Source organism: Aquirhabdus parva (assembly GCF_003351745.1).
Classification (GTDB): domain Bacteria; phylum Pseudomonadota; class Gammaproteobacteria; order Pseudomonadales; family Moraxellaceae; genus Aquirhabdus; species Aquirhabdus parva.
Genome location: NZ_CP031222.1, coordinates 2419457 through 2650142 on the forward strand (window position 1 = coordinate 2419457; position 230686 = coordinate 2650142).

The following is a 230686-nucleotide window of genomic DNA, read 5'->3' on the forward strand; positions in this document are numbered from 1 at the left end:
CTTCGGGTCCAATCAGGACACGACGCTTATCCGCTTTGACACCATCCAGAATAATCTGGGCAGCTTTAGAAGCGGGTATGCGCATGACTTTATCCGCCATGGCTTTTGATTTTTGGGTATTGATTCCCAGTGACGCCACGTTCTCACTCATTTCAGCAGTATGAGCAATATTGGTTTTGATACCACCCGGATGAACACACGTCGCACTGACACCAAATTTGCCCATATCAAGTTCTTGACGAAGCGATTCGGTAAAACCACGGACAGCGAATTTACTGGCGTTATAGGCACTTTGCGTTGGCTGTGCGGTTAACCCAAAAATACTGGAGGTATTGATGATGTGTCCATCACCACTTTCTTTTAAGTAGGGTAAGAATGCTTTGGTACCATAAACCACGCCCCAGAAATTCACGGCCATCATGCGCTCATAGTCGTCTATGCTATGCCCTTCAACTGTATTAGACATGGCGATCCCCGCGTTATTAAAGATCAGATTCACTTTGCCATGTTCTTTTTTGACTTTGTCTGCCCATGCATACACGGCATCTTGTTTAGCGGTGTTCACCACATCGACAGTGACTTTAACTTTATAGGGTTTGAGGAGTTCCACCGTCTGTTCTAAACCCGTTTTATTGATATCACTGATCGCAACATTACAGCCAGCTTTAGCCAGTAGCACGGCCAACTGTTGCCCCATACCAGAGCCTGCACCTGTAATTGCCGCAACTTTATTTTTAAACGTTTTCATGTGAGTCTCATTTTGAATTTGTCATGCCGATACTACATTTGACAATATTCATTGTCAAATTATACTCATCCGTTATTTGTATTTTTTTCGATGAACCGTTAAAGTCTTTTTATCCCCTTGCATCAGACCTAAAGCCAAACCGATGTGCGCTAATTACAAACCGCCAAGCTCTCCGCAACTCTCTTTATTCGACTCACCGACTCCCACCTTTGATTCAGTCAGTGAAGCATTTCCAAGTGACCTATGCCCGATCTTGGTTTCAGGATCAGACCATCACTTTGCATGGCGGCAAGCGGTGTTTGGTCTAGTGCCGGAGTGGGCAGATGATTTGAAGTTCTCCAAGCATACCTATAATGCGCGTATGGAAACCGTAGCAACAAAACCGAGCTATCGTAGCGCTTGGCGCAACAACCAATTTGCACTGATTCCAATGCAATCTTTTTTCGAACCCTGTTATGAATCCGGCAAAGCAGTACGACATATGATTGAACGACAAGATCAAGAGCCCTTTACCGTGGCGGGGATCTGGGACCTTTGGTCCGATCATCTAGACCGTGTGCATTCATTCTCCATGCTGACCATCAATGCAGATCACCACCCTCTCATGAAAAGGTTCCATAAACCGCAAGATGAGAAACGCTCGCTGATCATCGTCCCACCCGATTTACGCAAAGACTGGATCAATGCAAATCACCGAACGGCTCAAGAACTGATCTTTGAGATGTCCGCAGAGCAGTTTCAGACTTCTCCTTTTCCTATCCCAGCAAGACCCAAGCCCAGCTCATCAAACTGGGAACTGTTTTAGAGTACTTCTGCCTAACAGCCTTGTTGATACTGATGGCATCATCATGACTTTAACGCATGGAGGATTTTCTCTGCATCTAGAGAAGTCATGTATTTAGGCACCGCATAAATCCCATGCGCTTCAGCAAAAGCGCCTTTGATGATGGCTGGAAAATCCTTACTGTCGATACGCGGAATACGAGTATCAATTTCTAACTCATGCAGCAAGCTCTTGACCCGTTGAATAAAGAGATCCGTCGCCTGAGCTGAGCTAAAGTGACCAATGACGATCCCGGCCTGCTCAGCAAGTAGCGCTAAACGCTTTTCAGATGCCTGACGGTTAAACTCAAGGACGTGTGGCATGACGATTGAATTCGCCCGACCATGCGGAACGCCATAGTAGGCACCCAATTGATGCGCTATAGCATGGATATAGCCCAATGCCGTCTGATTCATTGCAAGGCCCGCATAATGAGAAGCAAGTGCCATCGCTTCCCGTGCGGCAAGATTGCGACCATCCGCCCATGCCGTGGGCAAGTTCTCAAAAATCAACCGTACTGCTGCACCCGCATAGAAATCAGATTCGGATGAGGCAAACTCGCTCATCCAAGCCTCAAGGGCATGGGTTAAGGCGTCTAGACCTGTATCTGCTGTTACGCTCTTTGGCATACCTTGCATAATGACGGGATCGAGGGCAGTAGCAAGAGGCACGAGCTTGGTATCCAGCACCAAGCCTTTTTGATGCGTTTGATCATCTGAGACCACTGCCCCTGCCGATACCTCTGAGCCAGTTCCCGCAGTTGTCGGAATTACAAATAAGGGCAATGACGCTTTACGGGCTTTGAGTATGCCGACCAATTGCTGAGGTGTTTTTTGATTGGATGCAGACAATGCAATTACTTTTGCAGCATCAATGGCAGATCCACCACCAATCGCAAGGACGCTATCACACCCTGATGATTTAAGCAGCACTAGCCCTGCCTCAACCACACTAAAAGTAGGGTCAGGAGTAACGCCTGAATAAATGGTGGTTTTAATGCCATGCTTTTGCAATTCAGTTTCGATGGGATGAATCACGCCAAGCTTATACAAAACAGCATCCGTCACCACCAGAACACGCTTCACACCTAATTGGGCGATAGTTGCACATAATTTCAAGGATGAATCAGCTCCGACCAACACCAGCGGCCTAGGTGCGGGCATGACACGCATAATGACTTTAATAGCGGCAAGCTGTGCTTTCGCTTTAACGCGTGTGGTGATATCTGACATGATGCCCAAGACTCGTTAAACTGATGAATGAAGATTGATTCTACCAAGAAGAACATTTACAACAATGTCTGATTTGATCAACCCTATTGACGCTTTTGACCTACAGTTCATTTAGCCTCTTATAAAAAATTGGCAACCGTTTATCTAAATTGTTTTATCCATTTGGTATAAAAATGATAACCTGTTCACATATTTTAGGTTATAGAGTTGGGTTGTGAAAAATAGCTGGGTTATTTTTGTCGTCTTACTGCTGTTGTTCGTCGGATTGTTTTTTCTATTCTCATTATCCGCAGACTTGTTTGTAAAGGGTTTATAAAATTTAAGACTGATTAGTCAATAAAAATACGCCGTTATCTATTTGCTTTACAGTAACTTTCTGGCATTCTCAAACCTTTATATAACTAGGTTTTCAAGGAATGAAAAAGCTACTTATTGTCGTCCTTTTATCTTTGACGTCTTTAGCGCAAGCGGAAAAAATTACGGCTGCGCCAACATCGATTCCCGCGGCACCAAGCCAAACTGCCTCAAAAGCAGTCTATCTAATGAGTGTGGCCAATTACTTCAAAGCGCTCACAAAGCAGCGTAAGTGCGGTATTTTGAACTTTGCTCAATACAATGCAACCAACAAGCGACTTGAAAATGTGCGCGTGCGTTTAGTTGCGCAGTATGGCGAGGAGCTTTTCCCTGCCAACGCACAAGTCACAACACCAATCAGAGGGGATGAGTGCGACCAAGGCACCCTAAACTCGTATACCACACATGTTGAAGATGTCGAAAAGCTCTTAAACAGTGCAAGTTAATCCTTAACGCTCCGAATTAAAAGAAACCCGCTTTATGCGGGTTTCTTTTTTCGAGAGGTCGTCATCTCTGTGACTTATATCCAGCGATTTGACCCAGTGTGAAAAATATAACTACAAACACATCAAATTACTGTTTATCTTTTATATTTACTTTGCCATTTGGTTAGATTGAGTGAGTCCCTGACTTTCCCCATGTATACATAAGACTTGCTTACCTTCTCCATCGGGGGTAAGAGTCTTTGCCCACGCTTGTTGAGGTGGGCTTCTTTTTAATTCGACAATTATTCCAGATCATCCAGAAAATCATAGGTCGGCACAAAAAATAAGGTTCCGCTAATTGGCGTACTAAAGTCGAGCAGTCTATCGACATAGCCCTCTTTACTGCCCAAGAACATATGCTCAAGCATCTGTCGAGTTGTCTTAAAAGAACGCGCATAGCCGATAAAAAATGTCCCATACTCCCCTTTAGCAGGATTAGAAAACGGCATGTTACCTCTGACAATCTTTAACTCGTTGCCGTCTTCATCAAAGGCTTTGCTCACCACATTATGCGCATTTAATGGTTTAACATCGTCTTCAAGCTCCACATCATTAAACTTTCTTCTTCCAATCACTTTCTCTTGCTGCTCAGTGGTCAGTCCTGCCCATTTATCCATATTGTGCAAATACTTTTGGATAAACGCGTAGCTCCCCCCTGTAAACTCAGCATCTTCACTGCCGACATAAGCATAACCTTGTGCAATCACGGCTTCAGGATTTTCCGTACCATCAACAAATCCCAAAATCGCTCTGCCATCAAAGTATCGGAACCCACTGGTCTCGCTAATACAGAAAGTCGCTTCTTTAAGCTTGGCATTAATGATTGAAGCCAGTTCATAGCAGATCGCTACTTTATTGGCGCGGATATGAAAGAACAAATCACCTTCAGTGGATACCGCTGTATGCTTTTCACCTTTGATTTCTTGAAATTCAGACAACTCTTTAGGCTTTGGTTGATTGGGAAACAACTGATCCCATGCTTTAGAGCCAAACCCTAAAACAGCACCAAAATTTCCATCCGGGAATCGATTATTTAGACTGCGAGCCAAGGCGGAGAAATTCGCACAGAAGTCTTTTATAGTTTCTAAAGACGTTTCACCACTGTTAATCCCTAACACGATGAATAAAGCATTTTCACTCGAGAGGTTATGAATGACGGGCTGTAATCTTAATGGGGTTGTCATAAGTGTTGCGTTCCTTCTGAAACAAAGTTGTAGATCAAAATAAGTTTGGATCGACTAATTACTGTTTGTATTTGATCATATTTCAATGGGTTCTATTTTTATGCCTATTCTTAATCTGAGTAAAGTAAAAATAAGTTCGAATCTATAAAAAGTTGTATCTCAACATAAAAAATTTCTTTTATTTATTAACCCTTAAATTGATGAGCAAAGTTAATCATTCTTCAGAAGTCTACCTTTTTCTTATTCATGAAATTTACTACAGGATACCGCAGATCATCGAAGGACTTTAAAGCTTTGCAATACGACTCAATTCCACTAGAATTTGGCGTTTTTTATGATGACTTGTCGCTTATGACCTCTCTGCCTCGCCGCGATATTATTGCATTAGGATTAATGACCTTCGCGCTTTTTATTGGTGCCGGCAATATTATCTTCCCACCGATCATCGCTCAACAAGCCGGTCAGCATGTTTGGCTGGCTGCAGGTGGATTTCTAATTACGGCAGTAGGTCTACCCATCATTACCATCATGGCTTTATCGAAAGTCCAAGGGTCAATTGAAAATATCAGCAGACCTTTAGGGCATGTGGCTAGTCTCATATTTACGGTGGTCTGTTACTTATCAGTAGGACCTCTATTTGCAACACCGCGTACGGCCACAATCTCTTATGAGATTGGTTTTTCATCCTATTTTGGAATATCTTCAAGTCACTTACTTATTTACAGTGCCATTTATTTTTTTGTAGTGGCATTGATCTCACTTTATCCCAATAAATTACTCGATAGTGTGGGACACATCCTTGCACCTTTAAAGATTGTTTTACTGGCTATTTTAGGAATTTCAGCAGTTGTTGTACCTAGGGAACTGATTGCACCTGCGATCGGTCCTTATGTGGATCACCCCATTTCTGAAGGTTTTGTATCTGGTTATCTAACGATGGATACTTTAGGCGCATTGGTCTTTGGTATCGTTATTGTGCAAGCGATTCAATCTCGTGGTGTTTCAGAGCCAAAACTAATTACTAAATATGCCATCATTGCCAGTTTGATTGCTGGCGTAGGCCTGACCTTACTTTACGTCAGCTTATTTAAACTAGGCATGTTGAGCCATGACGTTGCCCCAAATGCTGCGAATGGCGCTCTTATTCTTCATGCTTATGTACAACATGCCTTTGGCAGTTTAGGCGGGTTACTTTTAAGTGCGCTGATTTTTCTAGCCTGTATGGTGACTGCGATTGGTTTAACCTGTGCCTGCGCTGAGTATTTTTCAGAACTGACTAAAATTCCCTATAAATTATTAGTCATCGTTTTAATCCTATTTTCACTGCTTATCTCAAATTTAGGTTTGACTAAATTAATTGCAGTTTCTGTGCCTGTTCTCAGCGCAATTTATCCACCGAGTATTGTGATTATTATATTGAGCTTCTTTTGGCAGCTTTGGAACAAGCCTCAGTATGTCGTCACCCCAGTCACGATCGTTGCATTCATCTTCGGGGTGATTGATGGTCTGAAAGTGGCAGGATTCCCCAATTCATTACCTGAATTGATTCAGCATTTACCACTTAATGAACAGAATCTCGCTTGGTTAATACCTTCGTTTAGTACCCTGATCATATGCGTCATTATTGATAGATATAACGATTAAACAAACGGATGAGCCTAAAAAGCAAATCTGGCGGTTTAGAAAGGCAATTTAAAAAAGTGAGACCTTCTAAAACGAACAAATCAAAAAATGATCTCTAATCTTGGTAAAAGAACAACACTCAACCAAATGGAATAATAAAATACAATTATGGCATAATCATTGCTTTACCATTTGGTAAATATTCTTTGAATGAGTAGGCTGATCATGGGCACATTCTTAGGGTTTATCTGTCAGTATTGCGATTCAATGCAGTCGGAGTCTTTTGAGTATCCGGCAGACTATCACCGGTTACACAGCACGTCCTGTACCGAATGCGGACATGTGATTACTGTACGCGTCAAACAGAGTCAGATCAAAGACTACGAATATTCACTATTGCAAGTTTTCTTTTCTGAAAGTTCTGGTAAGGAGAGTATCAGGGAGGGATGGGTGTTTATTCCTTAAATTTCGGGCATAAAAAACAACTATTGAGCAGCTTTGGTGCATCGGATGCATATTTAATTCGTTTGTATCTTTTCAAACTCGACATCACCCAATATCTTCTTCATATTAGCTCTAATTGGATCGCAAAGTTTTTGAAGATTATCAGGTCTGGTCATGAATTTAGCAAAATCTAAACCTTTTGCCTCACTAACATTCATTTCATCATCACCAAATTTGACATGACATTGTGGGCGCAACTCCTCACTATAATCCTTCATAAAAACATAGCCACCGATGCCACAAGCCTTGTAAACATTATTCATATAGCTGCTTGAGCCAGCTAGATTATTACAATTTTCTTTAGTTACAACAGAATCTGGAATAGGTTGCGCAAGTACGCTAAAAGAAAAAATACTTAATGCAACTAAAGCCAGTATGCTTTTCATATCACGATCCTAAAATGCTTGTATATATATTTGTGGTGAAGTCTTCAAAGATTACTATAGTTAAATGTCTATTGGGCTCCATCCTGAAGCAAATGAATAAATAAAAATTATTTCACAAACATCGCCCATAAAAAAACCCAACATAATGATGTTGGGTTTCTTTAAGCTCGAAAGCTGAATCTTGGTGCCGAGGGTCGGACTCGAACCGACACGTCATCTCTGACAGTGGATTTTGAGTCCACCGCGTCTACCAATTTCACCACCCCGGCAAGAATGATGTTGCAGGCGCACATCATACCTTCAAAGAATTTTGTGTCAACCCCTTCTTCGGTTTAGTTGTATTATTTGTTATCATATGGCGCCTTTCTTGAACTGATTGCTTATTTCGTATGCAACTTGCTGATTTTCACTACTTCCTCCCCGATGAACTGATTGCCCGTTACCCACTTGCTGGTCGTAGTGATTCACGTTTGCTGTGCCTCTCCCATCAAGGAGAGATCAGTGACCGCCAGATTGTCGACTTGCCCGACCTGCTGAACACTGGTGACTTACTCGTACTCAATGACACCCGCGTGATCAAAGCGCGTCTACATGGCTTACGCCCTAGTGGCGGTGCAGTCGAAGTCCTGGTGGAGCGAATCACGGATACGTACCATGGCCTGGCGCATGTCCGAGCCAGTAACTCGCCTAAATCAGGCGCAGTACTGACGCTTGCAGAGGGTCAAGTCAAAGCAACGGTTCAGGGTCGCAAAGACAATCTCTATATTCTTGAGTTTGATCAGCCAGTGCTGGAAGCGCTTGAGCAATATGGTGCACTTCCCATCCCACCCTACTTTAATCGTCCTGCAGAAGAGTCTGATGAGACACGATATCAAACTGTGTTTCACGATCCAGAAAAATCCGCCAGTGTGGCCGCGCCAACTGCTGGCTTGCATATTGATGAAGCGTTGTTAGAACGTCTGCATGTTAAAGGCATCAAAACTGCCTTCGTAACACTGCATGTTGGTGCAGGGACTTTTCAGCCAGTACGTACGGAAAACATCAAAGACCACGTGATGCATGCGGAATGGGGTGAGGTGCCACAAGAAACCGTTGATGCCGTGCGTGCAACTCAAGCGCAAGGCGGAAAAGTGATTGCAGTTGGAACCACTGCTACACGGGCGCTAGAGAGCGCAGCACGCGCTCATGGCGGGTCATTACAAGCATGGTCAGGTGAGACTGATATCTTTATCTATCCTGGTTATCAGTTTGCGGTTATTGATCGCTTGATGACAAATTTTCACTTGCCTGAGTCGACATTACTCATGCTGGTCTCTGCACTGACAGGACGCGACAAGATCATGTCCGCCTATCAGCATGCAATCGCGCAAAAATATCGTTTTTTCAGCTATGGCGATGCCATGCTGATTGATCGAGCAAATACTTAAATTCTAGTAAACAAGACATCATCCTCTGCCAACTTTCATTATTGAAGTTGGCAGATACATTGCACGACATTCGCATTAAAACAATTGTTTTAAGCCTATTTATTGAAGGAAACTCCATGACTGCTGCAACACCCGCTCAGCCAGCGTTAAACGCGACTGACAAGCCGTTAATTTTTGAAAAACTTGCACAGGATGGCTTGGCTCGTCGTGGTCGCGTGACACTGGCACATGGCGTCGTAGAAACACCTGCTTTTATGCCTGTCGGGACTTACGGCACAGTCAAAGGCATGCTGCCGCGTGATGTCGAGGAAATCGGTGCGCATATCGTATTGGGCAATACCTTCCACTTGTACTTACGTCCGGGTCTGGAAGTAATTGCTGAACATGGCGGTTTGCACAATTTCATGCAGTGGAATAAACCGATTCTGACCGACTCTGGTGGCTTTCAGGTTTTTAGCTTGGGTGCAAAAATCAAAGAAGAAGGCGTGACATTCCGCTCACCGATCGATGGCTCAAAAGTATTTCTGTCTCCTGAAAAATCCATGGAGATTCAGAAGACATTAAACTCCGATATCGTCATGATTTTTGATGAATGTACACCCTACCCGGCAACATACAGCCAAGCACGGATGTCTTTGCAGCTCTCTCTACGCTGGGCCAAACGTTGTAAGGTCGCCCATGAAGGCAACCCCAATGCCCTGTTTGGTATCGTCCAAGGCGGCATGTATCCTGAACTGCGTGATGAATCTTTAGAAGGTTTAACCGATATCGGCTTTGATGGTTATGCCATTGGTGGTTTGTCTGTTGGCGAGCCCAAAGAAGAAATGATCAAAATTCTGGATTATCTTCCGCGTAAGCTGCCTGCCGATAAACCACGTTACTTGATGGGTGTCGGTAAGCCTGAAGATATCGTTGAAGCAGTGCGCCGTGGGGTCGATATGTTTGACTGCGTGATGCCGACCCGTAACGCGCGTAATGGTCATTATTTTATCAGTACTGGCATCGTACGGATTCGCAATAGCCAGTATCGTCATGATATGCGCCCACTGGATGCAAATTGCAGTTGCTATACCTGTAAGAACTTTACCCGCTCCTACCTGTATCATTTGGACAAGACGGGTGAAATGCTGGGTGCAATGCTCGGTACGATCCATAACCTCGCCTACTATCAAACCTTGATGCAAGGCTTGCGAAGTGCCATTGAACAAGGTCAATTAGAAAGCTTTGTGCAAGCTTTCTATGCCGCACGTGAAATGGAAGTTCCTGCATTCGCTGGCTAAAGCTTCTTACAGGCATAAAAAATGGCGTGTTACATGACACGCCATTTTTTAACACTTTTTAGGACTTTATCTTATTTAAGGATCGCAGCCGAAGGTTGTTTATCCACCAGTGCTTTACACAGCAATGCGTTTTCACGAGTCTGCTTAAAGCTGCGTTCAGTACCGACCAGCTCTTTAACACGCGGCTCAAAGAACGCTGTCAATTGATCGGCATCCTCTTGTGAACAGCCATTACCGCCAACCAAACCGGGGATGCGTCCACTGGTGTGGCTACCGGTACGTTTAAGCACTTTGTCATGATTACGCACAAACCAATCCCACGTCGCGGCGCGACCCTCGCCATACAAACGGCTTGAATTCAGCAGATAACGCATCTCACCCACTTTTACACGCTCGTCAATCGCCACATTACGTGCAACTTCAGCATCAGCTTTTTGACTGGTTGCCCCTATCGCCGCAAGAAGGGAAAGACGCTGGGCGGGATCGCCATTGCGTCCTAGTTCTTGAATAAGCTGATCCAAAACTTTGCGGCCTTGCTCCTGCACAGCCACACTTAAAATGTCACCAAGCAGTTCAGCATTAACCGCTTGTAAATTCAGCGTACCTTTCGCATTCGGTTTAAGTGTTTTTTCACTTTGAGCCAGTAATGCACTGCGAACTTCGGGCAATTTAATATCAAGTGCCAAGAAATCGGTCAAGGTCGCACGAAGTAAACCGACATCTTCTGACTCGCCGTCATGACGCTCATAGCCTAGAGCTTGCAAACGTGCCAAGTACAAATCACGTGCAACCGCCGTAATCTGTGCATGTTCCGCTGGTGTCTTTGCCAGATACTTGTTCAGCCACACTAACGTCGGGATCAACGCAGTAGCCACTTCACGTGTTTTTGAAGTTGCCAATTGCTTAGCTGCAATCAATACCGCTGACGCATCAATATCACCATGCTGGAATGCCGAATCAATGGCATCGGCATAGGCCAGCTGCTCCGCATCGGACAAAGTGGTCACTTGTGCATTCAACCGCGCCCAATCATGATTGCTTAAACTAAAACGATAGTAGCCTGCTGCATCGGCATTAGGGATATACCAAGAAGAAGCTGTAGCGCCTTTAAGCACGATATCACCTTCAGGTTGCTCTAGCAGCTCACATTGGACTTTACTGTCTGCAAGCGCAGCGCTTGGCTCACCATAGCGTACACAAACAGGAATACCCCATTGTTGCTTTACACTGCCTGTAGAACCATATGGCAAATAACGTTGCTGTTTGACATGCAATACGGTTTTGCCATCTTTACTACTCAAACTCGTCTCAACGAGTGGCACACCCGGTTGATCAAGGAAGCTCTGCATGGCTTTCACAAAATGCTCACCTTGACCTGAAGTTTTGGCGAGTGTCGCGATCAAGTCATCAGCGGTCGCATTACCGAACTGATGCTGTTGCACATGCGCTTGAATACCCTTACGGAACGTATCCGCGCCGAGATAACGCTCAAACATGTTTAGCACGGCTGCACCTTTTTGATAGGTAATCCCATCAAATGCACTGTCGATATCGCCATTATTAATGATCGGTTGGCGAATACGACGCACACTGACCAAACTATCACTCTGCATCGCACCATTAGCACCTTCAATCACTTCAAGATCGGCACGATATTCAGGGTGGAGCTTCTGGGTGACTTTCTTCTGCATCCAAGTCGCAAAAGCTTCATTCAACCAGATGTCATCCCACCACGGCATGGTGACCGTATCACCAAACCATTGATGTGATATTTCATGTGCATTGACATTAAAAGAGGTCTGCACCAGCGATACTGGTGAGTCCTTATCGAGTAACATATAGTAATCGCGGAAGGTCACTAGTCCTGGATTCTCCATCGCCCCTGCGGCAAAGTCGGGGGCGCCCAAGATATCCAGCTTATCGAAGGGATAACCAAAGCCAAAATACTCTTCCAGTGTATGAACGATCGCGGGTGTCTCAGACAATGCATGCTGCATTTTTGGGCCTGTACCATGCGGTGAGATGCCACGAAGTGGCGTCACATGATCCCGCCATGCAGTTGGCGCAATATCTGGTCCTTTAGTCACATCCCATGGACCTACAGCAAAAGCGACGAGATAAGTCGGCAGCGGCTTGGTCGGTGCAAACTTCACAGTGCGCCAGCCATCTTTCGTCTTTTGTTCACTGACTTGCTGGGTATTAGCGACTGCAACCAGATCCTTTGGTACGGTTAAGGTCAACTCAAATGGGGTTTTAAAACGCGGCTCATCAAAGCCGGGAAAACCATAACGGGCACTGATCGCTTCCATTTGTGTCATCACATACGGTTGTCCTTGGAAAGACACCTTGTAAACACCCTGCAACTGCTGATTAAACTTCGTCTTGAACGACAGCTTCACTTGATAGTGACCTGCTGGCAGTATTTGTCCAAAATTCAACACCGCCACGCCTTCTTTCTCTGCTGCAATAGCATATTTGGCTTTGATGGTTTTTGCCGGTGTCGTTTTTTGATCTACGGCCGCGACCTGAGCTTGGGTCACAGTGAGTTCTTCACCATGCAACCAGATATGATCAGCTGGTTGTTTGAGTTCAATATCAATCAATGACGTGCCAGTGTAATCCTGCTTACTCGGATCGACACGAAAATCCAAATGGTAGGATAAAGGCTGTACCCAATCAGGAAGTTTACCTAATGGTGCAGAATCTTCGGGGGTTAAAGCATGTGCGGTTAGGGGTAAACAGCTCATGGCAAGAGCGGTTAAAATGAAGCGGGGTATCGTACGCATTTCGGATTTAATCCTAACAAAATTAAATAAATAGCCAACACTGGATCGCAATGTGGTATTGAACTCAGCCCATGATTTAGCCTAAGTCATTCGGCAGACCAACTGATTTTTTCAATGAATCGGTGCGGTCTATTAAGACGAATCAGGATAGCTTAAGCAAGGATTAAGCCATAAGCAGAATTAATGCAATATCTATCTGTAAAAAAGATAAGAAAAAAAGCAGATGGTCAATTTGACCATCTGCTTTGTATACATATCTACGATTTAAACCATTTGATGATTATTTACAGCGTACATCCTCAGCCGTGTATTTTTCAGAGATCTTTTTATAGGTTCCGTCTGCCATGACTTCAGCCAAAGCCTTGTTATAGGCATTCGCAAGGCTCAAATTATCTTTCTTGACAGCAGCTGCCAGTTTTTCAACCAATACAAAGCCACCGATTTTCAGCCCCGCTTGCGGCATGCTATTCACCGCTGCTTTGGCAGAGAAACGATCACTGACCCATGCATCCACGCGCCCAGCCAGCAGTGCAGAAATCGCATCGGCATCTTTCGGGTAGTTTTTAATTTCTTTCACGTTAGGAATCGCACGTAAATTGGGTAAATAGGTTGTGCCCGTCTGCACGGCAATCACTTTATTTTTAAGCGTTGCAATAGAATTAACCTGTGGGTCCTTAGAGACAATGACCGCACCACTACAATACTCAGGATTCGCAAACGTCACCGCTTTGGCACGCGTTGGCGTGATACCAATTGATGATACTGCCATATCCCAACGATTCTGTGCTAAACCCACCAAAAGGACATCAAAGGACAAGACCTGCCACTCAACTTTAACACCCATCTTTTTGGCAACCGCTTCCATGAGCTCAACATCCAGCCCTGTTCGCACGCCATTTTGAGTATAGGTAAATGGTGGGTACGCAGTCTCTGTCGCAACGATTAACTTACCACTCGCTTTGACTTCCTCGATCGTTCGAGCCTCTGCAACGACAGACATGACCAAACTCGCACATAAAATGGAGAAACGAATCAGAGAGTTCATACGCGGTCCAACTTAAGAAGGGGAATTAAAATCAAGATGTCGATTTATGACCATAGGATCACATTGTATAAAAAAACCCGCCAGAGCGGGTCTTTTTGAATGCGATAAAACTTAGCTTTTTGCAGCCATTGGCATAGACATCGCCATAGGCTTAGCTGCTGGAGCAACATTCGCCACACATTTCCCACCTTTATGATGTGCACCAGTGCCGCCTTCCATATGCTGACCTTTAGGACATGCATTTGCAGCACCAGCACTCAAAGCAAAAACAACTGCAGTTGTCGCGATTAATAGCTTTTTCATAACATCCCATTCCTTCGATAAAATGAACTTGCAACCCGATAAAGCAACCGCTTTCGTAAATTATGCCTATCATCAGAATCTGTCAATAGCTTATATGGTAAACAGATAAGTGGCATAAAAAGTCACTAAATGGTCGAAGCGTGCGTAAACTTCCGCATCACGAGTGCTGCAATGAGTGCCAATATCAGTAGCACACCTGTAAACCCAACCACAGACATCCACGCCCCATGATCCCAGAACCAGCCACCAAAAGCCCCCATGACACTGGCACCCATGTAGTACGCCAATAAATATAATGACGTGGCATGCCCTTTAGTCCCTATCGCCATACGACCGACCCAAGAACTAGCGATAGAATGGGTGGTAAAGAAACCGATTGTCATCACAATGATTCCCATAACGATCAAGACCAAAGCATGAGAAAGCGTGAGTCCAACGCCCAAAGCAGTCAGCAAGATGCCCAAAATCAACACAGGATAGCGTCCGAACCGATCAGCAACCTCACCTGCTAATGATGAGGCGATGGCACCGAAGATATAAGCCATAAAAATAAAGCCGACTTGCGTTGCTGACAAATTAAAAGGCGAAGCCAATAAACGGAATCCGGCATAGTTATAGACAGTAACAAAGGCTCCCATCATCAGGAAACCGACGGCAAATAGCACAACCAACTCGGGGCGAAGTAAATGGCTGCGAAAGGCATTAATATGAAATGCCATCTTGAATTCAGTTTGACGTTTAAAGTTTTTGGATGCAGGTAGCAGTGCCTTAAAAACCAGTGCCAGTACAAGGCAGAGTCCGCCCATTACCCCCATGGCGACTCGCCATGAGCTGACTTCGGCCAGATAACCTGTCGTCACTCGCGCGACCATACCGCCAATCGCATTACCTCCGACATAGAGCCCCATCGCAAGACCCAAGCCTTTCGGATGAATTTCCTCAGCCAAATATGCCATCGCCACTGCAGGCACGCCACCAAGCATGATGCCTTCAAGTGCACGTAATACCAGAAGAACATGCCAGTTCGGTGCAAAAGCAGCCAGTAGATTCAATACTGCCGCTCCCAGCATCGACATGGACATCAGTTCTTTACGCCCAAAATTCTCAGAAGCTGTGCCAACCAGCACTATAGATAAAGCAACAAAACCCGTCGTCAATGACAATGCTAAGGCGCTCTCTGCTGCACTGACATGGAAAGGGTGCGCAAACAAAGGCAGGATCGCCTGCACACCATACATTAACGAAAAGGTACAGAATCCTGCGGCAAATAAGGCAATATTGATCCGACGATATGCCGCAGATCCTTTGACGATACCGATATGATCTTTGGACTGCGTTTTTTTAATCTGAGAAGAGGAAGGACTGATAGCAACGGGAGATGGCTGTACGCCAGCTTGAGCACGCATGATGATCTCTAAAATTAAATCATGGACGCATTTTAAAACTCACTGACCAAACAGTCTAATATATAATACTAGTCTTCTTCATTGCTTTTATATATACCTATGGACATACGCCATATACGCTACTTTCTTGCCGTCGCCGAAGAGCAGAACTTTACGCGCGCGGCTGCAAAGATGGGCATCGGACAACCACCTCTTAGCCAGCAGATCAAAGATCTCGAGCATGAGATCGGTGCGCCGCTCTTTCATCGCTTGGCGCATGGCGCTGAACTGACTGAAGTCGGCAAGGCCTTTTTGCAAGAAGCTGTTCACGTGATCACCCAAGTCGAGCGTGCCAAAAGTGCAGCACAGCGCGCAGCCCGGGGGATTACCGGACGATTACGAGTCGGATTTTCAGCATCAGCGATTTTTAATGCCATTGTCCCTACGGCGATTCGAGCGTTTCAACAGGCCTATCCCGAAGTAAATCTCTCTTTAAACGAGAGCAATACTTCGCAGCTCCTCACAAAACTTGCCAATGAAGAACTCGATGTCGTTTTCATTCGCCCTGGATCGATCAAACTGGATAGTGTGGACTTTCAATTACTCGACGAAGAGCCAATGAAGATCGTCTTGCCCCATGAACATCCGCTTGCGACCCACACCGTATTGCCGCTGACGGCACTGCGAGATGAACCCTTTGTAATGTTCCCGCGCACAGTCGGTTTTAGCTTATATGATGAGATTATTATGACGTGTCGACGGGTTGGGTTTGAACCCAAAATTGGACAAGTCGTCCCGCAAATTTCTTCGGTGGTGACGTTGGTCGCTGCAGGACTCGGGGTGTCTATCGTTCCTGGCTCTATCGCACAAGTCAAAATTCATGGCATTGAATACTTAGACATAGAAGGCGATGCACCCGTTGCCCGCCTGGCGATTGCATCTAGACGCCATGAACACTCAATTATCGTGCAGCACTTTAAGACACTAACATTGTCTAGATTGGAATCATGAAACGGAATTAAGTGGAGGTTCCTTCATACCAGCCCTTAGATCGATTCACAACAGACACAACCAGCAACATAATTGGCACTTCGATCAGTACGCCGACCACGGTCGCCAGCGCTGCTCCTGAATGAAAACCAAATAGACTAATCGCGGCCGCTACTGCCAATTCAAAAAAATTAGATGCCCCGATCAATGCCGATGGACAGGCAATATTGTGTTTCTCTCCCACTACCCGATTAAGCCAATAAGCCAGTGATGAATTGAATATGACTTGAATCAAAATGGGTACGGCAAGCAGTGCAATGACCAAGGGCTGCTTGATGATTGCTTGCCCTTGAAAAGCGAATAACAAAATAAGCGTTACAAGTAACGCTGTTATCGACCATGGACCTATCTTTACCATGGCCGCATCAAACGCAGCCTGCCCCTGTGCAAGCAAAGCCTTACGTAAAAACTGGGCAATGATGACCGGAATCACAATATAAAGCACAACAGAGGTAACGAGAGTCGCCCACGGTACAGTAATCGCCGAAATGCCGAGTAATAGTGCAACCAACGGGGCGAATGCCACCACCATGATGCTGTCATTCAGCGCCACTTGAGACAGGGTAAAGAGTGGATCACCATGGGTCAGGCGACTCCACACAAACACCATCGCTGTACATGGAGCAGCGGCCAATAAAATCAGCCCTGCAATATAACTATCCAATTGATCAGCAGGTAAATAAGGGGCGAAGATCTGGCGAATAAATAGCCAACCTAAAAATGCCATCGAAAACGGTTTCACCAGCCAATTCACAAACAGCGTGACACCGATCCCTTTGACATGCTGACGAACTTCATGCAGTGCGGAAAAATCGACTTTGATCAGCATCGGAATAATCATAATCCAGATCAGCAAACCGACTGGTAGATTCACCTGTGCGATTTCCATATGGCCGATGGCTTGAAAGATGCTTGGAAATAATTGCCCTAAGCCTATGCCGACAACGATACAGATAAAAACCCATACCGTGAGGTAACGCTCAAACACGCTCATTGACTGGCTGACCTTGGATAAGCTCGACACTGTAAATCTCCTAACAGTTTTTCAATAAGCGTGAATAGATATGATCGTTAAACAGGTAAATCGCCAATCACCTGAAGTGCCGATTCAAGTTCTGTATGACTCAAAGTATCGATAGGCAGGTTCACCAATAAAGTAATTTTGCCGCGTATCTGAGCAAAGGTCTTGGTAAATGCCGCGCGCTTATCTTCATCACTGCCATCGACATGCGATGGGTCTTCAAAGCCCCAATGCACTTTAATCGGACTACCGCGCCAGAGTGGACAAGACTCCCCTGCTGCGCTATCACAGACGGTAATCACGATATCCATTTTTGGAGAATCTGGTTGAGAAAACTCATCCCAACTTTTGCTTCTGACATTCGCTGTGTCATAGCCAATCGATTGTGCCTGCTCAACAGCAAAAGGATTTACGCGACCACTCGGTTGACTCCCCGCGCTATAGGCTAAAAAACGGCCTGCGCCTAAAACATTGATGAGTGCTTCACTCATGATGCTGCGTGCTGAATTGCCAGTACAAAGAACCAGTACCTTATACGTTTGATCAGACATATTGCCCTCCGAATGTATCGTATCGATTATTAATTGGAACGTTCGCAGTCCACATCACCAACAGCACACGCTTGCCCCTCTGGCATACATGGCTCTCCCTGACAACAGTTCTCGGTCAAAAAGGCGATGAGAGTATTCATGGTCTGAAAGTTGGCTGCGTAAATCACGAATCGCCCTTCCTGACGAGAAGTCACCATACTGGCGTGACTCATTTCCTTCAGATGAAAGGACAGCGATGACGGGGCAATCCCCGTTGCTTCGCTAATCTTTCCGGCAGGCAGCCCTGTAGGACCGGCCTGTACCAAAAGACGAAAGATGGTGAGACGGGACTCTTGGGCTAATGCGGCTAATGCCGATACAATCGATTTAATTTCCATATTTCAATTATTATTGAAATATGGAAATTATGCAAACTCTTTTAAATGATTACGGCTTGATAACTATTAATTATCAAACCTTCCAATCAAATGATTAGACCGGCTGAGATCGCTTGAAGTATGTTGCTCTTAACGATCAATTAACGTTGTCATGAGTATAAAGATGATGGATCAGCAAGGACTTACATGTAGATGGCTGACATAAATCTGAAAAGATATTAAATGGAAATGCACCATATCAGTCTTAAGCATAAGCCAATTCGGAATTACCCATGCCTTTTCGCCTCAAAACTGTGCAAAAAACGAGTCAGCATGCACAAAATCGAAATTAAAAGGCGTATGATTGAGACCAAGCGGTAAAACCCTACATCATGTGACGTATGACACGATAAGTTGCTATTGAGAACACTGCATAACAATATAAAAGCAATAAAACTGCAGTCTTTGAAAATAGCACTTTGTGAATGAATTCTTAGCCTTGTAGAGGACGTTGTAATGGATGCTCTAATCTTGAGTCGAATCCAGTTTGCACTGAATATGAGCTTTCATATTCTGTTTCCCACCATTTCCATTGCCCTATGTTGGGTACTACTCTTCTTTCGTCACCGCTGGGTAAAAACCCGTGAGCAATCATGGCTGACGGCCTATCGCTTCTGGACTAAAGTCTTCGCTCTAACCTTCGCCTTGGGTGTGGTCAGCGGCATTACCATGAGCTTTCAGTTCGGCACCAACTGGCCTGGCTATATGGAGCGCGTTGGTAACATCGCAGGTCCCTTGCTCGGTTATGAAGTGCTCACAGCTTTCTTCCTTGAAGCAACTTTCTTGGGTGTGATGCTGTTCGGGCACAATCGTGTGAGTGAGCGAGTTCATCTTTTTGCAACCTTTATGGTGGCCTTTGGTACCACGCTTTCTGCTTTCTGGATTCTAGCTCTGAACTCTTGGATGCAAACACCGCAAGGCTATTGGGTTGACCCACAAGGCATCTACCATGTTGCCAGCTGGATTGAGGTCATTTTCAACCCCTCCTTCCCTTACCGTTTTGTACATATGGTCACTGCATCATTCCTGACCGTAGCCTTTTTATTGTGCGGTCTTAGCGCTTGGCAAGTCATCAAAAAAACGGCCGATGAAGCAACACCTAAAGTACTCAAAACTGGCTTGATTTTGGCAGCAATTCTGATCCCTATTCAAATCTTTGTTGGTGATCAGCACGGTTTGAATACGCTGCATCATCAACCTGAAAAGATCGCTGCGATTGAAGGCATTTGGCATACCGAGAAAGGTGCTCCGCTGCTGGCATTTGCGTGGCCGAATAAAGACACACAAACCAATGACTATGCCATTGAGATTCCCAAAGGCGCCTCACTGATTCTCACTCATGAGCTCAATGGCGAACTCAAAGGACTCAATGAATTTGAGGTACATCCTCCAGTTGCACCACTGTTCTTTGGCTTTCGCATCATGGTGGCAGTTGGGATGCTAATGCTTGCTGCAAGCTGGTTTGGGGTGTATCAGCTACGCCGCACCAAAGGTGATGTGTTGAAATTCCCTCGTTATTTCCTCTACGGTCTAGCCAGTATGACTTTTGCTGGATGGCTAGCGACACTTGCGGGCTGGTATGTCACCGAAATTGGTCGTCAGCCTTGGATTGTTCATGGGCTGATTAAACTCAGTGAAATTGTGACCCACACGCCGCCTGCCAATATTGCATTCACCCTGACAATGTATGTCGTGGTCTACTTGGCACTCATCATTTCCTACGTGGGTGTACTGAAGTATATGGCGGAACATCCTAAGAAGACCGAAGCCGAACCCACCGCTGAATCAGGTGAAGCAATTGCGATCGTCGCGAATGAAGCCATCGATTCAACATCAGGAGAACAAAAATGAGCTGGGCACAAATTATTCCGCTGATTTTTATGGGCTTGCTGGGTTTTGCGTTGTTCGTTTATGTGGTCCTAGATGGTTTTGATTTGGGTGTTGGAATGCTGATGCATCGTGCCAATACCGAGGAACGCAACACCATGGTGGCCTCCATCGGCCCCTTCTGGGATGCCAATGAAACGTGGCTGGTGCTGGGAATCGGAATTTTGTTGATTGCCTTCCCTAAAGCCAACAGCATTATTCTGGGCAATCTTTATATTCCTGTGGCTTTTATGCTGATCGGTTTGATCATGCGCGGTGTAGCCTTTGACTTTCGTGTCAAAGCGCGCCTTGAGCACCAGTTAGGTTGGAACTATGTGTTTATTATTGGTTCAGGTTTAGCCTCGGCAACCCAAGGCTGGATGTTAGGTCGCTATGTCACTGGTTTTGCTGAAGGCTGGCAATTCACATTGTTTGCATTGGCGATTGCACTGGCTGTACCAGCGACTTACACCCTGCTTGGCGCTTGCTGGTTACTGCTAAAAACCGAAGGTGAGCTACAAGCAAAAGCCACACGCTGGGCAAAAATCGCATGGGTTCCTGTAGTACTTGGTATGATCCTAATTTCACTGGCTACGCCTTGGGTCAGTACGGTGGTACGTGATCGCTGGTTTGCCCTGCCTCAGATTATTGGTTTACTACCGATTCCCCTTGCGACAGGAGCCGCATTAATCGCGCTACGCTGGATACTCAATAGCCCACGTGTTCGTGCTGATTTGTGCTGGTTGCCCTTTGTACTCTTGATCGGCTCACTGGTTATGGGCGCACTCGGTCTGGCCTATAGCTTGTACCCTTATGCGGTGATCGGACAAATGACCGTATGGGATGCGGCAAGTTCAACTGAAGCGCTCAATGTCATTTTAATTGGCGCCGCAGTTGCGATCCCTGCGATCTTTGGCTACACCATTTTCGCGTTCTGGGTCTTTAGGGGTAAAGTTCGCGAACTCACTTATGGCTAATGGTTGTCATTGATGAAAAACTTGCGCTGATTCCGATGGATTAGCCTTGAAAGATCGAAACGATAGCCTCATGGATGTCCTGATGGACGCTTAATCACCGATTAGGCATGTCATCAGGACATTTTTTATGGCTGTTCATGGATGACGTAAGCCATCTGCATGAAACAGTTCGCGTTAAGGAAACTTCTTTTTCGCTTGATAAAACTTTTACTGAATTCTTTATAGAATCTTACACAGCAGATGATCTGCGGTTTGATTCGTCATGGATAAAAAGGTACATTGCTACCCTAGTTTTTTATGAATGCGCTATAAATCTAATTGCGCTGCATTTCTTGAGGGTTCGCCCTCTATAAAGATGTCGTAGATTAGAAAATATTTTTTATTTTTAGGAATTTGCATCATGAGTTTGTTTATTGCTTCCGCTTACGCCGCGCCAGCAGCTGCCGCAGGTCCCCAATCTGCTTTGCCATCAATTTTGATGATGGTTGGCTTTGTGGCTATTTTTTACTTCCTGATCTGGCGTCCACAATCTAAACGCACCAAAGAACATCGCAACATGATTGAAAGCGTGACGGTGGGTAGCGAAGTGGTTTTTGCAGGCGGACTCATGGGACGTATCAAAAAAGTTGAAGGGGAATATGCAGTCATCGTGATTGGTACGGGCGTTGATGTCAAAGTACAAAAATCATCGATTGTTGCTGTATTACCTGAAGGCACACTGGCAGGGCTTTAAGCTCTGTCTGATGGGAGGTGGCAGCATCTCCTATCAAACCACAACACAGTGAATGTCGTCGTGGTTCTTGCTTGATCAAAAACATGTGACAGGGCACGTCACATGTTTTTATCATATTCATGGTTTGAGTTTTAGAAACTTTTCAAAGAAGCTTTTTCAAAGAATCTATTGGCGAAAAATCTAAGTTTAAAGATCTCTATATTTAAAGAAGAGCACAGATGCGTTATCCAGCATGGAAATATGTGGTAATCCTACTGGTTTTGGTAATTAGTACACTGTATGCGCTACCAAACCTTTATCCTGATGAACCCGCGATTCAGATCACAGGCGCTAAAGCAGGCTCGCAAATCGATCAAAGCGTGCTCACTCAAGCCGAATCTGCACTTAAAGCAGCGAACATCACCTCTCATGGCGATAGCTTCGATGGCAAGACGGCCCTACTACGCGTACGTACCAGCGATGAGCAACTTAGAGCGCAAGACGTGGTCCGTCGCGCACTGGGTGATAATTTCGTTGTGGCGTTGAACCTTGCACAAACCACACCGAACTGGTTACGTTCAATTGGTGCAGCGCCCATGAAATTGGGTCTGGACTTACGCGGTGGCGTGCACTTCTTGCTTGAAGTCGACATGTCCAAAGCCATCGAACAGCGCCTTGATACAGCAGCTACAGATATTCGCCGTGAACTGCGTAGTGAAAATCTGATCTTCCGCACTGTGCAACAAAGCGCGAATGGCATTAATGTCGTCTTCGACCAATCTGCGGATCGTGATGCGGCGACCAATGTTTTACGTCGTAAATTCCCCGACTTTAGTATCCAGCAATTGGCTGTGGGTGACGGCTTCGTCGATGCCCTGACCTATACCCCTGCCAAGATTCAGGAAATCAACCAATACGCGGTGGGTCAGAACTTAACGACTCTGCGTAACCGGATTAACGAATTGGGTGTGGCTGAAGCATTGGTTCAAACCCAAGGTAGCAACCGCATCGTGGTGGACTTGCCAGGTGTGCAAGATACCGCTGAAGCGAAACGTGTTCTAGGCCGTACCGCCAATCTTGAATTCCGTATGGTTGCTGACGAAGCGGCAGGTTATAACGGTGGTCCAGTACCAGCGGGTACCGAAAGCTTCCCGTTTAAGACACTGGATGGCCCTCCAACCCTATTAAAACGTCAACGGATTCTGACAGGTGAGCGCGTCCAAAATGCCCAAGCAGGTTTTGATAACAATGGCTCGCCATCCGTTAATATCACTCTGGATAATGCCGGCGGTAAACTGATGAACGATGCTACACGCTCTTCAGTCGGAAAACTAATGGCGGTATTGTTTATTGAAAATAAACAACGCATCAGCTATGCCACAGATCCTGCTACGGGCAAGTCGGTTGAAACCCGTACGCCATACACTGAAAAAGTGGTCATCAACCAAGCGACTGTTAACTCTGTATTAGGATCAAATTTCCAAATCACTGGCATCGGCAGCCCGCAAGAGTCTGCTGAGCTTGCCCTACTCCTCCGCTCTGGTGCCTTGGCTGCGCCAATGTACTTTGTCGAAGAGCGCACGGTCGGTCCATCACTGGGTCAAGCCAACATTGATAAAGGGATATTGTCCACTCAAGTTGGTTTTGCTGCTGTTGCACTGTTTATGCTGGTGTTCTACCGCCTGTTCGGTTTGATCGCAAACTTTGCGCTGTTTGTAAACTTGGCCATGATCCTTGCGATTATGTCTGCGATTGGCGCTGCACTCAGCTTGCCGGGTATTGCGGGTATCGTGTTAACCATCGGTATCGCGGTTGACGCCAACGTCTTGATCTGTGAACGGATACGAGAGGAGTTGCGTCATGGCGCCAAGCCAATCACTGCGATTGTGCTCGGTTATGATCGCGCATTTAGCACCATTATCGATGCGCACGTCACGACTCTTATCGTTGCGATCATTCTGTTTGCTGTAGGCAGTGGACCCATCAAAGGCTTTGCGGTCACCCTGTCTATCGGGATTATCTGCTCGCTCTTTACCGCGATCACAGTAACCCGCGGTGCAGTTCAGTTGATCTATGGTAACCGTCGCCATGTTACAAAACTCAGTATTTAAGGGGAATCATCATGGCTAATCAAACACCATTAAATCAACAGGCTGCCAATACAGATCCAACGGAAACGATTGAGCAATACCAGCACGATGAGCTTGTGATTCGCTTTATGCGGTTCCGTAAGCCGCTGGCGCTGCTGTCTATGCTGCTGGTGATCATCGCTCTTGGGTCTATTATGACCAAAGGTCTGCATCTGGGTCTCGACTTCACCGGCGGTATTGCGGCAGAAGTCAACTATACCCAAGCCGTGCAACAAACAGACGTTCAAGCTGCGCTAACCAAAGCGGGTTTTCATGATCCAGTGGTCCAGTACTTAGGGACACAGCGAGACTTGCTCGTGCGTATGCCTGCACAAGAGAAACCGCCAACGGATGTTTCAGCGTATATCCAACAAGCAGTGCAACTGCCAAACAACAGTGCCACCGTACAAAAAGTAGATGTAGTCGGCTCCCAAGTGGGTAGTGACTTGTACCTCCACTCACTGGGCGCAATTGGTCTGTCATTACTACTGATGATGACTTATGTTGCGATCCGCTTTCAGTTTAAGTTCGCTGTCGGTGCGGTCATTTCATTGTTGCATGTAACAATACTGACTGTAGGGGCGTTCTCGGTCTTCAACTGGCCCTTTGACCTCACCGTTTTGGCCGCAGTTCTGGCCTTGATCGGTTACTCACTGAATGACACGATCGTGGTATTTGACCGTATTCGCGAAAACTTCCGTAAGATTCGTGGAGCCAGTGCCATTGAGATTGTTGATATCTCTTTGACTGAGACCTTCCGTCGTACAGTGATGACCGTTGCAACTGTTGCCTTGGTTGCATTGGCCATGTTGTTCTTGGGCGGTGATGGCCTGTATTGGTTCTCTGTTGCCTTGCTCATTGGATTGGTCGTGGGTACCTACTCATCGGTCTATATCGCGACGGGCTATGCCATCTTTATGGGTTTAAGCCGTCAGGACTTTATTGTCAATGTTAAACCTGAGTTTGAAGAAGAAGTTGTGGTCTTCAACGACCCTAAAGCGCGTAGCAAATAACACGCTCTGGTGAAACAAAAAAAATCCCATCACATGATGGGATTTTTTTATGGTGTAACTTTTGGAATTGAGGAATTCATTATTCATGCAGCAATGCATTTAACTCATCAACAACCTCAGCCCAATCCGCATCTTCATCCAATGATTCTTGGATAAATTGCAACTGCCCTTCATTCCAAAAAGGCGCATCGGCAATCTGTACATCCGCAGATAAGTGATGGCCCTTAATAAACGCACTAATCGCTTCTGGCGAGTTTGCCAATCCTAATTGGGCAAACAAATTTTCGATGGTGTAGCTGTCTAATATATCCATGTCCACTCTCCTGCGGTTTACTTAAAAAATCTGGTCAATCAAGCAGACTCGACGAACAAGCCCGATGCTTTCGATTGTATGCTTTTCTAAATATTGTACAAATGCCTTCATGTATTTTTTCATTAAACAATCAATCTATCGCTTTGTATCAACGCGTTGCAAATTGCTTCTATTTACGCATCTCTCCTTGAAAACCCTTAACTCATCGCTATTATGAATTGATCGGGTCAATTCTGACTTCGACTTATTAAAGAGGAATTTTCCATGTTGCGGATTGGTCTTTTTTTATTGACTAACCTCGCGGTGATGGTTGTGGTCGGCATAGTGCTTTCCATATTAGGCGTGGGAGCTACGCACACAGCGGGCGGATTAAATTTAGGCAACCTATTGGTCCTGTGCTTTGTATACGGGATGGTCGGTTCTGCCATTTCTCTATTTCTGTCTAAGCCATTAGCGAAATGGAGCACCAAAACACAGATTATTGAGCAACCTTCTAACCAAGCGGAAGCATGGTTATTGCAAACAGTGAATGAATTGTCACAGCGTGCAGGCATCAAAATGCCTGAAGTGGGTATCTTCCCGAGCTATCAATCCAATGCTTTTGCAACAGGTTGGAATAAGAACGCTGCACTTGTCGCAGTGTCGACGGGTTTACTTGAGCGCATGAATCAGGATGAATTACGCGCCGTATTGGCTCACGAGATTGGTCACGTTGCCAATGGCGACATGGTGACACTGGCACTAGTACAAGGTGTGGTTAACGCCTTCGTGATGTTCTTTGCACGCATCATCGGTAACTTTGTTGACCGAACCGTGTTCAAGAATGAAAGTGACAGCCCAGGCATTGCCTACTTTGTCACTAGCCTTGTGATGGACATTGTCCTTGGCATTGCAGCGTCAGCAATCGTCATGTGGTTCTCACGTCTACGTGAGTATCGTGCCGATGAAGCCGGTGCACGTCTGGCGGGTAAATCTGCCATGATCAATGCGCTGCTGCGCCTGCGTCAGGAACAAGAACTCCCTGATCAGATGCCGGCTGAGATGAAGGCCTTTGCCATCAGCTCCGGTCGTGAAGAAAGCTTTAGTATTGCGGCCTTGTTCCACTCACATCCGAGTATCGAACAGCGCGTTGAAGCCTTACAAAAACTCAATGTCTAATCCCTGCAGTCACAAAAAAAGCCCGATAATTCGGGCTTTTTTTGGTCTAAGTCATGATATCAAATCATGCTCCTTAGTATTTAAAGGTCATCCCTACCGTGTAGTTGGCAGGTGCACCATAGAAGCCCTCCCCATCTGGAAAGCTGTTTAAATACTTCTTATTGGTGATGTTATTGCCATTTGCCTGTATCGAGATATGATTATTGACCTCATAACTCGCCATCACGTTAACTAAAGCATAGCTGGACTGGCGAATCGTTCCCGCGAATGGTACGGCCTCACCGCCCACATAGGCCGTACTGACAATATCCTGATAGGTTTTATCTTGCCATGTCAGGCCTGCTCCCACTTTTAGAGCAGGTAATACGGGTATTTGATAAGTCGCTAGGACATTGAAGATTCGGGATGGTAAGTAGGTACGCGCTTTGTCCCCTGAGGTGTCATCTTTCATACTGATCTGAGTAAAGCCAAATATCAGATTTATGTTTTCAGTTACCTTCCCAGCTAAATCAACTTCATAACCCTTGGTATTGAGATCCCCGACACTGTATCTTCTGATAATGGATGCAGAGTCAGAGGCTCTGAGTGGATAGTTGTTTTGCTTGGTGTTAAAGAGTGCTATCGAGCCAGTCAAACGATCTTTCAGCCAACTGCCTTTCAGACCCGCTTCATAGGCAGTACCTTCTACAGGTGCAAGCGCATTGCCATGGGTATCAAGCCCAGACTGCGGTCTAAAGATCGTGCTATAACTCGCATATGCCGTGTAATTTGGGGTGAGATTGTAGGTGACCCCGACATAAGGCATGGTCTTAGACTGATCATAGTCGGTCTTGCTACCATAATTGTTCCCTGCATTAGACGCTTGGGTATAATTCACACCCAGCAATAACCTCAAATCTTCGTTTAAATGTAAGCGCGTCGCGGCATAGGCTGTCTTCATTTCCTGTACGTAATCGGCTGTCGAACTAGCGGTATTATTCGGAATAAAGTGCGGTTGGGCAAACTGACCATTCCATGTATACCAGTTAAACTCTGGAATACTATCCGCGTCAGCAGAAGCTTGCTTCTCTTTGTTCTTCGACCAGCTTGCGCCAACGACTAACTCATGACTATATCCAAAAAGAGGGAAGCTGCCTTTGAGGTTAATATCAGCAAGTTGTTGTGTTTGATGATCGGTATAGGCGGATGGCAGTATCGACACGCCCTTACCACTTTGATCAGGCGCCCCGTAGTAGTAGACCAGCGCACTGTTCTCATCGCTTTTGATATAGTTATAGGTGGCATTCAACACCCAATCATCTGCCAGCTTCTGCTTGAGTTCAATAAAACTATTTTTAGTAGTTTTATCCCACTTCGCCCACTCTGGAACGGGATTATAAGAACGGGCATAACTCAATTGCTGACCATCAGTATTCAGCAATGGCAAAGCACCCCAATTATTACCTTTCGGCTGATTACGCTGCTCATAGTGCCCTACGGTCAAGAGCGTACTGTCAGTCAAATCTGCCTCAAGTATCCCTGAAAAAATATTCTTTTTCGATGAATAATGATCGAGATAAGAATCGCCTTGCTGACCCGCTGCAACTAAGCGACCACGGACGGTTCCCGCATCATTTAACGTGCCCGAAATATCGCCTTCTATACGCTTAGTATCCCAAGAGCCGTAACTGATGCCTGCCGACGCTTGAAATTCTTTAGTCGGTCGCTTACGAATAAAGTTCACCGTCGCCCCCGGATCACCGAGCGAAGCGGTTAAACCATTGGCGCCTTTGATAACCTCAACGCGATCATAGATAAAGGTATCAATATCTCCATTTTGATAGTTATAACCATCGTATGGCATCCCCAAACCATCTATTTGAAAACTAGATATTTCTGAACCACGCGAACTATAGCTGGTACGATCCGTTTCCTGATTTTGCACGATGATGCCGGGTGTTGCTGCAAGTGCAGCTTTGGCATTATTTAAGCCAAAGTCTTCCATTTGCTGACGGGTAATCACATTGATTGTTTGTGGCGTTTCTTTAGTCGAAATATCGAGCTTGGTCGCACTTGAGCTTTTCTTGACGATATAAGACTTACTTTTTTCCGTAGTGCTTTCTTCACGTGTAGCCGTTACCGTAATGGTATTCAGCGTTTGCTCGGACGTCACGGAATCTGCAGCATAGAGCTGCTGGGCCACGCACGCGGCAAGCGTGGTGAGGGTAAAACTTAAAAGACGCATATCTACTCCTATTACTCAACGAATCTCATCAATAACTCAACCGAACGACTACCAGTGATAGCTCACTGAACCCACCAGACTTCTGCGTGTGCCCAACCAACAATCCCCACGACCCAGACAGGTCGCGACATACTCTTTATCAAAGAGATTTTTAGCATTGAGTGAAACTGACCATTTATCTTGCGTGTAAGACACGAGGGCATCGACCAAAGTAGTCGCAGGTACATCGATCACAGCGCCTTCCCCCCAATTTCGCCCGAGATAGCGGACTCCTGAACCAACGCTAAATCCAGAAACATCGGCTAAAGCAAAGTTATATTTCGCCCAAAGTGAAGCAGAATGCTTAGGAATGGATTCAAGCTGAGTACCTTTAACAGGACCTGTGGTATCTCGTGCATTGGTATAGGTATAGCTGCCCAATACCTCAAGATTCTGATAGCGAGCATTCCCCTCAAGCTCAAAGCCTTTCACCGTGACTTCACCAAGCTGGAGCTGGTTTTGAGGATTATTGGGGTCAGTGGTTAGACGGTTTTTTTCTTTAAGCTGGAAAGTGGCGACAGACACCATGTAGGGCTTGCCGATAGGAGACCATTTCAGGCCGGCTTCATATTGCTCACCGCGTTTGGGCTTAAAGGTTTGCCCATAAAAATCGGTGCCCGCTAGCGCCTCAAACGATTGGCTATAACTGAGATAAGGTGCAAGTCCATGATCGGCCAAATACACTAAGCCAAAGCGTCTCGACCATGCACTCTCATCCACCCCAGCATTCGCTGAATCATCCACCGTCACCTTGGCATGGTCATGACGCAGACCTGCAACAAGGACCCAGTGATGATCAAACTTGATTTGATCTTGTACACTGATCCCCAACTGTGTTGTGCGCGTCGGCGAAATCACACCAAAATCCGCGACGGGTTCAGCAAAGCGACCATAGACTGGGGCATATAAATCAAAGGGAGTTGGATCAAGTCCGCTCACACTAGGATTGGTACTCCGCTCCTGTGCAGAGTCAACACCAAAGAACAGTGTATGTTCTAATCGATCAAAATTCAGCTTTCCCTCGAGCTGTAAATCTGCCGAAGTCACATCAGAAGTCGGTTGACCCGCATACCACACGCGGTTGACAGTACGATCACTCGGGCGTGGGCCCATCCAGCCACAGCAATCGGCATACATCGTGTTGTAGTGACCATTGGCATTATCGTGGCGCAGGTTCTGGCGGAGTGTCCAATCATCACTAAGCTTACGCTCGAAGCTATAACCTATACGCGTACGCTGCCCGCCATAACTGTCCCAATCTGGCTCGCCGATAAACAAACGACTTGAAATCTTCGGATAACTGCCTGGCGCATCTAGGCGCGTACCCGCCCATGGCAAGAATGCATTGGTGTTTCCGCTTTCATCTTTTTGATATTGACCATAAATCATCAGCTTTGTTTTACTGTCAGGCAACCACGTTAGCGACGGCGCAATATAATCGCGTCTGACCTTGGCATACTCGACTTGGGTGCCGCTGTTATTGGTCAAACCCACAAACCGATACAGCAGTGTGCCGTCTTGATCGATAGGCCCAGTAAAGTCCACTGCAACTTGACGATGATCATTAGTACCACCTTGGATCACAATTTCATGCTGGGCAGTCTTTTGAGGCTGCTTGGATACCAGATTGACTAGACCTCCCGGCGGATTTTGCCCGTAGGTCACCGCTGATGGCCCTCGAATCACCTCCACACGTTGAAAAGCATAGGGTTCATCATGCATACTGCCCCATGAGCCAATCAGCGGTAAGCGCAAACCGTCTAAAACTACTGACCCTGAGCTTCCCCCACGCAAAGCATAGTAATCTCCACGGTTATCTACTCCATAGGGCTCAGCAGTTACTCCAGCGCTGTAGCGCAATGCTTCAGATATGCTTTGCGCATTTTGGTCCTTGATTTGGTCTGCGGTAATCACCGAGATCGACTGCGGGATTTCAAGTAATGCTGTATCTGTTTTGGTCCCTGCGCTACTCCGCTTGGCAACATAGCCTTTCACCGCACTGGAAGCGGTTTCTTTAGTTCCAATCACCGTAATCGTTTGCAAGGTTTTTTCGCGACCCGCTTCTGTCATGTCGTCCTCAGCCTGCACATACGGCGATGTGGCCAAAGCCAATGTTGTCAGCGTGAATAATTGTGCAGCGCGCATGGCACCTCCCCTTGTTAAGATAAAATAGTGATCTGAAATCTAGGTTAGAGATATCTAATCTCGGGTCTGCCACGAGCAAATACACAGCAAAGTGCTATCAACTCCTCACCAGAACCATATCAATTTGACAATTATCAAATGATAACGATTATCGATATCACTATCAACATATCTTTACACTGCATTTAATATTTCTTACTTAGCAGCCTTTTTTAGAGGGACAAAAGGAATGTACTTGGATGAAAAGCGAACTTAAGAAAGAAAACTGGAGGCTTGAATTTGCTTAAAAGAGATCAAGACAGAAGATGCAAAGGAAATTGCTAATTGATGCAGAGAAAGGCTCAAAAAGACCTTCAATACCACAACGCTAATACTTGTTTAGCAAAGTAAATACAGGGAAAATTTTACAATTATTAAAATAATATAGTCTTCTAGACTTACGCGATAAGACTGCAAAACAAAGAAAAGCCAACTTTAGAATGCATTTCTCAAAGTTGGCTTTTGGTGTTAAAACTGTTTGAGAAGCCCTTAGAATCGCTCGTACCCTAAAAGGTAGCGCCACTCTCCGACGGCAAGTTTTGACATGGAAATACGCCCAATACGAATACGCTTCATGGCAAGTACTTTTAACCCAACGCCTTGGCACATCTGTTCGATCTGATCGATTTGCACATTTTTAAGCGCAAAGCGTAGATTATTTTCATTTTGCCAACTCACCTTAGCAGCAGGCAACAGTACACCTTTATGATAAAAGCCTTGATTCAAACGCTTTAAATCTTGTTCAGACAAGACACCCTCGACTTGAACAATAAACTCCTGCTCAACCCGACTCGCATCATCAATCAGCTTACGAGCCACACTCCGATCTTGGGTATAGATCACCAAGCCACTCGCAGCACTTTCCAGCGGTAACGTCGGCGTCAGTTTATGGAAGTGGGAATGTAGGGGACGAATGCCAGTGCGGTCGCCTTTCTCTTGAGTCTCCAATGTCAAAAACTGCAACGCATCGTATTTAATCAGATCCGCTTTGGTTTCCTCATCGATTTCAGCAACCGCTGCTTGAGTATCACTACCGGTCTTGACTCGGCGCTTGGTGGTATTGAGTTGATACGTTAGACCAAAATCATAACCCGCGGGTTTATGCAGCAAGATCGTGACTGGTAGAGGGGGTTTTAGGTTGGCTTGCTCATGCAAAGTCACCGCTTGATCTTGAACCATAAAATTGGGTTGTTCGACCACTCGCCCATCCACCAAAACCCAGCCGCCTGCGATATAGGTTTCCGCATCACGGCGGGAACACGCCATTAAATCACTGACCCGCTTGGCGAGACGTACAGGTTCTTGTTTGGGGACTAATGTCATAACCACTACCATTTTTTCATAAAATTTGGACTAAAGACGAGGATCTTGATTATCACTCACGTCAATTGTGTAGTGTAGTCGAGTTCACGCCCGATGGGTGTGATCTTTGACATTATCCCCTCACTGACAATCTGTTTTGAAAGAGTGATTTGAGATGTACATGCACGCAGACCACCACCCCATCTGCTGCTAGAACAACACCTATTCAACACTTCTGCCAAATTACACGCAATATCAAACACCATCAAATATTTTACCATTTGGTTTTGTTGATGTTTTTAAATGGCATGCACCTTGCAAACTTGCACGCACTGATGATTTTTATTACCCATGAAAGTCATTCCATTTAAGCATTTGAATGCACAAGGTAACCCACTATGTCCATCCATGCCGAGCTATCACCAAAATCTGATATCGCGCCAAGACTATTAAAAACCCGCATCATTACCACGGATCAAGAAGCACTGGACGCCGCCCAAAAGGTGGCAGAATTCGCCAAACTTGATGCCCAGCAGAATGACCAAAATCGAGTCCTTCCTTGGAAAGCTGTCGAGAAATTTACCACCCTTGGACTCGGCGGTATTCGAATCCCTAAACAATATGGCGGCGCGCGTGTTTCCCACAAAACACTTGCAGATGTCTTTAGGATCATCAGCAAAGCAGATCCGTCAGTAGGTCAAATTCCGCAAAATCAAATCAGCCTGCTCAATGGTATCGAGATCATGGGAACTGAGGAGCAAAAACGGCTCATTTTTGCAGGGATTCTACATGGTAAGCGCCTATCCAATGGTGGTCCTGAACGGAATACCAAGACATCACTCCTCATTGACACTCAACTTGAGCAACACGGAGACCACTATACGGTCACAGGTAAAAAATTCTATTCCACTGGCGCTCTCTTCGCACATTGGGTTGCCATAAAAGCCATGAATGCAACGGGTGAAGTCGTGCTCACTATCATTGAACGCGGCACGCATGGCCTGCAGATTATTGACGACTGGAACGGTTTTGGTCAGCGTACAACTGCCAGTGGCACTGTCGTGCTTGATCACACCCCAGTGATTGAAGAGCTCATTTTTAATGAACAGTTATTGGGCCAGATTCCCAGTATTCGCGGAGCATTCTCTCAACTGATTCAAGTCGCTATCGATGTCGGCATTGCCGAGGCTGCATTAGAAGATACGATTGGCTTTATTCGTACCCGAGCCCGTCCATGGATGGATGCCCAAGTGGATCAGGCTTCGCTTGAACCCTACCTCATCGCAGAGGTGGGCCGCCTAAAGCTTAAACTCAATGCCGCAATCAGTGTCTTGGACGACGCTGCCTCCCTACTTGATGCATTTGATCTATTAGATACAGTCACCGAAACCCAAGCGGCCGAAGCGTCAATCGCAGTCGCGGAGGCAAAAGTGCTTGCCAACAACATCTGCTTACTTGCCAGTGAAAAACTCTTTGAGCTATCAGGCAGCCGCGCGACATTAGCGGAATTTAATCTGGATCGACACTGGCGTAATGCCCGTGTACATACCCTACACGATCCCGTGCGCTGGAAGATTCACGCCATCGGCGACTACTACCTAAACAATCACCTGCCTGCTCGCCATGTCTGGATCTAAACAGCTACCCACCTCATCCACTATCGCAATCATCGTTATTGAACATTTATTCGCGCCCATCGAACCGATTGAGGTCGCACCAAAAAATCAGGTTTTGTTATGACCCATTTAATTGAAAATGCCCTTCCCACCGTTCATGTGATCAAAGATGATCAGCAAGCAATCGAAGTCGCCACTCGTTTAGCTGAGCAGTTTGCCTTGAGTTCTGCAGAGCGGGATATTGAACGCATTCTTCCTTATGTAGAGCTCGATCTGCTTAGTCACTCTGGACTGCTTGCCATTACCGTGCCCAAACGTTTTGGTGGTGCTGAAGTTTCTGCACAGACTCTTGCCACTGTCATCGCCTTATTAAGCGCAGCAGACGGTTCAATTGGACAGATTCCACAGAATCACTTTTATGCGCTGGAAGTTCTGCGCGTCAATGGTACCGATGCTCAGCAAAAGAAACTCTATGCGGAGGTCCTTGCAGGACAACGCTTTGGTAATGCCTTGGCAGAATTCCATACCAAGGCAGCAAATCTGCGCACGTCACGCCTCGTTTTTGATGGCGAGAACTACTCCATCACTGGTCAGAAGTTTTATTGCACGGGCGCACTTTACGCCCATCGCATTCCGACATTGGTCAGTGATGAACACGGTCAAGATTTCTTAGTGTTTGTTGATCAGCGCGCGGAAGGGGTCAAAATTGTGGATGACTGGTCGGGATTTGGACAACGCACCACAGGCAGTGGGTCAGTCTATTTTGATCAGGTCAATGTCGATGCCATTGACATCATTCCCTTTAATACCGCATTTGAACGCCCAACGACTGTCGGCCCTTTTGCCCAGTTGATGCACGCGGCGATTGATACTGGTATCGCCCAAGCCGCCTTGCATGAAAGTATCGAATTTATTCGTACCCGTGCACGGGCTTGGATTGATGCACACGTGGAGCAAGCCCAGCAGGATCCATTAACCATCTATGAAATAGGCAACTTGTCGGTTGAGGTTCGCGCCACCCAAAGCCTGCTCAATCGTGCCGCGCGGCTGGTGCAAATCGCCCAGCAGAACCCAACCATTCAGACCATTGCAGACGCCTCTATCGCCGTCGCCGAAGCACGCGCGCAAAGTACCGAAGTGTCACTACTCGCAGGATCCAAACTCATTGAACTGGGCGGCAGCCGTGCCAGTCAACGTAGCGATAATCTCGATCGCTTTTGGCGGAATGCCCGCGTGCATACCCTGCACGATCCTGTTCGCTGGAAGTACCACGCGATAGGCAATTACTACCTCAACAATATCCTTCCACCGCGCCGAGGGACATTGTAATGAGTGACGTAAAAACTCCCAAACAAATCATCATGAATGCCTTCGACATGAACTGTGTCGGGCATATCAATCATGGTCTATGGACGCATCCGCGTGATCACTCTACAGAGTTTAACCAGATACAGCATTGGACAGAACAAGCACAATTGCTCGAAAAAGGTCTGTTCGACGGCTTATTTCTCGCGGATATCGTCGGCGTCTATGATGTCTATCAAAACAATATTGATCTAACACTGAAAGAGTCCATACAGTTGCCCAGCCATGATCCTTTACTGCTGATCTCTGCCATGGCGGCGACGACTCAGCATCTCGGCTTTGGCGTCACGGTGAATTTAAGCTACGAATCACCGTATTTACTTGCACGCCGCTTCTCAACGCTCGACCATCTCACGCAAGGACGGATTGGCTGGAATATCGTCACTGGCTATTTGGATAGTGCTGCCAAAGCGATGGGTTTTACAGAGTTACTCGCTCATGACCTCCGCTATGATCAAGCCGAGGAGTTTCTCGATGTCGCCTATCAACTGTGGGAATCCAGTTGGGAAGATGATGCGGTCTTAATCAACAAAACCCAGCGCGTTTACGCCCAGCCAGCAAAAGTCCATAAGATCAAACACCAAGGTCCTTACTATCAGGTTGCGGGTTATCACTTAAGTGCTCCCTCCCCCCAGCGCACACCGCTACTCTTTCAAGCGGGCGCATCCAGTCGTGGTACTGCATTTGCAGCGCAACATGCAGAATGTATTTTTATCAGTGGTAATGAAAAACACATCACCAAACAGCAAGTTGACACCATTCGTGCTCAAGTCCAGGCGACAGGACGCGACCCAGACAACGTCAAAATCCTGATGGGTATCAATGTCATTGTGGCCGAGACCGAAATTCAGGCGCACGAGAAGTATCAAGAGTATCTGCGCTACGCCAGTCCTGAAGCCGGACTTGCTCACTTCTCAAGCTCCACCGGCATCGACTTTGCCCAATATGGCCTTGACGAGGCCATTCCCTACCGAAGTAGCAATGCTATTGCCTCGGTCAATGATCGCTTTAAACACGAAACCATTACCCCGCGAGACCTCCTTGAACAACATAAATTAGGCGGTCGATATCGTCTGATTATCGGTTCCGCAAGCCAAGTGGCTGCAGAGCTGATTGATTGGGTTGATCAGACAGGCATTGATGGCTTCAACCTTGCGCGCATTGTCACTCCAGAAAGCTATGCCGATTTTATCGAGTGGGTCGTGCCTGAATTGCAACAGCGCAAGCGCTATAAGACTGCCTACGCATCAGGAGTCTGGCGAGAAAAGATCTTTAATACTCAAGCGCCTTATCTCAATGCACCACATCCGGCTGGGGTCTGGCGGACGCGGAAAAAGGATGCTCATGAATTGCCTGTGACGCAAGAGCGTGAGCTCACTTAAAACGTGTTTTAGTTCAATCACGCTAAATATTCATTCAACTTAAAACTTAGAAAAACCAATACGGGTAGTTATCTATGACCAACAGTTCCAGTCCAAGCACAAAACGTAAAAAAAACATTATCTATGGCGTCATCGTCGTCGTGATTTTAATTGTCGCTGCTGCATTTTATAAAATTCATCATCAATCTCATCAAGTCTTGAAAATTGGTATTACCTCCTCTTTTGCGCATCAATTTGAAGTTGCTGCGGAAGAAGCCAAGAAGGAAGGACTCAATGTTGAAATTATTGAGTTCTCCGATTGGAATACCCCTAACTTGACGCTTGAACATGGTGATATCGATGCCAACTATTTCCAGCATCAACCCTTCCTCACCAACGCAATTAAAGAAGGTCATCTGCACCTAAAACCTTATGCGATTGGCAACGTCTCGAACGTCGGTTTATATTCCAAAAAATATGACCGTTTAGATGCGCTGCCTGCGCACTCAACCATTGCGATCCCGAATGATCCGGTCAATCAAGGACGTGCATTGTTGTTATTACAGCAAGGACATCTGATTAAGTTGAATCCTGATGCTGGTTATCTTGCGGGTTTACACGACATCACCGACAACCCCAAGCAATTCAAATTCGTCGAAGTGGAAGGCGTGCAACTGGCGCGCGCACTCAGCGATGTTGATCTGGCTTTTGGCTATCCACACTACCTCGTTGTGTCTAAGGCTTTTGATCCCAATAAGGCACTGTTATTTGATGATATTAAAAACAGTAACTTATATGCCATTCAGTTTGTGGTAAATGACAAATTTAACGATGATGGTCGCTTGAAAAAGTTTGTTGAGATATATCGCACCTCTCCTGTGGTTAAGGCCGCTTTAGATCATGACTTTGGCAAGCTTTATCACCCCGCATGGTAAAGCTCCATTTATGAATGCCTAACTCACACGAGCCTTAAAACAAAGCGAGTCCATATATCATGCCACCCTATAAAATTGATCTTTTGTTACAAAGTACTATTGATACCTTGGTGATGGTGGGAGTCTCTGCATTATTCGTTTTCTTCTTCGGATTAATACTCGCGCTGATCCTAGTGACTACAGATCGGCAGGGCATCTTCGCTGCACCTAAAGTGAATGCACTGCTGGGTTTTGTGATTAATACCACCCGCTCCATTCCATTCTTGATTTTGATGGTCGCTCTCATTCCCTTGACGCGGTTAATTGTCGGGACAAGCTACGGGATCTGGGCAGCGGTCGTTCCCTTAACCATCGCCGCCATTCCCTTCTTTGCCAGAATTGCAGAGGTGAGCCTGCGTGAAGTGGATTCAACCATCATTGAGGCGGCTCAATCGCTCGGTAGTAACCGTCCGCGTGTGATTTGGCATGTCTTAATTCCAGAAGCGCTTCCCGGTCTGGTTGCAGGCTTTACTGTCACCATCGTCACGATGATTAATTCTTCTGCAATTGCGGGCGCTATCGGTGCGGGAGGGCTTGGAGACTTGGCGTACCGCTATGGGTATCAGCGCTTTGATGGACAAATGATGTTGGCAGTGATTGTGGTGCTGGTGATCATTGTGATGGTCGTGCAATTTTTGGGGGATACGCTGTCGCGAAGTTTAAGTCACTAAGCAACAACTATGAATCATATTCATTAAGCGCCTATTTTTTTAATCATAGTGCAAACAAATATTTTTAGCATTGGGTAACCCTACTTTACCAAAGGATTATCCACTCATGACTAGCCGTCGCTCGTTTATTTCCACCGTTATTCAATCAGCAGGTTTTTTAACGATTGCCTCAGCACTTCCCATTGCCGGATGCGGCAGTAGTGATGATGCGCCTGTCAACCTAACGCCTAAAGGAAGTTTTCTCTTTGGGCAAGGTGTTGCCAGTGGTGACCCGCGTACAAACAGCGTCATTCTATGGACACGCTGTATTCCGGCAACAGGGTCTCAAGACGTTAACCTTAGCCTGCAAATCGCCACCGATAGCGAATTTAAGAATGCACTGCAAAGTATCCCTGTCACAGCTCTTGCAAAGTATGACAATACCGTGCGCGTCAAAGTCACGGGCCTGACCGCTGACCAAGTCTATTACTACCGCTTTACTGCTGGATCAGACTCCAGTAACACGGGCACGACTAAGACCTTACCTCCAGTCACAAGTACACGGGATATTCGCTTTGCGTGGCTCTCCTGCCAAGACTGGAGTATCAACCACTGGGCAGGGTTGACTTTATTGGCCAAAGAGCAACTCGATTTTGTCATCCATGTTGGTGATTACATCTATGAAACTGTAGGTGCAGCATTTCAAACTGGACAAGTTGAAGCCGCCCATGGCCCAATTACCCTGCCATCGGGCGGCCTCAAAGCGAAGAGTGGTGTATATGCCAACACCATTGATGACTATCGTACGCTCTATCGTACCTATCGCGGTGATACGCGTCTGCAAAGTATCCACCAAAACTTCCCGATGATCGCCATCTGGGATGATCATGAATTTTCAGATGATTGCTGGCAAGATCATCAAACCTATACCAATGAGAACAAACAAGAAACCACACGTCGTCGTAATGCAACTCAGGCTTGGGCGGAGTACCAACCTATTGACTGGACAGATGTTCAATTCCAACCCGACACAACCACAGGTTTTACCAACATCCGTATTTACCGCGATTTCCGCGTTGGTCAGAATATGCACCTCGTCATGACCGATGAGCGTTTATATCGGGATGATCATATCGTTGATGAAGCAACTTTTGCTAAAATTGTTGGTCATGATTCGGTCAATGGCGATGACTCAGTGGGCACACGATACTTCGTGCCACAACCTGTATTAGGTCAATTTGAACAAACTAAAACGACGGCATTAGGGCGTGTACCCTCAATTCTTGGAACCGCCCAAACACAATGGTTTAAAGACACTCTCAAAAATACTGATGCAACATGGAAAATCTGGGGCAATGAGGTCGCATTAAGTCGAATGTGGCTTGATCTGCGGGCGGCTGAAGTTCCGGCCCAATTAAAAAATCGTTATGTCCTTAACTGCGATGCTTGGGATGGTTACCCTACGGCAAAACAAGAATTACTGAGCTACTTAGTCGATAACAAGATCAAAAACGTGGTCGCGATTACAGGTGACTTGCATGCCTTCCAAGCCAGCGTGGTCCGAAATATTGCAGAAAATGGCCAAGGCACGCCAGTACTTGTTGACTTCCTCGCCGCTGGGGTAAGTTCAAGTTCATTCTATACTTATCTTAAACCCGGCTTTCTAAACTCCGGTATCCCAGCTATTGTCTCTATGTTCGCAACACCTACCGCATTCGATGATACGATGAAACTCAATAACCCAGACTTCGCCTATGTCGATCACGATGCGCAAGGTTATGCCATCGCAACTGTAGGTAGTGCGCAGATGAGTGTGACTTTCTATAAAACGGCTAAGCTAAATAGCGATGGTAGTCTACCTGCGAACATCCTACTGAAGAAAACCCAATTTACCGTGGCCAAAGACACCACAACGATCGTCGTGAAAGATAACGCCTAAACAGCGACACAGCAATATCCATAGCCTCAATGAAAAACAGACCTTAAAGGTCTGTTTTTTTTAATCATCATTTCATCTGAAACGCAGTTTTTAACCTTTTAATTTATTAAAGAGGTCCGTAGCTGCTTTTTTCGCATCATCCAACTTATGAGTTGCTTCGGCTTTCAATTCATCAAACTTCGCGGCAGCTTCATCTTTAAGCTCTGCTGCTTTGACTTTTGCGTCTTCAAACTTTTGCGATGCGTCAGTTTTAAGTTGGTCGAGTTTATCTTCCGCTTGTTGCAATGCGTTTTGAGCATCACTTTTTAGCTGCTGAGTCGTTGATTGTGCTTCTGATTTAAGCTCATCAAGTTTTGCTTGCCCACCGGCTTTAAGATCAGCAGCTTTTTGTTTTGCATCATCAAGCGCTGTATTGGCTTGCTCTTTTAATGCATCAATTTTGTTATCTGACATTATCTATCTCCAGTTTTGTATTAATAGCAATGATATTGAATGAGAAAAACTTAAGCCTTTTGAGCTTACTTAAAGAGACTACGCCACCTTAAGCCGTTTTCAAACGCATTTTTTGTATGATGTTTATGCTTATTATTGTTAATAAGCGTGTTTCAAGACTTAACTTAATTAAGAAAGGAACTAGTTCTTCACAAGTCAGTTGAGCAAAGCATATAAACTCGATTCGTTAAGGAGCTTTACCTACCGACACATTTCGCCGAAAAGAGATATCTCGCATGACCTGCTTAGACAGTCCCATAACATCAATCCCAAGTTGAAATGGCTCGTTTGCTTCGCAGGTAAAATGAAGGGTCATTTGTGCATTAAGACCATCATGGTAAATGAAGAATCTTCGTAGATCCGAAGGGAATTCACTAAAAACCCAAGAGAACACCTTCGTGATCTTTTGTTCTTTAAGAGGGATCCATTCGGTTTTGCCAACCTGCCCAATGCGGAGTGCATCCAATTTTAGATTGCATGGAACAGTGCTTTTTAGCCTTATCGCATAAGATCCATCGCTGATCCTGTCCAAGTCGTCAATTCGGTCAGCAAGAATATTGAATTCAGCCCGGTAAGGAGACTCATGACTGGAGTCATACCGCATAACAACATCATCCGGAATCAGCCTCACTTCGGTAAGATCATCAAGCTGATAACCATTCAGAGGGGAGATATCTAGAGGTGTTTGAAATGTCCCAGTCCAATCTTCTGGGGTACGAATGCCGAGCTGGTGCGGGCTGAAGTCAGTCCATGGTGTGACTACATCCTTGGTTACATTCGACAAGCAAGACCAATGCCCGTTGTCATTTAAGTACATGTGCATCAGATAATGTACACGCGCTCGAATGTTATAAATTGCCCCTGAGGCCACTTCGCGGCGCTGCTTTAGAGGGTTATTTGGAAGATGCTCGCTATCACAATCCGGACCTATAGGGCAATTATCCGTCCATGGAGTTACAATAGTCGCGCTGTTGTCATATACCCCCTTTCGATTAGATAACTGATATTCAACAGTATATTGAGAACAAGAAGGATTTAAGACATGGGCACGAAAATTGAGTGCCAAAGAAGGGTCATCCCCATTGAAGCGAAGAAACTCACCTGGAGTTAATACGGTTCCATTGTCCCGAGTAATAAATAAATCAAGAATATCTGCTGAGAATTCACCTTTAGAGCTATGTCCTATCTCAAGACCTCTTAACTCCTTCGGAAAATGATCCTGCCCTTTTACATCCCCAAAAATATCAGTCGAGTAGGAAAGCACGCCTACAAACAATAGGAAAATCCGAATCGAGATATTCATCGCGGACTCACTCCATTCAAAATCAACTCAAAGACGAACATCAACCTATATTCTGCGCGGCCAAAGGTATCTTATAGGGTCGGGCTGAGACCCCCGACAAAATCCCAATTTGAGTAAAATAGCTTTTAAAAATAATTACTTTATTCAAAAATAAACTATCAGCTCACAAAATAATAGTCAAGAAATAATAACCACCGACTCCACCCCATAAATATCATCACAAGGAAAACTTCGTATTACACATATATTGAAATCAACATCACTTAAATCATAAGCCATTCGAATCCTTGTCCTATCAGACCCATAAAAAAACAGACCCGAAGGTCTGCTTTTTACTTACCCAAATTGCCTAAGCAATTATGGGAGTAAGTGTTTAACGCCATCACGCTCTTCAGCCAACTCTTTTTCAGTAGCTGTCATTTTTTCGCGTGAGAAGTCAGAGATTGGCAAACCTTGAACGATTGACCAGTCACCATCTTTGGTGGTTACAGGGAATGAGTAGATCAGACCTTGTTCGATGCCGTATGAGCCATCGCTGTATACGCCCATAGAAACCCAATCACCCTCTTCAGTACCGAGAGCCCAAGTACGCATGTGATCGATTGCAGCGTTTGCAGCAGATGCAGCAGAAGATGCACCACGTGCTTTGATGATTGCAGCACCACGTTGTTGAACAACAGGGATGAATGTGCCTTCGTACCATTGACGCTCAACCAGTCCTTCAGCAGCAGCACCTTTAACAGTAGCTTGTGAAATGTCTGGATATTGAGTCGCTGAGTGGTTACCCCAGATGGTCATTTTCTTCACGTCGTTTACAGTTGCATTGGTTTGCGCTGCAAGTTGAGCAATTGCACGGTTATGATCCAAACGGGTCATTGCAGTGAATTGACGTGGGTTGATGCTTGGCGCGTTGCGCTGAGCGATCAGTGAGTTAGTGTTTGCTGGGTTACCAACAACCAATACTTTGATGCCACGGCTTGCGTTGTCATTAATCGCTTTACCTTGTACAGAGAAGATCGCAGCGTTAGCTTCGAGCAAATCTTTACGCTCCATACCTGGGCCACGTGGACGTGCACCAACGAGCAATGCATAGTCTGCATCTTTGAATGCAACATTCGGATCATCAGTTTGTACGATGCCAGCCAACAGTGGGAATGCACAATCATCCAATTCCATCGCCACGCCTTTTAACGCTTCGAGTGCTGGGGTGATTTCAAGCAATTGTAAAATGATCGGCTGATCTTTACCCAACATATCACCAGATGCGATACGGAACAGTAATGAATAGCTGATTTGACCAGCAGCACCAGTAATGGCAACGCGGACGGGTTGCTTCATCGTTTTTCTCCAGATTGGGCAAAGATTGGTTTTTAAAATATCAAGTCTCAGGCGCCCCACTTTTAGCAGTGGTTCGTAGTGAGCGGACATATTGTACTTGAAGCTGCGAACTTGTGCGAGTAAGCTGATCACTGCGTGAGGTAGGTATTTACAATCGAGTACAAAATATGACGGTTTTAGAACCGCCCCAATCGACCTTTGAATGGCTTAATTTTAAACAACCCGCAGTTCGTGACCTCGCATTTGCGCTTGCTAGTCCACCACTTTTGGCACATTGGCCAGAATTGCTTGCGCCAACTCCGCACATTGACTTGCCCGACTTCACCTTTTGGCAACAGCACTACCGTAACTATCTTCCACGTTTACAAGAACTTGACGATAACCCGTCTGTATTAAATCAAGTCCTTTCTGATCTTCCCAGCACAAGACTCGGTATTCGCTTTGAAGCCCTGTTAAGTTTCTGGTTAAAAGATCAAACTGGCTCTTGGCATGAGTTCGAACTTCTTGCACAAAACATTCAATTAAAAGACCATAAACGTACAATCGGTGAAATTGATTTTTTAATTAAAAATAAATTATCTGGTGAGATCGAGCACTGGGAGCTCAGCCTCAAATTTTATTTGGGTGAAGGTCATCTTAAACCATTTGAATGGCGTGGGCTGAATGATCGCGATACCTTCGGCCGTAAAATCAAACATACGGTCGAACGACAATTTAACGTCAACGAAATTGAGTACGAAGGGCTAGGCAAACTACTGATTCAGAAAAGACGTGCAGTCTTTAAAGGTCGGTTGTTTTATCCAGATACGCTTCTAAATTCAGTAGCAACGCAGACCCATCTTGACTGGCTCCATCCAGCACATTTGCGTGGCAGTTGGGGCTATCAACTACCGGACAACGTCAATTGGCGACGTGCTGCGCGACGTGAATGGCTCACCCCAGAAGCTCAAAACCGTGATGACATGAGACCTCGTTTCTTAACACATGGACTTTATCTCGGTTATCCATTGGATCTGACGGATTACAGCCTTACGATGATCCCTATTGAAAGAATGATTCGCCTGCCCATACGAAGAATTCCTTACCTGACTTCACTTTATAAACATTGATGCGATGAGCTTTGGATCGAATCCTTGCTCATCTAAAAAAGAGATTACTAAATTACATTCGCTTACTTCGCGTTACGTTGCTGCAACGCCACTACACTTGTGAGATAAGAACCCTTGTTATAATCTGAATTTACACATTACAGTGTCATTTATTGGAGAATATCAATGATTAAAGTTATCGCCGCTGCTGCTTTGGCAACTATGCTACTAACTGGCTGTAACACCATGAAAGGTGTGGGGCAAGATGTTTCTTCAGCTGGACAAGCAGTCACTGGCTCTGCAGAAAAAACCCAAGACAAACTCTAATCAGTTGTCTTGAATAATAAGAACTCGCCTTAGTGCGAGTTTTTTTATGGCAAAAAAATAAGTGACTAGATTATATCAACAACATGCTTAAGACACCGTGATTGGGAGATGTTCAGTCTCGGACAATCAGCGTTATACTGAGTCATCGCTAAATAGCACCTCATGACCCTTTATAAACGACTATGCCACAGCCCCACTCATCACAAACCTCCGCATTACAGATACTGTCCCAGACTTTTGGCTATGATCATTTTCGCGGTCAACAAGCTCAGATTATTGAAACTGCCGTGCAAGGTAAAAATGCCTTAGTCTTGATGCCCACTGGCGGTGGCAAAAGTGTGTGTTATCAGATTCCAGCGCTATTACGTGCAGGTATTACCATCGTGGTATCTCCCCTTATCGCTTTGATGAAAGATCAAGTGGATACTTTACGGGAACTGGGGATTCGCGCAGCGTACTTGAATAGCTCTCTCTCCATGAGTGAGCAACGAGATGTTGAGTCCGCTCTCCAGCAGGGCAACCTAGATTTGCTCTATGTCGCTCCAGAGCGACTATTAAGTGAACATTTTTTAAATCGCCTTGATCAAACGCAACTCGCTCTATTTGCCATAGATGAAGCGCATTGTGTCAGTCAATGGGGACACGATTTCCGCCCCGAATATCAGCAGTTGGGCTTGCTTGCGACACGCTACCCTCATATCCCGCGCATGGCCCTCACCGCTACTGCCGATAAGCGAACAAGAGCAGACATTATTCAGGTCTTAAGCCTGCAAAATGCGCCTGTTTTCCTCTCCAGTTTTGATCGCCCCAATATTCGCTATAGCATTGTTGAAAAAGACAATGGACGCAAACAACTGATCGATTTTATCCAGCAGCAGCCCGAAGGTTCGGCGGGAATCGTCTATTGTCTTTCCCGCAAGCGCGTTGAGGAAACCGCAGAGTTCTTACAAAGTAAGAACCTTCCTGCCCTCGCCTATCATGCGGGTTTACCTCAAGCCGAACGCATCCGGGTTCAAGATGAGTTCTTGCTTGAAGAAGGGAGAATTGTTTGCGCAACTGTTGCTTTTGGTATGGGGATTGATAAGCCCAATGTGCGCTTTGTCGCGCATCTAGACTTACCGAAATCCCTTGAAGGATATTATCAAGAAACGGGTCGTGCCGGACGTGATGGATTACCTTCTGAAGCCTGGATGGCGTATGGGCTTGGTGATGTCGTATCTGTACGCCGGATGCTGGCGATGTCCGATGCGCCACCCGAAGTTAAACGTATCGAAGCAGGAAAGCTGGATGCACTCTTGGCTTACTGTGAAACGGCCAGTTGCCGTCGCCAAATCTTACTCACCTATTTTGGAGAAATGGGTTCACTGCCCTGTGGCAATTGTGATATTTGTCAGAACCCACCCAGCACTTGGAATGCTACGGTTGCCGCCCAAAAAGTGTTGTCTGCCGCAATTCGCACAGGAAATCGCTTTGGCGCGGCTCACCTCGTTGATGTGCTACTCGGCTCAGAGACTGACAAAGTCAAACAGTTTGGACATCATGAATTGCCTACCTTTGGTATTGGGCAAGACTTATCCGAAGCAACATGGCGTAATGTGATTAGACAACTCGTCGCTTTAGGCTATCTGTTACCGGACTTGGAAGGCTTTGGCGGTTTGATGAGCAGTGAGAAAGCTAGAGACCTGCTCAAAGGGAAAGAGACGCTTTGGTTACGGGAACTGCCTGCCGTGAAAGTCAAAACCTCTCGCCAAGATCGAACATCACCTAAAGCTAGTGATCTCCCTGCTGATGCACAGCTCCGCTTTGATGCCTTACGTGCCCTGCGTCTGTCCTTTGCACAAGCTCAGAAAGTTCCTCCCTATATTATCTTCAACGATGCGACCTTACGTGAGATGGCACTTCTCGATCCCGACACCACCGAGAAGTTGAAAATGATCAGCGGGGTTGGTGAACAGAAACTTGCACGCTATGGACAAGGTTTTCTAGATCGCTTAAGTGAAGTCCGTTCAGCGCCTACAGACCAACCGATGAGTTACCCAGAGCCTGCGCAAGAGAAAGTCGACACGTTGACTGCAACACTAGAACTGGTGAATCGCGGTATGGATCGCGCGCAAATTGCAGAACACAGAGGACTTTCTGTTGATACGATCGGAGGACATTTACTCAAGCTGTATCATGCCAGCAAGGTGACGAAGCATGAGATTTTGTTCTTAGAATCTCATGAGCTGCTTGAGATTCAAAAGACCGCTCAAGAACTTAACCTTAAACCCAAACAGACCGCCACCAAAGCACTTAAAGAAGCGCTTAATCACCAATATGGATACGCCGATTTAAATGTGGCACTGTGGTTGTGGTAATTGATCCACGCTTCTCAACAAAAAGGCCAGAATAAATCTGGCCTTTTTTATGCGACTCGCTTGAAATAACTTAAGGATTATTCATCCGTCAAAGTACATTCAAAATTCGTCGGCTCTTGCCCACAGCGTACTTTCTTCAAAATGCTCATCATCTTTTTGTTGTAAACATCATCACGTGCAAGACTTAAGCGTGCTTCGCGCAAAATCTTAACGTAACCCGCCTTATCATTGGCTGGTAAATCCATCCAATAGCGTGGCTCTATGCTTTTTTCTACACGAGCGACTGTTGCCAATTGGCGATCTAACTGTTCTGCAACCCATGTACGGCTTTTTTGACCATAGCCATCAGGAAATCTGGAAGGGCGAATCAGAATATCACTGGTCACGTGTGCAACAGGGAAACGCACAATCGCCCCTTTGGAGCCAATACCTTTACTGAGTTCTAACGGTTTAAATGCCATCGCAGGAACCGCAATCACATCCACTTGCCCATTGTTAAATTTTCCGCCAATTGACGTCAGATCAACAGAAACAGCTTGGGCACCGACCTTTTGTACTAGAATTTCTTCAGCTTTGTCATAATCTAAAACACCGAATCGCTTACCCATCACTTTCAGTAGGGAATTAATACTTCGATCATTGACGACAATATAAACAGACCCAAGTGTAGAAACACCGACCACTTCATAGCCTTTATTCAGCATATAGGGCGCAACTTTAGGGCTCGCCATTAAAGAGATCACCGCTTTTGCCGCATTATTGTTTGGCAAGCCGCCTGCTGCATCTATGGAACCGGTAAAATTATTGAATTGACGCGCACGTACACCCGTAATTGATACACCGTCACACTGCCCAGCTTTAAAATCCTCAGCGGCAATACGCTCATCGGTATACGGTTTCAACGTAATATCTGCACCCCACTGTTTTGCAGCTAGCGCGTAATCCTTCATCATCGAATAAATATCGCCTTGCGTTCCGAGCGGGTCAAAAACACAGACTTTTTGTGCATATGAGGAAGTTGCGAGGGTCAGCAATGCCGCACCTGCAAAAAACTTGAATGGAGTCGTCATGAAAAATTCCTTTTATAAAAATCGCATATCTTCGAACAATCCTTGCCCGATAATAGATGCATCATCGTCTTTGCATCATGCAAACTATCAGTACACATCATAAAACAACTCGGGGGTGTAGGAACAGAACTAGATGATCTTTTTTATAGATATCGTCCATATCAATTTTAAGCGGATAATTTCGCATAAATTGACGAAACTGCTCTAAAATAAGCTAGACCGTTTAATTTAAAACTTATTTTATGAATACTTTTCACCTTGAAGGACGCTCACACGTCACCCTCAGCAATCTTTTAAAAATTGAAGGCTGGTGTGAAAGTGGTGCCGCAGCAAAACATGCCATTGACGAAGGCCGAGTCACAGTTGATGGACAAGTCGAGCTGCGTAAACGCAACAAGATTGTCGCAGATCAAGTCGTGCGGTTTGCAGGGAATACGATTAAAGTGGTGGAGTAATTTTTTTTAAATTGACGTTTTGCTCGGCATAGAATAATGTAGCTCTACAGTTCTAGTGCGTACGATGGTACGCCTCTTTTATGTCCTATCGCTATATTGTTTCTAAAAAATCTTTCTTTTCTACTCTTACTAATGCCGCTGGAATGCTTGATAGCTTAGGAAGGTTTTCCTCTCCTCAGCCGTTTAGTCATCGGTATCGTCTTTACGCAATCCGAAGCTATAGCAAAGCTGATCCTGAGTCCTGGTTGAAGCAAACCTATATACTTGACATTGCTGACTGGATGATCGGTTTAGAAAACGATCCATATACAGATTTAAAACCAGAATCTAAACTCACAAAATATGATGTGTTGATATCCATTCAATCGGATCGTTTTATCAATGCCGAATCTTTTATCAAAACACAATTGAATACAGGACTTATTAAATTAGTGCCTGAAACGAACCTGCGAGAGCGGTTCGAACACTCTAATGCGCTTGTTGCATGGAAAGTCGCTGACCAACTGATGTTCATGAGTGATGGGTGGAATTGGAATCTTCCAGCATGGTATATTTCACTGAAAACGGCACGCTATGAATCACATATCATGTGTATCGCGATGAAATTCGGTTTAGTTTTTATAAACTTTTACTACCCAACAGCTAATCATGCGCTCAATAAAGAAAGTCCTCGTGCACAGATTAATGTTACCCATTTGCACTAAAATATAGCGTCCTCACAAAAGAAACTACTTATGTCCGCAACTTTAGATTTAACCCTTGACCTTATCCGCCGTCCCTCAGTCACTCCGATCGATGCCGACTGTCAGACCATCATGGCTGAACGCCTTGCTAAGATTGGCTTTCATATCGAAAAAATGCGTTTTGGTGATGTCGATAATCTATGGGCGAGACGCGGAACAACTGGACCACTATTTTGCTTTGCAGGACATACCGATGTTGTGCCCACAGGTGACTTAGGGAAATGGTCATCTGCACCATTCCTGCCTGAAATTCGCGATGGACAGCTGTACGGTCGCGGTACTGCGGATATGAAAAGTGCATTGGCAGCGATGGTCGTTGCCTGTGAACGCTTTGTCGAAGCACACCCAACACACGACGGCTCCATTGCTTTCCTGATCACCAGCGATGAAGAAGGTCCTTCAATCAATGGCACGGTCAAAGTAATTGAAACGCTTGAAGCACGCCAAGAAAAGATTACATGGTGCCTCGTTGGTGAGCCATCCAGTACCAAGACACTGGGTGATGTCATTAAAAATGGTCGTCGCGGGTCGTTGAATGGTATTTTGACCATTCATGGCAAGCAAGGCCATGTCGCCTACCCTCACCTTGCCGATAATCCCATCCACCGTGCAGCACCTGCCATCACAGATCTAAGCCGTGAGGTCTGGGATCAGGGGAATGCGTTCTTTCCAGCAACCACCTTCCAAATTTCAAATATTGCAGCGGGCACAGGTGCCAATAATGTGATTCCTGCAGATATCGAAGTTGTCTTTAACTTCCGCTTTTCAACCGAAGTGACGGCTGAGCAACTCAAGGCCCGTACGCATGCGATTCTCGATCAGCATGGCTTAAAATACACCTTGAACTGGTCACTATCAGGATTGCCTTTCCTCACCGCAGAAGGGGAATTAGTTGCCGCCGCCCAAACGGCTATTCGCGATATCGCAAGGATTGACACTGAGCTGTCTACCAGTGGTGGTACTAGCGATGGTCGTTTTATTGCACCGACTGGTGCTCAAGTTTTAGAGCTGGGTGTATTGAATGCGACGATCCATCAAATTGATGAACGCGTCGATGTCGCGTCACTAGAACCTTTAACGGATATCTATGAGCGCATTTTGGTTGAACTGCTCACCTAAGTCTCTTAAAGATAAAAAAAGCCGAATCATTATTCGGCTTTTTAGATTCATCAATTAAAGAAATTCAAAACAGAGTTTAACAACTCATTAGACAGAGCCACTCTCTTTCAGCTCACGCTCAATCAATTCTAAATCAGGCACTATCCAAAGTTGGTCTTCATGTTGCACATACTGATAGGTATAATGATGAGCTGGGTGGTTGGCTAAATGCTTATCCACACTATCGATATCTTTCATCGCGGATATACGGATTTTACGGGTAATTGGTGCAGATATGAGGGCAAATGCATACTGTAAGTGATCTTCCACGCCCTCTATAACCAGTGCATGTGTTCGTCTTGCATTTGCAACTGAGATCAACGGGATTTTCTTTTCCTGCCAAGTAAAATAAGTATCGTTGGCTTCACTTGGATTAAGCGCCACAATGTCCAAGACCAATGATTGTGGTAATACTCCGAGAATGCCGTCATCAAGTGCAAGCACATAAAGTTCAAGCGTTCCAGAAGTGGTAATCAAACTCATGGTTTGATTAAAATTCTGCTGTTGCGCTGATTTACTCCCAGCGGATTTCATCTCATTCATTATCGACTTCCTTGATAAACCACTCCAATTCAATCAATGGAAATGGATTGCTCACTAATAAACTGTTGTAAATGCTCAGCTAAAATTTCTGGTGTACCATTAAAACTGACTTTGCCAGAGGCCCGTACATGATCGGGCTGGCTTGCACAAACACAGGATGATGCTGTTTGTGCCCAGATTACGCCATGTACGCGTTGAACATCATCGACAGCATCACTGCCATCATCACCCATGCCACTAAAGACGATAGTCATTAGCCGTGAACCAAATGCTTCTGCAGCGCGCCGCATGACTTCGTTAATGGATGGCTGATAATGACCCGGCCACGGTTCATATTTCACAGGATCAGACTCAATCTCGTCAAACGCAAATACCTCACCATTGGCCCCAAAATCAATTTGACGCGCGGCTGGTACTAAAAGCACATGTCCCGACTTCAAGAATAAGCTCGGTTGCAATAACCCGCCTTGTTCGGTAAAACTTTGCTCGGTATCAAACTGCCATGAATTATGACGGCTTAAAACTCGGGGTAATACTGACTGCATATTAGGATCGATATGCTGTACGAGGATAAAAGTCACGGGCACACTAACTGGTACGCGGTCAAGAAAACGCTTCACTGCCTCGGGGCCGCCCATTGAGGCAGCTAAAATACAGACATACTGCCAGTCAGTTGATCCTGTATGGTTCAGTTCACCTATAGCATCAGTTGCATGAACATGACCCTGTTTTTTGGGATGACTGGGTACATGAACCTGTTCATGGCTAGTGGTATGACGCGAAGGGCGGTCTTCTGCCCCTTCCATGATCACGAGTTGCGGCTCGACCTCACGTGATAACTCAACATTTTTTTGTTGTACGACCTCAGCCTCAGGCGCAAGTTCAATAACCTCAGTCAATAAAGGCGGTGCATTACCCAAGAACTTAATGACTTTATCACTTAAGGTTTTAACCCAATGTGCATAGGCTTTTTGATGGACTGGAGAAGGTGCTCGGGTAATCCCGATCATTAGCGGTGCATCATCCCCAATCATATCTAGCACGTTATCATCATGCTCCACATCTAATAACCATAAACTGGGCAGAAGATGGCAGTGTTCAGGCTTTAGGCGATTGGAATGAATATTATGGAGTACATCAAAGCCGCACTGCATCATGGCATCAGCCAAAGCAATTCGTTGTAGCGGATTGTCCGCTACAATAAAAAGCTGTGGTGAATCCGCATGCATCATCACTACTCTACCTATGCTGTCCTATGAGCCGACTGCGACTCAGCCAAAAGCTCTGCGATGTTTTCAAGCAAAATCTGCTCTTGGAATGGTTTGCCCATATAGCCATTCACACCCGCACTAAAGGCGCGTTCACGATGTTTTTCACCCGTCCGTGATGTGATCATGATGATAGGCAGCTCAGACAACCGTGGATTATGACGAACCAGATTTGCGACTTCGAAACCATCCATACGCGGCATTTCAATATCAAGCAGCATCAGATCGGGATGGACTTCCTCAAGCTTACTCATCGCATCGACACCATCTTTAGCTTGTACAACTTGATAGCCTTGGCGTTCAAGCAGGCGCGTTGTCACCTTACGCACAGTCACAGAATCATCGACAACCATAATGACTTTCTTCTGTTGCGAAGAGCTCAATGACGTTTCAACCACTTCGCGAGTTGTTGTGGTGTACACGCGGGTCTGGCTGGCTGCGATACGCGCAAGCGCGGCAAGATCGAGAATAATAACGACTGAACCATCACCCAGAATCGTCGCGCCAGAGATACTGCTGACACTCGCGAGTTGTAAACCAACGGGCTTAATCACAATCTCTTCACGTGATCCCACTAATTGGTCGACTTGAATCGCAACTTGCTGACCTTCGTATTTCACAATCAATAACGGTAATGGAAGAATCTGCCCATACAAAGTGGGTGATGTCTGACCACCGATTAACTCGCCCAAATAACGCAAGCGATAAGGCTTACCTGAAAATTCAAATAACTCTTGTTGAGAACCGTAGAATTTTGCCAGTTCATCTGGACTTACGCGGACAATACGTTCAATTTGCGACAATGAAATGGCAAAGGTACGATCGCCAACGCGTACACGTAGTGCATCGGTCACAGCAACGGTTAAAGGTAAACGTAAGGTAAATGTCGTTCCGCGCCCTTCAACGGAGTCAACAGTCACCACACCGCCCAACTGACGAATCTCACTTTGCACGACATCCATACCCACACCACGACCCGAAATCTGAGTCACCTGCTTGGCTGTGGAGAGTCCGGCATGGAAAATTAACTGCATGATTTCATGTTCAGTTAATTCAGCTGAAGCATTTATGATGCCACGTTCAATCGCACGTTGACGTACTGCCTCAACATGAATCCCTGCACCATCGTCTTGCAAGGTTAAAATCACCTCACTGCCTTCACGTTGTACGGACAAGGTGATAGTGCCTTTCTCTGACTTTTGCTGTTTGATCCGGTCATCTGCAGATTCCAGACCATGATCAACCGCATTACGCAGCATGTGTTCCAAAGGCGCAATCATCCGCTCCAGTACACTACGGTCCAGCTCGCCCTCAGCATTTTGGATGACCAGATTAACTGACTTACCCAGCTCAGTTGCGGTCTGACGTACAACACGCTGCAATCGAGGGACCAGACGTGAGAAAGGAACCAAGCGTGAACTCATTAAGCCTTCTTGCAACTCTGATTGAATTCGAGATTGTTGTAAAAGTAGGCTTTCTGAATCCCGCGCTTTTTCAACGAGGGTATTTTTAAAATCAAGTAAGTCAGAGACGGACTCTGCCAAAGACTTGGACAACTGATTGATAGATGAATATTGATCCATTTCAAGCGGGTCAAAGTCTTGATATTGGCCACTGGAGAGCGATCCCAGATCTTCTTGGTGACGCGCGATAATCTGAGACTCGAGCTCGCCATCCATCCGACGCAGTTGCTCAGCAATCCGCTTAATCGTAGCGCCCATTTCGTCAACGATCTGAGCGACTCCGGTCAGTCCCATTTCAATTCGCGCGCGGTTAATGGCATTTTCACCCACAAGATTAATCATCTTGTCCATGAGATTCGCAGAAACACGCACCATTTCTGATGAGGAGACATCTAGGGTATCCAGTTTTGGAAAAGCCCCTTCGATTGGCGGTAAATCGGCTGCTACACCACTATTCACTTTTGGTTCAGTAACAACATGATCCGTCATGGATACTTTCAACGAAGCAACTGGCTCGTCCGCGTTTACGTCAGCCTGAACATCATGGACAACGGCTTGAAGAATTTCAATCTTCGTACTCACCAGTGATGCTGGGTTCTTACGGAATAAGCGTAATGCATCAATCAATACTTGTGGTGTTTGAGGACGTTCACCACGATCGAGGATCGCAACCGAATCCGCTAACCAGTCATGACTTTGATTCAGAAGCTGGCCAATCTCAACAGTGACTGGCGTCTTACCTAAGGCAAGATCCTCGTAAACAAACTCCATCTCATGGGATAAGTCTCCTAGTGCAGTGACACCAGCCATCCGCGCTCCGCCCTTGAACGTATGCAGATTACGCTGTAACTCTTTCAACAATGACTTACTTTTTGGATTATCTTGTGTCTGACCCGATTCTGGGGATACAAGTGTAAGCCATTCAGTCAATTGCAGACTGGTCTGATTAATAATTTCTGCCGCTTCATCCAGAAAAATCTCGAGAACTTCAGGATCGGGTGCACTGCCCTCATCCCATGCTTCTGCTAGGACCTGCATTTGACCCAAGCGTGGTGCCTCATCAACGGGCTTCGTAACAACCGGTGAACTCGGTGCTTTAGGGGTAGTTTTAGTTGAAAGCACTGCCTCTGGATTAGGTCTAACAACCGAGACCACTTTTGATGCGACAGCAGAGACAACAGAAGCAACTATGGAGGGTTTTGCCGCTGTGGGTTCAACAGGTTTCGGCGTTTCTTTTTCAGCAGCAGGCTCGTGCGATACGGCTACTTTTTGGACTACGGGTTCAGCATCTAGACTGCGGACTGGTGCATCAGTCGCGATCACTTCTTTTGGAGTACCCGCTAAACGGATTGATTCCAACAGATCAAAATAGTCTTGTAAAACCTGCTCATTAGAAGACTTGATATACGCTTGTAATGTACGGGTTTCTGTTGGTGTAAAAAATGAATGCTGAAGCTGACTCAATTGGTCGACTTGTTGTGCCACCTGATCTTGTGCATGGCGTAAGAACTTCACAAGGATGTCCGAACTTTGAGTACGACCTTCAACCAAACGCTCATAAACCGTTTCAAGCTCATGGGTATAATCGCCCAAGCTTTGTACGCGCCCCATGCGCGCGCCACCTTTCAAGGTGTGCAAGTGACGCTGTAATGCTTTGAGGGGGGCGCTGTCACTGGGACTAGCAGCCCATAAGGAGAAGCTTTCATCAATTTCTTGAATAAGCTCCTCAGCCTCTTCCATGAAAATTTCAAGCAACTCCGCATCGTTCTCTTGATCAACGGGATACTCTAAAGTGGCAGCGACGTTAGGCTGAGACTCCACCGCAGTAACAGACGGCACCTCTGTAGGCGCTTCAACGATCGGAGTCGGCTCAGATACTTTAGGCAGATATTGCGGTTTGATCGCGTCTGCAGGTACTTCCACTTTTCGTTGCCAATCACGAAGTACATCAAGCACATCAGACTCTGATTGCACCTCTTGACTTGCTGCAAGAGAGTCAAACATGCGTGTCAGAGTTCCATGCGCAGAAAGCAAATCATCAATCAATGCCGGAGGTGCAGCATCAACAATCGCAGGATGAGCTTTTAGATGTTTGTAGGTCTGGTACAGCTCGATCACTAAGTCGTTCAAAGGGGCAATGGGCACGTGTACCACTGCTGAAGCCAAATGCTCTAACTGCTCATTCATAATCGCAATATAGGTGAGCGTATCGGGCTTTGAAAAATGATCCTTTAGCGTCCACTCAGCATCCAGTACCTCATCGATCCCGATATCCATCAGTTCTGTGACTAGACCGGTGAAGACAGGGCTCGCCTCCCCAGCGTGATCCTTTTGAGGACTCATCGATTCAACATGATCGATAAAGGCTAAGCCCGTTGCATCAAGCTCAGGCATATGAGCAGATTTCAGCATCGACAACTGTGTATTGGTCAAACGAACCAGTTCGATTAATGCATCAATATGATCATCATTTATCGGCAGATGCTCGCGCATCAAACGCTTGCACTCATGTTCCATCACATGCGCAAGTTGATAAATTGATTCAATTCCAGTCATTCCCGCACTACCACGAAGCGTGTGTAATGCACGCAGCAATACATCGCTTACCATGACTTGATCAGAATGTGCACTCATCGCTTGCATCGCAAACTGCTGAATATCGTGCAGGTAGCCTTCGGCCTCTCCGACAAATATCTCTAACAATTGCGGATCTAACTCATCAATAGAAATCTCTTCTGGCACAATAGCTGATTGAGCCACTTGTGCATGTTGAGCTTGTGAGGGTGCTTCCGACAGGGCTTCAGAGTCACTTAACAAGGCAGCCATTTGATCAAAGTCAGTATTCGTCGCAGTATCATCATCCAGCTCATCTGCCGATTGATCAACCGCATTTAAAACTGCTGATTGAACTTGCCCTGAACTTAAGGCGTGGCCATCACGTAAGAGCCAAGCCGCCTGAACAATGGGCAGAACGTTGATACTCGGTGCACGCTGTGCAGAGAAGTCTTTAACCAGGTCAGGAATCAGAGCAATCACTTCGCCCAATAGCTGTACCATACTTTGATTCGCGGTGACGGTATGCTCTCGGATGGCATTCAAGAGACGCTCTATGGACCAAGACAACTCCCCAATCACATGAGCACCAACCATACGACCCGAGCCTTTCAGGGTATGAAAGCTACGACGGATAATTTCAAGTGCCGATTGATTATCAAAATTGACGGCCCATAAAGGAAATTGCTCGGCAATCTCCTGCAGAACTTCCTCAGCCTCTTCTAAGAAAATTTCACGAACGGCATCATCATCCCCAAAATAACTGACCAGATCATCGTTTGGGATCACCTGCGGGGCATGGCTATTCAACAAGGCCAACGGCAACGCTTCTTTCTTAAAACCTGCACTCGACTTGGATACTACATTTTGAGGTTCAGCGGCGGGTGCTTGAATGGCTGGCGTATTCTCTTTAGACTGATCTTCTGACAAAGATTCTTCTGTAGTTAGGCTCTCATCCAATAAGAACTCATCGTCATCAGCTACAATCGCTGTGCTTTGTCCTTGACTTGGCACTTGACGCTGCGTCAGCGCCTCAGCAGTTTGTATCGCACCTAAAACATGATGAATGATTTCAGCACTATTCAAACGCTTATTCGTATAACTGGTCACCAAAACGGGGATGGTTTTATACACATCATCAATCAATAGGGTCGCTTGATTCGAAGGCTCAATGCTGCCTTCCATAATCCGATTCAGCAAATTCTCGATAGACCACGCCAACTCGCCAACCGTACGCGCTCCAACCATGCGCCCTGACCCTTTAAGGGTATGAAATGCACGGCGCACTTCTTTAAGGGCGGTTTCATTTTTAAAATCCAGCTTCCATTTAGGATAATGGACTGCAATGCTATCCAATACTTCATGGGCTTCTTCAATAAAAATGCTGCGGATTTCATCATCCTGACCAAAATCATCTTTATAAGGATTTGGAGGAACGATATCTTCATGGGTCGCTTCGGCATGAATATCATCAAGGCCAAAATCCTGACCACTAGACACCGCAGCAAGATGGCTCGCTGCAGCACTGATGTCTTCAAGAACAACATTTTTCTGAGTATCGGAAGTTGATCCGTTTTCTAATTCTGGATTAAAGAGCGTATCGCCTTGCTCTTCGACAAAACCTAGCATCGCAAGCGTCGTTTCATCGTGATACAACTTTGCACCACCGACGGGTACGGGCTCAGCCTGACCTTGAGGCTGCTTAAACTCTGCCAAGGTTTTCTCAGCCACATCAAGAATACTTTCATCTTGATAATGTCCTGCGAGTTGGTCCAGATAATACTCAATGGAAGAAACCAGCTCCGCCAACAAATCTACTTGCTTCCAATGCGGTTTGTAACCCGCAACCAAGACAGTGGTTTGTATCGCAGAAACCGACGCAGACAATAAATTTGCTGCACGGGATAGTCCCAGTATTTCAAATGCCCCACGAACCAGACCAAGCAATTCTGGCACCGATTCTAACGCTTCAACATCACCGCGGCTCTGATGATAGATGGCGAGTGCAGACTTGGTTTTTTCAAGAGCAGCACGTGACTCACGGACTGCAGCATGGCGAGCATTCTCCACCAGACTCTCATCCGAAACCGGACTGGACAGCACGGTCAAATCAATCGTGCGCTGTAATTGATCAGCAAACGCGGTGAGGTCAAGTGCAAGACCCTTGATCACTGCCTCATCATGTAGATATTTAGTCAGTAAAGCATCCAATTGAGCCTGCGCATCAAGTGCAAGACTGTTCCAACCCGAGACATGAAGTAAGCGAATAGATTCGCGAAGTGCAATAGCAGCGGTGTCTCGATTAACAGATAAGCCTTCACGGGCATTCATGACCTGTCTGAGTGCAGAATCCAACAACAAGTGAGAAGTTCCCTGATCCGCAGGTAACTCCATACCATAGAACTGACGTAACTGTTGCACGCGTGGATCACTTACCTGCTTTGGATCAAGCGCTTGCAGCAAATCACCTAAGAGCAGCTCTTCATCTTCAGGATGGGTACGGTCAAGTGGAACAAGTGACCGCTCTAGTCGAATAAGCAATGATCGCAGTTCATCATTATCCTGCAGTTGCCGAGCAACAATCGCCTGATGGAAGACATCAGCGACTTGCCATAATGCAGCTTGTTGTTTAGTTTGCGCCCCTTGTTGAAGTAAGCCTGCGACACGAGCCAGCCCTTGTAAGACAGGGGCTGACTGATCCCCAGCCAACCATAGACTGAGGAAGTGCTGATAGGCTTGTGTCAATTTCGTTTGAATTTCCAGACTTTGTGGCTGAACAACAAACTGCTCATCCAACAGAGAAAAATCAGGCTTAAATTTAGCGTGATTGACAACTGACACCGCATCAGCCGAACTATGAATCAACTGTTTATTGATGCTATCGACTTGAGCAAACAGCGCAACATTGCGACTGCTCTTCGTCCGTTGTAAGTAGTCAAGCTCTTCGATTAGCAGCGCAACCGATTCATTCACGACAGATTGAATGCTTAAAAATGAGATCCGACCCGATATGGCGTTATCCAGCGCCCTTTCCAGAGTCTCAGATAATAATAAGGTGTCATCCAATTGAGCCATGTGTAGTGTGCCACTGACTTGATGTAGACCATTGAATGCATCGATTAATGCCTGAGGCGTAGTATCGCGTAACGTAAATTGCACTTGAGCTAACGTTTCATCAAGTGCATCTTTAACCCAGTCGAGGGCGATATAAGGCTGCTGAAGACTCATAATGTTTTGCTCTTGATGCGATTCGCCGCTAATAACACCAAATCCAATACATAGTCGCAGAAAGCTTCATGAGAATTGGATAGATGATGAATAATATTAGTCACATTAAACATTGATTTTAATCTTTGTTTTATATAATTTTTCTCAGTACAAGTTCTATAAAAAATCGATTGCATATTGAGTATTATCGTTTGCAAAGCCATCAAGAGAATTCGCCCAAACCCCATGCCAGCATACATCATGCTGATATCCTTATTTAATTCGTTCATATGCCAACGTCCCTGCATGTTTAATTCTCATCATGGCTGGATGATCCCAATCCGCCATCTCCCCAGGCCCAAGTACCAGCAGCCCACCAATCTCTAAACGTTGCACCAACGCATCCAAAATATCTCGACGATCAAATTGACGAAAATAAATCAAAACATTCTGGCAAAAAATAACCTGCAAGCGCCGAAAAGGTACTTGCCCACTGTCCATCAAATTAAGGCGATGAAAAAAGACATGTTCTCGCAGTACATCGCTCACTTGCCAATCTTGCCGTGTAAGTGCAAATAAATGCGCGACCGATGCCTGTGTCGACTCAGGTAACGCAACACAAAATTGACGATAAAGCAGGGGGATGCGTTCTGACTTACGCCATGAGTAACGCCCCACTTGTGCTGTCGCGAGTGCTGCATCACTGATGTCACTTGCCATCACACTATAGCCCTGAGTGACATGTGCCTCGGCAAGCATCGCGAGTGACCATGTTTCCTCGCCTGTCGCACAGCCAACACTCCAAATATGGACAACCCCCTTAAACAAAGGTAGCCTCTGCTCAAGAAGTTCAAATGAAGGTAAATGGCGAAAGAAAGCCGTCTCATGCACGACTAAATCTTCGACCAAACGCTGCCACTCTACCGCACTGGTTTGAACATACTGATAGTAGGATGCTGAACTGAGATCGCAAATCCGCATACGATCCCCAACACGCAGCTCAAACAAACCTCGTTGAATATCAGGCAGAACCATGCCTATCCGTGACTCAATCAATGAGCGCCAGAGTGCATATTGCTCATCATCAAACTTTTCTCGAGCAGATCCCGCAGCATGGCTGGGCTGAATGCTGAGGTTGGTCAATGCTGGCGTCATCATTGTTTTCACAAGTTAAGCCATCCAAGCATCAATGCACAGTCAGTTCATCAGGCAATTTAAAGCCTGATACGGACTCACGTAGATTTGCTGCCATTTCAGCCAAGTTACCCACTGAACGTGCGGTCGCCATGGTCCCTGCAGTTGTTTGTGTCGTAATTTCTTGAATGACATTCATGGTGTTCGAAATATGGCCTGCAGAAGCTGCCTGTTGGCGCGCTGCTGACGAAATATTTTGAATCAAGTCAGCCAACGTTCTGGAAACCTTCTGAACATCATCGAGTGCAATTCCCGCGTCTTGTGCAAGACCCGCTCCACGCACGACCTCAGAGGTTGTTTGCTCCATGGAGATAACCGCTTCATTGGTATCACTTTGAATGGCTTTAACCAAACCTTCGATCTGTTTGGTTGCACCAGCTGAACGCTCAGCAAGACGCTGAACCTCATCCGCAACCACCGCAAAACCACGACCGGCTTCACCGGCCATCGAAGCCTGAATCGCTGCATTCAACGCCAAAATGTTGGTTTGATCCGCAATGTCGTTAATCAACGAAACGATGTCACCGATTTCCTGTGAAGATTCACCCAGACGTTTAATACGTTTCGCAGTTTCTTGAATCTGGTCACGGATGATATTCATACCTTCGATTGAACGCTGAACAACATCCCCACCATTCACAGCAATCTCCACGGAACGTTCAGCAACGGCAGCTGATTCAATCGCATTGGCAGAAACCTGATCAATAGAAACCGCAATTTCATTCACCGCGGCCGACGCGCCCGCAATTTCTTGCGCTTGATGTTCAGAAGCTTCCGCCAACTGCATCGCGGTTTGCTGGGTATCTTGTGAAGAGCCCGCAACTTGCAGAGCGGTGGTATTAATCGCCGAAACCAGCAAACGCAACTGGTCGATCGCAAAATTAACCGAATCCGCGATCGCCCCAGTAAAGTCTTCAGAAACTGTAGCGTTTGCAGTCAAGTCACCATCCGCAAGATCACCCAACTCATCGAGCAAACGTAAAATCGCAGTCTGATTACGCTCACTTTCGGCTTGAATGCTACGCGCACGTTCTGCTTCTTTTTGCGCATCAGCCATCGCGCGTTCCTGATCGATTCGACCACGCATCATAAACATTTTGATCAACGCATAACCAAGCCCAATCAAACCTAATAACATCAAAGCACTCGGAAGAATAGTCGGATATTTCGTTTGCACAGATCCCGACAAAGTATCGAGACGTTTTAGAAGATCCGCCGATGCTGCGTATAGATTTTTTGCTGAATCACGGACCTGAGTAATTTGTGGCGAACTGATAAACATTTTTACTGCAGAAGGGTTCAATACATCGGTATACGATTTTTCAACGGCGGCAAGTGCAGTTCGTGCGGTCGGATCAGTAATAGCTTGAATGCCTAAACTGGCATCCCCTTTTAACTGACCTTGCAGCACTTTACCAAAGGTTTGCGCATCATCTGAGAATCCTGATGCGGACGAAATTGCCGTCGTATCACCAGACAAGACCACCGTAATCGATTTCAGAATACGTTCAGATAATAGAACTTGATTACGCGCAAAAACAACCTGACTCGCAGGTGCACCCGACTTCACCATCTGATCTGTGATCGTGTTGTAATTGGTTTGAATGAGCGGCACTACATCACGAGTTTGTACACCGACATCATGCAAATTGTTCACGAGATCCTGATTTGTCAGAATATCATTAACCCCAAGCTCTGTGCCTTTCCATGCAGCCAGCACAGCTTTCATATCATCATTGCTGGATCCATAATTAGAAATTAAGCTTTCCAAACGATCATGGAATTTCTTTTTAGATATTGCAAGACGCTTAAATGCCTCATCCGAACTTCCCGTGGAAGCCTCACTCGCATTCTTTGAAATCTGCTCAGAGAGCACGCGTAACTCACCCACATCTCGAACCATTTTGTTACTTTTGGGAACGGTATATGCTAAGTAGATGAGCGAAAACAAAAACAGAATTAGGGCTAAAATAGCGAGTAGCAATAAAGGCTTGACCTTTTTCGCATCACCAAAAGACCCTGCAATCTGATCAATATACTGAGTCAAACGTTGCTTCGCTGTTGAGGCTTGATGACTCAAAGCATTCGTATTTATTTTCTTTTTGACATTAGTACTTACATTCGAACGACGAAAACTCATTGTCACTACTCCATATTTATCGCATTGAGTTTATATCCATGACTCAACCGACGTGAACGCTAGAGCGCCGCTACGAACTTGCATTCGTATGATCGACGACGAAAATTTCATTACAGTCTAAATACTTAGGCTGACAAACCCCAAACAACCAAAACCAACAATAACAAAGGATCAAATCTTTATCTCATGTGCAGAACACACTACAAACTCGCACTTAAAAATCGCGGGTCTGCTGCTAATCGACTGAGCATAAATACATGCCAATGCTGCCCAGTACGAAAAAAACCACCTTGCACATACGGCGAAACGCCTGCTGCGACATCAGTCACTTCAGTCTCATAAGATGCTTTACTAAAATGTTGAATACCAAGTACTTCATCGACGATTAAGCCACTGAATAAATCACCATGATCGATGACCATAACTTTACTCTGTAGACTATCGCGAGCCGTCACCCCTGTGAAACTAGCCAGATCGGTCAAAGGCAGTAAACGACCACGTACATTAGCAAGACCGAGTAACCAGCGCTGTACACCATGAACAGGTGAATAATCGGGTACACGAAGAACTTCGGCCACCTCTCCCAGAGGTGCGACAAATCGTTGACCTGCAAGCATGAACGCAACCCCAGACCAGCGGTCTGATTGGCTTTCTTGATCTTGTTGAATACGACGACGGCCTTTTTCTGAAAGACGTAGGAGCTGAATAAATCCTTTAGCAGCCATATTTAATCATCCTAATGATCCACCAACGCTATACGAGCGATGATCAATAACATCCCTATAGAAAACTCTTCTTTATCGAGGTAACAACCCATCTATCACTTGAATTAACATCGCCTCATCCACTGGCTTGGTTAAATAATCCTTCGCCCCCTGACGTCTTCCCCAAACACGATCCGTTTCCTGATCTTTGGTACTGACAATCACGACAGGAATATGGCTGGTTTCCACACCGCGAGAAATTTGCCGCGTCGCCTGAAATCCATTCATGCCCGGCATGACCACATCCATCAGTACAAGATCTGGTTTTTCAGCAAGTGTCAGTGCCACGCCATCAGCACCATTTGTTGCCTCAAGTACATCATGACCATTGCGCTGCAACATTTCACGAAAACGAAACGTCTCCGTTGGGGAATCATCTACCACTAAAATCTTTGCCATCACACCACCCTTAAATGTTTTTTATGCGACGCCTGCAACGACGTGCTGACGAATTGCACTAAACAGCTCTTCCTTGCTGAATGGCTTGGTTAAATAATCATCCGCACCAACGATACGTCCTTTAGCCTTATCAAACAATCCATCTTTTGAAGATAGCATGATGACAGGTGTTTTTTGATACGCGGGGTTGTTTTTGATTAAAGCGCAAGCCTGATAGCCATCTAAACGCGGCATCATGATATCGACAAAGATAATATCGGGGCGTGTATCGGCGATTTTCGCCAAGGCATCGAATCCGTCGACAGCGGTATGAACCGTGCATCCTGCTTTTTGTAAAAGAGTTTCAGCTGTTCGACGAATCGTTTTGGAATCGTCAATCACCATCACTTTCAGTCCATCAAAACTTTCTTCCATTTTAGTCATCTTCCTGATAGTACGAAGTTGCAAACTAGTACTCACTAAATCGCCATTCCTGACGGATTATGGGCGATTAAGAGTATTATTTTGTGTAGCATAAAACGTTCAGAGAGACTAAACCAGTGTTTAAGTTATTTTTATTTTCACCTACGACCTATTCTCACCCACCCCACCATAACTTTTACTGCGATTCTTACCTAAATCATAAACATGCCCTTATTTTTAGTCATACCATAATTTAAAGTTTGGCTGCATAATTGCATCTACTCGCAAAGGAATTGCGATTTATGATATTACTTCAGGACGAGAGCTCGGCACATGCCCACCACCTATAGCCCCAGAACAAAAGCACATTGTATGCCAACCGTATTTTTTGCTCGAAAATTCTTTTTCAATATATTCAGTTTGTTGAAAAGGCATTCTCAGCATTCTGTGCAAGGTTTGGCACAAATATTACAATTACCGTCAGTTATGGACAAAAGATTGCTGACGTCATGCGTGCTATGTGGGCTAACACTCTCTTCTATTACGGCACTAGCTGCCACAACCACACCGAATCGCTGGTATCGCTATTATGACAATGGGATTCCAACGCTAAGCTCCTCTGTCAGCGAACAACATATGTCACATGGCTACGATGTATTGGATAGTCATATGCAGATCATCAGGCACGTCCCGCCTTTTTCAACGCAGCGCTATGATCAGCAGAAGGCACAACGTGAGCAGGCGATCGAAAAACAAATCGCCGATCGTCACTTAGTAGAAACTTACACCTCATCAGACCGTGCAGTACTGCAACGGGACCGAGAACTCAGCGAAATAGATAATCAAATTAAACGCGGAGAACAGCAAAGCCAGGAGCTCACTACCGCTCTCAACAGCAGTATATCCCTAGCAGCGGGTTATGAGCGGAATAACAAACCGATTCCTGTAAACATCAAATCCCAGCTTGACAATAATCGACAGCTACTCGCTCAGTCCACAACCAATGTTACCTCACTCAAAACCAAGCGTGAGCAAGCGGCAAAACAGTTTGCAAATGATATTATCCAGTTGAAACGCATTGAACGACAACGTATGACCCAGCAAGAGGGTACGATAGAATCTAACCCACGATAGATTTTTCCGATCATGAATATCATTATTTCCATGCTGGAAAAATTGCAAAACACCCCATTGATAAGTGTAGGATTGCATCTTGCTTTTATGAATCACTTATGGACAACCCATTTTGCTAAACGCTGCTGATATACATCGTGTCATGCACGATGATGCTGTTCTTTTGAGCGATTGAAACTTTCTGGTTACATCCTGTCAATCTTGACTAAAAGAACACTCAAGCTACCGTATAATCGACATAAATGATGATGCACCATATTCAACACACTTTAGGATGATTCTAATGAACACCGCCGTCAAAACACGTCATGTCCGCTTACTCATTTTAGGCTCAGGACCTGCAGGCTATAGTGCAGCCGTGTATGCTGCACGCGCTAATCTAAAACCAGTTTTGGTTGCCGGTTTACAAATTGGCGGACAGTTAACGACTACCAATGAAGTGGACAACTGGCCAGGTGACCCGCATGGTTTAACAGGCAATGCGCTGATGGAGCGTATGCAGGAACATGCTGAGCGTTACGGCACAGAGATCGTCTATGACCATATCAACTCGGTTGATCTTTCCCAGCGCCCATTTCGCCTGACTGGGGATATGGAGGAGTTCACCTGTGACGCGCTGATTATCGCGACTGGTGCAACAGCGCAATACTTGGGACTTGAATCTGAGCAAGCATTTGCTGGTCGTGGGGTTAGTGCCTGTGCAACCTGTGATGGTTTTTTCTATAAAGATCAACCTGTCATGGTTGTTGGTGGTGGTAATACTGCGGTGGAAGAAGCGCTCTACTTGGCGAACATTGCCAGCCATGTCACTTTGGTTCATCGCCGTGACAAGGTTAAATCTGAGAAGATCTTGCAAGACCATTTATTTGAACGTGAAAAAGAAGGCAAAATTTCTATTCTTTGGAACAATCAAGTCGATGAAGTCCTTGGTAATGATGCGGGTGTGACCGGCGTACGCATCAAGAGTACAACGGATGGCAGCGCTCAAGATGTTAATGTACAAGGTGTATTTATCGCGATTGGTCACAAACCCAATACCGGTTTGTTTGAAGGCCAACTGGAGCTGCACAATGGCTACTTGGTCGTGAAAAGCGGTACCCAAGGTAATGCGACTCAGACCAGTATCCCTGGTGTATTTGCCGCTGGTGACGTCGCTGACCATATCTACCGTCAGGCAATCACATCAGCAGGTTCAGGCTGTATGGCCGCGCTTGATGCAGAACGTTTCTTAGATGGTCTGTAATTGCCTTTAATGACTACAAGCTCGCCCCTACTGCATCGCCATGAGTGTGTGTGATGCAGTCCACTCAATTACCGCCGAGTCTTTGGCAATTCCCCGATCCTACTCAGGCTGACCCAGAAGGCGAAGGTTTGGTCGCGGTTGGGGCAGATCTGGCACCTGAAACGATTCTTGCTGCGTATCAAGCGGGTATTTTCCCTTGGTTTAATGAAGATGACCCCATTTGCTGGTGGAGTCCGGAACCGCGCTGCATCATCATCCCCCATACATTCAAGCCCTCAAAAACACTGATTCGCGCGCTTAAAAAGAACCGATACACCCTCACCCTCGACCATAGTTTTGCAGCAGTCATGCGTGCTTGCGCAGGGGTTCGTGCTTATGCCGAAGGGACATGGATCAATGAAGAGATCATCACCGGCTATTGTGGACTACATGCTGCAGGCTTAGCACATAGTGTGGAGGTCTGGGAGCAAACTGAGCAAGGTGATACAACGTTAGTGGGTGGATTGTATGGTGTCCAAATTGGACAGGCATTCTTTGGCGAATCGATGTTTAGCCTCCGCACTGATGTCTCAAAAATGGCCTTCACCTTTTTGATGAAACTCTGTGCGGCATCTAACTTCCCCTTTGTGGACTGCCAACTGCCAAACGATCACCTGATGAGTCTTGGCGCAACCACACTACCACGTGCACAATTTTTGCATCAATTAAAACAAGTGCTCGCTGAATCTGCCCCAGATTGGCATTTGTTACAGAATCGTCACTTTAACTGCGCCGAACTGTTGACCCCGGAACTTTTTTCGGGCTTGATTAAGTAAAGGATCCAAACGTTTTGGAATGATGAGCAATAACCTCACATTATTTTCAAATTTTATTCAAATGGCACCGGAGTATGTCGCCTCATGTCTAACATGAAAAACATTCGGTTTTACATCACACCGCCTCATCCGTGTAGCTATTTGGATGACCGTGCTGCACGCATGGTTTTTATTGATCCCGTTCGTGATCTTGATTTATCAACACTCTCTGAACTTTCACGTCAAGGATTCCGTCGCAGCGGCGATTTTATTTACAAACCGGAATGCCATCATTGTCGTCAGTGCTTGTCATCGCGTATTCCTGCCGAAGAGTTTCAACCAGATAGTAGTCAACGTCGCGCCATTAATCGCAATAAAGATCTGCGCATGGCGATCCGTTCAACCCGACATGCAACCGATATTCACTATCGTCTTTACGCACGCTATATCATTGAGCGCCATGCAGATGGCGATATGTTCCCGCCGACACGTGAGCAATTTGAGAAATTCTTGGTCACAGGAGGCGCTAATAGCTTCTTTATTGAATTCTGGCTGAATGATCGCCTGATGGTCGTGGCAACCTGCGACCCTCTAGATGATGGTATCTCAGCGGTTTACACCTTCTATGATCCGGATGAAAACAAGCGTAGCCTCGGTACCTTTGCCATCATGCAGCAAATTGAATGGGCACGAGCCAATCGCCTTCCCTATGTTTACTTGGGTTATTGGGTGCCGCAATCTGAAAAAATGCGCTATAAATCCAACTTCCTACCCATAGAAGTGCTATTGGATGGACGCTGGCAACGTATTTCCCGTCCGATGACGGTGACTGAAATGGATATTCTCGTCAAACGATTGTCGCGGGATGAAAGTATTCAGGATTATAAACGCCTGCGCTAGACATCAAGCGATTAAGCAAAAGGATTACCCCGCGTTAAAGCCATCAAGACTGCATCTTCTTTGCCACTGGCAAAGTGAGCACGATCGGCGAGATAATAATTTTTGCGTATACCCATTTGATGAAATCCCGCCTTTTGATATAAACCAATGGCCGCTTGATTGCTTTGCCGCACTTCAAGAAAGATCATGACGCACCCTTCGCCCAAGCGTTCAATAGACTCTTCAAGCAATAGATAGCCCAGTCCCTGCCCTTGCAGGGCTGGATCAATCGCCATCAACAGTAAATTAGCCTCATCAAGAACGGGTTGTAAAATACAAAAACCCACCACCTGCTGACCATCTGTAATCACCGTGCAGCGTTGGCCCGCGTTTAAACTTTCATGAAACTGGTTCGCTGTCCATGGATGATATTCCACTTGTTGCTCAATCGCTGCGACTGCAGAGACGTCTTGTGCCTGCATCACACGAATAGCATATTTCGACATAGTGAGTCCGAGGGGTATTGAATTTTAAATACGTTAATAAGGATCATTATAACAGGTCAATTTTAAAGCTTGACTTAAACCCGCACAGACTAGCCTCTAAACGTAAAGAACATCCATAAAAAAAGAGGCTCAAATGAGCCTCTTTTTTATTTGAATTGCGGATCTAAGGACTTCATCGAAGTTGTTAGATTTGCTCTTCGTTCAATGCCTGACTGAATGCTTGATCCACTTCAGAGAAGTCGGTTGCTAATGTTGATAGCTCAACTTCAGCTTCCAAAGCTTCTTGCTGACGGCGTGCCAAGTGATAGGCCAGACCCGTACCTGCAGGAATCAAACGACCTACAACCACGTTTTCTTTCAAGCCACGCAGATCATCTTCTTTACCCGTTACTGCAGCTTCGGTCAGAACACGAGTTGTTTCTTGGAAAGACGCTGCAGAAATGAACGAGTCAGTTGACAACGATGCTTTGGTGATACCCATCAGGATACGCTCAAAACGTGCTGGGAACTTACCTTGGGCCAGCAATGCTTCATTTTCTTCAGAGACGCGCGCGTATTCTGCTTGTTCGCCTTTGATGAACGATGAGTCACCGCCTTCGATGATGTCCACTTTACGCAGCATCTGACGAATAATAACTTCGATGTGCTTATCGTTGATCTTAACGCCCTGTAAGCGATAAACGTCTTGCACTTCGTTGACAATATAAGTCGCCAATTGCTCTTCGCCTTTCAGACGCAGAATGTCATGCGGGTTCTGTGGACCATCACTGATCACTTCACCTTTTTCTACATGCTCACCTTCGAACACGTTGATTTGACGCCATTTTGGAATCAACTCTTCATGCACTTCACTGCCGTCTTCTGGAGTGATCAGCAAGCGATTCTTACCTTTGGTTTCTTTACCGAAAGTGATCACGCCGCTAACTTCAGCCAGAATCGCAAACTCTTTTGGTTTACGCGCTTCAAACAAGTCGGCCACACGTGGCAGACCACCGGTAATATCACGAGTACGTGATGATTCTTGTGGTACACGACCAATCACATCACCAACACCGATCACATCACCATCACGCACTGTAAGAACGGTTTGTGCTGGCAAGAAGTATTGAACTTGTTGATCCGTTCCCTCAACCATCAGCGGTTGATCGTTTGAATCAAACAATGCGACCGAAGGACGCAGTTCCTTACCTGATGCTGGGCGGTCTTTCGCTTGAAGAATCTCAATAGAAGACATCCCCGTTGCATCCTCGGTTTTGGTCGTTGCAGTCACACCTTCGGTGATTTGAACGAACTTAACACGACCCGCAACTTCGGTGATCAGTGGATGTGTATGCGGATCCCAGTTCACAATGATCTGACCTGCTTCAACAGCTTGTCCATCTTGTACACTGATCGACGCACCGTATGGCAAGCGATAACGCTCACGCTCACGACCGATATCATCCGCCACACCAATTTCAGCAGAACGTGATACGGCAACCAAATGACCTTTATGGTGATTTACGGTTTTGATGTTGTGGAAACGAATCGTCCCTTTGTTACGCACTTGAATGCTGCTGACCGCAGAAGCTCGGCTTGCGGCACCACCCACGTGGAACGTACGCATGGTCAACTGAGTACCTGGCTCACCGATCGACTGTGCAGCCATAACACCCACAGACTCACCCGCATTTACCAAGTGACCGCGTGCTAGATCGCGACCATAACACTTCGCACAGACACCAAAGCGTGTACGGCAGCTAATCACTGAGCGAACTTTAACTTCATCCACACCAGCAACTTCTAAGGTATCAACCCACTTCTCATCCAGCAGCGTACCAGCAGGAGCCAGCACTTCATCGCTACCCGGTGTCAACAAGTCAACAGCAACCACACGACCCAATACACGGTCACGTAGTGGCTCGATCACGTCACCACCTTGAATCAAGGGCGTGATGTAAATACCGTCATCGGTGCCACAATCTGGCTCAGTGATCACCAAATCTTGTGCCACGTCAACCAAACGACGGGTCAAGTAACCAGAGTTCGCAGTTTTCAGCGCCGTATCCGCCAAACCTTTACGCGCACCGTGTGTCGAAATAAAGTACTGCAGAACGGTCAGACCTTCACGGAAGTTCGCCTTAATAGGCGTTTCAATGATTTCACCTGATGGTTTAGCCATCAAACCACGCATACCGGCAAGCTGACGAATCTGCGCTGCAGATCCACGCGCACCAGAGTCGGACATGATGTAAATCGAGTTGAACGATTTCTGTCTTTCTTCATCGCCTTTCTTATTGATGACGACTTCAGTAGACAGGTTGTCCATCATCGCTTTCGCAACTTGTTCGTTGGTACGTGACCAGATGTCGACCACTTTGTTATAGCGTTCACCAGCTGTTACGAAGCCTTGCTCAAATTGATTTTCGATTTCGCGAACTTCAGTATCCGCTTTACCAATAATCTCTTCTTTGTTTGGCGGAATCAGCATGTCTTCCATACCGACAGATACACCAGAGTGAGTTGCTTGCGCAAATCCGAGGTACATCAATTGGTCAGCAAACAATACGGTCGCTTTCAAGCCCAAAGTACGGTAAACCGAGTTGATCAGTTTAGATACGTTCTTTTTGGTCATGACTTGGTTGACTTGGTCGAAGGTCATCCCTTCTGGCAAGATTTTCCAAAGCAAGCAACGACCTGGTGTGGTATCAACCAAGAATGTGGTTGTTACTTTTTCGCCATTTTCATCAAATACGGTCTGGTTCACACGCACTTTAATGCGACTGTGTACTGTCACGAATTTGGTTGCCAAAGCACGATCCACTTCTTGCGTATCGGCAAACACCATGCCTTCGCCAGGTGCATTGATCGTGTCACGGCTGATGTAGTACAGACCCAACACAACGTCCTGTGACGGTACGATGATTGGTTCACCGTTCGCTGGAGACAAGATGTTGTTGGTTGACATCATCAAGGCACGCGCTTCTAGCTGTGCTTCGATAGTCAACGGCACGTGAACCGCCATTTGGTCACCGTCGAAGTCGGCGTTAAACGCGGTACAAACGAGCGGATGCAACTGGATCGCTTTACCTTCAATCAGTGTCGGTTCAAACGCTTGCAGACCCAAACGGTGAAGCGTTGGCGCGCGGTTCAACATGACTGGATGTTCACGAATTACGTGCGCAAGAACGTCCCACACTTCTGGGGTTTCGCGTTCAACCATTTTCTTCGCAGCTTTGATGGTTGTTGCCATGCCTGAAGATTGCAGTTTTGCAAAAATAAACGGCTTGAACAGTTCCAATGCCATTTTTTTCGGCAGACCGCATTGATGCAGACGTAGCGTTGGTCCAACCACAATCACTGAACGACCCGAGTAATCCACACGCTTACCGAGCAAGTTCTGACGGAAACGACCTTGTTTACCTTTGATCATATCAGCCAAAGATTTCAGCGGACGCTTGTTGCTACCCGTAATCGCACGACCACGACGACCGTTATCAAGTAGCGCATCAACTGCTTCTTGCAACATCCGTTTTTCGTTACGCACAATAATGTCTGGAGCAGACAATTCAAGCAAACGCTTCAAGCGATTGTTACGGTTAATGACGCGACGATACAAATCGTTCAAGTCAGAAGTCGCAAAACGACCGCCTTCTAGTGGAACCAATGGGCGCAAATCAGGCGGCAAAACTGGCAGAATGGTCATGACCATCCATTCAGGCTTGTTGTTTGAATCGCGGAATGCTTCCATCAATTTCAAGCGCTTTGAAGATTTTTTCAGCTTGGTTTCTGATGTCGTATTTGGAATTTCTTCACGCAAGCGTGCAATTTCTGATTCCAAGTCGATGTCACGCAATAAGTCCTGAATCGCTTCAGCACCCATTTTTGCAGTGAACTCATCGCCATGCTCTTCCAGCGCATTGAAATATTCTTCATCGCCAAGCAATTGGAATTTTTCAAAAGGTGTCATGCCTGGATCAGTCACAACATAACTTTCGAAATAAAGAACGCGTTCGATATCACGCAAAGTCATATCAAGCAACAAACCAATACGGCTTGGCAGTGATTTTAAGAACCAGATATGCGCAACTGGTGATGCAAGGTCAATATGACCCATGCGCTCACGACGAACTTTTGCTGTCGTTACTTCAACGCCGCATTTTTCGCAGATCACGCCTTTATATTTCATACGCTTGTATTTACCACACAAGCATTCGTAATCTTTGATCGGTCCAAAGATTTTTGCACAGAACAAACCATCACGTTCTGGTTTGAACGTACGATAGTTAATGGTTTCTGGCTTCTTCACTTCACCGTGTGACCATGACTTAATCATTTCTGGTGAAGCAAGACCAATCCGAATACGGTCAAAGTTCGCTAGAACTTCATCCGAACCCGGCTTTTTACGCATAATATCGAGTAAGTCTTTCAAGTCATTTCTCCGTTGTCCGAGGTGTGTTCACTCGGAAGGGGTCATTTGTATACTGTCTAATGCGCTAAGCCCACTTGTCACAACTATAGCAAGCAAGCTTCGCGAAAATTTCACACTTTTCCAGTCAACTCATTGATCTTAAACAACCGTAAACCGACATCAACATCGATTTACGGCTTTGGAAAAGGCTTAATCTTCGCCTTTTAACTCAATATTAATACCCAAAGAACGAATCTCTTTGGTCAACACGTTGAAGGACTCAGGCATGCCCGGATCCATGTAGTGATTGCCATCCACGATGTTTTTGTAGATACGAGTACGACCTTCGACATCGTCTGACTTCACAGTGAGCATTTCTTGCAAGGTATAAGTTGCACCGTATGCTTCCAGTGCCCACACTTCCATCTCCCCGAAACGCTGACCACCGAACTGCGCTTTACCACCGAGCGGTTGCTGTGTAACCAGTGAATACGAACCGGTTGAACGCGCATGCATTTTGTCGTCAACCAAGTGATTGAGTTTGAGCATGTACATATAACCAACGGTCACAGGACGATCAAACTGGTCACCTGTACGTCCATCAAACAGTACTTGCTTACCGGTTTCTGACAAGTCAGCCAAGGTCAACAATTGTTTGATTTGACTTTCTTCTGCACCATCAAATACTGGCGTTGCGATAGGAACACCGCCACGTAAGTTTTTAGCCAATGCCAAGACTTCATCATCAGACAAGCTCGCCAGTTCTTCTTGCTCACCACCGACTTGATTGTAGATTTGATCCATGAATTTACGCAGATCAGCAACTTTCCGCTGTTCTTGCAACATGCGATCAATCTTTTGACCCAAGCCTTTGGCGGCCCAGCCCATATGGGTTTCAAGAATCTGACCCACGTTCATACGAGATGGAACACCAAGCGGGTTCAGAACGATATCAACAGGTTCACCGTTGATGTCATATGGCATGTCTTCGACAGGCATAATGACCGAAACCACACCCTTGTTACCATGACGACCCGCCATCTTGTCACCCGGTTGGATGCGACGTTTGACAGCCAAGTAAACCTTAACCACTTTCAACACGCCATGAGCCAGCTCATCGCCTTGGTTGATTTTGCGTTTTTTCTCAACGAATTTCGCTTCAATCTCAAGATCTTTCTCTTTCAAGTATTCTTGGATTTGGCTTAAACGCGCTGCAATATCATCATCAGCCGGTTGGATCTCAAGCAGTTGCGCTGTTTCTAAACCATTGATGGTTTCTTCATCCAGCACCACACCACGCTTGATACCGCCACCGCCATTGACTTTCTGACCATTCAACAAGCGTTCAACACGATTACGCGCCGCTTCTTCGAAAGTACGGAACTCTTCTTTCAAGTCTTTGCGGTATGCATCCAGTTCTGCTTTATCAATAGCAATCGCACGTTCGTCTTTTTCAAGGCCATCGCGAGTAAAGACTTGAACGTCGATAACTGTTCCCTTAGTACCTGATGGTACGCGCAAGGAAGAGTCTTTCACGTCCGCAGCTTTTTCACCGAAAATCGCACGCAGCAGTTTTTCTTCTGGGGTCAGCTGGGTTTCACCTTTAGGCGTAACCTTACCGACCAGAATGTCGCCTGCGCTCACTTCAGCACCGATATAAACAATCCCGGCAGCATCCAGTTTTGACAACGCGGCTTCGCCAACGTTTGGAATGTCGCCAGTGATTTCTTCAGTACCCAATTTGGTATCACGTGCAACACATGACAATTCTTGGATATGGATCGATGTGAAACGATCTTCTTGTACAACACGCTCAGACAGCAAGATCGAGTCTTCGAAGTTATAACCATTCCATGGCATAAATGCCACGCGCATGTTTTGACCGAGCGCAAGCTCACCGAGATCCGTTGAAGGACCATCTGCGAGGATGTCGCCACGTGCCACAACATCACCACGATTCACAATTGCATCTTGGTTAATACAGGTGTTCTGGTTAGAACGGGTGTATTTGATCAAGTTGTAAATATCAACACCAGCCTCACCTGCATGCATTTCAGACTCATGCACACGCACAACGATACGGCTCGCATCAACGTAGTCAATCACACCACCACGACCAGCAACCACACACACACCAGAGTCACGTGCAACGTGACGCTCCATGCCTGTACCCACGAGTGGCTTGTCAGAACGCAGTGTAGGCACCGCCTGACGTTGCATGTTTGAACCCATCAATGCACGGTTCGCGTCGTCATGCTCAAGGAACGGAATGAGCGAGGCGGCTACCGAAACCACCTGACGTGGTGAAACGTCCATGTGGGTGACCTTCTCTGGGGTCATACGAATGAATTCGCCATGATGACGAACGGACACGAGGTCATCCGTCAACTCACCTTTCTTGTTCAGTGGTGAGTCAGCTTGTGCAATCACGGTATCGGTTTCTTCAATCGCTGACAGATATTCGATATGGTCAGTTACCACACCATTTTCAACACGGCGATATGGTGTTTCCAAGAAACCGAACTCATTGGCTTTTGCATAAACCGCCAAGCTGTTGATCAAACCAATGTTTGGACCTTCAGGGGTTTCAATTGGACAAACACGACCATAATGGGTTTGATGAACGTCGCGAACTTCAAAGCCAGCGCGCTCACGAGTCAAACCACCAGGTCCAAGTGCAGAAACACGACGTTTGTGCGTGATTTCTGACAATGGATTGTTTTGATCCATGAATTGTGACAATTGGCTTGAACCAAAGAACTCTTTGATCGCTGCAGCCACTGGCTTAGCATTGATCAAGTCTTGTGGCGACAAACCTTCAGTTTCAGCTTGGTTCAGACGTTCTTTAACTGCACGTTCAACACGGACCAAACCAACACGGAATTGGTTTTCAGTCATTTCACCGACAGAGCGTACACGACGGTTACCCAAGTGATCGATGTCATCCACTTCGCCTTTACCGTTGCGGATATCAACCAGCATTTTCAGCACGTCAACCACGTCTTCGTTGGACAAGATGCCTTCGATTTCACGGGTGGCTTGATCAGTACCCACTTCGTATGGACGACCTAAACGACGGTTGAACTTCATACGGCCGACAGGTGACAAATCATAACGTTCTGAGCTGAAGAACAGGTTGTTAAACAGGTTCTCTGCCGCATCTTTAGTTGGTGGCTCACCCGGACGCATGACTTTGTAGATTTCGACCAAAGCTTCTTCACGGTTGCGAGTCGTATCTGCGCGTAAAGTATCCGCAACGAATGATCCACGGTCGATGTCGTTGGTGAACAGCATGTTGAACTCTACAACACCTGCTTCAACCAGCTTTACGAGTACTTCATGAACCAAAACAGTGTTTGCTTCAACGATCAGATCGCCCGCTTTGTTGTAAACGTTGTGTGCCAGAATACGGCCATACAAGTATTCATCAGGAACTGGCAGCTTGGTCAGGCCAGCTTCTTCCATTTGACGAACATGGCGTGCGTTGATACGTTTGCCTTGTTCGACGATGATTTTGTTGCCTTTACCAACGATGTCAAACTGAGCCATTTCGCCGCGTAGACGTTCTGGAATCAAATCGATCTGATAACCACCGTCTGCCAAATAGACAGGCACTTTCTCGTAGTACATATCGAGAATTTGTTCAGTGGTGTAGTTCAATGCACGCAGCATAATCGTAGCAAGGAGCTTACGACGACGGTCGATACGAACGAAAACCAAATCCTTCGCATCAAACTCAAAGTCCAACCATGAGCCACGGTAAGGAATGATACGTGCGGAATACAGTACTTTACCTGAGCTGTGGGTTTTACCCTTGTCATGGTCAAAGAACACACCGGGTGAACGATGTAACTGACTCACGATCACACGCTCAGTACCGTTGATCACGAATGTCCCGTTATCGGTCATCAGTGGCATTTCGCCCATGTACACTTCTTGCTCGCGTACGTCTTTAATCGATTTGGTTTCACGGTCATAAATGATCAAACGAATTTTGACGCGCATTGGTGCAGCATACGTTGAACCACGCAAAATACATTCGCGTACGTCAAACTCAGGCTTACCTAAATGATATTCAACAAACTCAAGTGCAGCATTACCCGAGTAACTGACGATAGGAAACACCGAACGGAAAGCCGCTTGCAGACCGAAGTCTTCGCGTTGCTTCGCAGTTTTACCATCTTGTAAAAAAGCGCGATAAGAATCAACTTGGATGGAAAGCAGGTATGGCACTTCCATCACATTGGGCAATTTGCCGAAGTTCTTGCGAATCCGTTTCTTTTCGGTATAGGAGTATGCCATTGGAAGTCCTCAAAAAAGTAGGTGCAAGATAATGCTCGCTTCATAAAACAAAAGACAAAAGCATTCAATCAAAAACTTAAAACCAAAAAACTCTACAACTTAATCTGAACAGAAATACCCTACCCTTTAGACCTACAAAGATGAGACTTTGCATGGAGGGCAAAATAGAACTGTTTCAATCTGCATAACCACACATCGCTATGTAGAAAATCATGCAGAACAGCGAAACCACATGAACTTTGAAAACCTGCTGTTAAATCAAGTTGCAACAGGACTTCCATTCATTTACCACATACGTCGATTCTAAAAAGTCCTTTACTTAGACCACCCTAGAACCAAGACAACGAAAACGACAAAACCACAAACGAGCAAAACACTCCAATTCAAGAAACTGGAATGCATAAACTCGTTCATGGAAGAACGTTTAAATCTACATTTTTGAATGAAACTTTTTACTCATAAAACGACAACAATGCAGATTTAAAAATTCTTTTTCGCGACTTAACTCTACGGACACCTCATCAATAAAAACCCCATTGAAAACTATCCTTAAAAGAGCAGACCATTACGATAAATGGACGCGCTGCACTGTGAAAATTGATCTCTTGTACAACTATCATGACCTCACCATTGCGCAATACACGCAAACGACCACAAAAACAAGAGCCGCATAGTATAATAAAAAAAGGCGCACAAACGCAAGCGCTTGTCCACCTTTTTTTTGAAACTAAATAAAGTCTTTTTCTAGAATCTAGTACTTTATCGAGATCTTTAAGATTAAGCAGCCATTTGCAAGCAAACAGCTTCTTCAGTCTTATTTGATTTCGACAGTTGCACCAGCTTCTTCGACTTTCTTTTTAAGCGCTTCAGCGTCGTCTTTGCTCACGCCTTCTTTCAGCGGTTGCGGTGCGCCTTCAACGAGGTCTTTAGCTTCTTTCAAGCCAAGGCCAGTTACTTCGCGAACGATTTTAATAACTGCAACTTTGTTTGCGCCGAAGCTAGTCAGAATGACGTTGAATTCGGTTTGTTCTTCAGCAGCAGCCGCGCCTGCACCAGCAGCAGGACCAGCAACTGCAACAGCAGCAGCAGAAACGTTGAATTTTTCTTCGAATGCAGAAATAAGTTCAACCAATTCAACAACTGATAATTCGCCAACGGCGTTCAGGATGTCTTCTTTTGACAGTGCCATGAGTAAAGCTCCAAAATGTGTATAGGTGGGTGAGGCAAGATGCAATTAAGCAGCTTGTTCGTCCTGTTTGTCTTTGAGTGCTGTAAGTAAACGAGCAAACTTGGAAACAGGCGCTTGCAGAACCGACGCCAGCATCGTAAGAGCGGTGTGCAGATTCGGCAGATTTGCCAATACGTCGATTTGATCAGCAGCATAAAGCTTGCCGTCAAATGCAGCCGATTTAATGACCAGCTTGGCATTGTCTTTTGCAAAGTCTTTCAACAAACGAGCAGCAGCGCCCATGTCGTCTTCAGAAGTTGACAAAGCAATGATCGATGGACCAGTCAGAGTTTCATTCAAAACAGCGAATGGTGTTCCTTCCAGTGCACGACGTGCCAGCGTGTTACGAATAACGCGCAGGTATACACCTTGCTGACGGGCTTTAGAACGTAGAACAGTCATCTGACCTACGGTTAAGCCACGATAATCGGCGACCACAGCAGAGAATGCACCAGACGCAGCTTCACTCACTGCGGCGACGATCTCTTTTTTGTCCTCTAGTCTTAGAGTCACTGTAACCTCCTTCGTGTATAGATGAACACAATGTTCATCACCATGATTTGCATACCAGCTATCAATCCAAAGATTGACAGCCAATCTACACGCGGAAAGTCTAAACCCTAAGATTTACACCACCGCGTCTACGTAGGACTCATTAAGAAAAGTGCATTCAAGAACGCATTTTTCGCCTACGGTCTTTGACGCCGATTAGAATGCAGAACATATCCAACCACTTCAAAGCCCACTCAACCTGCCCCTACTTATAAATAAACCAGGGCAATCAAGATTTTTACTCGCCGAATGACTTTTTCAAATCATTCAGCAAAATCGGATTAACAACGCAAATAATTATGCAGAAACAGAAGCAACATCAATCGTTAAGCCAGGACCCATGGTCGATGACAAAGTGATTTTCTTGATGTAGATCCCTTTAGAAGTTGCAGGTTTTGCACGCTTCAGATCAGAAACCAACGCTTCAACGTTTTGACGAATCGCAGCAGCTTCAAAGCCAACTTGGCCTACAGCTGCGTGAATGATACCGCCTTTGTCAACGCGATAGCGCGCTTGACCAGACTTAGCATTCTTAACAGCAGTACCCACATCAGGGGTAACCGTACCGACTTTCGGGTTAGGCATCAAACCACGTGGACCCAAGATCGTACCGAGTTTACCAACCACACGCATCGCGTCTGGAGCAGCAATCACGACATCAAAGTCAAGGTTACCCGCTTGGATGCTTTCTGCGAGATCATCCATACCAACGATGTCTGCACCTTCAGCTTTAGCCGCTTCAGCAGCCGCACCTTGAGCAAATACTGCAACACGTACGGTTTTACCGGTACCCGCTGGCAATACAGTTGCACCGCGAACGATTTGGTCTGATTTACGTGGATCAACACCAAGGTTGATTGCAACGTCCAATGACTCTTTGAATTTAGCCGCTGGAAGGCTATTCAAAATAGCAACTGCAGAATCCAAATCGTAAACTTTATTGGCTTCTACTTTTTCAGCGATAGCTTTTTGACGCTTAGTTAATGTTGCCATGTTAAACCACTCCTTCCACATTCAGACCCATCGAACGTGCAGAACCTGCAATCGTACGAACAGCCGCATCCAAATCAGCAGCAGTCAGATTCGCTTCTTTCGCTTTAGCGATTTCTTCTAACTGAGCACGGGTAATGGTACCGACTTTTTGAGTATTAGGACGCGCTGAACCGCTAGTCAGGTTCATGGTTTTTTTCAAGAAGTAAGTCGCAGGTGGCGATGCCATGATGAAAGTAAACGACTTGTCAGAATAAACAGTAATCGTTACTGGAATTGGCATGCCAACTTCCATCTTTTGTGTTGCAGCATTGAATTCTTTACAGAATGCCATAATGTTTACACCACGTTGACCCAATGCAGGACCGATAGGTGGTGATGGATTTGCTTTACCAGCCGCAACTTGCAGCTTGATATATCCGTCGATCTTCTTCGCCATTAGAAACTCCTCATATGGGTACGAACGCCTTGCGGCTCCCCTTTTGGCTTACAACTATAAATTCTTTACTCGATCACTTTAAGAAAAACACACTAAAATGAAAAAGCCACCAGACTTTTCAAAAAAGACGGGTGGCAAATTATACACGAAAAACAACTAAACTCTACAAGCAGACTAAAAATAAAATCTCAATTAGTCAGTTTTTTCAACTTGCTTAAACTCAAGCTCAACTTGGGTTGGACGATTAAACACGTTGATGGTCAAGGTCACTTTAGACTTATCATAGTCCACTTTCTCAATGACACCTTTGAAATCCACAAACGGACCATCGATAACCAACAACTCTTCACCGGGCTCAAACATCGTCTTCGGTTTCGGAGCAGTTTCACCTTGCTGTTGAATACGACTAAGAATCTTGTCAGCTTCTTTTTGCGTTATCGGCGCTGGCTTTTCTGGCGTACCACCGATAAAGCCCAATACTTTTGGCGTCTCTTTTACAGTGTGCCAAGTCGCTTCGGTCATTTCCATTTCAACAAGCACGTAACCAGGAAAGAACTTACGCTCACTCTTACGCTTCTTGCCGTCTTTCATTTCTACAACTTCTTCAGTCGGCACAAGCACTTCACCGAAGCTTTCCAGCAAATCACTACGCGCAATACGATCTTTAAGTGAACGCATTACTTGCTTTTCATAGCCTGAATAGGCATGTACGATATACCAACGTTTCATAGCTTTTATCCGTTGATTCTTTAATAAACTGACTTTACAAAATAGACGTTAAACCCAGCCAAAGAATCATTTTATCCAATGATTAATTTGATTGCCCAGCCAAAAAACATATCCAACAACCACAGAATAATCGCCATGACCACCACAACGACCAAAACAATCCATGTGGTATGCAATGTATCATTCTTGGTTGGCCAACTAATACGACCCAACTCAACACGGGAATCTTTCAGCAAGGTCACAAAACCCTTACCCTGTGAAGTGGTATACAGCAAAACCAATGCCACCACAACCATACCTACAATCACACCTACGCGTACCCAGACACTAGCAGCTGGCGCCCAATAGGCAGGCAGGTATTGCGGCACAATCGTCGCACCAATCAACAAGACAATCGCAAGCAACCAAAAAATAGGATCAATGGCTGAACGCGACTTAACAACATCAGCTGGCGACAAAGCACCACCCAAATTATTAATTGAGCTATTGATCGATTTGCCGACATTCGACTTATCAGTCGTTGATTGATTTTGCGGATCAGTATTCATATTTTGAGTGGCTCATTGGGTTAAACCAAAGATATACAAGGAAGTGAATATGAGCTAAATGGAGAGGCTACAGGTATTCTTTTAAAAATTGTTTCATACCAAAACATTTGGTTCAAGCAACTACCCTATTCCTTCAGGTAAACCACGTCTTCAACCAAGTTTAAAACCATGTTTAAAAAAACACTATCTATATCTTAAAACAAATATGGCGGGCCAGGAGAGACTCGAACTCCCAACACCCGGTTTTGGAGACCGGTGCTCTACCAATTGAACTACTGGCCCTGCAATTGGAAAGCATTCTACAGAACACTTTCCAAATTTACTACTGCAATATCAGAAGTTTAATTAAACTTCTGATATTAACTCAACCTACAAGAGATTAAGCAAGAACGTTAGCAACTACACCCGCACCAACAGTACGACCACCTTCACGGATCGCGAAACGTAGACCTGGGTCCATCGCGATTGGGTGAATCAGTTCTACTGTCATTTGGATGTTGTCACCTGGCATAACCATTTCTACGCCGTCTGGCAAGCTGATTGCACCAGTTACGTCCGTTGTACGGAAGTAGAACTGTGGACGATAGCCTTTCAGGAACGGTGTATGACGACCACCTTCATCTTTAGACAGAACATAAACTTCTGCTTCAAATTTGGTATGTGGTTTGATTGAACCTGGTTTCGCCAATACTTGACCACGTTGTACGTCTTCACGCTTGGTACCACGGAGCAATACACCACAGTTCTCGCCTGCACGACCTTCGTCGAGCAATTTACGGAACATTTCAACACCAGTACAGGTCGTTTTTACGGTGTCTTTGATACCAACGATTTCAATTTCTTCACCAACTTTGATGATACCTGACTCTACGCGACCGGTTACAACGGTACCGCGACCAGAGATCGAGAATACGTCTTCGATTGGCAACAGGAATGATTTGTCGATTGCGCGTTCTGGTTCTGGGATGTAGCTGTCCAGAGTTTCAACCAGTTTAAGAACTGATGCAACGCCGTAAGGACCTTCACCACCGTTCAACGCTTCGAGTGCTGAACCACGGATGATTGGGGTGTCATCACCTGGGAAGTCGTATTTAGACAACAGGTCACGCACTTCCATTTCAACGAGTTCAAGCAACTCTTCGTCGTCTACCATGTCACACTTGTTCAAGAATACAACGATGTATGGCACACCAACTTGGCGTGACAACAGGATGTGTTCACGAGTTTGTGGCATTGGACCATCAGTTGCTGAACATACAAGAATCGCGCCGTCCATCTGAGCAGCACCAGTGATCATGTTTTTAACATAGTCAGCGTGGCCTGGGCAGTCAACGTGTGCGTAGTGACGGATTGGGCTGTCATATTCTACGTGTGCAGTATTAATGGTAATACCACGTGCTTTTTCTTCTGGTGCTGAGTCGATTTCGCTCAATGCTTTGACGTCACCGCCGTAAGCTTTTGCACAGTTCAAGCTGATAGCAGCAGTCAGAGTGGTTTTACCATGGTCAACGTGACCGATGGTGCCGACGTTAACGTGCGGCTTGTTACGTTCAAACTTGGCCTTTGCCATGAGAGTCTCCCTCGTTCACGTCGGATGTCAACTATCCGGCTTATTTAGAAAATTTGTTGCAAGACTGGCATGATTGCCAACTGCAAGTTACCACCCAACAAACATCAAATCTTCAATCTAACAACACAAATCTTTCACACAAAACAATAAGCAGGCACTAGGCCTGCCCGTTACAACAATATTCAACAAACTCACTACTCATCAGTACAACCAACAAATAATGGAGCTCTTATCCAGATTTGAACTGGAGACCTCTCCCTTACCAAGGGAGTGCTCTACCACTGAGCTATAAGAGCGCAACCGCTAAATGCGACAAAACAGCTATTATGCAGCAGAACACTAAATCTATTAAAACAGCAGATCCAGATCAACAAACCGCAAACAACCTAATCACAAATCTACAAAATATGGAGCGGGAGACGAGGGTCGAACTCGCGACATTCAGCTTGGAAGGCTGACGCTCTACCAACTGAGCTACTCCCGCACAACTGGTAACTTACATCTAAACTATCTACATCAAATATGGTGGTGAGGGAAGGATTCGAACCTTCGAAGCTTTCGCGTCAGAGTTACAGTCTGATCCCTTTGACCGCTCGGGAACCTCACCTACATCAAACCCACATTATCAACATTTGTTTACCCATTTAAAAACTTCAAACAAATCCTGATTAACATCAGTTTATTTCACATCAACATCATCATCAAACATGTCTTAAATATGGTGCCGGCACCAAGAATCGAACTCGGGACCTACTGATTACAAGTCAGTTGCTCTACCAGCTGAGCTATACCGGCTAAAAGTACACATCAATAACTGCATCGAAGCGGCGTGCATTGTAGCAGAGAGTTTTAATCTTACAACCCCGTTTTTTCAAAAAAACTAAAAAACCAGTCCGTTTGCCGATAATTCAACCGCTCTGATCACTGCGCGAGCTTTAATAAGCGTTTCATTCCATTCACTAACTGGAATTGAGTCCGCAACCACCCCTGCGCCAGCCTGCACATGAACTTGTCCATCAGTGATGACCGCTGTACGAATCGCGATGGCGGTATCCATCTCTCCATGCCATCCTAAATAGCCCACCGCCCCACCGAACACGCCACGCTTGACGGGTTCTAATTCGTCAATAATCTCCATTGCACGAATCTTCGGTGCTCCCGATAGGGTTCCCGCCGGAAACGTGGCTTTAAACACGTCTAAAGCATCCAGCTCTGGGCGCACCTTCCCTTCCACATTCGACACGATATGCATCACGTGTGAATACTTCTCGATACTCATCCGCTCGGTGACTTTGACTTGGCCAATTTGACTCACACGCCCCACATCATTACGACCTAAATCAATCAGCATCAAATGTTCAGCGATTTCCTTACCATCCGCCAAAAGATTCGCTTCAAGATCCGCTTCTTCCTCTGGGGTCTTACCGCGCGGTCTCGTCCCAGCAAGCGGACGCACTGTCACGATTCCATTTTCCAAACGCGTCAAGATTTCCGGCGAAGAGCCCACCAACTGAAAGGGTTTTGCCACACTCTTGCTATCAGGCAACGTGACACCATCCACTAAGAACATATAAGGCGACGGATTCAGATGCCGTAGCGCGCGATACACCGATAACGCATCGCCATCAAAGTCACTGGTCATACGCTGACTCGGCACAACCTGCATCACATCGCCAGCTTTAATATATTCCTGTATTCGCGCTACATCATGCTGGAATTTTTCATCGCCTGTATGCGATACAAAAACAGGTGCAGTATGTGGCTTTGCCGTAAGATCTAGTGGTGCAGCCAGTAGCACCTCCAATGCCTCCAATCGCGCAATAGCGTTTTGATAGGCATCAGGCTCACTGCTGTCCGCATGAGTGATCAGTGACAAAGTATCGCGTAGGCTATCAAACACAATCACCGTATCTGAAACCATCAACCAAATATCCGGTAGATTGATCGGATCCTGTGCTGGCACATTCTTCAAGCGCGGTTCTATATAGCGCACAGAATCATAAGCAAAATAACCCACTAGACCACCGGTAAAATTCGGTAATGCTGGGGTTTCGCTCGCCGGTGGTAAATTAAAACTGGCCTGAAACTTGCGGATATAAGCAAAAGGATCCTGACATTCAGTAACCTCAAGTGCTTGATCAGGTTTTTGAATACGCATTTCACCTTGGCGATATTGCAGGGTCGTACCACTACCTAAACCGATAATAGAATAGCGACCCCAACGCTCTCCGCCCTGTACAGACTCAAACAAGTACCGGGCAGTTTGATCGTCGCCATTGGCGCGCAAACGTGCAAAAACTGATACAGGGGTATCTGTATCAGCTAAGCGTTGGTGAAATACGGGAATATGGCGATAACCAGCTGCAACCAGCCGTTGAAACTCGGAAAGGCTCATCATTTTTAATTCAACTCAAATCAGGGGTTTGAAAAAATCAACGCAAGGTAGCGCTATAAGAACTCATTAGGTATGAGCAAATGATTAGCGACGCCAGCGAAATCCGCCTGCTGAAAGAATCATGATGTCCTCTAATACAATACTGTTAGTCAATGGTGCGGTCATTTTTTGAAATCAAAACTAAATCTATAACAATTCTGCCAATGAATCAAGCAGCAAATCAGGCTCACTGGCAGCAATGGGTTCACCATGATTATACCCATAGCTGACCGCAATACTGCGGATCGAAGCAGCGCGCGCAGACTCCACATCATTACGCGAATCACCAATCATGAGTGCATGTTCAGGCTTTAAACCATAATGAGATAACGCATGCAATAAAGGCGCTGGATGAGGTTTGCGATGCTCCAAACTATCACCCCCTAGAACCAAGGAAAAATATTCGAGTAGATTAAGCGCTTTGAGTAGCTTTAACGCAGGTTGATAAGGCTTATTGGTAATACAAGCAACATGGATTTTATGCTGCTGGCACCAGGTCAGAAATTCACGGACACCCGCGTACACCGTACTGTCCACACAAACATCTGCCTGATAATGCTTCATGAAGGAAGCCAGGAGTTCTTCATGACGTTCTGGTGCAATACCGCGATACTCACGAACACATTGAATGAGGCGTCCTGCCCCACGGCCAACCCACAGCCGCACCTGCACATTGGTAACAGGATCAACACCAATATCATAAAGTGCAAAGTTCACAGCACGCAAAATATCAGCGGCAGAATCAACAAGCGTTCCATCCAGATCAAAAAAGATCGCCTGAATATGGTCAAAGCTTGCTACAGATACCCCTTTTTCCACAGTGGATTGTGACATTGAAACTCTCCCTCTTGGATGATCATTTCCATCTCACAGTTCGCAGTTCGCAAATCAGCCCACTTAATCAGGGCTGAGTTTGTGTCGGTGGTGTCTTCTCCGGCAAAGCTGCAGGGGTCACCGGAACAGTACTGGATGGCTTGGTATTCTGTGATTCATTTGGAACGACAGCGGCAGGCTTATCTCGTCCTAAATTATTATTCAACGCTGCTCTAAATGACGGAGTAATGTTGGTCACAGCACTCGCATAAATGTCATTCACGTTTGCGGGTAAACGTGTGAACTGCCCTTTAGGATCCAACTGTAACTGTAAAATCCTAGTCCGCTCATAACGATCTTGACTAATCGCTTCCACATTACTGCCGTCTCTAAGGATGGTCGGCTGTAAGAAAATCAGCAAGTTATTTTTTGTGGTTGAATTGGCCTTAGAACGAAACAAACCGCCAATCAGTGGCAAGCGACCTAATCCAGGCACCATATCCATTTGCTGAGTATTATCATCCTGCATCATGCCGCCGAGTACAATGGTTTGCCCATCATCAGCCAATACCGTTGTTTTCACCGAACGCTTGTTGGTCACCAGATCCGAGGTTGTAGCACCAATGGAACTTGCCGCTGCGATTGAAGAGACTTCCTGCTCGACATCTAAGCGGATCGTGCCACCTTCGCCAATATGCGGCGTGACCTTCAGCGTCGTACCAACATCTTTCCGCTCAATTGAATTAAAAGGGGCGACACCAGCTGTCGTACTCGCCTGCGTTCCGGTAATAAATGGGACGTTTTGCCCTACCACCATTTCGGCTTTCACATTATCCAGCGCCATCACGGAAGGCACCGAAATTAGATTATTACTTGTTGTGGAGTTAAGGGCATTTAACACAGCACCATAAAAACTGGTTTCGCCTTTGCTATTTGTTTTACTGGTTCCCAAACCAATCAAGGCACCTGCCGGATTAATGCCAGTATACGTCTTACTCGCAATCGCCGTTGCTATGTTGGCTAGACTTGTTCCCGTTCCCGCCGTACCAAAGTTCACCAACCCCACACCAGTCGATGCATTACCCAGCGCCCATTGAACACCTAGCTGTTGCGCATTTGTTCCCGACACTTCGACAATAGCGGCTTGAATCAAAACCTGTGCACGACGAACATCAAGTTGCTCAATGGTGCTTGCAATCTCCCGCATCATCGATGGATCTGCTTTCACCACAATAGAATTCAGCTCTTCATTAGCAATGATACTGATACCATTGGCCGAGAACACACTGGATTGTGCGGTACTATTCGACCCTGAACTACTTGTTCCTGTTGAACCGGTTGTCGATCCACTCGCACTGGTACCACTCCCCAGACTACTCGTCGAACTACCAGAATAGTTTGAGCCAGAAGAGCCTGAGCTACTGCGACTTCCATTACTGCTTCCGGTCACAATCCCCTGCAGGATATCCGCCATGGATTTCGCACTGGCATTCTTCAAACGGAAGACACGCAGACCGCCTAAGCGATCACTGGCAACATCCAATTGAGCAACCATATTCTTGATGCGATTACGTGCCTTCTCATTACCTTTAACCAACAAGCGATTATTTTTACTGTCGGCAATTAAACGTAAACGTGACCCCCGAGGATCTTTGGAAGGGGATGTTGAAGTCAAGGCTTCAATCTGACCAACAATATCATCCACACTGGTTTCTTTGAGTTGAATGATATCCATCTGATCATCCGCGCCACCATCCAGACTTCTCACCAACTCCGCCAACTGATCAATACTTTGTGCTCGATCAGACACGATTAGCGCATTAGTTCCCGGCACTGCAGCCAGATGAGCAAACTGTGACAGCAATGGGCGTAAAGCAGGAACGAGATCATTGGGATTGGTGTTATCCAGCCAAATCACTCGCGTCACGACACCATCGCCACGTGCTCTATTTCTAAAGTCGAAAGGGACACCCGATTGCTTTGCATTGACATCAGGAACCAGTTTAATGGTGTTCCCTGAAGGAATAGCTACGACACCATTAACGTTCAACACCCCTTCAAAGAGCTCATAAACCTGCTGTTTATTGAGTTCTTTATTGGAAATCACCGTTACATTGCCTTTGACACGAGGATCAACCGCAAAGTTCTTGCCGGTAATATCTGCAACCTCAGACACAAACGCATTGATATCGGCATTGAGTAAATTAATCTTCCAAGTCTGACCGAAAGCGGGAAAAGCCAGTGATGTCAGCAATGGAACCGCAAGCCAAAACAGCGGGCGATGAGTAAGGTGTTGCTTTGGCTTCATATCGTGTGAATCCATGACTGTAGGGATGGTTGGCTTGTTCATATTACTTATCTAAAACTCTAAAATTCTGTAGATTTAAAACGATTTCACTCATTTCGCTCGTAAAACAAAATCAATCATTAAAAACTTTGTTGAATCGTTAATGTCTGATCACCACGCTGAATTTGCACTTGCGCCGAATGGCTCTGCTGAACTTGCTGCACCAACTGCGCATCAGTCGCAGGATTACCAACAGGTTGTCCATTAACCGAGATAATTTTATCCCCAGTACGCAAACCCAATTGCGAGCGGATATTTGGAGGCACATTATTGGTCACCTCATACCCTTTCCCTGCACCCGCGGCAACCAGACCCATCTGACCAATATAGCCATTTGGATTTTCTTTTAACTGGCGGACTGCATCACCAAGCGCAGCCTGCGCTTGCTGAGCAGGGTTCATCCCAGCACGTGGGGCAGCTGCTGGCGGAGGTACAACAGCAACAATCCCTTGATTGGGCTGCACGGGATCATTACTGATTCCTGAAGCATTGGCATCACCAAACTTGAGCTGTTGCATCGAACCATCACTCAATTGCAGTGAGACCACATTCCAACTAACCGCAGCGAGCTGATAATTCGTACCATCAATTTGCTGCCCAACGCGATAGCGAGTAGAGACATTATTGACATTAATCACCGCGGCAGACTGGCTGGCGGGCTGTGCAACAAATACGCCCTCTAAATGCATGGGCACATTGGACTGTACATCGGTACTGACACTATTTTCTGCAAATAATTTAAAGCCAATGATATTTGGAATATTGGCAGACGCATTCCCCCCTAATGCAACCATACGCGCCACGGGTGCTGTTGGGGGGTTGAGCATGAGCCAGAATAAACTGGCCAATTGCCAACATAACCAGCTCACCAAGATAAACAATATCCACGGAGCAATCGAATCAGTTTTTGTAAGATCAAATCGCGGACGCGCAAAAGATGGACGATGCTTGACAAAACGTTTGATCATTGTGCGGCCCCCAATGCTGCTAAAGGCTGCCGTGTTGAAATCACCGCCGTATCCAATCCTGCTTGTCCATGGTAGCCCGCAACATTGAGCAATAAACGCTGTGTGAGTTGGACATCCAGCATCATGTCTTTCTGAGTAGCGCTGTTTGTAGATAGATAGAGATCACCCATCCGCTCCTTTTGCCCATTCGTCATCGCAAGATGCAAACGATCGTGATCGTCATTTAACACGCCACGCAGCGGAGGTAATGTAGCGCGTTCAGTATGGCCTTCATAAGGGTAGCCAATTAATCCACCGCCCCAGTTAAGCTCACCTTGGACCGAAGAAAATCCTTTCATATCTTGCTGAACAAAGGCGATGTCTTTAAAAATGATTGGGCTTGCTGGCCACTGCCAAGGCATTAGGGCTTGTAACGTATCAGACTCAATACGACCACTGAGCTCATCGACTTGCAAACGTTTCGAACTTCGGGTCAATATCCCATGAAGATGTGTATCGCCTGTTTTAATATCGACATCAGCACTCAGACGTAATAACAGAAACATCCACGGGCGAACTTGCCAAGACACAACGCCTTGCACATTTTGATAATGCCAATCCCCTTGACCCCGCCAAATGTTCCCGCTCACATTATCAAGATAAGGGTTATTGGGTAATGCGCGCGCTAAAATCCATGCTGCGGGTAATTGCAGCATGATAAAAAATGACAACAGCACTGCCGCCAGAATCCACCAACGCCAGCTCGGCCTATTTTTCTTCCCTATTTGCGCAACTCGAGTCACAAACCACTCATCCAATATGAATTCAAAATAATCCCTGATTATGCGCAATAATTATGACAAACAAAATCCCCGCGACAGTAAGATTTGCCTATCAGTTGCCGATCAACACTAAACTACAACAGCAAATCGCTCATTAAAACAACAAATCAATCCATTTAGATTGGTCACCATATCCTTATCTGATCTTTTTATAAACCTACAGGCAAAAAAACACCCGAAAGATCGGGCGTTTTTTTTAGACATCATAGAGGTGCAAACAGGATTCTTAGATTAAGAAGTCTTCTTTCTTGGCACCCGCATTAATTTTCGCTGCAAGCCAGCGTGGCGGTTTACCGCGACCCGTCCATGCTTCTGCAGGATTTTGTGGATTGCGATAACGTGCTTCTACTGGCTTACGCACTGTAGACGTACGGCGCGATCCACGGGTACGCCCCGCTTCAACCAACTCATCCAGCGTCATATTTAAACTTGCTGCGATTGCTTCAATTTGTGCATAACCATTTTTAATGGCATCAACTTGCTTTACTTCAACCAAGCTTTTGGCCTGATTAATGACTCGCTCAAGTTCCGCAACCGATAATTGACTTAAATCAGTACTCATAACATTTCCCCATCTCTTAAAACAGCCAATAAAATCATTTGATTCTTTTGATCTATTTGTTTAATTATAACGAATATATATCGAGACCAAAAAAATCTCCTGACGCATAATATCAAAAGGCTAAAAATAAATCTATATTATAATTTCCATTTATACACTCCGCTGACAGAACATCTTATTTACGAGGGAAATTATGGAGAACTTCTCCATAATTTCACATCTTCCCCCTCAGAGATGAATTAAGTCTATTAATAAAACGCGATGAGTATAAAGCATCTAAGCAAAACCATATTACACCTAGATGCACAGATGCACGGCTTGAATCTTAAGCACGCCTTGACAGCATAGACATACGCGCTGTAATACAAACGTCTGAGCAACAAATATGATTAAAACCCTTATCCGTATAAATTGAGTTAATTAATACTTTTTTTAACAATCAGATTATCTTAAATTATTTATATTAATACAGACTAGTCTGTCTATTAATTTCACCAACTTCATCACAATTAAATACAAAAAATTGAACCATTAAATATGAGGATAAATGGCGAGGACGATTAACATACCAGAGTATGTCAATAACAATGCAGATCAGCAGCATGAACGGATAGATACTGATGTTTAGATGGAAACAATTAGGTAGAACTTCTCATATCTGGAGAAGTATTCGTCTCTATATAAATCGACGACCAACTTGAATGGCGAAGATATAAGCATACTTGTTTACGCAATCACATAAAAAAGAGATCTCCTGACAAAAAAAAAGCCCGCTCTAATCTTTGCCGTTTAGAGCGGGCTTTTTGGTTCTATATACTTCGAACTATGGGTTCCAAAAGCATACAGACACAACATCCAGATATACGATAAACGCCTTATCGATATTAGAACGGCAAATCATCATCTAAATCACCTGCAGAGTAGCTACTTTGCACAGGTGCATTATTTGAAGAAGATTTAGCTTGATTATTTTGCGGTGCTGCTGCATAAGGCTCGTAATCATTCTGACCACTGGAATTGCTCTGCCCCTTACTATCGAGCATTTGCATAGAGTCACCACGCACTTCTGTTGAATAACGCTCTACACCTTCTTTATCTGTCCATTTACGAGTCCGTAAGCTACCTTCAATATAAACCTTACTACCTTTTTTGAGGTATTGCTGAGCCACTTCACCCAAACGATTATTCAAAACGATACGGTGCCACTCCGTTTCTTCACGTGGTTCACCTGTATTTTTATCTTTCCAGCTTTCACTGGTCGCAATCGAAAATTGCGTAACTGAACCGCCACTTGGAAATGTTTTGGTTTCCGGATCTCGACCGAGTGTACCGACTAAAATAACCTTATTAACGCCGCGCATAGTTTTTCCCTTAAGCCTAAGTCTTCACTTTTTGAATCGCTAAACTGTAAACCAGTTGCCTCAAAAATACTACTTCTAATCGGCTCAGGATGAGTGATTTAAAGTTCACAACCACCTGCCTTCACGTTGTCTGATAAAGATATCAGCCCATTTTATAAATTTTTCCTTTTGCTTAAATTTTGACATCCTAGCGACTTGGACTTAATTCCTACTGCCTCTTCACAATTCTATTTCTTCACTAAAATCATCGATAGGATATAAAATTGTTTACAATTTAAGAGGATGAATACTGAAGAAACCTTTCATCTATGATCACATCTATTCACGTAATCTTATGCACATTGCGGTTGTTTTGAGTCACAATTGGGATATCCAAAATCAATGATGTTTTTTTGCAGGGTTGATTTGAACAAATGGATCAAAACTGATCTTTTGAACGTTCAAGTCTCCAAGCTCCGCTTTTTCCGAGTAATCGATAATGAGTCAAAGTTATATCCGCATTCGCGGCGCACGCACGCATAATCTGAAGAACATTTCTCTTGATATTCCACGTGATAAATTCGTCGTCATTACCGGACTTTCAGGCTCCGGGAAATCATCACTTGCTTTTGACACCCTTTATGCCGAAGGTCAACGGCGATATGTTGAAAGTCTTTCGGCTTATGCCCGCCAGTTCTTATCGCAAATGGATAAGCCCGAAGTGGATAGCATTGAAGGCTTATCACCTGCCATTGCCATCGAGCAGAAATCAACGAGCCATAATCCACGCTCAACGGTCGGCACCATCACCGAAATTTACGACTATCTGCGCTTACTCTATGCCCGAGTTGGCACGCCTTACTGTCCAGAACACAACCTGCCGATGGTCGCCCAAACCGTCAGTCAAATGGTTGATACCGTCAAAGCCATGCCTGAAGGCACAGCGCTGATGCTCATGGCCCCAGTCGTCCGAGATCGTAAGGGTGAACATGCATTGTTGTTTGAACAACTCCGCGCACAAGGCTTCGTACGCGCACGCGTGGACGGTGTCTTGATCGACCTAGATGATGTGACCGATCTTGATAAAAAGAAGAAACATACCATTGAAGTGGTGATTGATCGTTTCAAAGTGCGCGATGACTTAGGCAATCGCTTAGCTGAATCCTTTGAAACAACACTGCGTTTAGGTGACGGTTTGGCACTACTAAGCTGGATGGACGAAAACCAGCCGGATCAAACGTTCTCTGCCCGCCATAGCTGCCCCGTCTGTGATCGCGCTGTTGGCGACCTCGAACCCCGCTTATTCTCATTTAATAATCCCGCTGGCGCATGCCCCGTCTGTGATGGCTTAGGTCACCGTAGTCACTTTGCCGCAGAAAAACTGATTAATAACGCTGAACTCTCTATGAACCAAGGCGCTATACGCGGCTGGGATAAACAGCGTCCGTATTATTTCAGAATGCTCAATACTGTGGCCGAGCATTATCAGATTGACATGGATGCGGCATGGCAAAACCTTGATGAAAAACAGCATGCCATTATTTTAAATGGTTCAGGACGAGATAAAATCGACTTTCACTACACCGATGAACGGGGTCGTAGCCAAAAGCGCACCATGGTCTTTGAAGGCGTACTGCCCTACCTTGAGCGCCGCTATAAAGAAACCGAAAGTAATCTGGTCCGTGATGAATTGGCGCAATATTTATCGAATGCGCCTTGTGATGTTTGTCACGGTTCCCGCCTGAACGAAATAGCACGTCATGTCAAAGTCGCGGATGTCACCTTGCCCGAAATCGTACAAAAGTCGATTGGTGCCGCTGAACAGTACTATCAAGGCTTGGAACTATCCGGTGCCAAAGGTGAGATTGCAGATAAGATTTTTAAAGAAATTCGTGAGCGTTTACAGTTTCTAGTCAGTGTCGGGCTTAACTACTTAAGTTTGGCTCGCTCAGCCGATACGCTCTCCGGCGGTGAAGCACAACGGATTCGTCTCGCCTCGCAAATTGGTGCAGGTTTGATGGGTGTGATGTATGTACTTGATGAACCGTCTATTGGACTGCATCAGCGCGATAATGATCGCCTACTTGGCACGTTAGTGCGCCTGCGAGATTTAGGGAATACCGTACTGGTGGTTGAGCATGATGAAGATGCTATTCGGGCGGCCGATCACGTGATAGATATTGGTCCTGGTGCTGGGGTTCATGGTGGACAGATCATTGCAGAAGGGACAATGGCCGATATTGTCGCCAACGAAAACTCACTGACAGGACAATATCTCTCGGGCAAGAAAAAAATTGCTGTCCCTAAAGTCCGCAATAAACCCGATCCAGAGAAAATGCTAACCCTGACCGGTGCAACAGGTCATAACTTGCAAGATGTGACCTTAAAACTACCGATTGGTCTCATGACCTGCGTCACCGGCGTATCTGGCTCGGGCAAATCAACATTGATCAATCGCACCTTGCTACCACTGGCATCCACGCAGTTGAATGGTGCAACAACCCTCACTGCTGAAAAGCACGTGTCGATGGATGGTCTGCAATATCTCGACAAAGTTGTGGATATTGATCAAAGCCCAATTGGACGCACACCGCGCAGTAACCCCGCAACGTATACGGGTTTATTCACCCCTATTCGTGAACTACTGGCGCAAACACCGGAATCCAAAGCCCGCGGCTATATGCCTGGACGCTTTTCCTTCAATGTTAAAGGCGGGCGTTGTGAGGCCTGTGAAGGTGATGGCGTTCTGAAAGTTGCGATGCATTTCCTGCCGGATATGTATGTGCCTTGCGATGTCTGTCATGGCAAACGTTATAACCGGGAAACGTTGGAAGTCGCCTATAAGGGGCGCAATATCAGTGATATCCTCGATATGACGGTTGAAGATGCTGCAGTCTTCTTTGATGCGATTCCAACAATCTCGCGCAAATTGGAAACCCTCATTCAAGTGGGTTTGGGCTATATTCGTCTTGGGCAGGCAGCAACTACACTTTCAGGTGGTGAAGCCCAGCGTGTCAAACTGGCCCGCGAACTGGCGAAACGCGATACAGGGCAGACGTTGTATATTTTGGACGAGCCGACCACAGGTCTACACTTCCATGATATAGCCAAGCTTCTTGAGATTCTGCATCACCTTCGCGACAAGGGTAATACGATTGTGGTGATTGAGCATAATCTCGACGTGGTCAAAACCGCCGATTGGATTGTGGACTTAGGCCCTGAAGGTGGTTCAGGTGGCGGTGAAATCATCGCTGAAGGAACGCCTGAACAGGTGGCGAAAGTCAAACGTTCTTTCACTGGGCAGTTTCTGGGTCCGCTGTTAAAACAAGCCTAAGGATTGGCTCGTCATCAACATGACATACAAGATAAGTTATCTTCACTTCTTATCTTGTATTCGTAAGATAAAACAACTCAAATCGATGATGTGATAGAAAAATAATCCGCTCATAAATATCACTAACACCTTGTAAAGAGGGAGAGCTCACATGCTGCAAGCGTGGCAAAATCTAAATTCTGCAGACTCTCTCGATTCTTTTGTCAGTCTGACCACCGCATTTATACTGGGTTCAGTCATTGGCTTCGAACGTCAATATCGTCAGCGCACGGCCGGCCTACGGACCAATGCGCTGGTTGCGGTCGCGGCAGCATCGTTTGTTGATCTCGCATCACACTTAAACGGCAATATCGGTGCGACCCAAGTCACGGCATACGTAGTCTCAGGTGTTGGCTTCTTAGGTGCCGGCACGATTATGAAAGAAGGCTTGAATGTCCGTGGGCTCAATACGGCAGCAACGCTTTGGGGATCTGCGGCAGTGGGAGCCTGTGCAGGAGCTGATCTCATCGTCAACGCCTTACTCGCCGCAATCTTCGTTCTTGCTGCCAATACCTTGCTGCGCCCCGTAGTGAACACCATCAATCGTACGCCGATCAATGATGAAACCAGTGAGGTCACCTATCAACTCCATGTGATTGTTGCAAACGATGAGCAAAAACATGCCATGGTCACACTAGAGCATCTACTGGATCACGCGGAATACCCCTTGGCACATCTGGATGTCGAATCCTTTAATGAACATGAAGTGGAAATCACGGCCACACTGCTTTCCACCTCTGCTAAATCTGAAGTCCTTGATCGGATTACCGCACGTTTGGTTGAAAAGCCTTATGTGAAGCAGGCCTTTTGGAACCCAAGTACGACAGAATAGATATGCTTTTATCGAATGGTAGGGAGCTTATGATCAAACGGTAGGAAACCTAGGCCTCATTTCACGTAACTGACACGTTCACACGCTAGATTCAAGCCTTATCAATTTCTTGATTTGGAATAAAGCGCATGCGCCCATCAACACTGCACAGTCGTTTAAAAATCATCGTAGTCACAAGTCTAGTCGCCTCGCTAGCCGCTTGTGGTAATAAAGATGATGCACAAGACGCCGCCCTTCCTACACTTGGAGGCCAGACCCCGCTCATCATTAGCCATCGCGGTCTACCCGGACTCTACCCAGAAGAAACCAGCATCGCCTATGAGAAAGCCGCGGATGCGGGTGGAGACTCTCTAGAAACCGATCTTCATTTGACTAAAGACTGTGTATTAGTTGCACGTCATAACCCCTGGCTCAGTGATAACACCAATATTGCGGACGTCGCCAAAACCAATCCAGTTGTTGCTGCACGTAAACGTACCGTTCCGGGTGTATTGGTCAATGTGACCTATCCTGCGATTCCTGCAAATGGTCCGGCACAATACCTAAGTGACCTCACCGATCCGAAAGATCCAAAATCCGTATTGAAATCCTTAATCGTAGATGGCGAAGATCATACCAATGATTGGTCAATCACCGACTTCACCATGGCGGAACTCACACAGTGGATTGGTGGCACCACATATGATGCACGCGACCAACGCCCTGCCGACCTTAATGGCAAGTATCCACCGATTAGCTTTCAAAACCTGATCGACATTGCAAAAGCCAAGAGCCAAGCACTCGGACGAACCATTTCGGTCTACCCAGAGAGCAAAAACCCTTACTGGAATAATGCGCAAGCGATTGCTAACGGTTGCGATATCAAAGGCACAAAACATCCTTTTGAAGATGCTATTTTAAAAGCAATTACTGACAATAACTTGAATAGTAAAGATGCCGCAATCTACGTGCAAAGCTTTGACCCCGCCAGCTTAAAATACTTACGCAGCATCGGCCTTAAAACCAAAGCCGTACAGCTGATTGATGGCAATAGCGTGAACTATCAGACTGGTGAAGTGAATTTCATTACCAATGACTCGGATACCTTTGTCAGTGCCCGTCCTTATAGCTGGACAATCAATGGCGACTCGCGAACCTTTGCCGCCATGCTCACCCCATCAGGTCTTGCTGAAATCAAAACCTATGCCGATGGTATTGGTCCTTGGAAACCTGAACTCATGAAATGGACCGTATCCCCATGGAAAGCAGGCAGTACATTGGCTGATGTGAATACGTTGACTTCTACAGGCGTGATTGAAAACGCGCACCAAGCCGGTCTGTTTGTTCACAGCTTCACGTTCCGTAATGAAGCCAAGTATCTGGCAGGCGTGTTTAAAGGGGATCCAATTGCTGAATATCAGGTTTACTTTAAAGCAGGTATAGACGGTGTCTTTACTGACTTTACCAATACCGGCGTTGCTGCACGTGCCGCCTACTTGAAGTCGGTTGGACGCTAAACCTCCCTTGTTAAAAAAATCCCCGATGCCAAAGCGGCATCGGGGATTTTTTTTGCTCTAGAATAAATAATATATGCGGTAAAGACGATCTTTAACTACGACGAATGGTCCGCAAAATGCCTAACTGTCGACGTCGTGAACGAACCATAGAGGTCGGTTTATTCAGTACTTGAGCCAGCTTTAAAATCGTAAAATCCTGATGATCCAGTAAGAACTCATCATCAGACTCCGTCCAATTCTCTCCAATCATTTTTTGTTTAATGATTTCTTCAAATTGAAAGGCTTCTTGTGCATCAAAAAAACGAATCTCACGCAATTTATTAATTTCATCCACATTGAAATCAGTCCGGGCAAATTGCGAAGCGAGCCATGGGCCAAGTACAGAGTCGGGTAAAACCTTCAATTGACCATGTTTTTTGAAATGATCCACAGCGATTCGGTAATAATCATCCCAGGTGTCGAAGTCATCGTTCGAATTTCCTTGATCCATCTCTGAACTCACCCCTCAATAATATGTCGACGATAAGCACTTGGCTGCTTATTGGTCCACCGCTTGAATGCCTTACGAAAACTGGCACTATCACTAAAACTCAGTTTAATCGCAATTTCGCTATGTGTTAAATCCGTTTCAATGAGGTATTTAATCGCGAGATACTTCCGCATATCCGTTAAAATTTTCCGATATGAGGTTCCTGCAAGCCCAAGCTTCCTTCTAAGCGTACGGGGATGCATGGCCAAGCTTGCAGCGATTTCATCAATATCAGGGAAACGCTCAGTCTGGGTCATCAATAACTTACGAATATGTGCCTCGATACCAATATCCGCATAAATTTTAACGAGCTCATTATTACAATAATCAATAACAATCTGCTTAGTAATCGGATTAGCGGTCATCAATAAACGATCTAGGTGCTTAGCACTCATACTCAGTGTATTGGTCGGCTGGTTGAATAAAATCGGACAACCAAAAACCTGACGGTATAACGCCGCATGTGCAGGCTCATCGTACGTTAATGTCACCTGTTTAAGTGCAATATCAGGTCCAAATGCAATCCGTAAAACCGCTAATAGTTTACTTAAATGAAACTCTATCGAAAACAAATGCTCGCGGTCTTGCTTATTGAAATCAAGAATAGACCGATAGGTCCACATCGCAATGTGGTCAATCTCACTAAACTCCACCTCAGCAAGAGGTCCAAGTAATAACTGATATTTACATCCAAACCTGATGGCATCTCGATAAGATTCGCTACTGAGCAGTCCAAACCCCCACATGCCAAAATCTGTGATCTGCACAGATAAGCCTGCATGAAAAGCGGCAGAAGGATCTAGAGATTTTGTTGCATGATGGATGAAACGCTGTAACTGTTTATAGGTCACTCTGGGTGCAGGGCTAATTAAGTCTCTCTCATCAATACCACTAACCCTGAGCACCTCCTGAGTATCGACTCCAAGTTGGGCAAGCTCATTCATAAGGATGACAGTGATAAATGACGGATAAAATATACTTTTGAGGTCAGTAGCGGTACTCGTCATTTTATTCCTTAATTATTGATCATCGCTTTGTCTATCGATATGCAGTTCCTATGAAACCCAAAAAAAATTTACCGACAATTACTATGACTGGTTTGAAGGGTCTCAAATAGGTTAATAAAGGACAGAATTGGGTTAAGTTAGGACAACTTGATTGAAGAAGACTTTATTTGTTTAATTTTTTTTGAGACAAGTTTACACACTTCACTTTTAAACCGATCGAACGCGCAGATAAATGAAACTACCATGGACACTCGCACTACTATATATAAATTTGTATAAAAATAAATCATCATTTATTCATTTTGACAAACCATGCTTTGCAGCAATATTGTCTAAAACACCTCGAACACACCTCACTCTGGATCATACTCATTACTTAAGAAATACAGCAGATGAAATCAATGCTCATCTTATTTTGCTAAGATGATCTACATCCCCACTCTTTCATTTGGTCTAATCCTGTGAATGCTCAAATCAATCCGAAAGGCATCTGGCACCGTTTCGCACTGACTCTCTTCTACTGTTATGCAATTTTCTTAACGGGTTGTGCAAGCCTTCCCAACAAGACCGTCACACAACTCGATCAACGACAAGTTGAATACGTTGCAACCCATCATGGTCAGCCCGTAATCGTTTTTGAAAGTGGTATTGCTGGAACGATTGATGAATGGTCAGATGTTTTTCCAACTATTTCAAAAGAATATAGTGCCCTGACCTATAATCGTCCGGGACATGGAAAAAGTGTCACCACGCAGTCCCCGCGCGATGGTGATCACATCATTGACGAGTTACGCTTGCTGCTCCTTCAGCAAGGGTACACACCGCCTTATATTCTAGTGGGTCATTCGATGGGTGGGTTTTACATGCAATACTTTGCTCGCCGTTACCCCGAAGAAGTCCAAGCCCTGGTTCTAGTTGATTCTGCCCACCCGAAGCAAGTCGAGGGCAATGGTTCTATTGAGCACTACCCGCTTGTCTTTCGTTTAATGTTTGATTGGTTAGCATCGCCAACGACCAAAGAAGAGTATCTCGGCATGTTCAGTACGGGTCGGAAAATGCTTGCTCTCCCCACTGTCACAGGCAAGCCTGTCATCATTCTCAATGCTGCAAAAGCGCTTAAAGATCATTCAGCGCTTGCCAATGACTGGAATGCGATGCGCTGGGATCTGCCAAAGCTATATCCAGGTAGCCAGCAAATCTGGGTCGACAGTAACCATGATATCCCCCATGAGCAGCCACAGGCTGTGATTGATGCAATACATACTGCGGTTGCTACATCTACTCCGCCTACGGCCATAGAATCGTCATCAAACAAATAATCAACGCGGTCGTGAATTCACTGTAGACGAGGCTGTGATACGCTATTTTTGGCTTTAGCGCATGGAATACATAAAGATTCCGTCATGATGCATCGACATGAAGGGGTGTTATAACTTCACCCCAGATATACAAAACCACAAAATAAGGATATGTGATGACACTCGAAAAATTACCGCGCAATAAAACCAACGATTACACAACAGAGATGGCTGCCGAACGACGTGCGATCGTCGAGAAACACAGTGGGCACTCACTCTTTCATACAGGTCAGTTCTCCATCCCACCAGCAGCCTTGCCCGGTAATATCGAAGGTTTTAGCGGTATCGTGCAAGTGCCTATGGGCTTTGCGGGTCCTTTGCTGGTTAACGGTGAACACGCTCAAGGTGAATTTTATGTACCGATGGCGACAACCGAAGGGACGCTAGTTGCCAGTTATAGTCGCGGCATGGCGCTTACGCGAGCTGCGGGTGGCATTACCACCACAGTCATTGATGATGCCATGCAACGCGCACCCGTATTTGTCTTTAAAAATGCCCGAGCAGCGCGTGATTTTGGACTTTGGGTCACAGCGCATTTTGACGAGATTAAAGCTGCGGCAGAGACAACAACTCAGAGTGGTAAACTGCGGGATATTGAGCAATATGCAGCGAGTAAGATGCGCTGGCTACGCTTCAATATGACCACTGGCGATGCCGCAGGACAGAACATGGTTTCCAAAGCAACCCATGCAGCATGTCAATGGATATTGGCGCAAAAGCCTGCCGACCTTGAGCACTTCACTCTTGCCGCTAACTTCGATACCGACAAGAAGCATTCCGTCGTCAATAACTTGCATAGCCGCGGTAAACGCGTCGTCGCAGAAATCACTATTCCAGCAGGTTTGCTTGAGCCAATTATGCATTGCTCTGCACAAGCATTGTCCAAACAACGCGGACTGTCGAACTTAGGTGCATTTATGGCAGGAGCAGTCAGCAATGGCGCGCATTTTGCCAATGGCGTTGCGGCAGTGTTCTTAGCTTGTGGACAGGATATTGCCAATGTTGCCGAATCCAGCGCAGGTTTTGTGTATACCGAACTGATGGAAAATGGTGATTACTATATGTCTGCCACCATTCCATCATTAATTGTCGCGACCTATGGCGGTGGCACGGGGCTACCGACACAGCGAGAGTGTCTGGAGTCGATGGATTGTTATGGTACGGGCAAAGCTTACAAACTGGCAGAAATTATCGCTGCAACCGTGCTCTGCGGCGAGTTGTCTTTAGCTTCCGCGATTGTGTCCAATGAATGGGTATCGAGTCATGATGCCTATGGGCGAAATCGACCATAGACAACAGGCAAAAAAAAGCGCTTCATTCGAAGCGCTTTTTTTTAATTAACCACCAATCTTCTTAAACTTGGTACGTTTTGGACCGGCATCTTTACCGTACTTCGCCTTACGATAGGCTTCGTATTCGGTATAGTTACCGTCGTACCACTCTGGACCTTCTGCTTCAAATGCCAAGATGTGGGTTGCGATACGATCGAGGAACCAGCGATCATGCGAAACGACCATAACACAGCCCGGGAAGACCAAAATCGCGTCTTCCAGTGCACGTAAGGTTTCAACGTCCAGATCGTTCGATGGTTCATCGAGCAGGATCACGTTGGCACCTTTTTGCAGGACCTTAGCCAGTTTCAAGCGGTTACGCTCACCACCAGACAGCTCACCTACACGCTTCTGCTGATCAGACCCCTTAAAGTTAAAGCGACCGATATATGCCCGTGAAGGAATTTCGTATTCGCCAATCTTCAGGATATCGAGCCCTTGAGAAATCTCTTCCCAAACCGTCTTTTTGTCATCCAGTTCATCCCGCAACTGACCGACGTACGCCACTTTAACCGAATCGCCAAGACGCACGGAACCCGTATCTGGCACCTGCTCTCCAGTCATCATGCGGAACAGTGTGGTTTTACCTGCACCGTTTGGCCCAACGATGCCGACAATCGCAGTCGGTGGAACGTTAAATGACAGATGTTCATAAAGCAGACGACCATCAAAAGACTTACTGATGTCTTCCACTTCACAAACGATATTCCCCAAGCGCTCGCCAGGTGGAATGTAAATTTCAGAGGTTTCATTACGCTTTTGGAACTCTTTAGAGTTGAGCTCTTCAAAACGCTCCATACGCGCTTTGGATTTGGCTTGCTGACCTTTGGTATTTTTACGGACCCACTCCAGCTCTTTTTTCAACGCTTTAGCAAAGGACTCTTCTTGCTTGCCTTCAATTTCTAGGCGCGCATTTTTTTGCTCAAGCCATGTGCTGTAGTTACCTTGGTATGGAATCCCATGTCCACGGTCAAGCTCCAGAATCCACTCTGCGACATTATCCAAGAAATAGCGATCATGGGTAATGGCCACGATCGTACCTGGGAAGCCTTTTAAGAATTGCTCAAGCCAAGCCACGGACTCTGCGTCCAAATGGTTGGTCGGCTCATCCAGGAGCAACATATCAGGCTTGGACAATAGCAAACGACACAGCGCTACACGGCGTTTCTCACCACCGGATAACAGTGAGACATCGGCATCCCATGGTGGCAAGCGCAGTGCATCGGCAGCTTGCTCAAGTTGATTGTTAAGGTTGTGCGCATCCCACGCTTGGATGATCGCTTCAAGCTTGCCCTGCTCTGCAGCAAGCTTATCGAAATCCGCATCGGGATCAGCGTATTCAGCAAATACTTGATCCAAGCGCTCAAGTGCATCTAATGCTTCACGTACACCATCTTCCACATTACCACGCACATCTTTAGTCGGGTCCAGAGGTGGTTCTTGTTCAAGGTAACCGATTTTGATACCAGGTTGCGCACGCGCTTCGCCTTGGAAATCTTTATCAATACCAGCCATGATTTTCAGTAAAGTGGATTTACCTGAACCATTAAGACCCAACACGCCAATTTTGGCGCCGGGGAAGAAAGACAATGAAATGTCTTTGAGGATCTCTCGCTTGGGCGGAACGATCTTCGACACACGATTCATCGTGTAAATATACTGTGCCACGCGGCATTTCTCCGATTAGACCAACATTTAACGAAAAACAAAGGATTAAAAATGTATTAATAAAAATCGAGTTAAAGATTCAGAACGAACATTAAATCAAATTTTTTATGAGCACTTAAAACAAGCGCAAATTTCATGGATGCTAGTATAGCCGTTTTGCCGATACTCGCGTTGAATCAACGACAGCATTTTTTAACTTTCCGTCTCCATCAGATACAACATTAAAAACGCCTAAAAGAATAGCCACCCCGTCCATTCTCCATGGCAATGATTAGATAGAAGTAGCTGCTCGATCAGCATCAAGCACATCTGTAGATAAGAGCAAAGACTCTATCAGTGGGTGGTTTAATTTATTTCAAAAAATAGAGTAATTAACCTAATATAACTAGAGTAATTAATCTAAAACTCTAGAGCAAATAATCCAATATACCTAGAGCATTTATTCTAATATAAAATAGAGCAAAGACTCGATTAAAAAATAAACAACATATATTTAACTATTATAGGTAAATTACTGTAAATAAATAATATTTATTTTTTAAAAATATTTAATATCCGACGACTGGTCTATTTATTTTTTTCAAAAGTTGTTAAATTAATTTCACGCCTAAAACAATCAATTTTAAGCGAGAGCAATCATTAATAAACTTTACAAAAATACTCGAGGAAATCGAAAATGACCAAGTTAAATCAAACTGCACTGCGTAATGCGGTTAAAGGCAAAAAAGCCGTCGTCACTGGCGCATCCAGCGGCATCGGCCTTAAAGTTTCCCACCTACTCGCCCAAGCAGGCGCCCATGTTATTCTGGTATCGCGCACACGCGAAACTCTTGAGGAAGTCAAAGCAGAGATTGAAGCCGCTGGAGGGAGCGCTGCAGTTTATCCTTGTGACTTGAACGATATGGATGCTGTCGATGTAACCGCTAAACAAATTCTTGCCGATGAAGGCGCTATTGATATTCTGATCAATAATGCAGGACGCTCGATCCGCCGTGCGGTCTCTGAATCCGTTGATCGTTTCCACGACTTCGAACGCACCATGCAACTTAACTACTTTGGTGCGGTGAAGTTCATCCTTGCGCTTCTGCCTACCATGATTGAACGCAAACGTGGTCATGTGGTTAATATCAGCTCAATCGGTGTACTCACCAATACACCGCGTTTTTCTGCTTATGTTGCCAGTAAAGCAGCACTTGATGCATTCAGCCGCTGTCTTGCTTCCGAAGTCAAAGGCAAAAATATTCACTTGTCGACCATCTATATGCCGCTCGTACGCACACCGATGATCGCACCGACCAAAATGTACGATCACCTGCCGACCCTGACTCCAGACCAAGCCGCAGATCTGGTTGGCAAAGCACTGATTCGCAAAGCGAAGAGTATTGCAACGCCAGCAGGTTCATTGGGTGCACTCAGTTATGCGATTGCACCGAAGGTCAACGATTCAATCCTGTCCGTTGCTTATCGGATGTTCCCAAGCTCGGCAGCATCCCTTGGCAAAAATGCACCACCCGTCAATGAAAAACCTACCTTGGTACAACGTGCATTCACACTAATTCGTCCGGGTGAGCACTGGTAATAGCAAACGGCTTCTATGGTAGCCCCCAATAAAAAACCTGCTTTTCATGTGCATGAAAAGCAGGTTTTTTTTACGACATCAAAGGCTCATTATTTTGAGCCCTTGATCCCCGCTTGCGCCAGTAAAGCACCGAATGAACCAATCTTTTCTTCTTTCGGTTTTTCCTCACGTGCTGGACGTTCCTGACGCGGACGCTCATCACGTGGTTTATCTGAACGAGGACGGTCTGAACGTGGGCGATCCTGACGATCTCCCCGTTTTTCAGCGCCCTCTGCACGTACAGGACGATCTTCAGGTTTACGCGCTGGGCGCTCGTTGCGCTCTGGACGTTCAGCCTTGGCAGGACGCTCAGTCGGTGTCAGACGCAAGCTCAAGCTAATACGTTTACGTTCGCCATCAGTCCCCATCACCCGTACCGTCACGATTTGACCCGGTTTAGCAAACTTATGAGGATCATCCACATATTGATCAGAAAGCTCGGAAATGTGGACGAGACCATCTTGATGAACCCCGATATCCACGAACGCGCCGAAGTTGGTAACGTTGGTGATCACACCTTCCAGAATCATGCCATCAACCAAATCTTTAACTTCATTCACGTCATCACGGAATTTAACCGTTTTAAACTCTGGACGTGGGTCGCGACCGGGTTTTTCAAGCTCACGGATCACATCTTGGACGGTCGGTAGACCAAACTTATCATCCACAACAGTAGCTGGATCAAAGCCGTCAAGGGCACCCGCTTTACCGAGTACGTCCGCCAATGAGCGTTTCAGGTTGCCCAAAATTTTGCCCACCAACGGATAGGCTTCCGGATGCACCGCTGAAGAATCCAGTGGTTGTGCCCCATTGACCACGCGCAAGAAACCTGCGGCTTGTTCAAAGGTTTTAGCACCCAAACGTGGAACTTTTTTCAGATCATCACGACTGGCAAACGCACCGTTTTCACGGCGATAGTCTGCAATTTGCTGGGCAATATTTTTATTCAAACCCGCAATACGCGATAACAGGGCTGGTGATGCAGTATTCACATCAACACCCACCGCATTCACGCTATCTTCAACAACAGCGTCTAGACGACGCGCCAATGTCGGCTGATTCACGTCATGCTGATATTGACCGACCCCAATGGATTTAGGATCAATCTTCACCAATTCAGCGAGCGGATCTTGTAGACGACGAGCAATAGATACCGCACCGCGAATCGACACATCCAAATCAGGCAATTCTGCAGTCGCAAGTTCACTTGCTGAGTAAACCGATGCACCGGCTTCACTCACGACCACTTTGGTGATCGAAAGGTCAGGCTGTGCTTTAAGGAAGTCATGAACCAATGCGTCGGTTTCACGGCTTGCAGTTCCATTGCCAATGGCTATGAGTTCAACACCGTGCTCACGGCACAGGCTATCTAAAGTTGCCAAGGATGCATCACGCTCATTACGCGGGGCAAACGGATAGATCACGGAGTGTGCTAGCACATCACCCGAGGCATTAATGACCGCAAGTTTAACGCCAGTACGGATACCCGGATCCATGCCCAATGTCACTTTACCGCCTGCAGGAGCAGACAATAAGAGATGACGCATATTTTCAGCAAATACACTCACCGCTTCAGCTTCAGCAGCCAAACGTTTTTCGGTCAGTAGCGAATGCTCGAAGTGTGGGCGCAGCTTACCGAGCCACAATAATTCGGCAGTTTGTGCTAAGAACGATTGACGACTTTCAGGCTGGGCGCTACCCACATTGAACTTATCTTTGATGGTTTGTACATGGGACTCATTGGTACCATCAACTTTGAGTGTCAATACGTTTTCTTGACGACCGCGCAATAATGCGAGTAAACGATGTGAAGCAATCTTGGCCAATGATTCTTGAGCTTCAAAGTAATCACGGAATTTTTTACCGACTTCACGTTTTTCTTCGCCCGCCAAACGGCTGACGATTTGCGCTTCGGCACCAAAACGACGACGTAAATTTTCCATCAACTCAAGGTCAGCCGCCCAGACGTCCACCAGAATATGACCAATCGCATCAAGCTGGCTGTCTAAATCTGGATAGCTCTCATGACTAAAGCCTTCAAGCGCTTTGGCTGGCTCTATCTCTTCATTCAATACACGTAATGCTATCGGCTCTAAACCTGCATCTTTAGCCAATTGAGCCTTGCTGGTACGCTTTGGACGATATGGAAGATACAAATCTTCAAGCGCATTTTTACTGTCTGCTTGATTCAAGCGCGCATGTAAAGCTTCGGTCAGCTTACCTTGACCACGAATTGACTCGATAATTTTACTACGACGCTCATCCAGTTCACGCAAGTAAGTCAAACGTAATTCAAGTTCACGAAGCTGGGCATCATCTAAACCATGAGCTTCTTTACGATAACGTGCAATGAACGGTACGGTAGACCCTTCATCCAGCAAAGCTACCGCAGCAGTGACTTGCTCAGGACGTACACTGAGTTCACCTGCAATCTGAGCAATCAACTCAGCATCTGATTTTAAACGGAGTTTAGGTGCAGGCTCGGTCGCAGTCGTTGTCACTGTTAGCACTTTTTCAGAGCGTGCGATTGGTGCTTCTGTTACAGGCGTTACTGCATCAGTCACTTGCGCTTCTTCAGGCACTGCGGTCGCAGCAACTTCTTGAATCGCTTCAGTCGGTGTAGATTGCTCTGCAATAGGCTCAAGTGCAGGCTCTACACTCACGTTTTGGGTCACATCAGGTGCTTGGTTTTCATCAAGCAAGTTATCGGGCGCAGTCATACAGCGGTGTTCCGAAAGAAAATAAAGCACCGATTATACGGTGCCAACTGCTAAGTGCCTACCCGTTGCATACATAAATTCATTTAATTCATACAACGAGTTGTGGACGTCTGTGCTGTATGGATTTAGTATCTATAGACATTTAGGCATTGAATTAGTTGTTTATATTACCCAATGTAAGCTATACATTATTTTATTTGTAAGATTCTTTAGAATGATGTGCTGTTTACGCAACATCTGCCGAAAAAACATTGAAGACTGTTTTTAATACACAGATTACAAATGAAATGACTAAGAAATTCGGATAATGGATGAAAAACAGCAAAACCATATCGACCGACTAGGGAGAAAGTTTATGAGTTTAGTAGTACCTGCTGATGAAGCACCCCGCGGCACCACAACCGGTGAGCGTATTTTGGTGGTGGATGATGACGCTCGTCTACGTGCATTGCTACAGCGCTTTCTCGAAGACAAGGGATTTGTCGTTCGCACTGCCCATGACGCACCGCAAATGGATCGTCTCATGCAACGTGAATTATTTTCACTGATTGTATTAGACTTTATGCTGCCCATTGAAGATGGCGTCAGCATCTGTAAGCGTTTGCGCAGCAATAATATCAACACGCCTATCGTCATGCTCACTGCACGCGGTAGTGACTCTGACCGTATTGCAGGTCTTGAGGCTGGCGCAGATGACTATTTGCCCAAACCCTTTAACCCAAATGAACTTTTAGCACGCATCCGTGCAGTTCTGCGCCGCCAAGTCCGCGAAGTGCCCGGCGCCCCTAGCCAACTGATGACTGTCATTAACTTTGGCTCATGGTCTTTGGATTTATCTACACGCTCACTCACCCGCAACGGCGAAGTCGTCACGCTCACGACCGGTGAATTTGCCGTATTGAAGGCACTCGTACAGCATCCACGGGAACCCTTAACACGCGATAAGCTGATGAACCTTGCGCGTGGACGTGAGTGGGGTGCAATGGAGCGGTCCATTGACGTACAGGTCTCGCGACTGCGACGTTTGATTGAAGAAAATCCCGCACGTGCACGCTATATCCAAACCGTATGGGGTGTCGGCTATGTATTTGTACCCGATGGTGCCGAATAAGGATTCCATCGGCTATGCAAGTCTAACTCTCTGGATTTTATGTGAATAGTGAACAACCTAAGCCCATACGCGTGACGATCAGTCTTAGACAACGCTGGTTATTGTTGTCTAAGCAGATTGATCGTTTCTTAAAAAAGTTAAAACCAAATTCAACAGCCGTAAGAACCACACTATTAGTCTCCTTCGTTGGCTTGTTTAGCTTATTTATGTCGCTAGCGTTCTTCTGGCGCACGCTATATTTACCTGAAATTCGCCAGCATGCGCACTATCTTGCTATTAATCTTGAGCTCATTCGTGAAGCGGAACAACAAGTCCTGATCGACCCTTTCGCGCTGGATATTCACGAATGGATTCTTGAGCGTGTAGGTGTTGAATTTGTTCGCGATCCTGCTGAGTTTCCAAGTCAACGTACCAATCCACTGGCCAATTTCTTTACCAGTGAGCTTAGCAAAGAACTGTCTACAGAACTCAAAGAACCCGTCAGCGTTTTTTTTGGATTTAAGCCAACACCTCAGTTATGGATTCACTTCCCTTCCCTAGGCAATGTCTGGATCCGTGAGCCTTTACTGTTTTATGCGCAATACGATGCCGCGCTGATTATTGGCTGGCTGCTCGGAATTCCGTTACTGACGTCAATCATTATTCTGATTCTTGTACGCCAACTTAATCGACCGTTGGCTTTGCTGCAGACTTCAGCACGGCGCTATACGATTACTGGAGAGACGCCCAAGCTACGCGTCGACTCAGGTCCAGTAGAAATTCGCCAAGTGAATACTGCATTTAATCAGATGATTAGCTCTCTTGAACAAGCTGCGCATGATCGAACAATTATGCTCGCAGGGATTTCACATGACCTGCGTACCCCACTGACCCGAATGCGACTGACCGCAGAATTGATGCCCGACGAAGACTTACGCGAAGGTATGGTGTATGACATTGCAGATATGGATGAAATTCTGGCGCAATTTATTTCCTACATGCGTGATGGATCAGATGAAGAAACCCAACTTGCAGATATCAACCAAATCTTGCAAGAGATCGTGATTCAATATAAGTCATCAAACATTCTCTATCAGCCACAGATTCTGCCGAAGATCTCCATACGACCTCTCTCCATCAAACGCATGGTGGGTAATATTGTCAATAACGCGCTGCGTTATGGTCGGGAACCGATTTATATTTCGGCAACATTACTGCCCACTCAACTGACATTGACCATTCGCGATTGCGGAGACGGCATCCAACTGGATGATTTGAACAGCCTGACTGAGCCGTTTGTCCGTGGTGAGAGCGCCAGAACCACTCAAGGCAGTGGGCTAGGACTTGCGATTGTGAAACGTATTGCAGGTCTTCATGGCGGCACGGTCAATGTTCACAATCATCATGAAGGTGGGCTTGAGGTGAGCGTAACACTTCCTATCTACCCTTCAAAAATGACCAGCCCTAACCCCAAAAACAAACGCATTAACTTGATACATAGTGAAGTAGATCACGATTAATTGCTTAAACCTGAATACATTAGGATTATTCTTCGCTATGATTGGATTTTATTGAACACTCTCAAATAAAACTCCTTTGCTGGCGAGGCTGAATCAACAAGATGACATCCATCAAGTTTAATGTGACTGCACTAGGCGCAGGTGGTGCCTTTCGCGAATGCATGATGTTCTGTTATTACGGGATAAAATCTTTAGGCTATACCGCCACATGGATTGATGAATATATCGACCCCGATGCCATCAATATCGTCTTCGGTGCAGGTGCATCCAATTGGACAACACTATCCGCTCAAGCGAAAGACATTATTATTTATAACATGGAGCAAGTCTCTCCCGAAGTTCCCTGGTTTGATTTGGCCTATTTCCGTCAATTCTTAAATACTCAAGTCTGGGACTATAACCTCAAGAATATTCAAGCGCTGCAACAGGCAGGCGTCTACAACATTCAGCATGTCCAGTTGGGCTACTGTCCAGAAATGACTGAAATCTCACCCACAACCCATCGTTTGCTCAATGCCACGCAGCATGACGATGAAGAACCTGTGATCGAACAAGATATTGATGTGCTGTTCTATGGCAGCATCAGCCCAAGAAGAAAAAAAACCTTAGATGCGATTCGAGCCCGTGGACTCACGGTTATGAGTACCGAAACAGGACAATTTTTAGGTGATAAACGTGCCGAATATATAGGCCGTGCAAAAGTCGTTCTCAACATCCATTACTATGAAACCGTTGGGATTTTCGAGATCGTTCGTGTTTCGTACTTACTGGCCAATCATAAAGCGGTTGTTTCAGAGCTTTCTCCGCATACCGATATTGAACCCGATATCAAGAACGCTATACTCTCAGGATCACTGGATGAGCTTCCAGAGCTCTGCTGGCAACTGGTTCAGGATCATGACCGCCGTAAAGCACTGGAAGAAAGAGGTTTTGAAACTTTCTCCAAGCGTCAAGCTGCAGAGATCTTACGTCCTGCTATAGAAAACTATCTGACTCAACGAGAAATCAAAGAAACGATCCCCACATTAGCAGCCCTGCCCAAGACCTTGCAAATTGGCGCGGGTCTTCGTTGGCGTTTTGACATGTGTAATATTGATGCAAGAGCTGATTTCTCACCGGATCTCACGCTTGATATCAGTTATCCGTTGCCTTTCGATTTACCATTGACCTCATGGCGATTTGGTCAAATCAGCCTCATGCGAGGTTATTTCAATAAGATTGTCGCTAAAGATGTTTTTCAATGCGTGAATCATATCACCCAAGCGCTGACAAACTGTTTAGAGCTTTTAGATGAAGATGGCACCCTTGAGCTGGAAGTACCGCATGACCTCTCCTATGGTGCATGGGGCTTAGCGGATACCAAACGGACTTTTAACGAACATACATGGGGTAAGCTACTGAATAACTGGTGGCAATATGGTTGGCAAACCCATCGTTTCGAAGCCATTAGCCAAAGCTTTATCTGCACCAATGACGTTGGATTCAAAGCGCTTCAAGAACACAATCATAATTGGGATGTCGTGCTTAAAATACCGAGAGCTGTGGATGCTTTAAGTATTGTTTTACGTAAACGTGCTCTGACGATAGATGAAATTAAGCTGCTCCCTATCCATAAGTTTATGAGCTAATGAATCAAAATTATTATTGAGCGCGACACATCGCGGTTTGCGGCTATAGGAATTTACGGACATGCGTGAGCAAAAAATACATCTAACCAGTTACTTCAACCCGCACTTTATAACCGATGAGATGCTTACCTTTTATCATGCACTCAAGGATTATGGTTTTAACCATGTTCATTTTGAGCCATGTACTATCGATCCAGATGCCATCAATATTCTATTCTGCGGTTTTAATCTCGGACACGATCTACAAAAGTCTTTACGTTTAGACCGTCCCATTGATCGAATCATCGTTCGCAATTTGGAGCCTGCTTTTCCAACCGGTCCTTGCATGTTTCCCTCCTACTTTAATCTCATGAAAAACAATCCCGTTTGGGATTATGCAGCAGGAAATATAGCGCGCTTACAAGCAGCGGGTATTGATCAAGTCGAGTATGTTCCCGTCACTTATATGCCAGTGCTAGAACGAATCCCCACAACGGTGGAACAGGACATTGACGTTTACTTCTATGGCTATTTAAGTCCTAGGCGTCAACATATCGTGGATCAGTTGATAGCACGAGGGCTTAAAGTCCATGTCAATGAATTCGGATCATCAGCAGCATATAGCGATTTAGACCGCTTGATTGCGCGCTCTAAAGTTATTCTGAATATGACTAACTATGACCAATACCATATTTTTGAAATCGTACGTGCAGCTCTACCACTAGCAAACCACAAAGTCGTCGTCACAGAACTCAATAGCTATAGTGAGATTGATGATGATCTTAAAGACGCTGTTTTACATTGCCCTTATGATCAGTTGGTCGACTTCTGTGTCAGCGTGGTCGCAAATCCAGAACTCCGTTTGCAGTATGAGAAACAAGGTTATGACATCTTCAAAAAACGCGCAGGAGCACCGATAGTTGGCCAAGCCATGGAGCGTTACCTCGCACAAGCTGAACACCCAATACAAATTGTCAAACCAAGCCCCCTTCTCCCGAAGCAACTGCGTTTAGGCTCAGGAACACGCTGGTCTTTTGATGTGTTCAATATCGATCATGACCCCAATGTTCGTAGTGATTTAACACTTAATATTGGCAAAGACATCGATTTCTCACAGCAATATCACAGTTGGCGTTTTGGCAATATTAAGTTGCCTGAAAGTTACTTCGATACGATTCATGCCGATCAGGTACTTCAGTCCGTGGATGACTTAATTATTGCACTTAAAAACTGCGGGTATATGCTTGCTGAAGGAGGGACCATTGATATCAACGTGCCCTATTATTTGGCGGTTCAAGCTTGGCGTGACCCTAAGACCAAGCGCGCTTTCAACGAACAGAGTTTTGCTTTCTTAGAGCAATACCAATTTGATGTCGCAGGTAAAAAGTTTAAGCTGAATGTCGATAATCTGGTGCATATCATGGAGTCATTTGGCATTTCTCTGCATACCGAACAACAGATGGAATTGCCTGAACTTTCTCGAACTCCAAATGCGATTACCAGCTTGCGTATTAAGCTGTCTAAACAGTACATCGTCGAGAAAAATGATCCAAATCCAGTCGCGCATTTAGATCAAATCTTTCAACGGGGTCGATATTATTATGATTAAGGAATGAGTATGGCTCTTGAATAATATTGCAGGCTGCAGAGTTCGAGTAGATCATTTTCATCTTTGACTTGTTTAACTGCCACATTTTCATACTCAACAGTGCTGGGCAATATATTTTTATAATTCTGGTATGTCGCCCATAACCGCTCATCTACACCATAAGTCAAAAAATCAATTTGATAGCCACATTGCTGCATCATATCGACGATTTCTTTCCAGGTGAAAAAACGTATATGGGTAATATCCAGTAAGCCTTGATCCAGATAAGTGAATCGGCCGGAAGCAATCTCATTTAAAAGCCAGATGCTACGCACATTCGGAATACTGGTGACAATCTCGGCATTACTCGCAAGATAAGGCTTTAAACTGGCCAAGGCTTTCCAAGGGTTATACATGTGTTCAATGACGTCCGCCAATATGACGCCATCGATCTGCCCAAGCCCAACGCCCTGCTCAGATAAGACAAAATCATCGGAGAGTCCAACCAATACATGATCGACCCGTGTACTGGCAATTTTTGCCGCATCCTGATTCGGCTCAATCCCCCAGTACACTGCATCCGGGAACTTCTCTTTACAGTAGCGACCTGTCGCACCTGTTGAACATCCGATTTCCAAAACAAATTTTCGCGGTGAGGAAAACATATCAACCAAATTCGAACGCGCTTGATCGGTGTAGCGATCATGTTCACTGGGATTATGGCTAATATCTAAATGTGACTCCCACAAATACATGTGCTTCCCCTATGACATTTCAGAAATAAAAATCAAACACCCTACCCAGTAAATTTCACAATCGAGCTATCAATGCTTGACCAACGGCTTTGCAGGATTACCCACGACGGTCGTATAGGGTGCAACGCTTTTGGTCACGACTGCGCCCATCCCGACGATAGCACCACGACCTATGACCAACGGATTTTCAGCACTTCCTTGTTTTAAAATCGCACCCGTTCCGATATAGGCATAATCTTCAACAATCACATGACCATTACAATGCACATTGGGCGCAAAAGTCACAAAGTTGCCAATCTGACAATCATGCGCGATATAAGAATAGATATTGGCATGAAAGAAACGACCGATGGTGGCATTCGCCGTGACCAACGTAAATGGACATAAAATTGCCCCCTCGCCGATCTGATTTGAACTCAGACTCATGCTGTTCAACGCTTGAATGCTAAAGGGTGCAATGCCATGAGCGATCATTTGCTCAGCAATTCGCTCTCTGACTACAGCATCGGCAATAGCAATGTTAAAATACTTTTCAGCATCAGAGGCTAAGAACTCATCCAAGAGCAATACCCGATGTCCGTTGATCGATTGCGATTGGCCATATTCGACCACAAACACAATCTCAAAATCGGGTACAGGATCAGTGGCTTTCAGCATACTCTCGGCAACAGGCAAAACCTCTCGACCAAACCCACCAGCTCCAACAATTCCATATAGTCGCATAGCTTCTGATCCTTTCTTATGGTGAATCACGCACTCATCCGAATGATATCAACAATCCGCTTACACTCTTCTAAAGCCAAATCTGGAAATATCGGTAAACAAATGACCTTTGAAGAAATATAACTGGCATTGGGTAAATTATCTCGATGCGCTGAAGGTAATCCACGATACATCGGAAAATCAGAAATGAGCGGGTAAAAGTATCGGCGTGCAAAGATATGGTGCTCTTTTAGCTTGGCGTAGAGTTCATCACGCCCAAGTCCATAATCCGAACCCACAATAATCGGAAAGTATGAGAAATTGGCTTTGGTCTCACATGTGCGGCTGACACACTCAATGCATTTGACATCGCGTAAATGTTCACGATAAAAAGCATCAATGGCTTGACGTTGATTGAACACATGATCCATATGTTTAAGCTGCAATAGACCAAATGCCGCGTTGATTTCACTCATCTTGCCATTGATACCCGGTGCCACCACCGTGACCTCATCGACAAAACCAAAGTTCTTGAGGTGATCGATACGCTGTTTGGTCTTTGCATCATGACAAACAATTGCGCCACCTTCAAAGGTATTGAACACTTTGGTCGCATGAAAACTCAGTACGGATAAATCACCATAATTCAAAATACTGCCGTGGGTATCATTCACCCCAAAAGCATGCGCTGCATCATAAATAACACGCAAATTATAGGTATCGGCGATCTTCTCAATAGCCTGCACATCACAAGGATGCCCATAACAATGCACGGGCAAAATCGCTGTTGTAGATGGGGTAATTGCGGCTTCAATCTTTGCCGGATCAAGATTCATGGTCTTAGGATCAATATCCACAAAAACCGGTTTGATTCCATTCCAAAGCAGTGAATGCGCGGTTGCGACAAATGAATAGGGCGTCGTAATCACTTCACCCGTAATGCGCAAACTTTGTAACGCCGTAACCAATGCAAGCGTGCCATTACAAAATAAAGAAATGTGCTTAACACCTAAATACTTGCAAAGCTCTTCCTCCAATTGCTGGTGAAAGGGCCCGGCATTGGTCAATATTTTGTTATCCCAAATCTGCTCCAGGTAGGGAATAAACTCCTGCAAATCCGGTAAGAAAGGTTGAGTAACATAGGTATTATTTTTTGAATTCATGGCATTTATACTCGCAGTGGCCACAATGCCTTATGAGGCGTGATGCTGAACTCTAAATGTGCCGCGAGTTCGTTATAGATGCGACAAATTGGAATCACCGCCTCTTCTGAATCATCATTAATCGCGCTGATGACCTGCATCGCCGCCATCAAATGCGATAAGCCATTAATCTTGGTACAAAGCGCTGCGAACTCAAACTCCCTCTGATAATTCTCAATTTGTGGTAGCTCAGAGACATCCATAAACTGGCTCAGCATCTCGCGCCACAAATCATGAGGTGCGGCTAATAAACGCTTGATAATAGGGATATGCTCCCAATACATTCTTCGGAATTGATCAGGGCGTTGACCACTCTCATTTCCACCTGCCGCAAATATCCGCATCCTGATTAAAGGCTCTTGGATGATGTAGATGTTGGTGTGCAGCAATACCCTCACCCACATTTCATAATCAGGCAGTGATCTGAGATTCGGACTATATAAACCAACTGCGTCATAGCATGTACGGCGAATAAGCACAGTCGGATGGCACAGGCAATTGGTTTGCAAAAGACGAGATAACCACTGTGCTTGTGGTTTATTACTCTCGTTAAAGATCCCCGCATGTTTTTGCTGCCCCTCAACAGACAGAACATTGCCCTCTTCATCCATAATTTCAGGATAGGCAAAAACAGCACCAAATTCTGGATGGCTATCAAGTAAAGCGACTTGCTTCTGGAGTTTTTCTGGTAAGAACTCATCATCAGAATTAAGTACGGCAATGTAATCCCCTTGTGCACGGCGGATGGCATCATTTGTTGCCCAGCATGCACCTTTATTTTTTTCAAAACGCTTAAGCTTGATCCGTGGATCAGTAAAGGTCGCAACGATATCTGGAGTTCCATCAGAAGAGCCATCATCCGTGACAACTATCTCAAAATCTTGAAAAGTCTGATTTAAGACACTATTGATTGCTGCTGCAACATAATCACAATGATTATATGAAGGGATAACCACGGAAACTTTTGGACGCTTGGTAGTGAGCTGTGCGGATGTGGGTTTGGTCGCCTCAAGAATAATTTCACCGTTATTTGGACGCGATTCAATGCCATTAAAAACACCTAAATCACTGCTTCCCCAAGACTTGCGGGTAATACTGATGAAACCAAGATGGCGAAATAACGTTTCGAGTGCTTGCCAATTATAGAGATATTTGTGACCCCAAGCGGTCATGCCTTGATTGATCAAATCAGCACGATTAGAAGGTATCCAACTGACACTGCGCCAGCTATCCATTCTTTCATACTCAAATTGCCTGACCAATCGCTCTAAACTCGGCGTACTGATACGAATCGTTCCCCCAGCTTTGAGCTTCAAAAAACACTGCGCAATAAACGCATAGGCTGCGTCTTTAGCAATACATTCAATAAAGTGCTCAGAGTAAATAAAATCGAATGTTTCATCGGGAAAAGGCAGAGGCTCTGTTAAATCATGCTGAATGACACTCGCCTCTTGAGGTTCCAAATCCACATTTGTCCAGCCAGACAATATATTGGCACCGCAGGCTAAGTGTAGCTTCATACTGATATCGTCCATTTGAATCTTTGTCTTTCCAATTTTGAAACGGCGCATACTCTGTGGTGATTAAACTCACTACAAAGCGCATACCCTTCTAAGCGCATTTTCATATGCCAAAATATTAGGTATATAGCCGACTTGTACAGTCTCAAGCCAAGCCTGCGTCTCTTGTTTGTATTCCTCGATTCTTTGATCGTGATGCGCTAAAACATCGAGCAATACATCTGCACCAGATTTGGTATTAAATGATTCGTAGTAATAACCACACTTTAAAGCGGGTGAGTTATGAATTAAAGGATACCCACCATAGAGAACGTCGTAATACAGATAATTCAGCTCATTCTCCCATTGGTGGGTGACCACGATATCCGTATGCAATGCCAAAAAATGCGCGATCGGAAAACGGTCTTCGATGGATGCCACGCCATTTGCACCCAGATCGGTATTGATCATAAAGTTCTGGAAGGTCTCGTCTTTGCTGATGTGTGCAGTATTGGTGACATAGACCGCTTGAATCTGACGAGGATCACGGCGATAGGCGGCTTCACAAACCAATAAAGGGTAATGATAGGTTTTGACCACATTCAAGTTTGGTTCAAAAATAGTAATTCGCTTTTTCCCATCCCGAGGCTGATAGCCGAAATGCCCACCATTGGGGATATTGGCAATCGTCTTATCCAAAAAAATCGGCGACCAGATATGTGGAAGGACATGAACTGGACAGCGATGCATGATTTGCCAATACGATCGACAGGTCTTTTCATGTTGCGGAATAGTCCATACTTCATCAAAGATTGAACCATCAAAAACCCGTGTCGCAGTTCGGTTAAACAATACCGTTTCTTGATCCATGATAAAGCTATTACCGACTTGGTAATTCACAACTTTACCGCCTCTGGCTCGGAAATTTTGAATGGTTTGCCAATCGAGCTGTGCCCCCCCTTCAATGAGCACATCCAGTTGATCGACGACTTCATGCAAACGTGCAATTCGAATCTGTAAACCATCAAGCATCAGTGAGGATAGCTGATCACTATCACCGCCATTAATAAAAATGACTTCTTGCACCAACGAAATCTTATTGAGCAATAGATAAAGGAAAACAAAATTCTGAATCGCGCCATTAGACCAGATGCTGGTGTTAGCAGAACCGATAAAGACCGTTAAGCCAATGGTTAATCCTTTATGAGAATCCAAGTGCAGTGTTCCTTTTCATGCGGCAGATCATGATTTTAATCGGCAAAAAGATTAAGCAAGGCTTGTTCATATTGTCGAATATTCTCGGGGTAATCGACATGAACGGTTTTAAGGAATTCTTGAGCTTGGGCTTTGTATTCTTCCGCTCGGCTGTCGTGATGACGTAACACATCCAGCAAAACGGTTGCACCCGCCTCGGCATCAAACGCTTCAAAATAATAGCCGCACTTCAGCATCGTAGAATTATGAATCAGTGGATATCCACCATAGAGCACGTCGTAATATAAATAATTCAGCTCATTTTCCCATTGATGGGAAACCACAACATTGGCATGCGCAGCGAGGAAAAAAGGCGTGTTATAGCGATCTTCCACAGTTGCAATGCCATTCAAACCCACATCCATCGTGCCGATAAAATGCTGAAACGTCACATGATCTTTAATGTGCGAGGTATTCGTAACATAGATCGCTTTAAATACTGAAGGATCTTGACGGTAAGCGGCCTCACAAACCAAAAGTGGATAGTGGCAGGTCTTCACCACATTCACATTCGGCTCTAAGATGGCGATCTTTTTGGGGGTTGATGGCGTAGTGATACTCTTTTGATAGCCAAAAGTTAAGTTCGACGGCAATTCCGCAATTGTTTTATCGATAAACAATGGTGACCATATATGAGGTAAGACTTTAACTGCACAGCGCTCCATCACCTCCCAATAAGATCGGCAGGTCTTTTCATGTTGCGGAATAGTCCACACCTCATCAAAACCAACACGCTGAAATAAATAACCTGGGGATTGTTTGAAGATAACGCGCTCCATATCAATCACAAAATCATTACCCATACGGTACGCAACTACTTTTGCCCCGCGCTTATGCAGTTCAACAATACTATCGCGATCAACCTGTGCGCCCCCTTCAATCAGCACATCCAATCGATCCATCACTTCAGGTAAACGTGCGATTTTGATATCCACACCATCAAGCATAAGTGTAGAAGACAGCACATCGCTATCCCCGCCGTTGATGAGTATGACCTCTGCGACCGACGGGATATTCTGCATCATGAGATAAAGATAGATTACATTTTGAATCGCACCAGTCGCCCAAATATTGGTATTGGTCTGGCTGACATAAAAGGTAATGCCGACGACTAATTTTTTTTGCTCGCTCAATGTCATTCAACCTATATTAATAATTTCACGCTACTACTCGTGAACAAATCTAAAGACCCAATAACTAACTATGTACTTGTGCTATCACTAAACAAATCCCATAACGCTTGTTCATACTGGCTTATATTGTCTGGGTAGTCTAGTTGAACAGTTTCTAGATAAGCGCTTGTCTTTGCATTATATTCTTCGATTCGGCTGTCATGGTTATGCATCACGTCCAAGAGGACTTCAGCACCCGCTTTGGCATTAAATGGCTCATAGTAGTAACCGCACTTGAGCATTTTAGAGTTATGAACCAGAGGATATCCGCCATACAGCACATCTAAATAAAGATTATTCAGCTGATTTTCCCACTGATGAGAAACGATAATTTCAGTATGCTCACTCAAAAAATAAGGGGTTTTGAAACGATCCTCAATAGTCGCCACCTTATCCATTGCAACATCCATTGTGCCGATAAAATGCTGAAAAGTCTGATTATCCTTCATGTGCGAGGTGTTAGTCACATATACGGCTTTGAATAGTTCGGGTTCAATACGATACGCAGCTTCACAAACGAGCAATGGGTAATGGCAAGTTTTCACGACATTTAAATTGGGTTCAAAGATTGCGATGCGTTTTGGGCCGGGTGTAGGTTGATAAAAAAATGACGTAGGATTCGCCAAACTATCAATCCCTTTTTTCAAAAACATCGGTGACCAAATATAGGGAACAACGCTCACGGAGCAACGATGCATGACTTCAAAGTATGACCGGCAGGTTCTTTCATGATGAGGAAGCGTCCAGACAGCATCAAATTTGAAACCATTGAATAATGTGCCTGTGGGTCGATCAAACAAACAACGCTCCATATCAATCACAAAGTCATTACCGATAAGATAATTCACGATCTTACCGCCGTGCGCTTGCACAGCTTGCATATCCTCAGCGCGCATCTGAGCATTACCATCTATCAGCACATCTAGCCGTGATACGACTTCCTCAATCTTATAGACTTTAAGTGGAATATCATCGAGTAACAAACCTTCCGGAATGACATCACCATCACCACCATTCACCAACAAGACTTCTGCCACACTTGGCATCTTCTGGATGAGTAGATAGAGAAAAATGATATTTTGTACTGCACCATTTGACCAGATATCAGAGACTCGTGTGCTGACAAAGAAAGTAATTCCGACTGTTAACCGCTTATGCATTTCGATCCTCTGAGTTTCATAATGCTTTAATCCATTTTTAAATCTTTGTTATATAGATTCTCGTTTTACCCACTCATGGACATCAAGTCCATCACTGATTTTGAGACTATCATCACATTCTAATCGACTCATGATTTTCATGTACATACATTCACCCAAATAATCATGAGATTATCATTAATCAATATCCATTTGATCTTTGAGGCGAAGCAGTACTGAAAATAAAAAAGCGCATGATCAACATGCGCTTTTTTCATTCAGATTAGATTACCAACCGAAGCCAACACCAGCACCGTAGGTTGCGACACCGCCGGATATACCCGCACCGATATTAACGCGAGCATTATCACCAACCTTGAACTTCGCACCCACTGCAACGGCATCAACACCATTGAAATGTCCAACACCCAGCCCGACGTTCATCCGTTGATGTTCATTCATCTCAGGGATTTGAGTCAAGGCAGTCGCAGATGCGATACCGCGCGATGCGACATTATTCAAGTCATCGATACGGTTATTCAAAGAATTCTGAACCGAGTTCAATTGATTGAGGTTAACCGCATCAGTTCCTCTGGTGCCTGGTGCAACGTTCGTGATCTGACGCTCATTACCGACCGAACCAACAGATACCGTATTTGCACGGTCTGCAACAGAGCCTGCACCCAACGCAACAGAATCATTTCCGATTGCTTTTGAGTTTGCACCCAAAGCAACTGAACGATCACCTGTAGCCACTGAATTAGGACCAGCCGCGATGCTATCTGTACCGACCGCTTTAGCACCTTCACCTGTTGAGTTCGCTTGGTAGTACTTGGTACCGGTATTAATAACGGTGTTCAAACCAGTGCTGATAGAAGATACCGAAACATTCGTTGCACTCAATCCGCTGCTGATCGACGAGACCGAGGTATTGGTACTGCTCAATCCACTGCTAATTGACGATACCGATATATTGGTATTGCTCAAGCCACTCGATATTGCCGAGATAGAGCTTGAAGAGTTAACAATACTACCGGCCAAGTTGCTGAGGCTACTACTGATCGACGATACCGAGGTATTGGTATTGCTCAAGCCACTGCTGATCGATGATACCGATGTATTGGTATTGCTCAAGCCACTACTGATGCTCGATACCGCAGTATTGGTATTACTTAGCGCACTACTAATGTTCGATACTGAAGTATTGGTATTACTCATTCCACTAGAGATTGACGACACCGCACTATTCGTATTGCTCAAGCCACTAGAGACTGAAGACACTGAACTGTTTGTGTTGCTTAAGCCACTCGATACTGAAGATACCGCACTATTGGTATTACTTAAACCACTAGAGATTGATGACACCGCGCTATTGGTATTACTCAATCCGCTAGAAATTGATGATACCGCACTGTTTGTATTGCTGAGGCCAGTAGAAACATTACTCAAACCACTGGATACAGACGATACAGAGCTATTCGTGTTGCTCAATCCGCTCGATACTGAAGACACTGCACTTGAGGTATCTGATAAGCCACTAGAGATCGATGACACTGAACTGTTCGTGTTGCTCAAGCCGCTAGAGACTGAAGACACCGCACTTGAGGTATCTGACAAGCCACTGCTGATCGATGACACGGAACTGTTGGTATTGCTCAAGCCGCTAGAGACTGAAGACACCGCACTTGAGGTATCTGACAAGCCACTAGAAATCGACGATACAGAGCTGTTGGTATTGCTCAAGCCGCTCGATACTGAAGACACTGCACTTGAGGTATCTGACAGACCACTAGAGATCGACGATACAGAACTGTTCGTGTTACTCAAGCCGCTAGAGACTGAAGACACCGCACTTGAGGTATCTGACAGACCACTAGAGATCGACGATACAGAACTGTTCGTGTTGCTCAAGCCTGAAGACACGCTTGATACCGCACTTGAGGTATCTGACAAGCCACTGCTGATCGACGACACTGAACTGTTCGTGTTGCTCAAGCCGCTAGAGACTGAAGACACTGCACTTGAGGTATCTGACAGACCACTAGAAATCGACGATACAGAACTGTTCGTGTTGCTCAAGCCTGAAGACACGCTTGATACCGCACTTGAGGTATCTGACAAGCCACTAGAGATCGATGACACTGAACTGTTCGTGTTGCTCAAGCCGCTAGAGACTGAAGACACCGCACTTGAGGTATCTGACAAGCCACTGCTGATCGATGACACTGAACTGTTGGTATTGCTCAAGCCGCTAGAGACTGAAGACACCGCACTTGTCGTATCTGACAGACCACTGCTGATCGATGACACTGAACTGTTGGTATTGCTCAAGCCGCTAGAGACTGAAGACACCGCACTTGAGGTATCTGACAAGCCACTAGAAATCGACGATACAGAGCTGTTCGTGTTGCTCAATCCGCTCGATACTGAAGACACTGCACTTGAAGTATCTGACAAGCCACTAGAGATCGATGACACTGAACTGTTCGTGTTGCTCAAGCCGCTAGAGACTGAAGACACCGCACTTGAAGTATCTGACAAGCCACTAGAGATCGATGACACTGAACTGTTCGTGTTGCTTAAGCCGCTAGAGACTGAAGACACTGCACTGGTGGTATCTGACAAGCCACTGCTGATTGCAGACACTGAACTGTTCGTGTTGCTTAAGCCACTAGAGACTGAAGACACCGCACTGGTGGTATCTGACAAGCCACTGCTGATTGCAGACACTGAACTGTTCGTGTTGCTTAAGCCACTAGAGACTGAAGACACCGCACTGGTGGTATCTGACAAGCCACTGCTGATTGCAGACACTGAACTGTTCGTGTTGCTCAAGCCGCTAGAGACTGAAGATACCGCACTTGAGGTATCTGACAAGCCACTAGAGATCGATGATACAGAGCTGTTGGTGTTACTCAAGCCTGAAGACACGCTTGATACAGCACTGGTGGTATCTGACAAGCCACTGCTGATTGCAGATACAGAGCTATTCGTGTTGCTTAAGCCTGAAGATACGCTTGATACAGCACTGGTGGTATCTGACAAGCCACTGCTAATTGCAGATACAGAGCTGTTCGTGTTGCTCAAGCCTGAAGACACGCTTGATACAGCACTTGTCGTATCGCTCAAACCACTTGAGATCGCAGATACAGAGCTGTTCGTGTTGCTCAAGCCTGAAGACACGCTTGATACAGCACTTGTGGTATCGCTCAAACCACTAGAGATTGCAGACACTGAACTGTTCGTGTTGCTTAAGCCGCTAGAGACTGAAGACACTGCACTGGTGGTATCTGACAAGCCACTGCTGATTGCAGATACAGAGCTATTCGTGTTGCTTAAGCCTGAAGATACGCTTGATACAGCACTGGTGGTATCTGACAAGCCACTGCTAATTGCAGATACAGAGCTGTTCGTGTTGCTCAAGCCTGAAGACACGCTTGATACAGCACTTGTCGTATCGCTCAAACCACTTGAGATCGCAGATACAGAGCTGTTCGTGTTGCTCAAGCCTGAAGACACGCTTGATACAGCACTTGTGGTATCGCTCAAACCACTAGAGATTGCAGACACTGAACTATTCGTGTTGCTTAAGCCGCTAGAGACTGAAGACACTGCACTGGTGGTATCTGACAAGCCACTGCTGATTGCAGACACTGAACTGTTCGTGTTGCTTAAGCCACTAGAGACTGAAGACACCGCACTGGTGGTATCTGACAAGCCGCTGCTGATTGCAGACACTGAACTGTTCGTGTTGCTTAAGCCACTAGAGACTGAAGATACCGCACTTGAGGTATCTGACAAGCCACTAGAGATCGATGATACAGAGCTGTTGGTGTTACTCAAGCCTGAAGACACGCTTGATACAGCACTGGTGGTATCTGACAAGCCACTGCTGATTGCAGATACAGAGCTATTCGTGTTGCTTAAGCCTGAAGATACGCTTGATACAGCACTGGTGGTATCTGACAAGCCACTGCTAATTGCAGATACAGAGCTGTTCGTGTTACTCAAGCCTGAAGACACGCTTGATACAGCACTTGTCGTATCGCTCAAACCACTTGAGATCGCAGATACAGAGCTGTTCGTGTTGCTCAAGCCTGAAGACACGCTTGATACAGCACTTGTCGTATCTGACAAGCCACTACTGATTGCAGACACTGAACTGTTGGTGTTGCTTAAGCCACTAGAGACTGAAGATACCGCACTGGTGGTGTCTGACAGACCACTGCTAATTGCAGATACAGAGCTGTTGGTATTGCTCAAGCCTGAAGACACGCTTGATACAGCACTTGTCGTATCGCTCAAACCACTAGAGATTGCAGACACTGAACTATTCGTGTTGCTCAAGCCTGAAGATACGCTTGATACCGCACTGGTGGTATCTGACAGACCACTGCTAATTGCAGACACTGAACTGTTGGTGTTGCTCAAGCCTGAAGAGACTGAAGACACCGCACTTGTGATATCTGACAGACCACTGCTAATTGCAGACACTGAACTGTTCGTGTTGCTCAAGCCTGAAGAGACTGAAGACACCGCACTTGTGATATCTGACAGACCACTGCTAATTGCAGACACTGAACTGTTCGTGTTGCTTAAGCCACTCGATACTGAAGATACCGCACTGGTGGTGTCTGACAGACCGCTGCTGATCGCAGAGACTGAGCTGTTGGTGTTGCTTAAGCCTGAAGACACGCTTGATACAGCACTTGTCGTATCGCTCAAACCACTAGAGATTGCAGACACTGAACTATTCGTGTTGCTCAAGCCTGAAGATACGCTTGATACAGCACTTGTCGTATCTGACAAGCCACTACTGATTGCAGACACTGAACTGTTGGTGTTGCTTAAGCCGCTAGAGACTGAAGATACCGCACTGGTGGTGTCTGACAGACCACTGCTAATTGCAGATACAGAGCTGTTGGTATTGCTCAAGCCTGAAGACACGCTTGATACAGCACTTGTCGTATCGCTCAAACCACTAGAGATCGCAGATACAGAGCTATTCGTGTTGCTCAGGCCGCTCGATACTGAAGACACCGCACTGGTGGTATCTGACAGACCGCTGCTGATCGCAGAGACTGAGCTGTTCGTGTTGCTCAAGCCTGAAGACACGCTTGATACAGCACTTGTCGTATCTGACAAGCCACTACTGATTGCAGACACTGAACTGTTGGTGTTGCTTAAGCCACTAGAGACTGAAGATACCGCACTGGTGGTGTCTGACAGACCACTGCTAATTGCAGATACAGAGCTGTTGGTATTGCTCAAGCCTGAAGACACGCTTGATACCGCACTTGTCGTATCGCTCAAACCACTAGAGATCGCAGACACTGAACTATTCGTGTTGCTCAAGCCTGAAGACACGCTTGATACAGCACTTGTCGTATCGCTCAAACCACTAGAGATTGCAGACACTGAACTATTCGTGTTGCTCAAGCCTGAAGATACGCTTGATACCGCACTGGTGGTATCTGACAGACCACTGCTAATTGCAGACACTGAACTGTTGGTGTTGCTCAAGCCTGAAGAGACTGAAGACACCGCACTTGTGATATCTGACAGACCACTGCTAATTGCAGACACTGAACTGTTCGTGTTGCTTAAGCCACTAGAGACTGAAGATACCGCACTGGTGGTGTCTGACAGACCACTGCTAATTGCAGATACAGAGCTGTTGGTATTGCTCAAGCCTGAAGACACGCTTGATACCGCACTGGTGGTATCTGACAGACCACTGCTGATCGCAGATACAGAGCTATTCGTGTTGCTCAGGCCGCTCGATACTGAAGACACCGCACTGGTGGTATCTGACAGACCGCTGCTGATCGCAGAGACTGAGCTGTTGGTGTTGCTTAAGCCACTAGAGACTGAAGATACCGCACTTGTCGTATCGCTCAAACCACTAGAGATCGCAGACACTGAACTGTTCGTGTTGCTTAAGCCACTAGAGACTGAAGACACTGCACTTGTCGTATCGCTCAAACCACTTGAGATCGCAGATACAGAGCTGTTGGTATTGCTCAAGCCTGAAGACACGCTTGATACAGCACTTGTCGTATCGCTCAAACCACTAGAGATTGCAGACACTGAACTATTCGTGTTGCTCAAGCCTGAAGATACGCTTGATACAGCACTTGTCGTATCTGACAGACCACTGCTAATTGCAGACACTGAACTGTTGGTGTTGCTCAAGCCTGAAGAGACTGAAGATACCGCACTGGTGGTGTCTGACAGACCACTGCTGATCGCAGATACAGAGCTATTCGTGTTGCTCAGGCCGCTCGATACTGAAGACACCGCACTGGTGGTATCTGACAGACCGCTGCTGATCGCAGAGACTGAGCTGTTGGTGTTGCTTAAGCCACTAGAGACTGAAGATACCGCACTTGTCGTATCGCTCAAACCACTAGAGATCGCAGACACTGAACTGTTCGTGTTGCTTAAGCCACTAGAGACTGAAGACACTGCACTTGTCGTATCGCTCAAACCACTTGAGATCGCAGATACAGAGCTGTTGGTATTGCTCAAGCCTGAAGACACGCTTGATACAGCACTTGTCGTATCGCTCAAACCACTTGAGATCGCAGATACAGAGCTGTTGGTATTGCTCAAGCCTGAAGACACGCTTGATACAGCACTTGTCGTATCTGACAAGCCACTACTGATTGCAGACACTGAACTGTTGGTGTTGCTTAAGCCACTAGAGACTGAAGATACCGCACTGGTGGTGTCTGACAGACCACTGCTAATTGCAGACACTGAGCTGTTCGTGTTGCTTAAGCCACTAGAGACTGAAGAGACAGCACTGGTGGTGTCTGACAGACCGCTGCTGATCGCAGAGACTGAGCTGTTGGTGTTGCTTAAGCCTGAAGACACGCTTGATACAGCACTTGTCGTATCGCTCAAACCACTAGAGATTGCAGACACTGAACTATTCGTGTTGCTCAAGCCACTAGAGACTGAAGAGACAGCGCTGGTGGTGTTGCTTAAGCCCGTTGAGACGTTGCTCAGACCGCTAGAAACACTCGATACCGAAGTATTAGTGTTGCTTAGGCCGCTGCTGATTGCAGACACTGAACTGTTGGTGTTGCTCAAGCCACTGGATACTGAAGACACTGCGCTGGTGGTATTGCTTAAGCCACTAGAGACTGAAGACACCGCACTGGTGGTATCTGACAGACCGCTGCTGATCGCAGAGACTGAGCTGTTCGTGTTGCTTAAGCCTGAAGACACGCTTGATACAGCACTTGTGGTATCTGACAGACCACTGCTGATTGCAGATACAGAACTGTTCGTGTTACTTAAGCCTGAAGAGACTGAAGACACCGCACTGGTTGTGTTGCTTAGACCAGTTGAGACGTTGCTCAAACCGCTAGAAACACTCGATACCGAAGTATTGGTGTTGCTCAAGCCACTGCTGATTGCAGACACTGAACTGTTGGTATTGCTCAAGCCTGAAGAGACTGAAGACACCGCACTCCCAACTCCACTTAATCCACTGCTGATTGCAGACACTGAACTATTTGTGTTGCTTAAGCCACTTGATACTGAAGAGACAGCACTTGTGGTATTGCTTAAGCCCGTTGAGACATTGCTCAAACCGCTAGAAACACTCGATACCGAAGTATTAGTGTTGCTTAGGCCGCTGCTGATTGCAGACACTGAACTGTTCGTGTTGCTTAAGCCTGAAGAGACTGAAGACACTGCACTGGTCGTATTGCTTAAGCCCGTTGAGACGTTGCTCAGACCGCTAGAAACACTGGATACCGAGGTATTGGTGTTGCTCAAACCACTTGAGATTGCAGACACTGAGCTGTTCGTGTTGCTCAAGCCACTAGAGACTGAAGAGACAGCGCTTGTGGTATTGCTCAAGCCACTAGAAACACTGGATACCGAAGTATTGGTGTTGCTCAAACCACTGCTGATTGCAGACACTGAACTGTTGGTATTGCTTAAGCCCGTTGAGACATTGCTCAAACCGCTAGAAACACTGGATACCGAAGTATTGGTGTTGCTCAGGCCGCTGCTGATTGCAGATACCGAACTGTTGGTATTGCTCAAGCCACTGGATACTGAAGACACTGCACTGGTTGTGTTGCTTAGACCAGTTGAAACATTGCTCAGACCGCTAGAAACACTGGATACCGAGGTATTGGTGTTGCTCAAGCCGCTGCTGATTGCAGACACTGAACTGTTGGTGTTGCTTAAGCCACTGGATACTGAAGACACTGCACTGGTTGTGTTGCTTAGACCCGTTGAAACATTGCTCAGACCGCTAGAAACACTGGATACCGAGGTATTGGTGTTGCTCAAGCCGCTGCTGATTGCAGACACTGAGCTGTTGGTGTTGCTCAAGCCACTGGATACTGAAGAGACAGCGCTGGTGGTATTGCTTAGACCCGTTGAAACATTGCTCAGACCGCTAGAAACACTGGATACCGAAGTATTGGTGTTGCTTAGGCCGCTGCTGATTGCAGACACTGAACTGTTGGTATTGCTTAAGCCTGAAGAGACTGAAGACACCGCACTCCCAACTCCACTTAATCCACTGCTGATTGCAGACACTGAACTATTGGTATTGCTTAAGCCTGAAGAGACTGAAGACACTGCACTGGTCGTATTGCTTAAGCCCGTTGAGACATTGCTCAGACCAGAAGACACACTCGATACCGAAGTATTGGTGTTGCTCAAGCCGCTGCTGATTGCAGACACTGAGCTGTTCGTGTTGCTCAAGCCACTAGAGACTGAAGAGACAGCACTGGTTGTGTTGCTTAAGCCCGTTGAGACGTTGCTCAGACCGCTAGAAACACTGGATACCGAGGTATTGGTGTTGCTCAAACCACTTGAGATTGCAGACACTGAACTATTGGTGTTGCTTAAGCCGCTTGATACTGAAGAGACAGCACTTGTGGTATTGCTTAAGCCCGTTGAGACATTGCTCAAACCGCTAGAAACACTCGATACCGAAGTATTGGTGTTGCTCAAACCACTGCTGATTGCAGACACTGAACTGTTGGTGTTGCTCAAGCCACTGGATACTGAAGAGACAGCACTAGTCGTATTGCTTAAACCCGTTGAGACGTTGCTCAGACCGCTAGAAACACTGGATACCGAGGTATTGGTGTTGCTTAGGCCACTGGAGATTGCAGACACTGAACTGTTGGTGTTGCTTAAGCCGCTTGATACTGAAGATACCGCACTGGTCGTATTGCTTAAGCCCGTTGAGACATTGCTCAGACCAGAAGACACACTCGATACCGAAGTATTGGTGTTGCTCAAGCCGCTGCTGATTGCAGACACTGAGCTGTTCGTGTTGCTCAAGCCACTAGAGACTGAAGAGACAGCACTTGTGGTATTGCTTAAGCCCGTTGAGACGTTGCTCAGACCGCTAGAAACACTGGATACCGAGGTATTGGTGTTGCTCAAACCACTTGAGATTGCAGACACTGAACTATTGGTGTTGCTTAAGCCACTGGATACTGAAGAGACAGCACTGGTCGTGTTGCTTAAGCCAGTTGAGACATTGCTCAGACCGCTAGAAACACTGGATACCGAAGTATTGGTGTTGCTCAGGCCGCTGCTGATTGCAGATACCGAACTGTTGGTATTGCTCAAGCCACTGGATACTGAAGAGACAGCACTGGTGGTGTTGCTTAAGCCCGTTGAGACGTTGCTCAGACCGCTAGAAACACTGGATACCGAGGTATTGGTGTTGCTCAAACCACTTGAGATTGCAGACACTGAACTATTGGTGTTGCTTAAGCCACTGGATACTGAAGAGACAGCACTTGTGGTATTGCTTAAGCCCGTTGAGACATTGCTCAGACCGCTAGAAACACTGGATACCGAGGTATTGGTGTTGCTCAAACCACTTGAGATTGCAGACACTGAACTATTGGTGTTGCTTAAGCCACTGGATACTGAAGAGACAGCACTTGTGGTATTGCTTAAGCCCGTTGAGACATTGCTCAAACCGCTAGAAACACTCGATACCGAAGTATTGGTGTTGCTCAAACCACTGCTGATTGCAGACACTGAACTGTTGGTATTGCTTAAGCCGCTTGATACTGAAGAGACAGCACTTGTGGTATTGCTTAAGCCCGTTGAGACGTTGCTCAGACCGCTAGAAACACTGGATACCGAGGTATTGGTGTTGCTCAAACCACTGCTGATTGCAGACACTGAACTGTTGGTGTTGCTCAAGCCACTGGATACTGAAGAGACAGCACTAGTCGTATTGCTTAAACCCGTTGAGACGTTGCTCAGACCGCTAGAAACACTGGATACCGAGGTATTGGTGTTGCTTAGGCCACTGGAGATTGCAGACACTGAACTGTTGGTGTTGCTTAAGCCGCTTGATACTGAAGATACCGCACTGGTCGTATTGCTTAAGCCCGTTGAGACATTGCTCAAGCCACTTGAAACACTGGATACCGAAGTATTGGTGTTGCTCAAGCCACTACTGATTGCAGACACTGAACTGTTCGTGTTGCTTAAGCCGCTGGATACTGAAGAGACAGCACTGGTGGTGTTGCTTAAGCCCGTTGAGACATTGCTCAAACCGCTAGAAACACTCGATACCGAAGTATTGGTGTTGCTCAGACCACTGCTGATTGCAGACACTGAACTGTTCGTGTTGCTTAAGCCGCTTGATACTGAAGAGACTGCGCTCGTGGTATTGCTTAAGCCCGTTGAGACATTGCTCAGGCCAGAAGACACACTCGATACTGAACTGGTTGTTGTGCTCAAGCCACTAGAAACACTTGATACCGCGCTCGTTGTATTACTGAGTCCTGTAGATACGCTACTCAAACCACTGCTGATTGCGGATACAGAGCTATTCGTGTTGCTCAAGCCTGAAGATACTGAAGATACTGCACTTGTAGTATTGCTTAAACCTGTTGAAACACGGCTCAAACCACTAGAAACACTGGATACAGATGTATTCGTATTACTCAGACCGGTAGAGACATTACTAAGACCTGAAGAAATGGTAGATACAGAAGTATTCGTATTACTTAAGCCTGTCGACACATTGCTCAAGCCACTGCTGATTGCAGATACGGAACTGTTGGTATTACTCAGACCAGTAGAAACGTTGCTTAAGCCTGAAGATACACTAGAGACTGAGCTAGTTGTCGTACTCAAACCACTCGACACTGCTGAAACAGAGGAGCTTAGGGCAGTTGTAGTAGCGAATAGCTGACTTCCATTAATCGCATCCGTGCTTGTTGCATTGATCGCTCCAGGTGCAACGTTTTTAATTTGACGTTCAAAACCCGCTTTACCTACAGAAACTTGGTCACCATTACCAATTGCAGATCCACCAGTAAAGCCAGAGTATGTGACTCCATTGATGGTTGCGCTTGTTTCTTTAGTAGCATTAGTGGCTGTAGTAGATCCCGCACCTAACGCAACAGCATTATCCTGCGAGGCTGCCGAACCAACACCCAGAGCAACAGAAGCGACGCCAGTTGCTTTAGAGCGAGTACCGAATGAAGTCGCCAAATCACCAGTAGCAACAGATTGAACACCAACTGCTACAGAACCATTGCCGGATGTCGTTGAAGCATAAGTACCTGCAGTGATGGTATCGCCTGTCAGGGTATTATATGTCGTTGCAGCTGCGGTTCCTGCGATTTTGTCTAAATCATCACCACCAATAGCAACGGAAGAGTTACCTGAAGCAACGACATCATTACCGATTGCTGTTGATTGGTCTCCAGTTGCTTTAGCTACAGATCCAATTGCAACAGTTTGGTTGGTACCAGCAGCACCCGAAACTGTCGCATTACCGAGTGCGACAGCACCATTTCCACTCGCAGTTGAAGAACTACCCAGCGCCACTGAATTTAAAGATGAGGCAGCAACGGTTGCACCCAGACCTGCAGCAATACCTGCTGTAGCTCCAGCATTAACAATTGATTTGCCACCCAAAGCAATAGAGTCTGTACCTAATGCTTGAGCACCGAGAGTGGTTGCAGAAGATGTCTCGGCAGCCCCAGAATATCCACCTAATGCCAGACCACCTGTTGTGGCCTGAGTTCCAGTACCGACCGCTACGCCGTTAGTTGCAGTTGCCCCTACGTATGCATTACGACCAATCGCAATTGAACGATCTGCGAGACCTTGTGCTGAACTAGCACTGGTTGCTGTTCCCTCATTACTATTACCAGCATTGTTACCCCCCCCAATTGCTACGGAAGATAAACCATTCGCAAAAGTATCGTTACCAATTGCTGTAGCACCTTGCGCAGCTTTGATATAAGTAATGCTAGCACCACTACCATACCCTGTCGCACCAGCATGTGCACCTGAACCCATCGCAATTGCACCATTTGCGCCAGCATGGGAATCTTGACCAAAAGCTTGGTTGAAACCAGATGAACCATTACCGCCAGCGCCTGAACCAAATGCAGTGGCATTTCCACCAATCGCAATCGTATTACTATCTACAAAAGCTCCAGCAACTTTTGTTGTATTCCCTGATGTCGTGACACCATTAGTACCATTACCAATTGCAATCGCACCTGTTCCGTTTGTAGTCACATTCCCAGAACTACCAACATTATTATCCCCGATGGCGTAATTCGCAAAAGCCGAATTCCCCTGCAGGAATACCACGCTCACAGCAACCGCAATCAATGATCTTTTTAAAAGTCCACTTGAAGTGTGGCTTTGTTCTTGTTGTCCACCTTCTACGCGACTAATGCTACCTACTGAGGAATGGCTACTCTTTCCTTGAGCCTTTGTAATTTCGGAAACTGCAACCCATGTATTATGCGCCTTGCTCCAAATAACACGATAAATCTTATTCATAAGAAAAAATCCACAAAAAAGTCATAAGGTCGGATCGCGACCAAGGCAAAATTAAAAAAATAAAGCAAAAATGGATAAGTAAAATTGGGCTCGGTTTAAACTCAACTCTGGCTCATTTCCAAAAATAAAAAACTACAAAAAACAAACAATCAAACTTCTCAAATTTCGGCAAATAACAACAAAAAGAGACTCATTTCACAGTTTGGCATAATTCCATACGACGAACTTACAGTCAATATGACATATTGGACATCTGACCAACGGTCTTAAACAACGACAATATATTTAATTTATTGATTTATATATATTTAATACCAAAAAACTAATGTTACATAACACCAACGTATTAGAAATAATTTTTCTTTATCTATTTTTTATATTAGATTTCATATAGTCGGTCTCAAAAGATCAAAATTTATGCAAAAAAAAACGCACCGATCAGGTGCGCTTTTTATTGATATTATTAAAAAAATATTTCAAAATTCGGAAGTGAACCTACTCAGTTTTCTTGGCCTGCCCACTGCTTTTTTTTCAACTTATCAAGCAAAGCAAGATTAGACAATGTGTTTTCATCATCTGCCTGACGCTCAAGAGCTAGATTCAACCAATGTTGAGCCTGAACCAAGTCCCCTTTCATCAAATACGCGCCGCCAAGATTATTCGGTAAATCCAATATGCTTGGATCTAACGCCCAAGCTTTAAGCAATGCTTCTGTAGCATCCAATCGCAGCGCCAAACGACAACTTCCAAGTAGAAACCAAGCTCCTGCCTCATCGGGTCGTTGTCGACTCCAAAATTCAGCGATCGGCATTGCAAATTGATACTGAGCAAAAATAAGTACCATCGCATGACACCAGCCCAAAGAGTCTCCCAATACAGGATGGAGATTAAATGCGCGGGCATAGCTAACGATTGCATCTGCCACTTGACCTTGGGCACGAAGCACATACGCCATTTGATAATGAGCGGGAGCGAAATTTGGTGACAAACTGAGTGCATGCTGTACGGATGACAATGCGTAGCTGAGACGCTTCATTTCTAAAAAAACGCGACTCTGCATGACCCAATGTTCAGCCGAAGAAGCGTTTTGATCTAAGGCGATCTGGATTTCATCCAGCGCTGCATTCCATTGCTTCGCTTCAATCAAACCACCTACTTTTTCACTAAATTCAGACATGCATAGCATCCATAAAATTTAAATCAGTCATCGCAATCGTCCCTGCTGCCACCCCTATTAAATATTAAGAAACTGGCGGTGTCGGTGGACGCAATATAATTGGACAACCTTTAAATGTTGCTTGCTGAGCAATTGCATCTCGCTGACCCAAAAGCTGAGCATAGACAGTACGTGGACTTGAAGACGATTGGCCTGCGCTGTAAGAAACACTTGGACTCCATCCCCAGCCATAACGCCCACCACCAAAAGCACCTAAGCCAAAATTAAATCCAGACCAGATGCTCTTAGGCACTTCAACGCCGTTTCGCAAGTAGGTATCGATACGGATATATTCAGCATTGAGTTGATTACAGTTCATCGACTGATAGTTGGTTGGAGATACATAAAGCGGTCGAACAGGTCCTGTTTCACAGCCGGTTATGGCTATGACGGCACAGCCTATCGCTACAGCGATCACGCCCCTAGTGCGTTTATTAATAGATTGGCTCATCGTCCGTCATCCCTTCTCAATAATGTCTACCGTGTCACCATTTCATCATATAACTGATTGAATGCCAACGTCAGTTTGTGATCGGGTACCAAATGAATGAGTGGTTGGTTTTTCTGATGAGACTCTTTCATAATCACCGAACTGGGTAACATACTCGCAAACACTGGTAATCCTTGATCTTTTAGCTCTTGCACAACTTGCTGAGGCAATGACGCACGACTTTGGTACTGATTAACCACAATGCCTTCTACTTCAAGGCTCGCGTTATGATCACTTTGTGACTCCGCAACATTCTCAAGCAAGGTCATGAGCGCACGGCTTGAAAATACGTCACAGTCAAAAGGGATCACCACACGCTCAACAGCAATCAATGCAGACAACGTAAAAAAGTTAAATGCTGGCGGGGTATCGATGAAGACTTCATCAAACTGGCCATCGAGCGCACGAAGTGCATCACGTAGCTTAAAAATTTTATGCTTACTCTGCAGCGCATGCTCCATAGCACCGAGCTCAGGGCTCGCTGGAATAACCAATAACCGTTCAAAATTAGAAGGATGAATAAAAGCATCGAGCCCTTTTTCTTTCTGTTTAAGCAGATTACCTAAGCCACCCATCAATCCTTTATTGGGTGTCGCAGATAAAATTTCTTCGAAGAAGTTACCAATATTCGGTTCTAAAACAGGGTTGTTTTGACCATGGGTTGCCTTCTCACCCAGTAAATACTGGCTGGAATTACACTGTGGATCAAGATCAATCACGAGTGTACGTTTACCCCTTGCAGCGGCAATCGCAGCCAGATTGACGGTAATACTCGACTTACCCACCCCACCTTTTTGATTAAAGATCACCCGACGCATCACACACTCCCTGACAGATACCGCATAAATGAGAAATTACAAATACATAAGAGATCAAAACAACGAATATTTAATGAGTCGACTGGACTTCAGTGCTCACACTGCCTGCTATAGGTTGATTAATACCGCTAGTAAGCACATATCCCCACGGCTTCATCACCACGAGATAAATAATCAAACCATAGCAAATTGCCGCCCCCACCAAACCCAGATTCTGCATCTTGGCAGAGCTTTTAGCCCGAAAAGCAAGTACAGAAAAAATAATCGCGAGTACAAAGACTGCAATTTTGACCAGTAACCAATGCGGATAAAATGACGGAAGTTGTGAAAGCAGCCATAGCCCAGTAATAATTAAAACCGTCCATGTCACATGTCCAAGTATCTTGATGAGTTTTCCAAGACCCGTGACTTTGGTCACCGCATCAGCCTGTGCACGACCTGCGATACTGCGTCGTTTAAGGAGCAACGCCGCCTGTATCAGAAACAACAATATAGTCAGCGATGCGGCAGTCATATGAATAATTTTGATCAGCACTTCAAAGTCCTCCTCACATCGCGAATGATTGAACGACAGCAATCACATCCCGTGTGAAACATGGGTGTTATAACATGATTATTTAAGGACTTATGAATCCTTTATTTAAATGTTTAATTGTGAGCACAATTCGGACTATCTACAGACTGTCCTTGCCACTCATCAGGCGCATAGGCATGAATGGCTAAAGCATGAATCTTGCCAACCGATAATAGATCTCCAGCTGCGGCATAGACTTTTTGATGACGTTGTACTGCACGTAGCCCATCAAACACAGGACTGACGATGGTCAACTTAAAGTGACTTTCTTTACCAGGGTAATAACCGCCATGACCCTGCGACTCATTAACGATTTCAAGGACTATTGGCGTAAGCGTTCCCATACGCTCTTTTAATAATTGCTGCACGGGTGCATCGATGACATCAACCATAACGGCGTCCTGAATTTAATGTAGCTTGATATAAAGGCATAACACGCGGCAACAAGGCCTGGATATGCGCATAGCGCTCTGCTGTCGGAGGGTGGGTGCTTAGGAATTTTGGCGGAGCACTGGTACTTGCCGCGCCCATTTTTTGCCACAGCGATAATGCGCTTTGAGGATTATACCCTGCACGCGCCATCAACTCTAAGCCTAAAGTGTCCGCTTCCGCTTCTTGTTCACGGCTATGCGGTAAATCTAACCCCACCTGCGCCGCCATTCCCACTGCTTGCGTTGCGCCATCAGACAAGCCTACAGCAGCAGCCAGAATACCCAAACCTAAACCTTGCGCCATATCTCGCGAGGCCTGCTCTCGTCCGTGTTCGCGCAGTGCATGTGACATTTCATGCCCCATGATCGCCGCAATTTCATCATCCGTCAGATTCAGGCGGTTAATAATGCCGGTATAAAACAGAATTTTTCCACCGGGCATACAGCTCGCATTCAGTTGATCACTATTTATAAGGTGAACTTCCCATTGCCAATTTTTAACATCCGGACGGAAACGTGGTGTCTGGGCTATCAATCGATTAGCGATATTTCGCAGACGGACAACCTGCGAAGCATTGGTATCCAGTACACCTTTTTGACGCGCCTGAGCAATGACTTGCTGGTACTGTTGACTTGAAGCGGCATTAATTTCATCACTAGAGACCAGCATAAACTGGCGCCGATCTACACCTGTTGCTCCGATCTGTGTTGTGCTTGCACAGCCAGTTAAACCCACTAAGCTCAGCGCTAAGGCCATATGCAAAAGCGTATGATGTTTTGAATACTTTACTTTGGGCAGCAAAAATTTTGTTGGTCGCAACAACATCTATCTCTCCGAAGAACCACATTGGATTGAAAAATTTAATCGACATCTATGAGGCGTTGAATTTTCTATAGAGCAATGCCGCGATTCTACAGCAAAGCAAACCACACGCGGAATGTCTTGGAACATCAATCAAACAGTATGTTTAAAATCATGGAACTAAAGGACTGAATGGCTTTTGCTTAAAATACATGCAACCCAACCCTATGCTGATCATTTTTTGAAACATTAGCGCAAGCAAATGTTAACTTTTCTTGACACCGCCTGATTAATCGCTAGAATAGCCACACTTCGCGGGAATAGCTCAGTTGGTAGAGCACAACCTTGCCAAGGTTGGGGTCGAGAGTTCGAGTCTCTTTTCCCGCTCCAAATTATGTAATTTATTGTTTTGCTGTTAGATTGATAGATTCTAATGACAACTCAAAAAAATGATTCATCAAAAAAAGCCAGACTCATGTTCTGGCTTTTTTTGTTTTATTACGTCATTTTTAATTAAAAACTATTTTTAAAAATTGCGTATAATCCCGTACCTGATTGCGAATAGACCCCTCGGGTCATATCGTGTCGTGATGACCATCACTGACATCACTCGCTAAACAAGATAGATCATCGTTATATCGTGTGATATCGCAGCTTAATAAAATTAGGCTGTTATCCACCGCATAAAACCGATGGGGCTACAAATCCGTTTTAATTGTCAAAATGCAGGAGTGGTGACATGTCATCGCAAGGTAATACATCACAAATCCAAGGCTCAATTGTCGCCATTGTTACACCGATGCACGAAGACGGATCGCTCGACTTTGACTCACTGACACGTTTGGTTGAATGGCATATTGCCGAAGGAACGGATGGCATCGTCGCAGTAGGCACAACTGGTGAGTCGGCAACACTAGATGTCGTCGAACACGCCAGTGTGATTGAGCATGTGATTAAAGTTGCTGCAGGTCGTATTGCGATTATTGCAGGTACCGGCGCGAACTCAACACGTGAAGCAATTGAGCTGACCCAGACTGCAAAAAAATTAGGTGCAGATGCCGCCCTCCTCGTCACGCCTTATTACAACAAACCTACACAAGAAGGCCTCTATCAGCATTATCGCACTATCGCTGAAGCCGTTGATTTACCACAAATGCTTTACAATGTTCCTGGTCGTACGGGCGTTGACATGCACAACGATACAGCAATTCGCTTGGCTGAAGTTGATGGCATCTTTGCAATCAAAGATGCTACTGGTGATTTAGTGCGTGGACAAGATCTCATTACTCGTTTGAAAGCACTTCCCAATGGCGGCATTGATGTATTTTCTGGTGATGATGCAACAGCTTGGCGCTTAATTGGCTTGGGTGCAAAAGGCAATGTCTCTGTGACCGCCAATGTCGCGCCACGCATCATGCACGAAATTTGTAGCGCTGCATTGACAGGTAACGCCGCTCTTGCAGAACAGTTGAATGCTCAAATTGCCATTCTTCATCAGATTTTATTCTGTGAATCTAACCCAATTCCTGTCAAATGGGCACTCACTGACATGGGTAAAATTCCGCTGGGAGTACGCCTACCACTGACTGTTCTGGCAAATGAATTTCAGCCTCGCGTTCACGCAGCACTGCTTGAATCTGGCGTTTTGTCTCGCTAGGATTGCAGTTTGATCGAGCCCTAGATGGAGCGATCAACCCCACATATATATGAGAGACGCTATTATGCTGCAACGTGGTCTAGGTTTGAATAACAAGTCGAATCGCTTCGCAAAGCTACTCACTGTATCAGGTATGGTTGCCATCGCCTGTGCAGGTTGTAGCCGCCTCAGTGTCAGCAATGGATCTATGGATTACAAAAGTGCACATAGCATTCCACCTATCCAAGTTCCTGCAGCCATTCAAACCAGACAAATTGCCCCACTCTACCCAGTTCCTGTGATTCCAGAAAATGCAGCATCAGAGAAGCTAGTACTGAGCAATGCGAAAGGAAATCGTTTTGCATTACCGAAGCCACAGCCTCTAGACCCAAGCAGCATCCCACCAGATCAACTCGGCGTCGGTGCACCTTCTGCACCCGTCTTGGTTGTCGATGGTAATGGCTTCCCGATTCTAAAGATTGAGGGTGATGCACCCAAAATCTGGGACGTCATGAACCGCACCCTGAGTGTGGCGAATGTGAATGTTGCGAACCGGAATACCGCTGCAAATCGTTTTGATGTTGTGATCGACAATACTACCTATCAATTACGTTTGGGTCGGATTGGTAATACCACGACCGTAACACTGCAAAAACCAGATGACTCTCTAGCTGACAAAGCAATTGCCACAGATCTTCTGGACAAAATCACTCAAAACTGGGCAGGATAATCCTCCAGCTCAGTAGATCAATTGAAACTGGTCGGAAAATGAATGTTCGATTTGTTTCTTTGATTTAAAATACCGTTACACTACTTATTAAAACCCGCTTCTATTGGATCATGATTCATGCAAAAACAAGCACTACTGTACACAGGGAAAGCCAAATCCGTCTATGAATCAGCTGACGCTGATCGCTTGATTTTGGTGTTTCGTGATGACACGTCAGCCTTTGATGGCAAACGTGTTGAACAACTTGCACGCAAAGGCCGTGTCAATAACCTGTTTAATGCATTTATTATGCAAAAGCTTGCGGATGCAGGAATTCCGACTCATTTTGAAAAGCTGCTAACACCAGATGAAGTTCTGGTAAAACGCTTGGACATGATCCCCGTCGAGTGCGTCATTCGTAACTATGCAGCGGGCAGCCTTTGCCGTCGTCTTGGCATCGAAGAAGGCCGCGTACTCACCCCACCAACGTTCGAATTGTTCTATAAAGATGACTCTTTGGGTGATCCAATTGTTAATGAGTCTGTAGCCATTACTTTGGGCTGGGCGACTGCAGAACAACTTGCCAAGATGAAAGAACTGACCTACCAAGTCAATGACGTACTCAAAGCACTGTTTGATCAAGGCAACATGATGCTGGTCGACTTCAAACTTGAATTTGGCGTGTTCCATGGTCAGATCGTATTGGGCGATGAATTCAGTCCTGATGGTTGCCGCCTGTGGGACAAAGACAGTAAGAAGAAACTCGACAAAGATCGCTTTCGCCAAGGTCTAGGCGATGTTGTTGAAGCCTATGAAGAAGTTGCACAGCGTATCGGTGTTGATTTAAGCGGCATCTAAGCCGTAGAGTCATACTTTGTTTTCCTAGACTATTCAAATCGCCTGCATGGGAATAGTCTTGTGTTTGTGCATTTGGCAGCATAGAATGCACGCCGTCGGAGAGGTGGCAGAGTGGTTGAATGTACCGGACTCGAAATTCGGCGTAGGGTTCGCCCCTACCGAGGGTTCGAATCCCTCCCTCTCCGCCAATGAATTTTAAAATACATAAAGAATTGAAAACACCCTAAAGCCCCCACTGATCGTGGGGGCTTTTTTTACATGTAATCGCACAGCAGCAACAAGCCTTTATTAGTTTTGACACAAATCCTCTCTATACTCAATAGGCTGAAGTACACGACTATATGTCTTGCACGTTTAATCGTACGGACTTAAGGAATACGCCCATGCGATACAAGTAGCAGCAGACTCATCAAGCCATGCTTCATGCATCCTTGCTGTGTCACTCCTGAACGACAAAATCAAGATCGCACCCCGTCGTTTTAAATCACTATTCCGACTACGCACGCCACTGTCTACTCAAGACGGCGCCACGCTTAACTATGCTATGAGATCCATAATGCAAAAGAAAATCATTGCTCTAACCACACTGACCACTGCCCTATTTCTGACGGCCTGTAATGACAAGAAGCCAGCAACTCTAGATACCGACAACGCAAAATTCAGCTATGCCGTCGGAACCCAGTTGGGCGAAAAAATGACTGCAACCAAAACCCATATTGATCTGAATGCCCTCAATGCTGGGATTGATGATGCGTTTAATGGTAAGCCACAAAAACTGGATGAAGCGGCCAAGCAAGCGATCTTCACCAAAGTAATGCAGCAAATTTCACAAGAACAAGTTGCCGATCAGCAAAAGAAATCTGAAAAAAATAAAGCCGATGGTACTGCTTTCCTCGCTGACAACGCCAAAAAGCCGGGGGTGAAAGTCACCGCTAGTGGTTTGCAATATCTCGTTGAAAAAGAAGGTACTGGCGCTCATCCGACCGCGAATGATGAAGTCACGATCAACTATCGTGGCTCATTGATCGATGGCACAGAGTTCGATAGCTCATATGCACGTCATGAACCCGCCACATTCCCTGTCGGCAGTGTGATTCCTGGTTTCTCTGAAGGACTCAAACTCATGACACCGGGCGCGAAGTACAAGTTCTTTATCCCTTCAGCCATTGCTTATGGTGAAGCCGGTGCAGGTCCGAAAGTGGGTCCCGATTCAACATTAATTTTTGAAGTAGAGTTGATCTCAGCTAAGCCTGCTGGGGCACAGGCATTGCCGCCGCACTAAGTGAGTCCTACTTACTAGCGCAACAAATACGAAGCCTACGAACATAAAGCCGAGTCTATGACTCGGCTTTATGTTTTCCATTACATGCTCGCCAAGAAGAGACTGGCAAAAGTGACATGTGTTTTTGATACATCCTGACAACGCATTATGTCAATCTTTATGTATGATAAAGCATACGCATCTTACCGATGCACAAGGAGGATCTGGTCGTGAATACTGTCGTGCATGATATTACTGTCAGACATCAAAAGTTTTCTTTCGATGGACTCAAAAAATACTATTTCAGCAAAAATCCCTTTTTGACCCATTATCTTTCCGTACTATCACTCACATTCCCTGAAGGCGAACGCATGTTTGTCCATAGTGTGCGTGCGGTTCGCGATCGGATTACCGATCCAATCTTACAAAAAGAAGTCTCCGCATTTATCGGACAAGAAGCGATTCATGGCAATGTGCATGAAGCATTTAACACTTATGTGCAAAAAAACCTTGGCGTAAAAACTCAAAAATATCAGAAAGAGATCTTTAACCAGATTAAACAGGCCAAAGAAAAAATCCCCAAGAAGCACCTTTTAGCCATGACTTGCGGCTTTGAACATTTAACTGCAATTCTGGGCGAGCATATGCTGACCCACCCCGAAGAATTTGATGATTTAGATCCAATTGTGCGCCCGATGTGGTTTTGGCACGCCCTTGAAGAAACCGAGCACAAGGCCGTTGCTTTTGATGTCTACCAGCACGTCTATCATGATGAAGAAACTCGGCTACGGATGATGAAAATTATTACCCGTATTTTCATTGCTCGTATCTTGATGATGACCGTCATGATTTCACTCAAAGACAAGAATGCCCGCTTTAATGTGCGTAAGAATGCCATTGCCATGAAACGTTTAGGCAGTATTGTTCGTAGCATCACGCCGGCCTATAAGGCCTATTTCTCTCCCACCTTTCATCCTAATGATCGTGATACGACAGCCTTAACTAAAGCATGGCGGGAACGCTTATTTCCCAGTGGCAATGAGCAAATGACTGCAATCTATGACAAAACCTCATAAGTTTTAAGCAACAATGATCTCCCCCTAAACGAGCGACTACAGAGCCTCTATGACTATTGCCCCACCATTTTTTGCTAGTGCACTCCAAGCCCGGATTCCCTTGGAGCTTGAAGTTCTGTATCAATCTTCAAGAACTGAGGTGACTGATGCTGATAAGCTGTTAGGCATTGAGCTGTTAATCGAAGCCTATTGTGATCTGATTGATACCTGCTTTGTGGGTTTGATTAATGAGATTCAGCGTCACCATGACTCCAAAGACTTAAACGAAGCGCATCGTATTTTGGATGAGATTAAAGAAAAAGCCCGCCATTATTTACGCTGGATTGCAGCGTTTATTGCGAAAGACCGCCTACCACCTGTGATTAAGCATTTTTATCAATTGATGCATCAATTAGATATCAACGGCTCGAAACAACCGTTTATGGCATTCAACTTGACGCCCAGTTTAGCCAAAGAAATTAGACAAGTCGTCGCTACACTTGAGGATGGCAGCGCAACGGATTTTAACGATGCAATAGAAATGTTGATTCGCGTCATTGACGAAGCGCTGATCCCACTGGTGATCGAACCTAGAAATCTGATGAAATTTAACTTCATCGTGAATAAGACACTCGATGGGGTGATCGCTCTAGTACGTGCGCTCTTTAAACGGATGTTGCGTAAATTGGCGCCCAAATTGCCGCAACAGTTATACCCACAGATTGCGGCTCATTTAAAAACTTTTTTAATCGTTTAATAAAGTTTTTAAACAATTATAGATTCAGGCGCCCTATGGCCTCCCACCCTGCCCGTGCATCGGACACTGTTCGTTCGATCAAGGTACTTACCGTAGGCATATCATGAATCAAACCTTGTGACTGCCCAATAAACTGCATACCTTGGTTAAGATTGCCTTGCTGTGTGGCGGCCTTTAACCGAGGTACCGCAGCGCCAAAGCATGCCAGTAAGTGAATCTGCTTAGGCTGCATGATTAACCCCGCAAAGATTTTCCATAAAGAAATATTTAATTGCAGCGCTGCTCGGCAAGCTTGCCATGCCGTCATGACAAAGGGCATCGGACTCTTGGTCAGGCGCTCAGCAGTCGAAGTCTGCATATAGCGTGCGGGTAGACCATCAAAGTGTGGGGAATAAATCGTGTCATGCTGATCTCGCTCCAGCACAGCTTGTTTGGTCACCGCATGCAAAGGACTTTCCTGACAGGTTGCAAAACGGGAACCCATGGCAATCGCATCGGCCCCTAAAGCCAGAGCAGCCAGTAAACCACGATGATCGGCAAAACCACCACAGCCAATCAGCGGAATCTTGATCTGATCAGCTAATGCAGGAATGAGTACTAATGTACTCACAGCTCCACCATGAGCAGCGGCTTCGTGCCCTGTCACCAATAACGCATCGACCCCTTGCGCCTCTGCCGCTAAAGCATGCTTGGCCGTGGTCACGGTCGCAATTACTTTCCCCCCATATGCATGACAGCGCTCAATAAGCCAATCGCCCTTCCCTAATGAAAAATTAATCACAGGTACCTTTAGTTCAAGCGCAACTTTGGCATTATCCGTCGCACCGGGCATCAGTAATGCACAGTTCACTCCAAAAGGCTTGTCAGTCAGCTCGCGCACTCGCTGTATGGCTTGTCGCGTTTCTTCAACGGACAATGAGCCCAAGGCCAAAATGCCCAAGCCTCCCGCGTTACTTACTGCAGCGACTAGCTCTGGTGTTGAAATCCAGCTCATTCCAGGCAGAATAATGGGATAGCGAATATTGAGTAATGCCGTAATGCGTGTATTCATAAATATTTGCCGAAATTAAAAGTATTGACGGTATGAAATGGTCTGGGCTATGGATTCTTGACTGAACTGGAAGATCTAACCATAACGCTATTCGCAGCGATATCCATTTGCAGATTGGATCAACTGACACCTTTTTTTGTTGCAAGATGCACTGTACAACGTGCAATCCCTCCTGTAAAACAAAGCAGCAATTAAGCAATTGATATTTCAAACATCAGTTGCCTATTCACAAACAGCCAAATGATGATAAGAGAGTATCGCGATGAAAGCAGGACAACGCAGTCGAACAGCCGATGGGGCCGCCGCTTTGCGCGCTAGCCATACCCTATATGCCAAAGAGCCCTTATTCTCTGATCCTTATGCACTCGCGCTCACAAGCTCAGGCTGGCAAAGAATTATTCGCCACCCACTCTTGCACCGTTTCACTTTACCTCGCCGCTTAAACCCCGTCGGCCTTCTAATTGGACAAGTCGTTGGACGTGCACGCTATGCCGAAGATCAACTGGAACTCGCGATTAAAGACGGTGTAAAGCAGTTTGTCCTCGTCGGTGCGGGCTTGGATTCTTTTGTGCTACGCAGGGGACATGACTTCCCTGAACTTCAAGTTTTTGAGGTTGACCACCCTGATACGCAAGCTGGGAAGAAATCCCAATTGGCACGGCTGGGTGTTATTCCTAATAATGTCGAGTTTGTGCCGATTAACTTCGAACAGGAGTCGATTGCACATGCTTTAGATCGAAGCACATATAAGCGCGAACAGATTGGATTTTTTTCTTGGCTAGGAACGACACACTACCTAGAACCACAGACAACGCTCAATACCCTCAAAGCTATCGCCGAATTTGCTGCAGTAGGTAGTGAGGTAGTGTTTGATTACTCAATCCCCTACCAACGCCTCAAAGGCTTTGAAAGATTAGGAAGCTACGCGCTATCGCATTTCACCGACTCCATGAGTGAACCTTTGATCGGACAGTTTATTCCTGAAATGCTGCACCAGACTTTGGACTTGATGGGCTATGAAGTATTGGAAGACCTGTCCGGGAGTGAACAGGATGCTCGTTACTTTCAGCAGCGTACCGATCATGTCCGGGCAACAGCAGCCACCCATCTCATTCATATCCGCCTCAAAGCTTCAAATAAATGATCTCGTGGGTATGCTGTTAATCAAAGAACTGACTGGGCGGCATGCCAAATTGCCGCTTAAACATCGCCGCAAAAGCACTCTGACTGCTATAACCCAGCCCTAAAGCCACTGTCAGCACTTTCTCTCCTTGCGCTAAGCGCTCTAGTGCCGCAAGCAGACGGATTTGCTGACGCCATTGCCCAAAGGTCATTCCGGTTTCTTTGCTGAACAAGCGATGAATAGTCTTTGGCGTGATATGCAAACGTTCCGCCCAGATTTCCACTGTAGTCGCATCATCGGGATTTAAGGTCAGCGCCGTGGTAATGACTTTCAGCCGTGCATCATGAGGATTAGGCAATTGAAGCGTCAGCGATTGAACATCTTTAATCTCATCAAGCAATAACCGCATGAGATGCCCAGCACGAGAATCTGGCTCATAGGGTAAAGACACATCAATCGCGCTCAACAATAGCTCGCGTAGCAAAGGCGATATCCCCACCACTTTACATGCAGTGAACAAGTCCGGTGCTGCATCTGGACGGATATATGCGGTCCGCATATGAACCTCACCAATCATGCGTACCCAATGCTCTACATGCGGAGGCATCCATACCCCTCGAGAAGGTGGCACAATCCATTGCCCCTGATCAGTTCCGATCAACATCACACCACGCACAGCATGAATGAGCTGTGCATGGGGATGATGATGACGGTGAGTCATGTAGCCATGGGGATAATCCATAGCCATCGCAGTGACCGGCAGACTGCTTTGATGAAATAATTTATATCGCTCATTGATCACTAATGACTCCAAACATCCAATAGTTTTGTAACCAGTAGTTCGATTTTATGTATAAATAAAGTAATATCTTTATTGCTGGCATGGATTCCTAAAATTAAGTCTAACGGATATTTCTGATTAATCCGATGCTACTGATTGAGATTCTATGAAAGTTGTTGACGGTGTACCTACCGTATCTAATACGCACAAAGGCATTCACTTTCAAATCCTTGGTGTGGTCTGTACAGCTCACTTTATCAATGACATTCTGCAATCCCTATTATTGGCGATCTATCCTGTTTTGAAGGGAACCTTCCATTTAAGCTTTGCACAAATGGGGTGGTTAACGCTCATTCACCAAATGACGACTTCATTGCTGCAACCTCTGGTCGGCATCTATACCGATAAGCACCCCAAGCAATATGCCATGGCGTTTGGTCTAGCGATTACGATTATCGGGATCTATGTCTTATCTACTGCCACTAGCTATGGATTGTTGATTATTGCGGCTGTATTGATGGCGATGGGCTCATCAATTCTACATCCAATCGCCGCCCATGCCTCCTCGTTAGCTTCTGGAAAAAGACAAGGTCTGGCTCACTCTGTGTTCCAAGTCGGCGGTAATATTGGTACCGCAATAGGCCCTTTGCTTGCCGCAGCGATTATTGTCAGCCATGGTCAATTCAGTCTCATATGGTTCGGGCTCATAGCGGTGCTGATTATACCGCTCCTGCTCAAAGCTGGATCATGGTATAAAGAAACACTACTCTTAAATACTGCCAAAACGCCTGACATTAACAAAGTATCGGGATTGCCTAAACGTTCGGTACAAATCGGACTATTCATTCTCGTGTTAATGATTTTTTCAAAGTTCTTTTATATCAGTAGCTTCACCAGTTATTATACCTTCTATCTCATGGCAAAATTTCAGATCCCTGTTGCACTCTCACAGGTCTATTTGTTTGCCTTTTTGTTTGCAGTCGCCATTGGCATCCTCTGTGGTGGACCTCTCGGCGATAAAATTGGCCGAAAAAATCTTATTTGTTTATCGATCTTAGGCGCAGGTCCCTTTACCTTGATGCTGCCTTATGCAAGTCTGTTTTGGACAGGTATTTTAAGTGTCATCATCGGTTTTACTATCTCCTGCGCATTCCCGACAATTATTGCTTTTGCTCAAGAATTGATCCCCAATAAAACGGGTGCAGTACTTGGCGTCATGTATGGGCTCGCGTTTGGTATGGGGGGGGTCAGTGCCGCGCTTTTAGGCGAACTCGCTGATCATTGCGGCATTATTTATGTCTACTCACTCTGCTCATTTCTCCCCATACTTGGGTTATTTGCACTCAGGCTTCCAAACCTTAAAAAATCCACAATCTAACTACCGCATGCAGAACACGAATTTGATCATGGGGAATCACGTTATATTCCTGCATAAAACCATGTCACTTTCTCGATATATATAGCCATATTCTCTCAAGAATGGCGAAGACAGGCCGCGTATGATTCAATCACGAATCCATTACTGCCTTGTTTAAAGCTATTGAGATGTTTATGAACATGATGAACACCGCACAGAGTCAGCCCCAAACCGCCAATCAGACGGGTTTTCGCGTACTGGGCGCAATCAGTTTCACCCACTTTCTCAATGATATGTTGCAATCCTTACTGCTTGCGATTTATCCCATTTTGAAGGGTTCATTTCATCTCAGCTTTGCCCAAATTGGTCTGGTAACCTTCACCTATCAGATTACCGCATCCTTGCTGCAGCCAATAGTGGGTGCCTATACGGATAAACATCCAAAGCCGTATTCTCTGGCATTCGGAATGACCTCCACCATGACCGGGATTCTGCTCTTGGCCTTTGCCCAGAACTTTGCCATGTTGTTGGTTGCGGCGGTTTTTATGGGAACGGGATCTTCGATTTTCCACCCAGAGTCTTCGCGCGTTGCACGTCTAGCATCGGGTGGCCAGCATGGCCTTGCACAGTCGATCTTTCAGGTCGGTGGTAATGTCGGCAGTGCGGTCGGTCCACTCTTAGCGGCTCTGTTAGTCGTTCCACATGGACAAAGCAGTGTCGGCTGGTTTGCGTTTGCTGCACTTACCGGTATTGCTATCTTGTGGAAAATTGGCGATTGGTACAAAGAAAAACAACGCGTGCTTGCCTCCAAGCCAAAGGCGATTGCCCCTGTATCGGCGCTGCCTAAACGCACCGTTGTGATTGCCATGACCACGTTGATGTTCTTGGTATTTTCTAAATACTTCTACTTAAGCAGCTTAACCAGTTACTACACCTTCTACTTAATTGAGAAGTTTCATTTATCCGTTCAAAACGCTCAGATCTATCTGTTTGTGTTCTTAGGGGCGGTTGCTGCTGGAACCATTCTAGGGGGACCAATCGGGGATCGGATTGGGCGTAAGCAGGTTATTTGGGTCTCTATCCTTGGCGTTGCGCCCTTCACCATGATGCTGCCTTATGCAGACCTGATGTGGACAGGGGTCTTGAGTGTGATTATCGGATTTACGCTGGCTTCTGCTTTCCCTGCCATCATTGTCTATGCCCAAGAACTGATGCCGAATAAAGTTGGACTGGTCTCAGGACTGTTCTTTGGCTTTGCCTTTGGTATGGGTGGGATCAGCGCAGCGGTACTGGGTAAGTTTGCAGATCTTTACGGCATTGAATACGTCTATCGTCTGTGTGCGTTCTTGCCCTTCATTGGCTTACTCGCAATCTTCTTACCCAATATGCATCGCGCAAAATCAAAAGCGTAATAGATAGACTGATCCTTGCTTGTGCAAATTTGCACAGCAAGGGTGAAAGATTGAGGAGTTTAAAAGACCCCTTAAATCCTCTAGTCTTACGAAGAATTTTTGGCGCTATATCCCCTTGAATCAAGTTGATAGCTAATCTATTTGGTCCATAACTAAGCGCTTTTGTGATTTTTTGTAATATGGCTAATTCGTGATATTGTACCTACTAGTATGTATGCTAGAGTATTTTTTGATGAAATCCACTGTATCTGATCACCCCGCAAAACCAGATTTGAATAGTAAAGAAGGTGATTCCCGCGAGCGCCTCATTGCCAGTACAAGAGAATTGCTCTGGAGTCGTGGTTATATCGGAACGAGCCCAAGCGCGATCCAAGCACGTTCTGGCGTCGGTCAGGGCAGTATGTACCATCATTTCAAAGGGAAACCTGAGCTGGCGCTTGCCGCTATAGAACGGAATGTTGAAGAGCTGATGCATGTTGCTGAATCGCGCTTTGCAAGTCAGGGGACCGCCATTGAACGGATTAGCGCTTATCTACATGCCCCACGCGATGCAATGCGCGGTTGCCAAGCGGGGCGACTCGTTCAAGATCCTGACGTGATTGCCAGCCCCGAATTACGCAAGCCGTTAACCGATTTATTTGAATTTGTACGTGTGCAACTGGCTCATATCCTTAGCACGGGTATCGAAAGCGGTGAGTTTGATCAGAATTTAGACCCCATCGCTACAGCAGACATGATTGCCTCCGTTATACAAGGTGGTTATGTCTTAGCCCGAGTCTCAAGAGATACTGCGCCGTTTAATCGCGCCATTGCTGCCACTATCGACATGTTGAAAAAACGCGCCGAACTTGGGCAATTGCAACGTACAGCAACGTTTTAAACATCGCTAAAACCGTGTTTGAAATCCATTGGACTTTTTGCGCCATAGGGTGATTTCAGAAGGATCTGATCAGCCAGTCATTGCTTTACCTCAATGTCGTTGTTCTGCTCAAGGACCGATTTTTTGCTTTACATATCCCGCTGTGCTGGAGTCTTCTTTTATGCTCGGAATTGTTCGTATCGCACTCCACCGGCCTTACACCTTCGTTGTATTGGCCATTCTTCTTCTGATCATCGGTCCACTGGTTGCCGTACGCACACCGACGGATATCTTTCCTGATATTAAAATTCCTGTTATTGCAGTGGTATGGAACTATACCGGTCTGCCTCCAGATCAAATGAGCGGGCGCATTCTGTTGCCATATCAACGCGTGCTCACTACAACCGTAAATGACATCGAGCATATCGAAGCGAACTCCTATACAGGCACGGGGATCGTCAAAATTTTCTTCCAACCCAATGTGAATATCCAAACTGCTAATGCGCAGGTCACTGCAATTTCACAAACGATCGTCAAGCAAATGCCAGCGGGCACAACACCACCGCTCGTGATCAACTACAGTGCCTCAACCGTACCGATTATCCAGTTAGCGCTTTCTGGCGTTGGATTGACTGAGCAAAATCTGGGGGATTTGGGGTTAAACACAGTCCGCACCAAGCTCGTCACGATCGCTGGGGCATCTGTACCCTACCCCTTTGGTGGTAAAACACGCCAAGTGCAGATTGACCTCGACCCTAAAGCCCTACAAGCGCGTGGACTTTCTGGGCAAGATGTCGCCAATGCACTGGCTGCACAGAACCTCATCACTCCTGTTGGTACCCAAAAAATCGATAGTTTGGAATATGCTGTTCAGCTCAATAACGCGCCGTCAGAACTGGAAGGACTCGCCAATCTGCCGATCAAAAACGTCAATGGCGCAATGGTCTATATGCGTGATGTGGCCAATGTACGAGATGGTAATCCGCCGCAAACTAATATTGTGCATGTCGATGGCGGGCGCTCAGTATTGATGTCGGTACTGAAAAATGGTTCAGCATCAACTCTCGCGGTGATCGATGGCGTGAAGCAACAAGTCATCGCACTTAAAAGCATCGTCCCCGAGAATCTCAAGATCGCGCTCGTTGGTGACCAGTCTGTGTTTGTGCGTGGTGCTATTAGCGGCGTGGTACTCGAAGGGGCGATTGCAGCACTCCTGACCAGTCTCATGATCTTATTGTTCTTGGGAAGCTGGCGCTCTACGCTGATTATTGCGACCTCTATTCCGCTTTCGATTCTGGGCGCACTAATTCTTTTGGCGACAGTCGGTGAAACGCTCAATATCATGACTTTGGGCGGACTGGCCCTTGCAGTCGGCATTTTGGTGGATGATGCGACGGTCACCATTGAAAATATCAACTGGCATCTTGAACAGGGTAAGCAAACCGAAGAGGCCATCTTGGATGGTGCTGCGCAGATCGTAACACCCGCTTTTGTTTCACTCCTTTGTATATGTATCGTGTTTGTGCCGATGTTTTTCTTGGATGGGGTCGCACGCTTCTTGTTTGTGCCGATGGCTGAGTCTGTCATGTTTGCAATGATCTGTTCATTCATTCTGTCGCGAACCCTCGTTCCTACGATGGCAAAGTACCTGCTCAAACCGCATGAACCCTATACTGATGAACACGGCCATGGCTTAACCCTACCACGCAGCAAGAACCCTTTAGTTCGCTTTCAGCGCAACTTTGAGAAACGCTTTGAAGCCGTGCGTGATGTTTATCATGGCTTATTGGCTTTGGCTCTGCGTAACTACAGACTCTTTATCACTGGCTTTATGGTCTTTGTACTGGCGTCTTTCCTGCTCGTCCCCTTCTTAGGCAGGAACTTCTTCCCCACAGTGGACTCAGGACAAATTCTAATCCATGCACGTTTACCCGTCGGTACCCGTGTTGAAGATGGCGCAAGTCAGTTTGCACAAATCCAAAAGACCATCCGTCAAATTATCCCCGCTAAAGAGCTGGAGACGATGACAGATAACATTGGTTTCCCTGTATCTGGGATCAATATGGTCTATAACAATACGGGGATCATTGGATCTTCAGACGGTGACATTCAGATTGCTCTGAATGAGAAACACCAGCCAACCGCCAACTACATTCAGAAGCTACGTGAAGAATTACCTCGGCTTTATCCCGGCGTGACCTTCTCGTTTGTGCCTGCCGATATCATCAGCCAAATTCTAAACTTTGGTGCTCCGGCCCCGATTAATTTACAAATTCGTGGTCCGAAATTGGATGCGAACTTTGTTTACGCCAATAATTTGCTTGCAAAACTCAAGCATATTCCAGGCATAGCCGACGTGCGTATTCAGCAATCACAGAAAAACCCCTCGCTGAATATCAACGTGGATCGTACTCGTGCGCAATTGGTCGGACTGACAGAAAAAGATGTCACGAATAGCTTGGTCGTCAATCTCGCAGGCTCAAGTCAGGTGGCACCGACATTCTGGTTGAATCCGCAAAATGGCGTGCAGTATCCGATTGTGATTCAAACCCCACAATATCAGATTGATACCTTAAACAGTCTGAAGAGCCTGCCCATTACCTCAAGTAGTCCATCTGCTAATACGTCACCACAAGTGCTGGGTAGTGTGGCTGACATTGAACGAACAAGCAGTAATGCCGTGGTTTCTCAATATGACATTCAGCCTTTAGTGCAGATCTATGCCACGACACAAGGGCGTGATCTGGGTGCGGTCGCTGCTGACATTCAAAAGGTTGTTGATGCCACGAAAAAAGAGCTTCCGAAAGGCGCCAATGTCTACCTATTGGGTCAGGTTCAAACCATGAATAGTGCCTTCTCGGGACTACTTTTCGGCTTGCTTGGTGCCATCGTACTGATCTACCTTTTAATCGTGGTGAATTTCCAGTCATGGAGCGACCCTTTTGTCATCATCACGGCTCTGCCTGCTGCTCTTGCGGGGATTGTGTGGATGCTCTTTGCCACCCATACCACGCTTTCTGTGCCAGCACTGACGGGAGCAATCATGTGTATGGGGGTCGCAACTGCAAACAGTGTTCTGGTCATCAGCTTTGCCCGTGAACGACTCGCCGAGATTGGTGATCCGATCAAGGCCGCGCTTGAAGCTGGATTCGTCCGTTTCCGCCCGGTCCTAATGACCGCACTGGCCATGATGATCGGTATGGCGCCCATGGCGTTGGGCCTCGGTGAAGGCGGTGAGCAAAATGCACCCCTCGGGCGAGCCGTAATTGGCGGTCTCTTTTTCGCCACTATCGCTACCCTACTCTTTGTACCCGTCGTGTTCAGTCTCGTGCATCGCAACCACGGTAAAGACAAACACGGAAAGCCTCATAATGCGTCGAAAGACGACGATAGCAACGCTATTCCTACCCAAGGAGAATCTCATGTCTGAACAATCACCACAGGGCATCCCACAAATTTCATCGAAAAAACTCGGGGTTGTTGGCGCAGGTGCAGGAATTGTGCTGGCGCTCGTCGTCGCCATTGGCTTGGTCTCTCGTGCATCAAGTAGCACACAGTTAAAAGACTGGACCGAAGCCCAAACGATTCCAACCGTATCGATCACAGTACCCGCCGACAGTCAGTCCAAAGCAACGCTGGATCTGCCTGGTCAACTTTCGGCCTACTCTCAAGCACAGATTTATGCACGTGCCAGTGGCTACCTGAAAAGTTGGAAAGTCGATATCGGTGATCATGTCAAAGCCGGACAAGTGATTGCTGAGATTGAAACACCGGATCTTGATCAACAGCTTGCACAGGCCAAAGCCGATATGGCCAATACGCAAGCCGCGCTGACCCTTGCCAAAGCAACTGCGAGCCGCTGGAAAGCATTGCCTGCAGATGCCACCTCTCCGCAAGAAGTGGATGAGAAAAACAGTGCGCTTGCAGCACAATTGGCGCAGCTTAAATCAGCACAAGCAAATGTTGATCGTCTGCAAACCTTGCAAAAATTTAAATACATCACGGCACCCTTTGATGGCATTGTGACTGCACGGAATACCGACATCGGTGCCTTGATCAATGCCAATGGTTCAAGCAGCAATGGTTTACCCTTATTTGAAATTTCTGATACCCGTAAACTTCGTGTCTCGGTGAATGTCCCGCAAAGCGACGTTGCAGGAATCAAGGTAGGCACTGAAGCGACATTGACCACGCCGACCCATCAAGGTCAGACCTTCACAGCAAAAGTCAGTGCCTTCTCGCAATCTGTGAATGCCAATGCGGGAACGACGTTGGTGCAGTTTGAAGTCAATAATACAGATGGCTTATTGCTCCCCGGTGGTTTCGTCAATGCGAGTATTGATCAGCACAGCACACCAGCTGCGGCACGTCTGCAAGTGCCTTCTAGCGCTTTGCTCTTTGATAAAAATGGTCTACGTGTTGCCACGGTTGATCAGAATAACCATGTTGTGTTTAAGACCATCACCATTGCTCGTGATGCCGGCAAATTCATTGTGGTGGGATCAGGACTTGCAGCAACTGATCGCGTGATCAGCAATCCACCTGATGGCCTCGCTGCAGGTGATAGCGTCAAAATTGCTACAGCGCCAAAGCCTGACACGAAAGCCTAATCACAGCTGTTTTGACTCTAATCCATAAAAAACAGCACCTATTGGTGCTGTTTTTTTATCTCTACAGTGAGGGATTATTTACCCAAGAATTTAAACAGACCTTTCTTTGCTTTTGGCACGCGACCATCGAAGCTCAAGATACCGTCTTCAAACGTGCTCTTCCGTAGCGTCACACGGTCAGCCAGATAATTGTTCAAAACAATCCACGGTGCTTGTGAACCCTGACGTGGCAACGTGCTTGCGGCACGGCGGATATAGCCCGCATGGATACTACCCATCACGGTATCTTCGGTTTTGTAACCGACGAGATCACGTGCAACCACTTCTTTATAGTCTTTCTTGTCCATAAAGTTGATCAGACGGCACAGATATTCAGCGGCGATATCCACTTTCAATGTCCACGATGCATTGGTATAACCAACGATCAAGGCAGCATTGGGTACACCCTCAACCATAATGCTTTGATACATCAAATGATCATTCGGATTTAGTTTTTCACCATCCACAATCACCTCAGTACCACCGAGCATCTGCACATTCAAACCTGTTGCAGAGACGATGATATCTGCTTCCAGCGTTTTGCCTGATTTCAGTAAAATACCGGTTTCTGTGAAACGTTCAATATGATCCGTTTCGATGCTGGCAGAGCCATTTTTAAGGACCTTGAACAAGTCACCGTCTGGAACCACACACAAGCGCTCATCCCAAGGATTATAACTTGGTGAGAAATGACGCATGTCAACGTCTTTCCCGACTTGGTGCTTAACTGCAGCAAGCAATAAGCGACGTACTGCTTTTGGATTCTTTTGTGACAAACGATAGATCGCACGTTGTAATCCGATATTACGTGCACGGGTCAAACCAAAGGCGACTTTTGATGGCAATACTTTTTTCATCGCATCATATGCAAAATCGATCGATGGGACTGCAGCGATATAAGTCGGCGAACGCTGAAGCATGGTCACATGTCCAGCAGTACCGGCCATAGAAGGCACCAGAGTAATGGCGGTGGCACCACTACCAATGATCACGACACGCTTACCGGTGTAATCAAGGTTTTCTGGCCAATGCTGAGGATGAATGAGCTGACCCTTGAATTTATCTTGATCTGGGAACTCTGGGCTATAACCCGCGTCGTAGTTATAGTAGCCTGTACAACCGAGCAAGAAATTCGCAGTCCACTTCTCGTTTTTGTTCGTCGCTTCATTATGAACCGTTAGGGTCCACAGCTTTTGCTTAGAAGACCAAGAGGCTTGCTTAACATGACGACCAAAGTGAACTTTCTTTTTAATGCCGTACTCTTCAGCAGTTTCATTGACGTAGTTACGGATTGATTCGCCATCAGCCAAAACTTTAGATTCTGTCCATGGTTTAAAATGATAACCAAAGGTCGACATATCAGAGTCTGAGCGAATACCTGGGTATCGGAACAAGTCCCAAGTTCCGCCAATCGCTTGACGGCGTTCCAAAATGGCAATACTCTTTTTTGGACATTCGCGTGATAAATGACACGCAACGCCAATCCCCGAAATGCCCGCGCCTACGATTAAAATGTCAAAATGCTGCTGGCTCATGAGTCACCCGAAATCTATCTATTTAAAAACGAGCCGCTAACATAGCCACAAAGTTGACAATAGTCAATGTCAATTAGAGCAAAAACTCCAATTTCATTGCAATTTGACATCAAACTTGATCTAAATCAAATTATTAAATTATTTAAATTTCTAGGACTTATTTCCATTATCTGCCCAGTGAACCATATCAAGACACATCTTTTCTAAGCAATCTGGATCACTTTGCGATAACGACTAATCACCAGCGCAATAATTCCCGCCAATAACCCCCAAAATGCAGCACCAATTCCCCATAGAGTTATACCTGATGCGGTCACAAGAAACGTAATCAGTGCCGCTTCACGCTCTGCCTCTTGATGCAATGCCGTCGCAAGACCATTGGCAACCGTACCAAATAGCGCAAGACCTGCAATCGCCAAGATCAACTCATGAGGAAACGCGAGAAATAACGAGGTAATCGTTGCCCCAAAGATACCAATCAAAACATACAGGATTCCAGCAGAAAGCGCTGCGGTATAGCGCTTATGCGAATCTTCATGAGCTTCACGCCCCGTACAGATTGCAGCGGTAATTGCTGCCAGATTCAACGCAAAAGCCCCTAGAGGTGCTAGCACAGCATTCACAATCCCAATCCAGCCCATGATTGGTGAAATTGGCGCATGATAGCCAGAAGCACGCAGTACCGACACGCCAGGAATATTCTGTGAGGTCATGGTCACGATAAATAAAGGTAATCCGATCGCCAATGATTGCATACTAAATACGGGCATGATCCAAATCGGCGATGCGAACTGAAATTGCACGACATTAAAAGTCAGTAGATTGGCAAAGCCTGCATAAATGACACCGACGAGTAAAGTCAGCATAACGGCATAGCGCGGCTGAAAACGTCTGGCAAACAAATAGACCAAGAACATGCCAAACACCATCACGAATTGCGATGTCATTGCAACAAAGACATTCATGCCGAATTTAATCAAGATTCCGGCGAGCATCGCTGACGCAATTGAAATGGGAATTTTGCGCATGGTACGTTCAAAGAGTCCCGAAAACCCAGTCAGAATAATCAGACCTGCTGAAATCAAAAAACCACCGATAGCTTCAGCCATACTCAGTCCACTGGCACTACTAATCAGGAGTGCTGCACCCGGCGTAGACCAGGCGGTCACAACCGGCATCTTGTAGTACAGCGATAAGCCAAAGGAGGTCACGCCAATGCCGATGCCCAGTGCCCAAATCCACGACGCAATTTCAGCGGGACTGGCTCCTAGTGCCTGTGCCGCCTGAAAAATAATGACCGCTGAACTGGTAAAGCCAACGAGTACGGTTACAAATCCTGCTGCGACCGTTGAAACAGAAAAATCTTTAAGGATGGACATGACAGGGTGAAGCTCTTTCATAGATGAACCAGATAGTTAGACAATAGCGTACTCGGGAATCACAGCCAAGTCTTGCAAGTTAGCAACAGTATTTTTTTCGATACCAGAAAGCACCACGCCTTCACAGCGACTCAAATTAAAAGACTCACCTGCAGTCAGGAAGTAATCATGGTCATCGTTTGCACAGGTTAGCCACACCGTACCATCTACACACTGGATAGACTGATATTGACCGTTTTCGATGCGGATTGGCTGCTGACTTAATGCGTGCTGCATCATCGTCACTCCTTATTGTATTGAAGACGCTATTGTCTAATTTACAAAACAATAGAAACAGATATAGATAATTTTTTTTGTACCTAGTACAGTTATAAAAATGATATATCTGTTACTGTCCCTCAAGGTGACTACTGTATTTCATCCTGAACTTAAACCAGAGCAATTGTGATGAACGCATTTAATAAACCGTCTCCAATCCCCCTCCCCGCTACGTTTAATCTGGGTGAGACCGCGACGGATTTAGAGGATGCGACACCACGCTACCGGCAACTGGCGGCACGTTTACAGCAACTGATTGAACAGGGAGCCTTTCCCAGTGGTAGCCGCTTGCCTTCGGTACGCATGCTGGCGGAGCAAGAGCAATCCAGTCCAGTGACCGCATTGACGGCGCTACGCTATCTAGAAAACTTAGGATTAATCGAAGCGCGTCCAAAATCAGGCTACTACGTTCGAGCCAAATCGCTCCTCTTAAAAGAACCACGGAATACGACGGTAACCGAAGCGGCCAGCGAAGTAGCGTTGAGTAAAACCATCATGCGCGTGATCAGTGCGGCCAGCCGTCCGAATCTTGTGCAGCTCGGCGCCGCTTCGCCCAATCATGTGCTATTTCCTGTCAGCCGCTTGCGCAAGTTATTGACCGCCAATAACCGGACTATGCTTGAAGCAATCGGCAATTACGACATGAGTATGGGGCATCCTGAATTACGCACCCAGATCATCAGACGCTATGCGCATTATTCCGTATTGCTCAAACCTGAAGAGATTATTGTGACCGTGGGTGCCATGGAAGCGCTCAATCTGTGCTTGCGAGCAGTGACCCAACGCGGAGATACCGTTGCTGTTGAGTCACCGATTTATTTTGGCATCTTACAAATTATTGAAAGTTTGGGGCTCAAGGCGCTTGAAATCCCAACGAGTGCACGAGATGGCATTTCAGTTGACGCACTGGAACTAGCGACTCGACTTAAAGGACAAGTCAAAGCGCTGATCATCATGCCAACGATTCAAAATCCGCTGAGTAGCGTGATGTCCGATAGTGATAAGCAATATGTTGCGGAATTAATGGAGGAACGGAGGATTCCCATCATTGAGGATGACATTTACGGTGAGTTGTACTTCGAGCATCATCGGCCAAGACCGCTCAAAGCATGGGATAAAACTGGCAACGTCATGCTGTGTAGTTCATTCACGAAGACGATTGCCCCCGGTTTTCGTATCGGCTGGGTTGCTGCAGGACGTTGGCAACAGGAAATTACTCATCTGAAATTTACCAGTAGTGTTGCCACCACATCACTCTATCAAATTGCCCTTGCGCGCTTTATGGAAACAGGCGGTTATGACCATCATTTACGTCATCTCCGTGAAGCGTTCCAGTTGCAGATTCGCCGCGTCTCTGAAGCGATAGAGCGCTACTTCCCTAGAGGAACATGCCTCTCTCGTCCACGCGGGGGATACCTGCTCTGGGTCGAGCTACCCAAGCCCTGTAATACCTTGAAGCTGTTTGATTTGGCTTTGGCCGCAGGCATTTTCACCATGCCCGGCTGTTTATTCTCAACCAGTGAGCGATTCGATCATCACTTGCGTATCAATTGTGGTGACTTATGGACACCACAGATTGAACACGCGTTAAAGCAACTGGGGGAACTCAGTCAGCGCTGTATGGAATAAGCTCGGCTGATTATGACTTCGCCTTATAGCTGGTTTGCTTTTGCATCTTCCAGAAGTCGGTGGCATTTTTACCGGACTGTTCGATGCTGAGCAACAGCGCCTCATAGATCACCATGCAGGCATTCAGCACATCATCCATCGGTTCTTTGAATCCACCAATCGCCCAGCGTGTTGCAAGGTGAGACACATAGCCAGTCAGTCCCGTCGAGATCAATGATACGAGTGCCATATACTCTTGAGCACGCGGTACCATCAGGGCAATAAACGACTGCGTCATGACATCAAAACGTTTCACCGCTTTATAGATACTGGCGCCATCATTCTCATGAACCAGAATTGCATCAATGAACAAAATCCGCGTCACACGTTGCTCATCACGCAGCAATTGAAAGAATGCGGTTAATCCCAACTGAATCATCATGCGTGGGTCTGGTGCTGCTTGCATGACCGCTGTCATGATGCGCTGCTGCAACTCCTCAATGAGACGCATATAAATCGCATCAAAGAGCGCTTCGCTGTTTTTGAAGGACTCATAGAAATAGCGCTCGGTCAGCTTGGCTTCGATGCAAATATCACGCACAGTCACCGAGAAGAAGCCTTGCGTGCCATAAGCTTGCAGCCCCGCTTCCATTAAACGCTCACGGCGTTCTGCCTGACGCTCTTCCAAGCTCATGCCTTTAAAACTGCGACGCTTGGTCGTCGTTGCCGCGGCATTAGCCTCTTTAGCTTCCGTGGATAAATCTGTCACAGTGGTTTGCTCATTTTCTGCAGCAGAATGACTCATGCCCGCACCTTCTATCGGTAAAGTAGTCCTATTAAAATGGGTTTGATGTTAGACATCATTTTTTAATTGTATCACGCCAATGCAAACAACAAATATTCATATTGACAATAGTAGTTGTCAAACTTATAGTGGCGACCAGCGATAATAACCGCCGCATACTAAACTTAAGAATCAATACAGACAGGATTTTAAGCTATGAAAAACTTTAAAGGCAAAGTTGCCGCCATTACCGGCGCAGGCTCAGGTATTGGACAACAACTGGCGGTTCTTCTCGCAAAAGAAGGGTGTAACCTCTCCCTGTCTGATGTCAGCGAAGCAGGTCTTGCCGCTACTGTAGAATTGGTTAAGCCATTTAAAATCAATGTTACCACACAAAAAGTTGATGTGTCAGATCAGGCACAAGTTGCTGCTTGGGCGAAAGAAACCGTTGCAAAACACGGTCAAGTTAACCTCATCTTCAATAATGCAGGCGTTGCCATGGGCAGCACTGTGGAAGGCATGAGCTATAAAGACCTCGAGTGGATGATGGACATCAACTTCTGGGGCGTGGTTTACGGCACCAAAGAATTCTTACCACTACTGAAACAAAGTGGGGATGGTCATATTATCAATATCTCTAGCCTCTTCGGTCTCACAGCACAGCCAACGCAAAGTGCATACAACGCCAGTAAATTCGCGGTTCGCGGCTTTACCGAATCCTTACGCCAAGAATTGGACATGCAAAAACTTGGTGTAAGCTCGACCTGTGTACACCCTGGTGGTATCCGCACCAACATCGCAAAATCGGCACGCATGAGCGACAGCTTGAGCACCCTCGGTATGAATGCGCAAAAGAGCATCAAAGACTTTGACAAAATGCTGCGTATCCTTCCAGAAGAAGCAGCACGTCAAATCCTGAATGCCGTACGTCATAATCAACGTCGCTTGCTCATTGGTAACGATGCAAAAATCCTTGATCTGATGCAACGTATCATGCCACAAGGCTATCAAAAGGTATTTGGTACGGTTACCAAACTCCAAGCGCGCCTGAGTGCCTCGAAAAAAGCGAAAGCAAAAAAACTGTCTTCGTAATATTTGCTCAATAAAAGCACTAAAAACTGAATAAAGCCGAACACTCTGTTCGGCTTTATTCGTTTATACTAAAACAAGAAGTGGCGATATAAGCCACCATAAGTACCAACGTACTTTTAGCATTGCACCTCATAGACCTTTTTACATCAGAGCTGTAAAGCCATGTTAAGACGCATCGCTTTTGTTATCTTTTTCAGCAGTGTTGCGCTCAATTTTGCGTGGCTGGGCTTTATGTCGTTTGACTGGAAGATCATCCCCGCAGCTCTAATCGCATGGTATCTGGCAGATGCCTTATCGGGGGTAATCCATATGTATATGGATTATCGTCCTTGTACGGAAAATGTCGGACTCGGTCAGTTATTTTTTTATGAAGGTTCGCGGGAGTCCGAAGAATACCTCTCAATGCGCCGCGCTGCGATGGCCCGTATCAGCTTCTTTGAACGCGTCGTCTTTGACTTCAAAAACCATCATCCTCGCCCACTGGCACTCGGTCGTCGTAGCTTTATCTATCAAACCACCTCGATTATGGTCTTTGTCTTCCCATTGTCGGTACTACTCAATATCGTCTGCTCGTTATGGACATTACCCAGTTGGTTGTTGGTGGGCTTGGATGTCTTGTTGCTGGGGATGATTTTGACGCAGTATTTCCATGGTACGCTGCATCGTGATGATAATCCATGGATCATCCATGCCATGCGTAAGACTACACTCCTCATGACCCCCACCATGCACGACATCCATCATGCGACTCTGGATCGTGACTTTGCGACCATCAATGGCTGGTCCAACCCTGCCGTTAACATCATCTTTAACTACTTTAAACAACAAGGCAAGATGGATCGCTCCGGACTTGAGCCCAACTAGCGCCAAACCCAAATCCAATCGCCAGATGCACAAAAGCCGAACATTGCTGTTCGGCTTTTGGCATTCTAACGTCTAGGTGTAGCGGTTTCCCACCCCAGCCAAGATCCTCGCCTGATGACTCTATAAAATAAAGCCCGCAGAATTAGAATATACGAGTCGGCTCAAGGACTCGGGGCGAACATTAGAAGCAATACCCCACGAAGTCAAGATAATTCGTCTTCGCTTAATGCGTAATATCCGTTGGTTCACGTTGCAGTACCGCCCGCTTGATCACGCCCGGCAACAAGATAAAGAAAAATATGCAGAAGATCAGTAGCATCACAAACAGCCCTTGTCCCGCATAGCGGTAGTACAACCATGCCGCAAGCTCAAGCTCGAGCGCATAACCCGCCATCAAGACCATGCCCACGGCAGCCCCCATGACACCCGCTCCTTGCGGTGATGACGTCATGACAAAGCGATACACCACAGCAAAGGCAAAGCCCTGTGCAAACGCGAAACAAGTCATACCGAGCGTAATAAACCATGCTGCATGTTCAGGAAAGACAAACACAGGCGCAGTCAATACCAATCCCAACGCCACGAAATAAGGGGACCACTGCACGGGACGTGCAATCGGCCAACGATCCGTGACTTTCATCAGCAGCACATTACCCACCACCAGTGCCCCAATCACGGGGATTTGGCACAGACCGTACTCCATTGGTGTCATGCCTGCATCTTTGATCAGGATGACGGGTGACAGCCCGATCCAAACGATGAGCGGTACGCCAAACAGCGACATACAGGCTGCTGCTTTGACAAAGGCAGGCTCGGCCAAGAGCGTACGATAGTCAGTCCAAATCGCTTTAAAGGAAATTGGAGACGCCGGTTTAGTCTTATCCACGATCATGGTTTCCGGCATATGAAAATAGAGCGCGATAACGCTCAGTACAACGACTACAGCTATAAGCACAAAGCTGACTTGCCATGACCAGACCGATACCACGGCCGCACCTAATACAGGTCCTACCAGCGGTGCCAGTAGTGCAACGTTTGCCATCATCGCCATGACTTTCACAGCAGCCTTTTCTTCAAAGCCTTCCTGAATGGCGGCGTAGCCCACTGCCAAGATATAGCACAGCCCCATGCCCTGCACGATGCGCCACAACATAAACGTTTCGATATTCCACGAGAACAGAATAAGCAATAAGGAAAGCGCAAAAACGGCAGCACCAAAGATCATCACAGGACGACGTCCTATCCGATCAGACAAAGGACCCAGTAGCCAAGTAATCAACGTGCCGCCGATCAGATAAGCCGTAAGTGAACGCGCCACCCACTCAACACCAGCGTGATATTCCCTAATCACGGCAATCATGCCGGGTTGGATCATGTCATTGGCGATATATGTACAAAACTCAAAGAGTACAATCGCCAGTGGAAACATCAGCGTTTTGCGATTGAGGGTGGATATTTTTTGCATGCAGGACTTCTAATCATTTTAAGTTTTACTGTTTGGTCGGCATTATAGTCTGTTCAAATTACAGCTTTGTATAAGTCCTATGAAAACACATGAATATTTAATCAGTATTCTCTACCATAAAAAAAACGCCCCTCACGGAGCGTTTTTTTTATTTCAGTTAAAGAACTTAAGAATTACTTCTTATCTTCTTTCACTTCGGTGAACTCTGCATCCACAACGCCGTCATCATGCGCATGTCCTGCAGGCGCTTCGCCACCTTGTGGCTGAGCTGCTTCAGCTTCTTGATACACACGTTGCATCAATGGCATAGAGACTGCAGACAGTGCTTCGATTTTCGCTTTGATCGCATCGATATCATTGTCTTTGGTCGCTGTTTCTAGTTCATCGATAGCCGCATCGATGGCTTTTTTCTCATCTTCGGTAACTTTGTCGCCCAAGTCTTTCACTGCTTTTTGAGTGCCGTGAACGAGTTGATCCGCTTCGTTACGCGCTGCAGCCAGATCAACAAATTTCTTGTCTTCTTCTGCATTCGCTTCAGCATCACGAATCATTTGTTGGATTTCTTCATCCGACAAACCTGAGTTGGCTTTGATCTGGATACTTTGCGCTTTGCCAGTACCTTTATCTTTTGCCGACACGTTCAAGATACCGTTCGCATCGATGTCGAAGGTCACTTCGATTTGTGGCAGACCACGTGGTGCTGGTGGAATGTCGGTCAGATCGAAACGGCCGAGTGACTTGTTCTGCGCAGCCATTTTACGTTCACCTTGGTAAACTTGAATGGTTACTGCAGGCTGGTTGTCATCCGCAGTCGAGAACACTTGTGATTTCTTGGTTGGAATCATGGTGTTCTTTTCAATGATCGGGGTCAACACACCGCCCATGGTTTCGATACCCAGGGTCAATGGGGTCACGTCAAGAAGCAACACGTCTTTCTTGTCGCCTGACAGAACCGCACCTTGAATTGCAGCACCAATTGCCACGGCTTCATCGGGGTTCACGTCTTTACGTGGCTCTTTGCCGAAGAACTCTTTAACTTTGTCGATCACTTTCGGCATACGGGTTTGACCACCAACCAAAATCACGTCAGCGATGTCGTTTGCAGTCAAGCCAGCATCTTTCAATGCAATCTTACATGGCTCAATGGTACGTGCGATCAGATCTTCAACCAGACCTTCCAATTTTGCACGGGTGATGGTCACGACCAAGTGTTTTGGACCGGTTGCATCAGCAGTGATGTAAGGCAAGTTCACTTCAGTGCTTTGTGCTGAAGAGAGTTCGATCTTGGCTTTCTCAGCTGCTTCTTTCAGACGTTGCAATGCGAGTGGATCATTTTTCAGATTCACACCTTGTTCAGTTTTGAAAGTATCAACCAAGAAGTCGATCAGACGTAAGTCAAAGTCTTCACCACCGAGGAATGTATCACCGTTGGTTGCCAATACTTCAAACTGTTGATCGCCATCAACATCAGCAATCTCAATAATCGATACGTCAAAAGTACCACCACCCAAGTCATAAATCGCGATTTTACGGTCGCCTTCACGCTTGTCCATACCGAATGCAAGTGCTGCAGCAGTTGGTTCGTTGATAATACGTTTAACATCTAGACCCGCAATCAGACCTGCGTCTTTAGTTGCTTGGCGCTGTGCATCGTTGAAGTATGCTGGAACGGTAATCACCGCTTCAGTCACTGGCTCGCCTAAGTATTCTTCTGCAGTTTTCTTCATCTTTTTCAAGATTTCAGCAGAAACTTGTTGAGGTGCCAATTTTTTACCATTGACATCTACCCATGCGTCGCCGTTTTCAGCTTGCACGATTTTGTATGGCACCATGCCGATATCTTTTTGAACCACGTCATCGCTATAACGACGACCGATCAAACGTTTGATCGCGAACAAGGTATTTTTTGGGTTGGTGACCGCTTGGCGTTTTGCGCTTTGACCCACCAGAATTTCTGAATCTTTGTATGCAACGATCGATGGCGTTGTACGTGCGCCTTCAACGTTATCAATAACTTTTACTTTGTCGCCTTCCATCACAGCGACACATGAGTTGGTTGTACCTAAGTCAATACCAATAATTCTACCCACGTTATTGCTCCTTCTCTAAAATTGTTTGGTTAACAATAGTTAGCCTAGCTAAACCATTGTTAAATTCATTTGTTTGGCAGCAGCGCTGCATGTGCTATTGAATATGCGTCTCTTGCGTTGTTTTTCAAGGCTAATCAATAAATATTATTAAAAAATTGATTAACTTTAAAAACTTAAACTCATACGACCTGTCACACTTCTCTAGCAAAAACTGACGTTAATCAACGCCTAAAACCTTACTGACCTACAGTGACCATCGCAGGGCGAAGTAATCGACCCGACAAGCTATAGCCTTTTTGCAATACATTTCCGACTTGGCCTTCTGGCGCATTTGGATCAATACCCACGGCTTGATGCTGATCAGCATTGAATGCTTGACCTGCTGGATCAATGACGCTGATATGGTGTTTTTCAAGGGTGGTTAACAACGCTTTATGCGTCAGTTGCACGCCGTCCAATAACCCTTGATTACTATCTGCAGGCGCAGCAGCGATAGCACGCTCTAGGTTATCCACGACATCCAGCAAGCTGCCAGCAAATTTCTCTAATGCATATTTCTTGGCATTATCGGTTTCACGTTCAACACGCTTCTGAAAGTTATACATATCGGCATTGGCACGTGCCTGTACATCTTTAACCTGCGCTTCAAGTTCAGCAATCTTGGCAAGCAGTACTTCAGGATCTTGCTGAACATTTGTATCTTCAACTGCAGCTTGTTCTGCTGCAACATCAACATCTACTGTGCTTTCGGGAGTTTGTGACTGAGACATAACAAACCTCTTGAATAAAAAACTAAAATAATAAAAACAACGTAAGCGTGCGGTGCGAAGTGCCGACCGCACGGTGTGATATGAAATCATGTCAAATGGGTTGGGTTTGATACGTATAATTCAAGGCAAATAATCCATAAATCATCAATTTTTACCCTAAAAACGAACGAAAACTGACTACAGCGTGCAAATTGTTTGTCAAAACCTATCGATCAAGCGCAATATAGCGCCGCTTTATGTTTGAAAAATTCAATTTCGGTGAGCAATGCACACCACCCAAAATTGCGGGAGAGCAAAGTGGCAAAACTAATCAATCAAGTTATCGCGCGTGCGGAAAAATTACAGGGCACCACCGCTCGACTGACCGCGCGATTGCCAGCATTTAGTCAACGTGCACTGGCAAAAGTCTTAGGTTTTGATAACCAGCACCCGACCCTCGATTCACATCTACAGATGCTTCTTGCCGTACGTAACTTAATCAACAATGCCGACTTGATTGGTCATAACCCAGAAAAGAGCCGCCGACACTTCCGTAAAGAAATGGCCTCTATCATTGGCACACCGACACCAGTTGGCAGCACCAAAGACTTCACGATTCCAAGCCGTAGCGGTGAGTTAAAGGTTCGCCACTATATCCCTGCTGGCAAAAATACTTCTCCACTACCGCTCTTGGTATTTTTTCACGGCGGTGGTTTTGTTGTCGGTGATATTGATACCCATGATGAACCTTGTCGTTTGTTCTGCAAGGAAGCGAATGTCCATGTCTTGAGCATCGACTATCGATTGGCACCAGAACACCCAGCCCCAGCCGCGATTGAAGACTGTGTGGATGCTTTAAAATGGGCTTATGAACACGCCAAAGAATTAGGTGTCGATGCCAAGAAAATCGGCGTAGGCGGTGACAGTGCAGGCGGAAACATTTCAACCGTCGTCAATCAGGAAACCGTAGGCAAACCTTATGCACCTGCTGCTCAGCTCCTGATTTACCCTGTGGTGGACTTGCTCCACCACTATCCAAGCCATGACACTTATGGTTCAGGTCTATTCCTATCCCGCACCGATATGGATAATGCAAAAGAGTCTTACCTCAGAAACAGTAAGTATAGTTTAAAAGATGCGCTGGTTACCCCAATGGCGGGTAATCTAGCAGGGCTTGCTCCTGCACTATTGGTTACTGCTGAACTCGACACCTTACGTGATGAGGGTGAAATGTACGCGGTCAGATTGAACGAAGCTGGCTCTCACTGTGTCGCCCATCGTGTTGAGGGTCAGGGACATGGCTTTATCAATATCACATCAATCAATAAAGCCGCCTATCAAGCGACTGTCAAAATGGCGAAAGATTTCCGTGCATTATTGGATGGTAAAATTTAATCCTCCGTACCAATGCGTCAGTAAACTGTAGATTTAAAAAAGCCCAATCATAAGATTGGGCTTTTTCATTAAACACTATGCCAGATTTTTATTCCAAGCTTCTCAGCTTCTTCACATCTTTTTCCGTCGCCTGTTTTGCATTGGGATTCCCAAATTGCTTAGTCAGATAATTGGTCAACGATGCAATCTGCGCATCGGACAAATCATTTTTAAAGGCCGGCATACCGATATCATCTTGAGTATTGGTCTTACGCTGCAAACCATGCAAGATGATCTGAATCAAGTTATTCGGATTAGATGCACCGACAGTCGAGTTATGTACCAGTGATGGATAATAATGATCGACTGATCCCAAACCATTCGCTTGATGGCAACTGGCACAAGCACCCAAATAAATACTGGCAGGATCACTCACGACTTTCAAAGCCACACCGCGAAGCGCGACGTCATCTTTACTAGCAATCCCCCATGCATAGCGTGGCCGAGTACTGCCATCCCCTATAGCGGGAACACTATGGATATAAGTTGCAATCGCAGCAATATCGGCATCTGACAGTTTAGAGAAACTATGCTCGACAGCTTCTCCCATCGGGCCGCCTGCTTGAGCGATATTCGGGACACTCCCCGTTTGCAGGTATTGGGTCAGCTGTGAATGTGTCCAGCCTCCAATGCCAGCATTGGTATCCGCAGTGATATTGGGCGCATCCCAACCCGCAAGGATTGAACCGGCGAGAAAGTCGTGCCCTGTCTCATCCATGGCTTTTTCTTGCATGAATAGGCCGCGCGGCGTATGACAAGTTCCGCAGTGTGCTAAACCTTGAACCAGATACGCACCCCGATTCCACTCTGGGCTTTGGTTGGTTTTAACCTCATAGGATTTGGTCGGCGCAAATAATACGTTCCAGAACTGTACAGGCCAGCGAATGCTAAACGGCCAAGGAATCGTACTCTTCGGAATATCCTGATTGACCGCTGGCACACCGTATTTAAAGTAGGCATATAGTGCTTTAGCATCATCATCAGTGATCTTGGCGTACGATGCATACGGCATCGCAGGATAAAGACGTTTACCATCCTTACCCACCCCATAGCGCAAAGCGCGATCAAACTCAGCCAGAGTCCAGTTGCCAATCCCCGTTTTTGGATCAGGGGTGATATTACTGGAGTAAATATTGCCGAGCATGGGAATCGGCATCTTCAAACCACCCGCAAAGGGCTGGCCTTTCGCCGTGCTATGACAAGCCACACAGTCGCCCGCCACAGCCAAGTAGGCCCCGCGTTGAACCAAGGCAGAATCATTGGGAACGTCGCCTGTCAGCGGACTGGCTTTGGCAGTGAGTAGCACCACGCCAATCACCACCAACGCCAGAATGACCAAGAAAAAGACATAAGTCAGAATTTTCTTCATGATCAGACCTCCTGCTTGATGGTATCAGCAATACGGATAGCAAGTGCCGCGATCGTCAAGGTGACATTCACCGTCCCGACACTCGCCATGGTCGAGCTACTGGAAATAAACAGATTGGGATGATCATGAGTACGGCACTGTCCATCCACCACAGAATCTTTAGGATCACTGCCCATGATGGTCGCGCCAGTGATGTGATTATTCGGCTGAAATTCATCATTAAATTTGACTTCGGTACCTCCCATCACTTTGGCCGCCGTCGCATAAAACTCACGGGTTTTTGCCGCGCCTTTTTTGACGTAATCATCAATCTGGTAATAAATTTCTGGGCGCGGAATTCCGAGCGCGTCCTTCTCAGTCTTACTCGGCACCAGTCGGTTGGCAGGATTGGGCAGGATTTCGTGAAAGGCATCAAACTCTACAAACCGCGCTGCACGATCACGGATGCGGGCATCTAGCTCTACAGGTTTCAATAGTTTGCCTTGCTCAAAGGCAAATTGCGCCTCCTGTTGAATCCTATTCATATTGGACATATGAATCTTCTTGGCGGACTCTTGCGCACGAAAAGCACCGTCACGATATCCGATCAAAGAAGTCATCTCTTGCGGGCCTCGCCCCGGCCAGAGCTCCTGATTCGCATAGAATGAAACACCAGTCCCCGGATGATCCATCAAGTTACGCCCGACCATATCCGAGCTGTTCGCCACACCATTGGGGAAGTCATGGCTGGTAGAAATCAAAAGGAGTTTCGGGGTTTCAATACCATTGGCAGCAACTACAAAATATTTGCCTTCGACACGATGCTCGCCGCCTTGTGGGTCTTTATACAGCGCCGCGACAATCTTATTCTTCGCACCCACTTCAAGCTTATAAACTACCGCTTCTGCGATCAACTTCGCACCTGCTTGCTCAGCTTTTTCAGCATGAACGATACCGCTGTACATCGCTCCAATCGGACAGATCGGCATACAGTTATTATTACCACAGCATGTCGGGCGCCCGTCATAAGGTCGGCTATTCCGTGCGACCGGTTCCACCACAATGTTATAGGCAGGATCATGGCTATTTAAAATATCCATCGCCGTTTTTTCATTGTACGACAGCGGTAAAGGCGCCATTGGATAAGGCTTTGAGCGGGGGGAACCATAGTCATAGTCCTGACGTCCCCATACACCCAATTCAACTTCGGCTTGATAATAATACGGCTCGATATCTTCATATTGAATCGGCCAATCGCGCCCGACGCCATAAACACTCTTTTCTTTAAAATCATTCGGTAGAAAACGCCAAGCAGAACCGGCCCAATGCCATGTCGTGCCACCAACAATCCTTAAGTACTGCTGATAAAACGGATCTGGGCCTTTTTGAATCAGGTAGTTGTTGGGTGGGTCATATTCAGGATGAGGTGCTGCAGCGTGTGAGGGGTAACACTGGGTATTATCATATTTATTGGGTTGATTGCGGAATCGCTCGACTGTCTGCCAGCGCGGCACACGCGGTCCTGCTTCAAGTAAGATCACAGACTTCCCCGCTTGTGCCAGCCTGTGCGCGACCAAGGAACCACCCACACCAGAGCCGATCACGACCACATCCGCTTGTAAAGTATCACTCATGATTAGACACTCCGTGTGGCTGGTTTTTCAGCCCAAAAGCCGGGCTTGTTCAGGCAATAGCTGCGAATCACCAGTATGTCGCTTGCAACGGTGAACATCAGGGCTTGCTCGTAGGTAATCACTTGTTTATTGACTGTACCCAGATACCATGCTTCCAATATTTGCAATGCAAGCTCTTGTTGAGCGGCATCAAGCGTACCGCCAGCAAGTGCAGCACTTAGCGGCTGTAGTTGGCTTTGAAAGCTGAGGTTGTTTTGCGTAAATGCAGTGAGAAAGCGCTGACCGACTTCCGGATCAAGCTGTTGCCGTTCCGTTAGCGCTTTGGAGAGGGTCATAAATGCACTCAATCCGTCGGTATTGGTGGACTCCGCGAGAGACTGGAGGGTCACCGAACCCGATAAGCCACCCACAACAAGCAGTAATGTCGCTTGTAACCACTGTCGTCGATTTAGCTTCGGTTCAAGGGATGAGGGGGCAATGTCGTGAGTGTTTTCTGCGTCTCCAGAAGCATCGTTTTTTTTCATCTGGGCATCCTTTTTCACAATGGCGATTAGCTTGTTATGTTTGAGAACCGTTGAACAAAATCTCCACTTACAAATAACCATAAAAGATAATCAGAATCTACAAAAGCTTTGTAATAAATTAAATATGAAAAATACAAATTAAACAGCACAATGATAACCATTCCTATTAAGAACATTAATGCTCAATAATATCGCCACAATCACTACTTATTATGATATTAATAATCTGAACAAGCATAATCACGCGTATAAGAATTTCAATCAAACATCGCAATCCATCCATTTGAAGTATTGGAGTCGGCCATGAAATCATCCTTCACTGTTCTGGCGACCATCGTGGGGCTCTTTACAACCGCAGCCCATGCACAGGATGTCAAGCTTGCAGATGACATTCAGAATCGTCCTTATTTATTAGGTGATTGGGGTGGATATCGATCGCATCTCGCCGATCAAGGTGTTCAATTCAACCTCGGTTACACCAGCGAAGTTGCCCATAATTTCAGCGGAGGCAAACAGCATGACACCCGCTATACCGACCAGTTTGCCATAGGTACGACGCTTGATCTCAACCGATTATTGGGCTGGAATGGCGGGACATTTCAACTCACCTATTCGCATCGTAATGGCCGCAACTTAAGCAGTGATGCCGATCTTGGCACGCTACAACAAGTGCAGGAAGTCTATGGCCGCGGGCAGACATGGCGTCTGACTCAGTTTTGGTTTAACCAAGATTTTATGGATGGGCTGGTACAATGGAAGATCGGTCGTGTGACTGTGGGAGAGGATTTCGCCAACTTCTCGTGTGATTTTCAAAACCTCACTTTTTGTGGTTCACAGCCCGGTAATATCGTTGGCAGCTATTGGCTCAACTGGCCCGTCAGCCAATGGGGCTCACGTCTGAAGATCAAAACGACACCAGATACTTATATTCAACTCGGCGTGTATCAAGTCAATCCCACTTATGCCCGTGATGACTACGCGGTGAAAGATGGCTGGAAACTGGATAATCCCGATGGGACTAAAGGGGCCCTTATTCCTTTGGAGTTTGGCTGGTTGCCTAAAGTGAATCAGCTTTCCGGTAGCTATAAACTAGGCTTTTGGTACAACAATGCTGGCGGTCCCGATCTTTACCTCAATCAAGCAGGTCAACCGCTTGGATTGTATGGCGGTGACGCATCACAGCGCGACAGTCGCTCAGGTGCCTATATTAATTTTGCCCAGCAAGTGACGGGAAAATCAGATAGCGAAGGTGCAACGGTATTTTTGAACGCTACAGCGGCAGATCGTGAGACCTCTGCAAATGATCATCAGATTGCGCTGGGAATGGAATATAAAGCACCATTTAATCGAGTAGATGATATGGTGGGCCTTGCACTGGGTGCAACGCATATTAATGGCCGACAAACCGCATATCAGCAAGAATATAATACGACTCATCTGAATACAGGCGCAGATGTAGGACGGGGTTATGAATATGCAACCGAGTTCTTTTATAGCTGGGCGCCGCTTCATTCCGTCGCATTTAGACCTAATTTACAATACGTTATAAACCCCGGCGGTCTTGCAGATAATAAAAATGTATTTGTACTGGGCTTAAAAACGATCATCACCTTATAAACTGATTTTATTATTTTTAAAATGACGGACTCAAGCATTTAAACTTTTTGCTTGAGTCGATCACGTAAAATAAATTTCTGTAGTTTCCCCGTTGATGTTTTTGGAATCTCTCCAAACTCATACCGCTTCGGCACCTTAAAGCGTGCGAGATGTGCGTAACAATGCTCGCGGATCGCATCGACACTCAACGAACTTCCTTGCTTCAACTCAATAAAGGCACAAGGAACTTCGCCCCACTTTTCATCGTCCATCGCTACCACCGCTGCTGCCAGTACCGCCGGATGACGATACAAGGCTTCTTCGACTTCAAGTGACGAGATATTCTCACCACCTGAAATGATCACGTCTTTTGCACGATCTTTAATCTTGGCATAGCCATCCGGCTGACAGACCGCTAAATCCCCAGAATGGAACCATCCACCAGAGAATGCCTCTGCCGTGGCTGCTGGATTCTTCAAGTAACCTTTCATGACCAGATTACCTCGAAACATGATTTCGCCCATGGTTTCCCCATCGACTGGCACAGGGTGCAAGGTCTGTGGATCTAAAACAGTCATCGCCTCCTGAAGTGGTGAATTGAATCCCTGCCTACCATGTTTATCCGCTTGCTCGGCAATAGACAGATCGTCCCAGCCCGGCTGTGCAGCGCAGAGTGCGGATGGACCATAGGTTTCAGTCAAACCGTAGGTATGCGTAATCCCGAACCCAAGTTCTCGCATGCCAGCAATAATCGCTGCTGGAGGCGCAGCTCCGGCAATCATCGCCTCTACAGGATGATCGATGTAGACTCGATCTTCAGGACGCGTATTGATCAGCATCGTGTGCACGGTCGGCGCACCGCAAAAATAGCCGACCTGATGTGCTTTAATCAGTTTAAAAATCAAGACAGGGTCAACCTTGCGCAAGCAGATACTTGTGCCACCATTCGCAGCAATGCTCCATGGAAAGCACCAGCCATTGCAATGAAACAGTGGCAACGTCCAGAGAAACACCGCACGTGCAGGCATACTCCATGCCACAATATTTCCGACTGCGTTCAAGTAAGCGCCGCGATGATGTGAGACGACCCCTTTGGGGTTACCCGTTGTACCCGAGGTATAGTTAAGGCTGATGGCATGCCACTCATCCTCAGGCAGTTGCCATACGAACTCAGGATCACCATGTTCAACCAGCGCTTCGTATTCATCGGAATCAGCGTCTATCGGTCCTGAAATAGCAACCGCAGGATCTGCAACATTGATCACCCAAATTTCCCGCTCAATCAACTTAAGTGCATCCAAGGCCAGTTCCGCAAACTCAGGGTCGACTAGGAGTACTTTGCTATCAGCATGCTCTAAAATAAACGCGACAGTTTGACTATCCAAACGGGTATTGATGGTATTTAAGACGGCACCCGTCATAGGGACCGCAAAGTGCAGCTCCAACATGGCGGGCACATTGGGAAGCAAGCATGAAACCGTATCATTATGCCCAACTCCTCGGGCAGCCAACTGACTTGCAAACTGACGACAGCGTTGGTAAGTGGCAGCCCATGTGATACGCCGGTCACCATAGACGATAGCCGCTTGATCCGCATAAACCCGCGCAGCGCGAGGTAAAAAACTCAAAGGAGAAAGTGCCACAAAATTAGCAGGGGTCTTGGGAAAGTCATCGTAGGGATGCGTCATAACACTGTCCTATTTTTTTACTTCTTACGTCAAAAAATCCATTTTCAACAAGCTTACTCCATACTCACGATGGCATAAGCTGGTGCTAGAGCATGACTCACTTTCAACCGCAGACTGTAGGTGTTTTTTTATAATGCGTTGGACATCGTGTTGAGATTAAGCTCAGCAGTAAAGACTTAAGCACGCAATACCTCGCCCGTAATCGCATCACGAATCAAGCTCGGCTGGGTCGCTCCATCTGTTTGACCATCCAAAATAAAAACGAGTTGATTAAAATACTGCTCAACCATGGCTGAATCCAAAGCCGAAGGCTCACCACTCGGATTAGCGCTGGTCGAAACAATCGGGCGACCAAATGCACGGCACAAATCTCGGGTTTGAACATGGCGCGTCACACGAACCGCCACACGATCATGCGCACCGCTGATCCAGATCGGCACGTCATCAGTTAACGGCACCAGCCATGTCGTGGCACGGGATGTCGGGTCAAGCCAGCTTTCGATCACGACTTTACGCTGCTCACCCGTGAGTTTCTCCAAAAAAGGATTCACTTGAGCTTCGTCTGCAGCGACAAGGATCAACCCTTTGCTAACTGGTCGATCCTTTAACTTCAGAAGCGCCTGCACAGCAGCTTCATTCCACGGATCACAGCCTAAGCCCCATACAGATTCTGTGGGATAAGCAATGACTTCCCCTTGCTCTAAAGCAGACACGGCGGATGCGATAGCAGATACAGAAGTGATTGCAGAATGATTCGTCATACTCGGCACCGTTGATAAAGACCATTGACTTGGACGACTTGCCCCATCAGCTCAAGTTCCATCAGAAAGCCTGACAGGGTCGCAACATCAATCCCTGAGCTGTCCACTAAACTATCGATACTTTGACCCTGCCAATCTAAATGAGCCATCAGCGGTTGTAAATGAGCATCGAGTGGTTGAGCAGGTTCTACGGGTTGCGCTACAGCCGACTCAAGCGAGCTCGATAACAGTGGATTTCGCGATAGATTTAAATCTTCCAAAATATCAGCCACACTCGTCACCAGCCGTGCACCATCACGAATCAATTGATGACAGCCAGCAGCTTGTTCATTAGCAATATGACCAGGAATGACTAAAACATCACGTCCCTGTTCAGCTGCCAGTCTTGCCGTGATCAGGGAACCACTTTTTAATGCAGCCTCCACAACCAGTACCCCAAGCGAGAGTCCACTGACGATGCGATTACGCCTCGGGAAATGGTGTGCCAGTGGTTCTGTTTTTGGCGTAAATTCAGAAAGGATTAACCCGCCCTCAGCCACAATCTGATTGAAGAGCGACTGGTGCGCAGAAGGATAACAAAGATCAATCCCTGTCCCCAATACTGCAATCGTTCTACCGCCGCCAGCCGCTAGTGCACCGCGATGACAATCCGCATCAACCCCATGCGCCAGACCACTTGTAATCCAAATCCCAGACTGTGCAAGCTCACGCGCAAAATCAAATGCAATCTTGCGTGCAGAAGGTGATGGCTTACGCGTACCCACCAGCGCCAATTGGGGTTGGTTTAAGCAACCAATATTGCCTTGGTAAAATAAAAATGGAGGAGGATCAGTAATTGTTGCCAAGAGCTTCGGGTATTCAGGCATTTTCTCATAAAGCAAATGAAAGTCACCCTGTTCTATGGCTCGAATGGTCTGATGATATTGCTGACGAATCGCACCGTTAACCTTCCAATCAGATAAGCGCTTTAAATGCGAGGCATGGACTGAAAGCACCTTCCAATCACCGGCAGATGCAGCCAATGCTTGTTCAGCCGAGTTGAAATGGGCGATGAGACCACGCCAAGTCACGATAGAATGATTAACCACATACCACAAAGCCAGCTCATAGAGCCAGCTTTGGGATGTATGTGAGAAATGGATTTCCGTCTGAAAATTTGAGAGGTTGTGCGTAGAAATAAGTTTGTTTTCCGTAAAGTGCAGTTGTTGTAAACTTTGCCGAGGCAGAAGTCTACAACGCTCAAGTTTCTAATCAGTCTTGTGACTCACTTAGTCCCCTGTCGATACAGGTGGACGCAGCTCATCGCCAGTCTTAATTGTGCCATTCGATTCGAGCACAATTGCATAGCTCAACTTAGCAAAAGTGCGGAAAACCATCGCCAGACCGGCACGCTCACTCGGTAAACGGACGAGCTGACCATCGTGCGAATCTTGGACCAATGCACCGCGACGGTAGATTGCAAACACTTGGCCTACTGCTACGCCCTCACGCTCACCGCGATTCAGTGCAATGGTGCTGTTCACTGCTGCCGTATCGATACCATCCAATACGCGGATCAAGCGTCCAGGTGCAATATTCTCTGAATTGGTCGGATAGAAAACGCCAGGCTCATTACTTACAGCTTCAGGTAAAACTTTGTCATCCGCACGGACTTCTTGCTGAACGCTATCCGTAAGCTCAATAGTTGAGACATCACTGTTTAACGCTGTAGCGGTGCCACGTGCAATTAAGCGGGCTTCGTAACCCAATATTTCTTTGGTCTCTGGATCCACATAGGCTTCGCCTGCACGGTAGATACCATAGCTGTCACCCACAACCAAGTTGCCACCACGAACATACACCGTATCCCCTTTGCCTGCAATCACATGGCGGTCTTTGGTTGCCAAGACATAAGGTGCTTTTTTCAATGTGCTGGCACTGACCACATCGGCATTGATTAACCAGCTTTTGATCGCGCTTAAGGGAACTGCGGGTACCGCAACATTTAAAGGATCAATATGAATCTTTGGTTGTAACTTCACAGTATTCAGATTATCTTCAGGTGAACCATTCATACGGCGCTCTACGCCCACACAGCCATCACCCATGTCCACGCCAACTACTTTATGTCCTTTGATCACGCACAGAATCAAACGATCACCGGGATAGATCCAATGTGGATTTTTCACTTGAGGATTGACCGCCCAGATTTCTTTCCAGCGCCACGCATCTTTTAGATACTTGCCAGAAATATCCCAGAGGGTATCGCCTTTTTTGACAATATAGGTGTCCGGTGCATCCGCACGTACGCTTGGTGCTGGATTGTTTTTAGCAGAAGCCAGCATTGGCATGCCAAGACCTAAGGTCACTGCCAAGACGATTTTTGTCAGTCGGCTTTTGGTCATAAAAGTCGAACGTGATATCAGTGCTTGTGTGTGATGTGATGCTGGTCCAGCAAGAGGTGCAGCTTGTGTAGATAAACCTTGTATAGAATCCTGCGCACATGCAGATGTAAACACGCTCATTATCATTTCCCTATAAAATAGATCGCACGTTCAGGCTATACTGCCTGTCAGTCCCCTGTCAGTATTTACAATAAGCGTTTATACATCTTAAGTCTAGTGTGCATAGACGGTTAATTGCAGATCAGCACAGAATTTTTTCGTTTCATCTGAGAGACACGTCACATAATCAAACCTTCGCGTAAACTCTGCGAAGTTTTCACCAAAATGTACATTTCATCCCGCGCAGGAAAGCGCTAAAATATCGCAATATTATAGATAGCACATTAACTTGCCGTTATCACCGCAAGAGGAACACAATTCATCATGGCACTACTCCCGATTTTACATTTTCCTGACCCAAGACTCAGGACCAAAGCGAAGCCCATTCTTGAGGTCACGGATCAGATCCGTACACTTGCAGCAGACATGCTGGAGACGATGTACGCTGCACCGGGAGTGGGTTTGGCTGCGACTCAGGTGAATCAACACATTGAGCTGATCGTCATTGACGTCTCTGAGACCAAAGATCAACCAATGGTTTTCATCAACGCAAAAATCACACCGCTGACTGAAGAACTGGTCCCTTATGAAGAAGGTTGTTTATCAGTACCGGAATATACGGATAGTGTAAACCGCCCTGCCCGTATCCGCATTGAAGCCCTCGACCTTGACGGTAAAGCTGTAAAGATTGATGCGGATGGTCTACTTGCCGTATGTATCCAACATGAAATGGATCATTTAAGCGGTAAACTGTTTGTAGATTACCTGTCTCCGCTTAAGCGCCAACGTATCAAAGACAAACTGGTCAAACGTGAACGTGAAAAAGTGCGTGTGCGGTAATCTGGCCTTGCCGGTAATCCATCCGATAGAACGGTTACGTTGTCATTTAGAGTCGTGTATGATCAACATATACGCTTAAAAACAATAGCCTATCCGTTTATAAGGAAGATCGATGATGGAACGCGATGCTGTAATGACAGACCCCAAAGAGAAACTTGCACGCCAAAGAGAAGCCTATATCCGTCTGCGGATGCGTCAGATTAAAGTTTGGAACATGGTGGGTTGGTTGTTTTGGGTATTTCTAGCAGTGGCTTGTTATTGGCTGTATCAGCAAAAACCTTTGTACCTCGATCCTTCCTTATTGGCGAATCAAGTACAAGTAGGCAAGATGCCTAGTAACGAGATGGCACAACTTGCAGCTTTAGGTGGGCTCTTGTTTTGGGCATTTATTGCATTATTGGCTGGGTTTATCTTTCAAATCTACACAGCCATGTATAGTGAACGCAAATTGATACGTCTCTTTGCAGCGCTGCATGCCGATGATCTCAAGCAATATGAACCCCGTGTGGAAATTAGCGATGTAACATCGCCCAATGGCTCACAATCTTAATGGTCATTAATGACTAAAATCTCGTATTATAGAGACGGTCGTCATCCATCAGATTCATTTAATTCAGCCTTTTCATTTATTGAGTTTTAGTTGTCATGCCTTTAGATAACTTATTTGACAGTAACCGAGCTTGGGCAAAAGAAACTGTCTCCCGTGATCCCGAATTCTTTAGTCGTCTGGTCAATCAGCAAACCCCAAAATATTTGTGGATTGGCTGCTCCGATAGCCGCGTCCCTGCCACTGAACTCGTGGGACTGGCACCCGGTGAAATGTTTGTTCATCGCAATGTTGCAAATCAGGTGATTTGTACCGACTTCAACTGCCTATCCGTCTTACAATTTGCAGTGGATGTTTTGAAGGTGGAGCACATTATCATCGTGGGACATTATGGCTGCGGTGGTATTCAGGCTGCACTCGCCAATACCCGTCTGGGTCTCATCGATAATTGGCTGCAACATATTCAAGACACTGCACGCAAATACGCAGAAGTGCTGGCTGCATTGCCTGAATCTGAGCGTGTATCTCGACTTTGCGAACTCAACGTCCGTGAACAAGTCTTGAGTGTCGGGCAAACTACGATTGTTGAAGATGCATGGGCCCGTGGACAAAAGCTTGAAGTTCATGGCTGGGTGTATAGCTTAGAAAATGGCTTGCTGCAGGATCTCAAACTGACGTTGACTCATCCTGAACAGCTCGAAGCGGCCAACTTAGAAGCCCGTCGCCTGGCTGCACCCGACTAATGTGACCGAAGTAACAACACCTGTCACATTCCTACATTAAACTGACCTAAAAATAGTAGCACGAACCCCGATCAACGGGATTTGTGCGCTGTTCGTCAATTAATGTTTTAGATTGTCGATTTTTTAGCAAATTGACATGCAGTTATGCTTGAATCTCATCGTCTATAACTATATCTTTGGCGGACTTAGCAAGACCTGCAAAACGGTGCTATTTACACCATAGCAAACGAGCAGCAAAAAGGTGTTTCTGAGCCATCCTCAGGACTATTTTTTCATTTTATTGAGTTGATCCACCATGAACCTGAATAACTATTGCTCCCCCGCCGAGTGGACCAAAATTCAAGAGTTTTCCCAAGGTAAAGAAACGCCTTTTCTGGTGGTCGACTTGGAAATCATTCGTCAAAAGTACAAAGAGCTCACAACCTGTTTCCCGAATGCAAAAGTTCACTACGCATTGAAGGCAAACCCAGGTGCGCCCGTTGTTAAATTGCTGAATGAGCTCGGTTCAAGTTTTGATATCGCCTCAATTTTTGAATTGAACCGCGTCCTTGAGTGCGGCGTGACCCCTGATCGCATTTCTTATGGCAACACCATTAAGAAAGCAGCGCATGTAAAGTATGCCTATGAAAAAGGCGTGCGCTTGTTCGTCACCGACTCAAAAAACGATTTGCAAAGCATCGCGGACAATGCACCGGGCTCTAAAGTATTCGTACGGATTCTGGTTGAAGGCGGCGAAACTGCGGAATGGCCACTTTCCCGTAAATTCGGCTGTCACCCAGACATGGCGCTCGACCTGTTGGTTCAAGCCAAACTGCTCGGCCTGATTCCTTACGGTATTTCATTCCATGTCGGCAGTCAGCAAAAAGACATCGCGGTTTGGGATGCTGCACTGTCTAAAGTTAAATACATGTTTGACTGGATGAAGTACGAAGAAAACGTCACCCTGAAAATGATCAACATGGGCGGTGGTTTCCCAGCCAACTATATTTCTGAAGTTAACCCGATTCAGACTTATGCTGAAGAGATTGCGCGTTATCTGCATGATGACCATGGCGATGAAGTGCCAGAAATCATTCTTGAACCAGGTCGTTCACTCGTGGGTGAGTCAGGCGTACTCGTTTCTGAGGTGGTGTTGATCTCTCGCAAATCACGTACTGACTTGAAGCGTTGGGTTTACCTCGATGTTGGTCTCTTCCAAGGCTTGATCGAAACACTGGGTGAATCAATTAAATACCCAATCTACACGCCAAAAATGGAAGACAAAGAGAAAGAAGGCGGCGTTGTGCTCGCAGGCCCAACCTGTGACTCAACCGACATCATGTATGAAAACGTCGACTACCAATTGCCATTGAATCTGGCTGTCGGTGACAAAATCTACTGGTTGACCACAGGTGCCTACACCAACTCGTACTCATCTGTTGAATTTAATGGCTTCCCGCCTCTTGCAACCTACTACTTAGACTAATCCTCTACTAAAAGTAGTTTGCCCAAAGATCAGACAACGCGTTTAAACGGTTGTCTGATTTTTTTATACAAAAACCCTGCGTATAAATTGACAAAACAGCCATTACGCTTAAGCCAAACTTTGTTATGCTCAGTCTTTGCCATGCTCTCAAAGCACTTGAATGGATGCATAGATGAAGACAATTTTAATCGCAAACCAAAAAGGCGGCTGTGGTAAGACCATGACCGCAATCACGCTGGCCTCTGCGCTGGCTGCACGTGGAGAGAAAGTCGCACTAGCAGATGCCGATCCACAAAAATCCTCACTTCAATGGCTGAAACGCCGACCTGAAAGTGCTCATCCGATTATTAGCCTAGACTGGCGTAATGAAAAAACGATCGGTGAAGTGCCCAAGCGTACAGATTGGCTCATCATTGATGCGCCCGGTGCATTGAATGGCGACCATGCTGAGCAGTTAATCGCAGAAAGTCATGCGATCATTACGCCAATCCAGCCATCATTCTTTGATATTGACAGTACTCAGCGTTTTTTAAAGAATATCGACGACATCAAACGCGTGCGTAAAGGAAAAGTCCAAATTCACCTATTGGCCAATCGTGTTCGAGCGCAATCTGCAACTAACAAACAACTACAAGAATTCTTTAAGTTACTGGGCCAAGATCCCATCGCATGGATCACCGAGCGTAGCGCCTATCCACAGCTTGCGGGCCAAGGGCTAACCATTTTTGATCATCAACAAAAACTCTATCAGACAATGCAAGCGCAATGGCATCCAGTTCTTGCAACCATCAGTCACTCTTATGCCTGAGTGACTGATTTTCCCGATCTCAATGTCTCTTCTTGCCATAGATCAGTGGGGTCTTTATCTCTATTTTGTTGTATGGATCCTTACCCCTGTGCAACACCATAGAGTCTTTCGATGAATACCTTTGAATCTTTGCAAGCAGGAACGACAACGGAGCAAGCACTAGCACTCTATGACTCACTAGATCCCGTTGATCTGGATTTTATGCTGGGCCGCTGGTATGGTTCTGGTTTCCCAACTCAGCATCGTATGGATGGTTTACTAGAAGCCTATGGCTGGTATGGCAAGGAATTTCACGACAATGACCAAGTCGACCCCATGCTGTTTAAAAACGGTAATGACCAAATTATATGCATCAATCCTGAGCGTATTCCGTTATGGCTCCTCACCTCAAACTTCCCTGCTCCTAAATCGGCTCTGGCCGGGCGCTTCTTCTCGGCGCTGATGCCGCTCTTAAAAACACAAAAGCCAAAAGCCCACCTGCGTATGACCGAATTTCGTGGCAAAGTCTCTGCCACCATGATCTATAACGGACACCCTATTCACGACGTCTTTCGTAAGGTCGATGACAATACACTCTTGGGTATGATGGATCTGATTGGTATGACACAACCTTTCTTTTTTGTATTAAAAAGAGATTGAAAAACTTCGCCTTTTTAAATAACGGATCGGTATGATTCAAGGACAAGATTTCACACATACTCAGGTTGATGATGAAACTCGCAAATAAGCCAACAAAAAGCACCACAAACGCTCTTTTTGACGTGGCTTTTCAATATAATCAAGGGTACTGAACCCTCTATGGATAGAGTGATATGAACAACACGAATAACACAACTACTGCAGCATCACGTGATGCTGAATACGACTACATTGTCATTGGGGGTGGTTCTGCAGGCAGTGTACTGGCAGGACGGTTGACCGAAGATCCGAGTTTATCACTATGTCTTCTTGAAGCAGGTGGCGGCGGTAATAGCTGGATGGTCAATACACCAGTCGGCGCAGTAGTCATCATGCCGACCAAAATGAATAACTGGGCGCTCGAAACCGTACCGCAAGCCGGTTTGAATGGGCGCAAAGGCTATCAGCCGCGAGGTAAATGCTTGGGTGGCTCTTCTGCAACCAACGCGATGGCTTATATCCGCGGTAACCGCAAAGATTATGATCAGTGGGCGGCTCTGGGAAATACAGGCTGGTCCTATGATGAAGTCCTTCCCTATTTTAAAAAAGCGGAAAATAACGAACGCATCCACAATGAATTTCATGGTCAAGGCGGACCACTGAATGTCAGTGAACTCAGAACTGACAATCCCTTACAACAAACCTACCTCGCAGCAGCCCGTGAAGTCGGCTATCCACTCAATGATGATTTCAATGGTGCTGAGCAAGAAGGTTTAGGCATTTACCAAGTCACGCAGATCAATGGTGAGCGCTGTAGTGCTGCCAAAGGCTATTTATTTCCACACATGGATAAACGCCCCAATCTGCACGTAGAGATCAATGCACTCGCACAACGCATTATTTTTGAAAATGGTCGTGCGGTCGGTGTCGAATTTAAGCAAAATGGCGTAAAGAAAACGATCCGAGCAACCCGAGAAGTCATCGTATCAGCTGGAGCATTTCAATCTCCACAACTGCTGATGGTTTCAGGAATTGGCGATCGGGCTGAACTTGAAGCACAGGGGATCCCCGTGATTCACCACTTGCCGGGCGTGGGCAAAAATCTACATGACCACCCTGACTTTGTGTTCGGCTACAAATCCAACAATACTCAAGATAGCTTCGGACTTTCTGTTGGCGGTTCTTTCCGGGTACTGGGTCAGATTCAGCAGTACCGTAAAAACCATACGGGCATGATCTCCAGTAACTTCGCAGAATGCGGCGGCTTCCTGAAGACCAAACCGAGTCTCGACATTCCTAATGTTCAGCTTCACTTTGTCATTGCGCTCGTCGATAACCATGCCCGTACCATGCACCTCGGTCATGGTATTTCTTGCCATGTGTGTCTGCTCAATCCGCGTAGCCGGGGTACGGTGAAACTGAGTGGTCCGACAATGGATGATCCACTACTGATTGATCCTAACTTCTTGGGTGATCCTGCTGATGTCGAAGATATGGTTGATGGCTTTAAGATGACCAAGAAGCTGATGGACGCCAATGCGTTTAAAGACACCATCACCAAAGATCTCTTTACGGCCGATGTAAAAACCGATGATGACATTCGTGCTGTACTGCGTGCACGGGTCGATACGGTCTACCATCCTGTGGGCAGTTGTAAAATGGGTACCGATGAGATGGCCGTCGTAAGCCCTACTCTCAAAGTCTATGGCGTAGCAGGATTACGCGTAATTGATGCATCGATTATGCCTGCTGTGGTGAACGGCAATACCAACGCCCCAACCATCATGATTGCCGAAAAAGCGGTCGATATGATTCGCGCAGGGCTTTAAAAGCAATAAGGAAAAAGCCTTCTTTCGAGAAGGCTTTTTTTCTTTAATAGCATAGCTATACCTTAACTCTAATCACATTCATATTTGCCAATCTCTGCCTGACAAAAATCTCAATGGCATTGAAATCCAGAATCATCGCTCACATTCCTTTAAGGAAAAACAATTCTTGCCTGCTGTAAACACTCAATCAATCGTTCAACATCCTCATCCAGATGCGCAGCAGAGAGGGTAATGCGTAGCCGACTGGTGCCGACTGGTACTGTCGGTGGACGGATGGCAACTGCCAATACCCCTTGCTCCTCCAGCCACTTCGAAATCGCCAACGCCCGATCGGCGGCACCAATGATGATTGGTTGGATCGCCGTCTGACTATCTGTCAACAGCCAACCTTGCTCGATGAGCGCAGTACGTAGCCGCACAATATGCGCCGCCAGTTTTGTGCGGCGCCAACTTTCACTTTCAATCACGTCCAGTGCAGCCAAAGTCGCTGCCGCAAGCAATGGCGGCGTTGCTGTGGTAAAACAGAATGTCCGAGCTCGGCTCTGCAAGAATTCAATGAGTTCGTCAGAACCCGCCACAAATGCACCAAAGGTGCCAACCGCTTTGCCCAGTGTTGCCATATAAACATCGACTTTTGGCAGCGGTGTAGCACGTACCGCAAAACCATGTGCATCATCAATCATCAGCGCCGCTTGATATTGATCCGCAAGATGTCGAAGCGGCTCAAGCTGAGCTTCTGTGCCATCCATGCTGAACACTTGATCGGTCGCAATAAGCTTTAATGGTGAAGTATCGCTTGCGAGCCAATGCTCAAGTACGACTAAGTCTTGATGCGGATAACGACGATGTACAGCACCCACTAAGCGGGCACCATCAATTAGTGAAGCATGATTGAGCTTATCCTGATAGACCGTGCTTTTAGGCGTTAAGAGTGCATCCAGCACACCCATATTTGCCATATAACCGGTAGAAAACAGCAACGCACGCGGATAGCCACTCATCAAGGCCAATCGAAGCTCCAATTGCTCATGGAGTTCAGTATGACCCGTGATCAAATGCGCAGCGCCAGCGCCTATGCCATGTTGGTTAAGCGTCTCCACCACGGCATCACGCAGTGCATAATGATCAGCGATTCCGAGATAATCATTGCTAGAAAAATTCAGAAACTCTTTGCCACCTCGCCAGATACACGGCGTGACTCCATGGGAGAGTGCACGCGGAGTACGCTTGAGGGACTGCGCTTGTAGACTAGCCAGTTGTTCAGAGAGATTAAAAGCATTGAGCGTCATATCAAGTTCTACAGGCTGATGAATACTGGCTCAACAATCAATATGTGATTTTGAGCGTTGAAAAACAAAAATCCCCCTGTGATGCAGGGGGATTTTTTATACATCAAGATTGCAATTACGCACTCATCGCATCAAGCGCTGTGAGTTTTACATCAACACGTGGTGCTTCACGGTGTAAACCGAGTGTCTCAAATAAACGGTCATCGCGAGATGAATCGGCATTTGGTGTGGTTAAGAGCTTCTCACCATAGAACAGGGAGTTCGCGCCAGCCAAGAATGCCAAGGCTTGCTCGGAGTCGGTCAGCCCTTCACGACCTGCAGACAAACGGACATAGCTCTTGGGCATCAAGATACGTGCAACAGCGATGGTTTTAATCCATTCAATCACGGGTAGTTGTGGGGTATCACCTAGCGGAGTTCCCTCAACTGCAACCAGTAGATTCAGCGGCACAGATTCAGGATGCAAAGGTAAGGTGGACAGCTCATGCAGTAGACCCACGCGATCTTGACGTGACTCGCCGAGTCCAACAATACCGCCACTACACACTTTCATGCCTGAGGCACGCACATGGGACAAGGTATCCAAGCGGTCATCAAATGTACGGGTACGGATGATATGTGCATAGTGCTCACGAGAAGTATCCAGATTATGGTTGTAATAATCCAGTCCTGCTTCAGCCAAACGCTCTGCTTGATTGGAGGACAACATACCCAAAGTCATACAGGTCTCAAGACCCATAGCTTTGACTTCTTTGACCAGTTCCAGTACATAAGGCATATCACGCTCATGCGGATTACGCCATGCTGCGCCCATGCAGAAACGTGAAGCACCAGTATCACGTGCTGCTTTGGCCGCTTCTAAAACTTTTTCAATCGCGATTTTCTTTTCAGGAACGAGTGCGGTTTGGTGATGAGCGGATTGTGAGCAATAATCGCAATCTTCGGGGCAGTTACCAGTCTTGATGGAAAGCAGGGTGCTGACCTGAATCGCATTGGCATCAAAATGCTGGCGATGGACTGTTTGCGCCTGAAACATCAAATCATTGAAGGGTAAATCAAAGAGTGCCGCGATCTCATCGCGTGTCCAATCATTACGTAGCATCATTTCAACCTATCCTATTGCTGAAAAACAATCTAACCTGAATCTAACCGTTTTATGCAGAGCGTGCACGTGTAAAACGTGACTGCAACTTACGCGCATGTTTGAGCGCTGGCTTGACTTTGGCTAAGATCGGTTTCGGAATCTTTGGCACAATCATTTTTGAAGCTTGGTTAAACCACATCAGCAAACTAAAGTCGCCTTCCATTTGTACCGAGCCATCTTGCATGCCGGTCATAAATGCTGCTGGATTGCCTTGCTTGAGAATCTGTATCGCTGTTTCACCATCCTTAAAACGCAAAGTGAAATCTGGTTTTGGTGCAAGGCCGCTGGCCATAGTGACCTGATTATTCAGCACGGTAAAATTACGGGCGATGCCGTCTTGCGATTCAATCTGAATGGTGAACGAACGATTTTCTAAAATCGTTTTAAATTCTGGACTGGTATACGCCAATTGAATCATGCGTAGCCCTAAACCCGCTAACAACAAATCAAACGGATGTGTAGATAGATTGAGCAATGGTAGTTGAACGACAGGAAGAGTCATAGTAGAAGCTCGCATGGAGGATATAAATTGGCATATACACATAGTGCTTGATCAAAAAATTGAGATGCCGATGTTTAAAAATATAAAATACAGTCTCAATGAGACTCATCATAAACACGATGCATTGATGCAATGCAACCTGTCGAAAACACAAACGGCATTCACTTTAGCACCAGTTGTTTGTGCTGTCACTGGCATAAAGACCAAAAACAGTCGGCTTTTGTCGATAAGCTAGGTGAATTACGAGATGAAAGACGATAAGCAAGAATCTTGCCGTAATCAAACCGTAACAATATTCGTTGTAATATTACTGTCATTATTAGTTTGACGTTGCTTTTGGATATTGTTTAACTGTCGTTAAACCTAAAAACATCCAAAACGATTGTCACGATCTGGTTATCACGCATTGCACTGGGCAGTGTGTTACCAGCAAATGGATCACAGAAACCATGACAGACCGTATTTTAATTGTTGATGACGAAGCTCCCATTCGTGAAATGATTCACACAGCGCTTGATCTCGCAGGCTTTGACTGCGTGCAAGCCGAAGATGCCCGTACCGCACATGCCATTATCGTCGATCAGCGGCCAGCCCTTATCCTGCTCGACTGGATGATGCCAGGCAGTATGAGCGGGATTGAACTTTGCCGCCGCTTAAAGAAAGATGAGTCCCTATCAGAAATACCCGTCATTATGCTGACCGCTCGCGGAGAAGAAGACAATAAAGTGCAAGGCCTTGACGCAGGCGCCGATGACTATATGACCAAGCCCTTCTCAACCCGTGAACTGGTTTCTCGCATCAAAGCGGTTTTGCGTCGTGCCAGCGCACTTAATGCAGACCGTGCCATCAACGCAGACGGCTTAACGTTGGATCCAGTGAGCCAGCGCATCAGTGTTGGAACGCATACCGTTGAAATGGGACCGACTGAATATCGCCTGTTGGCTTTCTTTATGACGCACCCAGAACGTGCATATACCCGCACTCAGATGCTCGATCAAGTCTGGGGCGGTAATGTCTATGTAGAAGATCGCACCATTGATGTGCATATTCGCCGTTTACGCAAAGTATTAGAGCCTCATGGCTTTGATCGGTTTATCCAAACGGTGCGTGGTACAGGCTATCGCTTCTCCACACGCATTGACTTGCAACCAGCAACATAAACCCATAAGGGCAGATCATAATGATTCACAGCGCCGCGCTGAAATCGGCTAAACTGCCCGCATGAGTAATTCAACGACCTCTTTATTAGACTTTGTCTATCAAGATTTATTACGTTTAATTGGGCTGGTGCTAATCTTTTTTTGCATCGGCTGGGTCGTTGGTATGCCTTGGCTGGCGGTCTTGCTGGCTTTGTTTCTGTTTTTACTTTTACAGTGGTACTCACTGTATCGACTCTATCGCTGGATGCAGCACACGCCCGATCAAGAGCCGCCTGAACTGGGTGGTGTCTGGTCTGCCCTACTGTACAACATCACCCGAATCCAAATCAGTGAACATCGCTCACGCAAAAATCTGCTGGGTGTCATCAGCCGTGCACAAACCTCTGTTGCGGCGCTTGAAGAAGCCGTGGTCCTGATTGATGCTAGCTCGCTAATTGAGTGGTGGAATCCTGCTGCAGAAAAAATACTGGGCCTAAAGTCTGGCGATCAAGGTCGCAACATCCTGAATTTCTGCCGGGCTCCAGAATTTGTCAGTTACTACCAACAAGGTAACTATAGCCAAGAGATTAAGCTTAAATCTTGGATCAATGAAGAGCGTTACTTCCAATGTAAGCTCACTCGCTTTGGACAAAATGATCGCTTGCTGGTCGCTTACGATGTTACCCGCTTACACAACCTAGAATTGATGCGCAAAGACTTTGTAGACAATGTTTCGCACGAGTTACGCACGCCGTTAACCGTACTGTCCGGCTATCTTGAAACCTATATGGATCAGGATGACCTTAACCCACGCTGGCGGCGTGGCTTTGAACAAATGCGCCAACAAACCACGCGCATGACTAACATTGTCAAAGACTTGCTGCTGCTATCGCGCTTAGAAAATAGCAGTGCGCAGACTGAACGCAAAGTCATTGATATGCCGTATTTATTGAATAAAATCTTTGATGATGCCCAAGCCTATAATGCTGAATTTAAGCACGAGTTGAATCTGGAGATCGAAAGCTTCCGCAGTATCCTCGGTGCTGAGCAAGAGCTGACCAGTGCGTTTACCAATCTCATTACCAATGCAATTAAGTACACCCCCAAAGGCGGCATCATCAGAGTACGTTGGTTTGATGATGGCGATGACTGCTGCTTTAGCGTGACGGACAACGGCATCGGCATTGAGTCACATCATATCAATCGTTTGACAGAACGGTTTTACCGTGTTGATAGTGACCGCAGCCGAGATACCGGTGGTACAGGACTCGGACTCGCTATCGTGAAACACGTCATGCTGCAACATGAGGGACGCTTGGAGATCTCCTCTAAGCGTGAGCAAGGTTCAACATTTCTATGCCGCTTCCCTAAAGAGCGACTGGTTGAATAATCACGTAACCCTCCCCCCCTCATAAAAAAAACCAGAGTCATATGCTCTGGCTTTTTAAATATCTAATCTTCAAATCAACATCAAAAGTCTGCTTTTAACACCACGCGATAGCGCGCTTTGCCACTTTTCACATGCTCAATGGCTTCATTGATCTGTGACATTGGGAACTCTTCGACTTGTGGCGCTATCCCATGGCGGGCAGCAAAATCAAGCATGGTGCGCAGCGCCCAAGGAGAACCCGTGGGTGAACCTGACACACTCTTCGCACCGCCAATCAAGCTAAAAGCAGGAACAGGGATCGGTTCTAGTACAGCACCAACCACATGCAGCGTGCCTTCTGGTGCAAGGGCTGAGAGATAAGAATTCCACTCCAGCGGTACATTCACCGTACTTACGATGAGATCGAGCGTGCCTTTGATTTTGGCAAGTTCAGCTTTGCTGCGGCTGGATACCACCTGATGCGCGCCCATTGCTTTGACTTCATCGACCTTTTCTGGATTCGAACTAAAGGCAGTAACTTCACAGCCCCAAGCCTTAAACAGTTTAATCGCCATATGACCTAAACCGCCAATGCCCACCACACCCACTTTATGAATCGGCAAGGTGTTGTGTTGCAGCAGTGGTGCGAATACCGTGATACCACCACAGAGCATCGGACCCATTTTGGCCGGATCAACATTGTCAGGTAGCGGAATCGCCCATTGCCAACTGGCACGGACTTTCTCGGCAAAGCCGCCATGATGACCAATGATCGTTGCAGTCGATGTTGCGCAGAGATTTTGTTTACCGTGGATACACGGATCGCAATATTGACAACTGTCGGCGGTCCAACCAATACCCACTGTTTGCCCGATTTCGAGTCCGCGGGCTTCAGCACCCAATGCCGTAATCTTTCCGATAATTTCATGACCACCGACAACGGGGTAAATACTATTGCCCCATTCGTTATCAATCACAGAAATATCAGAGTGACAGATTCCACAGTATTCAACTTTAACTTCAACTTCATGTGCTTTAAGCGCACCTGCTTCATATTGAAAAGCTTGTAAAGGTTGATTAGCCGCAAGTGCGGCATAAGCACGAATCGTCGTCATCACAGTTCCACTCATCCAATTTGAAGTGTTTGTTTTAGCCTCAAATCAATAAAAGATAAAGAGGACTCTTGTGACAACCAGAATCAGCCCTTCACCCCTCATCTCGCCAAGCGGCATACATTAAGCAGGGGATAAACAGTGATGATCTTTGGCTATATGCTTTTTGGACAATTGCCGCCAAAAACCCAATAACGCACGCGCTGTCATTTGCGGCACTTCGACCATGGGCAAATGCCCAACTTCACTGAAAATTTTCACCTCAGCTTGCGGAATAAGCTGTTTGAATACGGTGGCGCAAGAGGCATGCAGTATTCGGTCTTTCTCTCCCCACAGTACCAAAGTCGGCGAAGTAATATGGGCAATTCCTTCAAACATGGTCGGTGGTGCGTGCTCAAGCAACTGATGAAACATATGCTGGTTGATATGGCGTCTTGAAACCAGCTCTTGATACATCAAGGGCACCAATAGCGCCGTCAATGTCCAGCGGTTATAAGACATCACGGTACTCATCATGCGCACGACATCGGTCAGACGATGCGCAATCAAATGATTGTTCCCCTTTTTCAGCTCTTGCTCAAAATGCGTCGACTCGGAACCAAATACTCCTAACGCGTTCATGAGCGTTAAGCTGAGTATTTTTTCTGGGTGTCGCGCCGTAAACAGTGCCGCAATACCTCCTCCCATCGAACTACCCACGATATGAAACTGACTGGGCATATAGCGCCCAGTCCAATTATCGACGCGATCAAGCTGTTTTTCTAAGCTATATTGCTCAACATAGTTAAACTCACTCTCACCCCAACCCGGTAAATCCGGCACAAACACCCGATACCGTCGGGTTAAGTACGGCAGTAACAACACCCAATTTTCTTTACTCGAAGCAAAGCCGTGCAGTAGTAAGACAGGCTCGCCATGCGGATTACCACCTTCAAGCCAGACAATTTTTTGAGATTTAACGAAAGTACTGCGACGTTTCATACCTGTCGCGTAGCCTTGAACTTTACGCAGCAATGCGGTCGTGAGGCCTGACGGTTCCCAGTTTTTAAGGGCTTTGATATTGATGGGTTTAGGGTTGTTTTTTAAAGCCGATTGCAACTCATCAATAAACGACTCTACACTATTCTCTACGAAATCAGACATTCACTACGCTCCACATCTTGCTTAACCGCTCAAATGACACCTCCAATGAAGTGTCCGCTTAATCACAATTTGTAATATGATCAGACTGTATCTGAAAGCTTGAAGTAAGCGGTTAGCATTTTCTTCCAGATGGATGAAAGATTAGGCGCGGAATGTCAAGTGAGGCATATGACTTATTCAAAATAGGTTATTGCTCTTGGTATGATTCTTTCATAACTATTTAAGACTGATCAGTAATACCCGCAAAAGGAAGCACCATGGAACTCACGCCGCACGAAAAAGACAAAATGCTGATATTCACCGCAGGACTCGTGGCAGAAAGACGCAAAGCTCGCGGTTTAAAACTCAACTATCCAGAAGCCATCGCCTATATCTCTGCGGCGCTATTAGAAGGTGCTCGCGATGGCAAGAGCGTCAGTGAGCTCATGCACTACGGGACTACCCTGCTCACTCGCGATGATGTGATGGACGGTATTGCGGACATGATCCATGAGATTCAAGTCGAAGCGACCTTTCCTGATGGCTCCAAACTGGTCACGGTTCATCAACCGATTATCTGATCGCAGCAAATCAATGATCTATACAGCACACTAAAAGGGAAAACATGATGATTGCTGGTGAATATTTCCTCGATGAAGGTGACATCGAACTCAATGCCGGTCGCGAAACACGCACGCTGGATATTACCAATGTCGGTGACCGTCCAATTCAAGTGGGTTCGCATTTTCATTTCTTTGAAGTCAACGATGGCTTGCAATTTGATCGCGCAGTTGCGCGTGGATTTCGACTCAATATCGCTGCGGGTACTGCTGTACGCTTTGAACCCGGTCAAACACGCCGTGTGGAATTGGTAGAGCTTTCAGGACTAAAAACAGTCTACGGCTTTCAAGGGCGGGTCATGGGTCCGCTATCAGATACAGACGGCAATACTGCTACCGAGAATTAATCATGAAAATGTCACGCCGCGCTTATTCAGAAATGTTTGGTCCAACTAAAGGGGATCGTGTTCGTCTTGCCGATACCGACCTCATCGCCGAAGTGGAACACGACTACACCGTGTACGGGGAGGAAGTAAAATTTGGGGGTGGTAAAGTCATCCGTGACGGCATGGGACAATCCCAGTTATTGGCTGCTGAAGTTGCCGACACCGTCATCACCAATGCGCTCATCATCGACTATTGGGGCATCGTGAAAGCCGATGTCGGCATCAAGAATGGTCGCATCTGGAAAATTGGTAAAGCAGGCAATCCTGACATCCAGCCCAATGTCGATATCCCCTTAGGTGCAGCAACCGAAGTTATCGCAGGCGAAGGACAAATTCTCACTGCTGGCGGTATCGACACCCACATCCACTGGATCGCCCCCCAGCAAGTTGAAACCGCTCTGATGTCAGGTATCACGACCATGGTTGGCGGTGGCACGGGTCCTGCGGCAGGAACAAGCGCAACGACCGTGACTCCTGGCCCATGGCATATGGCGCGGATGCTACAAGCGATAGATAGCTTACCGATGAATATTGGTTTATTGGGCAAAGGGAATGTCAGTTTGCCACAGCCTATAGAAGAGCAAATCCGTGCTGGTGCGATTGGCTTAAAGCTGCATGAAGATTGGGGTACGACACCAGCGGCAATCGATAACTGTCTATCAGTCGCAGATCGCTTTGATGTGCAAGTTGCGATTCACTCAGACACTTTGAATGAAGCGGGCTTCCTTGAGACGACCCTTGCCGCCTTTAAAGATCGAACCATCCACACCTACCATACCGAAGGCGCTGGCGGCGGTCATGCACCCGATATTCTAAGAGCCATTGGTGCAGCCAATGTGCTACCCTCCTCAACCAACCCGACACGACCATTCACAATAAATACCATCGACGAACATCTCGATATGCTGATGGTCTGTCACCATCTTGATCCCGCCATCGCCGAAGATGTCGCCTTTGCTGAAAGTCGTATCCGCCGTGAGACGATTGCGGCTGAAGACATCTTGCAGGACCTTGGTGCAATCTCGATGATGAGCTCTGACTCGCAAGCGATGGGGCGTGTCGGCGAGGTGATCATCCGCACATGGCAAACTGCGCATAAAATGAAAGTACAGCGCGGCGGTTTGATCCTGCTCGATGGCTCAAGTGATAGCTCTCGCAATGACAATAACCGTATCAAACGCTATATCGCCAAATACACCATTAATCCTGCGATTACTCATGGTTTATCCCATGAGGTCGGCTCGGTTGAAGTCGGCAAGCTCGCAGACCTTGTGCTCTGGCGTCCGCCGTTCTTTGGTGTAAAACCGTCGATGATTATCAAAGGCGGTATGATTGCTGCGGCACCGATGGGCGATATCAATGCCTCGATCCCAACCCCACAACCCGTGCATTTCCGCCCGATGTTTGGCGCATTGCCTGAAGGCGTACACGCCTCTAGCCTGACCTTCCTGTCGCAACTGGCGATAGACGAAGGCGTGCATCATCAGTTGAAACTGAAGAAACAAATCAGTGCCGTATCTAAAACACGTGAACTGCGCAAAAGTGATATGAAGCTCAATGACTATTTGCCGGTGATGGAAGTTGATCCTGAGACTTATCATGTGCGTGCGGATGGGGTGCTGTTGACCTGTGAGCCTGCCGATGTGTTGCCGCTGGCGCAAAGGTATTTTTTGTTTTAAGGAAATTTCTCTTAGTGAATAGTTAGTATCTTAAAAACTTGAACCGACTAACTATTACCGAAGAACATAATGAGCATGCGGAAGGGTTAATTGTGACTAGTTCAGAGACTAAGTATGATGCACTAACAATTGACACTAATACTTTTTTCACTCACGGTATGCTTCTCAAGCATGGGATATTAAAGCAATTAGAGCAATTCTCCGATAGTCCCATTAAGTTAATTTTTCCCGATGTTGTTTTTAGAGAAATTGGAAAGCATTTAGCTGAGAAAATTTCAGATGTGGTAAGAAATGTTAATGCAACAATTAAGTCTGCGCATCAATATTTAGAAGTTGATGAAGATACCTTGTCCAAATTTCAGATTTTCTTTGATATAGGTAGTCCTGAAAACTTTTCTCATACTCAATTAGAAAGTTTCAAGATACGATGCGGTGCGAGAGTTATAACGGCAAAAGAATATGTAGATATGCATTCGCTCTTAGAACTCTACTTTTCAACCTCCTACCCCTTTGAAGATAATGGAAAGAAAAAAAATGAATTTCCAGACGCAATCGCACTATTGACTTTAGAGTCATGGGCTGCAAAAAATAATTTTCGCGTCCTTGCTGTAAGTAAAGATAAAGGATGGAACAATTACTGTAAGACCTCAGAAACAATTGACTGTTATGAAGACTTAGTAGAAGCCATTTCATATCTGCTTAGTCAAACACCCTCAATTTCACAAGTTTTTAGACAGTCTATAGAAAGAATTATTTTAGAAATTCAAATAGCATTGATGGACGACTCAAAGTCAGACTCTGAACTCAATGATCGACTTGGTGATGTTATATCTGAATATGTAGAGAACAGTGCTCCTTCTATTGTTGCAGACATTGATGTTGATTTTGATATTGAAGAAGCTCGAATAAGCTATTTATCACATACGTTCGTTTCAAGAAAATATGATTTACCCACTGTCAAACTAGTAAATCTTAAAGACAACAAACTTGTTTTTAATACCCGTTGCGAAATTTTCTATGTTGCTGAAGCAACTTGTAATTTCTTTGTATGGAACCCGATTCAAAAGAATAGAGTGTTAATAGAATCTAAACAAATTTATCATGATTCTAGCTATATAACTAATGTTCTTATTTCTTTTGACTTCGACTCTCCAACATTAAAATTAAGTGAACTGAAACTAGAAAATATAGAAATTGAGGACTCTATTGATTATTTGGATTTTGGTACCCTCAAACCTGAGATTACATTTTAAGGAAAATTATAGTAAATCATGAACCTCTACACGATCCGTCTTCCCAAAGACTTCCAGCCCAAAGCCGATGTCGAAACACTCGCTCTGCCTTTTGACACCCGTCAAAAATCCCGCTTCCGCGCAACGCTCGCGAGCGGCATTGATATCGGTGTGGATCTGCCGCGCACCGGTGTGCTGCGCAGCGGCGCGTATATTGCGACGCAGACCGATGAAGCCCTGCAAATCGTTGCGGCGGCTGAGACCGTAATGCAAGCAGTGGCTGCGGATTCATTTACCTTACTTAAAGCCGCCTATCACTTGGGGAATCGTCATGTCCCTCTGATGCTGACCCCCGATGCCGTTTACTTTGAACCTGATCATGTGCTGGCAGAAATGGTAGAGGGTTTAGGGCTGACGGTGACGACGATGCAACATCCCTTTGAACCAGAAAGCGGCGCCTATGCACAGCATGCGCATGAAACACGGTTGCGCCCACTTCCAGTTCACCACTAAAGGCTGAAGTAAACAACTCATGTCTAATCTGACTCAAAGCGCCTTGCCGATCACGACACCACAATCCTTATTAAGATTGTTGATGTTGAGCTCGACCGCACTGCCTGTGGGTGCATACTGCTACTCGCAAGGCGTGGAGTCTGCGATTGATCGGGAGTGGATTCGGAATGAATCGACGGCTCTTGCCTATTTTGAAGATGTGCTGGAGCTCATGTTAGTGCGCTTTGAGTTGCCTATGCTCGCCCATATGATGCATGCGTGTCGTGACAAAAATAATGCTAAGTTCCAGCAGCTTGCAACGCAATATTGTGCCAGCCGGGAAAGCAGTGAGTTGCTCGCAGAAACACGACAGTTAGGGTTCTCACTCACCGCGTGGGTACGGGAAGTCGCCAAAATTCCGGTGACAGTTGATGAACGTTTGGGTTTCTTGCCTGTCTATGCAGCGCTATGTGTCAGCTTAGGTCTGCAAGCAGAAGAATGCCTAACGGCGTATGCCTTTACCCAACTTGAGAATCTTGTCCTTGCTGCGGTTAAAACTGTGCCACTCGGACAAATCAGCGGGCAGCGGATTCTTTGGGCAGTCTATGCGCAAGTCCCCGCAGGCGTGGCGCGCGCTTTGCAAAGTGATGCGATCATCAGTAGTAGCTTACCCGGACTTGCGATGCTATCGATTGGGCACGAAAGTCAGTATTCACGTTTATTTAGATCTTAGTACATCACCTCTATGTAAAGGAAAAGGAACATCTCATGTCTGAACGCTCTCCCCTTCGCGTCGGTATCGGCGGTCCTGTTGGCTCAGGTAAAACAGCACTTACGCTCAACCTCTGCCGTGTTCTGCGTACCCGTTATAACCTTGCCGTGGTCACTAACGACATCTACACCAAAGAAGACTCAAACTTCCTGACGCGGAATGAAGCCTTGACGCCCGACCGTATCGTCGGTGTTGAGACCGGTGGTTGCCCACACACAGCGATTCGCGAAGATGCCTCAATTAACCTTGCGGCGATTGCCGACCTCAATCGTAAATTCCCGAATCTTGAACTGATTCTAATCGAGAGTGGTGGTGATAATTTGGCGGCAACTTTTAGCCCTGAACTCTCTGACCTTACCCTCTATGTGATTGACGTCGCAGGTGGCGAAAAGATTCCACGCAAAGGTGGGCCTGGCATTACCAAGTCTGACCTTCTGATCATCAATAAAACCGACTTAGCCCCAATGGTGGGTGCGTCACTTGAGATCATGGCGCAAGATGCCAAACGCATGCGCGGTGATCGTCCTTTTCAATTTTCCAATATGAAAGATGGTGATGGACTGGATGAGATTATCGCGTTCATCGAAAAGCAAGGTTTACTCACCGCTTCTTAAGCAGATGTCCTCTACATTTTAGATCTCTATGGAGTATAAACATGCGTATTTCTCGACTGGCTGTATTATTCACGACCTTACTGGCCTCAAGCTTCGCACTTGCCCATCCGGGCCATGCAGGGCATCAAGCGGCCTTTGTTGAAGGTTTGCTGCACCCGTTAACTGGACTCGACCATCTTGCGATGGGCTTGGGCTTTGGTCTGCTCATGGCGCGTACTTTCAAGCGTGCCCGCGTGGCAGGACTAGTACTCCTCATGGGTGCATTGGTTGCGGGCTTTAGTCTAGGCGTGGTCGGGTTGATCGGCGCGGATTGGGCTGAATATGGTATTGGTGCTTCACTGCTGGTGCTTGCGGTTGCCTTATGGATGCGTTCACATTCAGCATTTCTTGGCATGGTGGCGACCTTAGGTCTATTTCATGGTGTTGCGCATGGTGCGGAAGTGCCTGCTGGGCTCAATCCAGCAGTTTTCCTTGCCGGGATGCTCGTGACCTTGAGTGGCTTATATGGTGTAGGTTTACTGTTGGGGCGGACCCTACAGCACTATGCCAGCCGTTATGTGAAAGGCAGTGAGCGTCTTGCAGCAGTGCTCGCAGGCTCCGCCATTTTCTTTGGCTAATGTTTTTTGATTAAGGATTGTAAATCATAAACGCTATCCTACATGGATAGCGTAAGCTCTGATACTTTCTGCCTTGATAAGAAGCGAAATCGTATGACGTCCAGCAGCGACACGCCAAGTATGGCACCCGATAAACCCCAAAACTATAGACCACTCTTGTGGTTGGTTGCGATGGGGTTCTTCATGCAAGCGCTGGACTCTACGATTGTCAATACCGCATTGCCTGCCATGGCACGAAGCCTTGGCGAAAGCCCACTGCGTATGCAGTCCGTGATCATCGCCTATATGCTCACGATGGCGATCATCATCCCGGTCAGTGGCTGGCTTGCGGATCGCGTTGGTACGCGCAAGATTTTCTTTAGTGCGATATTCCTGTTTACGCTGGGCTCTATTCTTTGCGCCAGCTCACAAACACTGCCGCTGCTTGTAGCCTCTCGCGTTGTCCAAGGTATCGGCGGTGCAATGCTACTCCCTGTCGGGCGATTAACCATGCTGCGTGCATTGCCACGTCATTTATTTTTACCCGCGATGAGTTTTATCACCATTCCCGGTCTTATAGGTCCGCTGATTGGTCCGACTCTCGGGGGCTGGCTCGTTGAAGCATTATCGTGGCATTGGATCTTTCTCATCAATGTCCCGATTGGGATCATTGGCGGCCTTGCCACCCTACGTTTTATGCCCGATATTCGTAGTGATGATTTAATGCCTTTTGACAGTGCAGGATATTTCTTGTTGACCAGCGGTATGGTGGCGTTATCGATTGCTCTGGATGGACTATCAGAACTCCATCTGCCTCACGCGATGGTAATGCTACTCCTCATCTTTGGATTTGTGTCCCTTACCACCTATTGGCTACATGCGGGTCGTAAAGGAGATGCTGCTTTATTTAGCCTAAAACTCTTTGTCCTACCCAGCTATCGAATTGGGGTGTTGGGCAATCTGTTTGCACGTATCGGCAGCGGCAGTATGCCGTTCTTATTGCCTCTCCTACTGCAAGTTTGCTTAGGCCATACTCCCGCAGAAGCTGGAATGATGATGATCCCTGTGGCCCTCGCAGCGATGCTCTCCAAGAACTTTGTCACGCCACTGGTGCGTAAGTTCGGTTATCGCCAAGTGCTGGTTGCCAATACGGTATTGGTAGGACTCAGCATCGCCAGTTTTGCACTGATGACTGGTGACGAACCCACATGGTTACGTGTGATTCACATGGGGCTCTTTGGCTTCTTTAACTCTATTCAGTTCACCTGTATGAATACGCTGACCTTAAAAGACCTTGACGGCAAGCTTGCCAGTAGTGGCAATGGACTGCTGTCGATGGTGATGATGCTATCCATGAGTTTGGGTGTTGCCAGTGCCGCTGCGGTCTTGGCCGGATTTACCCAGATCATGGGTAATGTGGCAAATACCTTAGAGGCTTTCCACTCCACCTTTATTTGTGTGGGGCTGATGACATCGGCAGCAGCTTGGATTTTCTGGCAATTACCACACGATGAACCTGTAGTGACTGAAAAATCTGATACAGCACTGGTTGAGTAAATCTAATGTTCGCAGTGCTGCCCCTATTTTTATCCATGAAGAACTTCCGAGTCTGAGTGCCTTATGTCTACGCTTCGTATAGCCGCCGCACAATCGATATCTGTCGCAGGGGATATTGCTGCCAATATCGACATTCATCTGAAATTCATTGGTGCCGCGCATCAAGTAGGTGTAAATTTTTTGGTTTTTCCAGAACTATCGCTCTCGGGTTATGAGCTGCCTTTACTGAAAAGCCTTGCGATCAAACTCGACGATACTCGTCTGGATCTCATTCGGACATTAGTTAAAGAAACACAGATGACCGTGGTGATCGGTGTTCCTCTTGCAGCAGCAGATGGCATCACAATTAGTGCGATTACCTTTTTCCCTGATGGCACGATACAGACATACCATAAACAATATGTGCATAGCAGCGAAGCACCCTATGCAGTCAACGGCGAAAGAATTAATCTCAAATACCCGCTTGGGGGCGAGTCATTTGCTCTCGGGATTTGTGCGGATACTACGCATTCTATCCATGCAGAACGGGCCGCAGCGACAGGGGCTTCACTCTATGTTGCCAGTGTATTAGTCTCTGAGTCAGGCTATGCTAAAGATGCAGCCCTACTGCAAGGTTATGCAAAGCAGCATCACATGGGTGTGCTCATGGCTAATCATGCTGGCCCTTCAGGAGAATATATCTCCGCTGGGAAAAGTGCGTTTTGGGCACCGGATGGCGACTTAGTGGTGACCGCACTCGGCACGGGAAATGCTTTAATAATTGCGACAAAGAATGGAAGCACATGGTCTGGTGAAGTGATCGATGTGACTCTCTAAGCACTAAGACCAAGAGCATTCAACGCTCCTTTGATTTGCAGAGTATAAAATATGTCCAAAATTGCGCCGATCACGCTTTCAGCAGTCCAGACCGATGACTTCGAGCAACTCGTTGAAATTCGTATTGCGGCAATGCGAGAGAGCTTGGAGCGGATTGGGCGCTTTGATCCTGAGCGTGCAAGAGAGCGTTTTCGTCAGGGCTTCTCACCTGAGCACACGCGCTTTATCGAAATCAATGGTCGTAAAGTGGGCTTTGTCGTGGTCAAACCCGTACTCAATCAATTGTTGCTCGACCATCTGTATGTCGTCCCCAAAGCACAAAGAAAAAAAGTAGGCAGTCAGGTTTTAGCCCATATTTTTATCGAAGCCGATAGCCAAGGTCTGCCCATACGTGTTGGTGCATTGAAAGACAGCGACTCCAATCGCTTTTATCAGCGCCATGGTTTTAGGCGCATTGAACAAGATGAATTTGACAACTACTATATTCGACACACGGTTAGGAATATTGATTCATGAAATTCATTTCATTACGGGTTAAAACCGCATTACTCGTTCACGGTTATACCGAAGATCATAAAGAAATTACTGAAATCGTCAATGACGAGTCGTTTGTTGAAAAACTGATTGCGGTTGATCGTATCCAATCGGTGACGGAAAAATATCTACTCGTATCGTCTTCTCACGGCAGGATTATGTATTGGGAATATGAAGGAAGTCTGGCTTCTGTCACTGAGCGTTTAAATCGTGCGGGGCTGGTGATTCAATAAGCTGTCACAAACAAGATATATGTTCAGCTCAATCCAATAAAAAGATTCACCCCGCCACAACAATGCAAAACAACCACAAAGGAATGCATCATGGAACTGAACATTTATCTCTCATTTAAAGGTCAATGCGAAGCAGCATTTAACTTCTACGCCAAGGTTCTGGGTGGAAGCATCACTATGAAGTTCACCCATAAAGACTCGCCGATGGCGGCTGAAACAGCTCCTGAGTGGCTGGATAAGATCATGCATATGCGCATGGAAATCGGTCAATCTGTGCTGATGGGCGCAGATATGCCTGAGGGTCATCAAGTCACGCCACAAGGTTTTAATGCCTCTCTACAAATCAAAGATCCTGCTGAGGCGGAACGTGTGTTTGCTGGGCTCGCCGAAAATGGCACGATCCATATGCCGATCGCAGAAACCTTCTGGGCTCAGCGCTTTGGCATGTTGGTCGATCAGTTCGGGATTCCTTGGATGATCAACTGCGAAAAATCAATGTAAATGTCGATGCTCCATATTTAAGACCAACGCACAAAATAAAAAATCAGGATGGACAACTTCCTCCATCCTGATATCAAGGGAAAACTATCAACTACTGCAAATGTCTTAGACTTTCGCCAATGCCTGTTCTAAATCGGCAATGATGTCATCCACATGTTCCAGCCCAACCGAGATCCGCACCAGATCGACACTCACGCCAGCTTTCGCAAGTTCTTCAGGATTAAGCTGACGATGGGTCGTGGTTGCAGGGTGAGTCGCTAGACTTTTCGCATCGCCAATATTCACCAAGCGCGTGATCAACTGCAGAGCATCAATAAACTTAGTGCCTCCTTCCAGACCATCTTTTACACCAAAAGACAGAATACCTGAGGCTTGCCCTCCTAAATATTTCTGCGCCAGATGATGCTCTGGGTGATCAGCTAGTCCTGCATATTTGACCCATGTCACCTTGTCATGCTTTTGTAGATATTGCGCCACTTTCAACGCATTCTCACTGTGGCGGGCAATACGTAAAGGCAATGTCTCTAAACCTTGTAGAATTTGAAAAGCGTTAAACGGGCTAATAGCAGCACCGGTATTACGCAGTGGTACCACGCGCGCACGGGCGATATATGCCGCTTCACCTAAGGCTTCAACATAGTTCACCCCGTGATAGCTGACGTCAGGGGTGTTTAGGCGCTTGAATCGCTCCGGATATTTGCCCCATGGAAACTTGCCACTGTCAATAATCACACCGCCTATGCTGGTGCCATGACCACTGATATATTTGGTTAGGGAGTGCACGACGATATCCACACCATGATCAAAAGGACGTCCTAGGATGGGTGTGGATACCGTGCTATCCGCAATCACGGGAATACCGTGCTCATGTGCAATAGCACTGATTGCTTCTAGATCAACAATGTTGCCGAGTGGATTACCAATGGTTTCAATAAATACCGCTTTAGTACGGGAGTCAATCAGCTTGGCGATTTCTTCTGGCTTTGAATAGTCAAAGAAGCGGACTTCGATGCCTTGCTGTGGGAAGGTGTGCGCAAATAAATTATAGGTTCCCCCGTAAAGAGCTGACACCGAAACAATGTTGTCCCCTGCCTCTGCAATGGTTTGAATCGCATAAGTGATTGCGGCCATACCAGATGCCACCACCAGCGCACCAATACCGCCTTCCAGCGCTGCGAGACGCTGCTCAAGGACTGCGGTAGTCGGATTCATAATGCGGGTATAAATATTACCCTGTACTTTCAGATCAAAAAGATCGGCACCGTGCTGAGTGCTATCAAACGCATAAGACGTCGTTTGATAGATCGGTACTGCAACCGACTTCGTGGTGGGATCAGGGCTATAACCAGCATGGATGGCAAGTGTTTCAGGCTTCATGATTATCCTTAGCGATTCTCTAAAAGCTCATCATGCCTAAATCAAAACCCTTTTCGGGCATTTGCCATTCTAAAAATTTAAGATATGCTTTTTCAAAAAGGAGTAAATTATCTAGATTACTTATAATTTATCCTGCAAAGCATACTCCAAATACACATTAAACAAATTTTATTGTTTAAAACCATATGTTTAATTATTTTTCATTTACACAAACTGTTATTGATCATGCCTGTATTTCGGTGCACCATAGACCTATATCAACTTTTCACTTCCATCACCACCTTAAAAGATAGAATTATGACTATAGCAGCCCAAGCTCCTGAATCCGTAACGAAAAATTCTGGCATTGCCGTCTACAACTCCAATGCCGAATCGATCGGTAACACCCCGCTGATCCGTCTAAATAAACTGGCACCAGCCGGTGTGACCCTACTCGCCAAGATCGAAAGCCGCAACCCTGCTGGTTCAGTTAAATGCCGAATCGGTGCCAATCTGATCACCGATGCCGAAGCACGAGGCGTCCTCAAAAAAGGCGTGACTATTGTCGAACCTACCAGTGGCAACACTGGTATTGCCCTTGCCTTTGTCGCTGCGGCAAAAGGCTATGAAATTATCCTGACTATGCCAGCCAGCATGAGTCTGGAGCGCCGTAAAGTGCTCAAAGCATTGGGCGCAAAACTCGTTCTAACCGATGCCGCACTTGGCATCAAAGGCTCTGTGGATGAAGCGCAGCGCATCAAAGACCGCGATCCTGAAAAATACTTCCTGCCCCAGCAGTTTGAAAACCCAGCTAACCCAGAAATCCACGTTAAAACTACCGGACCTGAGATTTGGGAAGCAACCGGCGGTAAAGTGGATGCTTTGGTTGCAGGTGTAGGTACGGGTGGAACCATCAGCGGCATATCGCGTTACTTCGAACAAGTAAAAGGTCAGGCATTGCATAGTGTTGCTGTCGAGCCTACTGAATCCCCCCTCATTACACAAACACGTAACGGCGAGCCGCTAAAACCAGCACCACATAAAATCCAAGGGATCGGTCCAAACTTCCTGCCCAAGAACCTCGATCTGTCGATCGTCGATGAAGTACAAACCGTCAGCAGCGATGAAGCGATTGCATGGTCTCGCCGCTTAGCCAGTGAGGAAGGAATCCTGAGCGGCATATCCGCAGGTGCTGCGGTTGCAGCAGCAGTTAAAGTCGCTGAGCGCTCAGAGTGGCAAGGCAAAACCATTGTGGTGATTCTGCCGGACTCTGGTGAACGCTATCTGTCATCTGTTCTGTTTGCAGGACTGTTTGACGAAGAGTAAGAACCCAAACTGGTGATACCCACGCAATAAAAAATCCCCAGTAAAGGGGATTTTTTATTGGTCATATGTTCTTACCTGATATTCTCCGCCGCCCACACATCAAGCGGCCGCAAAACCTCGCTTAATGACATCCCTAAAGGACTCAAGCGATAGTCCACATGGGGTGGCACAGTCTGATAATCCGTCCGAATTACCCATCCGTGTTGAATCATTTCTTTCAATGTTTGCGTCAGCATTTTCTGTGAAATGATTTCGATTTTGCGCAGCAACTCATTGTTACGCATCGTGCCGGAATCCAATGCCCAGATGATATACAGAATCCATTTATTGGAAATCACCTCTATCAGTTGCCGTGATGGGCAGGCTTGGATGAACTGCTCTGCCACTGAGAGCGGTATCGTTGAATCCATGTTGCTTTCAGGCAGATGTGCGCTTTTTGTAAAAGTGTTCATGGTTACTCAAAAGTGCGTACTGGTCTACAAGTGACCATAGCGCTAAGCTGTCTGAAAATCAATGTGGGTATACGTGTTATGGCATGGCTTTTTATCGCAGCAGCAGGAATGGTAGAAATAGCCTTTGTGCTCCTGCTCAAATACTCCGATGGGCTCACCAAGCTCATCCCGAGCGTACTATGCTTCATTGCAACCTTTGCCAGTATCGTCTTGCTTGCTCAAGGCACAAAGCATATCCCTATTGGAACTGCATATGCCGTCTGGGCGGGATTAGGCTCTGTGGGCGTAACAGCTGTAGGCATTGTATTCTTGCAAGAAAGCCCCTCGCCGATCCGCCTCATGTGCATTGCTTTGATCATGACGGGGATTATGGGTTTGAAACTCAGTGACGTGCATTGACCTTTAAGCAGAGATGAAAGGCTGGGGTTATAAGAAAGATCTTTTGCCTATATAATGGACGAGAACCTCTACTTATAGCGCGATGATCTATGGACGGAAAAATCTGGCTGTATTGTCTACTTTGTATATCTTCTACAACGGTTTATGCAGAATTAGGCACTCCGATGCCTCAGCAGATGCTGAATAATGTCAGTAATGTAGATCTGGCTCCCTTACTACAGCATGCCCCGCTGCACGATATTCACTTTCGTCGAAATGGGTTTGATCGTGACTGCTGTCAGGAGTCTCAGCAAGATTTGTCTCAAGCTCAAAACCGCTTCCACTTCGAGACCCAAAGTGTCTCAAAGTTTCCCCGACTCTTAAAATACGGGGCAACATTCATTGCGCGTTCAATCGCACTGAGCAATGGTGTGACCGCACCTCAGGAATCATTTGGCATCGTACCCAAAAACCTTGATCGAGCTCCGATTATTGCACAGGAAGGAGTTTTCAATATTCGTAACTGATTACAGAAAATTTTATGTTTCTCATGGCATACTTAAGATATACAAATCACTGAATCTCATAACATGCACGCGCTCTCTTATGCCATCTATGCCATGATCGCCGCCAGCGTTCTGCCTTTTATCACGGCGGGACTCTCCAAGCTACTTGGCAAATTTAAGCTCAACGACAATCATAATCCCCGTGAATTTCAAAAGAACCTAACCGGCATCGCTGCGCGCGCCCAAGCCGCTCAAATGAACGGTTATGAAACCCTGCCTGTGTTTTTGGCTGCGGTGTTGATGGCGGAATATATGGTGATCAATCAACATGTGATAAATCAGCTGGCTTGGACCTACGTCTTACTGCGCATCTTTTACATCGTCACTTATCTTGCCGACTTGGCGACATTGCGCTCTATTATTTGGCTTTTGGGCTTTGCTTGTCCGCTACTGCTGCTCTACATGTCTGCAACTGCTGGTTAATTCACCCCCTCAGCACATGCGTTAAATCGGATTTTCAAAAAATTTAACGCATTGCTAACATGCAAACTCAAACATCGGCGTGATTTGTCGCTATAATACGTAGCGCAAAATTTCCTATTCTAGACTTAATGAGTGTATGCGATGAGCTATAACAACATTCCAGCTGGCAAAGATGTTCCACATGACATCTACGTCGTAATCGAAATCCCAGCAAACAACGACCCAATCAAATACGAAATCGACAAAGATTCTGATGCACTTTTCGTTGACCGCTTCATGGGTACACCAATGTTCTACCCAGCGAACTATGGTTATATTCCAAACACCCTGTCAGAAGATGGTGACCCACTAGATGTGTTAGTTGTTACCCCGTATCCAGTGGTTGCTGGTTCAGTAATCCGTGCACGTGTTGTTGGTAAACTCGACATGGAAGATGATGGTGGTATCGATGCGAAACTGATTGCAGTTCCACACGACAAACTGACCCCACTCTACAAGCATGTACAAGAATACACTGACTTGCCAGAACTACTGATCAAGCAAATCGAACATTTCTTCACACGCTACAAAGATCTTGAGCCAGGCAAGTGGGTTAAAATCCAAGGCTGGCAAGGTGCTGAAGTTGCACGTCAAGAAATTCTCAAATCAATCGAAGCTGCTAAAAACAAGTAAGCACTGACGGTTTGACATAAAAAATGCCCCTGTCTTGGGGCATTTTTTTATCTTTTTTCTCTGCACAATTGCATATTTTTCTATTCAGGAGTCATTGATGAGCATTATCCGTAAACATGTCGGGCGTCGCATGAGTGAAATCGTGATTCATGGCGATACGGTTTATCTTGCTGGACAAGTTGGTGAAACTGGCAAAACCGTAGAAGAACAAACCGCTGAAGCACTTGCTCTAGTGGATAAACTCCTCATAGAAGCAGGTTCTTCACGCCAGCACATTTTGCAAGTAATTATCTGGCTCAAGGACATCGCTGATTTTGACGGCATGAATCGCGTATATGATGCATGGGTTCCTGAAGGTCATACGCCAGCACGTGCAACCAGCGAAGCCAAACTTGCCGATCCTTCATTATTAGTTGAAGTCATTGTCACCGCGGCATTGGCAAAGTAAATCTGAGCATGCCTTAAAGCTTAAGGCATCAATCGTTCAATGACCCACTTCTGGGTCGTAGATACTGCCTCGATATCATCGACTAGGCGATATTGCAGACGATCATGCAGACGGCTTTTTCGCCCCTGCCAGAACTCAAAGACTTCTGGCAGTATACGGTAACCACCCCAAAACTCAGGTTTTGGAACCACAGAGCCTTCAGGGTATTGCTGCAAGAGCGCTTGAAAGCGTTGTTCAAGAACTTCACGGGTGGTAATCACACCGCTTTGCGGCAGACTCGCACACGCGGCAACTTGGCTACCATGCGGACGGCTATGGAAGTATGCCGTTGATTCTGCTTCAGTTAACTTTTCAACTGAACCCGCTATTCGGATTTGCTGTTCAAGCTCATTCCAGAAGAGCAACACTTCTGCATAAGGGTTTTCTGCCAAGTCCTCGCCCTTATGACTATCATAGTTACTATAGAACACCGCACCATGCTCATCAAACTGGCGTAATAGTACCGTTCTTGCACTCGGGCGACCTGATTTACTTGCCGTCGCCAAAGTCATCGCATAAGGTTCTTTTTGATTGCTTTTGAGTGCACGATCAAACCAGTGTTTAAACTGCTTAAAAGGATTGGGATCCACATCGGCACGATTCAATACGCCTTTCTCATACGACTGGCGCAAAGAAGCCAAATCACTTTGATGGGTTAACTCGGTTAAATCCGTCATGCCTTTAGCACTCAATAAAAAACCTAAAAACGAAAACAATCAGCTTAAACGTGTACGCACTAGATCCGCCAAATCATTAGCTAGCTTAGTCACTTGAACTTCGTTTTCGCCTTCAACCATGACTCGAATCATTGGCTCAGTGCCTGACTTACGAATCAGCAATCGACCACGACCTGCCAATGATGCCTCAGCCTTGGCAAAGGCCTCTTTTAATACGTCATCCGCAAACGGGTCACGCATTTCTGTCAAACGGACATTGACCAATACTTGAGGGAAGACTTTCAGCACTGAGGTGAGTTCAGCCAAAGATTTGCCCTGCTCAATCACCGCAGACAGCACTTGCAGTCCCGCGATCAACGCGTCTCCAGTCGTACTCTTGTCCAAACATAGGATATGACCTGATGCCTCTCCACCCAATTGCCAGCCAGCCTCATCCAGTGCGGCCATGACATAACGGTCACCAACATTGGCACGTTTAAACGCAATATTCTGATCACGCAGCGCGAGCTCTAGCCCCATGTTACTCATCAATGTCCCCACCACACCGGGTGCAGGTTGACTCGGGCGGGTGGCCAGTACATACAAAATACTGTCTCCATCGACGAGTTCACCGCGATGATCCACCATTACTATACGATCGCCGTCGCCATCGAGTGCAATCCCGATATCTGCACCATTCTCAACCACTGCTTTTTGCAATGCTTGCGGATGCGTTGAACCGCAACCGTCGTTGATATTCAAACCATTCGGCGCATTAAAGATCGGGATCACGGTAGCGCCCAGCTCACGCAGAACAGCTGGGGCAACGACATAACCTGCACCATTGGCACAATCGATTACGATCTTTACACCGCGCAGGCTTAAATTATAGGGAAAGGTAGACTTACAGAACTCAATATAACGTCCAGCAGCATCGGTAATACGGTTGGTTTTACCCAATTGATCCGGTGCCTCAATGGTGATCGGCAATGCGAGCTGAGCACTGATCTCGTTTTGTACGGCATCATCCAGCTTCTTTCCTTCCCCAGAGAAAAACTTAATACCATTATCAAAATAGGGATTATGTGACGCTGAAATCACAATGCCTGCATCCGCATGAAATGCGCGGGTCAGATGGGCAATGGCTGGCGTAGGCAGCGGTCCCAGCAAACGCACATTCACGCCTGCCGCATTGAGGCCCGCTTGCAATGCAGCCTCAAGCACATAACCCGATAGCCGGGTATCTTTCCCCACCATCACCTGCGCTCGCCCTTGTGCCGCAAGCACTTTACCTGCTGCATAACCTAATTTTAGTGCAAACTCAGGCGTAATCGGATCATCACCAAATTTGCCACGGATCCCGTCAGTTCCAAAGTGACTCATGCCTAATTTCCTGTTCTTTTATTAATGCGTTGATTGTGACAAATTATGTATCTCTGACGCAAATGAAAGCGCGACTGATGATGCAATAATCAACAGATATCACATCTTTCAAACAATTCCACTCGGATTTCACGCAAAATTCACCCGTTCTATCGTACGATAGAAATCGATGATCAGGCACTGCGATCCCATTGCCGCAGGTAATATCTGAAAAGATTGATTTTGGAGTAAGCTTTGAAAAATGCGACACCGCTCAAGACCATTCCCACCTGTAGTCCTATGGGCGTGCTCACGTTATCTGCAGAACATGAGGCAGAGGCGACTCAACTAAAAAACAATATTTTATCCAGTGGCGGCTATGTTGAGCGTCAGGCGATTTGTACTGTCCAGATTCATCCAGATATGGCCTGTTTATCCTATGTCATTACTGACTATACCGCGATTAAAACACTGCGCAAGTACGGCATGATTCTCGCTGCCATAGGCAGTGGCACCTTGCTCTGCTGCCCTGAACGCCAACAAGTGATCCTGCAGCGTCGCTCAAGTTTAGTTGATACCTACCCGCATAAGCTTGCGGCCTTTGGCGGGCACTTCTCACCAGATCGCGATAGTCTGGGATATGGCGCACTGATCGACACTTTGATCGCTGAACTTCAAGAAGAAGCAGGAATTAACTTACTCACTCTAAGTGCAAACTTTGTAAATGATCTACCGCCGTTTTATATGATCCATGAACCTGATACAGGCGCCATCCAATTTACCCCGCTTGCTTTTGCACTCACCCCAGATCAAGCTGATCGAGTCATCGGCAGTGAAGAAGGGGCGATTGAGGTTTTCCATCTGGTTAATGACATAGAGATACTCATGGATGGCAACCAGTGGTCGCAGATGGGATTTACTTGCTTTCAAACTTGGCGTGAGCAAGGATTTCCGGTGCAGAAGAATTGGAAAGGTCCTACTATTTAAGCTCATAAAAAAACCAGCACGAATGCTGGTTTTTCTTTAAACAACAAACCATCAACCCACGCGATAGTTCGGCGCTTCTTTGGTAATGGTTACGTCATGCACATGCGACTCCTGCATACCTGCAGCAGTGATCTTGACGAACTTCGGTTCACTACGCATTGTCGGGATGTCTTTAGAACCGGTATAACCCATCGAAGAACGTAGACCGCCCACCAATTGATGCACGATACCGCTCATTGGGCCTTTATACGGTACGCGACCTTCAATGCCTTCTGGTACCAACTTTTCAACACCATCTTTGGCATCCTGGAAGTAACGATCACTGGAGCCGGACAGACCAGACATCGCACCGAGTGAACCCATGCCACGATAAGCCTTGAAGTAACGACCTTGGAAGAGTTCAACTTCACCCGGAGCTTCTTCAGTTCCCGCAAGCAATGAACCGACCATAATACAACTTGCACCTGCTGCGATTGCCTTAGCGACGTCACCAGAGTAACGAATACCGCCATCCGCAATCAGTGGAATCTGTTCTTTCAGTGCGCGGGCAACGTTATCCACTGCAGAAATCTGTGGCACACCGATCCCCGCAACAATGCGAGTGGTACAGATAGAACCGGGACCAATACCGACTTTCACAGCATCGGCACCCGCATCAAGCAATGCTAGTGCAGCATCGCCTGTTGCGATATTGCCACCAATCACTTGAATATTTGGGAACTCACGTTTAATCCAGCGTACACGCTCAATCACACCATTGGAATGACCATGCGCAGTATCAACCACCAGTACATCGGCACCGGCTTCAATCAGCGCAATCACACGATCTGGGGTCTCTTTGCCTGTACCGACTGCTGCTCCAACACGTAAACGACCCAAATGGTCTTTACACGCGCTTGGGTAAAGTTCCGCTTTACGGAAGTCGTTCACAGTGATTAACCCTTTAAGGGTGTAGTCATCGCCAATCACCAGCACTTTTTCAATACGATGCTGATGTAACAACCCTTTGATATGTTCACTTGATTCGCCTTCACGCACCGTAACCAATTGGTTTTGCGGGGTCATGATGTTACTGACAGGTTGTTCAAGATTGGTTTCAAAGCGCATATCGCGGCTAGTCACGATACCGACGACTTTGTCACCGACCACAACAGGTACACCACTGATGCGATGTGCAGTAGTTAATGCGATGAGCTCGCCTACACTTAAATCAGGGCTTACGGTAATTGGGTCTTTGACCATTCCCGCTTCAAATTTCTTAACACGACGGACTTCAGCGGCTTGCGCAGCGATGTCCATATTTTTATGAAGGATCCCGATACCCCCTTCTTGCGCAATCGCAATCGCCATACGGGATTCAGTCACCGTATCCATCGCAGCAGAAACAAGGGGGATATTTAGATCAATGCCGCGCGTTAAACGCGTCTTGAGCGATACATCTTTAGGGAGTACGTTGGAAAAAGCAGGAAGTAACAACACGTCGTCGAAGGTGAGGGCTTCTTGTACGATAGTCAGCATGGTGTCCTCATGGTGCTTATAACACTGTAATTTCAATGCGGCATTATACACAAGGGCAACTCATTAGTCTGTAACCTGTTGCATGTACGTCATGAATAACGATCAATTTGCCACTGAATACTGGTCAACATCGTCATCTCAGACTTCACAACTGAATCAGATAATATTGTCTAACAATATATAAATAAAATGTCGAACTTAACTGACAAGGACTATTAACAATAAAGAATTTTGATACCGTAATCCTCCAAAAAACACCAACAAACATCTGACTTTTTGTAAGACAAGTGCTATAAAATACGTACGATAGTATCCTAACGCGCATCATTGGCTATGTTCACCCAATCCAGAAAAAACTTGATTCTCTTGATCTGCCTGATTTTAATCGCAGCGATCTTAGGAGGCATGTTTGCCAGTTGGTTTATATTCAAACATGTCGATGCCAAACTGCTCATTCAAAACCAAAAGGCCACGGTTGAGCTCCCAGCCGTTTTTCCTGCCCGAGCTAAAATTCTCAATAACCTCGATATCATGCTACAAGGCAAGATCGAGACAGTCGCCCCTGTCAATCAAACAATCACCGTACCGATCGACGATACCTTAAATATTCTGGCGACTTTCGACAGTAAGATGCCGATTAAGATGAATATCCCGATCAAAGATACGATTCCACTAGATCAAGTGATCCACGTCGACTCCCAAGTCCAAGTGAAAGTGCTGGGCCGCTATATCACGCTACCACTGCGTGGGGATATTCCTATCAAGACTGCCATTCCAATTGAATTGAATGTGCCAGTTGATCAGGATATCGACTTAAAATTTACCACACCATTGAAAGCCAAACTCAAGCAAAGTCTAAACGTGCCGCTGAAAGCCGACATCCATACCACCATCCCAGTCAGCGGCATGATGTCGGTACCAGTCAAGTCCGATCTGGAAACAACAATTCATATCGATCAACCATTGGATATGATGATTAAGCGAACCGAGCTAAATATCCCACTACGCACGATTAAGCTACATACCCAAGATTCGACATTACCTGCCCCCAAGACTCAGGCACAGCTTGAAGACTTGCTCATAGCCTCACCAAGCGCGACAAGTAACAAACCTACTCATCAGGCTAAACCCTAAATGCGCAGCCTTCATATTCTGCTATTTGGGCTGGGATTTCTGGGGCTCATTGCGATCGGGGGAAGTTTGGGGTTTTGGTTATATCGCAGTTTGTTCATTGAGTTACAGTTGAAGAATCAGCCTGCAAGCATCGTATTGCCCAAGCAGCTTAATGCAGACGCGAATATCACCAATATTGTCAAAATTCGGCTGGATGGACAGCTTCATGCAGAAGTCCCAATCCATCAGGATTTTACTATCCCGCTGCACTACGATGCCCAGAGCAATATTGAGATGAAAGCCGATGTCCCAGTGCGCTTTACACTCAAAGTGAATCAGACTATCCCGATTCATAGTTATACCGATATTGAGGCCACAACCGATCTGATTTATCAGAGTCGTTTTTTACCGACTTTACCCATCAAAATTCGCTTACCACTTGAGTTCAATCTACCCATCGCACTCAATGTACCTGTCGACAGCCATGTCATGTTTGATTACAACGGGCCGATGAAACTTCAGTTTAACCAAACGACGCATGCCAATATTCACGAAACGCTACATTCGCTCATCCCGATTCATCGAGATATCGCAGCGCCCATGTATTCGGAGCTGAAACTACAAATATTCCCACCCACCACGCCGCTGCCGATCGTGATCAGAGATAGCACACTACACTTCCCTGCTCAGGCACTGACCTTAGAGTGAAGTGAGATCATCACTGATTAATGATGTGATCCATTTGAGCTTGTTTAAATGCCGCTGCTTTTTGTTGTAATGGCGATTGCTTGAAGTTTGATCCCTCTTGTTCCAACTCTTGTTTTGGCGGATCGGTATGAAACGTCGTGCCTTTAGTGTTATCTACGATCCGAGGCCGCGCTTGACCATTCTGGCGATCTGAAAAAGTTGCTTCTCCACGTTGACCTTGTGACTGATAGACCGTAATTTTTCGCGTGGCATCAGCATGTTCAGGTTTGATCAGATGCATCACCGAAGTCTTGATCTTGGTCTGTTGTTCTTCAGGCATTAAAAAATCAGCGCCAACAACGCCCACTGCAATCACACCTAATACTGCAAAACTATTTTTAATAAGAGACATAAAGAACCATTATATTTATTTATAAAAAATAAGGACTGATCGATTTGACCAGTCCTTAGTGTACTACCTCTCATTCTAACGTATTTTCAAGACATTGCGGTTACAACGATCATTACAACAGTACTCGCCTTAAATCACCTAACAAGACAGCCAGAGACCGTGCAAAACGTGCAGCATCCACGCCATTGATCACACGATGATCATACGACAATGACAGAGGCAACATCAGACGAGGTTGGAAGGCTTGGCCATCCCAAATCGGCTGCATCGCCGCAGGAGATAATCCCAAGATCGCTACTTGGGGCCAATTCACCAACGGCGTAAAGCCTGTACCGCCCATGGCACCTAAACTGGAAATGGTAAAGGTTGCACCAGACAAGTCATTCGGCCCAAGTTTCTTATCACGAGCCTTTTGACCCAACTCACCCAATTGTTTGGCGATTTCACGGATGCTCAAACGATCCGGATTGCGTAGCACAGGGACAATTAATCCATCATCCGTGGCAACCGCAATGCCCAAATGAATTTCTTCACGCACTTTAATGGACTTGTTATCGTCATTCAAATGGCTATTGAAGCGTGGCTCTTGCAGCAACAAATGCGCTGTTGCTTTAGCAATGAACGCCAAAATGGTTAAACCAATCCCTGCTTTCTTATAGCCATCTTTCAGCTCAATGCGTAGGGCTTCAAGCTCGGTGATATCCGCATGATCAAACTGCGTCACTTGCGGCATATACAGATTCAGAGATAACTGCGGAATCGCCGCCTGCTGCAAACGGGTCAGTGGCTCGTCGTGAGACGCCCCCCATTTACTCAGGTCTGGTAATGGCGGTAAGCCAGACGCCGCGGTAAATGTACCCCCGCCAACACTTGCTGCAGCCGCCGTGGTCAGGCGCTGTTTGACATAAGCATAGACATCTTCTTTCAGAATACGACCATTCAGCCCACTGGCCTTCACTTTAGTCAGGTTCACACCCAACTGACGTGCCGTTTGCCTTACGGCTGGACCTGCATAGACATCGGCGTTTTGACTTAAATCTTCACTCGCTATCACACTTTGTGTTTGTGCGACTTGAGGTGCTGTGCTCACAGCCTGAGTTTTGGTTTCAACAGCCGGCGCTTTTTCTGCTGCAGCGGATGTCTGTGCATCTTTGTCAGAAGCAGACAATTGCGTAATCTTTGTCACACCGCCACCAGAAGAACCGCTTAAGACCAATAAAGCAACGCCTTGCTTGACTGTTTGACCTTGCGTCACGGCAATACTTTCAACCGTACCCGCCGCTGGACTTGGGATCTCGACACTGGCCTTGGCAGACTCAACCACCACGAGACTTTGACCCGCAGTAACGACATCGCCGACCTTGACCAGAATTTCGGAAATATCGGCTTGATCAACGCCGAGATCAGGCACCTCAACGGATTGAGAAGTTGGTGCCGATGATGATTCAGCCGTTGGCTTTGCATCTGCAACAGGTGCAACGGGTTTCGTTTCTTCAACTGGCTTACTTTCCACAGGTGCAGGGACTGGCGCAGCCGCCGCAGTCGAACTGGATAAAGTAAACAGCGCAACACCCTCTTGCACCATATCGCCAAGCTTAATCAAAATGGCTTCGACCACACCATCCGCCGGACTCGGCACTTCGACGCTGGCTTTAGCCGACTCAACCACCAGTAGGCTCTGGTTCTTTTCAACCTTATCGCCCACTTTGACCAAAATCTCTGAGACTTCCGCTTTTTCTACACCCAAATCTGGGGTCTTCACTTCATAGCTTTGATTATTAGCACTCATGATGATGCCTCCTGCGAAGTTGCAGGGGTATCAGCGACTGGCTCGCCATCGGCAATATCCGCTTCAATGCCTTCAAGGGGTGCAGCCTGATCGGGAACATGAGGTGCAGGGGCATCATGGTTATTTTCAAGATGCGGCTGCGGTAGCCATGGCGGTGGCAAAGTCGTCTCAAGCTCAAAACTGGAGATTGCATCTTTCACCAAACGCACATCAATTTCATCTTCATCAGCCAACAATTTCAGTACGGCAACCACAATATTGGCCGCATCGACGCCAAAGAATGAACGTAGATTTTCTCGGGTATCTGAACGACCATAGCCATCCGTACCTAGGGTCACATAAGGACGATGATCAGGTAGGAAGCTACGAATTTGTTCGCTATAAGCGCGAATATGATCGGTAGCCGCCAAAACCACACCCTTATGCGGTGCCAGTTGTTCGGCTACCCATGAGACTTGAACAGGATCATGTGGATGCAAGCGGTTATGATAATCCACAGCCATACCATCACGCGCAAGCTCGTTGAAGCTGGTTGCGCTCCAGACATTGGCATGAATGCCATATTCGTCTTTCAGTAGTTTGGCTGCTTTAATCACTTCGCGCAGAATCACACCAGAACCAATCAGTTGCACTGTCGCCTCTTCTTCTTTCTGGAAGAGGTACAGCCCTTTACGGATTCCCTCTTCCACGCCTTCTGGCATAGGCGGATGGATGTAGTTTTCATTCATCAGTGTGAGGTAATACAGCACACGCTCACCTTCGGAATACATGCGGCGTAAACCATCCTGCACGATCACCGCCAACTCGTAGCCAAAACAAGGATCGTAGCTCACAACGTTTGGCACAGTTGCAGCCAAGACGTGCGAGTGTCCATCCTGATGTTGTAAACCTTCGCCATTGAGCGTTGTACGACCAGCCGTTGCACCGAGTAAGAAACCTTGTGCTTGGCAATCCCCAGCAGCCCAGATCAAATCACCCACACGCTGGAAGCCAAACATCGAGTAGAACATATACATCGGAATCATCGGCAAGGCATTGGTCGAATAACTGGTTCCCAGTGCGATCCACGCAGAGGTTGCCCCAGCTTCGTTAATGCCCTCTTCAAGCATATGCCCAGTTTTATCTTCACGATAATTCATCAACTGTTCATTGTCTTCAGGGGTGTACAGCTGACCTACGGCTGAGTAAATCCCCAACTGACGGAACATGCCCTCCAGACCAAAAGTGCGCGCTTCATCCGGCACAATCGGTACGACACGTGAACCAATATCTTTGTTCTTGAGCAGAATCGAGATAATCCGCACCATCACCATGGTCGTGGACTGCTCTTTATTTCCTGAACCTTCCAGCACCGCCTTGAAATCTTCCAGCTCTGGTGTCGTCAGCGGGATATGACCACTCCGACGTGCAGGTAATGCGCCGCCCAGTGCTTCACGGCGTGCATTCAAATAACGAATTTCTGGAGAGTTTTCGGCCGGACGGTACAGAGGCAGATGCTCCAGTTCCTCATCAGTAAACGGCAAATCAAAGCGATCGCGGAAGTACTGTAGGGATGGCATGCCCATTTTTTTGATCTGGTGGCTCTTATTGGCGCTTTGCACCGCATCAGACAAGCCATAACCCTTTACGGTCTTGGCCAGAATCACGACGGGCTGACCGACGGTTTTCATCGCTGCATCATAGGCTGCATAAACCTTCACCGGATCATGACCTCCACGATTCAGATCATCAATTTCCTGATCCGACATCTGGGCAACCATTTCTGCCAGCTCTGGGTATTTGCCAAAGAAGTGCTCACGGGCATATGCCCCACCATGCGCTTCAAATGCTTGATATTCACCATCTACCGCCTCTTCCATACGCTGTCTTAAAGCACCAGTTGTATCTCGCGCCAACAAGGCATCCCAGCGACGGCCCCAGACCACTTTAATCACACGCCAACCTGCACCGCGGAAACTGGACTCCAGCTCCTGAATGATTTTGCCGTTACCGCGCACAGGGCCATCAAGACGTTGTAGATTACAGTTAATCACCCAAATCAGATTGTCGAGTTTTTCGCGACCCGCCAGACCAATTGCACCTAAGCTTTCCGGCTCGTCCATCTCGCCATCGCCCAAGAATGCCCAGACCTTACGATTTTGCGTTTCCAGTAGGCCACGGTTCATCAGATACTTTTGCACATGCGCTTGATAGATCGACATGATCGGTCCTAAACCCATCGATACTGTTGGGAATTGCCAATAATCCGGCATCAGATAAGGATGCGGATAGCTGGATAAACCTTTCCCACCAACTTCACGACGGAAGTTCTGCACTTGCTCTTCGGTCAGACGTCCTTCCAAAAAGGACCGTGCGTAAATACCCGGTGCAGAATGGCCTTGGTAATAAATCATGTCGCCACCAAAATGATCATTGGCGGCGCGAAATACATGGTTGAAGCCCACATCATAGAGTGTCGCAGATGACGCAAATGTTGCTAAGTGTCCACCGAGTTCATCATTATTTTTATTGGCGCGGAGTACCATCGCCAGCGCATTCCACCGAATCAAGGCGCGAATACGGCGTTCCATATGCGCATCGCCCGGTATACTCGGCTCTTCTTCAGTCGGGATGGTATTGATATAAGCGGTGTTGAAGCGTTGGATTGGGACATGGGCACTAATGGCTTGCTGGTAGAGCGTTTTAAGTAAAAAAGCGGCGCGGTCTACACCAACATTCTTAATTACTGCATCAAAGGCTTCTTGCCATTCTTGAGTTTCGAGCGAATCTGGGTCTTGATAAAATGGCATATCTGGGGTCTCTTAAAATCCTTCTTGGTGCCTTCTATGAAACGCTTTTTATGTGACAGAGGCAAGATAGTTATAGCGACTGGAATAGATATTTTGTTGTATTTATAGTGCTAAAAAAACAAAATACCATTTGAAATAAATACAGGGCGATCTTAGACCTCCGCCCTGTAGAGAACAATGTCAAAAATGGTCATTTCTGTAGACTTGAGTAATCTCCCGACTTACTCCCAGTCCTGCCAGTGGGTCGTTAATTCCGACACCCATGCATTGCCCACGCGGTATAAATTTTCACGCGAAATATCGAAGCCGCCAGAGTTGGCTTTTAAGGATTGTTCAGCGGTTTGCTTAGGATAAGGACGATCATAATTCGACGCAGAGCGCAGTACAGCGACACGACTTAAATCAGCTAGTCCCGCATCTGCCGCACGGCTAATCGCAGTCAACGTTGCATTGTCTTCTTGCTGGGTAGTGCAGTATTCGCCTTTGCCATCAGTGAGTAATTTTCCCCACTGAGTTGCCCGCTCGCCGAGCAGTTTTCCATGCCACCACGTGTTACCGGACATGGTGGTACAGGTGAGGACAAACGGGGCTTTTTTAGCAGTCGCATCAAGATAGTGTGCACGGTATTTTTGCGCAGTCTCATCATCCACCAAAGGTGTTGCTTTGGTCAGATCATAAAGTCGCTTGGTGAGTTTTTCATCCAGTTTAAACACTTCGTTTTGATATTCTAATACGGGTTTTTTCAATGGGTCAAACGTGCCGATACCCACATAGCCAGTCGGCCAACTTTTTGGTTTTTCACGGGCATCAAACTCTTGGGCAATGCCAAAGTCCACCACATAATCTGACCATGCAACACTGCCTGTGCTTGCCATCTGCGGATTCATCCCGGCAATGCCCGCCACCATAAAATAGCTTTTGCGCCAGTCAAAAGCCGTACTCTGTAAAAGCGCCGTAACCGTCGTTGCGACATTGGCATAGCCCATCCCCGTCGTCACCTGACAAATCCCCGTATCCGTACAGTTAAGAGTCGGGTATTGAGGATTTAAACCGGCAACTTTGATCTTCTGCGTAAATTTCAAATGGTCTTGCCAAGGCTGTGCTTCAGGCTGAAACATACTGATGATAAGAAGTTTAGGCGCAAGCTTTGTCGAAGATGTGATCACTGGCACAGGTGCCGTTGACTCAGCGGCATAGATACTGGTCGAAAGGGTTGCTAGACCAAATCCGAAGAGACCCAGAGCAATGGTAATCGTTGATGCTTTCATCATAGGAGTGCCTAATAAATCATTTAAAAAAATGTGGTCTGTGGAACACCCATACCTACTTCACATTCGGGGCCCATGCCTCTACAAAAGCCATGGTCAATTTGGCAGAGTTACGTTGGGCAACGCCTGACGCAAAGAAAGCACCCACATCAGGGTTGGCATCCGCCCCGGCAAGATCCGATAAGCTGCGGAAGGCAATAAAAGGAATTTGATTGGCGTACGCCACATGCGCAACACCCGCTGTCTCCATATCGACACAGTCGGCTTGGACGTTCTTTTCCAAATAATCACGGTATTTGGCATTGGCAAGAAATGCACCCGAAGAAATGCCGCGGCGGCCCATCACCAGATTCGGTGTACGGCAACTGGTTGGGCTGGTACAAATCGGCTCTAATGTCGTTGTTACCTTCAGACCGTTGGCAACGACCAACATCTGCGGATCGACCGGATAATCAGCGCGCATCTCGCCATGCACAATCGCCTTGCCCGAATAGGTATCGATCAGGGCTTCTTGCTGACTATTTTTAGCATTTAATACATTGGTTTCACGTAAGAAGATACCATCCGCATAAGGCGGTACATCTGGCATGAGTTTTAAGCCCAAGCAAGTCAGATCATTCGCTTTGCCGCAAGGCGCCGGAATCGCAGTACTGTTGGCGTAATACACTTCATTCGGTGCTAGCCAACTTTGTGCTACAACCACATCACCGACATGGTACTGTGAGTTGGTGCCCCCTGCGATGCCGCTAAACACAAGCTGGCGTACGTTATAATGATCAAACAATAACTGACTGGTCATCACGGCATTCGACATGCTGATGCCACTTAAGACCAAAACCACGGGAACACCGCGCAAAGTGCCCGTAGTAAAGGACTTGCCATTGATCAGCACGGTTGATTTATCCTGCATCTGCGCAAGGAGCAACTCAGCTTCCTGTCCAAATGCCGCCATGATGCCTAAGCGTGGGTTGCACTCAGTCAAGCAATGCTTGCCGACTGCCGATTGCAATGACGAAGAAACACGCTCATGGGAACTTAAAGACGCACACCCTGTCATCAACGCCGTCAATCCTAGCGTTACGCATAGCGCGGTCTTTTTAAAAGTCTGGATAAAATCACGAGAAATGATCGAATGACGCATAATGAACAACCTGTGCAGTCTATGATTTATAAAGCAATGATTTATTGTGAAGTGATCTAAGTTCACTTTATAAAAAAGCAGCTGAGGTAGAGGATTACCTCAGCATGCCATGGTTCACTGCCCCTGATCCTTCAGGGCAATATCAAGTGCTTATTTTGGTAAAACACCTTCTACGCCTTGCACGTAGAAATTCATTTTACCGAGATCAGCGTCTGAGTAGACCTTGCCTTTAGGCAAGAACACGACGCCCGCTTGATTGGTCAGAGGACCAGTAAAAGGATGTAATTTTCCGGAGTGAATCGCATCGCGTACACCCAGCGCATATTTCTGTACTTCTGGAGAAACGTCTGGACCGAACTTCTCGATGTTGATCGCATCTTTATCTACGCCCCACCAGATGCTGCTGGATTTCCACTTCCCAGCCAACACATCCGCCAGCACACTGTCATAGATTACATCCCAATGCAGGACAGATGCTGCAAGTTGCGCTTTGGCACCAAACTTACTCATATCCGAATCCCAGCCAAAGGCATGGATGCCTTTTTCTTGAGCAGCCTGTACCACGGCTGGTGAATCCGTATTTTGCATCAAAGTATCACAACCTTGCGAAATCAAGGCCAATGCCGCATCACGCTCTTTGCCTGGATCAAACCATGAGTTTACCCATATCGCACGCGTCGTGATTTTTGGATTCACACTGCGTGCCCCTAGGGTAAAGGCATTGATATTACGCACCACTTCTGGAATCGGGAATGATGCAACAACTCCTAACTTATTCGTCTTACTGGTTTTACCCGCGACCACACCCAGTAGATAAGCACCCTCATAAGTACGGATATCATAGGTACCTAAGTTCTTGTCCGTTTTATAGCCAGTAGCATGCATAAAAACAGTATTAGGAAAAACTTTGGCGACCTTCGCCATTTGGTTCATATAACCAAATGACGTCGCAAAAATCACTTTATTACCTTGCTGTGCAAGGTTACGGAACACACGTTCAGCATCGGCTGTTTCAGGAACGTTTTCAACATAAGACGTCTTAACCTTACCCTTTAGCTCAGCCTCACTGGCAAGACGACCCTGATCATGCGAATAAGTCCAGCCATGATCCCCTGTTGGTCCAATATACACAAATGCAGATTTCACCGGATCTGCAGCATAGGCTGTGGACAGCAAACCCAAGGTCAATGCGCTGCTTGCAGCTATCGCTGCGATCATTTTTCTCAGTGGCGATTTTTTCAATGGCGATGCACTCGGTTGTGACATAGCCGTATGTTCGGTATTTAGCATAGTGGGTTGTCCTGTGACGCTGTGTTGGTGGTCTCGTTGAAACATGAATGTGCTCCCCGGATATTTATCATTGATTTAATCATTTGCAGATGGTTTTAACATCCGCTAGCAACGTCATCTCTTGTCTTCAAATCGCCTGACTCTACACCTTGGCTTTCTACATTTGATACTAGCAAGTTATATACCACCGCTCTATGCGTTCGCTGTTATGTACAATATTGCAAAATACGATAGACAGTTGACGCATTGATGACGGTGGAATAATGGGCTTTTGAATGACTCACTTAATTGAGGTTGGATTTGCTTTGGGCTGCGGCCGATTTAAAATCGTGATCATCATTTTCTCCAGTGCTTTAACATCCACACTGCGCACTACGGTGTTTACCCGCTCTCCCAGATCTGGCCCCCAGCCTTGCGCCCATGACAAAGTATTGCCATAGCCTGCACCGGAGTCCGTATCGACATCCACCAGCAGATCGTCGGATTGGGTGATGATGCTGGGATCAAGCCACACTGCTGTCGCGATATCATCCCAAAGTGGGAATCCAGCCTCGTTATATTGTCTCAGCGCCTTGGCTATCGGCGTCTGTGATGCCGTCATGTCATTGAGCAACTTCGGTGTTAACTCGGTTGCGGTCGATGGGTCAACAGGGATCATCACGATATGCTTCCAAGGCTCACGCAATACGATGCGCGCCGCCTCAGGGTCCCAGCGGAAGTTAAATTCTAAACGCGGCGTATTGCGATATTCACGGCCAAACTGCTCGGCACTTTTGGAAGTAAGCTGCTGATGCGGATTAACACTGCCGCCCATATAGATCAGCTCTTTAGCGGTTGCGGCAAAGGTAGGGTCTAGACGCGCTGCCAGTGCCAAGTTGGTCAAAGGCCCTGTCGCAATAATCGTGACTTGCCCCGGAAACTCATGCACTTTACGGATCAAGAAATTCGCCGCAATCTCATTGGAAGGCTTGATCTGTGGATCCCCCTCAGGCAAATGAGGCACTTCATAAGGACCATGAAACTTAGGCTGAGTTTGGATCGTGCCGTCAGGGAACTTGTCGTCCATCCACGCCCCTTTCCAGACTAACCGACCATGCAACGCTTCCCATTTATTGGTGAAGGCTTTGGTATTTAAGAGTGGAAAAATGGCACCGGGCACCACAGGAATGTCCGTACGCCCAGCGATCTCTAGCATACGCAGTGCATGGGCAACATTCTCGTCCCGCCAAGCATCGCCACTGACTACGGTAATACCCAGTACATCGACATAAGGTGACATCAAAGCCATGAGCTGCGCAGCTCTGGGGCCGGCAATATCATCATCCAGAATGACTTTACGCTGATCTGCCGCATTTGCGGGGATAGTAGACGCTAAACAGCACAGTGCGATGGCGGAATACATGAATTTACGAGGAGAAAACATGATATATACCTCAAAAAAAAGCGACGTTTAGCTAAACGTCGCGGAGGAAGGAAAAAAGTAAATCATGAAAAATTAGAAGTTCTGTTTGAACTGCACACCGACCATACGCGGTTCGTTGATCATGCCGGTCAAGTTGTTAAAGTCGATACCACTGGTGGTGCGGATGGTATTGGTAATGTTCCGTGCAAAAACTGCCGCTTCGTATTTACCTGCATCCCAGTTATAACCCACCCGTAACCCTCCTTCGAGGATAGGCTGGCTCTTAAACTCTGCCGACTCATACAAGAAGAAATTGGCTGAACTGCGATATGACCAGTCGGTGTAGACAAAAAACTCGTCATCTTTATTCAAGTTCAATGGGATACCATAACGGAGCGTCACGTTGCTAATCCACTTCGGTGCTTGAGGCAGTGGATTACCATTGATCGATACTAAAGTTTTGCCATTTTTCACAATCTCAGGATCGGTAACGGTACATGTGCGGCAAGGCGCGACATAAAGATTCGGATCTTTAATTTCGGTATCGTTATAACTGGTACCCAGAGTGAATTTTAAGTGCTCCGTCAGATTGGCTTGGAAGTCGACTTCAGCACCTTGTCCAATGCTCTTATCCGCATTGATCAACACGTTGCTGTTGTTTTGTCCACCAACCACTGTTAACTGTTGGTTTTTCACGTCATAGCGGAAAACGCTAAAGTTCAGGCGAGCTCTCTTATCAAATAAGTCCGACTTAAAGCCCGCTTCATAGGAAGTAACCGTCTCCGCTTGTGCAACAGTGATCGGTACAAACTCTGTTGGTGGTGCGATACTTGGTGCGCGGAAGCCTGTTGCAACACGCGCATACAAGTTCACATCAGGTGTGATGGCATAGGTACCGCTCACATCCCAATTCACTTTATTGACATCAGCATCTGCGCTTTTCGCACCGAGCATCGGTACTTTATCTGCAAGTTTCACGTCAAAATTACGCTCATCGTGGGTGTAGCGTATCCCGCCGCGTACCTTAAATTTATCCGTGAGATCATAACTGGCGGAACCAAAGGCAGCCCAAGCCTTATTGTCTTGTTCCCATATCATATCCGTGGTTTTCTGACCTGAAGGATTAGACAACGTGTTATAACCTATTGACTCACCAGTGATATCATCCCAGAAATAATAGACACCCGCTTGCCAGTTCAGTGGCTGTCCACTCTTGGATTCGATACGGAACTCTTGGGTCAGCTGTTTGTGATCATTCACGCCACCACTGGTTTCTACTGGAAATGGAATTAAACCCGGGCCTGAAGGTGGAGCAAATACGGCACCGTATCCGCCATCAATATCACCACGCGTAAAGTATTTATTAATCGTTTCATAACCGGTGATCGAGCTAATTTTGAATTGATCAAAATTCCAGGTCAGATGCAGATTGGTACCAGATGTTTGTAACTCTTGCTTGTTATGTGCATCGGTTGATATTTCGGCAGGATCAAAACCATCAATGAGTTTATTAGTGCCGGGTTGAATAATGTTTGCACGGAACAATCGTGCAGAGCCGCTCATATCCCGCGCATGCACATTCAATAACGCTGAAAAGTCATCGCTCGGTTTGTACAGCAACTGGATACGGCCCGCTTTCTCATCGTAGCCCTCAAGCTTGCCACCTGTCACAGTGTCCTTGACCCAATCATCACGATGCTGAACCAAGCCAGATACCCGTACAGCCAAGACATCGTTCAAGGGAATATTGATGGCACCTTCTGCATTCGCCGTATTATAAGTCCCGTCGGAAAGACTATAGTAACCACTAACTTTATTGTCTAAAGTCGGTTTGACGGAATCAAACTTCACCACACCAGCGGGTGAGTTACGACCAAACAAAGTGCCCTGTGGACCACGCAATACTTCTACAGCCGCCAAGTCAAACATTGGATAGCCTTTTAGTACCGCATTTTCCTGCACGATATCGTCATAAACGAGAGACACGGGTTGCGAGGCGTAGGTATTAAAGTCGGTATTGCCATATCCGCGGATATATAAACGCGGGAAGCTACGACCGTTTGAAGACTCAATGTTTAAGCTCGGTGTTTTTGCTGCGAGTACACGAATATCCTGCCCACCAGAATTGAGCACATTCAATTGTTCACCGCGGATCAAAGAGACCGAAACAGGCACATTTTTAATATTTTCGGTACGACGCGATGCCGTAACCGTAACTGCTTCCAGTTTCGGTGCGGCTTCAGTTGCGGCCGTCGGTGTGGAATCTGTTGCGGGTGCAGCGACTGCTGTATCAGCAACAGGCGCAGGCTGAGGTGCATCTTCTGCCCAAGTCATCCCGATTGGCAAGGTCATTCCCAAAAGCAAGCCACCAATTTTGCCCAGTGAACTGGCTTGACTCAAGTGTTTAGACGTCATTTCAAAACTGGCGCGGCTCAATGCTTGTGCTAGCACGTTTTTAACCAGCTTTAAGGAAGGCGAAGATGGTTCGCCATGCTGTTTGACACGCCTAGATTCACTCATAATAGTCCCCAATGGCATAATGAAAATGATTAAAAAATTTAAAGCAGGCTGCCCCCTGCTTGACCCCAGATAGGCGATTACAGACTGCAAAAGAAAAAACACATTCCAACAACATGGACCCGATACTAGCAACTAATTCTTGTGCCACCCATGTTGCGGCGGTTATGTGGAGTATTGGTAAAATCGAATTTTTAAGCCCTGCATTCCGTCCTATACTCATCGTCATGTTGGCTTTGCAGCCTCCCATTGATCGTAATGTGCAGATCGGTAGAGCCTGTCTGACCTTTCATTACCCTGATTAGGCATGCTAAAAAACATGAATACAGAAATAGAAGCCGCTATAAACACATCAGCGCCGGTAGAAACACAATCCTTGTCTATTCGCGATCAGGATTTCTTACGCCAAGCCATTGCCCTATCACAGCAATCCCGCGAACAAGGCAAACATCCTTTCGCGGCTATCGTGGTCAATCCAGACGGAAAAATCGTTGCCCAAGCAGGTAATAACTCGCTCCCGCCGGAAGGCGATCCTACCCGTCATGCCGAAATTGTGGCCGTGGGTATGGCGGCTAAAATTCTTACCCCGCATGAGATGCAAGGGTGTACGCTCTATACCAACGCTGAGCCTTGTGCGATGTGTGCAGGCGGTATCTATTGGGGCGGGATTGGTCGCGTGGTTTATGGTATTTCAGAAGTTCACTTACTTGAGATCACAGGCAACCACCCTGAAAATCCGACACTCTCCTTGCCCTGTCGGCAAGTATTTGCCAGTGGTCAGCGTC

189 protein-coding genes and 8 tRNA genes (2 of these 197 cut by a window edge) are annotated in these 230686 nt (G+C 46.3%); 94 read left to right on the plus strand and 103 right to left on the minus strand.

The genetic code is table 11. The features are described 5' to 3' along the window. A protein-coding gene (locus HYN46_RS10940) for an SDR family NAD(P)-dependent oxidoreductase (RefSeq protein WP_114899419.1) crosses the window boundary here: on the minus strand, positions 1–748 show its 5' portion. 83 nt of this gene lie to the left of the window's left edge; the window shows 748 of its 831 coding nt (coding positions 1–748); its start codon is at positions 746–748; its stop codon lies beyond the left edge, outside the window. A gap of 142 nt (positions 749–890) precedes the next feature. On the opposite strand from HYN46_RS10940, the gene HYN46_RS10945 reads away from it, so the two are divergent. Next, on the plus strand, positions 891–1553 hold the full coding sequence (locus HYN46_RS10945) for an SOS response-associated peptidase (protein WP_114899420.1): 663 nt from the start codon (positions 891–893) through the stop codon (positions 1551–1553). Positions 1554–1594: 41 nt separating this feature from the next. Here the strand turns inward: HYN46_RS10945 and HYN46_RS10950 are convergent, their stop codons facing one another. Continuing rightward, positions 1595–2803: an iron-containing alcohol dehydrogenase gene (locus tag HYN46_RS10950; protein ID WP_114899421.1), complete on the minus strand. Its 1209-nt coding sequence runs from the start codon at positions 2801–2803 to the stop codon at positions 1595–1597. A gap of 416 nt (positions 2804–3219) precedes the next feature. Here HYN46_RS10950 and HYN46_RS10955 point away from each other — a divergent pair, with 416 nt between their 5' ends. Continuing rightward, positions 3220–3603: a hypothetical protein gene (locus HYN46_RS10955; RefSeq protein ID WP_114899422.1), complete on the plus strand. Its 384-nt coding sequence runs from the start codon at positions 3220–3222 to the stop codon at positions 3601–3603. A 281-nt stretch (positions 3604–3884) separates the two neighbouring features. Here HYN46_RS10955 and HYN46_RS10960 read toward each other — a convergent pair whose 3' ends face one another. Next, complete coding sequence (locus HYN46_RS10960; protein ID WP_114899423.1) at positions 3885–4826, minus strand: Dyp-type peroxidase; 942 nt, start codon at positions 4824–4826, stop codon at positions 3885–3887. Positions 4827–5177: 351 nt separating this feature from the next. Here HYN46_RS10960 and brnQ point away from each other — a divergent pair, with 351 nt between their 5' ends. Beyond that, positions 5178–6470 (plus strand): branched-chain amino acid transport system II carrier protein, encoded by a 1293-nt coding sequence (gene brnQ / locus HYN46_RS10965; RefSeq protein ID WP_114899424.1) that lies wholly within the window; start codon positions 5178–5180, stop codon positions 6468–6470. Positions 6471–6967: 497 nt separating this feature from the next. On the opposite strand, the gene HYN46_RS10970 is transcribed toward brnQ, so the two are convergent. Both HYN46_RS10970 and HYN46_RS10975 read right to left on the minus strand, forming a co-directional pair. Beyond that, complete coding sequence (locus tag HYN46_RS10970; protein ID WP_114899425.1) at positions 6968–7339, minus strand: hypothetical protein; 372 nt, start codon at positions 7337–7339, stop codon at positions 6968–6970. A 182-nt stretch (positions 7340–7521) separates the two neighbouring features. Then, positions 7522–7608: transfer RNA gene (locus HYN46_RS10975), tRNA-Leu, on the minus strand. A gap of 120 nt (positions 7609–7728) precedes the next feature. Here HYN46_RS10975 and queA point away from each other — a divergent pair. Both queA and tgt read left to right on the plus strand, forming a co-directional pair. Then, complete coding sequence (queA, locus tag HYN46_RS10980; RefSeq protein WP_114899426.1) at positions 7729–8766, plus strand: tRNA preQ1(34) S-adenosylmethionine ribosyltransferase-isomerase QueA; 1038 nt, start codon at positions 7729–7731, stop codon at positions 8764–8766. 116 nt (positions 8767–8882) lie between these two features. Further along, positions 8883–10046 (plus strand): tRNA guanosine(34) transglycosylase Tgt, encoded by a 1164-nt coding sequence (tgt, locus tag HYN46_RS10985; protein WP_114899427.1) that lies wholly within the window; start codon positions 8883–8885, stop codon positions 10044–10046. Positions 10047–10117: 71 nt separating this feature from the next. Here the strand turns inward: tgt and HYN46_RS10990 are convergent, their stop codons facing one another. The 4 genes from HYN46_RS10990 to HYN46_RS11005 all read right to left on the minus strand — a co-directional run bounded on the left by HYN46_RS10990 (position 10118) and on the right by HYN46_RS11005 (position 15586). Continuing rightward, positions 10118–12832 carry a M1 family metallopeptidase gene (locus tag HYN46_RS10990; protein ID WP_114899428.1) on the minus strand — a complete coding sequence of 905 codons (2715 nt, stop codon included), beginning with the start codon at positions 12830–12832 and terminating at the stop codon, positions 10118–10120. Between the two features lie 280 nt (positions 12833–13112). Further along, complete coding sequence (locus tag HYN46_RS10995) at positions 13113–13877, minus strand: ABC transporter substrate-binding protein (RefSeq protein WP_114899429.1); 765 nt, start codon at positions 13875–13877, stop codon at positions 13113–13115. 111 nt (positions 13878–13988) lie between these two features. Then, positions 13989–14180: a hypothetical protein gene (locus HYN46_RS11000; protein ID WP_114899430.1), complete on the minus strand. Its 192-nt coding sequence runs from the start codon at positions 14178–14180 to the stop codon at positions 13989–13991. A 125-nt stretch (positions 14181–14305) separates the two neighbouring features. Further along, positions 14306–15586, minus strand: a complete 1281-nt coding sequence (locus HYN46_RS11005; protein ID WP_114899431.1) for an MFS transporter — start codon at positions 15584–15586, stop codon at positions 14306–14308. 99 nt (positions 15587–15685) lie between these two features. Here HYN46_RS11005 and HYN46_RS11010 point away from each other — a divergent pair, with 99 nt between their 5' ends. Then, the gene (locus HYN46_RS11010) at positions 15686–16576 is read left to right on the plus strand and encodes a LysR family transcriptional regulator (RefSeq protein ID WP_114899432.1); all 891 of its coding nucleotides are present in this window, start codon (positions 15686–15688) and stop codon (positions 16574–16576) included. A gap of 7 nt (positions 16577–16583) precedes the next feature. On the opposite strand, the gene arsB is transcribed toward HYN46_RS11010, so the two are convergent. Genes arsB through HYN46_RS11025 form a run of 3 tightly spaced genes read right to left on the minus strand, consistent with a single transcriptional unit; the run spans position 16584 to position 18564 of the window. Beyond that, complete coding sequence (gene arsB, locus HYN46_RS11015; protein ID WP_456061857.1) at positions 16584–17639, minus strand: ACR3 family arsenite efflux transporter; 1056 nt, start codon at positions 17637–17639, stop codon at positions 16584–16586. Positions 17640–17686: 47 nt separating this feature from the next. Beyond that, on the minus strand, positions 17687–18187 hold the full coding sequence (locus tag HYN46_RS11020) for an arsenate reductase ArsC (RefSeq protein ID WP_114899433.1): 501 nt from the start codon (positions 18185–18187) through the stop codon (positions 17687–17689). A 29-nt stretch (positions 18188–18216) separates the two neighbouring features. Further along, positions 18217–18564, minus strand: a complete 348-nt coding sequence (locus HYN46_RS11025; protein WP_114899434.1) for an ArsR/SmtB family transcription factor — start codon at positions 18562–18564, stop codon at positions 18217–18219. Between the two features lie 495 nt (positions 18565–19059). On the opposite strand from HYN46_RS11025, the gene HYN46_RS11030 reads away from it, so the two are divergent. The 5 genes from HYN46_RS11030 (at position 19060) to secF (ending at position 25300) form a co-directional block, all read left to right on the plus strand. Continuing rightward, the gene (locus HYN46_RS11030; RefSeq protein ID WP_114899435.1) at positions 19060–20454 is read left to right on the plus strand and encodes a cytochrome ubiquinol oxidase subunit I; all 1395 of its coding nucleotides are present in this window, start codon (positions 19060–19062) and stop codon (positions 20452–20454) included. After that, on the plus strand, positions 20451–21446 hold the full coding sequence (locus HYN46_RS11035) for a cytochrome d ubiquinol oxidase subunit II (protein ID WP_114899436.1): 996 nt from the start codon (positions 20451–20453) through the stop codon (positions 21444–21446). The genes HYN46_RS11030 and HYN46_RS11035 overlap by 4 nt, the downstream gene beginning before the upstream one ends. Positions 21447–21846: 400 nt before the next feature. After that, the gene (gene yajC, locus HYN46_RS11040; RefSeq protein ID WP_114899437.1) at positions 21847–22179 is read left to right on the plus strand and encodes a preprotein translocase subunit YajC; all 333 of its coding nucleotides are present in this window, start codon (positions 21847–21849) and stop codon (positions 22177–22179) included. Positions 22180–22397: 218 nt separating this feature from the next. Then, positions 22398–24269, plus strand: coding sequence for a protein translocase subunit SecD (gene secD / locus HYN46_RS11045; protein WP_114899438.1), 1872 nt, complete (start codon positions 22398–22400; stop codon positions 24267–24269). Positions 24270–24280: 11 nt separating this feature from the next. Then, positions 24281–25300 carry a protein translocase subunit SecF gene (gene secF, locus HYN46_RS11050; protein ID WP_114899439.1) on the plus strand — a complete coding sequence of 340 codons (1020 nt, stop codon included), beginning with the start codon at positions 24281–24283 and terminating at the stop codon, positions 25298–25300. A 79-nt stretch (positions 25301–25379) separates the two neighbouring features. Here secF and HYN46_RS11055 read toward each other — a convergent pair whose 3' ends face one another. Further along, complete coding sequence (locus HYN46_RS11055) at positions 25380–25613, minus strand: DUF2789 domain-containing protein (RefSeq protein ID WP_114899440.1); 234 nt, start codon at positions 25611–25613, stop codon at positions 25380–25382. A gap of 264 nt (positions 25614–25877) precedes the next feature. On the opposite strand from HYN46_RS11055, the gene htpX reads away from it, so the two are divergent. After that, entirely contained in the window at positions 25878–26771 is an 894-nt protein-coding gene (gene htpX / locus HYN46_RS11060; protein WP_114899441.1) for a protease HtpX, read from the plus strand. A 73-nt stretch (positions 26772–26844) separates the two neighbouring features. On the opposite strand, the gene HYN46_RS11065 is transcribed toward htpX, so the two are convergent. The 3 genes from HYN46_RS11065 to HYN46_RS11075 all read right to left on the minus strand — a co-directional run bounded on the left by HYN46_RS11065 (position 26845) and on the right by HYN46_RS11075 (position 32541). Beyond that, on the minus strand, positions 26845–29007 hold the full coding sequence (locus HYN46_RS11065) for a TonB-dependent siderophore receptor (RefSeq protein ID WP_407640802.1): 2163 nt from the start codon (positions 29005–29007) through the stop codon (positions 26845–26847). Positions 29008–29043: 36 nt separating this feature from the next. Next, positions 29044–31179: a TonB-dependent siderophore receptor gene (locus HYN46_RS11070; protein ID WP_114899443.1), complete on the minus strand. Its 2136-nt coding sequence runs from the start codon at positions 31177–31179 to the stop codon at positions 29044–29046. 528 nt (positions 31180–31707) lie between these two features. Further along, positions 31708–32541, minus strand: a complete 834-nt coding sequence (locus tag HYN46_RS11075) for an rRNA pseudouridine synthase (protein ID WP_114899444.1) — start codon at positions 32539–32541, stop codon at positions 31708–31710. Between the two features lie 413 nt (positions 32542–32954). Between HYN46_RS11075 and HYN46_RS11080 the strand changes: the two genes are divergently transcribed. The 6 genes from HYN46_RS11080 (at position 32955) to HYN46_RS11105 (ending at position 40425) form a co-directional block, all read left to right on the plus strand. Next, positions 32955–34157, plus strand: coding sequence for an SfnB family sulfur acquisition oxidoreductase (locus HYN46_RS11080; protein ID WP_407640803.1), 1203 nt, complete (start codon positions 32955–32957; stop codon positions 34155–34157). A 99-nt stretch (positions 34158–34256) separates the two neighbouring features. Continuing rightward, positions 34257–35465: an SfnB family sulfur acquisition oxidoreductase gene (locus HYN46_RS11085; protein ID WP_114899446.1), complete on the plus strand. Its 1209-nt coding sequence runs from the start codon at positions 34257–34259 to the stop codon at positions 35463–35465. Further along, positions 35465–36883 (plus strand): LLM class flavin-dependent oxidoreductase, encoded by a 1419-nt coding sequence (locus tag HYN46_RS11090; protein WP_114899447.1) that lies wholly within the window; start codon positions 35465–35467, stop codon positions 36881–36883. The genes HYN46_RS11085 and HYN46_RS11090 overlap by 1 nt, the downstream gene beginning before the upstream one ends. A 74-nt stretch (positions 36884–36957) precedes the next feature. Further along, entirely contained in the window at positions 36958–37797 is an 840-nt protein-coding gene (locus HYN46_RS11095) for a MetQ/NlpA family ABC transporter substrate-binding protein (protein ID WP_114899448.1), read from the plus strand. A gap of 59 nt (positions 37798–37856) precedes the next feature. Then, positions 37857–38507: a methionine ABC transporter permease gene (locus HYN46_RS11100; RefSeq protein WP_114899449.1), complete on the plus strand. Its 651-nt coding sequence runs from the start codon at positions 37857–37859 to the stop codon at positions 38505–38507. 106 nt (positions 38508–38613) lie between these two features. Continuing rightward, positions 38614–40425: an alkaline phosphatase D family protein gene (locus tag HYN46_RS11105; RefSeq protein ID WP_114899450.1), complete on the plus strand. Its 1812-nt coding sequence runs from the start codon at positions 38614–38616 to the stop codon at positions 40423–40425. Between the two features lie 90 nt (positions 40426–40515). On the opposite strand, the gene HYN46_RS11110 is transcribed toward HYN46_RS11105, so the two are convergent. The 3 genes from HYN46_RS11110 to HYN46_RS11120 all read right to left on the minus strand — a co-directional run bounded on the left by HYN46_RS11110 (position 40516) and on the right by HYN46_RS11120 (position 43558). Then, positions 40516–40878: a hypothetical protein gene (locus HYN46_RS11110; protein WP_114899451.1), complete on the minus strand. Its 363-nt coding sequence runs from the start codon at positions 40876–40878 to the stop codon at positions 40516–40518. Positions 40879–41104: 226 nt separating this feature from the next. After that, entirely contained in the window at positions 41105–42220 is a 1116-nt protein-coding gene (locus HYN46_RS11115; RefSeq protein ID WP_114899452.1) for a hypothetical protein, read from the minus strand. 357 nt (positions 42221–42577) lie between these two features. Further along, positions 42578–43558 (minus strand): malate dehydrogenase, encoded by a 981-nt coding sequence (locus HYN46_RS11120; protein WP_114899453.1) that lies wholly within the window; start codon positions 43556–43558, stop codon positions 42578–42580. Positions 43559–43725: 167 nt separating this feature from the next. Here HYN46_RS11120 and HYN46_RS11125 point away from each other — a divergent pair, with 167 nt between their 5' ends. The 3 genes from HYN46_RS11125 (at position 43726) to recQ (ending at position 47330) form a co-directional block, all read left to right on the plus strand. Continuing rightward, positions 43726–44667 carry a DUF1853 family protein gene (locus HYN46_RS11125; protein WP_114899454.1) on the plus strand — a complete coding sequence of 314 codons (942 nt, stop codon included), beginning with the start codon at positions 43726–43728 and terminating at the stop codon, positions 44665–44667. 165 nt (positions 44668–44832) lie between these two features. Then, the gene (locus HYN46_RS11130; RefSeq protein ID WP_114899455.1) at positions 44833–44973 is read left to right on the plus strand and encodes an entericidin A/B family lipoprotein; all 141 of its coding nucleotides are present in this window, start codon (positions 44833–44835) and stop codon (positions 44971–44973) included. A 182-nt stretch (positions 44974–45155) separates the two neighbouring features. Then, on the plus strand, positions 45156–47330 hold the full coding sequence (recQ, locus tag HYN46_RS11135) for a DNA helicase RecQ (RefSeq protein WP_114899456.1): 2175 nt from the start codon (positions 45156–45158) through the stop codon (positions 47328–47330). 77 nt (positions 47331–47407) lie between these two features. On the opposite strand, the gene HYN46_RS11140 is transcribed toward recQ, so the two are convergent. Beyond that, positions 47408–48400: a putative solute-binding protein gene (locus HYN46_RS11140; RefSeq protein ID WP_114899457.1), complete on the minus strand. Its 993-nt coding sequence runs from the start codon at positions 48398–48400 to the stop codon at positions 47408–47410. Positions 48401–48642: 242 nt separating this feature from the next. Between HYN46_RS11140 and ybcJ the strand changes: the two genes are divergently transcribed. The 3 genes from ybcJ to dapE all read left to right on the plus strand — a co-directional run bounded on the left by ybcJ (position 48643) and on the right by dapE (position 50717). Then, complete coding sequence (gene ybcJ, locus HYN46_RS11145; RefSeq protein ID WP_114899458.1) at positions 48643–48855, plus strand: ribosome-associated protein YbcJ; 213 nt, start codon at positions 48643–48645, stop codon at positions 48853–48855. 80 nt (positions 48856–48935) lie between these two features. After that, positions 48936–49559: a hypothetical protein gene (locus tag HYN46_RS11150; RefSeq protein ID WP_162818163.1), complete on the plus strand. Its 624-nt coding sequence runs from the start codon at positions 48936–48938 to the stop codon at positions 49557–49559. A 30-nt stretch (positions 49560–49589) separates the two neighbouring features. Beyond that, entirely contained in the window at positions 49590–50717 is a 1128-nt protein-coding gene (dapE, locus tag HYN46_RS11155) for a succinyl-diaminopimelate desuccinylase (RefSeq protein ID WP_114899460.1), read from the plus strand. 87 nt (positions 50718–50804) lie between these two features. On the opposite strand, the gene HYN46_RS11160 is transcribed toward dapE, so the two are convergent. The 9 genes from HYN46_RS11160 to pilG all read right to left on the minus strand — a co-directional run bounded on the left by HYN46_RS11160 (position 50805) and on the right by pilG (position 64701). Continuing rightward, a complete protein-coding gene (locus HYN46_RS11160) occupies positions 50805–51299 on the minus strand; it encodes a hypothetical protein (RefSeq protein ID WP_114899461.1) in 495 nt (164 codons plus the stop codon). 29 nt (positions 51300–51328) lie between these two features. After that, positions 51329–52531 carry a chemotaxis protein CheB gene (locus HYN46_RS11165; RefSeq protein WP_114899462.1) on the minus strand — a complete coding sequence of 401 codons (1203 nt, stop codon included), beginning with the start codon at positions 52529–52531 and terminating at the stop codon, positions 51329–51331. An 11-nt stretch (positions 52532–52542) separates the two neighbouring features. Next, positions 52543–59811, minus strand: a complete 7269-nt coding sequence (locus HYN46_RS11170; RefSeq protein WP_114899463.1) for a hybrid sensor histidine kinase/response regulator — start codon at positions 59809–59811, stop codon at positions 52543–52545. After that, positions 59808–60080 (minus strand): hypothetical protein, encoded by a 273-nt coding sequence (locus HYN46_RS11175; RefSeq protein ID WP_114899464.1) that lies wholly within the window; start codon positions 60078–60080, stop codon positions 59808–59810. The genes HYN46_RS11170 and HYN46_RS11175 overlap by 4 nt, the downstream gene beginning before the upstream one ends. Beyond that, positions 60064–60948, minus strand: coding sequence for a CheR family methyltransferase (locus HYN46_RS11180; RefSeq protein ID WP_114899465.1), 885 nt, complete (start codon positions 60946–60948; stop codon positions 60064–60066). The genes HYN46_RS11175 and HYN46_RS11180 overlap by 17 nt, the downstream gene beginning before the upstream one ends. Positions 60949–60976: 28 nt before the next feature. Next, positions 60977–63124, minus strand: a complete 2148-nt coding sequence (locus HYN46_RS11185; RefSeq protein ID WP_114899466.1) for a methyl-accepting chemotaxis protein — start codon at positions 63122–63124, stop codon at positions 60977–60979. A 200-nt stretch (positions 63125–63324) separates the two neighbouring features. Then, positions 63325–63849 (minus strand): chemotaxis protein CheW, encoded by a 525-nt coding sequence (locus HYN46_RS11190; protein WP_114899467.1) that lies wholly within the window; start codon positions 63847–63849, stop codon positions 63325–63327. Between the two features lie 72 nt (positions 63850–63921). Next, positions 63922–64287 (minus strand): response regulator, encoded by a 366-nt coding sequence (locus HYN46_RS11195; protein ID WP_114899468.1) that lies wholly within the window; start codon positions 64285–64287, stop codon positions 63922–63924. A gap of 21 nt (positions 64288–64308) precedes the next feature. After that, positions 64309–64701: a twitching motility response regulator PilG gene (gene pilG / locus HYN46_RS11200; protein ID WP_114899469.1), complete on the minus strand. Its 393-nt coding sequence runs from the start codon at positions 64699–64701 to the stop codon at positions 64309–64311. A 486-nt stretch (positions 64702–65187) separates the two neighbouring features. Between pilG and HYN46_RS11205 the strand changes: the two genes are divergently transcribed. The 4 genes from HYN46_RS11205 (at position 65188) to HYN46_RS11220 (ending at position 68760) form a co-directional block, all read left to right on the plus strand. Continuing rightward, on the plus strand, positions 65188–65823 hold the full coding sequence (locus HYN46_RS11205) for a hypothetical protein (protein WP_162818165.1): 636 nt from the start codon (positions 65188–65190) through the stop codon (positions 65821–65823). 283 nt (positions 65824–66106) lie between these two features. After that, on the plus strand, positions 66107–67066 hold the full coding sequence (trxB, locus tag HYN46_RS11210) for a thioredoxin-disulfide reductase (RefSeq protein ID WP_114899471.1): 960 nt from the start codon (positions 66107–66109) through the stop codon (positions 67064–67066). A gap of 53 nt (positions 67067–67119) precedes the next feature. Then, a complete protein-coding gene (aat, locus tag HYN46_RS11215; protein ID WP_114899472.1) occupies positions 67120–67881 on the plus strand; it encodes a leucyl/phenylalanyl-tRNA--protein transferase in 762 nt (253 codons plus the stop codon). An 84-nt stretch (positions 67882–67965) separates the two neighbouring features. Next, positions 67966–68760, plus strand: a complete 795-nt coding sequence (locus HYN46_RS11220; protein WP_114899473.1) for an arginyltransferase — start codon at positions 67966–67968, stop codon at positions 68758–68760. 11 nt (positions 68761–68771) lie between these two features. Here the strand turns inward: HYN46_RS11220 and rimI are convergent, their stop codons facing one another. From rimI to ssb, 22 genes are all read right to left on the minus strand, one after another. Continuing rightward, positions 68772–69245 (minus strand): ribosomal protein S18-alanine N-acetyltransferase, encoded by a 474-nt coding sequence (rimI, locus tag HYN46_RS11225; RefSeq protein WP_210009141.1) that lies wholly within the window; start codon positions 69243–69245, stop codon positions 68772–68774. A gap of 184 nt (positions 69246–69429) precedes the next feature. Then, positions 69430–73656 carry a DNA-directed RNA polymerase subunit beta' gene (gene rpoC, locus HYN46_RS11230; protein WP_114899474.1) on the minus strand — a complete coding sequence of 1409 codons (4227 nt, stop codon included), beginning with the start codon at positions 73654–73656 and terminating at the stop codon, positions 69430–69432. A gap of 189 nt (positions 73657–73845) precedes the next feature. Then, positions 73846–77937, minus strand: a complete 4092-nt coding sequence (gene rpoB, locus HYN46_RS11235) for a DNA-directed RNA polymerase subunit beta (protein WP_114899475.1) — start codon at positions 77935–77937, stop codon at positions 73846–73848. Positions 77938–78751: 814 nt separating this feature from the next. Further along, positions 78752–79126, minus strand: a complete 375-nt coding sequence (gene rplL, locus HYN46_RS11240; RefSeq protein ID WP_114899476.1) for a 50S ribosomal protein L7/L12 — start codon at positions 79124–79126, stop codon at positions 78752–78754. 45 nt (positions 79127–79171) lie between these two features. Beyond that, complete coding sequence (gene rplJ, locus HYN46_RS11245; RefSeq protein WP_114899477.1) at positions 79172–79678, minus strand: 50S ribosomal protein L10; 507 nt, start codon at positions 79676–79678, stop codon at positions 79172–79174. 336 nt (positions 79679–80014) lie between these two features. Further along, positions 80015–80710, minus strand: a complete 696-nt coding sequence (gene rplA / locus HYN46_RS11250) for a 50S ribosomal protein L1 (protein WP_114899478.1) — start codon at positions 80708–80710, stop codon at positions 80015–80017. Between the two features lies 1 nt (position 80711). Then, positions 80712–81146, minus strand: coding sequence for a 50S ribosomal protein L11 (gene rplK, locus HYN46_RS11255; RefSeq protein ID WP_114899479.1), 435 nt, complete (start codon positions 81144–81146; stop codon positions 80712–80714). A gap of 192 nt (positions 81147–81338) precedes the next feature. Then, entirely contained in the window at positions 81339–81875 is a 537-nt protein-coding gene (gene nusG / locus HYN46_RS11260) for a transcription termination/antitermination protein NusG (protein WP_114899480.1), read from the minus strand. A 71-nt stretch (positions 81876–81946) separates the two neighbouring features. After that, a complete protein-coding gene (gene secE, locus HYN46_RS11265) occupies positions 81947–82423 on the minus strand; it encodes a preprotein translocase subunit SecE (protein ID WP_114899481.1) in 477 nt (158 codons plus the stop codon). A gap of 206 nt (positions 82424–82629) precedes the next feature. Continuing rightward, a tRNA-Trp gene (locus HYN46_RS11270) sits at positions 82630–82705 on the minus strand. Between the two features lie 97 nt (positions 82706–82802). Then, on the minus strand, positions 82803–83993 hold the full coding sequence (gene tuf / locus HYN46_RS11275) for an elongation factor Tu (RefSeq protein ID WP_114898932.1): 1191 nt from the start codon (positions 83991–83993) through the stop codon (positions 82803–82805). A gap of 221 nt (positions 83994–84214) precedes the next feature. Then, positions 84215–84289 (minus strand) — tRNA-Thr (locus tag HYN46_RS11280). 112 nt (positions 84290–84401) lie between these two features. Then, positions 84402–84477, minus strand: a tRNA-Gly gene (locus HYN46_RS11285). A 39-nt stretch (positions 84478–84516) separates the two neighbouring features. Next, positions 84517–84600, minus strand: a tRNA-Tyr gene (locus HYN46_RS11290). Positions 84601–84712: 112 nt separating this feature from the next. After that, positions 84713–84788, minus strand: a tRNA-Thr gene (locus HYN46_RS11295). An 85-nt stretch (positions 84789–84873) separates the two neighbouring features. Next, positions 84874–86391, minus strand: coding sequence for an anthranilate synthase component I (trpE, locus tag HYN46_RS11300; protein ID WP_114899482.1), 1518 nt, complete (start codon positions 86389–86391; stop codon positions 84874–84876). Between the two features lie 183 nt (positions 86392–86574). After that, positions 86575–87261 (minus strand): phosphoglycolate phosphatase, encoded by a 687-nt coding sequence (locus HYN46_RS11305; RefSeq protein WP_114899483.1) that lies wholly within the window; start codon positions 87259–87261, stop codon positions 86575–86577. A 67-nt stretch (positions 87262–87328) separates the two neighbouring features. Then, the gene (gspD, locus tag HYN46_RS11310) at positions 87329–89590 is read right to left on the minus strand and encodes a type II secretion system secretin GspD (protein WP_114899484.1); all 2262 of its coding nucleotides are present in this window, start codon (positions 89588–89590) and stop codon (positions 87329–87331) included. A gap of 77 nt (positions 89591–89667) precedes the next feature. After that, positions 89668–90555, minus strand: a complete 888-nt coding sequence (locus HYN46_RS11315) for a type II secretion system protein N (protein WP_114899485.1) — start codon at positions 90553–90555, stop codon at positions 89668–89670. After that, the gene (gene gspN, locus HYN46_RS11320; RefSeq protein ID WP_162818166.1) at positions 90552–91337 is read right to left on the minus strand and encodes a type II secretion system protein N; all 786 of its coding nucleotides are present in this window, start codon (positions 91335–91337) and stop codon (positions 90552–90554) included. The genes HYN46_RS11315 and gspN overlap by 4 nt, the downstream gene beginning before the upstream one ends. 265 nt (positions 91338–91602) lie before the next feature. Further along, the gene (locus tag HYN46_RS11325) at positions 91603–91938 is read right to left on the minus strand and encodes an H-NS histone family protein (RefSeq protein WP_114899487.1); all 336 of its coding nucleotides are present in this window, start codon (positions 91936–91938) and stop codon (positions 91603–91605) included. An 884-nt stretch (positions 91939–92822) separates the two neighbouring features. Further along, positions 92823–93299 carry a single-stranded DNA-binding protein gene (gene ssb, locus HYN46_RS11330; protein ID WP_114899488.1) on the minus strand — a complete coding sequence of 159 codons (477 nt, stop codon included), beginning with the start codon at positions 93297–93299 and terminating at the stop codon, positions 92823–92825. 478 nt (positions 93300–93777) lie between these two features. Between ssb and uvrA the strand changes: the two genes are divergently transcribed. The 3 genes from uvrA (at position 93778) to HYN46_RS11345 (ending at position 98979) form a co-directional block, all read left to right on the plus strand. Next, positions 93778–96612 (plus strand): excinuclease ABC subunit UvrA, encoded by a 2835-nt coding sequence (gene uvrA / locus HYN46_RS11335; RefSeq protein WP_114899489.1) that lies wholly within the window; start codon positions 93778–93780, stop codon positions 96610–96612. 151 nt (positions 96613–96763) lie between these two features. After that, the gene (locus tag HYN46_RS11340; RefSeq protein ID WP_228254801.1) at positions 96764–97483 is read left to right on the plus strand and encodes an MgtC/SapB family protein; all 720 of its coding nucleotides are present in this window, start codon (positions 96764–96766) and stop codon (positions 97481–97483) included. Between the two features lie 128 nt (positions 97484–97611). Then, positions 97612–98979, plus strand: coding sequence for a glycerophosphodiester phosphodiesterase family protein (locus HYN46_RS11345; protein WP_114899490.1), 1368 nt, complete (start codon positions 97612–97614; stop codon positions 98977–98979). Positions 98980–99070: 91 nt separating this feature from the next. Here the strand turns inward: HYN46_RS11345 and HYN46_RS11350 are convergent, their stop codons facing one another. Beyond that, a complete protein-coding gene (locus tag HYN46_RS11350; RefSeq protein WP_114899491.1) occupies positions 99071–99469 on the minus strand; it encodes a hypothetical protein in 399 nt (132 codons plus the stop codon). An 8-nt stretch (positions 99470–99477) separates the two neighbouring features. Further along, on the minus strand, positions 99478–100515 hold the full coding sequence (locus HYN46_RS11355; RefSeq protein ID WP_114899492.1) for an AraC family transcriptional regulator: 1038 nt from the start codon (positions 100513–100515) through the stop codon (positions 99478–99480). A 461-nt stretch (positions 100516–100976) separates the two neighbouring features. Here HYN46_RS11355 and HYN46_RS11360 point away from each other — a divergent pair, with 461 nt between their 5' ends. Then, entirely contained in the window at positions 100977–101834 is an 858-nt protein-coding gene (locus tag HYN46_RS11360; RefSeq protein WP_162818167.1) for an alpha/beta fold hydrolase, read from the plus strand. Between the two features lie 155 nt (positions 101835–101989). Next, positions 101990–103165, plus strand: coding sequence for a hydroxymethylglutaryl-CoA reductase (locus HYN46_RS11365; RefSeq protein WP_114899494.1), 1176 nt, complete (start codon positions 101990–101992; stop codon positions 103163–103165). Between the two features lie 45 nt (positions 103166–103210). Here the strand turns inward: HYN46_RS11365 and ettA are convergent, their stop codons facing one another. Further along, positions 103211–104872: an energy-dependent translational throttle protein EttA gene (gene ettA, locus HYN46_RS11370; RefSeq protein WP_114899495.1), complete on the minus strand. Its 1662-nt coding sequence runs from the start codon at positions 104870–104872 to the stop codon at positions 103211–103213. Between the two features lie 676 nt (positions 104873–105548). Here ettA and HYN46_RS11375 point away from each other — a divergent pair. After that, complete coding sequence (locus HYN46_RS11375) at positions 105549–106451, plus strand: SDR family NAD(P)-dependent oxidoreductase (protein ID WP_114899496.1); 903 nt, start codon at positions 105549–105551, stop codon at positions 106449–106451. Between the two features lie 89 nt (positions 106452–106540). Here HYN46_RS11375 and HYN46_RS11380 read toward each other — a convergent pair whose 3' ends face one another. Then, on the minus strand, positions 106541–109210 hold the full coding sequence (locus HYN46_RS11380; RefSeq protein WP_114899497.1) for a Tex family protein: 2670 nt from the start codon (positions 109208–109210) through the stop codon (positions 106541–106543). Positions 109211–109565: 355 nt separating this feature from the next. Here HYN46_RS11380 and ompR point away from each other — a divergent pair, with 355 nt between their 5' ends. The 4 genes from ompR (at position 109566) to HYN46_RS11400 (ending at position 115036) form a co-directional block, all read left to right on the plus strand. Then, positions 109566–110321: an osmolarity response regulator transcription factor OmpR gene (gene ompR, locus HYN46_RS11385; protein ID WP_114899498.1), complete on the plus strand. Its 756-nt coding sequence runs from the start codon at positions 109566–109568 to the stop codon at positions 110319–110321. Positions 110322–110362: 41 nt separating this feature from the next. Continuing rightward, entirely contained in the window at positions 110363–111820 is a 1458-nt protein-coding gene (locus HYN46_RS11390) for an ATP-binding protein (RefSeq protein ID WP_114899499.1), read from the plus strand. 101 nt (positions 111821–111921) lie between these two features. Then, complete coding sequence (locus HYN46_RS11395) at positions 111922–113448, plus strand: hypothetical protein (protein ID WP_114899500.1); 1527 nt, start codon at positions 111922–111924, stop codon at positions 113446–113448. A 61-nt stretch (positions 113449–113509) separates the two neighbouring features. After that, positions 113510–115036, plus strand: a complete 1527-nt coding sequence (locus HYN46_RS11400; RefSeq protein ID WP_114899501.1) for a hypothetical protein — start codon at positions 113510–113512, stop codon at positions 115034–115036. Here HYN46_RS11400 and HYN46_RS11405 read toward each other — a convergent pair. The 8 genes from HYN46_RS11405 to HYN46_RS17480 all read right to left on the minus strand — a co-directional run bounded on the left by HYN46_RS11405 (position 115033) and on the right by HYN46_RS17480 (position 123599). Then, positions 115033–115770, minus strand: coding sequence for a class I SAM-dependent methyltransferase (locus tag HYN46_RS11405; RefSeq protein ID WP_114899502.1), 738 nt, complete (start codon positions 115768–115770; stop codon positions 115033–115035). The two genes, HYN46_RS11400 and HYN46_RS11405, sit on opposite strands and share 4 nt — an antisense overlap. A 69-nt stretch (positions 115771–115839) precedes the next feature. Then, positions 115840–116493 carry a PglD-related sugar-binding protein gene (locus tag HYN46_RS11410; RefSeq protein ID WP_114899503.1) on the minus strand — a complete coding sequence of 218 codons (654 nt, stop codon included), beginning with the start codon at positions 116491–116493 and terminating at the stop codon, positions 115840–115842. A 26-nt stretch (positions 116494–116519) separates the two neighbouring features. Beyond that, a complete protein-coding gene (locus tag HYN46_RS11415; RefSeq protein ID WP_114899504.1) occupies positions 116520–117635 on the minus strand; it encodes a DegT/DnrJ/EryC1/StrS family aminotransferase in 1116 nt (371 codons plus the stop codon). Positions 117636–117640: 5 nt separating this feature from the next. Further along, a complete protein-coding gene (locus HYN46_RS11420; RefSeq protein WP_162818168.1) occupies positions 117641–119194 on the minus strand; it encodes a glycosyltransferase in 1554 nt (517 codons plus the stop codon). A 72-nt stretch (positions 119195–119266) separates the two neighbouring features. Then, positions 119267–120388: a DUF2827 family protein gene (locus HYN46_RS11425; protein WP_162818169.1), complete on the minus strand. Its 1122-nt coding sequence runs from the start codon at positions 120386–120388 to the stop codon at positions 119267–119269. Between the two features lie 35 nt (positions 120389–120423). Beyond that, positions 120424–121560, minus strand: coding sequence for a DUF2827 domain-containing protein (locus HYN46_RS11430; RefSeq protein ID WP_162818170.1), 1137 nt, complete (start codon positions 121558–121560; stop codon positions 120424–120426). 68 nt (positions 121561–121628) lie between these two features. Further along, a complete protein-coding gene (locus HYN46_RS11435) occupies positions 121629–122759 on the minus strand; it encodes a DUF2827 family protein (RefSeq protein WP_114899508.1) in 1131 nt (376 codons plus the stop codon). A 267-nt stretch (positions 122760–123026) separates the two neighbouring features. Then, the gene (locus tag HYN46_RS17480) at positions 123027–123599 is read right to left on the minus strand and encodes a YadA family autotransporter adhesin (RefSeq protein WP_162818027.1); all 573 of its coding nucleotides are present in this window, start codon (positions 123597–123599) and stop codon (positions 123027–123029) included. A gap of 4 nt (positions 123600–123603) precedes the next feature. On the opposite strand from HYN46_RS17480, the gene HYN46_RS17485 reads away from it, so the two are divergent. The 4 genes from HYN46_RS17485 (at position 123604) to HYN46_RS17500 (ending at position 135330) form a co-directional block, all read left to right on the plus strand. Continuing rightward, complete coding sequence (locus HYN46_RS17485) at positions 123604–133947, plus strand: hypothetical protein (RefSeq protein WP_162818171.1); 10344 nt, start codon at positions 123604–123606, stop codon at positions 133945–133947. A gap of 150 nt (positions 133948–134097) precedes the next feature. Continuing rightward, entirely contained in the window at positions 134098–134271 is a 174-nt protein-coding gene (locus HYN46_RS17490; RefSeq protein ID WP_162818172.1) for a hypothetical protein, read from the plus strand. Positions 134272–134325: 54 nt separating this feature from the next. Next, positions 134326–134706 (plus strand): hypothetical protein, encoded by a 381-nt coding sequence (locus tag HYN46_RS17495; RefSeq protein ID WP_162818173.1) that lies wholly within the window; start codon positions 134326–134328, stop codon positions 134704–134706. Between the two features lie 408 nt (positions 134707–135114). Next, positions 135115–135330, plus strand: coding sequence for a hypothetical protein (locus HYN46_RS17500; protein WP_162818174.1), 216 nt, complete (start codon positions 135115–135117; stop codon positions 135328–135330). 729 nt (positions 135331–136059) lie between these two features. On the opposite strand, the gene HYN46_RS11455 is transcribed toward HYN46_RS17500, so the two are convergent. The 6 genes from HYN46_RS11455 to HYN46_RS11480 all read right to left on the minus strand — a co-directional run bounded on the left by HYN46_RS11455 (position 136060) and on the right by HYN46_RS11480 (position 139915). Further along, the gene (locus HYN46_RS11455) at positions 136060–136737 is read right to left on the minus strand and encodes a tetratricopeptide repeat protein (protein ID WP_114899509.1); all 678 of its coding nucleotides are present in this window, start codon (positions 136735–136737) and stop codon (positions 136060–136062) included. A 64-nt stretch (positions 136738–136801) separates the two neighbouring features. Then, positions 136802–137227: a hypothetical protein gene (locus HYN46_RS11460; RefSeq protein WP_114899510.1), complete on the minus strand. Its 426-nt coding sequence runs from the start codon at positions 137225–137227 to the stop codon at positions 136802–136804. A 26-nt stretch (positions 137228–137253) separates the two neighbouring features. Beyond that, complete coding sequence (locus HYN46_RS11465) at positions 137254–138087, minus strand: ParA family protein (RefSeq protein ID WP_114899511.1); 834 nt, start codon at positions 138085–138087, stop codon at positions 137254–137256. 67 nt (positions 138088–138154) lie between these two features. After that, the gene (locus HYN46_RS11470; RefSeq protein WP_114899512.1) at positions 138155–138619 is read right to left on the minus strand and encodes a SirB2 family protein; all 465 of its coding nucleotides are present in this window, start codon (positions 138617–138619) and stop codon (positions 138155–138157) included. A 113-nt stretch (positions 138620–138732) separates the two neighbouring features. Beyond that, positions 138733–139050 carry a BolA family protein gene (locus HYN46_RS11475; protein ID WP_114899513.1) on the minus strand — a complete coding sequence of 106 codons (318 nt, stop codon included), beginning with the start codon at positions 139048–139050 and terminating at the stop codon, positions 138733–138735. Then, entirely contained in the window at positions 139043–139915 is an 873-nt protein-coding gene (locus HYN46_RS11480; RefSeq protein ID WP_228254802.1) for a M48 family metallopeptidase, read from the minus strand. Before HYN46_RS11480 ends, HYN46_RS11475 begins: the two co-directional genes overlap by 8 nt. 290 nt (positions 139916–140205) lie before the next feature. On the opposite strand from HYN46_RS11480, the gene HYN46_RS11485 reads away from it, so the two are divergent. The 8 genes from HYN46_RS11485 (at position 140206) to HYN46_RS11520 (ending at position 146167) form a co-directional block, all read left to right on the plus strand. Further along, positions 140206–140281, plus strand: a tRNA-Gly gene (locus HYN46_RS11485). A 349-nt stretch (positions 140282–140630) separates the two neighbouring features. Then, positions 140631–141548 (plus strand): 4-hydroxy-tetrahydrodipicolinate synthase, encoded by a 918-nt coding sequence (gene dapA / locus HYN46_RS11490; protein ID WP_114899514.1) that lies wholly within the window; start codon positions 140631–140633, stop codon positions 141546–141548. Positions 141549–141612: 64 nt separating this feature from the next. Beyond that, positions 141613–142257, plus strand: coding sequence for a hypothetical protein (locus HYN46_RS11495; protein WP_114899515.1), 645 nt, complete (start codon positions 141613–141615; stop codon positions 142255–142257). Positions 142258–142374: 117 nt separating this feature from the next. Then, positions 142375–143094: a phosphoribosylaminoimidazolesuccinocarboxamide synthase gene (gene purC, locus HYN46_RS11500; RefSeq protein ID WP_114899516.1), complete on the plus strand. Its 720-nt coding sequence runs from the start codon at positions 142375–142377 to the stop codon at positions 143092–143094. A gap of 97 nt (positions 143095–143191) precedes the next feature. Next, a tRNA-Ser gene (locus HYN46_RS11505) sits at positions 143192–143282 on the plus strand. A gap of 368 nt (positions 143283–143650) precedes the next feature. After that, complete coding sequence (locus tag HYN46_RS11510) at positions 143651–144376, plus strand: FKBP-type peptidyl-prolyl cis-trans isomerase (RefSeq protein ID WP_114899517.1); 726 nt, start codon at positions 143651–143653, stop codon at positions 144374–144376. 209 nt (positions 144377–144585) lie between these two features. Further along, positions 144586–145431: a metal-dependent hydrolase gene (locus HYN46_RS11515; RefSeq protein ID WP_162818175.1), complete on the plus strand. Its 846-nt coding sequence runs from the start codon at positions 144586–144588 to the stop codon at positions 145429–145431. A 49-nt stretch (positions 145432–145480) separates the two neighbouring features. Next, positions 145481–146167 (plus strand): hypothetical protein, encoded by a 687-nt coding sequence (locus HYN46_RS11520; RefSeq protein WP_114899519.1) that lies wholly within the window; start codon positions 145481–145483, stop codon positions 146165–146167. A gap of 16 nt (positions 146168–146183) precedes the next feature. Here the strand turns inward: HYN46_RS11520 and HYN46_RS11525 are convergent, their stop codons facing one another. After that, positions 146184–147218, minus strand: a complete 1035-nt coding sequence (locus HYN46_RS11525) for an NAD(P)H-dependent flavin oxidoreductase (RefSeq protein WP_114899520.1) — start codon at positions 147216–147218, stop codon at positions 146184–146186. A gap of 262 nt (positions 147219–147480) precedes the next feature. Here HYN46_RS11525 and HYN46_RS11530 point away from each other — a divergent pair, with 262 nt between their 5' ends. Beyond that, positions 147481–148362, plus strand: a complete 882-nt coding sequence (locus HYN46_RS11530; RefSeq protein ID WP_114899521.1) for a class I SAM-dependent methyltransferase — start codon at positions 147481–147483, stop codon at positions 148360–148362. Between the two features lie 16 nt (positions 148363–148378). Here HYN46_RS11530 and HYN46_RS11535 read toward each other — a convergent pair whose 3' ends face one another. Continuing rightward, positions 148379–149143: an AraC family transcriptional regulator gene (locus tag HYN46_RS11535; protein WP_228254803.1), complete on the minus strand. Its 765-nt coding sequence runs from the start codon at positions 149141–149143 to the stop codon at positions 148379–148381. Positions 149144–149288: 145 nt separating this feature from the next. Between HYN46_RS11535 and HYN46_RS11540 the strand changes: the two genes are divergently transcribed. The 5 genes from HYN46_RS11540 to HYN46_RS11560 all read left to right on the plus strand — a co-directional run bounded on the left by HYN46_RS11540 (position 149289) and on the right by HYN46_RS11560 (position 157360). Beyond that, a complete protein-coding gene (locus tag HYN46_RS11540) occupies positions 149289–150500 on the plus strand; it encodes an MFS transporter (protein WP_114899522.1) in 1212 nt (403 codons plus the stop codon). A gap of 149 nt (positions 150501–150649) precedes the next feature. Further along, positions 150650–151891 (plus strand): MFS transporter, encoded by a 1242-nt coding sequence (locus tag HYN46_RS11545; RefSeq protein WP_407640758.1) that lies wholly within the window; start codon positions 150650–150652, stop codon positions 151889–151891. Between the two features lie 232 nt (positions 151892–152123). Next, the gene (locus tag HYN46_RS11550) at positions 152124–152771 is read left to right on the plus strand and encodes a TetR/AcrR family transcriptional regulator (RefSeq protein ID WP_114899523.1); all 648 of its coding nucleotides are present in this window, start codon (positions 152124–152126) and stop codon (positions 152769–152771) included. Between the two features lie 160 nt (positions 152772–152931). Further along, on the plus strand, positions 152932–156180 hold the full coding sequence (locus tag HYN46_RS11555; RefSeq protein WP_114900731.1) for an efflux RND transporter permease subunit: 3249 nt from the start codon (positions 152932–152934) through the stop codon (positions 156178–156180). Beyond that, positions 156173–157360: an efflux RND transporter periplasmic adaptor subunit gene (locus HYN46_RS11560; RefSeq protein ID WP_114899524.1), complete on the plus strand. Its 1188-nt coding sequence runs from the start codon at positions 156173–156175 to the stop codon at positions 157358–157360. Before HYN46_RS11555 ends, HYN46_RS11560 begins: the two co-directional genes overlap by 8 nt. Before the next feature lie 74 nt (positions 157361–157434). Here HYN46_RS11560 and HYN46_RS11565 read toward each other — a convergent pair whose 3' ends face one another. The 3 genes from HYN46_RS11565 to HYN46_RS11575 form a co-directional block, all read right to left on the minus strand. Further along, a complete protein-coding gene (locus HYN46_RS11565) occupies positions 157435–158934 on the minus strand; it encodes a flavin-containing monooxygenase (RefSeq protein WP_114899525.1) in 1500 nt (499 codons plus the stop codon). A gap of 203 nt (positions 158935–159137) precedes the next feature. Then, positions 159138–160313: a benzoate/H(+) symporter BenE family transporter gene (locus HYN46_RS11570; protein WP_114899526.1), complete on the minus strand. Its 1176-nt coding sequence runs from the start codon at positions 160311–160313 to the stop codon at positions 159138–159140. 36 nt (positions 160314–160349) lie between these two features. Then, positions 160350–160592: a DUF2917 domain-containing protein gene (locus HYN46_RS11575; protein WP_114899527.1), complete on the minus strand. Its 243-nt coding sequence runs from the start codon at positions 160590–160592 to the stop codon at positions 160350–160352. Between the two features lie 168 nt (positions 160593–160760). Between HYN46_RS11575 and HYN46_RS11580 the strand changes: the two genes are divergently transcribed. Beyond that, positions 160761–162260, plus strand: a complete 1500-nt coding sequence (locus tag HYN46_RS11580; RefSeq protein WP_114899528.1) for an aminotransferase-like domain-containing protein — start codon at positions 160761–160763, stop codon at positions 162258–162260. A 10-nt stretch (positions 162261–162270) separates the two neighbouring features. On the opposite strand, the gene HYN46_RS11585 is transcribed toward HYN46_RS11580, so the two are convergent. Continuing rightward, positions 162271–163044: a TetR/AcrR family transcriptional regulator gene (locus tag HYN46_RS11585; RefSeq protein WP_114899529.1), complete on the minus strand. Its 774-nt coding sequence runs from the start codon at positions 163042–163044 to the stop codon at positions 162271–162273. A 195-nt stretch (positions 163045–163239) separates the two neighbouring features. Here HYN46_RS11585 and HYN46_RS11590 point away from each other — a divergent pair, with 195 nt between their 5' ends. Together HYN46_RS11590 and HYN46_RS11595 are read left to right on the plus strand one after the other, a co-directional pair. Continuing rightward, positions 163240–164115, plus strand: a complete 876-nt coding sequence (locus HYN46_RS11590) for an SDR family NAD(P)-dependent oxidoreductase (protein WP_114899530.1) — start codon at positions 163240–163242, stop codon at positions 164113–164115. A 162-nt stretch (positions 164116–164277) separates the two neighbouring features. Beyond that, a complete protein-coding gene (locus HYN46_RS11595) occupies positions 164278–164979 on the plus strand; it encodes a fatty acid desaturase CarF family protein (protein WP_114899531.1) in 702 nt (233 codons plus the stop codon). A gap of 223 nt (positions 164980–165202) precedes the next feature. On the opposite strand, the gene HYN46_RS11600 is transcribed toward HYN46_RS11595, so the two are convergent. The 3 genes from HYN46_RS11600 to grpE form a co-directional block, all read right to left on the minus strand. Beyond that, entirely contained in the window at positions 165203–166444 is a 1242-nt protein-coding gene (locus HYN46_RS11600) for an MdfA family multidrug efflux MFS transporter (RefSeq protein ID WP_114899532.1), read from the minus strand. A 173-nt stretch (positions 166445–166617) separates the two neighbouring features. Further along, complete coding sequence (gene dnaK, locus HYN46_RS11605; RefSeq protein WP_114899533.1) at positions 166618–168534, minus strand: molecular chaperone DnaK; 1917 nt, start codon at positions 168532–168534, stop codon at positions 166618–166620. A gap of 236 nt (positions 168535–168770) precedes the next feature. After that, the gene (grpE, locus tag HYN46_RS11610; RefSeq protein ID WP_114899534.1) at positions 168771–169304 is read right to left on the minus strand and encodes a nucleotide exchange factor GrpE; all 534 of its coding nucleotides are present in this window, start codon (positions 169302–169304) and stop codon (positions 168771–168773) included. 297 nt (positions 169305–169601) lie between these two features. Between grpE and HYN46_RS11615 the strand changes: the two genes are divergently transcribed. Beyond that, positions 169602–170678, plus strand: a complete 1077-nt coding sequence (locus tag HYN46_RS11615) for an alpha/beta hydrolase (protein WP_162818176.1) — start codon at positions 169602–169604, stop codon at positions 170676–170678. Between the two features lie 88 nt (positions 170679–170766). Here HYN46_RS11615 and HYN46_RS11620 read toward each other — a convergent pair whose 3' ends face one another. Genes HYN46_RS11620 through HYN46_RS11630 form a run of 3 tightly spaced genes read right to left on the minus strand, consistent with a single transcriptional unit; the run spans position 170767 to position 174223 of the window. Further along, a complete protein-coding gene (locus tag HYN46_RS11620) occupies positions 170767–172086 on the minus strand; it encodes a c-type cytochrome (protein WP_114899536.1) in 1320 nt (439 codons plus the stop codon). 2 nt (positions 172087–172088) lie between these two features. Further along, positions 172089–173699: a GMC family oxidoreductase gene (locus tag HYN46_RS11625; RefSeq protein ID WP_114899537.1), complete on the minus strand. Its 1611-nt coding sequence runs from the start codon at positions 173697–173699 to the stop codon at positions 172089–172091. Positions 173700–173701: 2 nt separating this feature from the next. Then, a complete protein-coding gene (locus HYN46_RS11630; protein ID WP_114899538.1) occupies positions 173702–174223 on the minus strand; it encodes a sugar dehydrogenase complex small subunit in 522 nt (173 codons plus the stop codon). Positions 174224–174526: 303 nt separating this feature from the next. Here HYN46_RS11630 and HYN46_RS11635 point away from each other — a divergent pair, with 303 nt between their 5' ends. Further along, positions 174527–175840: a carbohydrate porin gene (locus HYN46_RS11635; protein ID WP_114899539.1), complete on the plus strand. Its 1314-nt coding sequence runs from the start codon at positions 174527–174529 to the stop codon at positions 175838–175840. A gap of 38 nt (positions 175841–175878) precedes the next feature. Here HYN46_RS11635 and HYN46_RS11640 read toward each other — a convergent pair whose 3' ends face one another. The 4 genes from HYN46_RS11640 to HYN46_RS11655 form a co-directional block, all read right to left on the minus strand. Beyond that, positions 175879–177507 (minus strand): acyl-CoA synthetase, encoded by a 1629-nt coding sequence (locus tag HYN46_RS11640; RefSeq protein ID WP_114899540.1) that lies wholly within the window; start codon positions 177505–177507, stop codon positions 175879–175881. Positions 177508–177683: 176 nt separating this feature from the next. Then, positions 177684–178268, minus strand: coding sequence for an L-threonylcarbamoyladenylate synthase (locus HYN46_RS11645; RefSeq protein ID WP_114899541.1), 585 nt, complete (start codon positions 178266–178268; stop codon positions 177684–177686). After that, positions 178265–179356 carry a DNA-processing protein DprA gene (gene dprA, locus HYN46_RS11650; RefSeq protein WP_228254943.1) on the minus strand — a complete coding sequence of 364 codons (1092 nt, stop codon included), beginning with the start codon at positions 179354–179356 and terminating at the stop codon, positions 178265–178267. Before dprA ends, HYN46_RS11645 begins: the two co-directional genes overlap by 4 nt. Positions 179357–179536: 180 nt before the next feature. Then, entirely contained in the window at positions 179537–180772 is a 1236-nt protein-coding gene (locus HYN46_RS11655; protein ID WP_162818177.1) for a LysM peptidoglycan-binding domain-containing protein, read from the minus strand. 303 nt (positions 180773–181075) lie between these two features. Between HYN46_RS11655 and def the strand changes: the two genes are divergently transcribed. The 7 genes from def (at position 181076) to HYN46_RS11690 (ending at position 187601) form a co-directional block, all read left to right on the plus strand. Then, the gene (def, locus tag HYN46_RS11660) at positions 181076–181591 is read left to right on the plus strand and encodes a peptide deformylase (RefSeq protein ID WP_114899544.1); all 516 of its coding nucleotides are present in this window, start codon (positions 181076–181078) and stop codon (positions 181589–181591) included. Between the two features lie 112 nt (positions 181592–181703). Further along, positions 181704–182141, plus strand: coding sequence for a hypothetical protein (locus tag HYN46_RS11665; RefSeq protein ID WP_162818178.1), 438 nt, complete (start codon positions 181704–181706; stop codon positions 182139–182141). Between the two features lie 95 nt (positions 182142–182236). Next, positions 182237–182881 (plus strand): carbonate dehydratase, encoded by a 645-nt coding sequence (can, locus tag HYN46_RS11670; RefSeq protein WP_114899546.1) that lies wholly within the window; start codon positions 182237–182239, stop codon positions 182879–182881. Positions 182882–183176: 295 nt separating this feature from the next. Beyond that, entirely contained in the window at positions 183177–184346 is a 1170-nt protein-coding gene (locus HYN46_RS11675) for a type III PLP-dependent enzyme (protein ID WP_114899547.1), read from the plus strand. A 172-nt stretch (positions 184347–184518) separates the two neighbouring features. Continuing rightward, positions 184519–185154, plus strand: a complete 636-nt coding sequence (locus tag HYN46_RS11680; protein WP_114899548.1) for a ParA family protein — start codon at positions 184519–184521, stop codon at positions 185152–185154. Positions 185155–185265: 111 nt separating this feature from the next. Then, the gene (locus tag HYN46_RS11685) at positions 185266–185793 is read left to right on the plus strand and encodes a DUF4334 domain-containing protein (protein ID WP_114899549.1); all 528 of its coding nucleotides are present in this window, start codon (positions 185266–185268) and stop codon (positions 185791–185793) included. 173 nt (positions 185794–185966) lie between these two features. After that, positions 185967–187601 carry a GMC family oxidoreductase gene (locus HYN46_RS11690; RefSeq protein WP_114899550.1) on the plus strand — a complete coding sequence of 545 codons (1635 nt, stop codon included), beginning with the start codon at positions 185967–185969 and terminating at the stop codon, positions 187599–187601. 149 nt (positions 187602–187750) lie between these two features. Here HYN46_RS11690 and HYN46_RS11695 read toward each other — a convergent pair whose 3' ends face one another. From HYN46_RS11695 to HYN46_RS11705, 3 genes are all read right to left on the minus strand, one after another. Then, a complete protein-coding gene (locus HYN46_RS11695; RefSeq protein WP_114899551.1) occupies positions 187751–188890 on the minus strand; it encodes an aminotransferase class I/II-fold pyridoxal phosphate-dependent enzyme in 1140 nt (379 codons plus the stop codon). A 115-nt stretch (positions 188891–189005) separates the two neighbouring features. After that, complete coding sequence (gene bioB / locus HYN46_RS11700; protein WP_114899552.1) at positions 189006–189995, minus strand: biotin synthase BioB; 990 nt, start codon at positions 189993–189995, stop codon at positions 189006–189008. 49 nt (positions 189996–190044) lie between these two features. Continuing rightward, complete coding sequence (locus tag HYN46_RS11705; RefSeq protein WP_407640759.1) at positions 190045–190536, minus strand: SCP-2 sterol transfer family protein; 492 nt, start codon at positions 190534–190536, stop codon at positions 190045–190047. Between the two features lie 449 nt (positions 190537–190985). On the opposite strand from HYN46_RS11705, the gene phoB reads away from it, so the two are divergent. Both phoB and phoR read left to right on the plus strand, forming a co-directional pair. Continuing rightward, positions 190986–191696 (plus strand): phosphate regulon transcriptional regulator PhoB, encoded by a 711-nt coding sequence (gene phoB, locus HYN46_RS11715; RefSeq protein WP_114899555.1) that lies wholly within the window; start codon positions 190986–190988, stop codon positions 191694–191696. A 61-nt stretch (positions 191697–191757) separates the two neighbouring features. Beyond that, on the plus strand, positions 191758–193065 hold the full coding sequence (gene phoR, locus HYN46_RS11720; protein WP_114899556.1) for a phosphate regulon sensor histidine kinase PhoR: 1308 nt from the start codon (positions 191758–191760) through the stop codon (positions 193063–193065). Between the two features lie 80 nt (positions 193066–193145). On the opposite strand, the gene ahr is transcribed toward phoR, so the two are convergent. Then, positions 193146–194159, minus strand: a complete 1014-nt coding sequence (ahr, locus tag HYN46_RS11725) for an NADPH-dependent aldehyde reductase Ahr (RefSeq protein ID WP_210009155.1) — start codon at positions 194157–194159, stop codon at positions 193146–193148. Between the two features lie 120 nt (positions 194160–194279). Then, complete coding sequence (locus HYN46_RS11730; protein WP_114899558.1) at positions 194280–195299, minus strand: alpha/beta fold hydrolase; 1020 nt, start codon at positions 195297–195299, stop codon at positions 194280–194282. 257 nt (positions 195300–195556) lie between these two features. On the opposite strand from HYN46_RS11730, the gene ureA reads away from it, so the two are divergent. The 13 genes from ureA (at position 195557) to HYN46_RS11795 (ending at position 205310) form a co-directional block, all read left to right on the plus strand. Beyond that, a complete protein-coding gene (ureA, locus tag HYN46_RS11735) occupies positions 195557–195859 on the plus strand; it encodes an urease subunit gamma (protein ID WP_114899559.1) in 303 nt (100 codons plus the stop codon). 47 nt (positions 195860–195906) lie between these two features. Further along, on the plus strand, positions 195907–196245 hold the full coding sequence (locus HYN46_RS11740) for an urease subunit beta (protein WP_114899560.1): 339 nt from the start codon (positions 195907–195909) through the stop codon (positions 196243–196245). Positions 196246–196247: 2 nt separating this feature from the next. Further along, positions 196248–197963, plus strand: coding sequence for an urease subunit alpha (ureC, locus tag HYN46_RS11745; RefSeq protein ID WP_114899561.1), 1716 nt, complete (start codon positions 196248–196250; stop codon positions 197961–197963). 38 nt (positions 197964–198001) lie between these two features. Continuing rightward, complete coding sequence (locus tag HYN46_RS11750) at positions 198002–199216, plus strand: PIN domain-containing protein (RefSeq protein WP_114899562.1); 1215 nt, start codon at positions 198002–198004, stop codon at positions 199214–199216. A gap of 18 nt (positions 199217–199234) precedes the next feature. After that, positions 199235–199708, plus strand: a complete 474-nt coding sequence (gene ureE, locus HYN46_RS11755; protein ID WP_114899563.1) for an urease accessory protein UreE — start codon at positions 199235–199237, stop codon at positions 199706–199708. Positions 199709–199727: 19 nt separating this feature from the next. Continuing rightward, on the plus strand, positions 199728–200420 hold the full coding sequence (locus tag HYN46_RS11760) for an urease accessory protein UreF (protein WP_114899564.1): 693 nt from the start codon (positions 199728–199730) through the stop codon (positions 200418–200420). Positions 200421–200455: 35 nt separating this feature from the next. Next, complete coding sequence (gene ureG, locus HYN46_RS11765; protein WP_114899565.1) at positions 200456–201073, plus strand: urease accessory protein UreG; 618 nt, start codon at positions 200456–200458, stop codon at positions 201071–201073. 41 nt (positions 201074–201114) lie between these two features. Next, entirely contained in the window at positions 201115–201690 is a 576-nt protein-coding gene (locus HYN46_RS11770) for a HupE/UreJ family protein (protein ID WP_114899566.1), read from the plus strand. A gap of 93 nt (positions 201691–201783) precedes the next feature. Beyond that, positions 201784–203226, plus strand: a complete 1443-nt coding sequence (mdtD, locus tag HYN46_RS11775; protein WP_114900732.1) for a multidrug transporter subunit MdtD — start codon at positions 201784–201786, stop codon at positions 203224–203226. Between the two features lie 63 nt (positions 203227–203289). After that, the gene (locus HYN46_RS11780; RefSeq protein ID WP_114899567.1) at positions 203290–204042 is read left to right on the plus strand and encodes a carbon-nitrogen hydrolase family protein; all 753 of its coding nucleotides are present in this window, start codon (positions 203290–203292) and stop codon (positions 204040–204042) included. A 51-nt stretch (positions 204043–204093) separates the two neighbouring features. Beyond that, positions 204094–204558 (plus strand): GNAT family N-acetyltransferase, encoded by a 465-nt coding sequence (locus tag HYN46_RS11785; protein WP_114899568.1) that lies wholly within the window; start codon positions 204094–204096, stop codon positions 204556–204558. Further along, positions 204555–204809, plus strand: coding sequence for a hypothetical protein (locus tag HYN46_RS11790; RefSeq protein WP_114899569.1), 255 nt, complete (start codon positions 204555–204557; stop codon positions 204807–204809). Before HYN46_RS11785 ends, HYN46_RS11790 begins: the two co-directional genes overlap by 4 nt. 90 nt (positions 204810–204899) lie before the next feature. Next, entirely contained in the window at positions 204900–205310 is a 411-nt protein-coding gene (locus tag HYN46_RS11795; RefSeq protein WP_114899570.1) for a VOC family protein, read from the plus strand. 105 nt (positions 205311–205415) lie between these two features. Here HYN46_RS11795 and HYN46_RS11800 read toward each other — a convergent pair whose 3' ends face one another. Next, complete coding sequence (locus HYN46_RS11800; RefSeq protein ID WP_114899571.1) at positions 205416–206693, minus strand: O-acetylhomoserine aminocarboxypropyltransferase/cysteine synthase family protein; 1278 nt, start codon at positions 206691–206693, stop codon at positions 205416–205418. Between the two features lie 291 nt (positions 206694–206984). Here HYN46_RS11800 and cysK point away from each other — a divergent pair, with 291 nt between their 5' ends. Beyond that, positions 206985–207992, plus strand: coding sequence for a cysteine synthase A (gene cysK / locus HYN46_RS11805; RefSeq protein WP_114899572.1), 1008 nt, complete (start codon positions 206985–206987; stop codon positions 207990–207992). Positions 207993–208063: 71 nt separating this feature from the next. Here the strand turns inward: cysK and HYN46_RS11810 are convergent, their stop codons facing one another. Further along, entirely contained in the window at positions 208064–208444 is a 381-nt protein-coding gene (locus HYN46_RS11810) for a winged helix-turn-helix transcriptional regulator (RefSeq protein WP_210009157.1), read from the minus strand. Between the two features lie 12 nt (positions 208445–208456). On the opposite strand from HYN46_RS11810, the gene HYN46_RS11815 reads away from it, so the two are divergent. From HYN46_RS11815 to HYN46_RS11835, 5 genes are all read left to right on the plus strand, one after another. Further along, positions 208457–208843, plus strand: coding sequence for a DMT family transporter (locus tag HYN46_RS11815; protein ID WP_210009159.1), 387 nt, complete (start codon positions 208457–208459; stop codon positions 208841–208843). 89 nt (positions 208844–208932) lie between these two features. Then, complete coding sequence (locus HYN46_RS11820; RefSeq protein ID WP_162818179.1) at positions 208933–209349, plus strand: hypothetical protein; 417 nt, start codon at positions 208933–208935, stop codon at positions 209347–209349. A gap of 63 nt (positions 209350–209412) precedes the next feature. Then, complete coding sequence (locus HYN46_RS11825) at positions 209413–209811, plus strand: MAPEG family protein (protein WP_114899575.1); 399 nt, start codon at positions 209413–209415, stop codon at positions 209809–209811. Between the two features lie 141 nt (positions 209812–209952). After that, positions 209953–210483, plus strand: coding sequence for an inorganic diphosphatase (gene ppa / locus HYN46_RS11830; RefSeq protein WP_114899576.1), 531 nt, complete (start codon positions 209953–209955; stop codon positions 210481–210483). A gap of 97 nt (positions 210484–210580) precedes the next feature. Then, complete coding sequence (locus tag HYN46_RS11835; protein ID WP_114899577.1) at positions 210581–210931, plus strand: RidA family protein; 351 nt, start codon at positions 210581–210583, stop codon at positions 210929–210931. A gap of 20 nt (positions 210932–210951) precedes the next feature. On the opposite strand, the gene pdxH is transcribed toward HYN46_RS11835, so the two are convergent. Continuing rightward, positions 210952–211647, minus strand: a complete 696-nt coding sequence (gene pdxH / locus HYN46_RS11840) for a pyridoxamine 5'-phosphate oxidase (RefSeq protein ID WP_114899578.1) — start codon at positions 211645–211647, stop codon at positions 210952–210954. A gap of 39 nt (positions 211648–211686) precedes the next feature. Further along, positions 211687–213009, minus strand: coding sequence for a phosphoglucosamine mutase (gene glmM / locus HYN46_RS11845; RefSeq protein WP_114899579.1), 1323 nt, complete (start codon positions 213007–213009; stop codon positions 211687–211689). Between the two features lie 234 nt (positions 213010–213243). Between glmM and HYN46_RS11850 the strand changes: the two genes are divergently transcribed. Continuing rightward, complete coding sequence (locus tag HYN46_RS11850) at positions 213244–213975, plus strand: NUDIX hydrolase (protein ID WP_114899580.1); 732 nt, start codon at positions 213244–213246, stop codon at positions 213973–213975. Positions 213976–214026: 51 nt separating this feature from the next. On the opposite strand, the gene guaB is transcribed toward HYN46_RS11850, so the two are convergent. Next, a complete protein-coding gene (guaB, locus tag HYN46_RS11855; RefSeq protein ID WP_114899581.1) occupies positions 214027–215493 on the minus strand; it encodes an IMP dehydrogenase in 1467 nt (488 codons plus the stop codon). A gap of 333 nt (positions 215494–215826) precedes the next feature. On the opposite strand from guaB, the gene HYN46_RS11860 reads away from it, so the two are divergent. Together HYN46_RS11860 and HYN46_RS11865 are read left to right on the plus strand one after the other, a co-directional pair. After that, positions 215827–216627 carry a hypothetical protein gene (locus HYN46_RS11860; RefSeq protein ID WP_162818180.1) on the plus strand — a complete coding sequence of 267 codons (801 nt, stop codon included), beginning with the start codon at positions 215827–215829 and terminating at the stop codon, positions 216625–216627. Then, positions 216628–217314 carry a hypothetical protein gene (locus HYN46_RS11865; RefSeq protein WP_114899583.1) on the plus strand — a complete coding sequence of 229 codons (687 nt, stop codon included), beginning with the start codon at positions 216628–216630 and terminating at the stop codon, positions 217312–217314. It abuts the gene before it with no gap. A gap of 10 nt (positions 217315–217324) precedes the next feature. Here the strand turns inward: HYN46_RS11865 and HYN46_RS11870 are convergent, their stop codons facing one another. The 8 genes from HYN46_RS11870 to HYN46_RS11905 all read right to left on the minus strand — a co-directional run bounded on the left by HYN46_RS11870 (position 217325) and on the right by HYN46_RS11905 (position 229904). Next, complete coding sequence (locus HYN46_RS11870; RefSeq protein ID WP_114899584.1) at positions 217325–217705, minus strand: hypothetical protein; 381 nt, start codon at positions 217703–217705, stop codon at positions 217325–217327. A gap of 112 nt (positions 217706–217817) precedes the next feature. Continuing rightward, positions 217818–219494: a 2-oxo acid dehydrogenase subunit E2 gene (locus HYN46_RS11875; protein WP_114899585.1), complete on the minus strand. Its 1677-nt coding sequence runs from the start codon at positions 219492–219494 to the stop codon at positions 217818–217820. Then, a complete protein-coding gene (gene aceE, locus HYN46_RS11880) occupies positions 219491–222283 on the minus strand; it encodes a pyruvate dehydrogenase (acetyl-transferring), homodimeric type (protein WP_114899586.1) in 2793 nt (930 codons plus the stop codon). The genes HYN46_RS11875 and aceE overlap by 4 nt, the downstream gene beginning before the upstream one ends. A 221-nt stretch (positions 222284–222504) precedes the next feature. Continuing rightward, entirely contained in the window at positions 222505–223554 is a 1050-nt protein-coding gene (locus HYN46_RS11885; protein WP_114899587.1) for a purine-nucleoside phosphorylase, read from the minus strand. A 52-nt stretch (positions 223555–223606) separates the two neighbouring features. Then, the gene (locus HYN46_RS11890; protein WP_114899588.1) at positions 223607–224692 is read right to left on the minus strand and encodes a 5'-methylthioadenosine/S-adenosylhomocysteine nucleosidase; all 1086 of its coding nucleotides are present in this window, start codon (positions 224690–224692) and stop codon (positions 223607–223609) included. 150 nt (positions 224693–224842) lie between these two features. Further along, a complete protein-coding gene (locus tag HYN46_RS11895; RefSeq protein ID WP_114900734.1) occupies positions 224843–225958 on the minus strand; it encodes a BMP family ABC transporter substrate-binding protein in 1116 nt (371 codons plus the stop codon). A gap of 304 nt (positions 225959–226262) precedes the next feature. Beyond that, positions 226263–227405: a nucleoside hydrolase gene (locus HYN46_RS11900; RefSeq protein WP_210009161.1), complete on the minus strand. Its 1143-nt coding sequence runs from the start codon at positions 227403–227405 to the stop codon at positions 226263–226265. A gap of 72 nt (positions 227406–227477) precedes the next feature. Further along, positions 227478–229904: a TonB-dependent receptor gene (locus HYN46_RS11905; protein ID WP_210009163.1), complete on the minus strand. Its 2427-nt coding sequence runs from the start codon at positions 229902–229904 to the stop codon at positions 227478–227480. A 113-nt stretch (positions 229905–230017) separates the two neighbouring features. Between HYN46_RS11905 and HYN46_RS17295 the strand changes: the two genes are divergently transcribed. Then, positions 230018–230206, plus strand: coding sequence for a hypothetical protein (locus HYN46_RS17295; protein ID WP_162818181.1), 189 nt, complete (start codon positions 230018–230020; stop codon positions 230204–230206). A 14-nt stretch (positions 230207–230220) separates the two neighbouring features. After that, a protein-coding gene (locus HYN46_RS11915; RefSeq protein ID WP_114899590.1) for a nucleoside deaminase crosses the window boundary here: on the plus strand, positions 230221–230686 show its 5' portion. It continues 68 nt past the right edge of the window; the window shows 466 of its 534 coding nt (coding positions 1–466); its start codon is at positions 230221–230223; the stop codon falls past the right edge of the window.

Excerpts from the sequence above, each read along its gene's own strand:
- mdtD (WP_114900732.1), top strand. The coding sequence starts at position 201,784 with ATGACGTCCAGCAGCGACACGCCAAGTATGGCACCCGATAAACCCCAA.
- dapA (WP_114899514.1), top strand. The coding sequence starts at position 140,631 with ATGTCATCGCAAGGTAATACATCACAAATCCAAGGCTCAATTGTCGCC.
- HYN46_RS10945 (WP_114899420.1), top strand. The coding sequence starts at position 891 with ATGTGCGCTAATTACAAACCGCCAAGCTCTCCGCAACTCTCTTTATTC.
- HYN46_RS11875 (WP_114899585.1), bottom strand. The coding sequence starts at position 219,494 with ATGAGTGCTAATAATCAAAGCTATGAAGTGAAGACCCCAGATTTGGGT.
- HYN46_RS11185 (WP_114899466.1), bottom strand. The coding sequence starts at position 63,124 with ATGAGTTTTCGTCGTTCGAATGTAAGTACTAATGTCAAAAAGAAAATA.
- HYN46_RS11110 (WP_114899451.1), bottom strand. The coding sequence starts at position 40,878 with ATGTCAGATAACAAAATTGATGCATTAAAAGAGCAAGCCAATACAGCG.
- HYN46_RS11890 (WP_114899588.1), bottom strand. The coding sequence starts at position 224,692 with ATGCGTCATTCGATCATTTCTCGTGATTTTATCCAGACTTTTAAAAAG.
- HYN46_RS11570 (WP_114899526.1), bottom strand. The coding sequence starts at position 160,313 with ATGTCCATCCTTAAAGATTTTTCTGTTTCAACGGTCGCAGCAGGATTT.
- HYN46_RS11530 (WP_114899521.1), top strand. The coding sequence starts at position 147,481 with ATGAAAGCAGGACAACGCAGTCGAACAGCCGATGGGGCCGCCGCTTTG.
- HYN46_RS11420 (WP_162818168.1), bottom strand. The coding sequence starts at position 119,194 with ATGAAGCTACACTTAGCCTGCGGTGCCAATATATTGTCTGGCTGGACA.
- brnQ (WP_114899424.1), top strand. The coding sequence starts at position 5,178 with ATGACCTCTCTGCCTCGCCGCGATATTATTGCATTAGGATTAATGACC.
- HYN46_RS11655 (WP_162818177.1), bottom strand. The coding sequence starts at position 180,772 with ATGAGCGTGTTTACATCTGCATGTGCGCAGGATTCTATACAAGGTTTA.
- HYN46_RS11900 (WP_210009161.1), bottom strand. The coding sequence starts at position 227,405 with ATGTTTTCTCCTCGTAAATTCATGTATTCCGCCATCGCACTGTGCTGT.
- HYN46_RS11125 (WP_114899454.1), top strand. The coding sequence starts at position 43,726 with ATGACGGTTTTAGAACCGCCCCAATCGACCTTTGAATGGCTTAATTTT.
- HYN46_RS11580 (WP_114899528.1), top strand. The coding sequence starts at position 160,761 with ATGAACGCATTTAATAAACCGTCTCCAATCCCCCTCCCCGCTACGTTT.
- HYN46_RS11690 (WP_114899550.1), top strand. The coding sequence starts at position 185,967 with ATGAACAACACGAATAACACAACTACTGCAGCATCACGTGATGCTGAA.
- HYN46_RS11835 (WP_114899577.1), top strand. The coding sequence starts at position 210,581 with ATGAGCATTATCCGTAAACATGTCGGGCGTCGCATGAGTGAAATCGTG.
- HYN46_RS11785 (WP_114899568.1), top strand. The coding sequence starts at position 204,094 with ATGTCCAAAATTGCGCCGATCACGCTTTCAGCAGTCCAGACCGATGAC.
- HYN46_RS11795 (WP_114899570.1), top strand. The coding sequence starts at position 204,900 with ATGGAACTGAACATTTATCTCTCATTTAAAGGTCAATGCGAAGCAGCA.
- HYN46_RS11550 (WP_114899523.1), top strand. The coding sequence starts at position 152,124 with ATGAAATCCACTGTATCTGATCACCCCGCAAAACCAGATTTGAATAGT.
- HYN46_RS11005 (WP_114899431.1), bottom strand. The coding sequence starts at position 15,586 with ATGCGTGCTCAAGCTGGCGTACAGCCATCTCCCGTTGCTATCAGTCCT.
- gspD (WP_114899484.1), bottom strand. The coding sequence starts at position 89,590 with ATGAACAAGCCAACCATCCCTACAGTCATGGATTCACACGATATGAAG.
- HYN46_RS11120 (WP_114899453.1), bottom strand. The coding sequence starts at position 43,558 with ATGAAGCAACCCGTCCGCGTTGCCATTACTGGTGCTGCTGGTCAAATC.
- trxB (WP_114899471.1), top strand. The coding sequence starts at position 66,107 with ATGAACACCGCCGTCAAAACACGTCATGTCCGCTTACTCATTTTAGGC.
- HYN46_RS11790 (WP_114899569.1), top strand. The coding sequence starts at position 204,555 with ATGAAATTCATTTCATTACGGGTTAAAACCGCATTACTCGTTCACGGT.
- pilG (WP_114899469.1), bottom strand. The coding sequence starts at position 64,701 with ATGGAAGAAAGTTTTGATGGACTGAAAGTGATGGTGATTGACGATTCC.
- phoB (WP_114899555.1), top strand. The coding sequence starts at position 190,986 with ATGACAGACCGTATTTTAATTGTTGATGACGAAGCTCCCATTCGTGAA.
- HYN46_RS11630 (WP_114899538.1), bottom strand. The coding sequence starts at position 174,223 with ATGAAAAAAAACGATGCTTCTGGAGACGCAGAAAACACTCACGACATT.
- HYN46_RS11640 (WP_114899540.1), bottom strand. The coding sequence starts at position 177,507 with ATGACGCATCCCTACGATGACTTTCCCAAGACCCCTGCTAATTTTGTG.
- rplA (WP_114899478.1), bottom strand. The coding sequence starts at position 80,710 with ATGGCAACATTAACTAAGCGTCAAAAAGCTATCGCTGAAAAAGTAGAA.
- aceE (WP_114899586.1), bottom strand. The coding sequence starts at position 222,283 with ATGCCATTTTATCAAGACCCAGATTCGCTCGAAACTCAAGAATGGCAA.
- HYN46_RS10955 (WP_114899422.1), top strand. The coding sequence starts at position 3,220 with ATGAAAAAGCTACTTATTGTCGTCCTTTTATCTTTGACGTCTTTAGCG.
- HYN46_RS11510 (WP_114899517.1), top strand. The coding sequence starts at position 143,651 with ATGCAAAAGAAAATCATTGCTCTAACCACACTGACCACTGCCCTATTT.
- HYN46_RS11130 (WP_114899455.1), top strand. The coding sequence starts at position 44,833 with ATGATTAAAGTTATCGCCGCTGCTGCTTTGGCAACTATGCTACTAACT.
- ahr (WP_210009155.1), bottom strand. The coding sequence starts at position 194,159 with ATGACGACGATTCGTGCTTATGCCGCACTTGCGGCTAATCAACCTTTA.
- tuf (WP_114898932.1), bottom strand. The coding sequence starts at position 83,993 with ATGGCAAAGGCCAAGTTTGAACGTAACAAGCCGCACGTTAACGTCGGC.
- HYN46_RS11010 (WP_114899432.1), top strand. The coding sequence starts at position 15,686 with ATGGACATACGCCATATACGCTACTTTCTTGCCGTCGCCGAAGAGCAG.
- purC (WP_114899516.1), top strand. The coding sequence starts at position 142,375 with ATGCAAAAACAAGCACTACTGTACACAGGGAAAGCCAAATCCGTCTAT.
- HYN46_RS10950 (WP_114899421.1), bottom strand. The coding sequence starts at position 2,803 with ATGTCAGATATCACCACACGCGTTAAAGCGAAAGCACAGCTTGCCGCT.
- yajC (WP_114899437.1), top strand. The coding sequence starts at position 21,847 with ATGAGTTTGTTTATTGCTTCCGCTTACGCCGCGCCAGCAGCTGCCGCA.
- HYN46_RS11810 (WP_210009157.1), bottom strand. The coding sequence starts at position 208,444 with ATGAACACTTTTACAAAAAGCGCACATCTGCCTGAAAGCAACATGGAT.
- rplK (WP_114899479.1), bottom strand. The coding sequence starts at position 81,146 with ATGGCGAAGAAGATCGACGGATATATCAAGCTGCAAGTTGCGGCTGGT.
- HYN46_RS11455 (WP_114899509.1), bottom strand. The coding sequence starts at position 136,737 with ATGTCTGAATTTAGTGAAAAAGTAGGTGGTTTGATTGAAGCGAAGCAA.
- HYN46_RS11885 (WP_114899587.1), bottom strand. The coding sequence starts at position 223,554 with ATGATGAAAGCATCAACGATTACCATTGCTCTGGGTCTCTTCGGATTT.
- HYN46_RS11495 (WP_114899515.1), top strand. The coding sequence starts at position 141,613 with ATGCTGCAACGTGGTCTAGGTTTGAATAACAAGTCGAATCGCTTCGCA.
- HYN46_RS11895 (WP_114900734.1), bottom strand. The coding sequence starts at position 225,958 with ATGTCACAACCGAGTGCATCGCCATTGAAAAAATCGCCACTGAGAAAA.
- HYN46_RS10960 (WP_114899423.1), bottom strand. The coding sequence starts at position 4,826 with ATGACAACCCCATTAAGATTACAGCCCGTCATTCATAACCTCTCGAGT.
- HYN46_RS11190 (WP_114899467.1), bottom strand. The coding sequence starts at position 63,849 with ATGGCTGCTAAAGGATTTATTCAGCTCCTACGTCTTTCAGAAAAAGGC.
- HYN46_RS11075 (WP_114899444.1), bottom strand. The coding sequence starts at position 32,541 with ATGACATTAGTCCCCAAACAAGAACCTGTACGTCTCGCCAAGCGGGTC.
- ssb (WP_114899488.1), bottom strand. The coding sequence starts at position 93,299 with ATGCGCGGCGTTAATAAGGTTATTTTAGTCGGTACACTCGGTCGAGAT.
- HYN46_RS11705 (WP_407640759.1), bottom strand. The coding sequence starts at position 190,536 with ATGACTCTTCCTGTCGTTCAACTACCATTGCTCAATCTATCTACACAT.
- HYN46_RS11170 (WP_114899463.1), bottom strand. The coding sequence starts at position 59,811 with ATGAGTCTTCAGCAGCCTTATATCGCCCTCGACTGGGTTAAAGATGCA.
- HYN46_RS11595 (WP_114899531.1), top strand. The coding sequence starts at position 164,278 with ATGTTAAGACGCATCGCTTTTGTTATCTTTTTCAGCAGTGTTGCGCTC.
- HYN46_RS11770 (WP_114899566.1), top strand. The coding sequence starts at position 201,115 with ATGCGTATTTCTCGACTGGCTGTATTATTCACGACCTTACTGGCCTCA.
- HYN46_RS11415 (WP_114899504.1), bottom strand. The coding sequence starts at position 117,635 with ATGAATTCAAAAAATAATACCTATGTTACTCAACCTTTCTTACCGGAT.
- HYN46_RS11020 (WP_114899433.1), bottom strand. The coding sequence starts at position 18,187 with ATGTCTGATCAAACGTATAAGGTACTGGTTCTTTGTACTGGCAATTCA.
- HYN46_RS11760 (WP_114899564.1), top strand. The coding sequence starts at position 199,728 with ATGTCTAATCTGACTCAAAGCGCCTTGCCGATCACGACACCACAATCC.
- HYN46_RS11340 (WP_228254801.1), top strand. The coding sequence starts at position 96,764 with ATGCTGCAAGCGTGGCAAAATCTAAATTCTGCAGACTCTCTCGATTCT.
- HYN46_RS11165 (WP_114899462.1), bottom strand. The coding sequence starts at position 52,531 with ATGATGCATGCGGATTCACCACAGCTTTTTATTGTAGCGGACAATCCG.
- rplL (WP_114899476.1), bottom strand. The coding sequence starts at position 79,126 with ATGGCACTGTCAAAAGAAGACATCCTGAACGCCGTTGGCGAATTATCA.
- HYN46_RS11355 (WP_114899492.1), bottom strand. The coding sequence starts at position 100,515 with ATGACGAGTACCGCTACTGACCTCAAAAGTATATTTTATCCGTCATTT.
- HYN46_RS11410 (WP_114899503.1), bottom strand. The coding sequence starts at position 116,493 with ATGCGACTATATGGAATTGTTGGAGCTGGTGGGTTTGGTCGAGAGGTT.
- HYN46_RS11590 (WP_114899530.1), top strand. The coding sequence starts at position 163,240 with ATGAAAAACTTTAAAGGCAAAGTTGCCGCCATTACCGGCGCAGGCTCA.
- HYN46_RS11025 (WP_114899434.1), bottom strand. The coding sequence starts at position 18,564 with ATGGAAATTAAATCGATTGTATCGGCATTAGCCGCATTAGCCCAAGAG.
- HYN46_RS11865 (WP_114899583.1), top strand. The coding sequence starts at position 216,628 with ATGCGCAGCCTTCATATTCTGCTATTTGGGCTGGGATTTCTGGGGCTC.
- HYN46_RS11540 (WP_114899522.1), top strand. The coding sequence starts at position 149,289 with ATGAAAGTTGTTGACGGTGTACCTACCGTATCTAATACGCACAAAGGC.
- phoR (WP_114899556.1), top strand. The coding sequence starts at position 191,758 with ATGAGTAATTCAACGACCTCTTTATTAGACTTTGTCTATCAAGATTTA.
- HYN46_RS11375 (WP_114899496.1), top strand. The coding sequence starts at position 105,549 with ATGACCAAGTTAAATCAAACTGCACTGCGTAATGCGGTTAAAGGCAAA.
- HYN46_RS17295 (WP_162818181.1), top strand. The coding sequence starts at position 230,018 with ATGGACCCGATACTAGCAACTAATTCTTGTGCCACCCATGTTGCGGCG.
- rimI (WP_210009141.1), bottom strand. The coding sequence starts at position 69,245 with ATGTCGAAATATGCTATTCGTGTGATGCAGGCACAAGACGTCTCTGCA.
- HYN46_RS11395 (WP_114899500.1), top strand. The coding sequence starts at position 111,922 with ATGACATCCATCAAGTTTAATGTGACTGCACTAGGCGCAGGTGGTGCC.
- HYN46_RS11520 (WP_114899519.1), top strand. The coding sequence starts at position 145,481 with ATGACTATTGCCCCACCATTTTTTGCTAGTGCACTCCAAGCCCGGATT.
- HYN46_RS11905 (WP_210009163.1), bottom strand. The coding sequence starts at position 229,904 with ATGAGTGAATCTAGGCGTGTCAAACAGCATGGCGAACCATCTTCGCCT.
- HYN46_RS10970 (WP_114899425.1), bottom strand. The coding sequence starts at position 7,339 with ATGAAAAGCATACTGGCTTTAGTTGCATTAAGTATTTTTTCTTTTAGC.
- HYN46_RS11680 (WP_114899548.1), top strand. The coding sequence starts at position 184,519 with ATGAAGACAATTTTAATCGCAAACCAAAAAGGCGGCTGTGGTAAGACC.
- HYN46_RS11070 (WP_114899443.1), bottom strand. The coding sequence starts at position 31,179 with ATGCGCGCTGCACAATTATTCACGCTGACAACATTGGCTTTGGCCACA.
- HYN46_RS11870 (WP_114899584.1), bottom strand. The coding sequence starts at position 217,705 with ATGTCTCTTATTAAAAATAGTTTTGCAGTATTAGGTGTGATTGCAGTG.
- tgt (WP_114899427.1), top strand. The coding sequence starts at position 8,883 with ATGACTGCTGCAACACCCGCTCAGCCAGCGTTAAACGCGACTGACAAG.
- dapE (WP_114899460.1), top strand. The coding sequence starts at position 49,590 with ATGTCCGCAACTTTAGATTTAACCCTTGACCTTATCCGCCGTCCCTCA.
- HYN46_RS11325 (WP_114899487.1), bottom strand. The coding sequence starts at position 91,938 with ATGAGTACTGATTTAAGTCAATTATCGGTTGCGGAACTTGAGCGAGTC.
- htpX (WP_114899441.1), top strand. The coding sequence starts at position 25,878 with ATGTTGCGGATTGGTCTTTTTTTATTGACTAACCTCGCGGTGATGGTT.
- ybcJ (WP_114899458.1), top strand. The coding sequence starts at position 48,643 with ATGAATACTTTTCACCTTGAAGGACGCTCACACGTCACCCTCAGCAAT.
- def (WP_114899544.1), top strand. The coding sequence starts at position 181,076 with ATGGCACTACTCCCGATTTTACATTTTCCTGACCCAAGACTCAGGACC.
- HYN46_RS11180 (WP_114899465.1), bottom strand. The coding sequence starts at position 60,948 with ATGATGACGCCAGCATTGACCAACCTCAGCATTCAGCCCAGCCATGCT.
- HYN46_RS11160 (WP_114899461.1), bottom strand. The coding sequence starts at position 51,299 with ATGAATGAGATGAAATCCGCTGGGAGTAAATCAGCGCAACAGCAGAAT.
- HYN46_RS11400 (WP_114899501.1), top strand. The coding sequence starts at position 113,510 with ATGCGTGAGCAAAAAATACATCTAACCAGTTACTTCAACCCGCACTTT.
- HYN46_RS11000 (WP_114899430.1), bottom strand. The coding sequence starts at position 14,180 with ATGAAAAAGCTATTAATCGCGACAACTGCAGTTGTTTTTGCTTTGAGT.
- glmM (WP_114899579.1), bottom strand. The coding sequence starts at position 213,009 with ATGAGTCACTTTGGAACTGACGGGATCCGTGGCAAATTTGGTGATGAT.
- HYN46_RS11685 (WP_114899549.1), top strand. The coding sequence starts at position 185,266 with ATGAATACCTTTGAATCTTTGCAAGCAGGAACGACAACGGAGCAAGCA.
- HYN46_RS11055 (WP_114899440.1), bottom strand. The coding sequence starts at position 25,613 with ATGGATATATTAGACAGCTACACCATCGAAAATTTGTTTGCCCAATTA.
- HYN46_RS17490 (WP_162818172.1), top strand. The coding sequence starts at position 134,098 with ATGGTTGCGCTTGTTTCTTTAGTAGCATTAGTGGCTGTAGTAGATCCC.
- secD (WP_114899438.1), top strand. The coding sequence starts at position 22,398 with ATGCGTTATCCAGCATGGAAATATGTGGTAATCCTACTGGTTTTGGTA.
- HYN46_RS11635 (WP_114899539.1), top strand. The coding sequence starts at position 174,527 with ATGAAATCATCCTTCACTGTTCTGGCGACCATCGTGGGGCTCTTTACA.
- HYN46_RS11090 (WP_114899447.1), top strand. The coding sequence starts at position 35,465 with ATGAGTGACGTAAAAACTCCCAAACAAATCATCATGAATGCCTTCGAC.
- HYN46_RS11675 (WP_114899547.1), top strand. The coding sequence starts at position 183,177 with ATGAACCTGAATAACTATTGCTCCCCCGCCGAGTGGACCAAAATTCAA.
- HYN46_RS11095 (WP_114899448.1), top strand. The coding sequence starts at position 36,958 with ATGACCAACAGTTCCAGTCCAAGCACAAAACGTAAAAAAAACATTATC.
- HYN46_RS11555 (WP_114900731.1), top strand. The coding sequence starts at position 152,932 with ATGCTCGGAATTGTTCGTATCGCACTCCACCGGCCTTACACCTTCGTT.
- can (WP_114899546.1), top strand. The coding sequence starts at position 182,237 with ATGCCTTTAGATAACTTATTTGACAGTAACCGAGCTTGGGCAAAAGAA.
- ureE (WP_114899563.1), top strand. The coding sequence starts at position 199,235 with ATGAACCTCTACACGATCCGTCTTCCCAAAGACTTCCAGCCCAAAGCC.
- HYN46_RS11560 (WP_114899524.1), top strand. The coding sequence starts at position 156,173 with ATGTCTGAACAATCACCACAGGGCATCCCACAAATTTCATCGAAAAAA.
- ureC (WP_114899561.1), top strand. The coding sequence starts at position 196,248 with ATGAAAATGTCACGCCGCGCTTATTCAGAAATGTTTGGTCCAACTAAA.
- HYN46_RS11435 (WP_114899508.1), bottom strand. The coding sequence starts at position 122,759 with ATGCATAAGCGGTTAACAGTCGGAATTACTTTCTTTGTCAGCACACGA.
- ureA (WP_114899559.1), top strand. The coding sequence starts at position 195,557 with ATGGAACTCACGCCGCACGAAAAAGACAAAATGCTGATATTCACCGCA.
- ureG (WP_114899565.1), top strand. The coding sequence starts at position 200,456 with ATGTCTGAACGCTCTCCCCTTCGCGTCGGTATCGGCGGTCCTGTTGGC.
- HYN46_RS11575 (WP_114899527.1), bottom strand. The coding sequence starts at position 160,592 with ATGATGCAGCACGCATTAAGTCAGCAGCCAATCCGCATCGAAAACGGT.
- HYN46_RS11365 (WP_114899494.1), top strand. The coding sequence starts at position 101,990 with ATGACACTCGAAAAATTACCGCGCAATAAAACCAACGATTACACAACA.
- HYN46_RS11195 (WP_114899468.1), bottom strand. The coding sequence starts at position 64,287 with ATGGCAAAGATTTTAGTGGTAGATGATTCCCCAACGGAGACGTTTCGT.
- HYN46_RS11695 (WP_114899551.1), bottom strand. The coding sequence starts at position 188,890 with ATGACGCTCAATGCTTTTAATCTCTCTGAACAACTGGCTAGTCTACAA.
- HYN46_RS11085 (WP_114899446.1), top strand. The coding sequence starts at position 34,257 with ATGACCCATTTAATTGAAAATGCCCTTCCCACCGTTCATGTGATCAAA.
- bioB (WP_114899552.1), bottom strand. The coding sequence starts at position 189,995 with ATGATGCTACGTAATGATTGGACACGCGATGAGATCGCGGCACTCTTT.
- guaB (WP_114899581.1), bottom strand. The coding sequence starts at position 215,493 with ATGCTGACTATCGTACAAGAAGCCCTCACCTTCGACGACGTGTTGTTA.
- rpoB (WP_114899475.1), bottom strand. The coding sequence starts at position 77,937 with ATGGCATACTCCTATACCGAAAAGAAACGGATTCGCAAGAACTTCGGC.
- cysK (WP_114899572.1), top strand. The coding sequence starts at position 206,985 with ATGACTATAGCAGCCCAAGCTCCTGAATCCGTAACGAAAAATTCTGGC.
- HYN46_RS11140 (WP_114899457.1), bottom strand. The coding sequence starts at position 48,400 with ATGACGACTCCATTCAAGTTTTTTGCAGGTGCGGCATTGCTGACCCTC.
- HYN46_RS11625 (WP_114899537.1), bottom strand. The coding sequence starts at position 173,699 with ATGAGTGATACTTTACAAGCGGATGTGGTCGTGATCGGCTCTGGTGTG.
- ompR (WP_114899498.1), top strand. The coding sequence starts at position 109,566 with ATGAGTTTAGTAGTACCTGCTGATGAAGCACCCCGCGGCACCACAACC.
- HYN46_RS11600 (WP_114899532.1), bottom strand. The coding sequence starts at position 166,444 with ATGCAAAAAATATCCACCCTCAATCGCAAAACGCTGATGTTTCCACTG.
- HYN46_RS11315 (WP_114899485.1), bottom strand. The coding sequence starts at position 90,555 with ATGATCAAACGTTTTGTCAAGCATCGTCCATCTTTTGCGCGTCCGCGA.
- HYN46_RS11105 (WP_114899450.1), top strand. The coding sequence starts at position 38,614 with ATGACTAGCCGTCGCTCGTTTATTTCCACCGTTATTCAATCAGCAGGT.
- HYN46_RS11380 (WP_114899497.1), bottom strand. The coding sequence starts at position 109,210 with ATGACTGCGCCCGATAACTTGCTTGATGAAAACCAAGCACCTGATGTG.
- HYN46_RS11175 (WP_114899464.1), bottom strand. The coding sequence starts at position 60,080 with ATGAACGAATTAAATAAGGATATCAGCATGATGTATGCTGGCATGGGG.
- HYN46_RS11480 (WP_228254802.1), bottom strand. The coding sequence starts at position 139,915 with ATGTTGTTGCGACCAACAAAATTTTTGCTGCCCAAAGTAAAGTATTCA.
- HYN46_RS11820 (WP_162818179.1), top strand. The coding sequence starts at position 208,933 with ATGGACGGAAAAATCTGGCTGTATTGTCTACTTTGTATATCTTCTACA.
- HYN46_RS11035 (WP_114899436.1), top strand. The coding sequence starts at position 20,451 with ATGAGCTGGGCACAAATTATTCCGCTGATTTTTATGGGCTTGCTGGGT.
- HYN46_RS11525 (WP_114899520.1), bottom strand. The coding sequence starts at position 147,218 with ATGAATACACGCATTACGGCATTACTCAATATTCGCTATCCCATTATT.
- nusG (WP_114899480.1), bottom strand. The coding sequence starts at position 81,875 with ATGAAACGTTGGTATATCGTACATGCCTATTCAGGCTATGAAAAGCAA.
- HYN46_RS11730 (WP_114899558.1), bottom strand. The coding sequence starts at position 195,299 with ATGTCTGATTTCGTAGAGAATAGTGTAGAGTCGTTTATTGATGAGTTG.
- HYN46_RS11220 (WP_114899473.1), top strand. The coding sequence starts at position 67,966 with ATGTCTAACATGAAAAACATTCGGTTTTACATCACACCGCCTCATCCG.
- recQ (WP_114899456.1), top strand. The coding sequence starts at position 45,156 with ATGCCACAGCCCCACTCATCACAAACCTCCGCATTACAGATACTGTCC.
- HYN46_RS11740 (WP_114899560.1), top strand. The coding sequence starts at position 195,907 with ATGATTGCTGGTGAATATTTCCTCGATGAAGGTGACATCGAACTCAAT.
- secE (WP_114899481.1), bottom strand. The coding sequence starts at position 82,423 with ATGAATACTGATCCGCAAAATCAATCAACGACTGATAAGTCGAATGTC.
- HYN46_RS11350 (WP_114899491.1), bottom strand. The coding sequence starts at position 99,469 with ATGGATCAAGGAAATTCGAACGATGACTTCGACACCTGGGATGATTAT.
- HYN46_RS10995 (WP_114899429.1), bottom strand. The coding sequence starts at position 13,877 with ATGAACTCTCTGATTCGTTTCTCCATTTTATGTGCGAGTTTGGTCATG.
- aat (WP_114899472.1), top strand. The coding sequence starts at position 67,120 with ATGCAGTCCACTCAATTACCGCCGAGTCTTTGGCAATTCCCCGATCCT.
- grpE (WP_114899534.1), bottom strand. The coding sequence starts at position 169,304 with ATGTCTCAGTCACAAACTCCCGAAAGCACAGTAGATGTTGATGTTGCA.
- HYN46_RS11460 (WP_114899510.1), bottom strand. The coding sequence starts at position 137,227 with ATGAGCCAATCTATTAATAAACGCACTAGGGGCGTGATCGCTGTAGCG.
- HYN46_RS11150 (WP_162818163.1), top strand. The coding sequence starts at position 48,936 with ATGTCCTATCGCTATATTGTTTCTAAAAAATCTTTCTTTTCTACTCTT.
- HYN46_RS11475 (WP_114899513.1), bottom strand. The coding sequence starts at position 139,050 with ATGGTTGATGTCATCGATGCACCCGTGCAGCAATTATTAAAAGAGCGT.
- HYN46_RS11860 (WP_162818180.1), top strand. The coding sequence starts at position 215,827 with ATGTTCACCCAATCCAGAAAAAACTTGATTCTCTTGATCTGCCTGATT.
- HYN46_RS11115 (WP_114899452.1), bottom strand. The coding sequence starts at position 42,220 with ATGAATATCTCGATTCGGATTTTCCTATTGTTTGTAGGCGTGCTTTCC.
- HYN46_RS11305 (WP_114899483.1), bottom strand. The coding sequence starts at position 87,261 with ATGTCACAATCCACTGTGGAAAAAGGGGTATCTGTAGCAAGCTTTGAC.
- secF (WP_114899439.1), top strand. The coding sequence starts at position 24,281 with ATGGCTAATCAAACACCATTAAATCAACAGGCTGCCAATACAGATCCA.
- HYN46_RS11665 (WP_162818178.1), top strand. The coding sequence starts at position 181,704 with ATGATGGAACGCGATGCTGTAATGACAGACCCCAAAGAGAAACTTGCA.
- HYN46_RS11565 (WP_114899525.1), bottom strand. The coding sequence starts at position 158,934 with ATGAGCCAGCAGCATTTTGACATTTTAATCGTAGGCGCGGGCATTTCG.
- HYN46_RS11100 (WP_114899449.1), top strand. The coding sequence starts at position 37,857 with ATGCCACCCTATAAAATTGATCTTTTGTTACAAAGTACTATTGATACC.
- queA (WP_114899426.1), top strand. The coding sequence starts at position 7,729 with ATGCAACTTGCTGATTTTCACTACTTCCTCCCCGATGAACTGATTGCC.
- HYN46_RS11825 (WP_114899575.1), top strand. The coding sequence starts at position 209,413 with ATGCACGCGCTCTCTTATGCCATCTATGCCATGATCGCCGCCAGCGTT.
- HYN46_RS11585 (WP_114899529.1), bottom strand. The coding sequence starts at position 163,044 with ATGAGTCATTCTGCTGCAGAAAATGAGCAAACCACTGTGACAGATTTA.
- HYN46_RS11645 (WP_114899541.1), bottom strand. The coding sequence starts at position 178,268 with ATGACGAATCATTCTGCAATCACTTCTGTATCTGCTATCGCATCCGCC.
- uvrA (WP_114899489.1), top strand. The coding sequence starts at position 93,778 with ATGAGTCAAAGTTATATCCGCATTCGCGGCGCACGCACGCATAATCTG.
- ppa (WP_114899576.1), top strand. The coding sequence starts at position 209,953 with ATGAGCTATAACAACATTCCAGCTGGCAAAGATGTTCCACATGACATC.
- pdxH (WP_114899578.1), bottom strand. The coding sequence starts at position 211,647 with ATGACGGATTTAACCGAGTTAACCCATCAAAGTGATTTGGCTTCTTTG.
- HYN46_RS11030 (WP_114899435.1), top strand. The coding sequence starts at position 19,060 with ATGGATGCTCTAATCTTGAGTCGAATCCAGTTTGCACTGAATATGAGC.
- HYN46_RS11345 (WP_114899490.1), top strand. The coding sequence starts at position 97,612 with ATGCGCCCATCAACACTGCACAGTCGTTTAAAAATCATCGTAGTCACA.
- trpE (WP_114899482.1), bottom strand. The coding sequence starts at position 86,391 with ATGATGAGCCTTTCCGAGTTTCAACGGCTGGTTGCAGCTGGTTATCGC.
- HYN46_RS11405 (WP_114899502.1), bottom strand. The coding sequence starts at position 115,770 with ATGTATTTGTGGGAGTCACATTTAGATATTAGCCATAATCCCAGTGAA.
- HYN46_RS10990 (WP_114899428.1), bottom strand. The coding sequence starts at position 12,832 with ATGCGTACGATACCCCGCTTCATTTTAACCGCTCTTGCCATGAGCTGT.
- HYN46_RS11620 (WP_114899536.1), bottom strand. The coding sequence starts at position 172,086 with ATGAAGAAAATTCTGACTTATGTCTTTTTCTTGGTCATTCTGGCGTTG.
- HYN46_RS11780 (WP_114899567.1), top strand. The coding sequence starts at position 203,290 with ATGTCTACGCTTCGTATAGCCGCCGCACAATCGATATCTGTCGCAGGG.